Source organism: Actinomadura pelletieri DSM 43383 (genome assembly GCF_003634705.1).
GTDB classification, from domain to species: Bacteria; Actinomycetota; Actinomycetes; order Streptosporangiales; family Streptosporangiaceae; genus Spirillospora; species Spirillospora pelletieri.
This window is the reverse complement of the sequence record NZ_RBWU01000001.1, coordinates 346030-572352: the sequence shown is the minus strand read 5'-3', so window position 1 is coordinate 572352 and position 226323 is coordinate 346030. Positions and strand designations below refer to the sequence as shown.

At 69.7% G+C, this 226323-nt stretch carries 212 protein-coding genes, 4 pseudogenes, 1 CRISPR repeat array and 2 riboswitches (2 of these 219 cut by a window edge); of the genes and pseudogenes, 109 read left to right on the top strand and 107 right to left on the bottom strand.

Annotation, left to right across the window (positions count from 1 at the left end; all coding sequences use genetic code 11):
• The 3 genes from BZB76_RS02565 to BZB76_RS02555 form a co-directional block, all read right to left on the bottom strand.
• Positions 1-355 carry the start of a helix-turn-helix transcriptional regulator gene (locus BZB76_RS02565; protein ID WP_121432666.1) on the bottom strand. It extends 476 nt beyond the left edge of the window, so the window shows 355 of its 831 coding nt (coding positions 1-355); the start codon lies at positions 353-355; its stop codon lies beyond the left edge, outside the window.
• A gap of 79 nt (positions 356-434) precedes the next feature.
• Positions 435-2090 (bottom strand): AMP-binding protein, encoded by a 1656-nt coding sequence (locus BZB76_RS02560; RefSeq protein ID WP_121432665.1) that lies wholly within the window; start codon positions 2088-2090, stop codon positions 435-437.
• Positions 2087-3772 carry an AMP-binding protein gene (locus tag BZB76_RS02555; protein ID WP_121432664.1) on the bottom strand — a complete coding sequence of 562 codons (1686 nt, stop codon included), beginning with the start codon at positions 3770-3772 and terminating at the stop codon, positions 2087-2089. Before BZB76_RS02555 ends, BZB76_RS02560 begins: the two co-directional genes overlap by 4 nt.
• A 232-nt stretch (positions 3773-4004) precedes the next feature.
• On the opposite strand from BZB76_RS02555, the gene BZB76_RS02550 reads away from it, so the two are divergent.
• Complete coding sequence (locus BZB76_RS02550) at positions 4005-5276, top strand: serine hydrolase domain-containing protein (RefSeq protein ID WP_121433401.1); 1272 nt, start codon at positions 4005-4007, stop codon at positions 5274-5276.
• Between the two features lie 61 nt (positions 5277-5337).
• On the opposite strand, the gene BZB76_RS02545 is transcribed toward BZB76_RS02550, so the two are convergent.
• The 5 genes from BZB76_RS02545 to BZB76_RS02525 all read right to left on the bottom strand — a co-directional run bounded on the left by BZB76_RS02545 (position 5338) and on the right by BZB76_RS02525 (position 8977).
• Complete coding sequence (locus BZB76_RS02545; protein ID WP_121432663.1) at positions 5338-5826, bottom strand: GNAT family N-acetyltransferase; 489 nt, start codon at positions 5824-5826, stop codon at positions 5338-5340.
• 258 nt (positions 5827-6084) lie between these two features.
• On the bottom strand, positions 6085-6855 hold the full coding sequence (locus BZB76_RS02540) for a group II truncated hemoglobin (protein ID WP_121432662.1): 771 nt from the start codon (positions 6853-6855) through the stop codon (positions 6085-6087).
• A gap of 74 nt (positions 6856-6929) precedes the next feature.
• Complete coding sequence (locus BZB76_RS02535; protein ID WP_246006714.1) at positions 6930-7520, bottom strand: copper resistance CopC family protein; 591 nt, start codon at positions 7518-7520, stop codon at positions 6930-6932.
• On the bottom strand, positions 7517-8230 hold the full coding sequence (locus BZB76_RS02530) for a YcnI family copper-binding membrane protein (RefSeq protein ID WP_121433399.1): 714 nt from the start codon (positions 8228-8230) through the stop codon (positions 7517-7519). Before BZB76_RS02530 ends, BZB76_RS02535 begins: the two co-directional genes overlap by 4 nt.
• Before the next feature lie 78 nt (positions 8231-8308).
• The gene (locus tag BZB76_RS02525) at positions 8309-8977 is read right to left on the bottom strand and encodes a hypothetical protein (RefSeq protein WP_147449291.1); all 669 of its coding nucleotides are present in this window, start codon (positions 8975-8977) and stop codon (positions 8309-8311) included.
• Positions 8978-9082: 105 nt separating this feature from the next.
• Positions 9083-9304, top strand: a riboswitch (cobalamin riboswitch).
• Positions 9305-9408: 104 nt separating this feature from the next.
• On the opposite strand from BZB76_RS02525, the gene BZB76_RS02520 reads away from it, so the two are divergent.
• Both BZB76_RS02520 and BZB76_RS02515 read left to right on the top strand, forming a co-directional pair.
• The gene (locus BZB76_RS02520) at positions 9409-11679 is read left to right on the top strand and encodes a ribonucleoside-diphosphate reductase subunit alpha (RefSeq protein WP_121432660.1); all 2271 of its coding nucleotides are present in this window, start codon (positions 9409-9411) and stop codon (positions 11677-11679) included.
• A complete protein-coding gene (locus BZB76_RS02515; RefSeq protein WP_121432659.1) occupies positions 11679-12674 on the top strand; it encodes a ribonucleotide-diphosphate reductase subunit beta in 996 nt (331 codons plus the stop codon). The genes BZB76_RS02520 and BZB76_RS02515 overlap by 1 nt, the downstream gene beginning before the upstream one ends.
• 52 nt (positions 12675-12726) lie before the next feature.
• Here the strand turns inward: BZB76_RS02515 and BZB76_RS02510 are convergent, their stop codons facing one another.
• From BZB76_RS02510 to BZB76_RS02500, 3 genes are all read right to left on the bottom strand, one after another.
• Complete coding sequence (locus BZB76_RS02510; RefSeq protein WP_170180485.1) at positions 12727-13791, bottom strand: glycosyltransferase 87 family protein; 1065 nt, start codon at positions 13789-13791, stop codon at positions 12727-12729.
• A gap of 493 nt (positions 13792-14284) precedes the next feature.
• Positions 14285-15283, bottom strand: a complete 999-nt coding sequence (locus tag BZB76_RS02505) for a CU044_5270 family protein (RefSeq protein WP_121432657.1) — start codon at positions 15281-15283, stop codon at positions 14285-14287.
• On the bottom strand, positions 15280-15822 hold the full coding sequence (locus BZB76_RS02500; protein WP_211342790.1) for an RNA polymerase sigma factor: 543 nt from the start codon (positions 15820-15822) through the stop codon (positions 15280-15282). The genes BZB76_RS02505 and BZB76_RS02500 overlap by 4 nt, the downstream gene beginning before the upstream one ends.
• 136 nt (positions 15823-15958) lie before the next feature.
• Here BZB76_RS02500 and BZB76_RS02495 point away from each other — a divergent pair, with 136 nt between their 5' ends.
• Complete coding sequence (locus BZB76_RS02495) at positions 15959-17140, top strand: MFS transporter (protein ID WP_121432655.1); 1182 nt, start codon at positions 15959-15961, stop codon at positions 17138-17140.
• A gap of 84 nt (positions 17141-17224) precedes the next feature.
• Complete coding sequence (locus BZB76_RS34525; RefSeq protein ID WP_170180484.1) at positions 17225-17380, top strand: hypothetical protein; 156 nt, start codon at positions 17225-17227, stop codon at positions 17378-17380.
• A 71-nt stretch (positions 17381-17451) separates the two neighbouring features.
• Here BZB76_RS34525 and BZB76_RS02490 read toward each other — a convergent pair whose 3' ends face one another.
• On the bottom strand, positions 17452-17868 hold the full coding sequence (locus BZB76_RS02490) for a zinc-binding dehydrogenase (protein WP_211342789.1): 417 nt from the start codon (positions 17866-17868) through the stop codon (positions 17452-17454).
• 190 nt (positions 17869-18058) lie between these two features.
• On the bottom strand, positions 18059-18277 hold the full coding sequence (locus tag BZB76_RS02485) for a zinc-binding dehydrogenase (protein WP_211342864.1): 219 nt from the start codon (positions 18275-18277) through the stop codon (positions 18059-18061).
• A 305-nt stretch (positions 18278-18582) separates the two neighbouring features.
• Here BZB76_RS02485 and BZB76_RS02480 point away from each other — a divergent pair, with 305 nt between their 5' ends.
• Positions 18583-19587, top strand: coding sequence for a methyltransferase (locus BZB76_RS02480; RefSeq protein ID WP_121432654.1), 1005 nt, complete (start codon positions 18583-18585; stop codon positions 19585-19587).
• 18 nt (positions 19588-19605) lie between these two features.
• On the opposite strand, the gene BZB76_RS02475 is transcribed toward BZB76_RS02480, so the two are convergent.
• On the bottom strand, positions 19606-21819 hold the full coding sequence (locus BZB76_RS02475) for a DUF262 domain-containing protein (protein ID WP_281273828.1): 2214 nt from the start codon (positions 21817-21819) through the stop codon (positions 19606-19608).
• A 327-nt stretch (positions 21820-22146) separates the two neighbouring features.
• On the opposite strand from BZB76_RS02475, the gene BZB76_RS02470 reads away from it, so the two are divergent.
• From BZB76_RS02470 to larC, 5 genes are all read left to right on the top strand, one after another.
• Positions 22147-22746, top strand: a complete 600-nt coding sequence (locus BZB76_RS02470) for a superoxide dismutase (protein WP_121432652.1) — start codon at positions 22147-22149, stop codon at positions 22744-22746.
• Between the two features lie 152 nt (positions 22747-22898).
• Positions 22899-23738 (top strand): ATP-dependent sacrificial sulfur transferase LarE, encoded by an 840-nt coding sequence (larE, locus tag BZB76_RS02465; RefSeq protein ID WP_121432651.1) that lies wholly within the window; start codon positions 22899-22901, stop codon positions 23736-23738.
• Positions 23735-24403 carry an AIR carboxylase family protein gene (locus BZB76_RS02460; RefSeq protein ID WP_121432650.1) on the top strand — a complete coding sequence of 223 codons (669 nt, stop codon included), beginning with the start codon at positions 23735-23737 and terminating at the stop codon, positions 24401-24403. The genes larE and BZB76_RS02460 overlap by 4 nt, the downstream gene beginning before the upstream one ends.
• The gene (larB, locus tag BZB76_RS02455) at positions 24400-25008 is read left to right on the top strand and encodes a nickel pincer cofactor biosynthesis protein LarB (protein WP_211342788.1); all 609 of its coding nucleotides are present in this window, start codon (positions 24400-24402) and stop codon (positions 25006-25008) included. Before BZB76_RS02460 ends, larB begins: the two co-directional genes overlap by 4 nt.
• Positions 25005-25733, top strand: a complete 729-nt coding sequence (gene larC / locus BZB76_RS02450) for a nickel pincer cofactor biosynthesis protein LarC (RefSeq protein WP_121432648.1) — start codon at positions 25005-25007, stop codon at positions 25731-25733. The genes larB and larC overlap by 4 nt, the downstream gene beginning before the upstream one ends.
• Before the next feature lie 65 nt (positions 25734-25798).
• On the opposite strand, the gene BZB76_RS02445 is transcribed toward larC, so the two are convergent.
• From BZB76_RS02445 to BZB76_RS02405, 9 genes are all read right to left on the bottom strand, one after another.
• Positions 25799-26728 carry a lysophospholipid acyltransferase family protein gene (locus tag BZB76_RS02445; RefSeq protein ID WP_121432647.1) on the bottom strand — a complete coding sequence of 310 codons (930 nt, stop codon included), beginning with the start codon at positions 26726-26728 and terminating at the stop codon, positions 25799-25801.
• Positions 26725-28302, bottom strand: coding sequence for an NPN-dependent hydroxyacid isomerase, LarAH14/15/16 family (larAH, locus tag BZB76_RS02440; protein WP_211342787.1), 1578 nt, complete (start codon positions 28300-28302; stop codon positions 26725-26727). Before larAH ends, BZB76_RS02445 begins: the two co-directional genes overlap by 4 nt.
• Entirely contained in the window at positions 28299-29555 is a 1257-nt protein-coding gene (locus BZB76_RS02435) for a zinc-dependent alcohol dehydrogenase (protein ID WP_121432646.1), read from the bottom strand. The genes larAH and BZB76_RS02435 overlap by 4 nt, the downstream gene beginning before the upstream one ends.
• Positions 29552-31843 (bottom strand): HAD-IB family hydrolase, encoded by a 2292-nt coding sequence (locus BZB76_RS02430; RefSeq protein WP_121432645.1) that lies wholly within the window; start codon positions 31841-31843, stop codon positions 29552-29554. Before BZB76_RS02430 ends, BZB76_RS02435 begins: the two co-directional genes overlap by 4 nt.
• Before the next feature lie 127 nt (positions 31844-31970).
• Positions 31971-33863 (bottom strand): sensor histidine kinase, encoded by a 1893-nt coding sequence (locus BZB76_RS02425; RefSeq protein ID WP_121432644.1) that lies wholly within the window; start codon positions 33861-33863, stop codon positions 31971-31973.
• A gap of 221 nt (positions 33864-34084) precedes the next feature.
• Positions 34085-36688, bottom strand: a complete 2604-nt coding sequence (locus BZB76_RS02420) for an AAA family ATPase (RefSeq protein WP_121432643.1) — start codon at positions 36686-36688, stop codon at positions 34085-34087.
• Between the two features lie 119 nt (positions 36689-36807).
• On the bottom strand, positions 36808-37500 hold the full coding sequence (locus BZB76_RS02415) for a response regulator transcription factor (RefSeq protein WP_121432642.1): 693 nt from the start codon (positions 37498-37500) through the stop codon (positions 36808-36810).
• Positions 37497-38195 carry a TetR/AcrR family transcriptional regulator gene (locus BZB76_RS02410; RefSeq protein WP_211342786.1) on the bottom strand — a complete coding sequence of 233 codons (699 nt, stop codon included), beginning with the start codon at positions 38193-38195 and terminating at the stop codon, positions 37497-37499. Before BZB76_RS02410 ends, BZB76_RS02415 begins: the two co-directional genes overlap by 4 nt.
• 97 nt (positions 38196-38292) lie before the next feature.
• Entirely contained in the window at positions 38293-39318 is a 1026-nt protein-coding gene (locus tag BZB76_RS02405; protein WP_121432640.1) for a hypothetical protein, read from the bottom strand.
• A gap of 66 nt (positions 39319-39384) precedes the next feature.
• On the opposite strand from BZB76_RS02405, the gene BZB76_RS02400 reads away from it, so the two are divergent.
• Positions 39385-40152 (top strand): lysophospholipid acyltransferase family protein, encoded by a 768-nt coding sequence (locus BZB76_RS02400; RefSeq protein ID WP_246006712.1) that lies wholly within the window; start codon positions 39385-39387, stop codon positions 40150-40152.
• Between the two features lie 9 nt (positions 40153-40161).
• Here the strand turns inward: BZB76_RS02400 and BZB76_RS02395 are convergent, their stop codons facing one another.
• The gene (locus BZB76_RS02395) at positions 40162-40941 is read right to left on the bottom strand and encodes a PaaX family transcriptional regulator C-terminal domain-containing protein (protein WP_121432638.1); all 780 of its coding nucleotides are present in this window, start codon (positions 40939-40941) and stop codon (positions 40162-40164) included.
• 89 nt (positions 40942-41030) lie between these two features.
• On the opposite strand from BZB76_RS02395, the gene BZB76_RS02390 reads away from it, so the two are divergent.
• Positions 41031-42800 (top strand): acyl-CoA dehydrogenase family protein, encoded by a 1770-nt coding sequence (locus tag BZB76_RS02390; protein WP_121432637.1) that lies wholly within the window; start codon positions 41031-41033, stop codon positions 42798-42800.
• Between the two features lie 25 nt (positions 42801-42825).
• The gene (locus BZB76_RS02385; RefSeq protein ID WP_121432636.1) at positions 42826-44073 is read left to right on the top strand and encodes a cytochrome P450; all 1248 of its coding nucleotides are present in this window, start codon (positions 42826-42828) and stop codon (positions 44071-44073) included.
• On the opposite strand, the gene BZB76_RS02380 is transcribed toward BZB76_RS02385, so the two are convergent.
• Positions 44070-44978, bottom strand: coding sequence for an NAD(P)-dependent oxidoreductase (locus BZB76_RS02380; RefSeq protein ID WP_246006711.1), 909 nt, complete (start codon positions 44976-44978; stop codon positions 44070-44072). The two genes, BZB76_RS02385 and BZB76_RS02380, sit on opposite strands and share 4 nt — an antisense overlap.
• Positions 44979-45334: 356 nt before the next feature.
• Between BZB76_RS02380 and BZB76_RS34520 the strand changes: the two genes are divergently transcribed.
• Complete coding sequence (locus tag BZB76_RS34520; protein ID WP_170180483.1) at positions 45335-45997, top strand: calcium-binding protein; 663 nt, start codon at positions 45335-45337, stop codon at positions 45995-45997.
• 14 nt (positions 45998-46011) lie between these two features.
• Here the strand turns inward: BZB76_RS34520 and BZB76_RS02365 are convergent, their stop codons facing one another.
• Positions 46012-46383, bottom strand: a complete 372-nt coding sequence (locus BZB76_RS02365; RefSeq protein ID WP_121432634.1) for a winged helix-turn-helix transcriptional regulator — start codon at positions 46381-46383, stop codon at positions 46012-46014.
• Positions 46384-46587: 204 nt separating this feature from the next.
• On the opposite strand from BZB76_RS02365, the gene BZB76_RS02360 reads away from it, so the two are divergent.
• Both BZB76_RS02360 and BZB76_RS02355 read left to right on the top strand, forming a co-directional pair.
• Positions 46588-47013 carry a YybH family protein gene (locus tag BZB76_RS02360; protein WP_246006710.1) on the top strand — a complete coding sequence of 142 codons (426 nt, stop codon included), beginning with the start codon at positions 46588-46590 and terminating at the stop codon, positions 47011-47013.
• Between the two features lie 175 nt (positions 47014-47188).
• The gene (locus tag BZB76_RS02355; RefSeq protein WP_121432632.1) at positions 47189-48484 is read left to right on the top strand and encodes a carbohydrate-binding protein; all 1296 of its coding nucleotides are present in this window, start codon (positions 47189-47191) and stop codon (positions 48482-48484) included.
• Between the two features lie 81 nt (positions 48485-48565).
• Here the strand turns inward: BZB76_RS02355 and BZB76_RS02350 are convergent, their stop codons facing one another.
• Positions 48566-49549 (bottom strand): zinc-binding dehydrogenase, encoded by a 984-nt coding sequence (locus tag BZB76_RS02350; RefSeq protein WP_246006709.1) that lies wholly within the window; start codon positions 49547-49549, stop codon positions 48566-48568.
• 102 nt (positions 49550-49651) lie between these two features.
• Between BZB76_RS02350 and BZB76_RS02345 the strand changes: the two genes are divergently transcribed.
• A complete protein-coding gene (locus tag BZB76_RS02345; RefSeq protein ID WP_121432631.1) occupies positions 49652-50038 on the top strand; it encodes a MerR family transcriptional regulator in 387 nt (128 codons plus the stop codon).
• A gap of 10 nt (positions 50039-50048) precedes the next feature.
• On the opposite strand, the gene BZB76_RS02340 is transcribed toward BZB76_RS02345, so the two are convergent.
• The 7 genes and pseudogenes from BZB76_RS02340 to BZB76_RS36615 form a co-directional block, all read right to left on the bottom strand.
• Positions 50049-51455 carry a toll/interleukin-1 receptor domain-containing protein gene (locus BZB76_RS02340; RefSeq protein WP_121432630.1) on the bottom strand — a complete coding sequence of 469 codons (1407 nt, stop codon included), beginning with the start codon at positions 51453-51455 and terminating at the stop codon, positions 50049-50051.
• A gap of 132 nt (positions 51456-51587) precedes the next feature.
• A complete protein-coding gene (locus tag BZB76_RS02335; RefSeq protein WP_147449289.1) occupies positions 51588-52268 on the bottom strand; it encodes a hypothetical protein in 681 nt (226 codons plus the stop codon).
• A gap of 2 nt (positions 52269-52270) precedes the next feature.
• Entirely contained in the window at positions 52271-52765 is a 495-nt protein-coding gene (locus BZB76_RS02330; protein ID WP_121432628.1) for a SigE family RNA polymerase sigma factor, read from the bottom strand.
• Between the two features lie 83 nt (positions 52766-52848).
• Entirely contained in the window at positions 52849-53241 is a 393-nt protein-coding gene (locus BZB76_RS02325) for an ankyrin repeat domain-containing protein (protein ID WP_121432627.1), read from the bottom strand.
• A 142-nt stretch (positions 53242-53383) separates the two neighbouring features.
• Positions 53384-53668: a hypothetical protein gene (locus tag BZB76_RS02320; RefSeq protein ID WP_170180432.1), complete on the bottom strand. Its 285-nt coding sequence runs from the start codon at positions 53666-53668 to the stop codon at positions 53384-53386.
• A 262-nt stretch (positions 53669-53930) separates the two neighbouring features.
• On the bottom strand, positions 53931-55640 hold the full coding sequence (locus tag BZB76_RS02310) for an FG-GAP-like repeat-containing protein (protein WP_246006708.1): 1710 nt from the start codon (positions 55638-55640) through the stop codon (positions 53931-53933).
• A 72-nt stretch (positions 55641-55712) separates the two neighbouring features.
• Positions 55713-56366: pseudogene (locus BZB76_RS36615) on the bottom strand (trypsin-like serine protease); the annotation flags it as partial.
• 412 nt (positions 56367-56778) lie between these two features.
• Between BZB76_RS36615 and BZB76_RS02305 the strand changes: the two are divergent.
• Together BZB76_RS02305 and BZB76_RS02300 are read left to right on the top strand one after the other, a co-directional pair.
• Positions 56779-56981, top strand: a pseudogene (locus tag BZB76_RS02305) (transposase); the annotation flags it as partial.
• Between the two features lie 21 nt (positions 56982-57002).
• On the top strand, positions 57003-57635 hold the full coding sequence (locus BZB76_RS02300; protein WP_211342784.1) for a class I SAM-dependent methyltransferase: 633 nt from the start codon (positions 57003-57005) through the stop codon (positions 57633-57635).
• Positions 57636-57641: 6 nt separating this feature from the next.
• On the opposite strand, the gene BZB76_RS02295 is transcribed toward BZB76_RS02300, so the two are convergent.
• Positions 57642-58586 (bottom strand): NADP-dependent oxidoreductase, encoded by a 945-nt coding sequence (locus BZB76_RS02295; protein WP_246006707.1) that lies wholly within the window; start codon positions 58584-58586, stop codon positions 57642-57644.
• A gap of 91 nt (positions 58587-58677) precedes the next feature.
• Here BZB76_RS02295 and BZB76_RS02290 point away from each other — a divergent pair, with 91 nt between their 5' ends.
• Both BZB76_RS02290 and BZB76_RS02285 read left to right on the top strand, forming a co-directional pair.
• Positions 58678-59055, top strand: coding sequence for a winged helix-turn-helix transcriptional regulator (locus BZB76_RS02290; protein ID WP_121432622.1), 378 nt, complete (start codon positions 58678-58680; stop codon positions 59053-59055).
• A gap of 47 nt (positions 59056-59102) precedes the next feature.
• Positions 59103-59516: a VOC family protein gene (locus BZB76_RS02285; protein ID WP_121433395.1), complete on the top strand. Its 414-nt coding sequence runs from the start codon at positions 59103-59105 to the stop codon at positions 59514-59516.
• Between the two features lie 9 nt (positions 59517-59525).
• Here BZB76_RS02285 and BZB76_RS02280 read toward each other — a convergent pair whose 3' ends face one another.
• Positions 59526-60395: an alpha/beta fold hydrolase gene (locus BZB76_RS02280; RefSeq protein ID WP_211342782.1), complete on the bottom strand. Its 870-nt coding sequence runs from the start codon at positions 60393-60395 to the stop codon at positions 59526-59528.
• 66 nt (positions 60396-60461) lie between these two features.
• Positions 60462-61430, bottom strand: coding sequence for a methyltransferase domain-containing protein (locus tag BZB76_RS02275; protein ID WP_246006706.1), 969 nt, complete (start codon positions 61428-61430; stop codon positions 60462-60464).
• Positions 61431-61932: 502 nt separating this feature from the next.
• Here BZB76_RS02275 and vph point away from each other — a divergent pair.
• Entirely contained in the window at positions 61933-62829 is an 897-nt protein-coding gene (gene vph, locus BZB76_RS02270; protein ID WP_121432620.1) for a viomycin phosphotransferase, read from the top strand.
• 69 nt (positions 62830-62898) lie between these two features.
• Here the strand turns inward: vph and BZB76_RS02265 are convergent, their stop codons facing one another.
• Genes BZB76_RS02265 through BZB76_RS02240 form a run of 6 tightly spaced genes read right to left on the bottom strand, consistent with a single transcriptional unit; the run spans position 62899 to position 64727 of the window.
• Positions 62899-63078 carry a DUF397 domain-containing protein gene (locus BZB76_RS02265; RefSeq protein WP_121432619.1) on the bottom strand — a complete coding sequence of 60 codons (180 nt, stop codon included), beginning with the start codon at positions 63076-63078 and terminating at the stop codon, positions 62899-62901.
• 38 nt (positions 63079-63116) lie between these two features.
• Positions 63117-63302, bottom strand: coding sequence for a DUF397 domain-containing protein (locus BZB76_RS02260; protein ID WP_121433393.1), 186 nt, complete (start codon positions 63300-63302; stop codon positions 63117-63119).
• Positions 63303-63317: 15 nt separating this feature from the next.
• The gene (locus BZB76_RS02255; RefSeq protein ID WP_121433392.1) at positions 63318-63503 is read right to left on the bottom strand and encodes a DUF397 domain-containing protein; all 186 of its coding nucleotides are present in this window, start codon (positions 63501-63503) and stop codon (positions 63318-63320) included.
• 20 nt (positions 63504-63523) lie between these two features.
• The gene (locus BZB76_RS02250) at positions 63524-63718 is read right to left on the bottom strand and encodes a DUF397 domain-containing protein (RefSeq protein ID WP_121433391.1); all 195 of its coding nucleotides are present in this window, start codon (positions 63716-63718) and stop codon (positions 63524-63526) included.
• A 29-nt stretch (positions 63719-63747) separates the two neighbouring features.
• The gene (locus BZB76_RS02245; RefSeq protein ID WP_121432618.1) at positions 63748-63933 is read right to left on the bottom strand and encodes a DUF397 domain-containing protein; all 186 of its coding nucleotides are present in this window, start codon (positions 63931-63933) and stop codon (positions 63748-63750) included.
• The gene (locus BZB76_RS02240; RefSeq protein ID WP_121432617.1) at positions 63924-64727 is read right to left on the bottom strand and encodes a helix-turn-helix domain-containing protein; all 804 of its coding nucleotides are present in this window, start codon (positions 64725-64727) and stop codon (positions 63924-63926) included. Before BZB76_RS02240 ends, BZB76_RS02245 begins: the two co-directional genes overlap by 10 nt.
• A 143-nt stretch (positions 64728-64870) precedes the next feature.
• On the opposite strand from BZB76_RS02240, the gene BZB76_RS02235 reads away from it, so the two are divergent.
• Entirely contained in the window at positions 64871-65269 is a 399-nt protein-coding gene (locus BZB76_RS02235) for an ATP-binding protein (RefSeq protein WP_147449288.1), read from the top strand.
• The gene (locus BZB76_RS02230) at positions 65266-65625 is read left to right on the top strand and encodes a hypothetical protein (RefSeq protein ID WP_147449287.1); all 360 of its coding nucleotides are present in this window, start codon (positions 65266-65268) and stop codon (positions 65623-65625) included. The genes BZB76_RS02235 and BZB76_RS02230 overlap by 4 nt, the downstream gene beginning before the upstream one ends.
• Before the next feature lie 315 nt (positions 65626-65940).
• Here the strand turns inward: BZB76_RS02230 and BZB76_RS02225 are convergent, their stop codons facing one another.
• Both BZB76_RS02225 and BZB76_RS02220 read right to left on the bottom strand, forming a co-directional pair.
• A complete protein-coding gene (locus tag BZB76_RS02225) occupies positions 65941-66774 on the bottom strand; it encodes a phosphoribosylaminoimidazolesuccinocarboxamide synthase (protein WP_121432614.1) in 834 nt (277 codons plus the stop codon).
• 49 nt (positions 66775-66823) lie between these two features.
• Positions 66824-68281: an aminotransferase class I/II-fold pyridoxal phosphate-dependent enzyme gene (locus tag BZB76_RS02220; RefSeq protein ID WP_121432613.1), complete on the bottom strand. Its 1458-nt coding sequence runs from the start codon at positions 68279-68281 to the stop codon at positions 66824-66826.
• A gap of 91 nt (positions 68282-68372) precedes the next feature.
• On the opposite strand from BZB76_RS02220, the gene BZB76_RS02215 reads away from it, so the two are divergent.
• Together BZB76_RS02215 and BZB76_RS02210 are read left to right on the top strand one after the other, a co-directional pair.
• Positions 68373-68732, top strand: coding sequence for a DUF3140 domain-containing protein (locus tag BZB76_RS02215; RefSeq protein WP_117397674.1), 360 nt, complete (start codon positions 68373-68375; stop codon positions 68730-68732).
• A 10-nt stretch (positions 68733-68742) separates the two neighbouring features.
• Positions 68743-68934, top strand: coding sequence for a hypothetical protein (locus BZB76_RS02210; RefSeq protein WP_121432612.1), 192 nt, complete (start codon positions 68743-68745; stop codon positions 68932-68934).
• 320 nt (positions 68935-69254) lie between these two features.
• Here BZB76_RS02210 and BZB76_RS02205 read toward each other — a convergent pair whose 3' ends face one another.
• The 4 genes from BZB76_RS02205 to BZB76_RS02190 all read right to left on the bottom strand — a co-directional run bounded on the left by BZB76_RS02205 (position 69255) and on the right by BZB76_RS02190 (position 74040).
• Positions 69255-69434 (bottom strand): hypothetical protein, encoded by a 180-nt coding sequence (locus tag BZB76_RS02205; protein ID WP_117397676.1) that lies wholly within the window; start codon positions 69432-69434, stop codon positions 69255-69257.
• Positions 69431-69988 (bottom strand): hemerythrin domain-containing protein, encoded by a 558-nt coding sequence (locus BZB76_RS02200; protein ID WP_211342781.1) that lies wholly within the window; start codon positions 69986-69988, stop codon positions 69431-69433. The genes BZB76_RS02205 and BZB76_RS02200 overlap by 4 nt, the downstream gene beginning before the upstream one ends.
• Before the next feature lie 84 nt (positions 69989-70072).
• A complete protein-coding gene (locus tag BZB76_RS02195; RefSeq protein WP_121432610.1) occupies positions 70073-70957 on the bottom strand; it encodes an arylamine N-acetyltransferase family protein in 885 nt (294 codons plus the stop codon).
• Positions 70954-74040: an AfsR/SARP family transcriptional regulator gene (locus BZB76_RS02190; protein WP_121432609.1), complete on the bottom strand. Its 3087-nt coding sequence runs from the start codon at positions 74038-74040 to the stop codon at positions 70954-70956. Before BZB76_RS02190 ends, BZB76_RS02195 begins: the two co-directional genes overlap by 4 nt.
• A gap of 110 nt (positions 74041-74150) precedes the next feature.
• Between BZB76_RS02190 and BZB76_RS02185 the strand changes: the two genes are divergently transcribed.
• A complete protein-coding gene (locus BZB76_RS02185; protein WP_121432608.1) occupies positions 74151-75032 on the top strand; it encodes an NAD(P)-dependent oxidoreductase in 882 nt (293 codons plus the stop codon).
• Here BZB76_RS02185 and BZB76_RS02180 read toward each other — a convergent pair.
• From BZB76_RS02180 to BZB76_RS02170, 3 genes are all read right to left on the bottom strand, one after another.
• Positions 75016-76428, bottom strand: a complete 1413-nt coding sequence (locus BZB76_RS02180) for a sensor histidine kinase (protein WP_246006705.1) — start codon at positions 76426-76428, stop codon at positions 75016-75018. The genes BZB76_RS02185 and BZB76_RS02180 overlap by 17 nt on opposite strands.
• A 191-nt stretch (positions 76429-76619) precedes the next feature.
• Complete coding sequence (locus BZB76_RS02175) at positions 76620-77201, bottom strand: hypothetical protein (RefSeq protein WP_121432607.1); 582 nt, start codon at positions 77199-77201, stop codon at positions 76620-76622.
• Between the two features lie 110 nt (positions 77202-77311).
• Entirely contained in the window at positions 77312-77896 is a 585-nt protein-coding gene (locus BZB76_RS02170; RefSeq protein WP_121432606.1) for a hypothetical protein, read from the bottom strand.
• A gap of 443 nt (positions 77897-78339) precedes the next feature.
• Between BZB76_RS02170 and BZB76_RS02165 the strand changes: the two genes are divergently transcribed.
• The 3 genes from BZB76_RS02165 (at position 78340) to BZB76_RS34515 (ending at position 81064) form a co-directional block, all read left to right on the top strand.
• Positions 78340-79626, top strand: coding sequence for a sensor histidine kinase (locus tag BZB76_RS02165; protein WP_246006704.1), 1287 nt, complete (start codon positions 78340-78342; stop codon positions 79624-79626).
• Complete coding sequence (locus BZB76_RS02160) at positions 79614-80270, top strand: response regulator (RefSeq protein WP_121432605.1); 657 nt, start codon at positions 79614-79616, stop codon at positions 80268-80270. The genes BZB76_RS02165 and BZB76_RS02160 overlap by 13 nt, the downstream gene beginning before the upstream one ends.
• 383 nt (positions 80271-80653) lie before the next feature.
• Positions 80654-81064 carry an ATP-binding protein gene (locus tag BZB76_RS34515; RefSeq protein ID WP_170180479.1) on the top strand — a complete coding sequence of 137 codons (411 nt, stop codon included), beginning with the start codon at positions 80654-80656 and terminating at the stop codon, positions 81062-81064.
• On the opposite strand, the gene BZB76_RS34510 is transcribed toward BZB76_RS34515, so the two are convergent.
• Positions 81048-81200: a hypothetical protein gene (locus tag BZB76_RS34510; protein ID WP_170180478.1), complete on the bottom strand. Its 153-nt coding sequence runs from the start codon at positions 81198-81200 to the stop codon at positions 81048-81050. The genes BZB76_RS34515 and BZB76_RS34510 overlap by 17 nt on opposite strands.
• Before the next feature lie 317 nt (positions 81201-81517).
• Here BZB76_RS34510 and BZB76_RS02150 point away from each other — a divergent pair, with 317 nt between their 5' ends.
• Positions 81518-82477, top strand: coding sequence for a GlxA family transcriptional regulator (locus tag BZB76_RS02150; protein WP_121432603.1), 960 nt, complete (start codon positions 81518-81520; stop codon positions 82475-82477).
• Positions 82474-83079, top strand: a complete 606-nt coding sequence (locus BZB76_RS02145) for a DJ-1/PfpI family protein (RefSeq protein WP_121432602.1) — start codon at positions 82474-82476, stop codon at positions 83077-83079. Before BZB76_RS02150 ends, BZB76_RS02145 begins: the two co-directional genes overlap by 4 nt.
• Before the next feature lie 644 nt (positions 83080-83723).
• On the opposite strand, the gene def is transcribed toward BZB76_RS02145, so the two are convergent.
• On the bottom strand, positions 83724-84269 hold the full coding sequence (def, locus tag BZB76_RS02140) for a peptide deformylase (RefSeq protein ID WP_121432601.1): 546 nt from the start codon (positions 84267-84269) through the stop codon (positions 83724-83726).
• Between the two features lie 538 nt (positions 84270-84807).
• Here def and BZB76_RS02135 point away from each other — a divergent pair.
• Both BZB76_RS02135 and BZB76_RS02130 read left to right on the top strand, forming a co-directional pair.
• A complete protein-coding gene (locus BZB76_RS02135; protein ID WP_121432600.1) occupies positions 84808-85044 on the top strand; it encodes a hypothetical protein in 237 nt (78 codons plus the stop codon).
• Between the two features lie 9 nt (positions 85045-85053).
• A complete protein-coding gene (locus tag BZB76_RS02130) occupies positions 85054-85848 on the top strand; it encodes a hypothetical protein (RefSeq protein ID WP_121432599.1) in 795 nt (264 codons plus the stop codon).
• Between the two features lie 45 nt (positions 85849-85893).
• Here BZB76_RS02130 and BZB76_RS34100 read toward each other — a convergent pair whose 3' ends face one another.
• Positions 85894-86139: a hypothetical protein gene (locus BZB76_RS34100; RefSeq protein WP_147449286.1), complete on the bottom strand. Its 246-nt coding sequence runs from the start codon at positions 86137-86139 to the stop codon at positions 85894-85896.
• A gap of 83 nt (positions 86140-86222) precedes the next feature.
• Between BZB76_RS34100 and BZB76_RS02125 the strand changes: the two genes are divergently transcribed.
• The 6 genes from BZB76_RS02125 to BZB76_RS02100 all read left to right on the top strand — a co-directional run bounded on the left by BZB76_RS02125 (position 86223) and on the right by BZB76_RS02100 (position 91180).
• Positions 86223-86480: a hypothetical protein gene (locus BZB76_RS02125; protein WP_121432598.1), complete on the top strand. Its 258-nt coding sequence runs from the start codon at positions 86223-86225 to the stop codon at positions 86478-86480.
• 668 nt (positions 86481-87148) lie between these two features.
• The gene (locus BZB76_RS02120; RefSeq protein WP_121432597.1) at positions 87149-87505 is read left to right on the top strand and encodes a DUF488 domain-containing protein; all 357 of its coding nucleotides are present in this window, start codon (positions 87149-87151) and stop codon (positions 87503-87505) included.
• 287 nt (positions 87506-87792) lie between these two features.
• The gene (locus BZB76_RS02115) at positions 87793-88449 is read left to right on the top strand and encodes a DUF4360 domain-containing protein (protein WP_121432596.1); all 657 of its coding nucleotides are present in this window, start codon (positions 87793-87795) and stop codon (positions 88447-88449) included.
• A gap of 13 nt (positions 88450-88462) precedes the next feature.
• Positions 88463-89113 carry a DUF4360 domain-containing protein gene (locus tag BZB76_RS02110; protein WP_121432595.1) on the top strand — a complete coding sequence of 217 codons (651 nt, stop codon included), beginning with the start codon at positions 88463-88465 and terminating at the stop codon, positions 89111-89113.
• A 142-nt stretch (positions 89114-89255) separates the two neighbouring features.
• Positions 89256-90632, top strand: a complete 1377-nt coding sequence (gene gdhA / locus BZB76_RS02105; RefSeq protein ID WP_121432594.1) for an NADP-specific glutamate dehydrogenase — start codon at positions 89256-89258, stop codon at positions 90630-90632.
• A gap of 26 nt (positions 90633-90658) precedes the next feature.
• Positions 90659-91180 carry a potassium channel family protein gene (locus BZB76_RS02100; protein ID WP_211342780.1) on the top strand — a complete coding sequence of 174 codons (522 nt, stop codon included), beginning with the start codon at positions 90659-90661 and terminating at the stop codon, positions 91178-91180.
• A 159-nt stretch (positions 91181-91339) separates the two neighbouring features.
• On the opposite strand, the gene BZB76_RS02095 is transcribed toward BZB76_RS02100, so the two are convergent.
• Positions 91340-91810, bottom strand: a complete 471-nt coding sequence (locus BZB76_RS02095) for a P-loop nucleotide/nucleoside kinase family protein (RefSeq protein WP_147449285.1) — start codon at positions 91808-91810, stop codon at positions 91340-91342.
• Between the two features lie 172 nt (positions 91811-91982).
• On the opposite strand from BZB76_RS02095, the gene BZB76_RS02090 reads away from it, so the two are divergent.
• Positions 91983-92906 carry a hypothetical protein gene (locus tag BZB76_RS02090; protein WP_121432592.1) on the top strand — a complete coding sequence of 308 codons (924 nt, stop codon included), beginning with the start codon at positions 91983-91985 and terminating at the stop codon, positions 92904-92906.
• 88 nt (positions 92907-92994) lie between these two features.
• Here BZB76_RS02090 and BZB76_RS02085 read toward each other — a convergent pair whose 3' ends face one another.
• Both BZB76_RS02085 and BZB76_RS02080 read right to left on the bottom strand, forming a co-directional pair.
• Complete coding sequence (locus tag BZB76_RS02085; protein ID WP_147449284.1) at positions 92995-93291, bottom strand: hypothetical protein; 297 nt, start codon at positions 93289-93291, stop codon at positions 92995-92997.
• Between the two features lie 217 nt (positions 93292-93508).
• Positions 93509-93847, bottom strand: coding sequence for a hypothetical protein (locus tag BZB76_RS02080; RefSeq protein ID WP_121432590.1), 339 nt, complete (start codon positions 93845-93847; stop codon positions 93509-93511).
• A 170-nt stretch (positions 93848-94017) separates the two neighbouring features.
• Between BZB76_RS02080 and BZB76_RS02075 the strand changes: the two genes are divergently transcribed.
• Genes BZB76_RS02075 through BZB76_RS02065 form a run of 3 tightly spaced genes read left to right on the top strand, consistent with a single transcriptional unit; the run spans position 94018 to position 97573 of the window.
• Entirely contained in the window at positions 94018-96513 is a 2496-nt protein-coding gene (locus tag BZB76_RS02075) for an ATP-dependent Clp protease ATP-binding subunit (RefSeq protein ID WP_121432589.1), read from the top strand.
• Positions 96514-96551: 38 nt separating this feature from the next.
• A complete protein-coding gene (locus BZB76_RS02070; RefSeq protein ID WP_121432588.1) occupies positions 96552-97106 on the top strand; it encodes a CGNR zinc finger domain-containing protein in 555 nt (184 codons plus the stop codon).
• A complete protein-coding gene (locus BZB76_RS02065; RefSeq protein ID WP_121432587.1) occupies positions 97103-97573 on the top strand; it encodes a phosphatase domain-containing protein in 471 nt (156 codons plus the stop codon). The genes BZB76_RS02070 and BZB76_RS02065 overlap by 4 nt, the downstream gene beginning before the upstream one ends.
• A gap of 652 nt (positions 97574-98225) precedes the next feature.
• Here BZB76_RS02065 and BZB76_RS34095 read toward each other — a convergent pair.
• Both BZB76_RS34095 and BZB76_RS34505 read right to left on the bottom strand, forming a co-directional pair.
• The gene (locus BZB76_RS34095; RefSeq protein WP_147449283.1) at positions 98226-98435 is read right to left on the bottom strand and encodes a hypothetical protein; all 210 of its coding nucleotides are present in this window, start codon (positions 98433-98435) and stop codon (positions 98226-98228) included.
• Between the two features lie 21 nt (positions 98436-98456).
• Positions 98457-98627 carry a hypothetical protein gene (locus BZB76_RS34505; protein WP_170180477.1) on the bottom strand — a complete coding sequence of 57 codons (171 nt, stop codon included), beginning with the start codon at positions 98625-98627 and terminating at the stop codon, positions 98457-98459.
• 39 nt (positions 98628-98666) lie between these two features.
• On the opposite strand from BZB76_RS34505, the gene BZB76_RS02060 reads away from it, so the two are divergent.
• The gene (locus tag BZB76_RS02060; protein ID WP_147449282.1) at positions 98667-99221 is read left to right on the top strand and encodes a hypothetical protein; all 555 of its coding nucleotides are present in this window, start codon (positions 98667-98669) and stop codon (positions 99219-99221) included.
• A gap of 339 nt (positions 99222-99560) precedes the next feature.
• Here the strand turns inward: BZB76_RS02060 and BZB76_RS02055 are convergent, their stop codons facing one another.
• Together BZB76_RS02055 and BZB76_RS02050 are read right to left on the bottom strand one after the other, a co-directional pair.
• Complete coding sequence (locus BZB76_RS02055) at positions 99561-100844, bottom strand: trypsin-like serine peptidase (RefSeq protein WP_121432585.1); 1284 nt, start codon at positions 100842-100844, stop codon at positions 99561-99563.
• 199 nt (positions 100845-101043) lie between these two features.
• Positions 101044-104610: a M20/M25/M40 family metallo-hydrolase gene (locus BZB76_RS02050; protein ID WP_246006703.1), complete on the bottom strand. Its 3567-nt coding sequence runs from the start codon at positions 104608-104610 to the stop codon at positions 101044-101046.
• A gap of 399 nt (positions 104611-105009) precedes the next feature.
• On the opposite strand from BZB76_RS02050, the gene BZB76_RS02045 reads away from it, so the two are divergent.
• The 3 genes from BZB76_RS02045 (at position 105010) to BZB76_RS02035 (ending at position 106705) form a co-directional block, all read left to right on the top strand.
• On the top strand, positions 105010-105984 hold the full coding sequence (locus tag BZB76_RS02045; RefSeq protein ID WP_170180476.1) for a LysR family transcriptional regulator: 975 nt from the start codon (positions 105010-105012) through the stop codon (positions 105982-105984).
• Positions 105985-106075: 91 nt separating this feature from the next.
• Positions 106076-106384 (top strand): hypothetical protein, encoded by a 309-nt coding sequence (locus tag BZB76_RS02040; RefSeq protein WP_147449281.1) that lies wholly within the window; start codon positions 106076-106078, stop codon positions 106382-106384.
• Positions 106385-106396: 12 nt separating this feature from the next.
• Positions 106397-106705, top strand: a complete 309-nt coding sequence (locus BZB76_RS02035) for a hypothetical protein (protein WP_121432582.1) — start codon at positions 106397-106399, stop codon at positions 106703-106705.
• A gap of 221 nt (positions 106706-106926) precedes the next feature.
• Here BZB76_RS02035 and BZB76_RS34500 read toward each other — a convergent pair whose 3' ends face one another.
• The 11 genes from BZB76_RS34500 to BZB76_RS01975 form a co-directional block, all read right to left on the bottom strand.
• The gene (locus BZB76_RS34500; protein WP_170180475.1) at positions 106927-107625 is read right to left on the bottom strand and encodes a carboxymuconolactone decarboxylase family protein; all 699 of its coding nucleotides are present in this window, start codon (positions 107623-107625) and stop codon (positions 106927-106929) included.
• On the bottom strand, positions 107622-109085 hold the full coding sequence (locus tag BZB76_RS02020; protein ID WP_121432580.1) for a flavin-containing monooxygenase: 1464 nt from the start codon (positions 109083-109085) through the stop codon (positions 107622-107624). The genes BZB76_RS34500 and BZB76_RS02020 overlap by 4 nt, the downstream gene beginning before the upstream one ends.
• The gene (locus tag BZB76_RS02015) at positions 109082-110362 is read right to left on the bottom strand and encodes a M20/M25/M40 family metallo-hydrolase (protein WP_121432579.1); all 1281 of its coding nucleotides are present in this window, start codon (positions 110360-110362) and stop codon (positions 109082-109084) included. Before BZB76_RS02015 ends, BZB76_RS02020 begins: the two co-directional genes overlap by 4 nt.
• Positions 110355-111572: a M20 family metallopeptidase gene (locus tag BZB76_RS02010; RefSeq protein ID WP_121432578.1), complete on the bottom strand. Its 1218-nt coding sequence runs from the start codon at positions 111570-111572 to the stop codon at positions 110355-110357. Before BZB76_RS02010 ends, BZB76_RS02015 begins: the two co-directional genes overlap by 8 nt.
• Positions 111560-112720, bottom strand: coding sequence for a GDSL-type esterase/lipase family protein (locus BZB76_RS02005; protein WP_121432577.1), 1161 nt, complete (start codon positions 112718-112720; stop codon positions 111560-111562). The genes BZB76_RS02010 and BZB76_RS02005 overlap by 13 nt, the downstream gene beginning before the upstream one ends.
• A 15-nt stretch (positions 112721-112735) precedes the next feature.
• Complete coding sequence (locus tag BZB76_RS02000) at positions 112736-113890, bottom strand: CaiB/BaiF CoA transferase family protein (RefSeq protein ID WP_121432576.1); 1155 nt, start codon at positions 113888-113890, stop codon at positions 112736-112738.
• Positions 113887-115515 carry a urocanate hydratase gene (locus tag BZB76_RS01995; protein ID WP_121432575.1) on the bottom strand — a complete coding sequence of 543 codons (1629 nt, stop codon included), beginning with the start codon at positions 115513-115515 and terminating at the stop codon, positions 113887-113889. The genes BZB76_RS02000 and BZB76_RS01995 overlap by 4 nt, the downstream gene beginning before the upstream one ends.
• 40 nt (positions 115516-115555) lie before the next feature.
• Positions 115556-116143, bottom strand: coding sequence for a PadR family transcriptional regulator (locus BZB76_RS01990; protein WP_211342778.1), 588 nt, complete (start codon positions 116141-116143; stop codon positions 115556-115558).
• A gap of 83 nt (positions 116144-116226) precedes the next feature.
• Positions 116227-117876 (bottom strand): thiamine pyrophosphate-binding protein, encoded by a 1650-nt coding sequence (locus BZB76_RS01985; RefSeq protein ID WP_121432573.1) that lies wholly within the window; start codon positions 117874-117876, stop codon positions 116227-116229.
• The gene (locus tag BZB76_RS01980) at positions 117873-119333 is read right to left on the bottom strand and encodes an aldehyde dehydrogenase family protein (protein WP_121432572.1); all 1461 of its coding nucleotides are present in this window, start codon (positions 119331-119333) and stop codon (positions 117873-117875) included. The genes BZB76_RS01985 and BZB76_RS01980 overlap by 4 nt, the downstream gene beginning before the upstream one ends.
• 122 nt (positions 119334-119455) lie before the next feature.
• Positions 119456-120730, bottom strand: a complete 1275-nt coding sequence (locus BZB76_RS01975; protein ID WP_121432571.1) for a PucR family transcriptional regulator — start codon at positions 120728-120730, stop codon at positions 119456-119458.
• Positions 120731-120989: 259 nt separating this feature from the next.
• On the opposite strand from BZB76_RS01975, the gene BZB76_RS01970 reads away from it, so the two are divergent.
• From BZB76_RS01970 to BZB76_RS01935, 8 genes are all read left to right on the top strand, one after another.
• The gene (locus BZB76_RS01970; protein WP_147449279.1) at positions 120990-121886 is read left to right on the top strand and encodes an ABC transporter permease; all 897 of its coding nucleotides are present in this window, start codon (positions 120990-120992) and stop codon (positions 121884-121886) included.
• Positions 121887-121891: 5 nt separating this feature from the next.
• The gene (locus tag BZB76_RS01965) at positions 121892-122776 is read left to right on the top strand and encodes an ABC transporter permease (RefSeq protein ID WP_246006789.1); all 885 of its coding nucleotides are present in this window, start codon (positions 121892-121894) and stop codon (positions 122774-122776) included.
• The gene (locus BZB76_RS01960) at positions 122773-123900 is read left to right on the top strand and encodes an ABC transporter ATP-binding protein (protein ID WP_121432568.1); all 1128 of its coding nucleotides are present in this window, start codon (positions 122773-122775) and stop codon (positions 123898-123900) included. The genes BZB76_RS01965 and BZB76_RS01960 overlap by 4 nt, the downstream gene beginning before the upstream one ends.
• A gap of 81 nt (positions 123901-123981) precedes the next feature.
• A complete protein-coding gene (locus tag BZB76_RS01955) occupies positions 123982-124770 on the top strand; it encodes an enoyl-CoA hydratase/isomerase family protein (protein ID WP_170180474.1) in 789 nt (262 codons plus the stop codon).
• Positions 124770-126923 (top strand): acetate--CoA ligase family protein, encoded by a 2154-nt coding sequence (locus BZB76_RS01950; protein WP_121432566.1) that lies wholly within the window; start codon positions 124770-124772, stop codon positions 126921-126923. The genes BZB76_RS01955 and BZB76_RS01950 overlap by 1 nt, the downstream gene beginning before the upstream one ends.
• A complete protein-coding gene (locus BZB76_RS01945) occupies positions 126923-128083 on the top strand; it encodes an acyl-CoA dehydrogenase family protein (RefSeq protein ID WP_121432565.1) in 1161 nt (386 codons plus the stop codon). The genes BZB76_RS01950 and BZB76_RS01945 overlap by 1 nt, the downstream gene beginning before the upstream one ends.
• 63 nt (positions 128084-128146) lie before the next feature.
• Positions 128147-129250 carry an ABC transporter substrate-binding protein gene (locus tag BZB76_RS01940; protein ID WP_121432564.1) on the top strand — a complete coding sequence of 368 codons (1104 nt, stop codon included), beginning with the start codon at positions 128147-128149 and terminating at the stop codon, positions 129248-129250.
• Positions 129251-129282: 32 nt separating this feature from the next.
• A complete protein-coding gene (locus BZB76_RS01935; protein ID WP_211342777.1) occupies positions 129283-130095 on the top strand; it encodes an SDR family oxidoreductase in 813 nt (270 codons plus the stop codon).
• A gap of 62 nt (positions 130096-130157) precedes the next feature.
• Here BZB76_RS01935 and BZB76_RS01930 read toward each other — a convergent pair whose 3' ends face one another.
• The 4 genes from BZB76_RS01930 to BZB76_RS01915 form a co-directional block, all read right to left on the bottom strand.
• A complete protein-coding gene (locus tag BZB76_RS01930; protein WP_121432562.1) occupies positions 130158-131942 on the bottom strand; it encodes an ABC transporter ATP-binding protein in 1785 nt (594 codons plus the stop codon).
• Positions 131939-132814, bottom strand: a complete 876-nt coding sequence (locus tag BZB76_RS01925) for an ABC transporter permease (protein ID WP_211342776.1) — start codon at positions 132812-132814, stop codon at positions 131939-131941. Before BZB76_RS01925 ends, BZB76_RS01930 begins: the two co-directional genes overlap by 4 nt.
• Positions 132815-132835: 21 nt before the next feature.
• Entirely contained in the window at positions 132836-133843 is a 1008-nt protein-coding gene (locus BZB76_RS01920) for an ABC transporter permease (RefSeq protein ID WP_121432561.1), read from the bottom strand.
• Between the two features lie 220 nt (positions 133844-134063).
• Positions 134064-135563, bottom strand: coding sequence for an ABC transporter substrate-binding protein (locus tag BZB76_RS01915; protein ID WP_170180473.1), 1500 nt, complete (start codon positions 135561-135563; stop codon positions 134064-134066).
• A gap of 373 nt (positions 135564-135936) precedes the next feature.
• Here BZB76_RS01915 and BZB76_RS01910 point away from each other — a divergent pair, with 373 nt between their 5' ends.
• The 7 genes from BZB76_RS01910 to BZB76_RS01880 all read left to right on the top strand — a co-directional run bounded on the left by BZB76_RS01910 (position 135937) and on the right by BZB76_RS01880 (position 143804).
• Entirely contained in the window at positions 135937-136620 is a 684-nt protein-coding gene (locus BZB76_RS01910; protein WP_121432559.1) for a GntR family transcriptional regulator, read from the top strand.
• Positions 136621-136752: 132 nt separating this feature from the next.
• Positions 136753-137904 (top strand): thiolase family protein, encoded by a 1152-nt coding sequence (locus BZB76_RS01905; RefSeq protein ID WP_121432558.1) that lies wholly within the window; start codon positions 136753-136755, stop codon positions 137902-137904.
• Complete coding sequence (locus tag BZB76_RS01900) at positions 137901-138341, top strand: Zn-ribbon domain-containing OB-fold protein (protein WP_170180472.1); 441 nt, start codon at positions 137901-137903, stop codon at positions 138339-138341. Before BZB76_RS01905 ends, BZB76_RS01900 begins: the two co-directional genes overlap by 4 nt.
• A complete protein-coding gene (locus BZB76_RS01895) occupies positions 138338-139120 on the top strand; it encodes a DUF4286 family protein (RefSeq protein ID WP_121432556.1) in 783 nt (260 codons plus the stop codon). The genes BZB76_RS01900 and BZB76_RS01895 overlap by 4 nt, the downstream gene beginning before the upstream one ends.
• 12 nt (positions 139121-139132) lie before the next feature.
• Positions 139133-140026 carry an amidohydrolase family protein gene (locus BZB76_RS01890; RefSeq protein ID WP_121432555.1) on the top strand — a complete coding sequence of 298 codons (894 nt, stop codon included), beginning with the start codon at positions 139133-139135 and terminating at the stop codon, positions 140024-140026.
• A 3-nt stretch (positions 140027-140029) separates the two neighbouring features.
• Positions 140030-142327, top strand: a complete 2298-nt coding sequence (locus BZB76_RS01885) for a CaiB/BaiF CoA-transferase family protein (RefSeq protein ID WP_121432554.1) — start codon at positions 140030-140032, stop codon at positions 142325-142327.
• A 22-nt stretch (positions 142328-142349) separates the two neighbouring features.
• Positions 142350-143804, top strand: coding sequence for an aldehyde dehydrogenase family protein (locus BZB76_RS01880; protein WP_121432553.1), 1455 nt, complete (start codon positions 142350-142352; stop codon positions 143802-143804).
• 3 nt (positions 143805-143807) lie between these two features.
• Here BZB76_RS01880 and BZB76_RS01875 read toward each other — a convergent pair whose 3' ends face one another.
• The 4 genes from BZB76_RS01875 to BZB76_RS01860 all read right to left on the bottom strand — a co-directional run bounded on the left by BZB76_RS01875 (position 143808) and on the right by BZB76_RS01860 (position 146573).
• On the bottom strand, positions 143808-144359 hold the full coding sequence (locus BZB76_RS01875) for a carboxymuconolactone decarboxylase family protein (protein ID WP_121432552.1): 552 nt from the start codon (positions 144357-144359) through the stop codon (positions 143808-143810).
• On the bottom strand, positions 144356-145231 hold the full coding sequence (locus BZB76_RS01870; RefSeq protein WP_121432551.1) for an MBL fold metallo-hydrolase: 876 nt from the start codon (positions 145229-145231) through the stop codon (positions 144356-144358). The genes BZB76_RS01875 and BZB76_RS01870 overlap by 4 nt, the downstream gene beginning before the upstream one ends.
• 29 nt (positions 145232-145260) lie before the next feature.
• A complete protein-coding gene (locus BZB76_RS01865) occupies positions 145261-145929 on the bottom strand; it encodes a hypothetical protein (RefSeq protein ID WP_147449278.1) in 669 nt (222 codons plus the stop codon).
• A gap of 188 nt (positions 145930-146117) precedes the next feature.
• The gene (locus BZB76_RS01860; RefSeq protein WP_147449277.1) at positions 146118-146573 is read right to left on the bottom strand and encodes a hypothetical protein; all 456 of its coding nucleotides are present in this window, start codon (positions 146571-146573) and stop codon (positions 146118-146120) included.
• Between the two features lie 416 nt (positions 146574-146989).
• Between BZB76_RS01860 and BZB76_RS01855 the strand changes: the two genes are divergently transcribed.
• Both BZB76_RS01855 and BZB76_RS01850 read left to right on the top strand, forming a co-directional pair.
• Positions 146990-147505 (top strand): lytic polysaccharide monooxygenase auxiliary activity family 9 protein, encoded by a 516-nt coding sequence (locus BZB76_RS01855; RefSeq protein WP_121432548.1) that lies wholly within the window; start codon positions 146990-146992, stop codon positions 147503-147505.
• A 104-nt stretch (positions 147506-147609) separates the two neighbouring features.
• A complete protein-coding gene (locus BZB76_RS01850; protein WP_246006702.1) occupies positions 147610-148398 on the top strand; it encodes a chitinase in 789 nt (262 codons plus the stop codon).
• A 58-nt stretch (positions 148399-148456) separates the two neighbouring features.
• On the opposite strand, the gene BZB76_RS01845 is transcribed toward BZB76_RS01850, so the two are convergent.
• Positions 148457-149821 (bottom strand): hypothetical protein, encoded by a 1365-nt coding sequence (locus tag BZB76_RS01845; protein ID WP_121432546.1) that lies wholly within the window; start codon positions 149819-149821, stop codon positions 148457-148459.
• 138 nt (positions 149822-149959) lie between these two features.
• Between BZB76_RS01845 and BZB76_RS01840 the strand changes: the two genes are divergently transcribed.
• Complete coding sequence (locus BZB76_RS01840) at positions 149960-150733, top strand: class I SAM-dependent methyltransferase (protein WP_211342775.1); 774 nt, start codon at positions 149960-149962, stop codon at positions 150731-150733.
• Between the two features lie 288 nt (positions 150734-151021).
• Here the strand turns inward: BZB76_RS01840 and BZB76_RS01835 are convergent, their stop codons facing one another.
• Entirely contained in the window at positions 151022-151666 is a 645-nt protein-coding gene (locus tag BZB76_RS01835; protein ID WP_121432545.1) for a DUF6962 family protein, read from the bottom strand.
• A gap of 136 nt (positions 151667-151802) precedes the next feature.
• On the opposite strand from BZB76_RS01835, the gene BZB76_RS01830 reads away from it, so the two are divergent.
• The 7 genes from BZB76_RS01830 to katG all read left to right on the top strand — a co-directional run bounded on the left by BZB76_RS01830 (position 151803) and on the right by katG (position 161481).
• A complete protein-coding gene (locus tag BZB76_RS01830) occupies positions 151803-152891 on the top strand; it encodes a hypothetical protein (RefSeq protein ID WP_147449276.1) in 1089 nt (362 codons plus the stop codon).
• Positions 152884-155040: a serine/threonine protein kinase gene (locus BZB76_RS01825; RefSeq protein ID WP_246006701.1), complete on the top strand. Its 2157-nt coding sequence runs from the start codon at positions 152884-152886 to the stop codon at positions 155038-155040. The genes BZB76_RS01830 and BZB76_RS01825 overlap by 8 nt, the downstream gene beginning before the upstream one ends.
• A 40-nt stretch (positions 155041-155080) precedes the next feature.
• Positions 155081-156427, top strand: a complete 1347-nt coding sequence (locus BZB76_RS01820; RefSeq protein WP_121432543.1) for a vWA domain-containing protein — start codon at positions 155081-155083, stop codon at positions 156425-156427.
• Positions 156424-157869 carry a hypothetical protein gene (locus BZB76_RS01815; RefSeq protein ID WP_147449275.1) on the top strand — a complete coding sequence of 482 codons (1446 nt, stop codon included), beginning with the start codon at positions 156424-156426 and terminating at the stop codon, positions 157867-157869. Before BZB76_RS01820 ends, BZB76_RS01815 begins: the two co-directional genes overlap by 4 nt.
• A gap of 25 nt (positions 157870-157894) precedes the next feature.
• Entirely contained in the window at positions 157895-158734 is an 840-nt protein-coding gene (locus BZB76_RS01810) for a glutamate ABC transporter substrate-binding protein (RefSeq protein ID WP_246006700.1), read from the top strand.
• An 82-nt stretch (positions 158735-158816) separates the two neighbouring features.
• Positions 158817-159221 carry a Fur family transcriptional regulator gene (locus BZB76_RS01805; protein WP_211342860.1) on the top strand — a complete coding sequence of 135 codons (405 nt, stop codon included), beginning with the start codon at positions 158817-158819 and terminating at the stop codon, positions 159219-159221.
• A 31-nt stretch (positions 159222-159252) separates the two neighbouring features.
• The gene (gene katG / locus BZB76_RS01800; RefSeq protein WP_121432540.1) at positions 159253-161481 is read left to right on the top strand and encodes a catalase/peroxidase HPI; all 2229 of its coding nucleotides are present in this window, start codon (positions 159253-159255) and stop codon (positions 161479-161481) included.
• Positions 161482-161522: 41 nt separating this feature from the next.
• Here the strand turns inward: katG and BZB76_RS01795 are convergent, their stop codons facing one another.
• On the bottom strand, positions 161523-161957 hold the full coding sequence (locus tag BZB76_RS01795; RefSeq protein WP_121432539.1) for a Fur family transcriptional regulator: 435 nt from the start codon (positions 161955-161957) through the stop codon (positions 161523-161525).
• Between the two features lie 185 nt (positions 161958-162142).
• On the bottom strand, positions 162143-165883 hold the full coding sequence (locus BZB76_RS01790) for a multicopper oxidase domain-containing protein (RefSeq protein WP_121432538.1): 3741 nt from the start codon (positions 165881-165883) through the stop codon (positions 162143-162145).
• Between the two features lie 486 nt (positions 165884-166369).
• On the opposite strand from BZB76_RS01790, the gene BZB76_RS01785 reads away from it, so the two are divergent.
• Complete coding sequence (locus BZB76_RS01785; RefSeq protein WP_211342774.1) at positions 166370-167032, top strand: DUF4360 domain-containing protein; 663 nt, start codon at positions 166370-166372, stop codon at positions 167030-167032.
• Positions 167033-167287: 255 nt separating this feature from the next.
• Here BZB76_RS01785 and BZB76_RS01780 read toward each other — a convergent pair whose 3' ends face one another.
• Positions 167288-167980 carry an NlpC/P60 family protein gene (locus BZB76_RS01780; RefSeq protein ID WP_121432537.1) on the bottom strand — a complete coding sequence of 231 codons (693 nt, stop codon included), beginning with the start codon at positions 167978-167980 and terminating at the stop codon, positions 167288-167290.
• 3 nt (positions 167981-167983) lie between these two features.
• Positions 167984-168129, bottom strand: a riboswitch (cyclic di-AMP (ydaO/yuaA leader).
• Positions 168130-168825: 696 nt separating this feature from the next.
• On the opposite strand from BZB76_RS01780, the gene BZB76_RS34495 reads away from it, so the two are divergent.
• Positions 168826-168963 (top strand): hypothetical protein, encoded by a 138-nt coding sequence (locus BZB76_RS34495; RefSeq protein WP_170180471.1) that lies wholly within the window; start codon positions 168826-168828, stop codon positions 168961-168963.
• A 112-nt stretch (positions 168964-169075) separates the two neighbouring features.
• The gene (locus BZB76_RS01775) at positions 169076-170437 is read left to right on the top strand and encodes a M20/M25/M40 family metallo-hydrolase (RefSeq protein WP_121432536.1); all 1362 of its coding nucleotides are present in this window, start codon (positions 169076-169078) and stop codon (positions 170435-170437) included.
• Positions 170438-170504: 67 nt separating this feature from the next.
• On the opposite strand, the gene BZB76_RS01770 is transcribed toward BZB76_RS01775, so the two are convergent.
• The 3 genes from BZB76_RS01770 to BZB76_RS01760 all read right to left on the bottom strand — a co-directional run bounded on the left by BZB76_RS01770 (position 170505) and on the right by BZB76_RS01760 (position 173534).
• Entirely contained in the window at positions 170505-172661 is a 2157-nt protein-coding gene (locus BZB76_RS01770) for an MMPL family transporter (RefSeq protein ID WP_121432535.1), read from the bottom strand.
• 193 nt (positions 172662-172854) lie between these two features.
• Positions 172855-173121, bottom strand: a complete 267-nt coding sequence (locus BZB76_RS01765; RefSeq protein ID WP_121432534.1) for a hypothetical protein — start codon at positions 173119-173121, stop codon at positions 172855-172857.
• Positions 173121-173534 carry an ArsR/SmtB family transcription factor gene (locus tag BZB76_RS01760; RefSeq protein WP_121432533.1) on the bottom strand — a complete coding sequence of 138 codons (414 nt, stop codon included), beginning with the start codon at positions 173532-173534 and terminating at the stop codon, positions 173121-173123. The genes BZB76_RS01765 and BZB76_RS01760 overlap by 1 nt, the downstream gene beginning before the upstream one ends.
• Positions 173535-173687: 153 nt before the next feature.
• On the opposite strand from BZB76_RS01760, the gene BZB76_RS01755 reads away from it, so the two are divergent.
• From BZB76_RS01755 to BZB76_RS01745, 3 genes are all read left to right on the top strand, one after another.
• Positions 173688-174599 (top strand): helix-turn-helix domain-containing protein, encoded by a 912-nt coding sequence (locus BZB76_RS01755; protein WP_246006699.1) that lies wholly within the window; start codon positions 173688-173690, stop codon positions 174597-174599.
• A 117-nt stretch (positions 174600-174716) separates the two neighbouring features.
• Positions 174717-175535 (top strand): SAM-dependent methyltransferase, encoded by an 819-nt coding sequence (locus BZB76_RS01750; RefSeq protein ID WP_121433381.1) that lies wholly within the window; start codon positions 174717-174719, stop codon positions 175533-175535.
• 242 nt (positions 175536-175777) lie between these two features.
• Entirely contained in the window at positions 175778-176455 is a 678-nt protein-coding gene (locus tag BZB76_RS01745; RefSeq protein ID WP_121432531.1) for an SUKH-4 family immunity protein, read from the top strand.
• An 18-nt stretch (positions 176456-176473) separates the two neighbouring features.
• On the opposite strand, the gene BZB76_RS01740 is transcribed toward BZB76_RS01745, so the two are convergent.
• A complete protein-coding gene (locus BZB76_RS01740; protein WP_121432530.1) occupies positions 176474-176806 on the bottom strand; it encodes a YnfA family protein in 333 nt (110 codons plus the stop codon).
• Between the two features lie 30 nt (positions 176807-176836).
• Positions 176837-178444, bottom strand: coding sequence for a peptide chain release factor 3 (locus BZB76_RS01735; RefSeq protein ID WP_121432529.1), 1608 nt, complete (start codon positions 178442-178444; stop codon positions 176837-176839).
• Positions 178445-178653: 209 nt separating this feature from the next.
• Here BZB76_RS01735 and BZB76_RS01730 point away from each other — a divergent pair, with 209 nt between their 5' ends.
• Genes BZB76_RS01730 through BZB76_RS01720 form a run of 3 tightly spaced genes read left to right on the top strand, consistent with a single transcriptional unit; the run spans position 178654 to position 181058 of the window.
• On the top strand, positions 178654-179376 hold the full coding sequence (locus BZB76_RS01730) for a spermidine synthase family protein (protein ID WP_121432528.1): 723 nt from the start codon (positions 178654-178656) through the stop codon (positions 179374-179376).
• Between the two features lie 34 nt (positions 179377-179410).
• A complete protein-coding gene (locus tag BZB76_RS01725) occupies positions 179411-179848 on the top strand; it encodes a MerR family transcriptional regulator (protein ID WP_246006698.1) in 438 nt (145 codons plus the stop codon).
• 19 nt (positions 179849-179867) lie between these two features.
• A complete protein-coding gene (locus BZB76_RS01720; protein WP_121432527.1) occupies positions 179868-181058 on the top strand; it encodes a cysteine desulfurase family protein in 1191 nt (396 codons plus the stop codon).
• An 11-nt stretch (positions 181059-181069) separates the two neighbouring features.
• Here the strand turns inward: BZB76_RS01720 and BZB76_RS01715 are convergent, their stop codons facing one another.
• Entirely contained in the window at positions 181070-181501 is a 432-nt protein-coding gene (locus tag BZB76_RS01715) for a pyridoxamine 5'-phosphate oxidase family protein (protein ID WP_121432526.1), read from the bottom strand.
• 197 nt (positions 181502-181698) lie between these two features.
• Here BZB76_RS01715 and BZB76_RS01710 point away from each other — a divergent pair, with 197 nt between their 5' ends.
• Positions 181699-181932, top strand: coding sequence for a hypothetical protein (locus BZB76_RS01710; protein WP_121432525.1), 234 nt, complete (start codon positions 181699-181701; stop codon positions 181930-181932).
• Here the strand turns inward: BZB76_RS01710 and BZB76_RS01705 are convergent.
• The 5 genes from BZB76_RS01705 to BZB76_RS01685 all read right to left on the bottom strand — a co-directional run bounded on the left by BZB76_RS01705 (position 181910) and on the right by BZB76_RS01685 (position 191872).
• On the bottom strand, positions 181910-183244 hold the full coding sequence (locus BZB76_RS01705; RefSeq protein ID WP_147449274.1) for an XRE family transcriptional regulator: 1335 nt from the start codon (positions 183242-183244) through the stop codon (positions 181910-181912). The genes BZB76_RS01710 and BZB76_RS01705 overlap by 23 nt on opposite strands.
• A 136-nt stretch (positions 183245-183380) precedes the next feature.
• Positions 183381-185927: an NACHT domain-containing protein gene (locus BZB76_RS01700; protein WP_147449273.1), complete on the bottom strand. Its 2547-nt coding sequence runs from the start codon at positions 185925-185927 to the stop codon at positions 183381-183383.
• Positions 185924-186577 (bottom strand): hypothetical protein, encoded by a 654-nt coding sequence (locus BZB76_RS01695; protein WP_121432522.1) that lies wholly within the window; start codon positions 186575-186577, stop codon positions 185924-185926. The genes BZB76_RS01700 and BZB76_RS01695 overlap by 4 nt, the downstream gene beginning before the upstream one ends.
• 21 nt (positions 186578-186598) lie before the next feature.
• Positions 186599-190213 carry a WD40 repeat domain-containing protein gene (locus BZB76_RS01690; RefSeq protein WP_121432521.1) on the bottom strand — a complete coding sequence of 1205 codons (3615 nt, stop codon included), beginning with the start codon at positions 190211-190213 and terminating at the stop codon, positions 186599-186601.
• 270 nt (positions 190214-190483) lie between these two features.
• The gene (locus tag BZB76_RS01685; protein WP_121433379.1) at positions 190484-191872 is read right to left on the bottom strand and encodes an alpha/beta hydrolase family protein; all 1389 of its coding nucleotides are present in this window, start codon (positions 191870-191872) and stop codon (positions 190484-190486) included.
• 203 nt (positions 191873-192075) lie between these two features.
• Here BZB76_RS01685 and BZB76_RS01680 point away from each other — a divergent pair, with 203 nt between their 5' ends.
• The 5 genes from BZB76_RS01680 to BZB76_RS01660 all read left to right on the top strand — a co-directional run bounded on the left by BZB76_RS01680 (position 192076) and on the right by BZB76_RS01660 (position 198203).
• Positions 192076-193371 (top strand): CysS/YqeB C-terminal domain-containing protein, encoded by a 1296-nt coding sequence (locus tag BZB76_RS01680; protein ID WP_147449271.1) that lies wholly within the window; start codon positions 192076-192078, stop codon positions 193369-193371.
• A gap of 42 nt (positions 193372-193413) precedes the next feature.
• The gene (locus tag BZB76_RS01675) at positions 193414-193971 is read left to right on the top strand and encodes a hypothetical protein (protein ID WP_121432519.1); all 558 of its coding nucleotides are present in this window, start codon (positions 193414-193416) and stop codon (positions 193969-193971) included.
• A gap of 174 nt (positions 193972-194145) precedes the next feature.
• A complete protein-coding gene (locus BZB76_RS01670) occupies positions 194146-195132 on the top strand; it encodes a phosphotriesterase family protein (protein WP_121432518.1) in 987 nt (328 codons plus the stop codon).
• On the top strand, positions 195129-196199 hold the full coding sequence (locus tag BZB76_RS01665) for a phosphotriesterase family protein (protein ID WP_121432517.1): 1071 nt from the start codon (positions 195129-195131) through the stop codon (positions 196197-196199). The genes BZB76_RS01670 and BZB76_RS01665 overlap by 4 nt, the downstream gene beginning before the upstream one ends.
• A 180-nt stretch (positions 196200-196379) precedes the next feature.
• The gene (locus tag BZB76_RS01660) at positions 196380-198203 is read left to right on the top strand and encodes a sensor histidine kinase (protein WP_147449270.1); all 1824 of its coding nucleotides are present in this window, start codon (positions 196380-196382) and stop codon (positions 198201-198203) included.
• Between the two features lie 301 nt (positions 198204-198504).
• Positions 198505-199066: direct repeats of the CRISPR family, unit length 30 nt; unit sequence GTCCTCATCGCCCCTACGAGGGATCGCAAC.
• Positions 199067-199100: 34 nt separating this feature from the next.
• Here BZB76_RS01660 and BZB76_RS36610 read toward each other — a convergent pair.
• Together BZB76_RS36610 and BZB76_RS01650 are read right to left on the bottom strand one after the other, a co-directional pair.
• Positions 199101-200522: a serine/threonine-protein kinase gene (locus BZB76_RS36610; RefSeq protein WP_420534757.1), complete on the bottom strand. Its 1422-nt coding sequence runs from the start codon at positions 200520-200522 to the stop codon at positions 199101-199103.
• A gap of 25 nt (positions 200523-200547) precedes the next feature.
• Positions 200548-203157, bottom strand: a complete 2610-nt coding sequence (locus tag BZB76_RS01650; protein ID WP_121432515.1) for a serine/threonine-protein kinase — start codon at positions 203155-203157, stop codon at positions 200548-200550.
• A 201-nt stretch (positions 203158-203358) separates the two neighbouring features.
• Between BZB76_RS01650 and BZB76_RS01645 the strand changes: the two genes are divergently transcribed.
• From BZB76_RS01645 to narI, 6 genes are all read left to right on the top strand, one after another.
• On the top strand, positions 203359-204009 hold the full coding sequence (locus BZB76_RS01645; RefSeq protein ID WP_121432514.1) for a LuxR C-terminal-related transcriptional regulator: 651 nt from the start codon (positions 203359-203361) through the stop codon (positions 204007-204009).
• A gap of 119 nt (positions 204010-204128) precedes the next feature.
• On the top strand, positions 204129-205370 hold the full coding sequence (locus tag BZB76_RS01640; RefSeq protein WP_337959727.1) for an MFS transporter: 1242 nt from the start codon (positions 204129-204131) through the stop codon (positions 205368-205370).
• Between the two features lie 129 nt (positions 205371-205499).
• On the top strand, positions 205500-209144 hold the full coding sequence (locus BZB76_RS01635; RefSeq protein WP_246006697.1) for a nitrate reductase subunit alpha: 3645 nt from the start codon (positions 205500-205502) through the stop codon (positions 209142-209144).
• Positions 209144-210877, top strand: a complete 1734-nt coding sequence (gene narH, locus BZB76_RS01630) for a nitrate reductase subunit beta (protein WP_121432512.1) — start codon at positions 209144-209146, stop codon at positions 210875-210877. Before BZB76_RS01635 ends, narH begins: the two co-directional genes overlap by 1 nt.
• Positions 210874-211509: a nitrate reductase molybdenum cofactor assembly chaperone gene (gene narJ / locus BZB76_RS01625; protein WP_121432511.1), complete on the top strand. Its 636-nt coding sequence runs from the start codon at positions 210874-210876 to the stop codon at positions 211507-211509. Before narH ends, narJ begins: the two co-directional genes overlap by 4 nt.
• Positions 211506-212264 carry a respiratory nitrate reductase subunit gamma gene (gene narI / locus BZB76_RS01620; protein WP_121432510.1) on the top strand — a complete coding sequence of 253 codons (759 nt, stop codon included), beginning with the start codon at positions 211506-211508 and terminating at the stop codon, positions 212262-212264. The genes narJ and narI overlap by 4 nt, the downstream gene beginning before the upstream one ends.
• Before the next feature lie 233 nt (positions 212265-212497).
• On the opposite strand, the gene BZB76_RS01615 is transcribed toward narI, so the two are convergent.
• A complete protein-coding gene (locus tag BZB76_RS01615) occupies positions 212498-213142 on the bottom strand; it encodes an ATP-binding protein (RefSeq protein ID WP_121432509.1) in 645 nt (214 codons plus the stop codon).
• A 282-nt stretch (positions 213143-213424) separates the two neighbouring features.
• Here BZB76_RS01615 and BZB76_RS01610 point away from each other — a divergent pair, with 282 nt between their 5' ends.
• The 8 genes and pseudogenes from BZB76_RS01610 (at position 213425) to aac(3) (ending at position 216962) form a co-directional block, all read left to right on the top strand.
• Complete coding sequence (locus tag BZB76_RS01610) at positions 213425-214282, top strand: helix-turn-helix domain-containing protein (RefSeq protein ID WP_121432508.1); 858 nt, start codon at positions 213425-213427, stop codon at positions 214280-214282.
• Positions 214279-214503, top strand: a complete 225-nt coding sequence (locus BZB76_RS36605) for a DUF397 domain-containing protein (protein ID WP_121432507.1) — start codon at positions 214279-214281, stop codon at positions 214501-214503. Before BZB76_RS01610 ends, BZB76_RS36605 begins: the two co-directional genes overlap by 4 nt.
• 51 nt (positions 214504-214554) lie before the next feature.
• Positions 214555-214758: a DUF397 domain-containing protein gene (locus BZB76_RS01600; protein ID WP_121432506.1), complete on the top strand. Its 204-nt coding sequence runs from the start codon at positions 214555-214557 to the stop codon at positions 214756-214758.
• 79 nt (positions 214759-214837) lie between these two features.
• Positions 214838-215062: a DUF397 domain-containing protein gene (locus tag BZB76_RS01595; protein ID WP_121432505.1), complete on the top strand. Its 225-nt coding sequence runs from the start codon at positions 214838-214840 to the stop codon at positions 215060-215062.
• A gap of 92 nt (positions 215063-215154) precedes the next feature.
• Positions 215155-215355 carry a DUF397 domain-containing protein gene (locus BZB76_RS01590; protein WP_121432504.1) on the top strand — a complete coding sequence of 67 codons (201 nt, stop codon included), beginning with the start codon at positions 215155-215157 and terminating at the stop codon, positions 215353-215355.
• Between the two features lie 139 nt (positions 215356-215494).
• Positions 215495-215662: pseudogene (locus BZB76_RS01585) on the top strand (DUF397 domain-containing protein); the annotation flags it as partial.
• A 75-nt stretch (positions 215663-215737) separates the two neighbouring features.
• Positions 215738-215905, top strand: a pseudogene (locus tag BZB76_RS01580) (DUF397 domain-containing protein); the annotation flags it as partial.
• Between the two features lie 205 nt (positions 215906-216110).
• On the top strand, positions 216111-216962 hold the full coding sequence (aac(3), locus tag BZB76_RS01575) for an aminoglycoside 3-N-acetyltransferase (protein ID WP_121432503.1): 852 nt from the start codon (positions 216111-216113) through the stop codon (positions 216960-216962).
• A 17-nt stretch (positions 216963-216979) separates the two neighbouring features.
• On the opposite strand, the gene BZB76_RS01570 is transcribed toward aac(3), so the two are convergent.
• Positions 216980-217198 carry a VOC family protein gene (locus BZB76_RS01570; RefSeq protein ID WP_121432502.1) on the bottom strand — a complete coding sequence of 73 codons (219 nt, stop codon included), beginning with the start codon at positions 217196-217198 and terminating at the stop codon, positions 216980-216982.
• 27 nt (positions 217199-217225) lie between these two features.
• On the opposite strand from BZB76_RS01570, the gene BZB76_RS01565 reads away from it, so the two are divergent.
• Positions 217226-217423 (top strand): hypothetical protein, encoded by a 198-nt coding sequence (locus BZB76_RS01565; protein ID WP_147449268.1) that lies wholly within the window; start codon positions 217226-217228, stop codon positions 217421-217423.
• A gap of 240 nt (positions 217424-217663) precedes the next feature.
• Here BZB76_RS01565 and BZB76_RS01560 read toward each other — a convergent pair whose 3' ends face one another.
• Positions 217664-217999, bottom strand: coding sequence for an MmcQ/YjbR family DNA-binding protein (locus BZB76_RS01560; RefSeq protein ID WP_121432500.1), 336 nt, complete (start codon positions 217997-217999; stop codon positions 217664-217666).
• A 170-nt stretch (positions 218000-218169) separates the two neighbouring features.
• On the opposite strand from BZB76_RS01560, the gene BZB76_RS01555 reads away from it, so the two are divergent.
• From BZB76_RS01555 to BZB76_RS01545, 3 genes are all read left to right on the top strand, one after another.
• A complete protein-coding gene (locus BZB76_RS01555; protein WP_121432499.1) occupies positions 218170-219597 on the top strand; it encodes a DHA2 family efflux MFS transporter permease subunit in 1428 nt (475 codons plus the stop codon).
• A 493-nt stretch (positions 219598-220090) separates the two neighbouring features.
• Positions 220091-220528 (top strand): hydroxyphenylacetyl-CoA thioesterase PaaI, encoded by a 438-nt coding sequence (gene paaI / locus BZB76_RS01550; protein WP_121432498.1) that lies wholly within the window; start codon positions 220091-220093, stop codon positions 220526-220528.
• Positions 220529-220864: 336 nt separating this feature from the next.
• Positions 220865-221269, top strand: a complete 405-nt coding sequence (locus BZB76_RS01545; RefSeq protein WP_121432497.1) for a RidA family protein — start codon at positions 220865-220867, stop codon at positions 221267-221269.
• Between the two features lie 245 nt (positions 221270-221514).
• Here the strand turns inward: BZB76_RS01545 and BZB76_RS01540 are convergent, their stop codons facing one another.
• Both BZB76_RS01540 and BZB76_RS01535 read right to left on the bottom strand, forming a co-directional pair.
• Positions 221515-221964, bottom strand: a complete 450-nt coding sequence (locus tag BZB76_RS01540; protein WP_121432496.1) for a hypothetical protein — start codon at positions 221962-221964, stop codon at positions 221515-221517.
• Positions 221965-222370: 406 nt separating this feature from the next.
• Complete coding sequence (locus tag BZB76_RS01535) at positions 222371-223126, bottom strand: SDR family oxidoreductase (protein ID WP_121432495.1); 756 nt, start codon at positions 223124-223126, stop codon at positions 222371-222373.
• A gap of 223 nt (positions 223127-223349) precedes the next feature.
• Here BZB76_RS01535 and BZB76_RS01530 point away from each other — a divergent pair, with 223 nt between their 5' ends.
• A complete protein-coding gene (locus tag BZB76_RS01530; RefSeq protein WP_121432494.1) occupies positions 223350-223715 on the top strand; it encodes a hypothetical protein in 366 nt (121 codons plus the stop codon).
• Here the strand turns inward: BZB76_RS01530 and BZB76_RS01525 are convergent.
• The gene (locus tag BZB76_RS01525) at positions 223712-225103 is read right to left on the bottom strand and encodes a DEAD/DEAH box helicase (RefSeq protein WP_121432493.1); all 1392 of its coding nucleotides are present in this window, start codon (positions 225101-225103) and stop codon (positions 223712-223714) included. The two genes, BZB76_RS01530 and BZB76_RS01525, sit on opposite strands and share 4 nt — an antisense overlap.
• Before the next feature lie 215 nt (positions 225104-225318).
• On the bottom strand, positions 225319-225522 hold the full coding sequence (locus tag BZB76_RS01520) for a cold-shock protein (protein ID WP_121432492.1): 204 nt from the start codon (positions 225520-225522) through the stop codon (positions 225319-225321).
• Between the two features lie 197 nt (positions 225523-225719).
• Here BZB76_RS01520 and BZB76_RS01515 point away from each other — a divergent pair, with 197 nt between their 5' ends.
• Complete coding sequence (locus tag BZB76_RS01515; RefSeq protein WP_121432491.1) at positions 225720-225947, top strand: hypothetical protein; 228 nt, start codon at positions 225720-225722, stop codon at positions 225945-225947.
• Between the two features lie 36 nt (positions 225948-225983).
• On the opposite strand, the gene BZB76_RS01510 is transcribed toward BZB76_RS01515, so the two are convergent.
• Positions 225984-226323: the 3' portion of a DUF4360 domain-containing protein gene (locus BZB76_RS01510; RefSeq protein ID WP_170180467.1), read on the bottom strand. 281 nt of this gene lie beyond the right edge of the window; the window shows 340 of its 621 coding nt (coding positions 282-621); its start codon lies beyond the right edge, outside the window; its stop codon occupies positions 225984-225986.

Here is a 226323-nt window from a genome sequence, read left to right as displayed (position 1 = left end):
GTGCGCCGTACAGGACGCCGCGGACGCGGCGGCGGACGACGATCGGGACCGCGAGGATCGACAGCAGCCCCTCGCGGGAGACGGGCTTGTCGTAGTCGTGGCTGATGGACGCCGAGTTCGGGTAGTTGCTCACCCACAGGGGGCGGGCCATGGCCATGGCCTTGCCGCCGAGTCCGTTGCCGTGCCGGACGACCAGGCCGTCCAGGGAGTCGGTCGTGGTGCCGACGAGTTCGGTGATGTGCAGCCGGTCGTGCGTGCCGCCGGACACGGCGCCGCCGAACACCACGGGCAGGCCGGTCGCGCGGTGCAGGGCCAGGACGCCCGAGCGCATGGCGCCCGGGTCGTCACGTGTCATTCGGGGGAGTCGGTCGTCCTGCGCGCCCATGCTCCGAGCATGCCCGGCGCGACGGCGTCTCGAAAGCCCCGGATCGTGCTCACTGCTCGATGGCCTCCGAGTCGCCCAGGGCCAGGATGTCGACGGCCTCCGCGCGCATCTGCACCTTGCGGATCTTTCCGGTGACCGTCATCGGGAACTCGTCCACGACATGGACGTATCGCGGGATCTTGAAGTGGGCGAGGCGGCCCTGGCAGAACGCGCGGAGGTCTTCGGCGGTCAGGTCCGGCACTCCGTCGCGGAGGCGGATCCAGGCCATGAGTTCCTCGCCGTACTTCTCGTCGGGGACGCCGATGACCTGCGCGTCGACGATGTCGGGGTGGGTGTAGAGGAACTCCTCGATCTCGCGCGGGTAGATGTTCTCGCCGCCGCGGATCACCATGTCCTTCATGCGGCCGGTGATGGTGATGTATCCGTCGCCGTCCATCACGGCGAGGTCGCCGGTGTGCATCCAGCGGGCCGTGTCGATCGCCTCGGCCGTCCGGTCGGGCTCGTTCCAGTAGCCGAGCATGACCGAGTAGCCGCGGGTGCAGAGTTCGCCGGGCGTGCCATGCGGGACGGTCACCCCGGTCTCCGGGTCGATGATCTTGATTTCTAGGTGGGGGAGGACGGTTCCTACGGTGGAGACGCGCCGGTCGAGGGAGTCGCTCGCCCGGGTCTGGGTCGACACCGGGGACGTTTCCGTCATGCCGTAGCAGATCGCGACCTCGGCCATGCCGAGCCGCTCGATGACCTGCTTCATCACCTCGACGGGGCACGGTGAACCGGCCATGATCCCGGTGCGGAGGCTGGACAGGTCGAGACCGTCCACCGACGGCTCGTTCAGGACGGCGATGAACATCGTCGGCACCCCGTACAGCGACGTGCACTTTTCGGCGGCGACGGCATCCAAGGTCGCCTTCGGGTCGAAGGCGGGCGCCGGGATCACGACGCACGCGCCGTGGCTCGTCGCCGCGAGGTTGCCCATCACCATGCCGAAGCAGTGGTAGAACGGCACGGGCACGCAGACGCGGTCCTCCTCGTCGTAGCCGCACAGTTCACCGACGAAGAAGCCGTTGTTCAGGATGTTGTGGTGGGAGAGCGTCGCGCCCTTCGGGAAACCGGTCGTCCCGGACGTGTACTGGATGTTGATCGGGTCGTCGGCGGTGAGCGTGCGGTCGATGTCGGCCAGGACGGCCGGGTCGCCTGTTCTACCGGCCTCCAGGAGCGCGTCCCAGCCGGGTGTGCCGATGAGGACGACGTCGCGCAGCGCGGGGCATTTCGGTCTGACCTCGTCGATCATCGCCGCGTAGTCGGACGTCTTGAACACGGTCGCCGACACCAGCGTCCGGATGCCCGACTGTCCGAGCACGAACTCCAGTTCGTGGACGCGGTACGCCGGGTTGATGTTGACGAGGATCGCGCCGAGCCTGGCCGTGGCGTACTGCACGAGCATCCACTCGGCGCAGTTCGGCGACCAGATCCCGACCCGGTCGCCCTTGACGACACCGAGGTCGAGGAGGCCGAGCGCGACCGCGTCGACGTCGTCGGCGAACTGCTCGTACGTCCAGCGGCGCCCGGACGCGCGTTCGACGAGCACGTCACGGTCGGGGAAGGCGGCGGCCGTCCTGGCCAGGTTCGCGCCGATGGTGTCGCCGAGCAGCGGGGTCACCGAGGTGCCGGACGCGTACGACCCGGATGCGTGGGTTCGCATCATCGCAGCTCATCCTCCCTGAACTCGCCTTCTGGTCGGTCGTCCGCACCGGGATGCTTGGCGCGTTCGCCGTCCCGCAGTTCGACCCGGCGGATCTTGCCGGAGATCGTCTTCGGTAGTTCGCCGAACTCCAGCCGCCGGACGCGCTTGTACGGCGACAGCTGCGCCCGGCTGTGCTCGAAGATCGCCTTCGCCGTCTCGGCGTTGGGCTCCCATCCGGCGGCGAGGGTCACATACGCCTTCGGGACGGCCGCGCGGACGGGATCGGGCGACGGCACCACCGCGGCCTCCGCCACCGCATCATGCTCGATCAGCACGCTCTCCAGCTCGAACGGCGAGATCTTGTAGTCGGACGCCTTGAACACGTCGTCCGCGCGCCCGACATAGGTGATATATCCGTCCTCGTCGCGGGAGCCGATATCGCCGGTGTGGTAGTAGCCGTCGGCCATCGCCTCCTCGGTGCGCCCGTCGTCGCCGTGGTAGCCGGTCATCAGGCCCAGCGGGCGGTCGTCCAGTTCGAGGCAGATCTCGCCCTCGTCGCCTGGTCGCCCGGTCACCGGGTCGACCAACGCCACCTTGTAGCCGGGGGCGGGTCGTCCCATCGATCCCGGCTTGACCTTCTGTCCGGGTGTGTTGGCGATCTGCACGCTCGTCTCGGTCTGCCCGAACCCGTCCCGGATCGTCCGGCCCCAGGCGGCCTTGACGCGTTCGATCACCTCGGGGTTGAGCGGCTCACCGGCCGCGACGACCTCGCGTGGCGGGTTCGTCAGTCGGCCCAGATCCGACTGGATCAGCATGCGCCACACGGTCGGCGGTGCGCAGAAGCTCGTGATGCCGCACCGTTCGAGGGTGTCGAGCAGCCGGTCGGCGTCGAACCGCGTGTAGTTGAAGACGAAGACGCAGGCCTCCGCGTCCCATGGCGCGAAGATGTTGCTCCACGCGTGCTTGGCCCAGCCCGGCGACGAGATGTTCAGATGGACGTCTCCGGGCCGCAACCCGATCCAGTACATCGTCGACAGGTGCCCGGCCGGGTAGGACGCGTGCGTGTGCTCGACCAACTTCGGTTTCGCCGTCGTACCGGACGTGAAGTACAGCAACAGGGTGTCTTGCGACATCGTGAGGCCGTACGGAGTGAACGACTCCGCCTCCTCGTAGGCGTCGCCGTACCGCACCCACCCGTCCACCGGGGGCCCAACGGCGATCTTCGTGAGGTCTCCCCGCACACCGTCGAACTTCGCGGTGTTGTCCGATCCCACCACCACATGCCGGACCTTGCCGCGCACCAACCGGTCCTGGAGATCCGCCGTACCGAGCAGCGGCGTGCACGGGATCAGCACCGCGCCGATCTTCATCGCCGCCAGCACGGTCTCCCACAACTCGACCTGGTTGCCGAGCATCAGGATGATCCGGTCGCCGCGCCGCACCCCTGACCGCCGCAGCAGGTTCGCCACCTGGTTCGACCGCCGGGACAACTGCGAGAACGAGTACTTCGCCTCGGTGCCGTCGTCCCCCTCGACGATCCACAGCGCGGGCGAGTCATTGCTCTCGGCGATCTTGTCGAACCAGTCCAGCGCCCAGTTGAACCCGGTCAGGACCGGCCAGCGGAACTTCTCGTACGCGGTCGCGTAGTCGTCACGATGCGCGAGCAGGAAGTCGCGCGCCGCACGGAACTCGACTGCGGGCATGGTCTCTCCTCGAAGCCGCACGGACACCCGGTAGGAGGATCGTTCGCCATTCCGAGTGACCCACGCCACCCCCGAACGGGGGTAGTCGAGATCGTCCTACCCACCCTCGCTCCCGGCGGGCGTATCGCGGACGTATCGAAAAACGCATACGCCCTCGTAACGAGCCTGCGACTTGGGTCGGCAGGGACCACGGCGCATCAGCGGTCGGCTCGCCGACCAGGAAAGGATGATCATGGGCTCGGACTCCGTGCGTGGTGTCGACCGGCGACGCCTGTTGGGGTGGGGCGGGTTGGCGGCCGCCGGTGCGGTGGCGGCCGGTGCGCCGCTCGTGGGCGCCTCGCCCGGTAGGACCGGCGTGGCCTTGGCCGACGCCCCCGCGATCCCGCCGGGCACCCGTCCCGGCGGCGCCTACGACCGGTACATCGCGAAGCTGGCCGCCGAGGGCAGGTTCTCCGGCGTCGTGCTGCTGTCGCATCGGGGACGGACGGTGCTGTCACGCGCCTACGGCATGGCCGACGAGGAGCGAAAGATCCGGAACGGCATGAACATCGCGTTCACCCTCAGTTCGGCGGGCAAGCCGTTCCATGCGGTCGCCATCCTGCAACTGGCGCAGCAGGGCAAAGTGCGGCTTTCGGACACGGTCGGCACCTACCTCCAGGGCTACGCCAAGGAGATCGCCGAGAAGGTGACCATCCACCACATGCTGACCGGGACGTCCGGCATGAAGACCCCGGAGGAGGACGTCCAGCGGATCTTCAAGAGCCGGGAGGAGGTGCACGGGTTCTACGAGAAGTGGGCCCGGCAGGCGACGCCGGAGGCCCCGCCCGGCACGTCCAGCAGCCACTCCGGAGCCGAGGTCGCCATCCCCGCGCAGATCATCGAGGCGGTGACCGGCAAGAGCTACTGGGACTACGTCCAGGAGAACATCTTCAACCGCTGCGGAATGACCGGTTCCGGGTTCTACACCAGGCCGCAGTGGCTCACCGACGAGCACATCGCGCACCCGTACATGAAGGTGGCGGACGGCAGCGTGGTGGACGCGGTCCGCAACCTGGACAAGGGCAGCTCGGACCCGTTCGTCCTCGGCAAGAACCCGGGCCGCGCCTTCATTGACGCTCCTGGGGACGGCGGTTTCGCCACCGCCCCGGATCTGGTCAGGTTCGCGCGGGCGCTGGGCGACGGCACACTCCTGGACCGGCACTACGCCGAGCTGCTCACCGGACCGAAGCTCCCCCTCGCTCCCGAGGGAGGCGGCGGCCTGGCGGCCCGGCGCGCCGAGCGGGGCGTACCCGCCGACGCGGGGTTCGGCGCCTACCAGATGCCGGTCAGCCTCGTCGGGGGCCAGTGGGTCTGGGCGCGGGCGGGCGCCAACCCGGGGGTCGGCGCCAACTGGTCCATCTACCCCGACAGCGGCTGGATCGGCGTCATTCTCACCAACCGTGACGGCGCGCCGCTCTGGGAGATCGTCGAGCAGGAGACCCGTGCCATCGTCGGCCAGAGTTGATCACCGCCACCGGGAACCGCCCTCCCGGCCGAAAGCCGGGAGGGCGGGCAGGTGATCGGGGTCAGGAGGTGCCGAACGTGGCCGTTTCCGCGTCGCCGTGCAGGCGACGCAGCCCGGCGTTCTCAAGAACCCGGACGGACGCCGGGTTCGACAGCTCCACCTTCGCCACCACCGACGTGACGCCCGGCGCCGTCAGCGCGTGCGCCACCAGGGCGCGGGACGCCTCGGTGGCGTAACCGCGTCCTCGCCGGGACGCGACGACGCCGTAACCGAACTCGACCGTGGCGTCCACCGGCGGCCAGAACAGACCGACGCTGCCGACGACCAGGCCGGTGGCCCGTTCGACGATCTGGCGCTGGCCGTACTCGCCGAGCGCCGTCCTGTGCTGCTCGGCGATGAAACCCGCGATGACGCGGTCACCTTCGGCGGGGAAGTCGTCGGCCCAGTGGGCCTGCCGGTCGCCGTCGAGGACGGCCTTCACCTCGGCCATGGTCCACGGCCGTAGGGCGAGACGCTCGGTGGTCAGGTCGGGGATGTGTTGCGATGACATTGAAGAACGCTCCTGGTCGTACTGGACGACCGGGCCGCGCTCAAACCCGCGCGACCCGGACGAGGGCATGCTGACGAAGCACGGCACAGGCCATATTCATCAACCTCCTCGTCGCAGCAGCGGAACGTCCGTCGCAGACTATCGCCCCTCGGGACGGAACGGTCAGCCCTTCAGGACGGCGAGCGCCTCGTCCAGGGCCTGGCGGAGGTCCAGGGACGGGTCGTCCGCCCAGCGGAGCATCAGGTCAGGTCGGGCCGGTCAGGATGTGGACGGGATGTAGGGCGGCGCCACGCCCCAGCCCCAGTGCGGCATCGGCGCCTCCAGGGGCGGCTTCGCGTCCGGTTGCGAGTTGGCGAGCGCGATGCGGGTGCCCCACTCGATATAGGACGTGAACGCGGCGCGGAACTCGGGGTCGTCCGGGAGGCCGACCGCGTCGGCGGCGTCCATGAGCAGCGAGACCCAGCGGCGTCGCTGCGGCTCGGTGATGGCCTTGCCGAGATGCTGCCGGACCATGTGGTGGTAGCCGCCGCGCTCCCGGCTGTAGCGCTCCGGCCCGCGGAACACCTCGCCCAACCAGATCGCGACCCACCTCGGGTGATCCGCGGCCATGTGCTCGAACAGGGGGAGGAGGAGGTCGTCCTTCATCACGTTCGCGTAGAAGACCTCGGTGAGCCGTTCGAGGGCCTCACCGCCGCCCGCCCACTCGTACATCGTCGGGACGGACGAGCCCGCGCCGCGCACCGGCGTCCGCTCGTAGTGCCGCATCTCCTCGATCTGCTGGACGTACGGCTTGATCTCGGCGAAGAAGGCCGGGAAGTGCTCGCCGCCGCGAAAGCCCCGCAGGTGGTCGTCGGCGGACGTCCACCCGATGCGCAGGATGTAGGACGTGGGCTCTTCGACGCACCGGGAGAGTTCGTAGTCGACGAACTGCGGCGCGGCGGCCAGGGAGGCGGACGCGCGCGCGTAGGCGGCCTCGAACTCCTCCGTCTCCGCCGGGTCGATGCGATAACGGATGTACTCGACGATCATCGGGCCCCCAGGATGCGCGAAACCGGTCGGGTGATCACTGTAATCCTGTAATCACCCGACCGGTAGCGCGATGATCAGCTCTGGGGTGTGCGGGAGCGGCGTAGCCAGGCGACCGCGCCGACCAGCGCGGCGCCGATGAGCGCGATCAATCCGAGCCACAGCCAGCCCGACGAGCCGCCGTCCGACTCCTCGGTGGCCGAGGCGTTGCTCGGTGAAGGCGCCGGGGCCGCGGGCTGGGCCGACGGGGCCGTGGACGTCCCCGCGCCGGTGGACGAGCCCTCGACCGTGAACGAGTAGCTGCCCGTCACCGGGTGCCCGTCCGCCGACACGACACGCCAGCCCACCGTGTACTTCCCGTTGGCCAGCGTGCCGGTGATCGGCAGAGTGACCTTGTTGTCGACGGCCTCGGCCTTCCCGACCTGGCTCTCCTGCTCGCCGGACGCGCCCGTCAGGATCACACGCGGCAGCCGGATCGAATCCGAGTACGTCAACACGATCTGCTGCGGCGACGCGATCGACGCGTTCTTCTTCGGATCGGAGCTTGTGAGTCTGGTGTGCGCCAGGGCGGGGGTCGCGGTCATCGCCAGGACCGTCCCGACGGCCACGGCTCCGGCCGCGACACGCGTCGCCCCACGCGTCGCCTTACGCTTCGTCTCGCGCGTCATGCCCGGCTCCGCGCGCGGATCAGGCCGTAGCCGCCGAGACCGACGCCGATCACACCGACGGCGAGACCTGCGCCGCCGATCAGCCGCGCCGCCCCGTCATCGGAGGACGCGGTCACCTCGGTCTTGCCCTGGGACACCAGCTTGGTGTTCGTGGTCACGTCTGAGGAACCCTTCGGAAGGAGTTTGAGCACGGGCGCTGGGTGGTCGGGCTCGGCCGCGCCCCCGGCCGGTTGCTGGTCCCACTTGACGACCTCGCCGTTGGAGTACGTCTGGTCGGCCTTGAAGACCAGCTGGTCGGTGTCCGTCGGCAGCGGGCCCATGGAGACGTCGAACTCCTGGAACTGCCCGGACTCGATCTCACCGCCCGACCAGGTGATCTTGGTGACGGCCTCGGTCACCGTGCTGCCGTGCTTCTTGATGGGCGTCGCGAGCTTCGACTTCTCGACCTTCACCGTCCAGCCGGGGACGGGACGGACCGACACCGACGACAACGGATGGTCGCCCGGCAGATGCACCACGAGCTTCGTCGTGGACGCGTTGTCGCGCTCGTTCGGCACACGGAACGCGACCTTGGCGTACGACCCCTGCTCGGCGGTCTTCGGATTGACGGTGACATGCGCGGACGCCGCGGCGGCGAACCCGATCACCGACATTGCGGTCAGCACTGTGACGGCGCCCACTTTACGGGCGGCATGGGGAAAAGAAGGCATGGCGGAAACTCCGTTCGAGTGTACGAAGCGAACCCGGATGCGCCGGTCGTCGGCGTCCGGTGACATACGGCGCTCGCCCTAGGAGCAGGCGGAAACGAGCGCCCTCGAACGCGGTGGGGGACCCCGCCGGACGACCTGATGCCGCAGGGCGCGTCCCGCGGCCCTGACGACGGCCGTCGCCGGTTCCGCGGAGGCGCGCGGCGGGCCCTCCGGGACGTCCATGGTGAGCAGGGCCAGCAGCAGCCGTATCGGACGGTCGGCGGCCCCGGCGATCCGCCGGGCCAGCGACCAGGCGGCCCGCTCGCCGCGCCGCAGCCACCAGGCCGCGACCAGCGCGGCGATGGTGTGCGCGAGCGTCATCGTGCTGGTGCCCGTCGCGTGCGCGATCGGCATCAGCAGGTCGGAGCCCGCCATCGCCGCCGCGGAGACGCCCGGCCGGTGCATGCCCTGGTGGCCGGGCTCGTGCGCGACCGTGACCAGGATCGGATCCGTGGCGCGGGTGAACAGCACGTGCAACGCGAACTGGCCGCCGAGAAGACCGCCCAGGATCGTCGCCAGCGAGCGTTCGTGGCCCGCCAGTATGAGCGTCACGCCCAGCACCCCGGCGAAACCGGTCAGCACCGCCCACATCGGGATCGTCGTCCCCGCCGAGAGGATGTGCCCGGTGGAGGCCAGCGTGACGCACACGGTGGCGAAGACCACCGCGCGTGCGGTTCGAAAGCCCGGCTGCGGGGGACGCGGGGACATGGCGCACCCATCGTCCCACCACTCCCGTGATGCGTATAGACGACCCCGCCAACTTTCCGACACGCCCAACATCTTGGGGTTGTGCAGAGATCGAAAACTACATGTAGGGTCTGAGTCCCGTGCTGGTTCGCCCCCGCCGCTTGTCGGCGGGGGCGTCGTAAGAGGGAACCCGGTGGAAATCCGGGGCTGCCCCGCAGCGGTGAGCGGAAACGACCGCCGTCATCAGGCACTGGGCCGCACGGCCCGGGAAGCGACGGCCAGTAGGACGCCTCGAAGGACGAGGCGATGTCCGCGAGTCCGAAGACCTGCCGCACGGTTGTACGTCCAGGCCTCGCGGGTGGGCCGGGGGCGGAGCGCGGCCTGCCCGGAGTCGGGATCGCCGCGTCCCGTTCGCATGCCGTCCGCGAGGCGGCTGCGAGGGGAGTGAGCACGTGACACAGGATCTGGTCGCACCTGCCACGGCGGTGGCGGGGATCACCGCCGAGGTCGAGGCGGCCTGCGACGGGATACCCGGCACCGAGCCGGGACGGGTGCTGGCCGCCGTCCGCGACGGGCTGGACCGGGCCGCCCAACGAGACCTCGCGATGGGCGAGGCGAGCGCGCTGGTGGCCGTCGAACCGGGATACTCCAGGGTCGCCGCCCGGCTGCTCGGGACGCGGATCCGGGAGGAGACGGCGTCCGCCGGGGTCCGCACGTTCGCCGAGTCGGTCGCCGCCGCGCACCGGGAGGGCCTGCTGGCGGACGCCCCGGCCGCGTTCGTCGCCGCCAACGCGCCGACGCTCGACGCGCTCGTCGACGAGTCCGCGGACGACCGTTTCGAGTACTTCGGGCTTCGCACCCTCTATGACCGCTACCTGCTGAGACATCCGCGGTCGCGGCTCGTCCTCGAACGTCCGCAGCACTTCTTCCTCCGCGTCGCCTGCGGCCTGGCCGACACCGTCGACGAAGCGGCCGAACTCTACGGGCTGCTCAGCACCCTGTCGTATCTGCCCAGCTCACCGACCCTGTTCAACTCCGCGGCCCGGCGCCCGCAGTTGTCGTCCTGCTTCCTGCTCGACTCGCCGCGCGACGAGCTGGAGTCGATCTACGAGCGGTACGGGCAGGTCGCCCGGCTCAGCAAGTACGCGGGCGGAATCGGAATCTCCTGGACGAAGGTGCGTTCACGTGGCTCCCTGATCCGCGGCACCAACGGGTACTCGAACGGGATCGTCCCGTGGCTCCGGACGCTCGACTCGTCCGTCGCGGCCGTCAACCAGGGCGGACGCCGCAAGGGCGCGGCCTGCGTGTACCTGGAGCCGTGGCACGCCGACGTCGAGGAGTTCCTCGAACTGCGCGACAACACCGGCGAGGACGCGCGCCGCACCCACAACCTGAACCTCGCCAACTGGATCCCGGACGAGTTCATGCGCCGCGTCGAGAACGACGAGACCTGGTCGCTGTTCGACCCGAAGGAGGTCCCCGAACTCGCCGACCTGTGGGGCGACGAGTTCGACGAGGCGTACCGGTCGGCGGAGCGGGCGGGACGGTTCGTCCGGCAACTCCCGGCCCGCAAGCTGTACGGGCGGATGATGCGCACCCTCGCGGAGACCGGGAACGGATGGATGACGTTCAAGGACGCCGCCAACCGCGCCTGCAATCAGACGGCCGAGCCAGGTCACACCGTCCACCTCTCGAATCTCTGCACGGAGATCCTGGAGGTGACCAGCGACGGCGAGGCGGCCGTGTGCAACCTCGGATCGGTCAACCTCGCCGCGCACGTCGGACCGTCCGGCATGGACTGGGAGCGGCTCCGCGCGACCGTCCGCATCGCCGTCCGCTTCCTGGACCGCACCATCGACCGCGGCTACTACCCGACCCCGGAGGCGGAGGCGGCGAACCGCAAATGGCGGCCGGTCGGCCTCGGCGTCATGGGCCTCGCCGACGTGTTCTTCACGTTGCGCCTGCCGTTCGACTCCGCCGAGGCCCGCGCGCTGTCGACCCGGATCGCGGAGGAGATCGCCCTCGCCGCCTACAACGCGTCCGCGGACCTCGCCGCCGCCCACGGCACCCTGCCCGCCTACGACAAGACCCGCACGTCCCGTGGGCAACTCCACCTGGACCACTTCCCGGACGCGGAGCCGACCCGCCCCGCCGACTGGGAGCGACTCCGCGCACGCGTCGCCGAGGTCGGGCTCCGCAACTCCCTCCTGATCGCGATCGCGCCGACCGCGACGATCGCGTCCATCGCGGGCTGCTACGAGTGCATCGAGCCGCAGGTGTCCAACCTGTTCAAGCGGGAGACGCTGTCCGGCGAGTTCCTCCAGATCAACGGCTATCTCGTCGACGATCTGAAGTCGCTCGGTCTGTGGACGCCCGCCGTCCGTGAAGCGATCAAGAAGGCGAACGGCTCCGTCCAGGGCCTTGTCGACCTCCCCGACGAGATGCGCGCCCTCTACCGGACGGCCTGGGAACTGCCGCAGAAGGCCCTGATCGACCTCGCCGCCGCCCGTACCCCGTACATCGACCAGGCCCACTCCCTGAACCTGTTCATGGAGACGCCGACCATCGGGAAGCTCTCCTCGATGTACGCCTACGCATGGCGCAGCGGCCTCAAGACCACCTACTACCTGCGTTCCCGCCCCGCCACCCGCATCGCGCAGACGACGGTCGCCGCCACCGTCTGCTCCCTGGAGAACCCCGAGACCTGCGAGGCCTGCCAGTAATGCTGCTCGACCCCGGTATGGACCTGACCCTGCGGCCCATGCGCTACCCCGACTTCTACGAGCGCTACCGCGCCGCGATCCGAAACACCTGGACGGTCGAGGAGGTCGACCTCGCGTCCGACCTGTCAGACCTCGCGCGTCTGACCCCCGAGGAACTGCACCTCGTCAACCGCCTCGTCGCGTTCTTCGCCACCGGCGACTCGATCGTGGCGAACAACCTGGTGCTCAACCTCTACAAGCACATCAACGCCCCGGAGGCCCGCCTCTACCTGTCGCGGCAGCTGTATGAGGAGGCCGTCCATGTGCAGTTCTACCTGACCCTCCTCGACACCTACCTTCCCGACCACGACGAGCGCGTCAAGGCGTTCGCGGCGGTCGAGCACATCCCGTCCATCCGAGCGAAGGCGGAGTTCTGCTTCCGCTGGATCGACTCCCTCGGCTCGGTGGACGAACTCCGCACGTCCACCGACCGCCGCTCGTTCCTGCTGAACCTCATCTGTTTCGCCGCGTGCATCGAGGGACTGTTCTTCTACGGCGCCTTCGCCTACGTGTACTGGCTCCGCTCCCGCGGCCTCCTGAACGGCCTCGCCTCCGGAACCAACTGGGTTTTTCGGGACGAAAGCATGCATATGAGCTTCGCGTTCGCCGTGGTGGACACCGTCCGCGCCGAAGAACCGGAACTGTTCGACGCCGAACTGACCGAGCAGGTGACCCGCATGATGGAGGAGGCCGTCCAGGCGGAACTAACCTTCGCCCACGACCTGTGCGGCGACGGCCTGCCCGGGATGAGCGCCGACGACATGCGCGCCTACCTGGAGTATGTGGCCGACCAGCGCCTCATCCGCCTCGGCCTGCAGCCCCGCTACGGCACCGCGAACCCGTTCGCGTTCATGGACCTCCAGGACGTCCAGGAACTCTCGAACTTCTTCGAACGCCGAGTCTCCGCCTACCAGGTCGCCATCGAGGGAAGCGTGTCCCTCGACGAATCCTTCTGATCCGCCGGTGGTGTGCCGTCCATGTCATCGGACGGCACACCACGGCATGCCGTCAGTTGTCTGCGGGCTTCCGGAACGGCACGAGCGCGGCCACGGCGATCGCCAGCAACGGCCGAACCTCCGCAAGCGACAGGGACATGATCGCCAACACCGCCGCCGCCCACGCGGCCTGAGCCGTCCAACGCCTGTCGGGCCACCGAACCACCACGAAGGGCGCGAGCACCAGCCAGATCTGATGGTGCGTCCACGAAATGGGAGACACCACAAGGCTCGCGGCACCGACAATGACCAGCGCCGCGAAGTGGTCTCCAGCGCGACAGGCCTGCGCCGCGCGGTACATCGCGACGACCAGCACGGCGAGACAGAGCATCGCCCAGATGGCCGTATGCGCGTTGCCGTGCAGGCCGAGTCGTTGCAGGGAGGCGTCTAAGGATATGTTCCCGCTGGGGGTGAACGCGTGTACTGCGTCCACCTGGAACACCACCGAGAACCAGAACTTCTCGCTTTCGGCGGGACTGACGGCCCAGGCACCCAGGATGCAGAGGGCGAAGGTGCCTACGGCCATTACGGTGGCGCGACATCGACCCGCGAGCCAGAGCAGCGGGATGAAGATCAGCGGTGTCAGCTTGATCGCGGTGGCGATTCCCACGAGGACGCCCGCGGCGCGTGTCCGGCCGAGGCACAGAACGTCGACAATGACGAGGGCACATAACAATAAGGAGATCTGACCGAATCGCAGATTGCTCGCCAACGGCGCGCTGATCGAGATGGCGAGGAACACCAGGCCGCTGGAGGACGCCGAGTCGTCGAGGACGCCGTAGGGCCATTTCTTCGCGATGTGTCTGCCGACGACGACCGCGATGATTACCGTGCACGCCGCGCAGGTACAGGTCCACAGCACCGCCGCCCACGTGTAGGGGACGAAGGTGAGCGGAATGATCGTGAACGCGGCGAACGGCGGGTAGGTGAACCCGTCTCCGATGTCCGTGGAATGGAACGTGTAGAGCCCGTCGCCCTGCTTGAAGGACTCGACGGCCCCGAGATAGACCTCCAGGTCGTCCAGGCCGTGGACGCCCTCCGGCCCATGGAGCGCATGGTAGGCGGCCAGTGCCGTCATTACGAAACCCGCGATCCATGTCGCACCGGGTAAGAATTTGAGGACCGGCCTTGGGGGTCGAGGTCGCCCGTCCGGACCGAGAAACTCTGTGCTGTCGGGAAGCGCTTTCTGTACCACGAGAGTCCTTTGCGATGACATCAGGCGCGGACCCGACTCTCGGCTGGTCCTTCAGAAGCGCTGGTCAGTACGCGAGCGAAACTCCGCGTGCCCGGCCCGAAACGCGGCTCGACCAATTGTCATGACGAACGCCGCGGCGAGCACTGCTCCAGCCACGGTGGTGACCCCGACCTGCGACTTCTCGACCCATCCTTTGTGGACTCGGGTTCCGCGCATCTGGTTACGGGGTGACGCGGGCTGACAGCGAAAGTAATGATCTCAGGATGAGAAGGCAAGGTGGCTTGAATCACACCACTGATGACCTGCGAAAGCCGAAGAACGGCCCGTTCCTGGAAGCGTTCCAGGAACGGGCCGTGAGGAATGGTGACAGGCCTGGTCAGTTCGAGGTGGGGCGCTGGCCGGGGCGGTCGACTATTCCGGCGGTGCGACGTTGGACGACGTTGTCCACGGTGCCCTTTTTGATCGTCCAGCCGTCGGCGGAGTGGTCCTTGGCGGCGATGGTCCGTTCACCATGGAAGGTGTAGGAGCCGGGAACGAACATGATCTCCTTTTTCAACCAGCCCTCGACGAGGCGGGAGACGGCCAGCACCGGACGTCCCTCCAGGCTGGTCCTGGACAGGGCGATGCCGGGGATCTTCGCGAGGGCGCGGTAGGTCGCAGCCTCCTGCTCGGGCGGGAGGACGCTGTTGTTGAGCAGGCTGCCGAGGAGGCTGAACGCGTCGGCATTGCGCTGTTCGTCGGTGGAGTCGGGATTTCTCGCGTTCTTGCGCGCCCAGGCCAGGAGAGCGTTCGGGTCGCGTGGCAGCGCCGCGAGGGACGCGTAGTCCGAGGGGGGCATCGCGCCGCCGGTGGGCGAGATCTCCAGTTTGCCGTTCTCCATCGTCGCCATCTTCGTACCGTCGGCGCGAACCCACATCTGGTCGACGCGTGACTTCAGGGGGGTCCCAGGAGTGAACACATCGCCGCGATCCGGCTTGTCCAGGGTGCGGTAGGAGGTCTCCACATAGGTCCACTGTCCGTCCGTGGGGCCGATGAAGACGCGGGTCTTGACCTGGTCCGCCGCCAGGGAGAGCAACTGTTGCGCGTTGGCCACCGGAGTCGCGGACAGGCGGGGCACGGTCGCGCGTTCAGAGTCCTGGTTCGCCGCCACCGCCACCGCGCCGCCCGCCACCGCCACGGTCAGCGCGGCGGCCGTGACCAGCCGAACGCGTGCGCGCCGCGGAGCGCGTACGTGCCGCGGCGCCGGACGGGACGAGGTGATCCGCGCGAAGGCCGCACGGCCTTCCGCGTCCCGCGACGCGCCGGTCGTCGTCCCCGGAGGGCACGGGTCGGCGGGCGCGAGAAGCGTGCGGACGCTCTGAAGGTCGTCGTTCATGTCTGGGGGCTTCCTTCCAGAATGGGCAGGTGCTGGTCTTCGGCGTCGAGTTCGGCCAGAACGGCTGACAGCCTGCGGCGGGCGCGGTGCAGGCGAACCGAGAACGCCTTCGCCGAGCAGCCCGCGACCACGGCCGCGTCCCTGGTGTTCAGGCACTCCCAGCCGACGAGCCGTAGAGCCTCGCGGTCGCGTTCGGGGAGCCGTCGCAGCGCCGCGTCGATGCGTCCGCCCTCCGCGAGGCCGGTCGCGATGTCGTCGACCGGACGCTGGTGCTCCCGATCGTCGCGGAGCCGTCCCCACAGCCGTCCGCGCCGTCGCCGTCCGCGCGCCTCGTTCGCCAGGACGTTGCGGGCGACGTGCAACAGCCACGGGAACGGGCGGTCGGCGGGGATGTCCTTGCGCCGCCGCCACGCGACGAGGAACGTCTCGGCGGCGACGTCCCGCGCGGTCTCGTGGTCGACGCGTCTGGCCGCGTAGGCCAGGACGTCGTCGTAGTGCGCGTCCCACAACTCGGCGAATCCATCGTCGGGATCCGGCACACCGACTCCTCTCTCCGCGATGTCTCTGTCACCCCGAGATGTCCGGCACCCGCCCATCGACTACGCGGGAAATAATCTCAATGTTCATATAGTTCACGTTGATTGGATCTATGTTGAGTGAAGGAGTTGAGCGTCGATGACCCGTGTCGACACGGCCGAGGCCGTTTCCGAGCACGTTCCCCTCAAGCGTTGGCTGGCCGTGGTGGCGGTCGCGGTCGGGACCTTTCTCGTGGTGACGGCCGAGCAACTGCCCGTCGGGTTGCTGACCTCCATCGGCGGTGACCTCGGGGTCTCCGAGGGGACGGCGGGCCTCATGGTCACGGTTCCCGGGCTGGTCGCGTCCGCCGGGGCGCTGCTCGTTCCGGTGGCGATCGGACGTCGTGACCGCCGCAGCGTGCTGCTCGGCCTGATCGGCCTGATGGTGGCGGCCAACCTCCTGTCCTTCGCGGCACCGAACTTCCCGGTCCTGCTGGCATCGCGTTTCCTGGTCGGGATCAGCATCGGCGGGTTCTGGGCCCTGGCGGCCGGGATCGCCGTGCGGCTCGTCCCGTCCGGCCATGTTCCGCGTGCCACGTCCATCGCATTCGGGGGCGCGACCGCCGCCAACGTCCTGGGCGTCCCCGCCGGAACGCTCATCGGCGGCCTCACCGACTGGCGCGTCGCATTCCTCATTCTCTCCGGCCTCGGACTCCTGGCCCTCGCCGCGTTGTTCCTGCTTCTGCCGGGCATTCCCGCGACCGGCTCCATCCGGCTCCGCCCGCTGCTCGCCCTGTTCGGCAACCCGTTCGTGCGAGGCGCCACCATCGCGACGTTCCTGCTCGTCGGCGGCCACACGGCCGCCTACACGTTCGTCAGTCCCGTCCTCCAGGACGTCTCCGGCGTCGACGAGAACCTCATCGGCCCCTTCCTGCTCGTGTTCGGCGCGGCCGGGGTCGTGGGCACCTTCCTCGCCGGAACCGCCGCCGGACGGAACGTGCGCGCCACCATCGCCGCCGTCACGGTTCTGCTCACCGCCGTCCTGGCGTTGTTCCCGCTTCTCGGTACTGTCGCCGTGTCGGGTGTCGCGTTGCTGGTCCTGTGGGGTCTGGCGTTCGGTGGTGTGCCCGTCACCGTCCAGATGTGGATCCTGAAGGCGGCGCCCGACCACGCGGAAGCGGCCACGGCGCTCAACACCGTGGTGTTCAACCTGGCCATCGCCCTCGGTGCCCTCTTCGGGGGTTTCGTGGTCAACGGGGCGTCCACGACCGCCGTGCTATGGTTCGGGGCCGTTCTCACCGTCCTGACTTTCGCGGCCATGTGGCGCACGCGACGCCCTTGAAGGGTTCCGAACTTTCCTGAGTGGGCAGGCGTTGAGGTGATAAGGCCCGGCGACAGTCAAAGGCCAGGCCGAGGAGGAAGAACGTTGGCTTCCATCATCACCCGGATCAAGATGTTTCTCCGCAGCCCGCAGGGCCAGAAGGCGCGGGCCAGGGCGGAGCGGCTCGCCCGGGACCCGCGCACCCAGGCCAAGGTCCGCCGCCTGATGTCCAAACGCCGCGGCGGCGGCGCCCGGCACTAAGCCCGGTTCGTTGACAGCTCATGCCGAGTGACCGGGGACGGGCACGTGCCGGTCGCTCGGCATGAGCTTCGTCAGGCCCATGGGTCGAGCGCGTGTTCGCCGACCGTCCGGCCGACTCCGAGGTTCTGGAGGAGTTGCGGACCGTCCGCCAGGGGGTGGACGTGCGGACTGCCAGGTAGGTAGACGCCCTTGGCGATGAGTGTGTGCAGTTCGGCAACCACCTCTTCATAAAGGTGCGGGACGGCCGACGCGAACGTCCCGATGTGCAGGCCCCTGACCTGGACGGGGTACCTGAACACGAGATCGTGCGTGGTCAGCGACGCGTCCCCGGACGCCGCTCCGAAAACCACGATCCGTCCGGTGTAGGGCTTGGCCATCGACAGGCTCGCTTCGAAGGTCGTCCGGCCCACCGACTCCAGGACGAGGTCCACCCCGCCCGTCAGACGCATGATCACGTCCGCCAGGTCGGCTCGGGAACCGTCCAGCACTTCCGCAACGCCCAGGGCACGGACCGTGCCGTGCTTCGACCGGCGACGCGGTGGCGATCACCCGCGCGCCGTGGTGCAGGGCCAGCCGGACGGCGGCCTGCCCGATCCCTCCCGCCGCCGCGTGGACGAGCACCACGGACCCGGGCCGGACGTCCTCCAGGCCGCAACGCGGTCAACGCGGTCGCCCAGTTCAGCACCATGCCGAGCCCGGCGGCGCCCGGCCCACCGACTCCAGGACGAGGTCCACCCCGCCCGCCAGACGCATGATCACGTCCGCCAGGTCGGCTCGGGAACCGTCCAGCACTTCCGCAACGCCCAGGGCACGGACCGTGCCGTGCTCCGACGGCGACGCGGTGGCGATCACCCGCGCGCCGTGGTGCAGGGCCAGCCGGACGGCGGCCTGCCCGATCCCTCCCGCTGCCGCGTGGACGAGCCACGGACCCGGGCCGGACGTCCCCCAGGGGCCGCAACGCGGTCAATGCGGTCGCCCAGTTCAGCACCATGCCGAGCCCGGCGGCGTCCGGTCGCCCCCTCCGGGGCCTGAAGCACGCCCGCGTCCGCCATCGTCCCCACGACGCGGGTGCACATCGAAGCTTTCCGGCCGCCTCGAATTGAGTACTCTCCGGCAGTAATTCGCGGAGGACTGGCGAGATCGTTCTCCTGTTTTACGATTGACGCGGCAGAGCGCAGGCATCCGTGTGGACGGGAGGCCCGATGACGACGAATGACGCACTCCACCAGCAGATCATCGCGTTATCAGACCTGGTCACGCCCATGGCGGTCCGGGCCGCGGTCACCCTTCGAATCGCGGACCACATAGGTGCAGGTGGGCCGACCCTCGCGGATCTCGCGGAGCGCACCGGCACGCAGCCTCGACCGCTCGGTAAGCTCCTGAATCACCTGGTCACCCTGAACATGATCAGTGTTGAGGGCGGTCATTTCCGCCTGACCGAATTGGGCGCCAGTTTGCGGCGGGGGGACGACTCGCCGTGGCCCTTCGAGCAGTTGGATCTGAATGAGGTCGTCGGCCAGACGGAACTCGCCGTGATCCATCTCCTGCACACACTGAAAACAGGGGAATCCGCATATCACCGGATGTTCGGTAGCGACATATGGTCCTACGTCGACGAGCGTGGCAGCACCGACAATGAACCGCCCGTCCACTTTGAGCTGACACCGGGATTCGACGTCGACCTGGTGCTGGACGACCCGTGCTGGTCCGCCGTGAGCACATTCGTGGATGTGGGCGGCAACACCGGCGCGCTGGTCGAGGCGCTGCTCGCCAGACACCCGCATCTACGTGCGACCATGCTTGACCTGCCCGCCTTCGCGCACGCGGCGGGACGGCGCTTCGCCGAATCAGGACTGGCGGACCGGGCCACCGCCGTCGGTCGGAGCTTCTTCGATCCGCTGCCCGAGGACGCCGACATCTACCTGCTCTGTGCCGTCCTCGCCGACTGGGACGACGAGCACGCCATCCGGCTGCTGCGCAACTGCGCCGACGCCGCGGGCAAGGACGGCAGGATCCTCGTGACCGAGGTCTGCCTGCCCGAGGACCTCCTGATGGAGGACACCGCCATGACCCTGCGCCGCGAGGCCGTCACCATCAACCCGGACCGGACCGTGGACGACCTGTCCGCACTGGCCGCCGAGGCCGGACTGACCGTGGCCCGATCACACCAGGCCGCCACCCGCGTCCTCCTCGAACTCCAGCCCTGAACGCGAGGTCGTGCAGGGTCAGCTTCGGATGGACAGCCAGAACTTCGCCACGGCGGGGTCCATCCGGTAGTGCCAGCGGCCGTTGATCTTCACGAACTCCACGGGCGGGTTGATGCGCTGGTACTCCTGGTACGTCTTGCGGGCCATCGCGCCGGTGATGCCTGAGACCTGGCCGGAGACGTAACCGGCGTCCTCCAGGTCGTCCCCGACGAACAGTTCACCGGGCAGGTTCTTCGCGACGTAGTCGAGGAATCCTCGCGTGAGGTCGGTCGTGGACGCCTCGAACTCGGCGAGCTGCTCCGCGGTCCATTCCACGCGCGGCAGCTCACCGGCCTGGTTCGGCTCGCCGGTCTCCTCGATGACCTCGGCGGGTGCCGCGCCAGAGGGCGGTCCCGGCCACACCTCGCACAGGTGCGCGGTCATCTCGGCGCCGCGGGCGTCGATGTCGTCGTCGGTCCATGCGTCCGGGTGGCCGTTGACGAGATCTTTCGACATGGCCAGCAGGCTGTACTTCGCCAGCAGGCCGCGCTTGCCGAGGCCCGCCTCCCCGCCGCTCCTCATGCCCGCGGCCTGGGCGTCCGTCCAGGGACGGTGCGACAGCGCCCCGTTCAGGCTCCTGGTCACCAGGGTCAGGTTCCCGAGGGTCTGGAGCCGGTGGTCCCGCTCGGCGGCCTGCTCGGGCGTGAGGGGCGGTTCCGGGTTCCAGTACGTGCGCCACGCCTGCGGCATGACGTGCTCGATCTCCAGTCTGGACGGCAGCGGGACGTCCTCATGGAAGTCGGTGCGCAGCTTCCGTTCGATCGCCTCCAGCACCACGCGCAGCCGCGGCTGGCCCAGATACCCGTACAGCCTCAGCCGGGGCAGATCCGACTTCATCTGCTCGTCGGACGGCCACAACCGCGTATCGGTCGTCTGCGCGGCCAGGAAGGCGCGAACCGTGTCCCCGGCCGTGGCCGCCTCGCCGCGGTCGAGCAGCTTGAGGATCGTGACCATCAACCGGTTGACGTCCTTCATCGTCATCCGCAGTAGCGTGCGGCGCAGCACCCAACTCTCCAGGGCGCGCAGCGCGGTCTCGATCTGGTCCTCGGGCACCTTGTGGTTGTCGGACAGGAGCCACAGCAGCAGTGGGCTGGTCGCCGCCAGCCCCATCGTCTCGATGACACGGGAGTAGAACGAGCCCTGGGCCGTGTCCTCCGGCAGGTCGGCCAGCGCCCGGTAGGTGTCGGCGTCCCGGCGGAACTCGCGGAGGAACCCGTCCGCGCTTTGCGGGTCGACCATGTGCGGGCCCGCGTAGTTCTTGAACGCCCGGAACACCTGCTCGGTCTTGACCTCGTTGCTCAGCCGCATGGTGAGCCAGTACTGCATGAAGATGTCGATCCGGGAACGCTGGTGGCGGCCCTGAGTGATCTCCGCTCGCCACCAGTCGTCGTCGAAGTCGACCCAGTGGGTCTCCGTCCACGCCTCGACGTCGGCGCCGATCGCGTCGCCCTTCTGGAACACCCAGTTCTTGATCAGGTCGGCCTTCAGCAGCGGCGTGCCACGATCGTTGAGGGTCTCGAAGATCACCTGCGACTCGTCATGACGGGTGAGGTTGATCGCCACGAGCAGCAGGCGGTCGCGGAGCGTGGCGGCCAGGGCGGTGGCCCGCTGCTCCTCGGTACCCGGCGGCTCGTTGCCGTCCGGGTCGGGCGTGCCCGACAGCCAGGTGCGCGCCTCGTCACCGAAGAACCTGTGCGCCTCCAGGATGCGGTGTTCCCCGCTCCAGTCGGGATCGGGGTCCATGGCCTGGGCGAACGCCGCCCGGTCCTGCTTGGACGGCCACAGCTTGAACCGCTCCGGCTTGCCCCGGAACGCCGACGACCGGTTCAGGATGAGGTTCTCGAGGTCTTCGGCGAGCAGCACATGACCGCGTTCGGCGACGACCGACTGCACCGCGTCGATCATCAGTTGCAGTGTCGTGGTGCGCTGCTGCCCGTCGATCACCTTGTGCCGGGTGACGTCGCCCACGACCGGCGGTTTCGACTCGTAGACGACCGCGCCGAGGAAGTGATGCGGCACCTCGGGTTCGCCGCCGTCGGCGACCACATGACTTTCCGCGACCCGGATGACATCGGCCCACAGCGGCGCCCACTGGTCTTCCTCGTTCCACACGTAGGGGCGCTGGAACGCCGGGATCTCGTAATGCATCGTTCCGTCGAACAACTGCCGAGGGCTCAACGCATCAGCCTTCACAACCACTCCCACCACGCGCGCGAGTTGACCGGTGCCCACCCTGCCAGACCCCACCGACAGCCCGAGCGGCCCGTCCACGACCGGTCAAACCCGCAAATCAGCAGACAGAACCCGGTTCGACGTAATGGCCCGGATGGACCTGGCGGACCAGGGCCTCGGTCTCTATGGCGTCTGAGCGTGTGGCCTCGTAGGACTGGACGGATGTCGCCGTCACTGAACGCCAGCAGTGCCGTCTTCGCTCCCTTGTGCCTGGACGCTAGCGGGAGGCGGAGACATCGGCTTGTTGCGGGTTGGACGTAGTTGCAAGAAGTTTGCAATAGTGGCGGTATGGCTGACTACACGCTTCCCGACCTGCCCTACGACTACGCCGCGCTGGAGCCCGCGATCACCGGGGAGATTCTGGAGCTGCATCACGCCAAGCACCATGCCGCCTACGTCAAGGGCGCCAACGACACCTTGGAGCGGCTCGCGGAGGCGCGGGACAAGGAGCAGTTCGGCGGGCTGGTCGGTCTGGAGAAGACGTTCGCGTTCAACCTGTCGGGGCACGTGCTGCACTCGATCTTCTGGGAGAACCTGTCGCCGGAGGGTGGGGACCGTCCGGACGGAGAGCTGGCGGCCGCGATCGACGAGCACTTCGGGTCGTTCGAGGCGTTGCAGAAGCAGCTGACCACCGCGACGTCCACCGTGCAGGGGTCCGGGTGGGGTGTGCTGGCCTGGGAGCCGCTGGGTGGACGACTCGTGGTCGAGCAGGTCTACGACCACCACGGCAACGTGGGTATGAACACCACGCCGCTGCTGGTGTTCGACGCGTGGGAGCACGCCTACTACCTGCAGTACCGGAATGTGCGGCCCGACTATGTGGAGAAGCTCTGGTCGCTCGTCAACTGGTCGGACGTGAAGACGCGCTTCGACGCGGCTCGCGGCTGACCCACAGACCACGGCGTCCTCCAGGCCGGGATCGTGCTCAGAACCTTTCCCTTGCGGTCTGGAGGGCGCCGTGCCCGTCGGATGACGGATTCGACCATGCGGTCCGTGCGTCTAGCCTCACCAGCGGGAGGACGACGCCGAAGGAGAATCGCATGGCCCACAGCCTCGCTTCGACCAAGGTGACGGAGCTGCGGGAGGCGCTGGCCGCGCTGCCCGGCGCCGTCGTGGCCTACTCGGGCGGGGTGGACAGCTCGCTGCTCGCCTACCTCGCCCACCGGGAACTGGGGGACCGGGCCCTCGCGGTCACCGCCGACTCGCCGTCGCTCGCGAGAGCGGAGCTGGCGGAGGCCCGCGCGCAGGCCGAGCGGCTCGGGATCCGGCACCGGGTCGTCCAGACCCGGGAGATGGAGGACGAGCGGTACGCCGCCAACCGCGCGGACCGCTGCCGGTTCTGCAAGGAGGCGCTCGTCTCGGTGCTGACCGCGGTGGCGGCGGAGGCCGGTGACTGGCCCGTGCTGCTCGGTGTGAACACCGACGACCTCGGCGACCATCGGCCGGGGCAGAGCGCGGCGCGGCGGCTCGGGGCCAGGTTCCCCATGGTGGACGCCGGGTTGAGCAAGGCGGACGTGCGGGACGCCGCCCGCGAGTTCGGGCTGCCGACGTCCGACAAACCGGCGTCGGCGTGCCTGTCGTCGAGGCTCGCGTACGGGGTGCCGGTCACGCTGGAGGCGTTGCGGCGGGTCGAGGAGGCCGAGGACGCGCTGCGCGGGGCCGGGTTCGGTGGACGGATGCGGGTGCGTGACCAGGGCGGTGACCTGGCCCGGATCGAGGTGGAGGCGGGCGACATCGGACGCGCCGCCGAACGGGCCGGTGAGATCGTCGCGCTGCTCAAGGGCGCCGGGTTCCGGTATGTGACCTTGGACCTGGAGCCCTACCGGCAGGGCAGCCACAACGCGGTCCTGGGGCTGCCGCGTGTGCGGGTCGCCACGTGACCGGCGAGACCGTCGAGGAGTTGGGGTTCGCCCGGGTCGACATCGGGCGGGGACGGCGCCGCGGGCATCCCGAGGCCATTTATTGCGAGGGGAAGACGGTCGCCGAGGTCGTCGCCATCGCGGAGAGCCTGGTCGGGTCGGGCGCGACGAACGTGCTGGCGACGCGGGCGGGGCGGGAGACGCTCGACGCGTTGCGTTCCGCCTTTCCCGGCACCGTCGTCTATGAGCGCGCCAGGCTGGCGGTGTTGGCGCCGGTCGCGGGAGCTGGGGTGGGACGCGTCGACGTGGTGTGCGGCCGGCCCGAGGACGAGGCCGTCGCCGAGGAGGCGGCTCTGGTGGCGGAGGCGATGGGCAGCCGGGTCGTCCGGCGCTATGACGCCCCCGTACACGATCCGGCCGTGCTGCCCGGGTGGCTGCGCGAACAGGACGCGCCCGGGGTGTTCGTCGTCGCGGACGGGACGGGCGGTGCCCTCCCCACCCTTGTGTCCGGGCTGACCGACCGCATGGTCATCGCGTTGCCGACGTCGGCCGGGGGTGAGCTTCCGGGCCGGGCCGCGCTGCTGTCGGCGCTGAACTCCTGCTCGCCCGGCGTCGTCGTGGTGAACATCGACAACGGGTACGGCGCCGGATACGCCGCCCACCTGATCAACGGGGGTGGCGGGTGAGCCGTCCCATCGTCGCCGTCGCCGAGGCCGGGAGCCTCGACGCCGACCAGGTGCGCGACCGGGTCAAGGAACTCCTCGCCCGCGACGCGGAGGTGGCGTTCCTCCGGCGGGCGTCGGCGGAGCAGTTCGAGGCGGCGCGGGAGGCCGCGCCGGACGCCGTCCACCACCCACGGTCGGGGCTCGTCGTGCTGACACGCCCGCGACCGGCCGTGCCGGTGCCCGTCGCCGTCGTCTCGGCGGGGACGGCCGACCTGCCGGTGGCGGAGGAGGCGCTGGCCGGGTCGGCCGCGTTCGGGCTCCCAGCCGCGTTGATCGCCGACGTCGGGGTGGCGGGGCTGCATCGGCTGCTGGCCGTCCGGGAGCGGCTCGACGAGGCGCGGCTGCTCATCGTGGCGGCCGGGATGGACGGGGCGCTTCCCTCGGTCGTGGCGCGGGTGACGAGCCGTCCCGTGGTGGCCGTGCCGACCAGCGTCGGCTACGGCAGTTCGAGTGGCGGGCTCGCGGCGCTGGCCGCGCTGCTCGCGTCGGGTGCGCCGGGGCTGGTCGTCACCGGGATCGACGACGGTCTGGGAGCCGCGGTACTAGCGCGAAGGATGCTCGCATGAAGAAGATCGCCTATTTCAACTGTTTCGCCGGGGTGGCGGGTGACATGGCGCTCGGGTCGCTGCTCGACGCGGGCGCCGACCTCGGCGAGGTCCGCGCCATGCTGAAGGGGCTGGACGTGCCCGGCTGGTCCCTCGACGTGGAGCGGGTGTCGCGGCGGGGGATCGCCGCGACGCGGGCCATCGTCGACGTCGAGGACGACGCCGTCTCGCGGACGCACGCCGTCATCGAGGAACTCGTCGAGGCCGCGCCGCTGCCGGAGCGGGTCCGGGACCGGGCGCTGAGGGTGTTCCGCACGCTGGCGGAGGCGGAGGGCGCCGTGCACGGGATGCCGCCGAAGGACGTCCACTTCCATGAGGTCGGCGGGCACGACGCGATCGTCGACGTCGTCGGGACGTGCGCCGCCCTCGAAACCCTCGGCGTGGACGAGGTACGGGCCGCGCCGATCCCGGTCGGACGCGGCTTCATCCGCTGCCGTCACGGCCTGATCCCCAACCCCGGCCCGGCGGTCGTGGAACTGCTGGCCCGCGCCAAGGCCCCGATCCAGGGGCATGACATCGACGCCGAGATGGCCACGCCGACCGGAACGGCCCTGCTGGTCACCCTCGCCGACGAATTCGGTGCGATGCCCGCGATGACCGTCACCGGCAACGGGTTCGGCGCCGGAACGAAGATCTTCGGGGACTTCCCCAACGTGACCCAGGTCGTCCTGGGCGAGACCGCCTGACTGCAGGTGGGCGCCCGCCGAGCCGGCGGGCGCCCACGGTCCGCGCACACGGTCAACGCACACGGTCAGCGGCGGCGCCAGACGCGGTGGTGGGTGGACGAAGGCGCCTGCGGGCGGGTGGACTCCCACTTGCGACGCCACTCCGACGCCTCCGGGCCCCGAGGAGCGCGGCGCCGGTCGGACGCGTGCAGGGACGTCCACCAGTCGGTGTCGTGCTCGACCCACAGGCGGCCGATCGCGTCCTCCAGCCGGGCGTTGAACGCGGTCGTCGTCTCGTCGGGCTCGGGCACGAGCGGCCTGCCGTACCGGACCGACACCACCGGACGGCCCTTCTTCACCCAGAACCCGCCGCGCGGCATCGCCCGGTACGTGCCGCGCAGCACCAGCGGCACGGCGGGAACGCCCTGCTCGCGGCACAGCAGCGACGCGCCCATCCGGAACCGTCGCGCCCAACCGTCCGTCGAGCGGGTGCCCTCCGGGTAGATGAGCAGGTTCCAGCCGTCTTCGAGCAGCTCGGTCGCGAGGTCGAGGGCGCCGCCCGCGCCGCGCCGCTCGATCGGGAACGCGTTGAACGTCAACGCGGTCGCGACCGCGCGCCAGCGGGCGTCGAAGAAGTAGTCGGCGGCGGCGGCGACCGCGACACGGCGGCGGATCCGGACGGGCAGCGACCCGAGGATCAGTGGCGTGTCCAGGTGGCTGGCGTGGTTCGCCACGAACACGACCGGGCCCTTGATGTCGTCGAGGATCTCCGCGCCGTGGATCTCGGGCCGGGTCTGGCTCCACGTCACGGTCCGCAACACGCCGTCGAACGCGACCTTCCGGGCCGCGATCGCGAGCGGGGTGCGCGCCCACTCGGTCGGGAACGCGCGGCTGGGCGGGGCCTTCGTCCACGGCTGCGCCGACCGGGGCGCGGGCGCCCGGCCGCGCCAGTCGCGGCCACGGCGCAGCAGCCGGATCTCCTCGGCCAGCTTCATCCGGCCCTTCCGGCCGCTCATCGGACGTCCGCCAGCGTCATCGGCGGCGTGTGGAGGTAGCTGATGCTGGGGCTGCGTCCCACGGTGTCGCCCGCCATCTCCAACGCGTCGGCGAGGGTGCTCGCCGCGCGGAAACCGAGCCGGGACGCGACCCGCCGGTCGGCGCCGACGCAGATGACGTCACCGAGGTGGTTGAGGGCGTGCGCGCCCCAGTACCACATGTAGAACGGGTGGACGCCGTGGTAGGCGTACGAGTTCCGGTACAGGTGGATGTACCAGGGGTCGGTGGCGTACTGCTCCTCGAACTTCGTCTCGATCGTCGCCGGGTCCGTCGTCTGCGTCAGCACCTCCTCGTAGAAGTCGATGTAGCTCGGGTGGTGCAGCGGATGGAACTCCGACTTCATCGGGTGGTACATGATGAGCGCGCCGCCCTCACGGACCAGCGGCTTGTTCTTGTACATGTTGAAGTAGTAGCCGAGCCCCAGGCTGTACACGAGGATCGGGTTCATCACCGAGTTCACGTTGTACGGACACAGATACGGGAGTCCCAGCATCAGGATGTCCGACTGCCCGTGCACCTCGGTGAGCTGCTGCCGGTGCACATTCGCGAGGGTCTTCTCGTGGACGAGGTCCGTCGCGCCCGCGTGCACGCCCGTGATCCCGTAGGGGGCGCGCATCCCCTGCCACACCTTGTGCCGGGCACCGGCCGGGGCGAGGTCGTTGGCGCGTTTGGCGGCGAGGAACTTCGCCTGGTCCTTGAGCGTCCACTCCCATTCGCGCTTGTTGAGGAACTCGAACGGCGACGGGAACTGGTCGTTGTTGACGGTGCACTCGATGTGGAAGATCCGCACCGACTCCGACAGGAGCTTGTGCATCCGCTCGTAGGAGTGGTGCATCGCCGAGTTCGGCGGGTCGTTGAACGACCGGGACTTCCGCAGCGTGTGGACGTTGTGGTGGTGCCGCAGGCTCTTGTACGAGGCGAGGCCCACCGACACCGACTTCGCGCCGCCGCTCATCGCGACGAGCGTGATGTTCACGTACACGATCAGGTCGCTCTCGGCGGCCCGCCGGTTGATCTCCACGTCCTCGCCGTGCCGGGTCTGCCCGAGCAGGGTGAGGTTGTCGCGGTCCTCGGCGTCGTGGTTGCGGAGCCGGTCCGGCCAGAACGAGTTGAACACCCGGTCGCCGACGATGTGCTTGATCTCGGCGGGCGTCATCCGGCGGTGCAGCGCGTTACCGGCGATCAGCTCGACGTCGTCGACGCCCGCGGCCGCCGCCATCTCCAGCACCTGCTCGATGACACGGCCCCGGACGTCCGGTGCCCGCATCGGCGGCAGCGGCAGCGACAGGTCGTCGAACACGATCGTCAGCCGCATGCCCGAGTGCAGCAGTTCGGGCAGCGGCTCGCTGCCGAGCGGGTTCAGCAGCGCGTCCCGGATGCGGCCGTTGACGTCCCGGATGCCGGGCAGCGAGTCCGGCGGATAGATCACCCGGGTGCCGAGCGGGAACCGTTCCAGCCGGAACCCCTCTCCTTCGTGCACCAGCAGCGGGGGCGTCCGCTCGTCCACCTCCAGCACGAGTCCCGGTCTGCTCATCCATCGGCTCCTTCGCGTTCGAGGTGGTCTGTGCCTTCAGCGGTCGAGGTGGTGTCGCCGTATGCGGCCCCGTCCCCGTTCTGGGGGTCGAAGGCGATCTTGACGCTGCCGGAGCGTCCGGCGGACAGCGCGTGCGACAGCGCGTCCCGCCAGCGGGTGAGGGGGTAGACGCTGTCGACGAAGCCGTCGAGCGCGTCATGGGAGGCCAGGTCGAGGGCGGATCCGAAGTCGTCGGCGCCGCGGCTGGCGTAGGAGCCGACGATGTTCAGCTCCCGGAACCAGGCAGGCGTCAGATCGACCGGCTTCGCCGGCATGCCCGACAGCAGCACCGTCCCGCCAGCGCGGACGAGCCGAAGCGCCGTGTCGAGCCCCTCGCCGCCGGTGCATTCGACGACGATGTCGGCGCCGCCGAGCAGGTAGCCGGGCCCGAGTTCGGGACGGACGAGCGACCCGCCGGTGATGCGCCGCAGCCCGCGCAGCGCCGCCGACGAGTCGATGGTCTCGGTGGCGCCGAGCGCGATGGCACGGCGCCGCTGGCCCGCGTGCCGGGCGATGACGGTGATCGACCCGGCGGGGGTGAGCTCCCGCAGCGCGAGGACGGTCAGCAGCCCGACCGTCCCGGCGCCGACCACGACGATCGACGCGCCGCGCGGCACGTCGATGCGGCGCACCGACCGCACCGCGCACGCCAGCGGCTCCGCCAGCACGGCACGCACCGACGGCAGCGACTCCGGCACCCGGTGCAGCTGGGTGCGGTGCGCGACGAGGCGTTCCGACCAGCCGCCGCCCGTGTCAGCGCAGAACCCGGTCTGCAACCCCGACGAGATCCGCCCGGAGGTGATGTGGTCGCACCGGTTCTCGTTGCCCTCGGCGCAGGGCGGGCAGGGGCCGGTGCCGCGCGCCCGGCACGGCAGCACCGGGTCGATGACGACGCGGGTTCCGGCGGGCATGTCGTCGGACGCGTCGTCCAGCAGCTCACCGACCACCTCGTGGCCCGGCACGAACGGCATGGACACCAGCGGCGACAGGTACGGCGACACCTTCCCGGCGGCCATCGACAGGTCGGACCCGCAGATCCCCGACAGCACCGGACGCAGCCGCACCCAGTCGGGGCCGGGCCGTCCGGGCGCCTCCCGGTTCGTCAGCCGCAGCGGCGCCAGCGACGGCACCGCCGCCGAACGGAACCGGCCGGGGAGCCGCGAGGCGGCGAGGTACCGGGCGGGTGAACGGTGGTACTCCAGCGCCAGAATCATCGGGCCTCCTCCAGGGCGGCGTCGAGGAGCGTGGACACGGCACCGGCGTCGCCGTCCCAGTCCGCGATCGTCCAGCGCTGCTTCTTGGCGTGCCGGTACAGGCGGGCGTCGGGGTTGACGGCGACGGGGTTGCCGACCTGCTCCAGCACCGGACGGTCAGAGTAGTGGTCGCCGTACGCCCAGCTTCCGGTGAGGTCGACGCCCTCTTCGCCGGCCCAGGCGCGCAGCCACGCGCCCCGCGCCTCCCCGATCAGCGGCGGCTGTTCGAAGGTGCCGGTGCAGCGTCCGTCGACGACACGGAGGCGGGCGGCCAGGATGTCGTCGAACAGGGTGCGGAGCGGCTCGACGAACACGTCGAGGGTGCCGGTGAGCAGGATGGTGCGGTGCCCGGCCTCCCGGTGCCGCCGGATCCGGCGGATCGCCTGCGGCCACGCGCGGCGCAGCAGGACGTCCGACAGCCGGTCGCGGGCCAGTGCGCGCAGCTCCTCCTCGTTCGCGCCCTCGTAACGCTGGACGAACTCCCGCAGGAACTCGCCCCGGTCACGGTGCTCGGTGCGCAGGTAGTGCGGGACCTTCCGCAGGACGGGCGCCAGCGTTCCCGGCCACGACTTCAGCGGGACGTCCAGCAGCCGCGCCCACAGGTGCGCCTCCACGACGTCGGACGCGACGATCGTGCCGTCGAAGTCGAACACCGCGACGACGTCCCGCCGCTCCTCGAACTTCACCGGCGGTCGTGGCGGCGGGCCCGCCGTCAGTACCGGGCGCGGCTCCTTGACGGGCTGCTGGATCAGGCGGAACGCCGCCGTCACGGCCGGGCAGTGCACGTCGCGGAGGTAGTACGCCCAGTCGATGACGGCGGAGTCGCAGCCCGCGTCGTCCGGCAGCGAGGCGCTGAGGGACTGGGTGCCGGAGTCGGCGTAGACGACCTCGGCGGCGCCGTACGCGCCGTACAGGTCGCGGTAGCGGCGCAGCAGCCGGACCTCGCGTCCCTGCTTGTACAGGTTGCGCTGCCAACCACGGGTGCGGTCGCCGCTCGGCAGCATCAGCAGCGCCTTCTCCGCCATCTCCATGGCGCGTTCGGCGGTGCCCAGCATCTGTTCGGCGCGGCCCTCGCTGAGCAGCTTCAGCTCCCTGGGACGGATCGCGCCGCGCCCGTCCGCGGCGGGCAGCGGATGCTGGCTGAAGTACTCCTTGACCAGCTCGACGAGCCGTTGCAGCGTCAGCGGGTTCCGGGCGCCGGACCCGACGTGGTAGTAGGCGGGCTTGCCGGGCTCAGGCGGTGACGCGGCGGCGGCGAGCAGCGCGTTCACGACCAGGTCGACGGGGATGATGTCGACGATGCCGTCCGGGATTCCGGCCAGCGCCCGCAGCAGCCCCTGCCCGTAGGCGAGGATCAGCGGGTCGGCCATCTTGAACCCGTCGATCCAGCCCGGGTACGGGTGCCGCAGGCTGCTCTCCACGATCGCCGGACGGACGATCGACAGCGGCAGGTCATGGGCCGTCTGCTCGGCGGCGCGTTCCCCCAGCGCCTTGGTGAAGGTGTACACGTCCGGCCAGCCGAGGCTGCGGGCGCGCTCCCGGCCGTAGGCGATGAGACGTTCGTCGACCTGCTCGCGGCGGCGCCGTTCGGTGTCGGCGGCCACGGCGGTCGGACCCGCCTTGCCCTGTTCGCGGAGCGCGGCGGCGCGCAGCCGGCCCAGCACCTCGGGACGCCGCGAACCGCGCTCGACGGTCCGGCGGGCGTCCACCGCGCAGTCGAGTTCGGTCTCCCAGTCGATGGCGTGGTCGAGCGTGGTCTCCGGGACGATGCCCTTCCGCGACCCCGCGACATACGCGGTCGACACGTGCACGATGTGCGGTGTCTTTCCGCCGCGCTGCCCGGCGCGCCTGACCGACTCGTACAGGTTGACGGTACCGACGACGTTCGTCTGGAACGCCTCGTCGATCGGCGGGTCGAAGGACACGATCGACGCGCCGTGCACGATGGCGTCGATGTCGTCGGGGAGTTCCGGGACGGAATCGGTGAGGTCGGCCGAGATGACCCGCACCCGCTTCCGCACGGTCTCGCGGGCCTCGTCCTCGCCGACCCGGTTCCGCCACGGCCCGAACACCGGTTTGGTGATCAGCTCGTCCAGCCGCTGATCGGCGGTGACGCCGGGCTTCTCCCGCAGGACCACGACGACGCGGGTGTCGGGATATCCGGACAGCAGGCGCTCCAGCATGGCCTGCCCGATGAACCCGGTGACGCCGGTGAGCAGAATCGTCTGCCCGGCGAGCCTGTCACTCATGGTGCGGTGACCCCCCTCCTCTGTACGCCTGCGTGGGCCAGCGCCCAGTCGGAGGCCCTGGACATGCGGTGACGCGGGGGCGTTCCGGCGCGCGTCGGATGGAAGTCCTGCGTCATGTCGGGCAAGGCTAGACACGGAAGGGAAGGGGCGAATCCGTCATGTGACGGGGCACTTCCCTCGTGCCCGTGCCCGCCGTCAGAGGCACCTCCGCGACCAAGGTGAAACCGCCCTTCCCGTCGGTTCCGGCGGACAGTGAACCGCCCAGTGCACCCGTCCTGGCGGTGAGGTTCGAGAGGCCCTTCCCCGACCCTGGGTCCGAGCCCGTGAACGACGGTGGGATGACTCCGTCGTTGTGCACCGTGAGCCGAACCACACCGGCCTGCGCGACGACAGTGACGGCGCAGTGTTCCGGGTGGGCGTGCCGCAGGACGTTGGTGACGGATTCGCGGAGCACGGCCGCCAGGACACCGTCCACGGGCGAGGACGGCGGCAGGTCCGTCTCGTCGGGGAGGGCCACGTGGACGTCGGCGCCCGCGGCCGCCAGTGCGGCGCGCGCCGACACGGCCTCGTCCCGCAGCGACAGGGCCCGGTCGTCCGCGGCGACCGCATGGGCCTCCGCCCGCGACCGTTCCGCGAGATCGGCCAGTTCGCCCAGCTCCTCGGCGGCCCGCACCGGGTCGGCGCTGACCAGCCGCCGCGCCAGCTCCGCCTTCACCGTGATCGTCGACAGACCGAGGCCCAGCAGGTCGTGGACGTCGCGGGAGATCCGGAGCCGCTCGTGCAGCGCCGCCATGCGCGCCAGCCGCTCCCGGGCGACATCGACCTCCCGGGCGAGCATCGGCAGCCGGTACAGCGCGTACACGACCACGCCGATCTGCACCGAGATCGCGCACGTGTAGACGTAGAAGAGGAGCCCGTGCGACGCCCACAGCGCCGGGACGCACCACGCCGCGATGGTCAGCGCGAACATGATCCACGCGCGTCGTCCTCGCGACACCAGCAGCACCGACCCGGTCGCGAGGCACGCCATGGTCGCCCACTCCGGGCCGAACAGCGCGAACGGCACGAACACGAGGAGGACCTGCGCGGCGAGCGTCCACGCGCCGAAGCGCGGCGTCTTGCGGCGCAGCAGGGCCGAGGTGTGCCGGAGCATCAGCGCGGAGATCGCGGCGGCCACCGCCACGGCCGCCGCCGTCGCCCGCCAGGACCCGCCGGACCCGGAGTGGACGTTCATGACCTGCTCGCCCGCGAAGCCCACGGTCATGATGACGAGGATCGTCCAGGCGAGGCGGGACTGCGTCACCCGGCCGGGACGTTCCCGGCGGCGGGACGGGCCCTGCAACGCGCCGACGATCGACCGGACGTCCGTGGCGGCCTGCCGCGACGTCCGGGCCACCTCATCGAGGTCGTCGCGCGCCGCCGCCGGGTCGACCGGCAGCAGGTCGCGGGCGCGGCGGCTCAGTTCCTCCACGCGGGTGAGGGCCGCGCCGAGCACCGCCCGAAGGCTGCCCGCCGCCTCCAGCCTTTCGCGTGCCGCCGCGGCCGCCGCGAACTGCGCGCGTGTCGCGTGCAGCTCCCGGACGAACCCCGACAGCCGTGTGATCGCGTACATGGCGATGCCGGTGTTCACCGTCGCCACCACGCAGAACGTCACGTCGACCGCCGACCAGCCCTGGTAGTACCGCAGCAGCCCCTCACCGGCCGTGACGAGCGCCACCATGAACCAGGACAGCGGTGGACGCAGCAGCAGGAGCATCGACCCGGCGAGGAACCCGCCGACGACCGGGTACCAGTCGTTGCCGAACACCAGCAGCGGCAGCAGCGCCAGCGCCGTCTGCGTCGCCAGATGCGTCACGATCACCCATCGGCGTGGGCGCTGCGACCGCGGCCCGTACAGGACCAGCAGCCACTGCACGGCGAAGATGCCGAAGATCACGACGGTGGCGGACAGCAGCATGTGGGACGGCCCGGTCTCCGCCTGTTTCACCAGCCTCGTCTGGAGCATCAGGACGAGGTACATCCCGGTGATCGTGCGTGCGAAAAGGGGCGTACGACCCGCGCGGCCGCCTGGCCCCGCCGGTTCGTCCCGCCGCCATCCGGGTCTTGCTGGTCGTGCCCTGGTCACGCTTTGATCACCGGCTCCTCAACGCCGCCCCATCGGATGATGAAACGCCGGAGCCGGATGAGCAAGGGAACTAAGCGCGTGAATATTTTCACGGCGCCAGTTTTGTGGCGTGCGGGTCAGGCGGGAACGTGGCGGTGTAGCTCGGCCCGTGAGGCCACTCCGAGCTTCGGAAACGCCTTGTAGAGGTGGTAGGCGACCGTGCGGTGGCTGAGCCGGAGCTGCGCCGCGATCTGCCGGTTCGTCGCCCCGGTCATCGCCAGCCGGACCACCTGCATCTCCTGCGCGGTCAACCGTCCGGGGAGGTCGTCGCCGTCCGCGCGGACGGCCTGCCCCGCGGCCCGCAGCTCGCCGCGCGCCCGCTCCGCCCACGGCACCGCGCCGAGCCGTTCGAAGACGTCCAGCGCGGCGCGCAGCCGCGCCCTGGCCTGCGCGCGGCGCCTCGACCGGCGCAGCCACTCCCCGTACAGCAGTTCCGTGCGGGCGCGTTCGAACGGCCGTCCGCCCTTGCGGTGGGACGCGAGCGCGAGCGTGAAGTGCCGTTCCGCCTCGTCGGGTTCGGTGGTGAGCAGGGCCCGGCACCGGGACGCGACCGCGTCGGCCCACGGCTGCCCGGCGTCGCGGGCGAACTCCTCCAACCGGGCCATCGCCTCGGCGGCGCCGTCCGAACGGCCCGCCGCGACCACGGCCTCCACGGTGTCGGCGGCCGTGGCGAGGCGCGCGCTGTCCTGGAGGTGCTCCAACGCGTCCTCGGGACGGCCGAGCCCGAGCGCGAGCAGCCCGAGCGCGTCACCGACCGGCCCGTCGGCGGCGAGCGCACGACAGCGGACCTCGTCGCCCTCGATCGCCGCCTGCCGCGCCTGGACCGACCGCAGCGCGGCGGCCTGCCTGCGCTGACCCGTCTCGGTGGCGACCTCCAGGGCCTCCCGGACGAGGGCGCGGGCCTCGTCGTGCTCGCCGCACAACAACCGTGACCACGCCTGGACGACCAGCCCGCGCGGGACGAGGCCGAGCAGCCCCCGGCGGCGGCACCGGGCCACGAGGTGCGCGGACATCTCGGCGGCGGCCGTGTCGTCACCTGTCTGGAGGGCGATCTCGGCGGCGAGCAGCCGCAGCCGCTCGTCCGGCCCGTCCGTCTCTCGTTCGGCGGTCGCGAGGACGCGCCGGGCGGCCGTGACGTCACCGTCGAGCAGCGCCGACAACGCCCGGACCAGCGCGTTCGGTTGTTCGCAGCTCGCGAGCCCTTCTCGTGCCTTGACGGCGGTGTCCCGGTCTCCGCACGACCACGCGTGGAACACGGCCTCTTCGAGCAGCCGCGCGCGGATCTCCGGATCGTCGTAGGCGCGGGCCCGCTCCAGCAACAGCCGACCGGCGGCCTCCGGGACACCATGCTCCAGCTCGACGCCCGCCCGCACGATGTCGACCCGGGCCGCGGTGTCGTCCGCGTCGCCCGTGCGGGCCGCCTCGTCGGCGAGCGTCCTGGCGGGGGAGAGCCGTCCGGCGGCGAGTTCCGCCTCGGCGGCGGCGACGAGCCGGCGGGCGCGGACCTCCGGGTCACCGGCGAGGCGGGCGGCGCGCTCGTAGGCGAACGCCGCGACGGACGGCCCCGACCGGACCAGGATGTCGTCGGCGGCGGACTCCAGTTCGGTGCCGACCGTCTCGTCCGTGCCGAGCGCGGCGGCGGCGAGATGCCGGACCCGCAGGTCGGCGTCCCCGGCCCGAGCGTGCGCCTCGGCGAGCGCCCGGTGCACGGCGATCCGCCGCGTGACCGGAACGCCCTGGTACGCGGCGGCCCGCGCCAGCGGATGCCGGAACCCGATGGCGGTGCGGGTCACGACGAGCAGGCCGGTCTCCTCCGCGGCCTCCAACGCGTCCAGCGGCAGCCCGAGCCCCCGGGCGGCCTGGACGACCACGCCCGGTTCGGCGGTGCCGTCCGCGGCGGCGACGGCCAGCAACAGCCGCACCTGTTCGGGCAGCTCACGGACGGTGCGCGCGAACTCCTCGGGGACGCGGGCGAGCCGTCCCGACCCGGCGGCGGCGAACTCGACGAGCGCGAGCGGATTGCCGCACGCCTGTTCGACCAGCCGGTCGATCCGGTCGGCGGGCAGGTCGGGGGCGCGGTTCTCCATGAGAAGCCGCGCGTCGTCCGTGTCGAGGCCGGTCAGGTGCAGTTCCGGCAGCCCGGTGCGCGGTCGGGCGTCGTCGTCCCGGGCGGCGATGAGGAAGACCACGCCACGCGAGGCGACGCGGCGGGCGGCGAACAGCAGGGCGTCAGCCGATTCACGGTCGAGCCACTGCGCGTCGTCGATGAGGCACAGCAGCGGCTTGTCGGCGGCCGATCCGTCGAGGAGGTTCAGCAGGGCCAGGCCGGTGAGGAGCCGGCCCGAGGAGTCCGGTCGGGTCAGGCCGAGCGCGGCCCGTAGAGCCTCTGCTTGTGGGGTGGGCAGGGCCGCGAGGTGGTCGGCCCGGTCGTTGAGGAGAAGGTGCAGGGCCGCGAACGGGACGTCGCTCTCCGCCTCGATGCCGCTTCCACGGAGGACGTCCATATCGCCGGTCGGCCCCGCCGCCCGTGTCTCGGCGTGGTCGAGCAGCGTGGTCTTGCCGATTCCGGCGTCACCCCGAAGGACGAGCGCGCCGCCGCCCGCGCCCGACCGGGCACGGTCGAGCAGCCGGTCGATCTCGGCGAGTTCGGCCGAGCGCCCGTACAGAGGTTCCCCCACCATGCTACGGAGGGTTTCATCGGGCGTTCTGCCTGGCCAGTGCGGTGCGCACCGATCCGTATGTGAATCGCCCGGGGGTCGGACCATGTATTTCTCATACCGGTCTCAAACCGGGATCCAGGTCACAGCCACCCGAACTCGCCCGCGATGCGAACGGCGTCGATGCGGTTGCGGGCGTTGAGCTTGGCGATGCAGCTCGCCAAATAGTTGCGGACGGTCCCGACCGTCAGGTTGAGGACGATCGCGATGTCGTCCACGTCGGCGCCCTCCGCCGCCAGCCGCAGAACCTGCGCCTCCCGGGGCGTCAGCGGGCTCTCCGGCTGGCGCAGCGCCACCAGCGCGAGCTGCGGATCGACGACCTGTTCGCCCGCCGCGACCTGCCGGATCGCGGCGGCCAACTCGGCGGGCGGCACGTCCTTGAGGACGAAGCCGTGCACGTGGGCGTCCAACGCGCGTCGCAGATCGCCGGGACGTCCGAGGCCCGTCAGCATGAGCACACGGCACTCCGGCAGCCGTTCGTGCAGCTCGGCGGCGGCGGTGACACCGTCCATGCCGGGCAGGTCGACGTCCAGCACGGCGACGTCGGGACGGTGCCGCAGCGCCGCCCGGACGATCGCGTCACCGCTGCCGACCTCCGCCACGACCTCCAGATCGGGTTCCAGATCCAGCAGACCGGTCAGCGCACCCCGCAACAGCGCCACGTCCTCGGCCAGCAGGATCCGGATGGTCGTGCCCTCCTGGCGGGGCGACTCCCCATGCCCCCCGGACGCGACGTTCACCGGCGCCCGCGCGGACTCACCGTCCAGGCCCGTCATGAATGATCACGTCCTTCGGGATCGCCCGTCGGCGGCTCCCGCCGCTCGCGGAAGACCGCCCTGATGAACAGTTCGGTGTGTCGAAGCGCCCTGTCGCGTGCCGCCCGCCGATCCTCGGGGGTGGCGTCGGCGTGCAACCACAGTAGCCGGGCCTGGCCGATCGGCCCGAACAGCGCCCAGGCCAGGTCGATGGGACCGCCCAGGTCGGCGGGGATACGACCGGCGTCGATCCAGTTCTGGAACAGCGTCGCGGTCTCGCCCATGGACCGCATGATGGTGTCGCCCATGGCGGCGCTGTGGACGAGCCCGTCCCGCACCATCAGGCTGATGAAGAGCCGTCCGCTCGGCGAGTCCCACGCGTCCAGGATGTGCGTCACCAGCGCGCGGAGGTAGGCGGCGGGGTCACGGTCGGCGAGCGCGGGATCGAGGCTCTCCAGCCCGGTGACCAGGCCCTGCGGCCCGAGCCTGGCCACGGCCGCGTCGAAGATGTCCTGCTTGCTCGCGAAATGCGCGTACAGGACGCTCTCGCTCAACCCGACCTCGCGGGCGATCGCGCGGATCGAGGTGCCCGTGTACCCCTTCTGCGCGAAGAGCCGCAGCGCCGCCTCGACGAGTTCGGCCTTGGTGTCCCCGGCCTCTTTCTTGGGCGGACGTCCCGGACGCCGCCGCATCGACCCATCGGGCTTCAGTGGCACCTTCTCCTACCTCCTCGTTCTCTGGAAGAAGCCTGACGGACAGGTCCACCGGACGTTCCGGTGGACCTGTCCTCGCGCTTCGCGTCATCGTCCGGCTTCACGCGCCGACGGCGGGTTCCGTCGTGGCCGCCGCCGCCCGCTCCCGCGCCTTCTTCGGCACCAGGACCAGGGCGAGCCCGGCCGCGACCCAGAGCGCCAGCACGAGCAGCGGTCCGCCGATCGCGTTGCCGTCGAAGTAGACGGTGTTGCGCACCGCGTCGACGGCGGCCGCCACCGGAAGCCATTCACCGACCGTCGCGTACCACTGGGGGATGAACTGCGCTCCGATCGGGCCTCCGCTCGCCGGGACGCCGATCGGGATGAACAGCAGCGCGGTCAGGCCCACGGCGGGCGGTCCGGCGACGCGCCACGCGCCCGCCGCGAACGACGCGACCGCGAACACCAGCAGGCCGGCGAGGGCCCACAGCTCCAGCGGCGCTCCCGTGAGCGCACCGGTCAGCCCGGCGGCGACCCAGGCGTTCACCCCGCCGAGCGCGACGGACCCGGCGGCCAGCAGCCCGAGACGCCGTCCGGCACCCGCCCGCGGCGCGACGACCGCGAGCAGCACCGCGAGGATCACGGCCGGGATGACCGTCGTGATCACGAAGAAGATGGCGGACACCCCGTTATTGTCGCCGTCCGGCAGCGGACGGACGTCCTTGACCGTGACCGGCTGCCCGGTGGCCTGGCCGACGCCCTGGAACGCCGCCGTCACCGCGTTCTGCACGGTCCGTCCGTTCGCGCCCGCGACGATCAACGTCGCACCGCCCTTACCGGGCGCGCCGGGCGCGCCGGGCGCGCCGGGGACGAAGACCGCGTCGACTTCGCGTTCCAGTAGCGCGTTTTGTGCCTTGCGTTGGTCGCCGTACGCCGTGAGGTCGAACGCGCCCTCGGCCTTCCGCTCCATCATCGCGCCGAGCCGGTCCACGGCGGGCTGCGGCGCGACCACGGCGACGGGCACCTTGTGCGGCTCCAGGTGGTGCAGGGCCCCGAGGAAGGACCCGGTGAAGATCAGTCCGATCAGCGACACCACCACCAGCACGGCGATGGGCTTGCGCTTGTCGTGTGTCCGCTCGTCTCGCATCACTGCCTCCTTGCTCGATGCCTAAAAAAATAATCGCTCGTTCGATTAATTTCTAGGTGTGCGAGCATGAGGCTGGTCACATGGCGGATGCGAACCCGGGCCGGGCTCCCTAGATTCGGCCTCGCGCACCTGCTTCTCCGGGTGCGCAGAGTCACGGGAGGCTGCGTGTTCTACGGTGTCTTGGCCCACACGGTCGGGCCCCTGCTCCGCCTGGCGTTGCGCCCGCGGGTGGAGGGCAGGGAGAACATCCCGGCCGACGGGCCGTTCATCCTCGCGAGCAACCACCTGTCGATGGTCGACAGCTTCGTCCTGTCCCCCGTCATCCCCCGCCGACTGTGGTGGCTCGCGCGGTCGGAGTACTTCGAGCTGCCCGGCATCGGTGGACGCCTCATCCGGCATGGCATGCTCGCGCTGGGGAACGTCCCGATCAGGCGCGGCCCCACCCGCGCCGCCGTCCGGGCCCTCGGCCGGATGGTCGATGTCCTCGACGCGGGCGGCGGCGTCGCGATCTACCCGGAGGGGAGCCGCTCCCCGGACGGGCGCCTCTACCTCGGCCGCCGGGGCGTCGCCTGGCTGGCCCTCAAGTCCGGCGCGAAGGTCGTGCCCGTCGCGCTCGGCGGAAGCGACCAGATCATTCCGCTCGGGACGTGGCGGCCACGGCTCTCCGTCCGTCCCACCGTCCGCTTCGGCGAGCCGATGGACTTCTCCCGCTACCAGGACCTGCCGCCGGGCCGCGCCCGCCGCGTCATCACCGACGAGGTCATGGACGCCATCCGCAAGCTGTCCGACCAGGAGTGGGCGGGCACCCTGAACCCGAGGGCCGACGACGAGTGAAGGCCGCCCTCAGCCGAGCACGTGCTCGGTGAGGAGCCGCTCGAACTCCTTCTCGAAACGCGCGTACTCGGCGCGCAGACCCGGGCCCGGCCAGTCGGACGGCAGCAGGTCGGGCGGGAGGATCGGGTCGTCCACGAGATGGCGGAGGACGGCGGCGGCGAGCGTGAAACGTTCCGCCATCCCCGTCGTCTCGGTCAGGGCGGTCTGGAGGGCTCGGGCCTTGGCCGTCCAGGCGTCCAGGTCCCAGAGTTCGGCGGCGAGCGCTGCGGGATCGCCCTCGGGACGTCCCCGCAGGAACGTGCACTGCCGGACGACGATGTCGGGCCGGTCGTCCGTGACACCCCGGGCCTCCGCGTTGCCCGGGTCCGCCCGGTGCCGGTTCAGGTTGGCCGGACGCAGCCAGGTGCCCTCGCGGAGTTCGGCGAGCCGCAGCGCCGACATGGCCTGCCGGAGCGCGGCGCGCTCGGCGGCGGAACGGCGCTCGGCGGTGATGACGGCGATCTCCCAGGTGCCGTCCCAGGGAAGGGCCCGGGGGAGGCGGCTCTCGTCCTGGCGGGCCTGCCGTTCGAGGAGCCGCTCGGTCAGCGCGTAGCCGCCGCCGCCCTGCACCAGGTCGCCGGAGTTCACCATGCGGGAGAGCGCGACCCGGACCGTTCCCTCGGCGACACCGAACATCTCGCCGACGCGGACCAGATACCGGGCGGGCAACCGGGGCGGATGGACGCCCAACAACGTGCTCAGGACGATCGAGCGGGCGGTGAGCGGACGAATCTCCAGACTGCTTTCCATAGCTGGTCGAGACCTTAATCCCGGCGGGCGGAGACCCTCTCCAGATTACAACCTTCCGCCATGCGATGATGAGGCGTAATGTCCAGGCTATGGCGTCGAACCGATCCGACCATCTGATCGAGCCGTTCGACCGGCTCCCGTTCAGCGACGCGGGGAAGGCCCGCCGATACGCCACCCAGCGCTACCCCGGCGCCGTGGGCCTCAACTGGTACGAGTGCGATCCCACGCTGCAATTCCTGATGCGCCGCCATCTCGGTCCCGGGTTAGGTTGGGCCGAGCCGCGGCTGCGCGAGCTCGGCGCGCTGATCGGCGGCCCGATCGCCGAACGGGCCGAGGAGACCGACCGGAACCCGCCGAGGCTGGAGAAGTACGACCGGTGGGGCCACGACATCAGCCGGATCGTCAACCCGCCGTCGTTCGAGGCCGCCAAGCGCGACCTCGTCGCCGCGTCCTTCACCCGCCCCGCCTTCGTCGCCGAGGCGCGGGAGAACGGCGTCGACCCCGCCCCGCTGGGCCTGGCCTGGGGCTACCTGCTGAACCAGGCCGACATCGGTATGACGTGCGCGCTCGGCACCGGCGGCGACATGATCATGACGCTGACCGAGATGTTCGCGCCCGACGACGTCAAGGCGCGGGTACGGGAACTGCTCGCCGACGGGGCGAAGGGCGGGGAGGCGGCGCAGCTGCTCACCGAACGCGCGGGCGGCTCCGACCTCGGCGCCCTGGAGTCGACCGCGTGCAGGGACGGCGACGCATGGCGGCTCGACGGGTTCAAATGGTTCGCGTCCAACGCGGGCGGTTCGGCGTTCGTGGTGCTGGCCAAACCCGTGGGCGCCGTCGACGGGGTCCGGGGCGTCGCGCCGTTCCTCGTCCTGAAGGAGCGGCGGGACGGGACGCGCAACGGCATCCGGATCCGGCGACTGAAGGACAAACTCGGCACCCGGTCCGTGGCGTCCGCCGAGGTCGAGTTCACCGGCGCCGAGGCGTTCCTCCTCGCCCCGCAGGGCACGACCGGGGACGGCAGGGGAATGGCCCGCATGATGGAGCTGACGAACGGCGCGCGCCTCGCCATCGCGACGATGGGCCTCGGATGCGCGCGGCGGTCCCTGGTCGAGTCGCTCTGCTACACGCGGGCGCGGGAGGCGTTCGGCGCTCCGCTCGCCGAACAGCCGCTGATGCGGAGGAAACTCGCCGAACTGATCGTGGAGACCGAGGCCGTGCAGGCGCTCGTGTTCGACGGGCACCTCGGCCGTCCGGCGCTGCGGATCGCCGCCGCGTTGATCAAACTGCGGGCGGCCCGGCTCGGCGTCACCGCCGCGAGCGACGCCGTCGAGATCCACGGCGGGAACGGCTACATCGAACAGTGGCCGGTCGCGCGGATCCTCCGGGACGCGCAGGTCAACCCCATCTGGGAGGGCGGCGACAACATCCTCTGCCTGGACGTCCGCCGCGCCGTCGAACGGCATGACGCGCACGAACCGTTCCTCGACCGGCTCAGGGAGGCCGTCCGGCACGCCCCCGATGGAGACGACGCCACCGCCGATCTCGTCCACGAACGCATCGGTCACCTCCGGCAGGCCATAGAAAGATGGCGGGGGCTCGACAGGACCGTCGCCGAGGCGAGGCTCTACCCGCTGGCCCAGTTCATGGCAGATGTATATGCGGCGGCGCTGCTTCTGGAACAGGCGGGTTGGGAACGCGCCGACACCGGCACGTACCGCAAGGCGCTCGTCGCCCGGCTCTACGCTCGAAGTCATCTCGCCGACGCCGGTCCGCTCCGCGCGATCGACGCACCGGCCGAGGAGCTCGACCGCTTTAAGGACCTGGCCGACGGCGCGTTGATCGACGACCGCCGGTGACCGACCCGACGGAGGAGCCGAACGCATGACATCGACCCTGGAGGAGGCCGGGCTCGCGCTCGCGGACCCCAAGACCTACGCCGACGACGACCGGCTGCACGAGGCGCTCGCCTTACTGCGCCGCGAGTCGCCCGTGCATCGGGTCGAGGCCCCCGACTACACCCCCTTCTGGGCCGTCACGAAACATGACGACGTCATGGAGGTCGAACGCAACCACGACCTGTTTCTGAACGCGCCGCGCCCGGTGCTCGCCACCGCCGAACTCGACCAGATGAACCGCGAGCGCGCCAAGCAGGGCATCGGCCTGCGCACCCTCGTCCATATGGACGACCCCGACCACCGGGTGTTCCGCGCGATCGGCGCCGACTGGTTCCGGCCACGGGCGATGCGGGCGCTGGAACCCCGCGTCCGGGAACTCGCGCGACGCTACGTCGACCGGATGGTCGAACTCGACGGCGAATGCGACTTCGCGCAGGAGATCGCCGTCCACTTCCCGCTCTATGTGATCCTCTCGCTGCTCGGGCTGCCCGAGAGCGACTTCGACCGGATGCTGAAGCTCACCCAGGAGCTGTTCGGCGGCGATGACGACGATTTCCAGCGCGGCACGTCGAAGGAGGAGAAACTCCAGGTCCTGCTCGACTTCTTCGCCTACTTCCAGGGCCTGACGCAGGCGCGCCGCACCCGACCGACCGACGACCTGGCGTCCGCCATCGCCAACGCCCGCATCGACGGGGAACCGCTGAACGACTTCGACACCGCGTCCTATTACGTCATCGTCGCGACGGCCGGGCACGACACCACCAGCGCCACGATCGCCGGTGGCCTGCACGCCCTGATCGAGCACCCCGACCAGCTCGACCGGCTCCGCGCGAACCCGGACCTGATGCCGCTCGCGGTCGACGAGATGATCCGCTGGGTCACGCCGGTGAAGGAGTTCATGCGCACCGCCACCCGGGACTACGAACTGCACGGTGTGACGATCCGGAAGGGCGAGTCGCTGCTGCTGTCGTATCCGTCCGCGAACCGGGACGAGGACGTCTTCGACGCTCCGTTCCGGTTCGACGTGGGACGTGACCCGAACAAGCACCTGGCGTTCGGGTTCGGGGTCCACTACTGCCTGGGCGCGGCGTTGGCCCGCATCGAGGTTCGCGCGTTCTTCGAGGAACTGTTGCCGCGCCTCAGGTCGATCGAGCTGGCGGGGCCGCCGGAGAGCATCGCGACCACGTTCGTGGGCGGTCTCAAGCGCCTTCCCGTTCGCTACAGCCTCAGCTAACGGACGCGGTGGAGGAGTTCGTCACCTCGTCCGAGGCGGCGGCAGTTCTCCACCGCGACCGCGAAATACCTGTCCCAGGTCTCGCGGGTCAGCCACGCCACATGCGGCATGACGACGACGTTGTCGAGCCCGAGCAGCGGGTTGCCCTTGTCGATCGGTTCCTGCTCGAAGACGTCCAGCCCGGCACCGGCGAGCCGTCCCGACGTCAACGCCGCGACCAACGCGGCCTCGTCGATCACGGCCCCGCGTGCGGTGTTCACGACGATCGCGCCGTCCGGCAGCAGTGCGAGCCGCTCCGCGTCCAGCAGATGGTGGGTCTCGTCGGTCAGCGGGACGTGCACCGACACGATGTCGCTGGACCTCAGCAGCTCGTCCAACTCCCGCCAGGCCGGGTCACCGGGACGGGGCCGCCGCGACGTGTAAAGGACGCGGGCGCCGATCGCCTCGACCATGCCGCGCAACAGGCCCGCGATCTCGCCGCCGCCGAGGAGCCCGACGGTCCGTCCGGCGAGTTCCCCGCCCACAAGCGCCCGGTCGGCGGGCCACCCCTCACCTCGCCGCGTCCGCGCGTCGAACGGCACGACCCTCCGCAGCACGGCCAGCATGAGCAGCAGACTCGTCTCCGCGACGGCCTGCGCGTTCTGGCCCGGCATGTTCGCCACGGCGATCCCGCGTTCGGCGGCGGCGTCCAGGTCGATCGTGTTGACGCCCGTTCCGAGCTTCTGGATGAGCCGCAGCTTCGGCGCCCGGTCCATGTCCTCAGCGGTGAACGGACGCAGCACGTGCCAGAGCACCTCGGTGTCCGGCAGCAGTTCCGCGAACCGCTCGTCGTCCTGCTCGGAGCAGCTCACGATGTCGAGGCCGGACGCCTCGTGGTCCATGTCGTAGTGCAGCAACACCCGCATACCGGCCCCTTTCCACCATCGCCCCATGTGCAGATCATGACGCATCCACGGGCCGCCCCGATCCGGCGCGACGCTCAGTCTCCACCGGACGACGCGCCGCACCGGAATTCGGACCGCTTTCCGCGAAACTACGATGACCGCTCCCGGTCAATTTATGTCATAAGCAATTAATATACCCGCCGACGATGCCTTATAGACCTAGGCCACGATCACTCGTCGTCCCGAGTCGGGAGACCGGGATACCGTCAACGAATTTCCCGTGGGTCCGTTTGCGGCCACCATCTTGCAACCGAAAACAAGCGCGGCGGAAATAAAGGTGGCGTCGGCGACCGATCGGCGCCGAAAGGAACGATCCAATGCGCATCCGACCGATCATTGGAACGCTGACCCTGCTCGGAGTGGCCCTCAGCCCGGTCGCCGCGGCGGGTCCGGCCCACGCCGACCCCTTGACCTGCCGCGACCAGAAATCCGGGCTGAACCTGACCGTCACCAAGCCGGGCACCCCCGAAGCCGACGCGCTCCTGCTGATCCAGACCGACGTCAGTTCCGGCCTGGGCGGCGACGACTGGTTCTTCCACGACGCCGTCGAGGACAGCCCGTTCGCCTCCGACGCCGTGATCTGCGGTGACGCGGGCAGTGACTCCATCGGCTTCATCAACTCCCCGGCCAGGGGCGCGCTCTCCGTCCTGGGCGGCGACGACGGCGACTCCATCCGGGGCGGTGGGAACAACGACATCCTCAACGGGAACAAGGGCACCGACACCATCTGGGGCCTCGACGGCAACGACCGCATCCTCGGCGAAGGCGGCGTCGACACCCTCCATGGCGGAATGGGCGACGACGACATCCGGGGCGGCGACGACAACGACAACCTCTTCGGCAACGAAGGCGACGACACGATCAACGGCGACAACGGCTGGGACCTGATCGACGGCGGGCCCGGCCATGACACCTGCTACGGCGAAGTCACCATCAACTGCGAGTTCCCCCCGTCCGCCGTCCGGCCGAAGAAGAACTGACGACACGGTCGGAATCAGGGCGCTGTCCCGGCGTCGGCACCCCACTCCCACAGCGCCTGGAGGACCGGGCCCAGCCGGCGACCGCGCGCGGTCAACGCGTAGTGCGTGCGCGGCGGCCAGCCCGGTTCGCGTCGCCGGTCGAGCACCCCGCAGTTCACGAGATGCGTCAGCCGATCGGTCAACACCTTGTCCGACAGCGTGGGCAGCGCCCGCCGTAGTTCGGTGTACGAACGGTCGCCGCGCAGCAGTTCACGGACCACCAGGGTCGTCCACCGTCCACGAAGCGCGTCCAGGGTGATCTCGACCGGACAGGACGGACTCGGCTCGTCGACGAGCGCCCGCGGATCGTCGGGCAGCCCCGGACGGTCGACCGTTTGCTGAGTCACGAGCGCCTCCTAGCGTTCCCGGCATCCCCTCTGTCTACCCGAAGAAACGACGAAGCGCCCACCGGAGTTCGCGGAACGCTTTTTATCTGCCGTCACTTCACCGAGGCCTGGAAATGGAGCGGATGGGCTCGGTGTGACAAATCGGGTCGCCCCGGGCAGCGAACCGTTTGGTGAGTCACGAAGGCGCCTTCTAACGTCCTGGGCATGGATCATTTGTCCACCGGAAGGACGACGATGCGCCCGCTGGCCGACCGCCCCGAAGACGTACCCCTGGCGTTCGCGGAGCGCTTCAACAGCGGCGACGCGATCGCGCTCGCCGAGATGTACGAGGACGACGCCGTGTTCGTCCCCGAACCGGGCAAACCCCTCGCGGGCGCGGACGGCCTCGCCGCCAACGTCTCCTTCATGGCACTCGGCGTGCCGATCACGGTGCGGCCCCGCCACGCCTTCACCGTCGGGGACGTCACGCTACTGATCGTCGACTGGGTGATCGACGGCACGGACCGCACCGGCCGTCCCGTCCATATCGAGGGAACCGCCACCGACGTCGCCCGCCGTGGCCTCGACGGCCACTGGCGTTACGTGATCGACAACCCGTTCGGTTGCGCGCTGTCCGCACCCGCCGTCTAGAGGTCTTCCCGGTCCGAACCGACGCGGCTACTCTGCTACTGGCGTCCATGCCGGTTTTGTGCCATGCGCCCTGGGAGAGTCCCCTCCGGGACTTGTGTTTGGCGCTGCACCGGCTCCTCAGTACCCCCGTCTGCCGAGGAGTCCCGTGAATCCCCAGCACAAACGTGTGTCATTTATGCACAAGCGATGGTCGGCGGCCGTGACCGTCCTGGCCACGTCCGCCGCGGCGCTCCTGCTGTCGGCCCTCGCGCTGGTCGTGTTGTCCGCGCCGTCGTCCGCTCAGCCGTCCCTGGTCGCCTGTTCGTTCCCCGCGTGGGCCGAGGGTGAGAGCTACACGGCCGGAAGCAAGGTCACCTACAGCGGCCGAGGCTACGAGGCCCGCAGCGCCCACACCGCCTACCGGGGCTCGAACTGGAACCCCGCGTCCACCCCGACGCTCTGGCGCGACCTGGGCGCCTGCGACGACGAGCAGCCGCCCACCACACCTCCCACCACCCCACCCACGGAGGGCGACGCGACCTGCGCGGTGAAGGGCAAGCCCGCCGGTAAGATCCTCCAGGGCTACTGGGAGAACTGGGACGGCGCGTCCAACGGCGTCCACCCGCCGTTCGGCTGGAGCCCGATCGAGAACCCGGTCTTCAAGAACCACGGCTACAACGTCTACAACACCGCGTTCCCCGTGATCCGCTCCGACGGAACCGTCCTCTGGGAGGACGGCATGGACAGCACGGTTAAGGTCGCCACCCCCGAGCAGATGTGCGCGGCCAAGGAGGCCGGTGCCACCATCCTGATGTCGATCGGCGGCGCGACCGCGGGCATCGACCTCAGCTCCAGCTCGGTCGCGGACAAGTTCGTCGAGACGATCGTCCCGATCCTGAAGAAGTACAACTTCGACGGCATCGACATCGACATCGAGACCGGCCTGACCGGCTCCGGCAACATCAACCAGCTGTCGGCGTCGCAGTCCAACCTGATCCGCATCATCGACGGCGTGCTCGCCGCGATGCCGTCCAACTTCGGGCTCACCATGGCGCCCGAGACCGCCTACGTCACGGGCGGCAGCGTCACCTACGGCTCCATCTGGGGCGCCTACCTGCCGATCATCAAGAAGTACGCGGACAACGGTCGCCTGTGGTGGCTGAACATGCAGTACTACAACGGCAGCATGTACGGGTGCCGCGGTGACTCCTACTCCGCCGGGACCGTCGAGGGCTTCGTCAAGCAGACCGAATGCCTGAACGCGGGTCTCGTCATCCAGGGCACCACCATCCGCGTCCCCTACGACAAGCAGGCCCCGGGCCTGCCCGCCCAGCCGGGCGCCGGTGGCGGCTACATGTCGCCGGGCCTGGTCGCCCAGGCGTGGAACAGCTTCAACGGCCAGCTCAAGGGCCTGATGACCTGGTCCATGAACTGGGACGGCTCGAAGAACTGGACGTTCGGCGACAACGTCCGCCGACTCCAGGGCCGTTAACCAGGAAGCACGACGCGGGCCCGGCGGCATCTGCCGCCGGGCCCGTTCGCTTGGACGTTCAGCGTCGGCCACGTGCCTGGATCACACGCCGGTGGTGAGCAGGGTCTTGCCGAACACGGTGCGGCCTTCGATCGCGGCATGCGCGTCCCCGGCCCGCTCCAGCGGAAACGTCTGCCCGATGACCGGCGCGACCACGCCCGCGGCGGCCTCACGCAGCGCCTGCCCGACATAGCGTGTGCGGTCGCGATCGGACAACTGCGCCGCCTCGATACCGGTCACCGAGACACCTCGCTCGTCGGCGACCTGCCGGTCGATGCTCGCGAACCGTCCGCTGGGTGTGCCGTGGGCGGAGAACCGCCCACCGCGTGCGGTGAGGCCGAAGGCCGCTTCCCCCAACCGGCCACCGACATTGTCGAGGACGACGTCGGCACCGTGTTCGCCGAGCGCCGCGTGGGCCTGTTCGACCCAGTCGGGACGATCGGAGTCGACCGATGCGTCCGGACGAAGTCGCGCGACCCACTCCAGCTTCGGACCACGGGCGACCGCGACGACCTTAGCCGCGCGGGCGCGAGCGAGTTGAACGCACAGCACTCCCAGGCCCCCGCTGGCTCCGACCACGAGTACCGCGTCGCGTGGACCGACCTTGGTCGTGTCGAACAGGGCGAGAGCGGTCATCCCGTCATGCAACAGGGCCGCGGCGACCGCGAGGTCAACGCCGTCGGGCACGGTCACCAGCGCTTCGGCGTCGACCACGGCGCGATCGGCGTAACCGCCCTCCCCATTGGTGTGGGCCACCACTCTGCGATCGCGCAGGCTCTCGTCGACTCCCTCGCCGACCTGGAGAACTCGTCCGGCGACCCCGTTTCCGGGCACATATGGCGGGCGCATCGGCCAGAAGCCCTGACCGGCCCCTGAGCGCACCATCGTCTCCAGCCACAGCGTGTCGATCACCTCGACGCCGATCAGGACCTCACCGGAGCCCGGCCCCGGATCGGGTGACTCGACCAGCTCGAACACCTCCGGACCACCGAACCTCGACACCGTCGCCGCACGCACCAAACCCACGCTCCATTCCGCTGCTCTGACAGGCGGCTTCCGCTTTGCCGCGCGTGCTCGCTACGCTAAAAGTTCAACATTTGTTGAAGTCAAGCGTGTGGAGGGTTCGCCATGACCGGTAGCGCCACCGTGCAGCCGCAACTGACGGTCGGGGAACTGGCTCGCGCCAGCGGGGTGGCGCCCTCGGCCGTCCGGTTCTACGAAGCCCATGGCCTGCTCACCAGCGAACGCACCGCCGGCAACCAACGTCGCTTCCGTGAACCGGACGTATGCCGGACCAAGGTCATCCGCGTGGCCCAACGCGTCGGACTGTCCATCGCGGAGATCAAGGCGATCTTCGCCGAGCTTCCTCCCGAACCGGCTCTCGCGGACTGGGAACACCTGACCCGGAGCCTCATAACGGAGGCCGAACAGCGGATACGACAACTGCGGCGTGTTCTCGAAGACATCGCCAGCGGCGAGAAGCTATGCGAACTCCCGTCCGACCGAACTACCTGACGTCGCAGTTTCAGGAACGGAGCGCGAGCGTTCTGTGGAGTTCCGCGATCTCGCCGTGCACTTCCGCGGCCACATTGCCGTGCACCCAGCGTTGGTGGCGGTACAGCAACTCGACTCCGGCGCCGAACAGGGCCAGCACGATCGTGGTGAACAGGGCCACGGCGATGTAGTACCGCGAATGAGCGGGGTCGGCCTTGATGTTGGGGGAGAGCGAGGCGAGGAAGAGGCCCACGGTCGCGGCGGCCCACAGCACACAGATCGTCGCAGTCCTTGGGTACGTCCCGGTCAGCCATATCGGCCTTTTCCGCGTGCTCTGCCGCGCCAGTTCCGCCGCGCCCTCGGCCAGGACGTCGAGGGCCCAACCGACCTTGAGCCGTTGTTCCAGGGTGAGCGGGTCCGGCCAGCCCGCAAGCCGCCTGCGGGTCCGTTCGACACCGCGTCGCAGGGCCGGTGACGTTACCGGTCGCCCCGGCCTCTGTGGCCAGTTCGCCTCCTCGTCCTCTTCTCTCCGCTCGTTACGAAGTAGCGCGATGGCGAACCACGCGAACGCCATGAGGAGTGCGATGACGGTGACGAACGCCGGATACCCGAACCCGGTCGCGGCGAGGACGAGCAAGGAAAGGGACACCACGAGCGTGATTCCGACCGGAAGGGCGAATCGGGAGTTGTAAAGGGCGCTCGATACCGTGTGTAAGACCTGTTCCGCGTCGTTGACGCGGCGGCGGGCCAGACTGATACCGGCCACCGAAATCGGAAAGGCCGACATGAAGAGCGCCGACCACATCGCGGCGGTGAAGGGCCACGGAACCTCGTCCTCCGGCATCGGACGTCCGTACGCGGCGGCGACCAACGGAGGCGCGGTCACGAGCCCGACGCCGAGGGCGCAGCTCAGAATCGTCCACCGCCGCGCCTCGCTCCCGGACGAGACCGTCTCCACGGGTTCCGGCGGACGCCACGACGGTGTGACGCAGTGTTCGAGCCGTCCGACGAGCGCGTCGACATCCTTGGCGAACCGTCCAGCGTGCAACACGTGGGCCTGCCTCAACGCCAGGTCCCGGATCGAGTCGGGCAGTCCGGACGGTTCCGGCACGAGACCGTCGCCGAGCGGCACCGGAATGACGACCTTGCCGAGCCGGAGCGCGGTCGCGATCTCGTACCGGACCCAGTCCGCCTCCCGGTCGATCAACCGGGTTCCGTTCGCGGTGTCGGTGAGCCAGCCGGGATGGATGACGGCGAGCAGGACCTCGCACGCCTCCACCTTGTCCCGAAGCACATCCGGGTAGCGCTCACCGCTCCGAATGGCGCCGCGATCGAGGAACACGGCATTGTCACCGAAATGGCGGCTCAGCCGCGAATAAAGCCCCTCCACGGCGACGAAATGATCACCACTCCGATAGTTGATGAAAATCTCGTACATACCGGGATGGTATCCACTCCCTCTTGCGCCGCCGCCACGAACGCGAGCCCGGTTATGGCCGCTGTCCCGGCCCGCGGCCGGAAGCGGCTTATCTGAACGCGTAGTCGTCTTCGGGGACGGAGTTTCGTGTGGTCATCGCGGTTTCTCGTCGTAGATGCCGACGGCCCAGGCGCCGGGCTCGACACCGGCCTCGGCGGCGACCTTGTCGATCCGGTTCGGATCGAGGTCCTTAGTGACCTTAGTGTCCGCGGGCAGTACCCACACCTGCCAGGTGTGCGGTCGGCCGACCCAGATGTCCCCGGCGGAGTCGGCGTCGAACTGAGCCAGATGGTCGCCGGAACCACAGCGTCCGACGCTCGTTGGCATGCCGGGGGAGTCCGTGCGGACGAGCACCCAGGCGCGTGGGTCGGCGCACCGTACGTTGCTCATCGTGTTGTGGCTCAACGGGGTGAAGCTGATCGTGACCTTTCTGCCGAGCTGGCTTTCGTAGCGGGACTCTGCGAGCGGAAGCGTCCTGTTGACCACGCCGTTGGCGGCACCGGGAAGCTGAATGTCCATGGGCAGCCGCACCGACACTTGCCGAATTTCGGGCACCGGGGATACGCCGCCGTCGTCGGAGCCGTTGGTGATGAGCACACCGGCGATCACGGAGGCGGAGGCGACGGTGGCCGCCGCGCCTGCCCGGCGTGCCCTTCGGAGGCGCAGCATCCGTCGTCCCTGTGCCGCTGCCTCGCGGGATCGGTCGGGGTTGGGGACAGGGTCAGCGCTGTATTCCTGGAGCATTTGCGTCAGGTCCTCTTTCGCGTAGGACATTGTCAGAGCGCTCCCTTCAGTTCGCGCAGGGACGGGTTGACCCGCAACCGGGCCAGCGCCCGGCCCAGCTGGGTTTTCACCGTCGAATTCGAGCAGTCGAGAATGTCGGCGACCTGGTCGATCGGCAGGCCCTCGAAATAGTGCAGAACAATTACCGCCTGCTGGCGTCGTGACAGCCGGGACAGGGCCTGCCACAACGCCTCGCGGTCGTCGATGGCGTCCGAGCGGTCCGGCTGACCGGTCTCGGGCAGCCGTTCAGTGGGAACCTCGCCGCGCCAGCGGCGCCTCCACCAGGAGGCGTGCGTGTTGGTGAGAATCCGATGGATGTAAGGAGTCGGATCGTCTGACACCCGGTGCCACACCACCCACGCCTTGGCCAGCGCCGTCTGGAGCAGGTCTTCGGCCACGACCCAATCCCTGGTCAGCAGGTAGGCCGTACGCAGAAGGCGATCCGAATGCTTTTCGACATAGTCGGTGAAGCCTGATCGATCGGTCACATTCGGTCCTCCGTGCTCCGTAGACGCTCACAGGGGACTACCGCCGAGGACCGCTTCCAGGTCGACACGAGTGACGCAGGTCACTAAAGCATTCTGAAGATCTCCATCGCGGGGGTGTTCTCCGCAGAGCCTTCGGCGCTCAGGGCGGCGTGCTCCCAAACGTCCTGGTCGGTCTCGGCGCCATGAGCACGGAGGAGTTTGACCAGTTCGACGTGGCAGGCTGATATGGCGCAGTACAACGCGCTGACGTGCTCAAAATCGCCCGCCTCATGGCTGGAGGGATCGGCACCGGCGTCCAGCAGCAACCGCGCGCACTCGAGCATCCCGGGTTTCGCATTTGCCGGGCCGCCCAACAGCGGCTTCAGCAACACCAGCAGCGGCGCTTTCCCATCAATCGGCGTGGTCGCCGCCGCCGGATCGTCCCGTAGCAGGTTGGACAACGCCTCGGCATCGGCGGACGACAGCGCCTGTTTCACACCTGTTTCCGGCACGCTTCCTTCGTACCGCACCACACGGACGACCGCTAAAGAGACCACGTAGATGCGCTGACTCGCCCCATCCAGATCGCCAGGGCCGATGCCAAGCCCGCACAGCCCGTCCTCACCGCACTCCAGCCACTCACGAGGTGACCAGGACCGCCACGGCGCGCATGAGCAGCACGCCGAGCCCGGGCGATCCCGCGTGGGACGCGGGCATCGGCACGGCCGCAGGGTCACCGGCGGACACGGCCGCCGTAGACCCCGGAGCCGCCTGCGACATCAGGACGTGCAGAACGACCTGCCCGACAGTGACCGTGGGCAGGGTCGTGGCGATCGTCCGCTCTCGCCGCGTCAGGGCCGGCGCCGCAACGAACAGCACCAGGAGACCCGCGACGAGCGCGAGCCGATCGACCCTGCCCGCCACCGGCGAGGTGTCCCCCGGCCGCGAGAACGGCGCAGGCGGCGGCGAAACTCGCCACGCTCCTCCGCCTCACGGATCTGCCGGTCGAACCAAGACTCGAAGCTGAGCCCGACAGGCTTTCGCTTGGTCATGACTCCATTGCCCCATTTCCGGTTCCCGCCAGGCGGTCAGGGCCGCCTATGCCTGCGGTGGCCGGCTCTGACGCGCTCGGTCCTGCGGCCTCACGTTGAGGCCGCAGGACCGGACGCCCTCCGGGGAACGCGGCCTATGGGTGGAAGGTGTCGAAGTAGTCGAACGGGAGTTTGTTGAGCCAGGCGTGCGCCACCCCGGTCCAGCCGATGCGCAGGAAGTCGGCCTTGCCGTCCCCGTCGAGGTCGGCGAACTGGATGTCCTTGGGCGGCAGGTCGCCGTCATCGGCGATCTTGCCGATGTCGCGGTAGGTGCCGCCCGCGCCCTTGGCGCCTTCGTTGATCCAGGCCCTGGCGCCGCCCTTGGCGGTGATCAGGATCCGGTCGGCGCGCTTGTCGCCGTTGATGTCGGCGTACCTGATCTCTCTGGGGTTCTGTAGCGCGCCGCTGATCGACTGGGGAGGGGCCCAGTCCAGGTAGACATATTGCCGAGAGGTGGCGAACCCCCGGTTGTACCAGGCGGTCGTGGAGCCGTCCGCTTTGATCAGCAGATAGTCTTCCCGTCCTCCGCCGGTGACGTCGGCGAACCGGATCTTGGTGCTCGGGTCGATGTTCAGAAGCGCCCCCTCAGAACCGTTGGAGAAGACGGAGGCGTTGTTGCGGGGTTGCATGCACATGCGTGAGCCGGACGGGTTGTCGGCCTTCCAGGTGTGCAGGTCCACGGTGCCCGTCAGGTCGACGACCATGCAGTCGGGGAAGCCGTCCCCGTCGACGTCACCGAAACGCAACTGGTTGCCGACCGCCCCGGGCCGGGGCTTGTAGGAGTTCTGGCCCTCGACGAAGGGGGTCCAGTCCTTGCCGGACGGGCCGCTGTTCCACCAGAACCGGAAGTTCTGGTCCTTGTCGACCGTGACGTACTCGGCCTTGCCGTCCTTGTTGACGTCCACCATCCAGAACCGGTTGGACGAGGGGAACTGCTGGGCCTGGATGACGTTTCGGTCCTCCCAGTGCTTACCCAGCTTGGAGCTGCCGTCGCCGGTGCCGGTCCCGTCGTCGGTGATCCCGCAGGCGTCGGGCACCTCGTCGGGATCCTGTTCCACCGTGTCCGGAATCAATCCCTGCTCGTTCGCGTGGTCGGCCGCCTTCACGAACGCCGCGCCGAGCTTGGCGTAGCCCTGGTCGTTGGGGTGAATCTCATCGGGGCTGATGTCGGACAGCCCCAGCCCGTGGTCGACGTACACCGCGTTCACGCCGCTTTCCACGAGCCGGTCCACCAGGCCGGGGATCTGGGCGTTGAAGGCCTTGCCTCGTGCGTTCCGGGCGGCGTCGGGGTACGGCTGCACCCCGGCCACCAGCACCATGGTGTTCTGGGCGTCACCGTCGATCTGCCTGATCAGCCGCTCCAGCCGTCCGATCGCACCGTCCATCTCGTAGTTCTGCATGACGTCGTTCCCGCCCGCCAGGAGCGTGACGACGTTGGGCTGGTAGAGCTTGACGGGACAGACGGCCTTCTCGGCGATCTCATGGATCGTCCTTCCCGGCCAGCCTTCGTTGTCCCGGTCCGCCATCCGGCCCACCCGGACCGAACCCACCATGTCCACCTGGGGAGTGTCGTCGGTGTCGTTCATGGTCGTGGCTTTGGTGGCCAGGTCGCCGGTGTCCTGGCCGTTGCGTTCGGCGATCTCCTGTAATCCCTTGTCGAGGACGTCTCGGTAGCCGTTGCCGTCCGAACTCTTCTCGCCATAGGTGGTCGACGATCCCAACGCCATGGCTCGGAAGGCGAACCGCCGCGGTTCGTCCCGGGGCCGCTCCTTCATGTGAGCCTTGGTGAGCAGCCAGTCGTGCACGCAACTGTTCTTGGCCGCGCACCCCGGCTCGTCGTAGACCGGTGAAATGAAGGCATCCGCCGGCTTCGACGATTGGGTGAAGCTTTGTGAAACCACCCCGAAGATGGTCGACCCGGCCCTATCTGTTTCCAGAACTCCCGACCCGGAGTCCCCTTCATCGATTCGGGATCCTCTGGTCGCTCGCACTTTGAAGGCGGGGCCTCCCGCCGAGTCCTTCAGCCCATCCTCGTTGTCGTTCACCTTGACGCTCGAACTCAGAAGATCCGGAGAAGGGTCACAGTTATCGCAGGTCCTTCCCCAGCCGGCGACCAACCCGTACTGTCGCATGTGGACCCGCTTGTTCGGCGCCAGCCGCGCGTACGGCGCTCCCATGGTGTCCAGCCGGCCGTCCCGCGAATCCGTCTCGGCGATCGCCAGGTCGTGTTTGAAATCTACCGAGACGATGCGGTACCGCTTTCCCTCTCCCCGTTTGGTGGAGCCCGAGAGCACGAAATGCTGCTCGACCGTGCCGAACCTGAAGCAGTGCCTGGCCCCCAGAAGCCACCGATCGGCGACGACGGTCACCGAGCACACGTAACGGTCTCCCCCGAGGGCCGAATTGTTGAGCCAAAGCTGTGCCCTTGGGGTGAGGCCGTTACCCTCTTTCTGCCCGTTCTCGATCGCCTTGGCCGGACGCGGTGCGGTCGCCTGGAGGCAGCCACCGGCCACCACAACGGCCAGCGCCATCACCAGCCACGACCACGGTCTCCCGCGATAGATCCGTCTCATTATGGTGTATCCATTCGTGTTTCCTGTGCCGTCGTTTGGAAAAGGCATCAAGCTGGTGAGAAGCCGTGCACCCGAGGCGCGGCCTACAGCGTTTCCTCGTCACCCTGCTCAGAGAATGAGCCCCACGCGGCGAACCATTCGCGGCAGGCGATCTCTCGCCAGAAATTCCGGTACGAAGCAGCCTTCCGCCTCAGGCCCCGGCGCTCAATCCCGCCTGCGAGAGCGCGCCGGTACAGCCAGCGCTACCGCCGTCCGCCAGAACGCGTCGGACCCGCCGCGCCGCGGGACGTCGGCGGGCTTCGGGCGCTTCGGCAGGAGGAAGGAGATGCCGAGCATCACACGATCACCGTGGGCATCGCCGCGCCGCCTTCGGATCGCCCGCCGCGGCATTGAGTTTTCCCACCGGCCGAGCCGGCACCGCTGGGTGGTGGAACGGACGCGGTGTCCTGGCTGAACGGCTGCCGACGCCTGCGCCGCCGCTACGAACGCAAACCCGAACACTTCCTGGCCTTCGTCGGCATCGCCGCCGCCCTCGTCTGCCACCGACGAATCACCAAAGGAGATGACGTCTGAGTCCGTGCGAGGCTGGTGCGTATGGGACACGACGCCACTCGTCAGAGCTACGACACGGTTGCCGAAACGTACGCCGCCAGATTTCGTGACGAGCTTGCCGGTAAGCCGCTGGATCGTGCGTTGTTGGCGTCCCTGCTTGAGCAGTCGGAGCCCGGGTTTCCGGTCGCCGACCTGGGCTGTGGGCCGGGCCATGTGGCCGCCTGGATGGCCGAGAGGGGCGCGAAGAGCGTCGGGATCGACCTGTCCGCCGCGATGGTCTCGGCCGGACGGCGCGAGTACCCGGACGTGGAATTCCGCGAAGGCGACCTGCTCGCATTGCCCGCCGCGGACGGCGAGTTCGGGTCGGCGGTCGCGTGCTACTCCGTCATTCACCTGGAGCCGTCCGAGCTGCCCAAGGCTTTCGCGGAGATCTACCGGGTGCTGCGCCCGTCCGGCCGCTTCCTCGTGACGTTCCATGTCGGCACCGAGGTCAGGCATCTGGACGAGTGGTGGGACCACGACGTGAACGTCGACTTCTACTTCTACGAGCCCACGCAGGTCATCGACCTCCTGAAAGACGCGGGTTTCACGCTGGAAATGCAAATGGAGCGCGTCCACTACCCCGATGAGGTCGACACCCGCCGCGCCTACCTACTCGCTCGCCGTCCGTCCTAACGGTCATCAGGGGGTCAGGACGACCTTGCCGGTGGTGCGGCCCTCATCGACCAGGGCGTGCGCCTTGGCCGCCTCGGCCAGCGGGATGCGGTGCGAGACGTGGACGCGCAGGCGGCCCGTCTCCACCAGGCGCGTCAACGCCTCCAGCCCGGCGTGATCGGGCTCCACGGCCAGACCGGCGAAGCGCCGACCGGCCGCCTCGGTGCGGGCGGCCAGCTCCATGTTGCGGCGGTCGGCGACCGTGACGAGCAGGCCGCCCGGACGCAGGGTCTGAATCGAACGGAACGCGGTGTCGCCACCGATGGTGTCGAGGACGATGTCCATGCCGTCCACGACTTCGGCGAAGTCACGAGCCCGGTAATCGACGATTTCGTCCGCGCCGAGCCCTCGTACGAACTCGGTCTTGGCGGTACTGGCGGTCGCGGTGACATGGGCGCCCAGCGCCTTGGCGATCTGGACCGCCACATGCCCGACACCCCCGCCCGCCGCGTGGACGAGCACGCGTTGCCCGTCCTGGAGCCCACCGGTGTCCACCAGGCTCTGCCAGGCGGTCAGCCCGACGAGCGGCAGCGCGGCGGCCTCGGCGTCGTCCAGTCCCGTGGGCCTAAGGGCGAAATGTCGCGACGGCGCGGCGACATACTCGGCGTAGCCGCCCGCTTGCCTGGGGAACATCGGCATCCCGTACACCTCGTCTCCCACAGCGAAACGGGTGACGCCGGGTTCCAGGGCCACCACGATGCCCGCCACGTCCCAGCCGAGGATGAACGGAGGTTCGCCCAGCATCGGGAACGCACCCGACCGGATGAACCCGTCCACGGGATTCACCCCGATCGCCCGCGTCTGCACCAACACTTCGGTCGGCAACGGCACGGGGCGTTCGATCTCGGTGTACTCAAGCACCCCCGGACCGCCGAAGGACCGCTGGACGACGGCACGCATTCGATCGCTCACGACTCTCCCCATTGCAGAGGGACCACCCGAGCGGTGGCCTCCGCCCTCCACGCTAGGAATCCGCCGGGAACCTCCCGGTAACCTTCGGAATGTGAGCGAGTTCGACGGCCCCGGCGACGTCTTTCTGGCCGACTGCCCCGCCCGCCTCGCCGTCGAGATCATCGCCGACAAGTGGGCCGTGGTCGTCCTCTACGGCCTGAGCCGCGGCCCGCGCCGTCACAAGGACCTGATCGAACTCATCGGCGGCATCTCGAAGAAGGTCCTCACCCAGACGCTGCGCCGATTGGAACACCACGGCCTGGTGCTCCGCACCGCCCACGCCGAGGCCCCTCCGCGGGTCGACTACGAACTCACTGCGCTCGGGCACACGCTCATCGAGCCGATCGCCATGCTCACCCGCTGGGCCGAAGAGAACGGCGCCGCCATCGTCCAGGCCCAAGACCGCAGCCCGCTTCCTGGCTCGTCCTGACTCACGGCCCGGGTGCAGAACGGCGGCCGTACTAGAGTCGCGTGATCATGCCCGACCTCTTCGGTATCAACCATCTGACGCTGTCCACGACCGACCTGGACCGGCTCGTCACGTACTACACGGAATCGCTCGGAGCACGGCTGGCATTCGAGCGCGCCGCCACCACTTCTGATCCTCGAGTCGCCGTCGTGGACGTCGGGGGAGACGACCATCTGATGATCGTCGAAACCGCCACCGCCCCCACCACGGATCTCGACCCGCTGAGCCGGGCGGGCTGGGGCCTGCGCGTCGCGACACACGCGCAACTCTGCGAGTTGCGCGAACGACTTCTGGCCGCCGGTTGCTCGGTAGGAGAGATTGAAACACTGCCCACGCAGTGGACGATGACGGCTCGCGACCCGGATGGACGCCCCGTGGACATCCGCGCCCATCGCCCCCGCACCACAGCACCAACGCCCTGACGTGGGGCCTCAGGGACGGGCGAGGGCGGCGATGACCTCGTCCCACACTCGCGACGGCAACTCCTGTCCCGTGCCGGGCAACCGGATCAGCTCGGCACCGGGGATCTCCCGGGCCAGCGCCTCGCCGTTGCCGATCGGGAAGAACGGGTCGTCCTCGCCGTGGATCACCACGGTCGGGGCGCTGATCTCACCCAGCCGCTCGCGCCAGCGGTCACCGGAGTCCATCGCGGCGAAGGTGGTCCCGATCTGGTTCGAGCGGTGCACCGCCGCGGGGTCCGCGCCGTCCGGCACCACCGCACGATCGTAGATCCGGCCCGCCCGCTCCCGCGCCGCGGCCTCGTCGAACCCTGCCCGACCGGCCATGTGCCGCGCGCTCTCCGCCATGGCGGCCACCACCGAAGCGCGGTCGGCCCAGTCCGGCTGCGGCGCCGTGAAGATGAACTTCATCAGCTCCGGATCATGCTCCGGAAGGTCGGCGTCCGCCGGGCCCGGCGCGGTCGGCCGGGTCGCGATCAGGGTGAGCGCGGACACCCGGTCGGGGTGGTCGAGTGCCAGCAACTGCGCGATCCACCCGCCGACCCCGAAACCCGCCACGTGCGCGCGGGGCAGCCCGAGCGCCGCCAGCAGCTCGGCCGCATCGGTGACCAGATCGCGCAGGGTGTAGCCGGGCTTGTCCGGGTCGACGACGGTGGACCGGCCGGTGTCGCGCAGGTCGTACCGGACGACCCGGCGCGGCGTCCGAGCCAGCCGCTCGCACACCTCGTCCGGCCAGGTCAGCAGCGTGTTGCCAATCAGCAACACAGGCGGTGCGGTCGGCTCCCCGATAGTCTGGACGCACAGTTCCACACCGTTCACCGGCACCAGACGCTCGTCATCCACGTTCGCTTCCTCCCAGTCAGAGGCTCCAGTAGCCCTCGACCTGCTGACCCGGACGCGTCCGAAAACTCATCGCCGCAGAACGTTGGAGGGATCGTCCAGCCACACGACCTGCCCCCTGGACCCGACACTCAACCCGAACCTGCCCCGCTCTGGACGCCCCCAGCCTTCCCACCGCTGGTAGGCATCGGCGACCTCGCCCCACAAATCCCGTGGACCGGCTTGGAGCACTTGGTGCTCACCGGTGCCGATTCGACGACACAACGCCCACGAGGTCCCCGCCACGTCAGCCAACATCAACTCGAACCGGTCACCGTCCCTGGGGACGCCCGCGACATCGGGAAGAAGCCCCGCGATCGCAGCGTCCGCGCCGTAGCTGTCATAGGCGACCCGACGCGGATCGATCTGCGTGCCCGTCTCCCGCGCATCGCTCGTATCACTGGCAACCTGAAGGGTGCCGCGCTGGGCTCGAAGCATCATGTAGTCGGCGCCGCCCACTAGGCGACCGGAAGCCAGGCCGTCGCCGGTGACGGTCAGGTTGAGCTTGTGGCCGTCTCCCCATTCCGGCATCCACGGCGCGGCGATGCGACCGCCGGGACGGGTCTGCTCCACCCAGGCATACGGAAGATTGGTGACCCCACAGGTGACATGCACGGCGTCGAATGAATCACGGCCGGGCGCGCCAATGGCACCGTCCTGAACAAGAACCTCCACGCCATACCCATGCCGTTCCAGTCGCGCGGCGGCCTGCTCTGCAAGACTCGAATCGACCTCCACAGTGGTGACATGGGCGCCGAGCGCGGTCAGCAGCGCGGCCGTCCATCCCGTGCCGGTACCGATCTCAAGGATACGGTCACCGGGCTGGACGTCGAGAAGTTCCAGAAAGGCCACGACGGCACCGGGAGCAGACAACGACGACGTAGCCTCTCCGACTCCACCTGCGGGATCACCGCGACCATCGTCAACCTGCGTGACAATGGACGCATCAGAGTAGACGGCCTCCCACCAGCCTTCCGAGTCGCGACGCTTGTCGATCACCTGGCGCTCCCCGGGCCCATCCGGCGCACACCAGCCCCGATCAGGCGCGAACAAATGCCGCGGCACCACATGCAAGGCCCGGCGTATCCGTGGGTCGGTGAGATCCCCGACGGCCTGAAGCGCGTCGGCAAGCCGATCGACCCTGGCCGCGGCCCTACGCGCTTCGTCCGCCGTCGGGGTGGTCACTTACCTTTGCCCTTGCCCTTCTCGTCCTTCTCAGGCGGAGGAATCGGCTTGTCGGGCCTGTGAGCATCGCCGTCCCTTTTATCGTCATGCTTCCCCACCGCGGTACACCCCTCTGTTGTGGACTTCATCTGGAAAGGTAACCCATCACCAGGGTGACCGAATGGCAAGAGTTATGAACCAGTGACGGACTGTGATCGCCAAAGTGGTTGGCGATAGTAGGAGTACGTCCACCTAGTACTACGGAGAATAGGTTTGCCGGGGTTTAGTAGCAGCGGTTGGATGGACCCGCACCGTCAAAGATCCAGAGGTCAAAATCGTGAGCGTCCGTACGACTCATCGCACACTGCTGAGCAGTCTTCTGCCCAACGACAGTCCAGACGACCTCGCAGTACGTGAGGGGCAGTTCCACACCGTGGTCGTTGGCTCTGACCGCGTCGTGTGCTTCCCGCGTACCCGGGCAGCAGCGATCCGGCTACCCGAGCGGGCGGCCACGCTGCACTCACTTGCCAGCCTTGACCTCGGCATCCACACACCTGAGCCGCTGCTCCTGGGCGGCGCTCACGGTGACGAAGAGCCAACGTACTTGCTCCTCAGCCGCATTCCTGGGCAGCCGCTGGAGCCCGACGCACTCGACAATCCCCAAGTAGCCGACTCTGTGGCGGCGCAGTATGCCGCGCTGCTGTCCGGTCTGGCCCGTGCCGGTACCGACAAGACGGCACCGGCAGTTATCCCTCCGGCCCCACAAGGCGAGTGGCGGCGGTTCGCGGAGAACGTGCGCGCGGAGTTGTTCCCGCTCATGTCCGACAGCGGGCGCCTACGGGCCGAGCGGGAACTAACAGCACTCGACACCCTTCCCCACCTCACCCAAGCGGTGGTGCATGGCGATCTCGGCGCCGAGAACGTCCTATGGGAGTGGAAGGATGGCCTACCGCAGCTCTCCGGGGTCCTCGACTGGGACGACGTCACACTCAGCGACCCGGCCGAGGACTTCGCAGCCATCGGCGCCAGTTACGGTGCTGAGTTGCTGGAGCGGGTGCTCGCATTGGGCAACTCGTCAGACCACGAACTCAGGACCCGCATCACCGCAATCCGCGGCACATTTGCCCTACAGCAAGCCCTCTACGCACTCCGCGACGGCGACAAAGAAGAACTCACAGACGGCCTAGCCGACTACACCCTCTCCGCTGAGGCGGAAAACGACCCAAGTCGGTAATCGCTCAAGGGCGAGTCGGCTCTGTGGGACGGCCTGTCTGCCCGCCACTTCTCTGCACGCGCTTCGTGGTCAGACGTCCTTGAGTACCTCAATGAGGCATTGGAAGTCCTTGCGTTCGATGACGAGTTCGGGGCCGTTGGGATCCTTGCTGTCACGGAAGGCTATGGCTTGAGGAGTGTTGGCGACCTCTACGCAGGCGCCACCGTTTTCCCCGCTCTTCGTCGCCTTGCGCCACACTGTGTTGCTCACGACCGTCTCATTGCCGTTCTGCGGTGCGGGCTTCCGAGTTAGAGTTTCTTGAGGGCGTTGATGAGGTGCCGGAAGTGGTTACGCTTGACCACAACTTTGGGGCCGTCGGGATTCTTGCTGTCTCGAAGCGCTACGACTCCAGGGATGCTGGCGACTTCGATGCATTCGCCTCCATTGGAGGTGCTGCGGCTGGCCTTGCGCCATGTGGCGTGGCTCGAGTCCATCGTGTCCACCGTCCGCTAAGCGTTTTTGATTGTCTTAATGAGGCGACGGAAGTCGTTGTGGTTGATGGTGAGCCGGGGGCCGTCGGGATTCTTGCTGTCGCGGATGGCGATCGTCCCGGAGACGCTCGCGATCTCTACGCAGTTGCCGCCGTTCTCTGTGGTCTTGCGCGCCTTACGCCACGTCACACTGCTCAGATCCATCTCGTCCACTCTTCCGCGGGTCATTGCGCTAGAGGTTTTTTTAAGATCACAGTGAGGTGGCGGAAGTCGTTGTGGTTGATGATGATGCTGGGACCCTCGGGGTCCTTGCTGTCCCGAATTGCTATGGTCCGCGGGACGCTGGCGACTTCAATGCAGTCACCGCCGTTGGACGTGCTGCGACTGGCCTTGCGCCACACGGCTTTGCTCAGGTCCATCTCGTCCACCGTCTCTGCGGATCGTCCTGCTAGGTGCTCTTGATGATTCTGATGAGGTGGTGGAAGTCGTTGTGGTTGATGGTGAGCCGGGGGCCGTTGGGGTTCTTGCTGTCGCGGATGGCGATGGTTCCAGGAACGCTCGTGATCTCAACACAGTTGCCTCCGTTGGAGGTGCTGCGGCTTGCCTTGCGCCATACGACCTGATTCAGGTCCATCTTTCTTCCACCGTTCTACGGATCAGTTCGATGCTCGCTGCCATCGGCAGGGCCAGGCTGCGAAGCTCGCGGAGGGTTTTTGCGATCGTAGCTAGGGCATCCGGCTCGCTCAAGGTGAGTCCACGATACCCGCTCTCGACGTAAGCCACTTCTGAACGATCTTGGAGGGTGGCCACGACGAACGCGCCAGAGTTGCCCGCATGCTCGCCACGGTTGGGCACGATCTGGATGGTGAGGTTGGGGCCAGCCATGCTAATCAGGTATTCGAGCTGCTCTCGCATGATCTCCTTGGTGCCGGTTTCGCGGTACAGGACCGCCTCGTCCAGCAAGACGGTCAACGCTGGAGGCTTTTCCCTACGGAGAATCTCTTGACGCTTGAGACGAGCATCCACGGCCTCCTTGTCCCCATGCAGGATCGCGTTCGCGTATGCGGGTGTCTGTAGGAGGCCAGGGACGACGGTGAGGCTGTACTCCGTGAGTTCCGAGGCCTCCGACTCGACGGTAGGCCAGTCGAACCATGTTGGGTAGGCCGCGTCCATGACGAGGTCTCTCCAGAGTTCCTGAAGCTCCCCATTAGTCCCAAGCGCCCCATCTGTCGCTGTGGCGAACTCGAAGGTGCAGCGAGTGCGCCCGAGCTCTACGAGAGACACGTACTGGGTTGTTACGCCCAGTTTTGCTGCCAATCGTTCTTGGCTGAGTCCGGTGGCGGTGCGGTAGCGGCGCAGTGCCTTGCCAAAGGCGATCAGCATGGGGGACGCGCCGTTGCGTTTGCCTTGCTGTCGGGAGGCTGCCATACAGCCATGGTGACTCAACTGGCCTCAACTTGTCTTCAAGTTGGCGATGGTCGGTTTTCTTTTTCTTTCGCGCTTGATGACTTCTCCGAAGGGTCGCCTGCATCAATTACGAGCAGACAACGGACACGTTCGGAGGTGTGGGGATGGTGGTTGGGGCTCTTGCGCCGGAGATGCCGGCGTTGGTTCTGGGGGCTACGGCCCAGGCTGCGGGGATGGCGCGGCGGTATCTCGCGGAAAGGTTCCGGGAGATCGGGTTCGCCGATGACTATGTCGGGCGGCTCGTGGTTACGGAGCTGGTTACAAATTCGCACAAGCACGTCGGATTCGGGCACATCGTTGTCCGGGTTTTTCCGGACGAGCGCGACGATCTGGCCGTTATCGAGGTCTGGGACGAGGGGGCCGCCCTGCCCGTCGTCCGGGAAGAGGACCACGGCGCCGTCAGTGGGCGGGGGCTGCTGTTGGTGGTGCAGCTCGTCCATGACTGGGGCGTCCGGCCGCTCAACGAGGAGGGGAAGGTCGTGTGGGCACGGTGCGCCCGATGAACCCGCGGGCTGAGCGGTTCGTGCTGGGGTGGCGTACCCGGGTGGGGCGGGCCACGGCGATCCGGTACCTCGATGTGTTGGCCTCGGCCGTCACGTCCAAGGGGTATCGGTGCTTGAAGCTTTACCAGGCCGACGAGCTGCCGTCGTATCCGCCGATGTTGTGGGTCTTCGCGTGTGGCCCGGACGACCTCGTCAAGGTCGCGGTGAACGTTCGGGCCACGTCCGGCGGCACCTGGGGGTACTACGAGGCCGGGCGGGGCCGGTGCGGCTACCTCTCGCTCTGCGGCGACACCAGGCACGCCACCGAACAGGTGGACGCGCTCCTCAAGCACCGCATGTTCCCGGCGACCTGGTAGACCGCCATGCATGTGGACGTCGACATCGACCGGGCGCTTGAGGAGTTGCGCTGCTCCTTCCCTGGGCTCTGCATCTGGTTCGGGGAATTCAGCGGGTCGCTGTGGGCGCTGTTGCCGAACCGGCTGGTCGAGGCCAGGACCGCCGCCGACCTCGCAGGACAGCTCCAGGATGCGCTCGGGCTCCCGTACGTTGTGCGGTGTCCCTGTCCCTGTGGTCGTCGGCCGGACGGGAGTTGGGCGCTTCCGGAGCGGGTGCGCGAGACGTGCGGGCGGAGTGTTCGGCGGGCGCTACGGCGGCTTGTTGGGGGGGAGGGGTTAGGAGGACCAGGGGGTGCCGGTTAGGCGTTCGTAGACGTCTATGTAGCGGGCGCGGGTGGCGTCGACTACCTCTTGGGGGATGGCGGGGCCGGGTGGGGTGCGGTCCCAGTCGAGGGTGCTGCTCCAGTCGCGGACGTACTGCTTGTCGAGCGAGTGCTGGGGGCCGCCCGGGCGCCACTGGTCGGCGGGCCAGAAGCGGGACGAGTCGGGCGTCAAGACCTCGTCGCCCAAGGTGAGGGTGCCGTCGGCGGCGCGGCCGAACTCCAGTTTCGTGTCGGCGATGATGATGCCCCGTTCGGCCGCCAGGGACGCGCCGCGCTTGTAGATCTCCAGGGTGATGTGCTTCAGGTGGGCGGCGGTGTCCTCGCCGATCTCCTGGACGACGTCGTCATAGGTGATGAACTCGTCGTGGCCCTCGGTGGCCTTGGTGGTGGGGGTGAAGATCGGCTCGGGGAGGCGGGAGCCCTCGACCAGGCCGTCCGGCAGGGGGACGCCGGAGACGGAGCCGCCCTTCTCGTACTCCTTGAGGCCGAGCCCGGCCAGGTAGCCGCGGGCGATCCACTCGACGGGAAGCATGGTGAGGCGGCGGCAGCGGACGGCGCGGCCCGTCCACTCGGCCGGGACGTCCGTCGCGGAGATGATGTGGTTCGGGACGATGTCGGCCAGTTGCTCGAACCACCAGAGGGACAGCTGCGTGAGGATCTTCCCCTTGTCGGGAATCTGGGTGGGCAGGACGACGTCGTACACGCTCACCCGGTCGGACGCGACGAGGATCAGATCGTCCCCGTCCGCGTAGACGTCCCTGACCTTGCCCGAGTGGACCAACTCCATGACGCTCCTCAACTCACCGTCCTGCCGTTAGGAGTCTGGCACAGGGGTGTCAGTGCTCTACGAAGACCCGGACGGTCTTGAGGGTCGGGTCCGCGGCGTCGGGGACGACCATGCCCGCTTCGACGCCGCTGCGCAGGTAGTCCATGACGGGGTCGGTGATTCGTTCGCCGGGGAGGGCGGTGGGGATGCCGGGCGGGTACGGGGTGAGCATTTCGGCGCTGATCCGTCCGACGGGGTCGGGGGTCTGTTCGGTGGGGCCGAAGAACGCGTCGCGGGGGAGGACGACGAGTTCCAGTCGTAGGTCGTCTGGAGAGGGGACGTTGACCTCGGGCGCGTCTTGGAGGTCGTCGACGTTGTCGCGCAGGTCGCGGAGGGCGGTGAGGAGCGGCGTGATGGTCTCCTTGTCGTCGGCGAACGTGAGTTGGGCGCTGAGTCGGCGGTGGTCGGCGAGGTGCATGTTGACGTGGTGGTGTTCGCGGAGCCAGTCGGCGGCCCGGTAGCCGGTGGTGCCCAGGTCCGCGATGTCGATGACGATGGGCAGCGGGTCGAGGTCGTAGGCGCGGCCGGGACCGGTGAACTCGTCCCGGCCTTGGACGGTGTAGCCCAGGGCGGAGATCTCCGCGCGGACGTCGGTCGCCAGGTCGAGGGCGTTCTGGAGGAGTTCATGGCCGTGTTCGACCATGTGGCGGCGCCAGCCGTCGAGGCCCGCGTAGATCAGGACGGACGGGCTGGTGGTGCCGAGGAGGTCTTCGCGGGCCTTCAGGACGGACGGGTCCACCAGGTCTCCCTGCTGGTGGAAGACGGAGCCCTGTTCCAGCCCGGCGCCCATCTTGTGGACGCTGGTCACGCACACGTCGGCGCCGGAGTCCATCGCCCACGTGGGCAGGTCCGGGTGGAAGGGGAGGTGCGCGCCCCAGGCCTCGTCCACGATCAGCGGTTTGCCCCGTTCGTGGCAGACCGCCGCGATCGCCGAGAGGTGGGCGCATGTCCCGTACGGGGTGGGGCTGGTGACCAGGGCGCCGCGGGCGTCGGGGTGTTCGTCCAGGCGGGCGGCGAACGCTTCCGGGGACGGCGGGTGCGCCAGATGGCGGTGTTCGTCCCATTGTGGCTCCACCCAGATCGGACGGACACCAGAGAGGATCAGGCCTGACACCACGGACTTGTGCGCGTCCCGTCCCACCACGAGCTTCTCGCCGGGCCCGGCGACCGACAGCATCGCGCTCTTGACCGACAGCGAACTGCCGCATGTGGAGAAGAACGTCTGTTCGGCGTGGACGGCGTCCGCCATCAGCTCTTGGGCGCGTTCGAGGACGCCGTGCCGGGACATGCGGTCGTCCAGGCCGGAGATCGCGAGGACGTCCGAGTGGAACACCGCGTCGCCCAGGACTTCCCGGACGCGCGGGTCTGCCCCCCGGCCCTGCTTGTGGCCGGGCGGGGTGAACGGGACCTGGCCCTCGCGGTGGTAGGCGGCGAGGGCGTCGAGAACGGGAGCCTGCGCGTGGTCCATGCCCGTCGCCTTCCCGGACTGTCGTTGATGTAACGAATGGGGCGGATAGTCCCGGGTAGGGCGGGCTTGAACGGGCGACAGGGAGTGATCCATGAAAGATCGAATACCGGCCGACGCGGACCTGGCCTGGGAGGACTTCCACCGGGTCGTCAACATGACCTCCGATGAGCTGCGGACGTGGCTGCTCACGGACGCCTCCGGCGAGGAGGCGTTCCCGGAGCCCGGATCGGGGCCCGGGGTGTCGGAGCTGGGCGCTCGGGTCGTGGACGTCCTCCGCAAGCGGAAGGTGGACCTCACCGACCGTGACGCGGAAGTGATGCGCCAGGTCGTCGACTACGTGGAGGACCGGCTGGAGAACCGCCCGCCGAACGCGGAACGGGACGACGAGTGGCGCCACGCCCTCATGACGGTGGGGCATGACCCGCTGCGTCCCGAACCGTCCAGCGCATAGGAGCGTGAACATGCCGAACCCGCAGCAGCCCGAAGTCCGCAGGTCAGAGCGGACCTCGGTGACGAACGAGCCCGTACCCGAGGCGACCGACCCGAAGCGGACGAAGGCGAAGGGCCACGCGCACGGCACCGACAAGGGGAACAAGGGAGGCGGCGAAGGCGGCGGAACCCCGCCCGACCAGCAACCGCCACACCCCGACTGAGGAGACCATCGACCCCGGAGGCTCGTCCACCGCGTCCCTCCCACCGTCGAAAGCCGCCGCGACCCGCTATGACGACTCCTCGTCGGCCGTCAGGCCGCCAGCGAGGTAGCCGGGATCGCGTTCCGGCTTCGACCCATCACCAGGTTTCAGCCTGGTAGGCGGGGAACCGGTCGCCTGGTCGCCGAGGTTGAGCAGGAGGACGCGCAGGGTCGTGGCGGTGCCGCTGGTCTTCGTTCGTACGACGCCGTCTCCATCCCGCGGCCCTGAACCGTGGACCGTACGCAACGAGGCCGCCCCATGGGGCGGCCTCGTTGGTGGGGTCAAGGCACTTCTGTTTGGGGGGTGTAGCCCTCGTCTTCGCCGCCGGGGGTCTCGCCCTCGGCGATCGGTGGGTCCGTGGGGCCGGGGGTGTGTTCGTCGGCGAAGTCCGGCTCGTCGTCGTGGGGCGTGTCGCGGCGGTCGGCGAGTGGCTTGTCCTGGTCGTTCTTGCGTTCGCTCATCGGCGGGCCCTTTCGATGGCGTCGCGGACACGGTCGGCGACGGCCGCCATCGGGCCGAGCGCGTAGTTCTTGGCGGTCGAGTCGGCGCTCGGGTGCGGATGCGTCGGGGCGACGGCCTCGGCGGCGCGGACGGCCTTCGCCATGCCGTTCAGCTGCTCGGACGTGGCCTCCCGGCGCAGGCGCGGGAACTCCTCCCGCTCCTCGCGTGAGGCGTGCGCCTCCAGGTCCTTGTGGAAGTCGGAGAACAGCTCGTCGAAATCGGCCGAATCGGGGTCGAGCTTCTCCAGCTCTGACAGGACGCTCTTGGCCTCGTTCTCTTCCGCCATCCGGGCGTCCACGATGTCGGCGCCGTGGTCGATGTTGCGGCGGGCGAACGGGTGGACGACCTCTTCCTCGGCGGTCTCGTGCACGGCGAGTAGTTCACGCAGTCGGTCGAAGGCGTCCTTGCGGGTCTGCCCGTTGCTCTTCTCTACGGTCGACGCCAGGCGCCGGATCTCCTCATGCTGCGAGAGCAGCAGGTCGACGGCGTTCTCCTTCTGGTCGGCCACGGTCATCCCCTCCTTGATGTCGCGTGCGGCTCCTCTCGCTGGCCGGTACCCGAAGGGTGGGCTTCAACCCTCTGGAAACGCTCGACTGGCCTAGCGTTTCGGGTTGGCGCGCACGAAATCGACGAGTCGGGGGGCGTCATCGCCTTCCAGGACGATCCCGAAGCTCTCCGCCAGTGTTTCGGGCAGTTGCTCGGGCGTGAGGGTGCTGGTCGATGCGGTGGACCCGTCTGGGTGCCTGACGGTCAGGTTCGTTCCGTCCAGGACGTGCAGGGAGTCGACCCTGAACTTCTGCGCGAACGGACGGGTTGCGAACGGGGAGTGAGGGTTCGTCGACACGAAGTGGTTGCCCACCTCGAAATCGACTCGGAACTGCTCGTTCATGGTGAACGTGTGGCGCTGCACCCAACCGTCCGGGCCACGCTGGTGCAGTTCCCAACCGACCGTGTTGGGGGACCACGTGGTGACGGTCCGGCCCTGCTGGAGTCGGAAGCTCCAACCGTCCTGGTCGACCTCCTCGCCGTCGCGGAACCGCAGTGGTTCCAGCGGCCCGGCGCCGAAACCGACGTCGCACAGCCAGGCGGCCTCGTCCTTCGGCTGCCCCGGCGGACGGACGTGCAGCAGCGCATGAGTCGACGGCAGTAGTTTCCGGGCACCCACTGTCACACGGCCGGACAGCGCGGTCACCTCGTAGCCGAGCCGTTCCAGCACCGCCGCGAACAGCCGGTTGTGCTCGTAGCAGTAGCCGCCGCGTGATTGCTCGACCAGTTTCGCCTGGACGGTGTCCAACGACAGGTCGATCGGTCGGCCGAGCATGATTTCGAGATTCTCGAACGGGATCGACGTGGTGTGCGCGCGGTGCAGGGCCCGCAACGTCTCCTCGGTCGGGGTGACATCGCCGTCGTGCCCGACCCGCTTCAGGTAGGCGGGTAGATCGATCTGGTCGCCCTGCCACCCGTATCCGAGGTCGTCGCTCATCGTTTCCTCCCGCCGTTGACCGCGCTATCGACGGTGGTAACACCGGAAGCCTCCCGAATCCTCCCGGCGATTCGGTCCACATCGCGGCGTTCGGCGGCGGGCAGCGGTGCGCCCGTGGCCTCGCGGAGCGTGGCGGCCTCGGCGAGCAGCCCGGCGGCGGCCGGATGGTCCCCGGCGAGGGACCGGGCCCCGGCGAGCCCTTCGAGGGCCAGGGCGACGGCGCGCGGGTCGTCGATCTTCCGTGCCGCGTCCAGGCCCTCGGTGTGCAGGGCCAGCGCGGTCTCGGCGTCGCCGCGTTCCTCGGCGATGAATCCGAGCTGGGCCAGCGCGAACGCGATCCCGGCCGTTCCGCCGATGCCGCGCAGCCAGCCGAGCCAGGCGCGCAGGTGCTTTTCGGCGGTGTCGAGGTCGCCGCGTGCGCGGGCGACGATGCCGAGGCCGATCTCGGCGAACTCCTGTGCCGAGCGCACGGCGTGCCGTCCGGCCAGGTCGAACGCCCGTTCGTGCAGGTCCCATGCCCGGTCGGGGTCGCCGGTGAGCAGGGCGAGGCGGCCGAGCGCCGACAGCCGGTACGACACCTCGGGCCATAGGCGCAGGGCTTCGGCGGTGCGCAGGTCGGCGTCGAGCAGCCGCACGGCCCGGTCGTGCTCGCCGATGATCTCGGCGTGCCGGACGAGGGCGTCGGACGCCTCCAGCCGTCCCCATGGATCACCGATCTCGTCGAAGATGGTCAGGCTGGTGCGGGCGTCGGATTCCGCCGCGGCGAGGTCGCCGCGTCCGAGGAGGAACTTGGCGCGGGTGGCGAGCGCGGCGGCCGTGAACCAGCGGTCACCCGCCGCGCGGAATACGGCCAGCGCGCGGTCGACGCGTTCTTCGTTCGCGGCCAGGTCGCCGTAGGCCCAGTGGGCGTGGCTCAGGAACCACTCGGCCTTGGCCCGGGCCACCGAGTCGTCCTTGTACTGGTCGAGTGCGGCTTGGCGTATCGGTTCGGAGTTGACTCTCTCACCGGACAGCAAGGTGAATCCGGCCAGCCAGGCGGCCGCCTCGACGCGGGCGGGTGATGGTGGGCCGTCCTGGTCCAGCGCCCGGCGCAGGGCGGTGCGGGCCTCGCCGAACCGGCCGCGCAGGAACCGGTACCAGGCCAGGGCGTTCCCCAACCGGACGGCGTCGCCGTGGGCGGTCGCCGCCGCAAGGTTTCCGGTCTCCCGGTCGAGGCGGTCGAGCCATGCGGCCTGCTCCGGGCCGCGCAGCCCCGCCACCGAGCGTTCGGCCAGGTCCAGGTAGTAGCGGGCGTGACGGCGGCGGAACTCGTCCTCTTCGCCCGCGTCGCGGAGGCGTTCCAGGCCGTACGCGGCGACGGACTCCAGCAACCGGTAACGGCCGTCCCCGTCCCGGACGACCAGCGAACGGTCGACGAGCCTCGCCAGCACGGCCGCGTCGGCATCGCAGACGGTCTCGGCGGCATCGAGGGTGCAGCCGCCCGCGTGGACGACGAGCCGCCGCAACGCGACCCGTTCCTGCAAGGTCAGCAGACCCCAACTCCAGTCGATCATCGCACGGAGGGTCCGTTGCCGGGCCGGGCCGCCGTGGCGACCGTCCGCGAGGACGCGGAACCGGTCGTCCAGCCGGGCGGCGAGTTCCCGCACCCCGAGCGCGCGGACCCGGGTCGCCGCCAGTTCCAGTGCCAGCGGCAGCCCGTCCAACCGTCGGCAGATCGACGCGACCCACGGCGCGGACTCCTCGTTCAACGCGAACCCGGGCGCCGCCTCCGCCGCCCGCGTGACGAACAGCCGCACCGCGCCGGACTCCAGCAGCGCCTCGGGCGTCGACGCCCGCCCCGGCAGGTCCAGCGGCGGGACGATCTGCAGCCGCTCCCCGGGAACGCCGAGCGGTTCACGGGACGTGGCGAGGATCCGCAGGCCCGGCGCGTCGGCCAGCAAGCGTCCGGCGAGTTCGGCGGCGGGTTCGACGACATGCTCGCAGTTGTCCAGGACGAGCAGGGACCGGCGGGCCCGCAGCGCCCGGACGAGCCGTTCCACCGGGCCGCTGCCGCCCTCTTCCCACAGGTCGAGGGCTCGCGCCACCGGTTCCGCCACGGCCTCGGCGGTCCCGGCTCGCACGGCGGCCAACTCGACCATCCACACGCCGTCCGGATGGTCGCCGACCGATCGGGTCGCCGTCTCCAGGGCGAGTCGCGTCTTGCCGACACCGCCGGGGCCGGTCAGGGTCACCAGGCGATCGGACGCGAGGTGCGCGCGGGCGCGTTCAACCGCGCCGGAACGGCCGATCAGCTCACCGAGGACGGTCGGCAGCCGCGACGGGACGCGGCGCCGTCCCGACTCGGCCGGATCCTGTTCCAGTATCGACTGGTACAGGGCCGCCAGTTCGGGGCTCGGCTCGACGCCCAGTTCCTCGGCCAGCCGTTCCCGCAGGTCGTGGTATCCGGCGAGGGCCTCGCCCTGGCGTCCGGCGCGGTAGAGGGCGCGCAGATGGACGGCCCGGAGCCGTTCCCGCAGCGGATGCCGGGCGACGGCGGCGGCCAGTTCCGCGCCCAGCGCGGCGTGTTCGCCCAGGTCGAGGCGGGCTTCGGCGTGTTCCTCCAGCGCGGTCAGACGCCGCTCCTCAAGGGCCGCGACCTGCGCGTGATGGAGCGGCAGGTCGATGTCGTCGAACGCGGGGCCACGCCACAGCCGTAGTGCGTCGTCGAGCAGGCGCGCCTTCGTCAGCGGGTCGGTCACCTCGCGTGCTTGGGCGACGAGCGTGGCGAACCGGTGAGAGTCCACTGCCATGGGGGCCACGTCGAGCAGGTAGCCGGGTGGACGTGCCACGAGCAGCGCCCGAGCGCCCGGTTCCGCGTCGTCCAGGACCCTGCGGAGCTGCGAGACACGGGCCTGGAGTGTGCCGGACGGGTTTCGGGGCGGCCGGTCGCCCCACAGTGCGTCCACCAGGCGGTCGATCGATACGGGACGTCCCGGATCGGTCAGCAGTATCGCCAGCAGAGTGCGGACCTTCCGTTCCGGGACGTGCACGGGCGTCCCGTCGTCCGTCCAGACCGCGAGCGGCCCCAGCACCCCGAAACGCACGCCCTCAGCGTACGCATCCGCCACGGAACCACCCGAAGCGTTTCCGTAGCGGCGTTGACGAGGCTGAACCCCCACACACCCGGAACACTGCGAAACCTAGGAGCATTTCGATGACGAAGGCACCGGTGACGGTCGTCGGTCTGGGCGCCATGGGCGCGGCGATGGCCGCCACCTTCCTGGAGAACGGGCATCCGACGACGCTGTGGAACAGGACGGCGAGCCGGGCGGAACCGCTCGTCGCGAAGGGCGCGACCCTGGCCGCGACCCCCGCCGACGCGCTCGCCGCGTCCGAGTTGGTCATCCTCAGCCAGACCGACTATCAGGCGATGTACGACTCCCTCGACCAGGCCGCCGACGCGCTCAAGGGCCGTGTCGTGGTCAACCTCAGCTCCGGCAGCCCGGACGAACTGCGCCGCGCCGACGAGTGGGCGTCCCGGCACGGCGCGGAACTGCTGACCGGCGGCATCATGGTGCCGCCGGAGGGCGTCGGCAAGCCGGGCTCCTACGTCTTCTACAGCGGTCGTGAGGAGACCCTGCACCGGCACCGGGAAACGCTCGGGAAACTCGGCGAGACCACGTTCGTGGGCTCCGACCCGGGTCTGTCGATGCTCTACTACCAGGCGCAGCTTTACCTGTTCTGGTCGACGCTCGTCGCCTACATGCACGGGGTGGCGTTGCTGGGCACGGCGGGGGTGGCCGCCGAACGGCTCCGCCCGTTCGCGGCCACGATGCTGGCGGACCTCGCCGCGGACGGCACCATGGGCTTCCTCAAGGTCATGACGGAGATGATCGACGCCGGGGTCGTCCGGGGCGCGGACCACAACCTCCGGATGCAGGCCGTCGGCACCGACCACATCGTGGAGGCCGCCCAGGAGGCCGGAATCGACGCGGCCGGGCCCCGCGCGCTCCGCGACCTGCTGTGGCGCGCCGTGGACGCCGGGCACGGCGCGGACGGCCTGGCCAGCGTCATCGAGGTCATCCGCCGTCCCTGACCGACGCCCTCCGCGAGTCGGCGATCGGGAGCCGCAGGACGAACCGGGCGCCGGTCGGGCTGTCGGCGATGCGCAGCGTGCCGCCGTAGATCTCGGCGATCTCGCGTGCGATGGGCAGGCCCAGCCCGGTTCCCTGCGGATCCCGGTCCCGTGACTCGCGCAGCCGCGAGAAACGTTCGAAGACCCGCTCCCGCGCCTCCTCGGGGACGCCCACGCCGTCGTCCAGCACCTCCAGGACCGCGTCGTCGCCGTCCCGCGCCACCGTGACCTCGATACGTCCCTCGGCGTGCCGTTCGGCGTTGCTCAGCAGGTTGCCGAGCACCCGGATCAACCGTCCCGTGTTCGCCCGGACGGTCACGCCGTCCTCCAGGTCCGTCGAGATCGGGACGCGGGACGGGCGGCGCCCCACCTCCCGGCGGACGAGTTCCCCCAGGTCGGATCGTTCCACCGGGACCGGAGCACGGGCGTCGAGCCGGGACAGTTCCAGCAGGTCGACGATGATCTCGTTCAGCCGCCGCGTGTCGCGCAGCGCCGACTCGATGGTCGGGCGCCACTCGAAGTCGTCCGGCTCGTCCAGCGCGACCTCGAGCCGCGTCTGGAGGCCCGCGAGCGGGTTCCGCAGGTCATGCGACGCGTCCGAGACGAACCGGCGTTCCCGTTCCGTCGCCTCCTCCAGCCGTTCGAGGGTGGCGTTGACGGTCTCGGCGAGCCCCTGGAGTTCGCCGCCGGTCTGCGGAACGGGCACCCGGTGGCCGAGGCCCCGGGCGCCGAAGTCCGCCATCTCCGCGCGGATCGCGTCGATCGGCACGAAGGCCCGTCCGATCGTGTGCCATGTCCACCACGCGATCAGGGCGAGCAGGCCCGTCATGGTCAGCATCAGCCCCAGCGGCAGCAGCCACACGTTGACCAGCGTGGGCAGCGGCGACGCCGCGACGACCATCACGTTCGCGCCCCACGGCGACCACGCCAGCCGCGTGCCGAAGAGCCGTACGCATCCGTCCAGGAAATCGGGGCAGCCCGTCTCGTCGACCAGCACCTTGCCCGAGATCACCTCGTCGGCGGCCAGGGCCGGGCGTCCCCGCATCGCCTCACTGGCCGCCACCACACGTCCGTCGGAGCCGACGACCTGGACCAGATCCGTCTCGTCCGGCCCGGTGTCGAGCGACTCGACGCCCCTTCCACGGGTGATGTCGGACACGACCCGTTCGACGGTCTGCTCGGACTCCTGCCACACGTTGTTCCGCGTCCAGTCGCGCGCCAGCAGCATCAGCAGGACGAACACCAGCGCCAGGACCAGGGCCGACACCGCCACGGTGATGACCGTCGCGCGCCCCCGCACCGAGAGGAACAGGCGCCTGAGCAACCGGCGGACCGTCTCCGGGCTCTCCGTCGCCACGCCCGCCCCCCGCTACTCAGTGCAATGCTTCATAGCTCAGCGTAGGCGATCGGTCATCTCAGGGGCGTCCAACGCCCGGCTCACGCGCCGCGTCGACCCGAGGGCGCCACCGCGCGCGGCCGGTCCGGACTGCGGGGTGGCCCCTCCTCCTCCCCCAGTCCGGCACCGGCCGCGTCAGGACGGACGGCCGCTCACCTCCACTGGATCGAGGACGTCCTGTCGTTCATGATCGAGCCGATGTTGGGGGTGTCCTCGAGCCAGCCGGTGCGGGTGCCCTGGTAGTCGGGGTGCTGGTAGTGGTTGACCTGGCACTGCACATAGGTCTTGAACGACGTGATCGTGTCGTTCCAGTCCTCGGGGAGGGTGGGCGCCGAGTACTCGATGTCGTCGTTGTCGTCGCAGACGCCGTCGGCCTCGATGACGTTGGACCGTCCGCCGTAGTTCGCGTCCTCGAACTCGATGCTGATCACGGCGTCGAGGTCGGCCGCCCGGTGCTCGCTCTGGCCGAGAGCGTTGAGGCGGCGGTCGAACTCGGTGTCGGCCACCGCCGCGGCGACGTTCCGCGGAGCGTTGGTGATCTGTCCGCCGGTGGCGTCGGCGATGGCCTCGGTGAAGGTGCGGTAGCAGCTCACGGTGCCACCGGAGGTCAGGTGGAGGACACAGTGCCGGTCGTTCGCCGGGGTCTGTCCGCCGGTGGCGGCGGTGGGTGGGGCGGCGAGGCCGAGCGTCGTCGCCGCGGAGAGCGTTGCGGTGAGCAGAGTGAAGGAACGCATCGATCAACCTCCGAAAGAGAAAGGGAAACCGAGCCGGGCCGCTGCATTTGCTGCATTGGCGATCCACCATCGCCTGCAGCCGCGCGGCCCGGTCCGATCACATCAGCCGCCTACCGCCACTGAATCGAGGACGTCTGGTCGTTCATGGCCTCGCCGATGTTCGGGGTGTCGTTGAGCCAGCCCGTGCTGGCCCCCTCGAAGTCGATGTGCTCGTAGTGATTGGCCTGGCAATCCGCGTAATTGCGGAATGAGGTGATCATGTCGTTGAAGCTGCCGAGGGATTCCACCCTCCATTCGACGCCGTCGTCATTGTCGCAACCGGCGGAGCCGGTGTAGATGTTGTGCCTTCCGGCGTAGTCGCTGTCCGCGTACTCGATAGCGAGGACGATGCCGGGACCCGCGGTACCGAGGCCGTTGAGACGGCGGTCCAGGCCGCTGTCGGCCATCGCGGACCGGGCGTCGCGGGGGGCGTTGGTGATCCTGCCGGCGGTGGCGTCGGCAATGGCTTCGGTGAACGTGTCGAAGCACTTCACGCTGTTGTTGGAGCTCAGGTGGACGACGCAGTTCTCGCCGCCCGTGGCTTCCTGCCCGACTCCGTCGGTGGGTGAGGAGCTGGCGCTCGCGGGCGATACGATGGCGGTTCCGACCGCGGTGGCCACGGTCAATGTGGCGGCGAACACGGAGAGGGAGCGCATGATCAACCTCCGAGAACAGAAAAGGGAGCGGATGGAACGCGGGGTTGTTTGTTTCGTGCACTTCCCAGCTTCTTGAAAGAACAACTACCGAACAATCCCGCCTACGTGAGGACAGGAGTACGGCAGGCTCTACCGGTGTGGCGTACCGCTGGTCGACGGCGGCGAGCCCGTATGGCCGGGTTGGGCCACGCCTCTTCCGGGCTCCGTACGTTTCGTACGCGATCAGGCCGATATTTCACTCTGTGTAGCGAATCGGCTTCGTTGACCGACAGTCAGACGGTGGTTAAGTGTAATTAGTTCGTTTCCGGCCTTGGAGGGCGGATGCTGACTCAGGAATCCGGACCGGCCCACGCGAGGCGGCGGGTGTGAATCTGGCCCATGCGTGCCGGCCTCGCGCAGGGCGAACCCGTCGGCAAAGGATCACGGCTCGCGCGCGCCGCACCTTGGACGCGCTCGAACACCTCGCCGGCGGTCTCGCCACGGCCATCCTCGCCCTGTTCGCCTTACTCTGGCTCGTCGCCGTCGCGCTGGCCTGCCTCGCCGGTGTCGGCCTTCTCCTGATACGTCCGACCCTTCGCGCCCTGCGCGTTGTCACCAACCAGGAGCGCTCCCGCCTCGCCCGCTGGGTCCCCGACCGCCCGGCCCGCAGGCGCCCGGCCCGCAGGCGCCCCGCCCGCGTGAGCGCGAACGGGGCGCCGGGCGGGGAGATCGCGGCCGGCGTGGTCCGCTGCCCCGAACCGGTACCGGCCCGCCTGCGCAGCGCCGCCAGGGACGACGTCGTCCGGCGGGAGTTGGGCTGGCTCGCCGTCCACGGCACGCTCGGGCTCACCATCGGCCTGTGCGGCGTGGCACTGCCGTTCTACATCCTGCGCGACATCACCTATCCCTTGTACTGGTGGGCGATCCCCGGGGACGCCGACGACCGCGGACCGCTGTTCTGGCCCGTGCACGACTTCACCGACGCCCTCCTCATCGTCCCCGTGGGCCTGATGTGGACGGTCGCCCTCATGACCGTCGCACCGGGCATGGCCCGCCTCCAAGCCTGGCCTGGCCGGCGGCTGCTGTTGCGGCACGCCGCACCCGAGGCCGACCTGTCGCTCCAGGTCGCGCAACTCTCCGCCGCCCGCGCCGCCGCGCTGGACGCGCACGCCACCGAGCTGCGGCGCATCGAACGGTCGCTGCACGACGGCACGCAGAGCAGGCTCGTCGCCGTCAACGTCATGCTCGGCGCGACCCGTCGCACCCTGGCCCGCGACCCCGCCGGCGCCGAGGCCCTGCTCGAACGCGCCCAGGACGCCTCCGAGCAGGCACTGGCCGAGCTGCGCTCGGTCGTCCGCGGGATCCTGCCGCCTGTCCTGGACGACCGCGGCCTGGCCGGTGCGATCGCCGGGCTCGCCGCGACCTGCGCCGTGCCGTGCCGCTTCGACGTCGACGTGCCCGGACGGTGCGCCGTCTCGGTCGAGGCCACCGCCTACTTCGTGGTCGCCGAGGCGCTCACCAACATCTCCAGGCACAGCGACGCCCGGCGCGCCGCCGTCATCCTCCGCCAACGCCAGGACCGCCTGTTCCTGCGTATCCACGACGACGGCAAGGGCGGCGCCGGTGAGGACCACGGCAGCGGGATCGCGGGCATCCGCAGCCGGATCGAGGCACACGACGGCTACTTCTCCTTGACCAGCCCGCCCGGTGGCCCGACGACCCTTCTGGTGGAACTCCCATGCGGATTGTGATCGCCGAGGACGATCCGTTGCTGCGTGAGGGGCTCGCGCTGCTGCTGCGCGCCGAGTCCCTGGACGTGGTGGCCACGACCGACAACCCGGAGGACTTCCTCGCCGCCATCGACGCCCACGAGCCCGAGGTCGCGATCGTGGACGTCCGGATGCCGCCGACGCACAGCGACGAGGGCATCGCCGCGGCGGTCGAGGCCAGGCGCCGCCGTCCGGAACTCGCGGTGCTCGTGCTGTCCGCCTACGTGGAGCACGCGTTCGCCACCGAGCTGCTCTCCGGCGGCGCCGCCGGGCTCGGCTACCTCCTCAAGGACAGGGTCGGACGGGTCGCGCAGTTCCTGGACGCGCTGCACCGGGTCGCGGACGGGGGCACGGCCGTCGACCCGGACGTCGTCACCCAGCTCCTCACCCGGACCCGGCGACCCGACAACACCCTGTCCCGGCTCAGCCCCCGGGAGCGGGACGTCCTCGCCGTGATGGCGGAAGGATTGGGCAACGTCGCCATCGCCGAGCGGCTGCACGTCACCGAGGGAGCCGTCCACAAGCACATCCGTAACATCTTCGCCAAGCTCGGCCTCGCCCCCGCCGACCGCGCGGACCGCCGCGTCGCCGCCGTCCTCCGCTACCTCCAGGAAACCCGCGACTGACCCGTACGCCCCCTGGCGCGGGCCCCGCGGCCCTATCTCTATACCGAGAAAACGCCGCCACCCACGAGCCCGACCCCGCACGGCCCTGACCACCCCACCCATGAGGGCTCCCGTTTGGGAGCCCTCATGGCATGGGCGGACGGTGCGATGTGCGAGAAGGGTCCAGGAGACGTGAACGGGGGCGGGGTTCCCGAACGTACAGCCAGGTGACGGGCGACTTGGCGGAGGCGACGGGAGCCGTCGTGGAAGCATTGCGAGCCGGTGCCGGACAGGCGGGACTCCGGGACGACCCTGCCCGGCGACGGGGAGGCGGCGCTGTGGCCGGTGCGGGGAAAGGTGCCACGGGGGACCGCGTGCTCGTCGGCGAGATCACACTGCCCGGATTGCGGCGATCCGTGGGGTTCGCGCGGAGCTTCGTCCGAGACAGGGCGTCCGGCGCCCGACGCGTGGACGACGTGGTCATGACGGTGAGCGAACTGGTCGCGAACGCGGTCACGCACACGGCGTCGGGTCGGGAGGGAGGACGGGTGACGGTCGTCCTGCTGGCCGGGGACGGCATGTACCGGCTCGAGGTCGTGGACGGCGGCGGCGCGGACGGACGGCCGCACGTCAGGGAGGAGGTCGGCGCGGAGACGGGCCGGGGAATGCGGATCGTGGCGGCCCTGGCGTCGAGCTGGGGGTTCCGGAGGGACGGCGCCCGAACGGTGGTGTGGGCGGAGTTCCCGGGGACGGTTCCGGCCCCGGTCCCTGACAGGGGGGACCGGGGCCGGGACCCGTTCAGCGCCCCCGGTTGAGCTGCCGCGCGGGCAGCTGCCGGGCGTTGCGCCGGTTGTTCATGAGGTTCGCGGACCGGAAGTCGTGGTTCTTCCGCTTGCCCTTCTTCCGCGACTTGGCGAAGGGGTCGGATTCGGGATGGGCGAATTCACGCATAAGAAATAGACCTCCGAGCATGCTCGAATTCGGCCATGAAAGGCCGACGAATTGGAGAGTTCATGGAAGACGGCGCAGGTCACGACCAGCGTGGATGAGAACTGGCGGTGGCGCCGAGGGGACGGGAGCGGGCCCGCTACGACGGCGGGGCGGCTCAACCGAGAGAAAGAATCAAAGCTCCATGCGTAAGAGTTAGCCATAGATCTGCCTGCAATGTCAACCATTATTTTCGTCGAGACGAGGTGATCTGGATCATGGCGTGATGTGTGGGGTGCCCGTCGTTGACGCCATGCGGGACGCACGGACAGCCTGGAGGCATGCGCGTCGCCTTCGTGATCTATGACGGGTTCCAGGTGCTGGACCTGGCCGGTCCGCTTGAGGTGTTCCGCGGTGCCGGGCGGTACGAATGCCTGGTCGTCGGGCCCGCGGCGGGGCCGGTGGCATCGTCCGGCGGGCTGCCCGTCCACGCCGGGTACGGCCTCGGCGAGATCGACGGGATCGACACGCTCATCGTCGCGGGCGGGGTCGGGGTCGACCGGGCGATGAAGGACGCCGCGCTGGTCGGATGGGTGAAGGAGACGGCCGGTCGCGCGCGGCGGGTCGCGTCCGTGTGCAGCGGCGCGCTCCTGCTCGCCGAGGCCGGGCTCCTGGACGGACGCCGCGTCACGACGCACTGGCAACGCGAGGAACAACTGCGCAGGGAGTATCCGCGACTCGACGTCGACTGCGACCCGATCTTCATCCGGGACGGGCGGTTCTGGACGTCCGCCGGGGTCACGGCCGGAATGGACTTGGCCCTGGCCCTCGTCGAGGACGACCACGGCCGGGACACGGCGCACGCGGTGGCGCGGGAACTCGTGATGTTCCTGCGACGGCCGGGGAGCCAGTCGCAGTTCAGCGTCCCACTGTGGTCGCCGCAGCCCGCGTCCGACCCGATCCGCGCGGCGGTCTCGTCCGTCCAGGCCGATCCGGGCGCCCGCCACACCATCGCCGACCTGGCCGGACGGTCGGGCCTCAGCGCCCGGCACCTCCAGCGCAGATTCACGGCGGAACTGGGCGTCCCACCGGCCGCGTATGTCGAACGGGTGCGGATCGAGGCGGCACGACGGGCCTTGGCAGAGGGGGACGAACCCGTCGAAACGCTGGCGCGGCGGCTCGGTTTCGGAACCGGCGAGACCCTGCGCCGGGCGTTCCACCGTCATGTGGGGGTCGCGCCGTCCGACTACAGACACCGATTCAGGGGAACCGGCTTCACGCAGGGGAAGGACCAGTCATGACCACGTATGGGCTTTTGATTTTCGAGGACGCGGAGGAACTGGACTTCGTCGGTCCGTGGGAGGTGTTCACGGCCTCGGCGATGGTCCGCGGGCAGGACGACAAGGCGGTTCTGATCGCCGAACACTCGGGCCCCGTCCGCTGCAACAAGGGGATGCGGGTTCTCCCGGACCACACCCTGAACGACCATCCCCAGCTGGACGTGCTCCTGATACCGGGTGGACGCGGCGCACGCGAAACCCAGCCGAACAACCCGGCCGTCACCGGTTGGATAGCAAAGGTCGCCGAACAGGCCGACTGGGTCACGAGCGTGTGCACGGGCGCGGCCCTGCTGCACGCCGCAGGCCTGGCCAAGGGACGAAGGATCGCGACCCACTGGTCATGGGAGGACGCTCTGGAAGCCAAGGGCGACGTGACCGTCGTCCGGGACGCGCGCTACGTCGTGGACGGCAACCTCGTCACAAGCCAGGGCGTGTCAGCGGGCATCGACATGGCGCTCTGGCTGGTCGGCCGCCTCCACGGCCCCGACCACGCCCGAACGGTCCGCCGCTACATCCAGTACGAACCGGCCCCGCCCTACCTGGCCGACACCCCGTCCACCTAACCCAACCCCCCGGACCAGCCCCGCAAACAAAACCACCCTCGCCCACGACCCTCGTCCGCCTGCCGCCTGACTCGGCCTCGTCCCGGCGTCCGTGCGGGCTGTGGCCAGCCGCTCGCCCGTGCTGGCCTGCCGCCCGTGCTCGGACTTGGTCCGTACCCGGATCCGACCCGGCGTCCGTGCTCGCCTGTGTTCGGACTTGTCCGCCCTCGGCCTCGTCCCGGCGTCCGTGCTCGCTGTGGCCAGCCGCTCGCCCGTGCTGGCCTGCCGCCCGTGCTGGCCTGCCGCCCGTGCTCGGACTTGGTCCGTACCCGGATCCGACCCGGCGTCCGTGCTCGCCTGTGTTCGGACTTGTCCGCCCTCGGCCTCGTCCCGGCGTCCGTGCTCGCTGTGGCCAGCCGCTCGCCCGTGCTGGCCTGCCGCCCGTGCTGGCCTGCCGCCCGTGCTCGGACTTGGTCCGTACCCGGTTCCGGCCCGGCGTCCGTGTTCGCCTGTGTTCGGATTTGTCCGCGCTCGGCCTCGTCCCGGCGTCCGTGCTCGCCCACGGCTCGGCGTGCTCGTGATGCCTTGCCGTGCGGCTTGGTCTTGGCCTGGGACGCGGGCTCGCACGCGGCCGGTAGGCCGCGAGAGGACAGGGCGGGTGAAGGCTAGTGGGGTGAGGTGTCGGCTTCGCGTTCGGCGCGGAGGGCCTCGTACTCCTTGAGGACCTTCTTGCGGGCGCGGGTCGAGAGCCGGTCGATGTAGAGGCGGCCCTCGAGGTGGTCGGTCTCGTGTTGGAGGCAGCGGGCGAGGAGGCCCGTCCCGTCGACCGTGATCGGCGCGCCGGAGACGTCGAAGCCGTGGACCGTCGCCCGGTCTGGACGCGGCACGCTCGCGTGCGGCCCGGGCACGGACAGGCAGCCCTCGTCGCCGTCGTCCAGACGGCGGTCCTCCAGCTCCGGCAGCTCCAGGACGGGGTTGACGACGGCGCCCTTGTGGCGTTCGCCGTCCTCATCCGGGCAGTCGTAGACGAAGACGCGCAGGTCCACGCCGATCTGGTTGGCGGCCAGGCCCACGCCCTCCGCCTCGTACATGCTGGCGAACATGTCGTCGACCAGCTCGGCCAACGCCGGACCGAACTCCTCGACGGGCTTGCAGGCCCTGTGTAGCACCGGTGTACCCACCAGCGTGATCGGTCGTGCCCGTCCCGCCATCGCCCGCGCTCCTCGCCGTCCCACATGCCTCGCCGATCCAGGCTACCCAGGGTAAGCGCCACATCTTAAACGCGGCGTTCCGCACAGTGGACAGCGCTCTCTGTCACCACTTGAACGCGGAGCGTGTCCGTTCGTCGCAGAGCGTCGCCCGTTCGTCGATGCGCGGGCCCGAAGCCTCGATGGCGACGGTCGCGGCTCGCTACGTTCTTCGCATCCGCTGGGTGGTTCGGCGCGAAGCCGCTTCGGGGGGAGCGGTCGGTCCTGTGTGCGCGGCCGAACCGATCCGCGGAACGGGGGGAGAGGGGTCACTTCTCAGAAGTGACCCCTCCGTCCGTGTGATGGCCTTTTTCGCATCCGTAAAGACGCTCTTGATTCATCTTCAATAGAAGGAAGATCGGCGTACCGGCCGGACTATCCGGACCTAAGGTCGAGCGCATCGGAAATGGTCCGATGGGCCGGGTCGGTCCGGAAAGATTTGACCCGGCGGAAGTCGACTTTCGGGAGCGGCTGCGGAATGGTCTCCACCATGGATTCACGAATGCGAACCCCCAGAACGTCCGGTCCCACCGGATGGCTACTGGCATTTCTCGGTGCGCGGGAACAGGCGCTGCGCACCCACACCGGACAGGCCGCGGGCCCCACGGAATGGCTCCTGGTCTTCCTGGAGGTCGAACGCGCCGAACTCGCGGCGCGGCAGCGTCCCGCCACCCTGCTGCCCCGGCGCGGCAGGACCGAGGAGTCCCCGTTCGGCCGACTGACCGCCCGCAGCGCGTAGAGGAAGGTCATGACCGTCGAGATGTTCCTCGCCGCCCTGATCGGCGGCGCGATCGGCCTCGCCGAACTCGTCGCGCGCTACCGCGACAAGCCCGTCGCGGCGCTCCTGTCACCGGGCGGGCTGCTGTTCGTCTTCGTCAACGCCAGCGCGTCGATCGTCGCGCTGATCGCGGTGACCGCGTCCGGCTGGACGTTCGGACTGCCCGAGACGACGCCCCCGCAGAGCCTGATGGTCGTCCGGGTGATCGCCGCGGGGCTCGGGTCCGCGGCCGTCCTGCGCATGTCGTTCGCCCCTGCCCAGGGCAGGGCGGCCGGCGCCGGCCCCATCTCGCTCCTCAACGGCATCCTGCGGGTCGCCGACGGGGAGCTGGAACGCAAACGCGCCCTCAGCAGGCTGTCCCACAACGACCTGTCGGGACTGTCGTTCGAACGCGACCACGCGGCCCTCGCCGAACTGTGCTGCCACCTCATGCGCGAGTTCGACCTGTCGGAGGCGCAGCGGCTCGGCGGCCTCGCCGCGGAGCTCAGCCACCGCGACGACCTCACCGACGCCGACAAGCTCGACTGCTGGGGCCTGGAGCTGACCCGCCTGGTCGGCGAGCGCGCCCTCCGGCAGGCGGCGCGGCGGCTGCGGGACCGGCCCCGCGAGGAGCCCCGCCCCACCGTGACGGAGGAACCGGCCGCGGTACCCGACACCGAGTACGCCATGGAGACCGCCCCGGCGCGCCCGCCCATCGCGAAGACCTCCCGGCTGGCCGCGAGCACGAACGGCCGGTCGGAACGCAAGTCCTTCAGCGATGCCTGACGCCCCGTGAAATACCGGTGCGCCCCGGCCGGGCGCACCGGTATTTCACTTTTTCGACCCGTCGGACTCCGACTTGTTCGCGGTACGGGCCGGACGAGGATGGTAACCGCCCAGCGGCGGAAGGTTTTCGGGGTCGTCGCGTTCTTCCAAGGCGGACGCGATGCGGTGCAACGCCTCAGCCATCGATATCAGCGCCTGCACCTGGGCGGCCGCCATCAGATTTCCCGGCGAGGGATCGGCGGCCTGCGCCTCCGCCGCGGCGTCACAGGCCTGCTGGCTCCACCAATGCACATGGCGATTCTATTCGAGGCGGCTAATAAGCCACCTGCCGCCGCGCGCACGTTTCGGAAATCGATAAGAAAAGGATGGAACCAATGAACATCGACCCGCGCACCGCACGGGCCACCGATCGCCCGTCCCGCCCGCTCCCGCGCTGGGCCACCAAGCCGGTACGGCAGCTGACCGCCGGAGAACTCGCCGAGGCCCTCGACTACTTGGAGAGGCACCGCCCGGACGACGATGTTCTGGGCCGCGCCGTCGCGGGCGAGTTCGCCCGCCGAACCGCCGCCACCGAATTCGCCACCCGCCCCCCGAACCCCACCACCCACAACCCCGGCCCCCACCACCCATAACCCCGACCAAGCCCGGAAAGCCCACCGCACCGCGCCCTGCCGCGCCACGCCAGACCCTGCCGCGTCCCGGTGTCGGGCGATATCTCGCGGCGCCGGACTGGTCCCGTGACGCCGAGCCACGTCTTACTGCGCCGGGCCCCATAGCCCGGGCTGCGTCTCGTGACGGCCTGAGTTCGGTGGTGCGGGGCCGTGTTCGGTGGGTGCCGGGCTGCTGGACGCTGCCCGCGACGCCGTCACCGAATCCCCACCTACCGGGGGTTGGGCGCCCCGGCCTGCTCTTGTGATGCCGGGCCACGCCAAACCGTGCCGCGTCCTATGAAGCGGGGCTGCGTGTCGTGGTTCGGGGCCGTGTCCTGTGGTGTTGAGTTTGTTCGTGGTGTTGGGCCGTGTTCTATCGGTGGGGTCGGGTCCCGTGATGTGGGGTTGTGTCTCGTGAGGTCGCGCTGTACCTCGTGGTGCGAGTGTGTCGTGCCGCGTCCCATGAAGCGGGGCTGCGTCTTGTGGCGCCGGGCTGCGTTTCGTGATGTCGGGCTGTGTTTACCGGCCGGGCCGGGGTCCGTGATGCTGGGCTGTGCCCCTTGGTGTCGGGCTGTGTTTGGTGGGGCGGGTTCTGTGAGGAGTGTCGTGGGTTGGGAACGGGGGCGGGGGTTTTTGGGTAGGGCGAGGTTATGGAGGTTAGGCTGCGCAGGGTGTACGAGCCGGTTGCTTCCGGTGACGGGAAGCGGGTTCTGGTGGATCGGGTGTGGCCGCGAGGGTTGGCCAAGGAGAAGGCGCGTCTGGACGAGTGGGAGAAGGACGTCGCTCCGTCCACCGAACTGCGTAAGTGGTACGGGCACCGGGTCGACAGGTTCGACGAGTTCGTTCGGCGCTACGAGGTCGAACTGGAGGAGCCGGAGCGCGCGGCCGCGCTTGGGCGATTGCGGGAGCTTGCGAAAACGGGAACGATAACCTTGCTCACCGCGACTCGGGACATTGAGCACAGCCAGGCGGCCGTACTGGCTTCCCGGTTGCGGGACGGTGGCTAGCAGCCATCTTCGCACCTCAGAACGGAGGTCCGCCCCCGGACGGGCCTCCGTCTCGCACGTGTCGAGGTGTTTTCGATGATATCTGAATGACAACTTTAATTCTATTGTACAACTTGATGGAACGGTCCCACCGAAAGCGTGATCGTTGGACCTTTCCATTCTTGCTGATCAAGGCGGGGAACCCTAGGTCACGCAGTCTCTTTTCGCGTGTTGAAAGTTGATGATTGACCTCTCTGAGAAGGTCGCTTTACTCTCTCTTTGCGCAGGCTCCAGCAAGGAGGAATCGCATGCGTAAAGGGATCGTTTTTTCCGCTGCGGCAGCAATGATGCTGGCCGCGGCGACGGCGGCACCCGCCGGGGCCGCCCCCGGTTCGTACCTCGTACCGGGGCCCGAGGGCGTGACAATCGAAATCGCGACCGTCAACGGCTCGGGATGCCCGAAGGGTACGGCCGCTGTCGCCGTGTCCGAGGACAAGGAGGCCTTCACGGTCACCTACAGCGACTACACGGCCCAGGCCGGCGGTTCCTCGGCACCGACCGATTTCCGCAAGAACTGCCAGATCAGCATGAAGGTGCACGTCCCGCAGGGCTTCACCTACGCGATCGCCTCGACCGACTACCGAGGGTTCGCGTGGCTGGAGGAGGGCGCCACCGCCATCCAGAAGGCCAGCTACTACTTCCAGGGTAGCCACCAGACCGCCGCCAAGAGCCACGTCATCCAGGGTGAGTACGCCGACAACTGGCAGGTCACCCACGAGGAAGAGGTGGGGCAGCTCGTCTGGAAGCCGTGCGGTGAAGAGCGCAACTTCAACATCAACACCGAGTTGCGCGTGCTTCGGGGGACCTCGGACCCAGACAAGGTCAGCTTCGTGTCGATGGACTCCGCCGACGGAAGCATCAAGACCATCTATCACTTCGAGTGGCAGAAGTGCCCCCGTAGGTAAAGGAGAAGGAACAATGCGCAAAGGACTGACCTTTACGGCGGCCGCCGTCCCGGCCATCGCGCTCGCGCTCTCCGCGGCCCCGACCGCGTCCGCCGACGTCAACGACCCCCCGCCGGACGAGCAGATCACCGTCGACGTTCTCACCGTGAACGGCTCGGGCTGCGCCAAGGGCACCACCGCGGTCGCCCCGGCGAGTGACAACACCGCGTTCACCGTCACCTACAGCGACTACCTCGCCCAGGCCGGCGGCACGTCGAAGCCCACCGACTTCCGTAAGAACTGCCAGCTCGCGCTGCGTGTGCACGTCCCGCAGGGCTTCACCTACGCGATCGCCGGCGCCGACTACCGGGGCTTCGCGCACCTGGCGGACGGCGCGCGCGGCGTGCAGCGGGCCAGCTACTACCACCAGGGCGAGTCCCAGACGTCCGCCGAGACCCACGAGGTCGAAGGTCCGTACTCCGACAACTGGCAGTTCTCCGACCGCCAGGAAGTCGCCGAGTTGATCTTCAAGCCGTGCGGCGAGGACCGTAACTTCAACATCAACACCGAGCTGCGCGTGTACAAGGGCAACTCGCGCGGTACGAGCTTCATGGCCTTCGACTCCACCGACGGCAGCTACAAGACCACGTACCACATGGCGTGGCAGAAGTGCCCCACCGCCTGATCCCACCAACCACCGGGCCGTGTCCTCACCCAGGGAGGACGCGGCCCGGTCCCCTTCTTCGCGCCTGACCAGGGCGTGCCTGTCAAAGGCAACGTCGAACACCTCTTAAAGTGGAAGGGTCGTCGAGGAAGGGATCTTCACCATGCCGTTGGCCCCCCGCTTGTCGGCACCGCCCGAGGTCCTGGCCGTCCTGGAGGAGTCCTACGAGCGGGTGCTGCGGCGTGACCCGGGCGAGGCCGAGTTCCACCAGGCCGTCCACGAGGTACTGGAGACTCTCGGTCCGGTGCTGGCGGCACGGCCCGGACTGGCCTCCGCGAAGCTGGTCGAACGGCTCATCGAGCCCGAGCGGCAGATCATGTTCCGGGTGCCGTGGCAGGACGACGAGGGCAACGTCCACGTCAACCGCGGGTTCCGCGTCGAGTTCAACGGCGCGCTCGGCCCGTACAAGGGCGGCCTGCGTTTTCATCCCACCGTCAACCTCGGCATCGTCAAGTTCCTCGGCTTCGAACAGATCTTCAAGAACGCGCTGACCGGGCTCGGTATCGGCGGCGGCAAGGGCGGCAGCGACTTCGACCCGCATGGACGCTCCGACGAGGAGGTCATGCGGTTCTGTCAGTCGTTCATGACGGAGCTCTACCGGCACGTCGGCGAGCACACCGACGTCCCCGCCGGTGACATCGGCGTCGGTGGCCGCGAGATCGGCTACCTGTTCGGCCAGTACCGGCGCGTCACGAACCGCTGGGAGGCGGGCGTCCTCACCGGTAAGGGCCGGCTTTGGGGCGGCTCCGCCGGGCGGACGGAGGCCACCGGCTACGGGAACGTCCTGTTCACGGCCGAGATGCTCCGCCGCCGCGGCGAGGACCTCGACGGGCAGCAGATCGTCGTGTCCGGCTCCGGCAACGTCGCGATCTACACGATCGAGAAGGCGCAGCAGCTCGGCGCGAACGTGCTCACCGTGTCCGACTCCAGCGGCTATGTCGTGGACGAGAAGGGCATCGACCTCGACCTCCTCAAGCACGTCAAGGAGGTCGACCGCGGCCGGGTCTCCGATTACGCCGAACTGCGCGGCATCTCGGCCCGGTTCGTCCCGGGCGGTCGGGTCTGGGACGTCCCCGCCGACATCGCGCTGCCGTCCGCGACCCAGAACGAGCTGGACGCGGACGCCGCGACGCTCCTCGTCCGCAACGGCGTCAAGGCCGTCTCGGAGGGCGCGAACATGCCCACCACCCCCGAGGCCGTCCACATCTTCCAGCAGGCCGGTGTCGCGTTCGGCCCCGGCAAGGCCGCCAACGCGGGCGGTGTCGCGGTCAGCGCCCTGGAGATGCGGCAGAACGCGTCCCGTGACTCCTGGACGTTCGCCAAGGTCGAGGACGAACTCGCCGGGATCATGCGCGGCATCCACGACACCTGCTACGAGACGGCCGAACGCTACGGCGCTCCCGGTGACTACGTGGTGGGCGCCAACATCGCCGGTTTCGAACGCGTCGCCGAGGCCATGCTCGCCCAGGGCGTCATCTAACCCGTCCGGCTGGGCATGATCGTGGCGTGGACGGCCCACGCCAGAAGCGCCGCATCGCGATCCGCACGACGCTCACGACGACGTTCATGCTGGTCGCGTACTTCGCGGCACCGTTGAACAGGTCTTTCACCCTGCGTTCGGCGGCGGCGTTGGTCGTCGCCCTGCTCGCCCTGGGCGCTCTCGTCGCCTGGCAGGCCCACGCCATCATCCGTTCGCCGTTTCCAAGACTCCGGACGGTCGAGGCGCTGGCGACGTCCGTTCCGCTGTTCCTTCTGCTGTTCGCGGCGTCCTACTGCCTCCTGGCCAACGACACCCCGCCCGGTTTCTCCGAGCCCCTGACCCATGTGGACGCCCTGTACTTCACCGTGACGGTCTTCGCCACGGTCGGCTTCGGCGACATCGTCCCCCGCACCCAGACGGCCCGAGCCCTGACCACGATCCAGATGATCGTCGACCTGATCGTCCTCGGCTTGGTCGTCAAGGTCTTCCTGGAGGCCATGCGCCGCGGCGTGACCCGCCACCCTCCTGACGAATCAGCCGAGCGGTGACCCTCCGCGACCACCTTCGTCACACCACCCACAAGAGTCACCGGGCGCCCCACCTGTAAATATTGAATGTAATCGAATACCGAGCGACCCCCGGCCGCGCGCAGGCGTCCCGCCGACTCGATTCGACGACGAGACATGGGAGCGAGGGGCGGTTCGGTGTCAGGTGGGCCAGTCGCGAACCCATGAGGCGATGTGGGCGGCCACGGTTTCAGCGTCCAGGCCGGTGGTGTCGATCGCGGGAAGACCGAGGGCTCGATACGCCGCCGCATCGGCCAAGGCCTCAGAGACGTCGGTGGCGTCGCCCCGTGATGCGAGGCGTGCACGTCGTTCGGCGTCGCCGCAGTCCAGCAGCAGCCAGCGGCCCCCGGGCCAGCCGGCGAGCTGATCGGGCGTCGCCACGCCGAGCAGCACGGTCGGCACAGGCGCGACGGCTTCCAGAGCGACGCGCACGAGGTGTTCGTAGGCGGCCCAGGTGCGCGGCGCCGTCCTGATGTTCGTGCCCGCGAGTTCGCCGGCGGGCTCCATGAAGGCGTCCCAATCGATCACTACGTGGCTTGGAAGCGCGGCCTTCAGCGCGGGTAGCACAGCCGATTTGCCCGACCCCGGGGCTCCCAGCACGTACAGATTCACGCCCGACATGTTAGGTCTCGCGGCACTTACCGGGCGCGACGGCACTCAACCGCTCGCCGATCTCGTGCGAACCACATATTTTCGTCGGTCGGCTGTGGATCGAAGACGTCCACGTGATCATGGTAGGACCGCGGAAGAATCTCACGGTGCTGGTCGATGAACGGGGACCCATATGGGCTGGACGAAAATGCAGGAATGGTCGAAGGCGACCACCGTCGCGCTCGTGCTCGTGACGGCCATCTCCCTCGCCTGGGCCGAGTTCGGGCCCGAACCTAAGACCGAACGACCGGTGCCATCGGCCTGGAAACTGCCGGAGTCCACTCGCTTATTGGTCAAGGCCACGGCGGCGCGGCAGCTCGTCACGCTCAACACCATGGACCCGGCCCGAGTCGACCAGCACCTGGACGCCTGGGAGCAGGCCACCACGTCCACCCAGCTCGAACTGCTTCGTAGGCAACGGGCCGCAACGCGTTCCCAATACCTGCGAGAGCGGGAAACGCTGTCGGCGGCGCGGGTGTCGACGATGGTGCCGATCTCCTCACACGCTGGAGGCGGTGGCCGGGCCCATCTCATGGCCGTGGTGCGCTTGACCTCCACCAAGCCCGGCGGTCCACCGGTGGAAAAGGTGCGAAGGTACAGGGTGTTCATGACCCTGACGCCGCAGGGCTGGCGCGTTTCCGGCCTGTTGGATACCGCGGGCGGTTCGATCCTGGTGTTGACGGCGAGAGGCTTCATCGGTCCGCCTTCGCGGGAGTACCTGATGCTTGAAGATGCCCGGAAGATGATGGCCGCCCTGGCTCGGGGCGAGGGCCGCGACGTGCTGACCGATTCCGCGGCCGACGACTATGACCGGATACGGAGACGGGCGGGCGCTCCCGGACGAACGGCCGGCGGGCAGGCACCGGAGGTCGAACTCATCCGGCAGGACGACGAGTCGGCGGAACTGCTGGTCTTCCTCAACCTCGGAATGACCGAGACTCTGCAACAGGGCAACATGACCATGATCCTGCCGTCCGAGCGCAGCAAGCTCGCGTTGCGGGTCACGATCGTCCCGGACGGCTCGGACTGGCGGATCACCCGCGTCCGCGACGCCTAGCCGGCCGGCCTGCGACGTGCGGAGCGGGCTCCGGGCATTGCTCGGCTACGTCACTGAGCCGGGCTGCGTTCCCAGCGGGGACGCGGTGTCACCTCGGGACGAGGACGCTGTTGCCGAACTCGAAGGCTTGGCTCTGGCCGGGCTCGACGATACCGACCACTTCGCTATGGCAGTTGTCATCGTCGTAGACGATCACCGGGGTGTCGGTGTGGTTCACGACGACCAGTGGCCGGAACAGCCCGTTGTAGCACCCCTGAGAGGGGTCGGTGTACTCGTTGCCGCTGACGCCGAGGGTCCCTTGGGCGGCCGCCGCCGGTGTGGCGGCGGTCAAGGTCAGGGCCGCGCCGGTGGCCAGGGCGGCGAGAACGGTCGTGGGACGTCGCATGATCGTCTCCATTCCATGGGAGCCTGTCGCGTTCACCGGTACTCATAGTAGTCTGATAACTACTCTTTGTGAGGTGAGTGAATCCTGTTGCCGAGGTTCTTGTCTCCTCACCGCCGGTCCCAAGACGGTGGTCAACCCCGATACGCGGGCTTGTCGACGTCCGGTGAAGTGTGCGCCCCCCGTCCTCCTGGGGAGGACAGGGGGCGCGATGGTCGGGTCAGCGGGTCTCGACTCGGACGCCGACGACCGGGTGGACGCCGCACAGGACGTGGGCGACGCTGTACGCGGGCACCCACGGGCTGACGCATTCGACCACGCCGACGTTGGGGTCGAAGTGGCGCTGTGCCATGAACACGCGGTGTTCTCCGGTGCCGCCGGTGCACACGCTCTTCGCGTTGCGGGAATCGATCTGGATGGCGGTGCAGCCGGTGGGAACGGCCGACGCGCTGGGTGCCGTGCCGAGCAAGGCCGCCGATGTGGCGGCGAGGGCGAGCGAGGCCAGTGCCGCGCGTCGGCGGCGGGGTCTGGTCGCCCGCGTCTCGTGGGTGTCCTTCATGGATTCCTCCCCGTTTCGCAACGGTGGGTGGTGCGCTGTCACCGGGTCATTCGCGCGGGGGTGGACGCTGGATGAGCGCGGCGGCCGGGTGGGTTTTCTGAGCTTTCGCATGGGCACGTGACTCAGCGTTGCTGAATGGTGTCTTCGACGGGGTGGGGGGTTCTTCGGCGATGACCTCGGGGTGGTACGGATCCAGTGGGATGGACCCGTTCGAAGAGATGCTGGCCAGGTTCTTCGGCGCGCGGGCGCAGCGGCGTCCGGTGGAGCGGATCAGCCTCGCCCGGCTGATGAGCGAGCCCGCGCGGGAGTTGGTGCGGGACGCGGCGGCGCAGGCCGCGCAGTGGGGCAGCGTCGACCTGGACACCGATCATCTGCTGTGGGCGGCGACCCGGCAACAGGGGACGCGGCAGTGGATGGCACGGGCCGGAGCCGACCCGGACAAGATCAAGAACGAGATCGAGGAGCATGCGCGGCGGGGGGAACCGAGGGACGTCCCGCCGGAGTTGACGCCGTCCGCGAAACGGGCACTGCTCGACTCCCACCAGGTGTCGCGGGCGCTCGGATCGTCCTATATCGGGCCTGAGCACCTACTCTTCGCGCTGGCATTGGATCGCGGGTCGAGCGCCGGACGAATTCTCGATCATGAGCACGTCACACCGGACACCCTGCAGCAGGCGGCGGGCGGCGGTCAACAGCCACCCGGCGGCGCGCAGGTCACCGGAACGCCGACCCTGGACGAGTTCGGCCGCGACCTGACCGCTCTGGCACGGGAAGGACGCATCGACCCGGTCATCGGACGCCAGGACGAGATCGAGCAGACCGTGGAGGTGCTGTCGCGGCGCACCAAGAACAACCCGGTGCTGATCGGTGACCCGGGCGTCGGAAAGACCGCCATCGCCGAGGGGCTCGCCCAACGAATCGTCGACGACGACGTCCCGGAGACCCTGCGCGGGAAACGGATCGTCCAACTCGACCTGAGCGGAATCGTCGCCGGGACCCGCTACCGGGGCGACTTCGAGGAACGCATGAAGAAGGTCGTGGACGAGATCCGCGAGCACGGCGACGAGCTGGTCGTGTTCATCGACGAGATCCACACGCTCGTGGGCGCGGGCGGCGCGGAGGGCGCGATGTCGGCGGGCAACATGCTGAAGCCGCCGCTGTCACGGGGCGAACTGCATGTGGTCGGTGCGACGACCATCGACGAGTACCGCCGCAACATCGAGAAGGACGCCGCGCTGGAGCGCCGATTCCAGCCGATCCTGGTGCCGGAACCGAGCCCGGACGACAGCATCGAGATCCTGCGCGGTCTACGGGATCGATACGAGGCCCATCACCAGGTGCGTTTCACCGACGAGGCGCTGCTCGCGGCCGTTGATCTGTCGAGCCGGTATCTGACCGACCGGTTCCTGCCCGACAAGGCCATCGACCTGATCGACCAGGCGGGCGCCCGGGTCAGGTTGCGAGCCGGGACGCGGGACGGCGGCCGGCGAGAACTGGAACAGCGGCTCGAACGGCGCCGCCGCGAAAAGGACCAGGCCGTCGCGGACGAGGACTACGAGAAGGCGTCCGAGCTGCGCGACGAGGTCGTCCGGCTGGAGGAGGATCTCGCGGCGACGCGGGAGACCAACGGGGTGGTCACCGTTCCGGAGGTGACGACCGACGACATCGCCGAGGTCGTCTCCCGGATCTCCGGTGTCCCGGTGACCCAGCTCACGCAGGCGGAACGGGAACGGCTGACCCGGCTTGAGGAGCATCTGCACGAGCGGGTGATCGGCCAGGACGACGCGGTGGCGGCGGTGGCGCGGGCCGTCCGGCGGTCTCGCGCGGGCATGGGCGATCCGGACCGTCCGATCGGCGGGTTCCTGTTCCTCGGCCCGACCGGTGTCGGTAAGACGGAGCTGGCGAAGGCCCTGGCCGAGGCGCTGTTCGGCAGCCGCGACCGGCTGATCCGGTTTGACATGAGCGAGTTCCAGGAGAAGCACACCGTGAGCCGCCTCATGGGCGCGCCGCCCGGATATGTCGGATACGAGGAGGCGGGGCAGCTGACCGACGCGGTCCGGCGACAGCCGTACTCGGTGATCCTGCTGGACGAGATCGAGAAGGCGCACCAGGACGTCTTCAACGTGCTGCTCCAACTGCTGGACGACGGCCGACTCACCGACGCGCAGGGCCGCACCGTCGACTTCCGCAACACCGTGGTGATCATGACGAGCAATCTGGGCTCCGAGCTGATCACCGGCCGTACCGAGGTCGGGTTCGGCACACCGGGCGACGGCCCCGACGCCGCGCTGAGCGACCGGATCATGCGACGGCTGCGCGAGTCGTTCCGGCCCGAGTTCCTCAACCGGATCGACGAGATCATCGTGTTCCACCGCCTGGAGGCGGGCCAGCTCCGCCAGATCACCGACCTGCTACTGGACGAGACGCGCCGCCGCCTCCGCGCCCAGGACGTCGACGTCACGTTCACCCCGGAGGCCGTGGACTGGATCGCCGAGCGGGGCTACCAACCCGAGTTCGGCGCCCGCCCGCTGCGCCGCACGATCCAACGGGAGGTGGACGACCAGCTGTCCGACCTGCTGCTGGCCGGTGATCTACGGCACGGCAGCCGCGTCGAGGTCAGCGCCCTGAACGGCGGTCTCGACTTCCATCTCATCAGCGCCGAGTAAGGGATATAGTCCTTCTGTAAGCCTTACAGGAGGAATGTATGGACATCCCGATCGCGAACTACGCGGCGGGCATCGAGGTGGCGAACGACCTGGTCAGCACGTCCCCCACGGTCCGAGGCACCGAGGCGCTGCCCGACACCAAGGCGCTGACCGACCTGCTGGCCGGGCATGATCTTCCACGTCCCAAGGAGGAGGACGTCTTCCCCGTCCAACTGCTGCGCCGGGAAGTTCGCGGGATCATCGAGACCGAGAACGCGGATCAGGCCGTCGCCGGTGCGAGCGTCCTGATCGGCCGCGCCGGACGTGCCCCCGTGCTCCGCCCCGACCCCGACGACCGGTGGGTCTGGTGCGTCCCCACCGCGCCGGACGAGTCCCTCGCCGACCAACTGGCCGCGTTCATCGCCGTAGGACTCTTCGGCGTCGTGAGAACGCTCGGCCACGACCGATTCCGGGCCTGCGCCGCCCCCGGCTGCCGCGGCGTGTTCGTCGACGCCAGCCGCGCCGGACGCCGCCGCTACTGCATGCCCGAACTGTGCGGAAACCGGCTCAACGTCGCCAACCACCGGGCCCGCCGCCGGGCGGTGACCTCATGACCGCGCCGCTCCCCGGCGCGCTCCGACTGCCGGACGGAACCTGGATCCGGGGCCGCGGCCTGCGAAACCCGCCACCGGAGGGCCCGGAGCCCGACTTCGGCCTGTACCTGGGCTCCAAACGTCTCCGCCACCGCCACGAGCCGTCCCTGCACTGGGATTCCGCCTGGCTCGACTGGCCCGACTTCCGGCTACCCCGCGACCGCGACGCGGCCGTCCACCACATCCGCGACCTGTACACACGCGCCCGCTCCGGCGCCGCGGTCGAGGTCGCCTGCGGCGGCGGAGTAGGCCGCACCGGCACCGTGATCGCGTGCCTCGCCGTCCTGTCCGGCGTGGCCCCGACCGAGGCCGTCGCCTGGACGCGCACCCACCACCATCGCCGGGCCGTGGAAACACCGTGGCAACGCCGCTGGGTCACCGCCTTCCCGCCGGGCCGGACCGTCGCGGAGCCCGGCGGGAACGGATGACCCGTCCTCTCCTGCTCGGCAGACTGGTCGACAAGAGGCTGGTCGTGCGCGCCGCGGAGGGCCGGTGGCGGCTGCTGGAGACGATCCGGGCCTTCGTCGCCGAGAAGTTGGAGGGCGGCGCGGAGCGGGCGGCGGTCCGCGAACGGTACCTGCGCTGGGCCGCGGCGACCGCCGCCGACCTGGAACGCGGGCTCGCGGGCGGCGGCGACGGGTGGCGCGACGGCTTCGACGCCGTCGCCGACGACCTGCGCTCCGCCCTCGCCGGTGCGCCACCCGGCCGCGCGCCCGAGCCGCACCGCCTGGCCCGCTCGCTCGCCCACCTGGCCTACGCCCGCCGGTTCCTGCACGAAGTCCCCGGCCACTACGAGGAGGCGGTCCGGCGGGCGCCCACCCCCGGCGAGGCGGCGGCGGATCTGCGTAACGCCTCGGACGCCGCCCACGCCCTGATCGACACGGGACGGGCCTTCGACCTGCTGCCGGCATCGGCGGAGCGGGCCCACGCGGCCGGTGATGGCGACGCGGAGGCGGTCGCGCTCGCCACCGCGGGACGCCACCCGTCCGGGTTCGAGACCGAGATCCCGCACGACCGGCTGCGGGAACTCCTCGACGCCGCGGCGGCCGCGGGCGACGGCGGTCATCGCCTCGTCGCCGCTCATCTCGTCGCCGCCAGGGTCTGGGGTGCGCGGGAGGAGAAGGTCACCCCGGAGCCGTCCCTGGTCGCCGAGGCGGTGACCGCCGCCCGCGCGACCGGTGACCCGGTGCTGCTGTCCGCGGCGCTGGACGCCTCCGGCGGCGCCGCGCTCACCGCCGGACGCTTCCGGGACGCGCACCGGATCGCCGCCGAGCGGGTCGGCCTGCTCACCGCGATGCCACGCGACGTCCCCTATCCGGCTCCGGAGATCACCGACACGTTCCACATGGCGGCGTCCTGCGCCGTCGCGGCCGGTGACCCGCCCGCCGCGCTGGCCACCGCCCGGCTCGCCGCGGCCGACGACCTGATCGGCGACCGGTCCCCGGTGGCGTTGAGCACGCTGCTCCCGCCGCTCGTCCTCACCGGCGACCTCGACGGAGCGCTCCGCCGTGCGCCCGCGCTGTGGGACGTCTGCGAACGGCCCGTAGCCCGCTCGCCTGGGTGTCCCCGGCCGTGGCGGCGATCGCGCTCGCCCACGGGCTGCTCGGCGACGTCGACGGGTTCCGGCTGTGGCGCGCCCGAGCGGAACGGGTCGCGGGCGGCGCCGGGTCCCGGTATCTCGCGTCGTTCGCCGCGTTCGTCGACGCCCGGACCGCCCTGCACGCCGGAAAACCCGACGCCCGCCTGGTCGACGCCGCGTGCGCCGACTTCCCGCCGCAGGACTGGTACCGGACCTACGCGCGTGCCACCGCGGCCGAACTCGCCGTCGTGGCCGGGCTCCCCGACGCCGCGGCCCGGCTCGCCGCCGCCGAGGACGCCGCCGTCGAGAACGCCTGGGCCGCTGCCTGCCTGTCCCGCGCCACGGGCCGCCTGCACGGGGACGAGGCCGAGCTGGACGCCGCCGTCCGGGCGTGGGAACGACTCGGTGCCCGCTTCGAACGGGCCTGCACGCTGCTCCTCATCCCGGCCCGCGCCGACGAGGGCCGCGCGGAACTGGCGACCCTGCGACCGTCCTGACGACGTCCGGACAACGGGCCGTCTCGGTGCCGCACCGGCGCGTGGTCAGGTGCGGTGGTCGAGGTCGCCTGTGGTGGTGGGGTGGGCCGCACGGGCTGGTGGTCGCGTGCCTCGACATTGTCGTCGGGCTGTGGAGGTTCCGTGGCTGCGCCGCCTTCCCGGTGAGCGGGTGAGGCGGTGCCGTCGCGGTACCGCACCGGCGCGTGGGCCAGGTCACGGCCGGTGCGGTACCGGCGGGGGTCCGGGGTCCTCCCCGCCAGGGGATACCGGACCGCATTCCCGTCCGGGACCCACGGGAGGAGAGCCGCCCCGGACGGGAGGTCATCGGTCGGCGCGGGGTCAGCCGCGCAGGGCCGCCCGGGAGTCCGCGGCCCCGGGAGTATTGTCGATCAAGCCGGCGATCTCACGGTAGACGAGACTGATCCGGGTTCCCCAGTTGGGGCAGCCGCCGAGATGGTGCAGCGCGATGACCTTGTGGGACGACCCGGCCAGCACCGGTGAACCGGAGTTGCCGCCCGAGGTGTCGCACAGGTAGCCGGTGTTCACGCCGGACGCCACTCGCGCGATCTTGCAGTGGGCGCCGCCGTCCTCGTACAGGGACAGTCGCTTGGGCAGGGTGTCACCGTGTCCGGGGATGTAGATGCGCTCGTTGGCGGTGGGTTCGCGGGTCTCCAGGTAGAGGGTCCCGAACTGCTTGACGCTGTCGAAGTTGTTGACCGAGAACAGGGCGTAGTCGAGGTCGGCGAGCGGGCTCAGCTTGAGCAGTTCGGCGCCGCTCACCTTGACGCCCGCCCGCGGGTTGCGGCCGCCGCAGGTGGAGCATTCGTAGTCGAACTGGAGCTCGCTGGCCTTGAGGTCGTTGGCGTTCTCCATGCAGTGCTGGTTGGTGAGCATCCGGTTCGTGTTACCGACCCGCCAGGCCGTGCAGTGGCCGACGCCCTTGAGAAGCTGGCGGGCGACCGCGCGGGACTGGGCGTACTCGGTCGGGTTGCTCTCCTTGTAGCAGGTGACGTCACGGCGGTCGTCGGCGCCGCACACGCTGGTGGTACGCGGGTTGGCGGCCACGTACTCGGCCTGGGAGAAGCCGCGGAAGTAGGCGTCGATCCGGGCGCCGTATCCCTGCCTGGTCAAGGCGGCTGCGTTACGGCGCCGGGTGGCTGAGTGCAGGGTGACGACGGCGGTGTCCCCATCGATGGACATCGCGGCGAAACCCGTCCGGCCGTGGACGGTGTGGGACGAGTCGCCGCGGTGCTTCGTGACCGTGGGGTCGCCGTGGTAGGTGTGCACCTCACGTCCGGACGGGTCGGCGACCGTGACGCGGTCACCGGGGAGCAGCCGCAGGGACGCGAAATGCACCTTGACGTAGCTGGAGCCCGGTTCGCTGATCGTCACCTTGGACGTCCGGGTGTCGGCCGCGTACCGGAGTACGGCGTCCTCGGCCTTTCGCTCTCCGGCCGTGTCCGGTCTGGGCTGGGGATCGGCTTGCTGTCCGACCGGGGCCGCCGCGACGGGGGTGGTGGTCTCGGGGCCCAAGGACGGGGCGGCCGACGCCACCGCCGCGGGCAGGATCAGGGTCACGGCCAGCGGTATCGCCGTGGACAGGATGCGTGACCTTCGGGACATTGCGCACTCCTCTGGGAGGCCGAGCCGTGGCTCGGGGCGGGAATCGAAGGGGGCGGGGGGGAAGGGAGTGGGGGAGCGATGGCGGGGAGCGAAAGGGCGGGGGGCGAAGGGGCGGGGCGGGGGACGGGTTGGCGGGAGATGGGTGTGTCCGGCCTGGCCCCGCGGTGCGGGGTCAGGCCGGACACGTCGGTGTTCGCGGTTAGAGGCTGATGCTCCAACCATTGAGGGTTCCGGTGTCACCGGGTCCGTAGTCGTACATGTAGAGCTGCCAGGTTCCAGATGCCGGAGAGCTGACACCCGGGACTTCGAAAGTCATCGGGCCGTTCCACGGCGTGCACTGATACTGACCGGTTCCTTGGCGTTTGACTACATATGTCTGGCCGTTCGGTGAAGCGAGCCAGACCGCGACGTCCTCCGCGCAGGTGTGCCGCGCGTCGATCGACAGCGACACCTCGGTCGCCGCCGGACCCTCGATGTCGACCCTCAGCGGGCTGACGGTCCACGTGTAGTCGCGAATCGGGTAGTCGGTTTCGCTGGTCGCGGTCCGACCGCCCTGCTTCTTGGTCACCGTGAGGGTGTAGGTGGCCGTCCGGGTGACCGAGCCCTTGCCGGTGACCGTCACCGTGTAGTCGCCTTCCGGCGTACCGTCGGTGGTGGACACGTTCAGGGTCGCCGTGGCGCCCGCCTTCACCTCGCCCGGGTTGACCGTGACGGTCGGCCCGTTCGGCGACACGGTCGCGGACAGCGCCACCTGCTGCGCCGTCCCGGCCGTGAGAGCCGTGCGAACCGTGGCGGTCGTCGACTTGCCGGCCTCGACCGTCCCGTTGGACGGGTCGACCGAAACCGAGAAGTCGTTCGTGCCGTCGCCCTGCACCCGCAGGGTGAAGTTCGCGGTGTGCGTGGCGGACTTGCCGGTACCGGTGACCTTCACCGTGTAGTCGCCGGGCTGGGTGTCCGCAGTCGTGGCGACCGTCATCGTCGACCTGCCGCCGGCCTGGATGGACGCCGGGCTGAAGGTCACCTTCGGCCCGCCGGGGGTCACCGTCGCCGTGAGGTCGATCGCCTGGGCAGCGCCCTCGGTGACCGCCGTGGTGATGGTGGACGTGGCCGCCTCGCCCGGTTTGACGGACGCGTTCGTCGGGTCGGCCGTCATGGAGAAGTCGTCAGCGGGTGCCGACTGGTTCACGGACGTCTTCCACAGCGCCCACGCGATGGCGTCCGCGTTGCGGTCGAGCGCGGTCGTGTTGACGTTGCTCGGGTAGCTGTCGCAGGACTGGTGGTAGCAGGGGTCGAACGCCCGTCCGGCCGTGCCGCCCCACTTCTGCGCCTGCGCGGACGACTTGGTCGCCGACGCGCCGGTCGACAGGAACGAGGTGGCGATCCCGGCGTTGCGGAACGGGCCGTCGTCGCTGCAGCATTCGCCCATCTCGTCCGGGACGACGCCGATGGAGTCGAAGTATCCCTTCAGGTTCGAGGACAGTTGCGAGTTGAGGTTGTCGATGAAGTAGCCCGCGTTCGTGGACCCGACCATGTCGAAGTTGAAGTAACCCTTGATCTTCGACCGTTCGGTCGCCGAGAGGCGGCCGACGTAGAACTCCGAGCCGTTGAGGCCCTGCTCCTCGTCCGTCCACCAGGCGAACCGGACCTGGTTGAGCATGGTCGGCTTGGACTGCGCCAGCGTGAGCGCGGTCTCCAGCAGCGCCGCCGAACCGGTGCCGTTGTCGTTGATGCCGGGGCCGCCCCGGACACCGTCGAGGTGGGCGCCGAACATGTAGACGTTGTTGGCGTTGCCGCCCGGCCAGTCGGCGATCAGGTTGGGGCCTGCGCCGGCGGTGCAGCCGGACGTGCACGCCTGCCGGGTCACGGTGAACCCGGCGGCCTTCAGCTTCTGCTCCACGTACGCGACCGAGGCCGTGTAACCGCCGCCCGCGGCGTAACGCGTGCCGCCGTTCTGCTGGGCGATGGTCTGGAACTGCTGGAGGTGCGCCTTGACGTTCTCGACGTTGACGTTCGGCGGGTTGTTGGGCCCGGGTCCGTCACCGCCCTGGACGTTGAGCGCGTACGTGGCGGTGCGGGTGGCGGTGGCGCCCTTGCCGGTCACGGTGACGGTGACGGGACCGGTCCGTGCCGTGTCGTCCGCCGTGATGGTGAGCGTCGAGGTGTTGCCGGACGGAACGCGCGCCGGGCTGAAGCTCGCGGTCACGCCGCTGCCCGCCGGGGACACGCTCGCGGACAGGTCCACCGGCTCGGAGGAGCCGCCGGAGACGGTCGTGGAGACCGTCGCCTGAACCGAAGCGCCCGCCTTGACGGTGCCCGAGGACGGCGACACCGACATCGAGAAGTCGTTCCCGGTCGGTGTGCAGGTCGGCTCACCGGTCTGCTTGGGCATCGTGACGGCGTCCCAAGCGTCCTTGACCTTGCTGTACCAGTTGCAGGTCGGGTCGAGGTTCTTCGCCGCCTGCAAGGTCAGCACCCGGTAGCGGGCGTAGTTGGTGCCCGACGTCTTCAGCATCATCGCGTTGTAGAAGATCTTCGCCGCGTTCATGATGCCGATGCCGGTCACCGAGGACGGGCCGCCCGAGCAGATCGGGCTGGTCGGCTTGCCGCCGCCCGGGTTGTTGCCCTCGGCCAGCAGGTAGAACCAGTGGTTCCCCGGACCCGCCGCCTTGTGCACCTCCATGCTCGGCACCGAGCTGGAGTAGCAGTTCGGGTCGCTGTTGACCTGCGACGGGTTGTACATGTTGCGGATCGGGCCGCGACCGACGAGGTTGACCTCCTCGCCGACCGTGTAGTCGGGCCGGTCCGTCGGGTTGTTCAGGAAGTGCTCGACCGCGGCGCCCCAGACGTCACCGACGAACTCCTGCGTGTTGCCGCCGGAGATGCCGCCGGGGGTGTAGCTGTCGAGGCCGTGCCCGAACTCGTGCGCGACCACGTCGGTGGACGTGATCCACTGGTTCTGCTGGTTGTGACCGAACGTCGCGCGCCCGCTCTGCCAGTAGGCGTTGACCTCGTTGAGACCCACGTAGGCCGGAGCCCACCGGCCGCCGTTGAGGCCGGTGCGTCCGAAGGACTTCAGCAGGTCCCACTGGCCGGCGCCCGCGTACATGACGTCGACGCAGCCGGCTTCCCTGCTGGTCTTGGACGTGCTGCCCCACACGTCGTCCGGACCGGAGAAGATACGGCTGCCGCTGTAGTCGGCGCAGGACAGACCAGGACGCTCCGGGTCCTGCATCGTGTACTGCCCGCCGGACTGGGTCGTTCCAATCGTGAGGTTGGAACCTTCCCAGATGCCGGTGCCGGTGCCCGCGACGACCTGTTCCTGCTCGTCGAACCGTTTGCCGGTCAGGGCGTCGACGTACACCTTCTTCAGGCTGGGGTGGCCGTCGTCCCGGCCGGTGACCGTGGTCTCCCAGGCCAGCCTCGGCTTCTGCAACGCGTGCACGACGAGCTTCTGGTCCGTCGTCTTGTCCGGCTTGGACAGCGCCGCCCGCGACGTCTTCGCCGCCGCCTCCTTGCCGATCTTCGGCTGGACGCCGATGTTGACCGGCTGCTTCTGCGCGACATTCAGGTTGCGCACATGACCCTGATCGTCCGTGGCGACCACGAAGTCACCGCCGACGACGGGCAGGCCCCGGTACGTCCGCTCGTAGGCGACGTAGTTCAACCGCCACGGTGTGCCGACGACCTGCGTCCGAACGTAGTTGTCGCCCTTGCTCGGGTGCAGTTCGGCGACGCGTCCGGCGATGAGCCGTTCGGCGGAGACCACCGCGGCGGTCTTCGGATCGGGGCTTGACCCTTGTGCGCTCGGTTCCGCTCGAAGGGCCAGCGGTACAAGACCGCCGGCCGCGAGCGCGGCGACCAATGAGGTCACCAAAAGGGGTTTGCGTTTCACTTTCCGCTTGCCTCCACTGAGGGGGGTGGGACCGCCGCGTGGGGGGACGAGGCGGCCGCACGGCACGACGTCGCCGTCCACCGCCGGGGCGGGGACACGCCTGCTTGGGGCAGCCCGGCACTCAGTGAGGGGCAGGGAGCGTTCGGGCAGGGAGCAGGTGATCTCGGGGGGCGGGGCGCTGGGCAGATGGACGGTTTGTCATGCCTTGCGGAAATGAGGGTGACATCTGCATATCGGTTGCGGGGCCTGCCACTTGGGCATAGCTTCACGGCTATGCAGGTGGAACTGCGGCATTTACGAGTGTTGAGCCAGCTCGCCGAGACTGGCAGCATCACGCGCGCCGCCGCCAGCCTGGGCGTTTCCCAGCCCACGCTCAGCAACCAGCTCCGCCGAATCGAGAAGGCGTTCGGCGGGCAACTGTTCGTCCGCGGACCGCACGGCATCACCCCCACCGCGCTGGGCCGGTACGTCCTGGCGCGGGCCCGGGGCGTGCTCGCCGACATGGACGACCTGCTCGCCACCGTCCCCGGAAACGGCGCCCGCACCGGCATCCGGCTCGGCACCCACCCGCACATCCTGCTGGGCGAATGGCTCCGGCTCCTCGAAACCGAGCTGCCGTACCGCACGGTCGACACGAGCCTGGACTACTCCGGCGCCGTCCTGACCCACTTCCTCGCCAACGACCAGGTCGACGTGGTGTTCATGGGACGCGTCACCGACCACCACGCCCCGCCGCTCCCGTCCGGCACCACCGAGCGGGTCGTCACCATCGAGCCCTGCGGCATCGCGATGGCGTCCACCCATCCGCTCGCGTCCCGGGGCCGCGTCAGCCTGACCGACCTCGCGGGCGAGACCTGGATCCCCCCGCAGGGCGGCGACGACGGCGGCACCGCCATGCTCCGCGCCGCCTGCGAGGCCGCAGGGTTCACGCCCCGGTTCCGTTACGCGGAGGTCGACTTCAACAGCATGGTCGGGTTCGTCGCCGCCGGGTTCGCGATCACGCTGGCGTCCCCGACCTGGGTGCCCGGCGACGGCGTCACCGTCGTCGCGCTCAGCAGCCACGCCACCGACTGCTACCGCGTCCTGCGCTGGCGCACCGCCACCATGCCGACCAGCGAGATCGACATCCTGCACCGCACCTACCACAAGCTGTACCGGTCCATCGTCCAGCGCAACACCGCGGCACTGCGCTGGCTGGCCGACAACCCCGACTCCCGCCCCCGCCTCCTCGACGTCCCGACCGGCTGACGCCGACCGACCGAGGCGGCCGCGCATCCACGTCGCTCACTGGCGCGAATAGAGGGGCGAGCAAACCGCTCATGCCCCCAGGGAGGGACAGATGAAACTCTTTTCGCGCACGGTGGCCGTGGCCTCGCTCGCGGCCCTCGGCACGCTGACGACCGTCCCCGCGATGGCGTCGACGGGCCTCGCCACCCCGACGCAGTGCAGCATCAGCACGAGCGGCAGCATCGCGTCGAGCGACTGCCTCGGCGGTACCGGCGAACACCGGATCGTCTGCCTGTTCGTTCACCACATCCCGGGTGTGGGGCTCATCGAGAGCTACGGACCGTGGAAGCCGGTCGGTGCCACGTCCAGCACCTACTGCCCCCCGGACAGGGTCCGGGGCACCCGCGTCGAAGTCCGCTGACAGGGAGGGCATATGAGGTTCTTCTCGCGCAAGACCGCCGTGGCCTCGCTGGCGACCCTCGGTGCGCTGACCGCCGTTCCCGCGATGGCGACACCTGCCTCGGCCACCCCGACGCAGTGCAGCATCAGCGTGAACTTCAGCAACACGTCGAGCAACTGCCTCGGCGGTACCGGAGAGCACCGCATCGTCTGCTTCTACACCCACCACATCCCAGGTGTGGGGACCATCATCGGCCGCGGACCGTGGCAGCCGGTGGGGGCCACATCCACCACCTACTGCCCCCAAGACAGGGTCACCAACACCTTCGTCGAAGTCCGCTGACCCCGCCCCGGCCCGCCGACGACCACCGCCGTCGGCGGGCCGCCGCTAAGACGCGTCGAGGGACCGGTTCCGGCTGGACGAAGCACAAAACCACCAGATCAACGCAGCACTCAAGACCGGGCATCGGCCGTTCTCTCCAGCCGACCCGGTCGTGCGCCGGGCGCGGCTTCTCGGTGCACGGTTCTGTATGGCGGACGCGCTGGGCCGACCTGCGGCTGGGGCTACCGCCCACGGTGGTGGGGTTCGTGGCGGCGGTCCAGTTCCTCCTGGAGGATGGGGACGCCGACTTCCAGGGTCTGGATGCCGATGGTGCTGGCGATTTCCAGGACGGTGGCTATCTCGTCGGGGGTTGCGCCATGAGTGATGGCGTTGGCTATGTGGACCTTGAGGCCGTCGGTGAACATGTGGGTCGCCGAGGCGTCGATCGCTATGTAGATCAGCTCCTTGACCTTGGGCTGTAGGGCGTTTCTGGTCCAAGGGATCGCGGAGAAGTTCAGGTAGGCGGCGAAGAAGGCGGGGGCGCGTTGGAGGACGTCCTCCCAGGACTCGTCCCAGTAGCCCCGGCGCTCGATGAACTCGGCTTTGATCGCCTCGCGGTCGGGGGCGTCCGCGTCGGACGGGGGTGGTAGGGCGCGGAGGAGGGGGAAGCCGGTGGACGCGGCGTGGATGCCCAGGACGGAGACCAGTTGGAACGTCTCCATGATCTCTTCTCGGGTCGCGCCGTGGTCCAGGGCGGCGCGGACATGGCGGCGGACGGCGGGCTCGTGCAGGTGTGTGACGGCGGAGTTGACGGCCAGGGCGACCAGTTCGCGGGTCTTCGCGTCGAGGGCGGTGGTGTGAGCGGCGTCGACCAGGTCGGCGCAGGCGGCGAAGAAGTCCGGGTCGAGGGCGCGGAGCGCGTCGAGGCCGTGGGACGTCATCGCTGCTCGACGAAGCCGAAGAAGGGGAGGGTTCTGGTCGCCAGGTAGTACTCGCCGTGGGGCTTCGGCCATTGGGTGACGTTCCGGCCCGACTCGGCGTGGTAGTAGTTCGTGCAGTTCGCCTCCATCGCCGACGTGTGCTTGACGATCTGGGCGTCGACCCACCGGACCCAGCGGTCGGTGGCGGTCGGGCGGGTGTCGACGGCGCGGAGGCGCTTGCGGCGCATTCGGGCGACCGTGCGCGCGGCGACCTCGGCCTGGCGTTCCAACTGGGCGATGACGGAGAAGCCGCCGTTGGTGTTGGGGCCGTACAGCATGAAGAAGTTCGGGTAGCCGGGAACGGTGATGCCGAGGAAGGCCTTCGGGTCGTTCTTCCATGTGTCGTGGATGGAGACGCCGCCTGTGCCGCGCACGTCCAGGGAGGCGAGGAACTTCGTGGCGTGGAAACCGGTGGCCATGACCAAGACGTCGATGTCGCGTTCTGTTTCGGTGGCGTCCACGATGCCGGTGGGGGTCATGCGGGTGACCGCGTGTGGGACGAGTTCGACGTTCGGGCGGTTCAGCGCCGGATAGAACCCGGTCGCGAGGACGGGACGCTTGCAACCCCAGGGATAGTCGGGGGTCAGTTTGGTGCGCAGTTCCGGGTCCTGGATGGTTTCACGGATGTAGTCGCGGCAGGCTTGGAGGTTCTGCTGCTGTCGCTTTCCGTGCAGGTCGTAGCCCTTGTACAGGACGCGGAACTGGTAGAAGAGGCGCAGCCGCCGCAGTTTCTGCGTGAATGGGAAGCGCTGAAAGATCATGCGTTCGCGGGGGGTGTAGTCGCGTTCGCCCTTCGGGAGGATCCAGCCGGGTTGCCGTTGGAAGACGTAGAGCTTCTCCACCTTTTCGGCGATGGCCGGGACGATCTGGGTGGCGGTGGAGCCGGTTCCGACGACCGCGACCCGCTTGCCGGTCAAGTCGTGTTCGGTTTCCCAGCGGGCGGTGTGGAACTTCGGGCCCTGGAAGTCGTCCAGGCCGGGCCAGTCGGGGTAGCGAGGCTGGTTGAGCAGGCCGAGGCAACTGATGACGACGTCGAAGTGTTCGACTTCGCCGCCCGCCAGGCGCAGGTCGTAGCGGGACTTCTCGGCGTCCCAGGTGGCCGATTCGACGCGGACGCCGAAGCGGCAGTGGCGGCGCACGTCGAAACGGTCGACGACGTGTTCGGCGTACCGCTGGAGTTCCTCCTGACCGGCGTGGGTGCGCGTCCAGTCGTAGGTGAGGAAGGAGAAGGAGTAGGCGTGGGACGCGATGTCGACCTCGCAGCCGGGATACCGGTTGTCCCACCAGGTGCCGCCGGGGCCGTCCGACTGCTCGAAGACCGTGAAATGGTGCAGGCCCTTCTTCTTCAGTTTCACGGCCGCGGCGATCCCGCCGAAACCGCAGCCGATGATCGCGACCCTGGGCCCTCGCGTTCGCCTCATAGGGAAATCAGTCTCTCCATCGCTCGCACGCCGAACGTGAGAGCGTCCACCGGGACGCGTTCGTCGACGCCGTGGAACATCGCCGGATAGTCGTAGTCCGGTGGGAGCAGCATCGGCGTGAACCCGTAGGTCTCCATGCCGAGGGTCCGGAACCATTTGTTGTCGGTGCCGCCGCTGAACACGAACGGCGCGACGGCGCAGCCGGGGCTTTCCTGCCGGAGCGCCTCGGTGAGCAGGCCGAACCATTCGCTTTCGTGGTCGGACAGGACGGACGGGCTGCGCCGCAGCAGCGACACCTCGGTCCCGTCGCCGAAACCGGACGTCATGTGCTCGTCCACCTCGTCCTCGTGCCCGGGAACGAAACGGCAGTCGAACCGCGCCCACGCCTCCCCGGGAATGACGTTCTCCTTGTATCCGGCGCCGACCCGGGTCACGTTGACCGTGGTCTGGACCCCTGCGGCGAACATTCGACCGAACGGCCCGGTCTGATTGGCGAGGACGTCCGCGACCTCGTCGGGGTCGGTGACGGGACGTCCCGCGACCCGCGACGCGAGCACCCGCATCGGCTCGATGACCGTGTACGGACGGTCGGGCGACACGAGCCGCAGCGTTGTCTCCGCGAGACGCGGGATCGGGTTGTCGCGCGGGATCATGCTGCCGTGCCCGGCGACGCCCCTCTCCAGCACCTCGTACCAGCGCAGGCCCTTGTCGGCGACCGACACGACGAACAGCGGCCCGCCCTCGATGGGCAGGTTGAAACCGCCGACCTCGCCGATCGCCGCCGCGCACCCCTCGAACAGGTCGGGGTGCTCGGTCACCAGGTGCCCGGCGCCGAGCTTCCCGCCCGTCTCCTCGTCGGCGAGGAACGCCAGCACGAGATCGCGGCGGGGACGGCGGCCCGCGGCGAGGGCGCCACCGACCGCGGCGAGGGTCATCGCGACCGCGTTCTTCATGTCGACGGCGCCGCGACCCCAGACGTGGCCGTCGGCGATGTCGCCGCTGTGCGGGTGCCGCGACCAGGCGGACGCGTCGGCGGGAACCGTGTCGAGATGCCCCTGAACGAGCAGCGCGGGCGCGTCCGGGTCGGTGCCGGACACCCGGGTGACGACGTTGGTGCGTCCCGGCTCCGCCTCGATGATCTGCGGTTGCAGGCCCATGTCGGTCAGCAGCGAGGCGACGTATTCGGCCGCCTTCCGTTCGGTCCCGCCGGGGTTGGTCGTGTCGAACCTGATGAGGTCCGAGCAGATCTCCTCGACGGGCGCGAACGGGCTAGGCATCCGAGCCGCCCAGGGTGAGGGCCGCGACGGCGTAGGTCCGGACGGCGGTCAGGTAGTCGGCGACCGCGACCCATTCGTCGTCCCAGTAGCAGTCCATCGACCCGGGACCGTAGGTGACGGCCTTGATGCCCGACTCCCAGAAGATCGGGGTGTCCGGCCACGCGGGGTGCACGTCGTGGGCGGCGTCCTCGCCGGTGCTGTGGTGGTGCGCGGCGGCGACGTCGGCGAGGAGCCGCTCACCGGACGGCACCCGAAGCGAACTGCGCGGGTTCTTCAGGCAGGTCGCCTCCAAGCCAACGTCCACGGGAAACTCGCCGAGCCGGTCGACGGCACGTTCCACGGCGGCGCGCACGTCCCGCAGCACGTCGTCCTGCGTCTGCGTCGCCGGGAACCGAAAGTCGAAGGTGATCTCGCATCGTTCCGGGACGAGGTTGTGCGCCACCCCGCCGGAGATCTGCGCCACGTTGCAGATCTTCACATCGTCGAGGGGTTCGCCGTCCGGGCCGGTGATCGGCATCGCGAGGACCTCGCGGACGATGTCGGCGGCGCGGGCGACGGCGTTCACCCCGATGTCCAGGGCGGTGGTGTGCGCGGCCCGGCCCCGCACGGTGACCGTGACATAGGCGATGCCGCGCTGGCCGGTGAGGACCTTCAGATCGCTCGGCTCGCAGTTGATCGCGTAAGCGCCGCGCAGCCCGTCGCGCAGCGCCTGCCGGGTGCCCTCGCCGCCCTCGAAGTGGTTGGGGACGGCGAGGACGACGACATCGCGCGGCAGCGGCACCCCGGACCGGGCGAGCATCGCCGCCGCCATCGTCATCGCGGCCGTGCCGGCCTTCATGTCGGCGACGCCGACGCCGTAGATGCGGCCGTCGTCGATGTCGCCGCCGAACGGGTCGCGCACCCACGACTGCGACGGCGGATACACCTCCATATGCCCGTTGAAAATCAGCGCCTTGTCGGGGTCTCCGGCGTCGGCGCGGGCCAGGACGTTCGGCATCCCGTCGGTGCCGGAGCCGGGCAGCTCCACCGCGAGGCCCGCGTCGGCGAGCGGTGCCGCGAGGTGCTCCGCCGCCGCCGTCAGCGACGGGCCGTCGCCCCACACGCTGGGGATCCGGAGGAAGTCCTGGAGGAACGTGACGAGTTCCGTCTCGTTCCGGTCGATGAGGTCGAGTACGCGAGCCGCGTGGTCGTGTGTCGCTACCGTTGCCATGCCTGTCGTCCTTCGTTCGCGGCGCCGCCCAGCTCCGGCCACACGCCGGACGGGCCGAACACCTGTGCGTGGAACCGTTCGCCGATGCGGCGGTATCCGTCCGCGTTCGGGTGGAGGCCGTCGTAGAGGTCGTTCGCGTCGTCGGGGCCGAACAACGCCCGGCCGTCGAGATACCGCAGGTACGGGTCGCCGTGCGCCACCCGGGTCGCGACGATTTCCTCGATGAGCGTGCGGATCCGGTCGAGGGTCAGTCCGCCGGGGTCGCCGGTCGCGTGGTAGCGACCGGTGTCGTCCTGGACGGTCGGTCCGGCGCGGTCCTCGGCGGTCGGGCAGATGATCGGTGACACGACGAGCAGCGGGGTGCGGGGGTGGCCGTCGCGGACCGTGTCGAGGAACCCGTGCAGCGCCGGGACGAACGTGCGTTCCGTGAGCGAGGCGAGGTTCTGCACATTGATGCCGACCTTGAGGGTGATCACGTCGGCGGGCTGGTCGCGGATCGTCCGGGCCGCGAACTGGTCGAGATGACAGTTCCCGGCGAACGCCAGCGACGTCAGGTCGAGCCCGGCGCGGCGCGCCACCCATGTCGGCCACGCGTCGGTCGGGGTCCCCGCCTCCGCGCAGTGGCTGATGGAGCTGCCGTAGTGCACCCAGCGGCGGCCGGGGAGACGGCCGGGCGCGACGATGCCGTCCGCGCGCAGTTCCCGAAGTTCCACGATGGCGGCCTGCGGCAGCCAGATCTCGACGTCCTTCCAGGAGTTGCCGAGCCCGTCGAAGCGGATCGTCTCCGGCTCGCCGTGTTCGGTCTCGACGACCTGACCGGCGCGGACGACGCTGATATCGCCGCCGACCACCTCACGGGAGATGACGTTGGTCCAGCTCGCCACCGCGTCGAACGCGACGGGGAACAGCGGGAAGTAGGCGTTGCGGAACCGGGTGACGAAGACGTCCAGCTCGATGGTGTCGGCCTCGGTGCGGAACACCAGCCGCACCCCGGCCGGTCGCGGCACCATCAACCGCATGTAGGAGTCGGTGATCTGGGGGCGGGTCCAGGCGGGCAGCCGTCTCGGGATGAGCCCGGTGGGGGTGTGCTCCACGTCGAGGGCGCCCGCGATGGTGACCGGGCCGCCCGCGAGGTCGACTTTCAGCACGGTGCTTGCTCCCTTTCAGGTGGGACGGGACAGGCGACGCGGCTCCTCGGCGAGCCAGCGCTCCAGCAGGTGGTCGTGCTCGCCGGGCGCGGGCGCCGGACGGAACTCCTGGACCGTTCCCGTCGTCTGCAGACCGCCCGCGAGGGTGCGGAAACCGTCCGGCTCGTCCCGTACCAGGTCGCGGGCCAGCGTGTGCGGATGCGACAGCGCCTCCCGGACGCCGAGGACCGGGCCGCACGGCACCCCCGCCTCGCCCAACCGGGTCAGCGCCTCCTCGCGGGTCAGGTCGGCGAGCGCCTCCTCCACGTCGCGGCACAGCTCCCCGCGGTTGCGGCCACGGTCGGCGTCGGACCCGTACCGTTCGTCGGTGAGCCAGCCGGGACGGTCCAGGACGTCCGCGAGCCGCGCGAACAACGCGTCGCTCGCGACGGCGATCGCGACCGGTCCGTCCTTCGCGGCGAACGTGCCGTAGGGGGCGCTGATCGCGTGATGTCCCCCGGCGGGACGGATGTCCTCGTCGGTGTGCAGCGCACGCATCGCCACCGACTCCAGGATCGACACCAGCCCGTCGAACATCGACAGATCGATGTGCTGCCCGCGTCCGGTGTGTTCCCGCTGGTACAGCGCCGACATCACGGCCACCGCCGCGTACAGCGCGGGCACGATGTCGCCGATGCTGACGCCGACGCGGACGCCGGGCCCGCCGTCGGGGCCGGTCACCGACATCAGCCCCGACATCGCCTGGACGATCAGGTCGTAGGCGGGCCGGTCGGCGAGCGGTCCCGTGCGCCCGAAGCCGCTGATGCTGACCGCGACCAGGCCCGGGTTGAGGCGGAGCAGCTCGTCCGGTGGGAACCCGAGCCGGTCGATGACCCCGGGCCGGAAGTTCTCCACCAGGACGTCGGCGCGCTCGACGAGCCGGGTGAACCGGTCACGGTCGGACGGGTCCTTCAGGTCGAGGGTGATGCCGTACTTGTTGCGGTTCAGGAGGCGGTGGAAGGTGCTGTCGCCGTCCACGAACGGGCCGAACAGGCGGGCGTCGTCACCCGCGGGCGACTCGACCTTGATGACCTCCGCGCCGAGGTCGGCGAAGATCCGGGCGCACAGCGGGCCGGACAGGACACGGCTCAGGTCCAGGACGCGAACGCCGTCGAGGGCCCCGGCGGTCATCCGAACCACCGCAGGCCGCTGGCGCGGACGGCGTCGGCGGCGGTGTCGTAACCAGCGTCCGCGTACCGCATGATCCCGATACCGGTGTCGGCGGTCAGCGCGGCGGTGATCCTCTCATCGGCCGCCGCGGTGCCGTCCGCGACGAGCGTGATCCCGGCGCTCTGCATGTAGCCCGCGTAGCCGCCGCCCCCGGCGTGGATCGCCACGAGGTCGGCGCCCGAACCGGCGTTGAGCAGGGCGTTCAGCAGCGGCCAGTCGGACACGGCATCCGAGCCGTCCGGCATGTTCTCCGTCTCCCGCAGCGGCTGCGACACCCCGCCCGCGTCGAGATGGTCGCGGGTGAACGCGACCGGGCCGCGCAGCTCGCCCGCGCGGACGGCCTCGTTGACGAGAAGCGCGAGCTTCGTCCGCTCGCCGTGCGCGAGCCACGAGATCCGCGACGGCAGCCCGGCCTGCCGCACGTACTGCTGCGCCGTCGGGATCCACCGCTGCACGAGCGGGTTGTCCGGGAACTCGCGGACGACAAGGTCGTCGATGACGTCGATGTCGGCCTGCTCCCCGGACGACGCCACCCACCGGAACGGTCCGATGCCCCGGCAGAACAGCGGCCGGATGTACTTCTCGATGAAGATCGGAATGCGGAACGCGTCGACACCGTTCTCCGCCGCCTGCGCCCGCAGGTTGTTGCCGTACTCGAACGCGACCGAGCCCGCGTCCTGCCAGGCGAGCATGCACTCCACATGCGTCGCGATGGACGCGCGGGCGCGCCGCGTCAGCTCGTCGGGGTCGCTGTCGCGCAGGGCCGCGGCGTCGGCAGGCGTCATCCCGGACGGCACATACCCGTACATCAGGTCGTGCGCCGCCGTCTGGTCGGTGACGACGTCCGGGACGATGCCGCGTTCGCGCAGCGCCGGGAGGACGTCGGCGGCGTTGCCGAGCAGCCCGATCGACGCGGCCGTCTTGGACGCGACGGCCTCGTTCGCCCACGCGATCGCCTCGTCGAGCGACTCGGTGCCGCGTTCGAGATAGCCGCTGTCGATGCGCCGCCTGATCCGGTCGGCGTCCACCTCCACGCACAGGGCGACACCGCCCGCCATGACCGTGGCCAGCGGCTGCGCGCCGCCCATGCCGCCGAGCCCCGCCGTCACGACGAGCCGTCCGGCCAGGTCGCCGTCGAAGTGCGCGTCGGCGACGGCCGTGAGCGTCTGGTAGGTGCCCTGGACGATGCCCTGCGACCCGATGTACTGCCAGTCGCCCGCCGTGTACCCGCCCCACGCGATCAGGCCGCGCCGTTCGAGTTCGTAGAAGTGCTCGCTGGTCGCCCACCGGCCGACGAGGTTGCTGTTGGCCATCACGACCAGCGGCGCCCGCGTCCCGGTCGGGAACACCCCGATCGGTTTGCCGGACTGGACGACGAGCGTCTCGTGCTCCTCCAGCGTCGACAGCGCCTCGGTCAGCACCTTCAGCGCCGCGTGGTCGCGGGCGGCCTTCGCCAGGCCCGCGTAGACGATGAGGTCGTCGGGTCGTTCCGCGTGGGTGAGGGTGTTTTCCAACATCCGCAGGAGCGTCTCCTGCCGTGGGCCACGGCAGCGCAGCTCCCGTCCGGCGACGTCGGCGATCACCATGAGGGTCCCCTTTCCGCCCGCCTCGGGTCAGGCGGAGTGTTCAGCCCGGGTGACGCCCCTCGTGGTCGCCCGGAAGGCCCGTCCGCCCCAGCGCGCCGCGGACACCCGTCTCGCGGACATCGCGCCAGAACGACAGGCACGCCTCTTCGATGCGGACGCCGAGGACGAGCGGCGCCACCCGTTTCTCCAGATCGGGGACGGTGACCAGCCGTTCCAGCATCTTCTGGAACTCGTCCAGCCGGCCCTGGTGGTAGCGCAGCTGCGCGTCGGCGAGCCGCTCCACCGTCCCCTCGTCGCCGAGTTCGCTGAAGAACAGCTTCAGCTCGGCCTCGTTGCGGACCTGGAACATCTCGGTGTCCGGGTCCCGGAGCCATTCGCGCAGCGCCTCGCGCCCCTCCGGGGTGAGCGAGTACGTCCGGCGACGGCGCCCCTCGGTCTCGGTCGACTCCTCCAACAGCCCCGCCTCCGCCAGCCGTTTCGGCTCCACATAGAGCTGGCTGTGGGGGAAGGGCCAGAAGTAGCCGATCGAGCGTTCGACGGCACGTTTGAGCTGATACGACGAGCTCGGGCCGCGCAGGCCGATCAGCCCCAGCACGAGGTAGGAGCTGGCCGAGAGGTTGATCGCCATGTTGCGAACTGTACCATCCATTCTGGACGGTCATAAGAGCGGCCTCCTCTCACCTACGGACGGACACGGACGAACGGAGGAACTTAGCTCAGCAGTTGCTGGCGTCCGGCGCGGCGCTTCATTGGCGCCAGGGCCGTCAGATCGATTTCGATCAGGTACGGGCCGGGCTCCCGCTCCACCGACCGGGTGAACGCCCGGTCGAATCCGGCGACGTCGGACACCTTCTCGCCGGGCACGCCCATCGCCGCGGCCAGCGCCACGAAGTCGGGGGTGTGCAGGTCGACGTCGTTGCGGGCGCCGGCGAACGTGGCGTGCTGCACGTCGCGCAGCACCCCGTACCCGCGGTCGTTGAACACGCAGACAGTGACCGGCGCGCCCGCTTGCGCGAGCGTCGACAGCTCACCGATCGACAGCATGATGCCGCCGTCCCCGTGGATCACCACGGTCCGTTCCCGACTGCCGAGCGCGGCGCCGATCGCCAGCGGCAGCCCGGGGCCGATCGCGGCGCCCGCCGGATGCAGCGACGTGCGCGGCTCCAGGATCGGCAGCAGCCGGTCCCCCCACGCGTACGCGGGGACGGTCGAGTCGCGGACGACCACCCCGGCGCGCGGCAGCGTCCGGCGGATCGACGCCACGAGCGCTCGATGGTCCGGGCCGAGCGTCTCCAGGGCGTTCTCGCGCGCCTCCGCGGCGGCCTTGCGGGTCGTCACGCCCCAGTCCTCGGTGACGGAGGTGGTCGCGACGTGCTCGTCCAGTGCGCGGAGCGTCTCGCGGGCGTCGCCGTGCAGTGCGACGGCGGGCGGGTACGTACGGCCGAACACGCTCGCGTCGGCGTCGGCGTGGATCAGCCGGTCCGTGAGGCGCAGTCGCCACGCGTCGGTCGTGTACATCTGGAAGCGGGCGCCCACGGCCAGGACCACGTCGGCGTCCTCGACGACCTCGCGCAGGGGCGGGGTCGTGGCCAGCGGCCCGAGGCACAGCGGATGGTCCTCGGGCAGGACGCCGCGTCCCTGCACCGAGGTGACCACGGGGATCTCCAGGCGCTCGACCATGCGGCGCAGCTCAGGCCACGCGCCCGCGCTGAGCACGCCGCCGCCGGACCAGATCAGCGGACGCCGGGCGTCCGTCAGCAGGTCGGCCGCCGCACGCACCCGGTCCTCGGGCGGCAGCGCGCGCGGCGCCGGGGCGGGCACGGGGACCGTCACGTCCGCGGAGACGGTCGCGTACTGGAGGTCCACCGGGATCTCCACGGCGGTCGGCTGCGGCCAGCCGCGGCCCGTGGCGCGGCCCGCCGCGACGACGGTCTCCGCGATGTCCTCGGCGCGGCGCACCGACCACGCCTCGCGGGTCAGGGGGCGCAGCATCGCGAGCTGCTGCTCCGCCTCGTGCAGGTAGCCCTTGGCGCGGCCGAGGAAACCGGACTCGATCTGACCGGTGATGAGCAGCACGCGGGAACCGGAGAACTGTGCCTCGAACAGGCCGCCCATCGTGTTCGCCGTGCCGGGGCCGGTGGAGGCGAGCGCCACGCCGAGCCGTCCGGTGACGCGGGCGTAGCCGTCGGCGGCGTGCACCGCTGCTTGTTCGTGCCGGACGTTCACGACCTCGATACCGCCGTCGCGGCGCACCGCGTCCAGGATTGGGAGGTTGTGGACGCTCGCGACACCGAACAGCATCTCCACGCCGAGCGCCCGCAACGCCTCGACGACCAGGTCACCGCCCGTGCGCTCGCTCATCGCACACCCGCCGGGTCGGCGGCGTGCCGCTGGATCGCCTTCAGCTCCGTGAACTGGGTGATCCCGTAGGCGCCCAGCTCGCGGCCGTAGCCGGACTGCTTGTAGCCGCCGAACGGCGCGAGCCCGTTGAAGGGGGCGCCGTTGATCTCGATGCTGCCCGCCTCCATCCGCTCCGCGAACCGCAGCGCATGCTCCTCGTCGGCCGACCAGACCGCGCCCGCCAAACCGTACGGGGTGCCGTTGGCGATCGACAGCGCCTCGTCCTCCTCCACGTACGGGATCACCGCGAGCACCGGGCCGAAGACCTCCTGCTGCGCGAGCGCGATACGCGGGTCGCTGACCGCGAACGCGGTGGGGGACAGGAAGTAGCCGTCCCTCGGCAGCTCCGCGTCCGGATACGACCAGATCGTCCGGGCGCCGTCGACGAGCGCGCGCTCGATGTGCTCGGTCACCCGGTGCTGCTGGTTCCAGCTCGCGAGGGGGCCGACATCGGCGTCCGGGTCGCTGGACGGGCCGACCCGGTACGCCGCCATCGCCGCGGCGATCAGCTCCTCCGCGTCCGGCAGCGACTGGAACGGCACGAGCAGCCGGGACAGCGCCGTGCACGTCTGCCCCGTGTTGATCATCACGGACCGGACGACGCGTTCGACGGCGCCCGCGAGGTCACCGTCCGGCAACACCACCGCCGCGGACTTGCCGCCGAGTTCCAGCGTCACCCGTTTGATCGACGCGGCGGCGACCTCGGCGACCCGGCGGCCCGCGCGGGTCGAACCGGTCAGCGACACCATCGCGGTGCCGGGGTGCCGGGCCAGGTACTCGCCGACGTGCAGACCGTTGCCGAACAGCATGTTGAACGCCCCGGGCGGCGCGCCCGCCGCGTCGAACGCCTCGGCCAGCACGAACGCGTCCAGCGGCGCGACCTCGCTGGGCTTGAGCAGCACCGGGCAGCCCGCGGCGAGCGCCGGGCCGATCTTCGCGGCGGTCTGGAGCAGCGGGAAGTTCCACGGTGTCATCGCGGCGACCACACCGACGGGTTCGCGGAGCACGGTGGAGCGGCCGGACGGCGCGGTCCCGGCGAGCGGTGCGGCGAAGTCCACGTCGGCGACCGCGCGGGCGGTGTTGCGGAACGTTCCGATCGCGGTCCGCACCTGGTAGTTGCCGCAGTGCTTGCGGGGCATCCCCATCTCACTGGAGATCAGCTCGGCGAGGTCGTCGAGCCGCGCCTCCAACTCGTCGGCGACGCGTTCCAGCAACGCGGCCCGATCCTCGGGCGGCATCGCGCGCAGGACGGGACGGGCCCGCGTCGCGGCCTCGACCGCCCTGTCCATGTCCTCGGTCGCCGACTCGCGCACCGTGGCGACGCACTGCCCGGTCGAGGGGTCGATGACGGCGATGACGTCCTCGCCGTTGTTCTCGACCCACTTCCCGTCGATGTAGGTGTCCGCACGATGGTCCATGTCGCTCCGCTCACAAGTGTTCGGTGAGTCGAAGCCTAGAATCAGTCGCCGAAAACCTGTTGAGGTCGTGCCACCAAAGAAAACCGGCGGTCATTATGGGCCCGACACATGACGGCACTCGGTCATGCGAACAACCGTGCCCGCAGATCAGTCCTGGCCTCTTCCCGGTCGCGCCGCATCTGGATCGCGTCGTAGGCCATCAACGCGACATTGAGATCACCGATGTCGGTGATGCGGCGCATATCCCGTCCGGTGAGCGTGGCGATCTGCCGCAAACGGTAGGCCACCGTGTTCGGATGGACGAGGAGTTCCTCCGCCGTCCGCTGCAACGCCATATCGCAGTTGATGTACACCCGGAGCGTGTCGAGCAGATGCGGCTTCTCGACGAGCTGGCCGATGCGGGTCTCGATGAGCCGGTTCGACACCCACCGGTTGTGCGCCAGCAGCACTTCCAGGATCACGTCCGTGCACTGGGTGACCTGGCCGCGCTGGTCGCGGTAGATGCTGATCTCCAGCGCCGACAGCGCCTGCCGGCAGCTGTGCCCGGCCGCCGCCAGCGACGCGCCCGGCTCGCCCGCCGACACGAACAGCGACCGTCCCGGTTCGCCGTCCAGCATCTCGGTGAGCAGCGGGACGACGCCCGGCCCGGCGCGGTCCATCGGCACCAGCGCGAGCAGCACGCCGCGCCGCTCCCGCAGCAGGATCTCGCGGCGCGGGTCGTGCCGCCACAGCACCTCCATGACCCGGCGGCGGACCCGCGCCCACTGCTGCGCCGTCGGCGCCGGGTCGTGGTAGGCCGCGACCGCGCGGAACGGCTGGTGCGGGTTGATGTTGAGGGTCCTGGCCTGGTCGTTCACCGTGCTGGCGTCGACGGCGGCGCCCGAGATCAGGCAGCTCAGCAGGTCGGTGCTCACCCGCGCCTGCCAGCCCGCCAGCTCGTTGTAGGTGCTGGTGAACGCCTCGAGTTCGCGGGTGCAGAGCACGTCGAACAGCTCGGCGAGGCGCCCGAGCACGGCGCGGACGTCGTCCAGCCCGATGCCGTTTCCGTCCCTGTCGGCGTTCGCCAGGACGTGGTCGGTGACGACGCGTTCCAGCAGGCGCAGCCACTCGACGGCCTCCACCACCGACCGGCCCTGGAGCGCGACGCGCGAGCCGCGCGCGGACGACAGTTCGCCGACCGGGCCGTCGTCGGCGAGCCCCGCCGCGCACAGGCCGATGACGTTCACCGCCATTTCGAACGCCTCCACGGGCGCCTGGCGGTCGACGGCTCCGGAATCGGCCGCCGAGACGAACTGCCGGACGAACTCGTTCGCGAGCGCCGTCGAGGCCGATTCGAGGTTGCGGGCCACGGTCGCCAGCGGTTCGGCGATGGCGGCGGACATGTCGGACGGTGCCATGGTCACCTCCCCAGGCCCGGACCAGAGAGACCTGCGTCACCCGTTCCGGCCCGGGTTGTGGAGATGTATCACGCTATTTCATCCCACGTCAACGGCCTGTTGTCCGAAACGGCGATCGCCCCCGGTGAGTTCGGCCGGGCTCGGGACTGTGTCTCGCGCACAGGCCCCCTCAGCGACTTTTGTGACCCTGCCCTCATGACATATGTCAGCCCGTAAACGTTGACTGTGTCGTCATACGGCAACGGAGGGATGGTGGAGCGTGACGGCACGTACCTCCGCGACGAGCCTGCCGCCGGCCGGCGACGTCCGGAGCAGGCCGGCGCCGAGACGGCGGGCCCGACGGCCCGACTTCGTCACGATGGCGCTCGGGCTGCCGGTCGCCTTCATGGCGATCGTCTACGCCTATCCGGTGGGCGCGATGCTGCTGAAAAGCGTCACCGAGCCGAAACCCGGATTGGGGAACTTCCGGCGCGCGTTCACCGATGACGTGATCTGGGACGTCCTCGTCATCACCGTCCGGTTGTCGGCGGAGGTGGCACTGCTCACCGTCGTCCTCGGCTTTCCGGTGGCGTATTTCCTGTCGCGGACATCGAAACGCAAGGCCCGTTTCCTGGTACTTCTCGTGATCATCCCGTTCTGGACGAGCATCCTGGTACGGTCGTTCTCCTGGATCGTCCTGTTGGGTGACAACGGACTGGTGACCTCAATACTCGAACCGGTGACCGGAGACGCGCAGGGAATGCTGTACAGCGAAAGCGCTGTGGTCATAGCGATGACGCATATTCTGCTGCCGTTCCCGATTCTCATCATCAAGGGGACGCTCGACCAGATCGACTCCTCGCTGCCGCCCGCCGCCCGCTCGCTCGGCGCCGGTCCGCTACGCGCCTTCGCCCACGTGTACCTGCCGCTGGCGGTGCCCGCGATCGTCAGCAGCGGCATGCTCGTGTTCGTCATCGCGCTCGGCTTCTATGTGACGCCCGCGCTGGTCGGTGGGCCGAAACAGAGCACGATCGCGGTGGTGATCGCGCAGGCCGTCCAGGTGAACTTCGACTGGGGAATGGCCGCGGCGCTGGCCACGCTGCTGCTGGTGATCGCCACCACGCTCACCATGGTCGTACGGCGGTTGACCAAGGTGAAGGGCCTGGTGGCGCTGTGAGCACCATGACCGCGCCGACGACCCGCGACGGCGGCGAGACCAGGCCCGCGCGGCCCCCGGGACGGCGCCGCGACCGGCGCTCTCCCTCGACACCGCTGGAACGGGTGCTGCGCTGGGGCCTGCGCGTTCTGGTGACGCTGGTGCTCGGCTACCTCGTGACACCGATCGTGATCGTCGTCCTGGAGTCGTTCAACAGCGTCGACTACCTGTCCTTCCCGCTGGAGGGCTGGTCGCTGACGCACTACCGCAAGTTCTTCGCCGACTCCGCATGGGTCGACGCGACGCTGCTCAGCGCGCGGATCGCGGCCCTGGCCGCGCTGATCGCGACCGTCGTCGGGACCGTCGCCGCCTGGGGCCTGGCCCGCAGCAACGCCCGAGGGAAGGGCTTCGTCTTCGCGCTGCTCTACTCCCCGCTGCTGATCCCGATCATCGTGCTGGCGATGAGCTACTACTTCACCTTCGCCGACCTGAAGGTGATCGGGCACTGGCAGCTCATCTCGGTGGCGTACTCGGTGATGGGCATCCCGTACGTCCTGGTCGCGGTGTCGAACGCGCTCCAGCAGTTCGACCCCGAACTGGAGAACGCGGCCCGGACGCTCGGCGCCGGCATGACCCGCACCCTGCTGCGGATCACCCTTCCCTCGCTGACCTCGGCGATCTCGGCGGGCGCGCTGTTCGCGTTCGTGATCGCCTTCGACGAGGCCGTGATCATCCTGTTCGTCGGGGGCAGCGGCTCCGTCACGCTCCCGCGCATGCTGTGGGACAGCGTCCGCAACGACCTCACGCCCACGCTCGCCGTCGCCGGCACGATCCTCATCGTCGTCTGTGTGGGGCTGTTCCTCCTGTCCGAGCTGATCAAGATTCTTCGTGAACGGCGGGAGCGCCGATGACCGCGCCGATGACCAAGCCGACGACCGCGTCCACGACCACCGACCAGGTGGTCTTCGACGGGATCCACAAGTGGTACGGGGACTCGCCCGCCGTCCACGACTTCAACCTCGCGATCGCCAAGGGCGAGTTCGTCACCCTGCTCGGGCCGAGCGGTTCCGGCAAGACGACCAACCTGCGCATCCTCGCGGGCCTGGAGTCGGCGACCGCCGGTGAGGTGTACCTGGCCGGACGCGCCGTCACCGACGAAGTGCCGGAGAAGCGCAACATCGGGCTGGTCTTCCAGAACTACGCGCTGTTCCCGCACATGACCGTGGCGCAGAACATCGCGTTCCCGCTGCGGATGCGGCGGATGAAGAAGGACGACGCGGCGCGCGAGATCGACCGCGTACTGAAGATGACGCAGCTCACCGAGTTCCGGGACCGCTACCCCCGGCAACTGTCCGGCGGGCAGCAGCAGCGCGTCGCGCTCGCCCGCGCGTTCGTGTTCGACCCGAGCGTCCTGCTGATGGACGAGCCCCTCGGCGCCCTCGACCGCAACCTGCGCGACCACATGCGGCTGGAGCTGAAGAACCTCCAGCAGCGGATCGGCGCGACCGTCCTGTACGTCACCCACGACCAGGACGAGGCGCTCGCGCTGTCCGACCGGATCGGCGTCATGCACCGTGGCGTCCTCCAGCAGACCGCGCCGCCGGACGAGCTGTACGAGGAACCCGTCAACTCGTTCGTCGCCAAGTTCCTCGGCCAGTCGATCTGCCTGCCCGCCCGGCGGGTGGACGACGACGGCCGGCACACCGTCGTGGAAGTGGAGGGCATGGCCGGGCGTGTCCTGGTCGACAAGGACAACGACTGCTCGGCGGACCCCACCGGCGAGTTCATGATCCGTCCGGAACGGTTCCGGATCGGCTCCGACAAGCCGGACGCCGCCGAACGCAACGCGGTGAGCTGTACCGTCGCCGCCCACGTCTACCTCGGTCCACAGATCGAGGTGCATCTGCGGACGGCCGAGGGCGCAGAGCTTCAGGTGGTGGTGCCGTCCGCGCAGCGGGCCGACTACGACACCGGCTCGGCGCACTGGCTGAGCTGGGCGCCGGGTGACTGCCGCTTCCTCGCCCAGGTGACCTGACTCGCCGGACCGCCGCGACCGGAACGCCTCCCGCCACGACCTCTGTTCGTCATGCATGGATTTCGTACGGGAAGGGACGCAATGGATCTGACGGCACTCACGTGCTGTACCTGGCACATGGACGGCGACGTCGGCGTGCTCACCCTGAACCGGCCGGAACGCCTCAACGCGATCGCCAACACCGACATCGACGAGCTGGACCGCGTCCTCGCGTATGCGGGGAAGGAACCGTCCGTCCGGGCCGTGGTGATCACCGGCGCGGGGCGCGGCTTCTGCTCCGGCGCGGACGTCAAGGAATGGGCGGCCAAGGCGGACGCGGCCGAGGAGTCGTGGGCCGTGAAGATGCACCGCACGATCGCGCGGCTCTACTGGCTGCCGAAGCCGGTCATCGCGGCCGTGAACGGCGTCGCCGCCGGGTCGGGCTTCGACATCGCGCTCACCGCCGACATGCGGTTCGCGTCGACGGCTGCCCGGTTCGGCCAGGTCTACACCCAGCGCGGCATCTGCCCGGACGCAGGAGGTTCGTACCTGCTGCCGCGGATCGTCGGCGAGACCCGCGCCGCCGAACTCATCTACACCGGCCGGATCATCGACGCGGACGAGGCGCTGCGCATCGGCGTCGTCAGCGATGTCGTCCCGCCCGAGGAGCTGATGGACCGCGCGCTGGAACAGGCGCGGATCTTCGCGGCCGGTCCGACCGTGGCGATCGGGGAGGCGAAGCGGAACATCCGGGCGGGGCACACGCTCGGGATCGAGGAGGCGCTGCGCAACGAGCACCGTGGCGCGCTGCTCTGCGTGCACACCGAGGACAAGGCCGAGGGCCTCGCCGCCGCGATCGAGAAGCGCCGTCCCGTCTTCGTGGGGCGCTGATGACCACCCGGGCCACGTCCGCGCGGGAGACGACCGGTCACCGGCTCGACCGGTTGTTCCGGCCCGCCAGCGTCGCCGTCGTCGGCGCGTCGCCGAAGGGCGGGTACGGGCTGCGGACGCTGCGGAACACGCGCGCCGTCGGGTTCACCGGCCGGCTGTACGCCGTCCACCCGTCGCACCCGGAGGTGGACGGCGTGGCGGCCTACCCGTCGCTGAGCGACCTGCCGGAGGTGCCGGACGCGGTGGCCGCCGCGATCCCGGCGCCGGGCGTTCCGGCGCTCGCGGCGGAGGCGGCCCGGCTCCGCGTGGGCGGCATGGTCGTGTACGGCGCCGGGTTCGCCGAACGGGACGCGGAGGGACGCCGCCGCCAGGACGATCTCGTCGCCGCGACCGAGGGCCGTCTGCCGCTGATCGGGCCGAACTGCCTCGGCCTCGCCAGTTACCGGGGACGCGCCGCGCTGTGGGGCATCGAGATGCCGTACGTGCACGCGGGCGCCGACGGCACGGTGGCGCTCGCTGCGCAGAGCGGAAACATGGCGTTGACGACGATGCTGTCCGGGCGGCTCCCGGCGGTCGCCTACGGGGTGTCGGCCGGGAACCAGGCCGTTCTCGACCTGTCCGACTGCCTGGAGTACTTCCTCACCGACCCCGCCGTGAAGGTCGTCTGCCTCGTCATGGAGGGTCTGGCCGACACGGGCCGGTTCCGGGCGCTGGCGGAACGGGCCGCGGAGCTGGACGTGTCCGTCATCGCGCTGAAGATGGGCCGGTCCGCGGTCGGCGAGGCCGCGGCGATCGCGCACACCGGCACGCTCGCCGGACGGGACGCCACCTACGACGCGCTGTTCCGGCAGACCGGTGTGCACCGCGTCCACGACCTCGACGAGATGATCGCGCTCTGCACGCTGCTCGCCGCACAGCGCCGGCCACGCGGCAGCGCCATCGGGGTGTTCGCCAGCTCCGGCGGCGAGTGCGGGCTGATCGCCGACCTCGCCGAGGACACCGGCGTTCCGCTGGCCGCGTTCGACGACGCCGCCGAGTCCGCGCTGGCCGACGCGCTGCCGCCGTACATGGCGGTGCACAACCCCCTCGACCTCGGCGCGAACGCGTGGGGCGACCAGGACGTGTACCGCGCCGCCACCCGCGCGATGGGCGAGTGCCCGAACGTCGACGTCGTCGTCTTCTCCGGCGACGCCCCCGCGCACTCCGACCCGCTGGACGAGATCGGCTGGACGGAGATGATCAGCGGCGCGGGTGAGGCCGCCGCCGAGCTGGACGTGCCGGTCGTGCTGATGACGATGGCCACCGACCTCGCTCCGGGGCTCACCGACCTGGCCGCGCGGCACGGAATCGTGCTGCTCGCCGGGACGCGTCCGGCCCTGCGCGCCGTCGCGCTCGCGGGCACGCCGCGTCCGCCCGCGAGCGCCGACGACGCGTCCCCCGACACGTCCGACACGGATGCGGACACCCGGCAGCGCGCGTCCGAGATTCTCGACACTCACGACGGGACACTGCCCGAGGCCGACGCGAAGCGGCTGCTCGCGCTCTACGGAATCGCGTCGCCTCCCGGTGACGTGGCCGCCGACGCGGACGCCGCCGCCGTGATCGCCGCCCGGATCGGCTACCCGGTGGTGTGCAAGGTCCACACGCCGGAGATCGCCCACAAGTCCGACATCGGCGGTGTCGAGGTCGGGCTGGCCGACGAACAGGCGCTGCGCGACGCCGTGGCCCGCATCCGGAGCCGCACCGGGGCCGCGCATCCATTGCTCGTGGAACGGATGGCGGAGCCGGGCATCGAGCTGATCGTCGGCGGGCGCAACGACGTCGCCGGGTCGCTGGTCGTGATCGGCGCGGGCGGCGTCCTCACCGAACTGCTCGGCGACGCGGCGGCCCTGCTTTGGCCGTTCGACCGCGCGGACGTGCACGCCGCGCTCGACCGGCTCAAGGTCGGCGCGCTGCTCGGCGGCCTGCGCGGCGCCGCGCCCGCCGACATGGACGCGCTCGCCGACACCGCGATCCGGGTCGGACGGCTGCTCGCCGACTTTCCCCGGATCGCCGAAATCGACGTCAACCCGCTGCTGTGCCGACCGGACGGGTGCCTCGCGCTCGACGCCCTGGTCGTCCCCGCCGCGAACCCGAAAGGACGGCCGAACTGATGGACTTCGCGATTCCCGACCATCTCGTGGAGTTCCGCGACACGGTTCGCAGGTTCACCGAGACCGAACTGATTCCGCACGAGGACTATGTGGAGGAGCACGACGGCCTCCCCGAAGAGGTCGAACGGCGCATCCGGGAACGGGCCCGCGCCATCGGGCTGAACTCGATGGGGATGCCCGAAGAAGTCGGCGGCGGCGGAATGGACGTGCTCAGCCAGGTCCTGGTCACCGAGGAACTGTTCCGCGCGCTCGGCGGCCTCGCCGAGGTCGTGCCGACGACACCGAGTGTTCTGCTCGCCTGCGACGACGAGCAGCGCGAACGGTTCCTGATCCCGTGCGTGCGCGGCGACGTCCAATGGTGTTTCGCGCTCACCGAACCCGACACCGGATCGGACGCCGCGAACATTCGCACCCGCGCGGAACTGCGCGACGGCTCCTGGATCATCAACGGCCGGAAACGGTTCATCAGCCACGGCGACACCGCCGACTTCGCCATCGTCTTCGCGCTGACCCACCCCGACCGCGAGCAGGACCGCATCACCGCGTTCCTGGTCGAGAAGGGCACGCCTGGGTTCAGCGTCGGACAACTCCACAAGACGATGGGCCACCGCGGCTACCGCCAGGCGGAACTCGTGTTCGACGACTGCGCCGTCCCCGAGGGGAACGTGCTCGGCGAGCCCGGTCACGGTTTCAGCCTCGGGCACGGCGCGCTGAGCAGCGGCCGGATCATGACGGCCGCCCGCTGCCTCGGCCCCATGGCCCGGCTCATCGACGACGGCGTGGAGTGGGCGGAACAGCGCGTCCAGTTCGGCCGTCCCATCGCCGACTACCAGGCGATCCAGTTCATGCTCGCCGACTGCGCCACGGACCTGCACGCGTCCCGGCTGATGACCTACGAGGCGGCCTGGTCGGTCGACCAGGGCGCGGCGCCCAAGATCGTCCACGCGAAGGCGGCCACGGCGAAGCTGTTCGCCAGCGAGGCCCTCGGCCGGGTCGCCGACCGGGTCCTCCAGATCTTCGGCGGTACCGGCTACATGAACGAGACGTACGTCGAACGCGCGTACCGTAACGCCCGCATCGAACGGATATGGGAAGGCACCTCCGAAATCCAACGCATCATCATCGCCCGCAACCTGCTCAAACGAGGCATGTTCCGCTGAATCACCCTTCGACCAGGTCACCATCCCTGAGTTCCGCGCCATCCCCCACCAAAGGACGATTCCATGAAGTTCCCCGGAAGATCACAGAGTTACTCGCCGTCGCGCCGTGACGTGCTGCGCGGCGGCGTCCTGCTCGCGGGCGGCCTCGCCGCCGCGCCGGTGCTCGGCGCCTGCGGCGGCTCCGACGACAAGGGCGGCGGCAGCAAGAAGGTCGTCGTCGCCGACTGGGGCGGCGCGCTCGTCGAGGCGGAGAAGAAGTACATCTTCGAGCCGTTCAGCAAGGAGACCGGGATCGAGGTCGTGGTGGCCGGCCCGCCGACCCCCGCCAAGATCAAGGCGATGGTCGAGACCGGCAACATCGAATGGGACCTCATCGCCGGTGGCCCCAGCACGGTTTTGCCCATCGGCCGCAAGTACTTCGAGCCGCTGCCCGACCGGCTGCTCAACATCCCCGGCATCGACCCGGCGTACGTGGACAAGAACTGGCTCACGTACTACCTGTTCTCCATCGTCATGGCCTGGAACACCTCGGTCGTCGGCGCCGGAAAGAAGATGCAGAGCTGGGCCGACTTCTGGGACACCGAGAAATTCCCCGGCCGCCGCTCGCTGCGCGGCGCCGACAACGGCGTCCCGCCTGACATGGAGTTCGCCGTGCTCGCCGACGGCGTCGACATGAAGGCCGTGTACCCGATCGACGTGGACCGCGCGTTCCGCAGTTTCGACAAGCTGAAGCCGAACGTCCCGCAGTGGTGGACGTCCGGTGCCCAGCCCGGCCAGATGCTCGTCAGCAAGCAGGTCGGCGCGACCAGCATCTTCTCCGGACGCATCGGCGCGCTGAAGAAGGGCGGCGCGCCGCTCGAATTCACCTGGAACGGCGGCATGTTCCAGCTCGCCGCCTGGTCGGTCGTCAAGGACGCGCCGAACAAGGAGAACGCCTTCAAGCTGATGGAGTTCTCCGTCCGGCCCGAGATCCAGGCGAGCGTCTGGAGCAAGTACCCGAACGGCCCGTCGAACGCGAAGGCCCTCGACCTGATGGACAAGGAGTTCGCGAAGACGCTGCCCTCGCACCCGCAGAACGTGGAGGTGCAGTTCCTCCAGGACAGCGAATGGTGGGGCTCGAACCGTGACGCCGTCCTGAAGCGGTTCCAGGAATTCGCGAAGTCCTGAGGCACCCCCGAACGCACCGAGGAGAACGAGCAGTGGAATCACTGGCAGAGCGCGCCTATCTCGTCACCGGAGGCGGTACCGGCATAGGCGCGGCCACCGCCCTCCATCTGGCCGCCCTCGGTGCGTCGGTGACCGTGATCGGACGCCGCGCGGAACCCCTCCAGAAGATCGCGGACGAGGTGAGGCGCCAGGGCGGCGACGCCCTGGCGCACACCGCCGACGTCCGCGACCCCGCCGCCGTCGAGGCGGCCGTCGACGCCGCCATGGACCGCTTCGGCAGGATCGACGGCCTGGTCAACAACGCGGCGGGCAATTTCGTCACCCCGGCGGAGAAGCTGTCGCCGAACGGGTGGCGGGCCGTGGTCGACATCGTCCTCAACGGGACGTGGAACTGCACCTCCGCGGTGGCGCGCCGCATGATCGAGGCGAACCGTCCCGGCTCGATCGTCAGCGTGATCGCCACCTACGCCTGGACGGGCCACCCCGGCACCGTCCACAGCGCCGCCGCCAAGGCGGGCGTCGTGGCCATGACCCGCACGCTCGCCGTCGAATGGGCCCGCTACGACATCCGCCTGAACTGCATCGCGCCCGGCCCCACCGAAACAGAGGGCGCGGGCAACGCCCTGTGGGCCGAACAGGAGGACCGTGACCGGGTCCTGGCGTCCGTTCCGCTACGCCGTTTCGCCGGAGCCTCCGAGGTCGGCGACCTCATCGGCCTCCTCCTCAGCGACCGCGCCGCCTACATCACCGGCACGACCCTGACGGCGGACGGCGGCCAGTCCCTGGGCCCCCAAATCTACGGCCCACCCCTCGAAACGAACGACGCCTCACCGGCTCATCACTGACAACGTGAAACGTCCCGTCGGGTCCGCAGCGATCGCGGACCGGGCGGGACGTTTCGCGTGTTTCAGCCGGTGAGGTCGCTCGGTTCGGAGTCGGCGCGGTCGACGTCGAGGGTGTCGGCGAGCAGGCCGCGGGTGTAGGGGTGCTGCGGTGCGTTGAGGACCGACTCGACGGCACCCGACTCCACGACGCGGCCCTGGCTCAGGACGACGACCCGGTCGCCGATGCTGCGCACGACGGCGAGGTTGTGCGTAATGAAGATCATGCTCAGCCCGTCGTCCTGGAGCGAGCGGAGCAGTTCGACGACGGAGGCCTGGACGGAGACGTCCAGCCCCGAGGTGACCTCGTCGCAGATCAGCAGCGAAGGGTTGCAGGCGAGGGCACGGGCGATCGCGACCCGCTGGCGCTGACCGCCCGACAGTTCCGCCGGGTAGCGGTCCGCGAGCCGCCACGGGATCTCCACCCGCTCCAGGGCCTCCTGCGCCTTGGTGCGGGCGGCCTTGCCCCGTTCCCCGTAGAAGTGCCGGAGCGGCACCGTCACCGCGGTGGCGATGGTCTCGCGGGGGTTCAGGGAACCGTAGGGGTTCTGGAAGACGTACTGCATCTGCTGCTTGATCGCCTTGGACCGGTCACGCAGCCGCGGCGGGAGCGGCTTGCCGTTCATCTCGAACTCGCCGGTCTGGTCCTCGTGGAGCCCGATCAGGCAGCGGGACATGGTCGTCTTGCCGCTGCCCGACTCGCCCACGATGCCCACGCACTCGCCGGGAGCGACGTCGAAGGAGATGTCGTACAGGACCTGCGACCGGCCGTAGGAGGCGTTCAGGTTCCGCACGCTGAGGACGGACTTCTTCTCCTCCCGGCCCTCGACGAGGCGAAGGGGCTCCTTGACCTGGCCCGTCCTGTTCTTCCGCACGTGCTCGACGCGGATACAGCGCGCCTCACCGCCCGCGGACGTGGCGACCATCGGGGGCGGGGACTCGCGACAGGCGTCCTCGACGAAGCCGCAGCGGTCCGCGAACACGCAACCGTCGAACTTGGTTCCCGGCGCCGGGGCCCGGCCGGGGATGGCGACGAGTGCCAACCGCTGCCGTGTCGACGGCACCGAGTCGAGCAGCGCGATGGAGTAGGGGTGCGCGGCGGACTGCAACACCTCTTCGTGCGTCCCCGTCTCCAGGATCTTCCCGGCGTACATCACGGTCACCAGGTCGCCGACCGTCCCGACGACGGCGAGGTCGTGCGAGACGAAGACGGCGGCCATGCCGTTGTCCGCGCAGAGCTGGGCGACCATCTCCAGGACCCTCGCCTGGGTGGAGACGTCCAGACCGGTCGTCGGCTCGTCGAAGACGATCAGTTTCGGCTTCTTCGCCACGGCCATGGCGATCGCCACGCGCTGCTGCTGGCCGCCCGACAGTTCCTGCGGGTGACGTCGCAGGAACGCGTCGTCCGAGGGCAGGCCGACGGTTTCGAGGACCTCGCGGATTCGCGGCAGGTTCTCCTTCTTGTCGCCGACCAGGCCCTCGGTCAGTTGGGTGCCGATCCGCATCGCCGGGTTCAGCGCCGTCGCGGGGTCCTGGGGCACGAAGCCGATCAGTTTCTTGCGCGCCTCGCGCAGGTCGTTCGGCGCGAGCGAGAGCAGGTCGACATCGCCCACCTCGACCTTGCCGCCGACGATGTTCGCGCCCTTCTTGGCGAAGCCGAGCAGCGCGAGCCCGACCGTGCTCTTGCCCGAGCCCGACTCGCCGACGAGGCCCATGACCTGGCCGCTCTCCAGACTGAACGAGACATCGTCGACGATCACACTGCCGTCGTCGAGCGCGACGGTGAGGCCGGTGACTTCGACCGCCTTCATGAACGAGCCCCTTCGGTGCGGCCGATCACGCGCGCGGCGCCCTCGGCGAAGAGATTGCCGCCGATCGTGAACAGGGCGACGCAGGCGGCGGGAATGAGGACGGCGAGCGGCTGGATGGCGAGACCGTCCTTGTTCTCGCTGACCATGAGGCCCCAGTCGGCGTCGGGCGGCTGGACGCCGAAGCCGAGGAAGCTCAGCGAGGCGAGGCCGACGACCGACCACATGAGCCGGAGCCCGATCTCGACCATGAGCGGGGACGTCACGCTCGGCAGCACCTCGCGCATGAGGATGTGGCGGGACGACAGCCCGATCGTCCGCGCCCACATGACGTGTTCGCGGCGCATCACCGGACGGGCCGCGCCGCGCATGACGCGCGCCATGCCGGGCGTGAGACCGATCGCCACGAGGACCACCAGGATCCACCGGCTCGGGCCGACCATCGAGATGAACAGGATCGCCATGATGATCGTCGGGAAGGTCAGCAGGACGTCCACGACCCGCATCAGCAGCGTGTCGACGATCCCGCCGGCGAAGGCCGCGACCAGCCCGATGGCGGTGCCGAGGATCACGCCGCCGGCGGTGGCGGCGAGGCCCATCCAGGTCAGGTTGATACCGCCGCTGAGGATGCGGGAGACGATGTCCCGGCCCAGCGAGTCGGCGCCGAGCAGCAGGCCGTCCCCGGGCGGGGCGTACGGTTTCGCGATGACCGCGGTCGGCGAGTGCGGCGTGAGAAAGGGACCGATGATCGCGAAAAGGATCATGGTCACCAACATGATCAGCCCGACCCGGGTCTGCCGGGAGGTCAGGACACGCCGGGTGAGATTCTGCGGTGGAGCCTGAACACCCTGCTCCCTGGGTCGCGTTCGGATCACGGCCGCACGCTCCTTCTTTCGTCAGCGGGACTTGTTCAGGGTTCCGAGCACGTCGGCGAGTTGGTTGAAGCAGAAGAACGCGGCCGCCATCAGCATGATGATGGCCTGGATCATCGGCAGGTCGTGGCCGGCGACGGCGTCCACGAGCGCCGAACCGATGCCTGGATACGCGAACAGGTACTCGATGACGACCGAGCCCGCGATGGTGTAGGCGGCCATGATGCTCGCCGCCGGGATGCTGGGCGCGAGCGCGTTCGGCAACGCGTGCCGGAACAGGACCCGCCGCATCGACAGGCCCTTGAGCATCGCGAGCTGGACGTACTCGCTCTCCATCACGTCGATGAAGGAGACGCGCACGAGACGCGAGAGGTAGGTGACGCCGACGAGCACCATGACCGCGAGCGGCATCACGAGTTCCTTCGGATGCTGCCAGGGCACGTCACCCGGCGGGATCAGCGAGACCGGGGGCAGCACCTTGAAGACGACGGTGCCGAACACGGCCACCACGAGGCTGCCGAGGACGAAGTCCGGAGTCGCGGTCACGATGAGCGAGGTCCCCAGGTAGGACCGATCCAAGAACTTGTCCCTGAAGACGGCCGCGAGCAGGCCGACCAGCAGGGACAGCGGAAGGATGAGGACCATCGCCATCACGGTCAGCGTCGCGGAGTTGAAGATCCGCTCGGAGAGAAGCTCGGACACCGGCTGACCGCTGACCAGCGAGTTGCCCATGTCGCCGGTGAGGACGTTGCGCAGCCAGTCCCAGTACTGGCTGAACAGCGGCTGGTCGAGCCCGAGGTTCTTGTTCAGCTGGTCCACCTGGTCGGCGGTCGCCGAGGGCCCGAGGATGATCTTCGCGACATCGCCCGGCATCGTCTGCGTCGCCACGAAGACGATGACGGAGATGCACCACAAGGTCACCAGGCCCATCAGCGCACGCCGGCCGATCAGCCACGCGAGGGCGGTCCGCCGTGAGCGGTCCGGGGTCGGGGCGGCCTTGACCGCGTTTTCGGTCGTCGTCTCAATAGCCATTGCAGCAATCCCGTTCAACGTGTCCGGTCGTCGTCCTGGCTGGGGGTGTCGGCTCGTTTCCGTCCGGTCCGAGCGACGCCCAGCACGCCTTCCGGCTCGAAACGTCCTGAGTGGACACTCCCCAGCCACGACACCGTGCCGGTGGAACGTGGAGCCGCCTCCCCGCGAACTCGATGTCGGAGGAGGCGAGCTCCGGTTCTTGTGACACCGCCTTACCTGCTCATTGGTCGATGGTGACCTTGCGGAAGTCGTACAGGTTCCCCGACGGGAACTCGGGGATGAGGCCGTTCACCTTCGAGGAGTACACGCTCACCGTGGGGTTGGTCGCGGTGAGGATGCTCGCGCCGCGGTCGTACTCGATCTTCTTCATCTGCTTCTCGATCTCGCACTGCTCGTTCGGGTCGGAGGTCGCGTAGAGCTTCTTGGCCAGCGACTTGAACTCCGCGTCGTTCCAGTGCGTGTGGTTGAGCACCGCGTCGTTGCTGATGATCTCGGGCACGCCCTCCAGGTAGGGACGCGTGTCGTAACCGGTGTAGAACACCCGCTCGCCCCACTTCTCCAGGTAGGCGCCGAGCTCCATCTTCTGCACCTTGATGGTCACGCCGATCTTCTTGGCCTCCTCGGCCAGGATCTGCACGAGCTGGAGCATGCCGGGCTTGTTCGCCGCGGTCTCCAGGTTGATGCTGAGGTTCGACTTGCCCGCGTCCGCGAGCAGCTTCTTCGCCTGCTCGAGGTTCTGCTCCCGTTGCGGGACGGCCGGCAGACAGCGGTTGAAGCCCGAGTGGTCGTTGGCCAGCTCACCGAGGCCGTCGAAGGCGTTGGAGAGGGCCAGCTTACGGTTCATGATCAGCCGCATCGCCTGGCGGACGCGCACGTCCTTGAAGGGCTCGGTGTCGGCGCGCATGCCGATGGAGACCTTCAGGTTCACATCGCTCTTCATGATCTTCAGACCGGGGGTCTTCTCGATCGTGCGCAGCGAGGTCTGCAGGATGTTGGAGCTGGCGTCGATCTGGCGGCCGATCAGCGCGTTGGTCGAGGCCTCCGCGGTCTTGAAGCTGATGATCTTGACCTGGTCGACCTTGGCCTTCTCGCCCCAGTAGCCGTCGTACCTCTTGACGACCGTCTCCCGCCCGGGGGTGAACGAGACGAGCTGGAACGGGCCCGTTCCCATCGCCTGCTCGGGCTTGGAGCCCTTCTTGTAGAAGATGATGTTGCTGTTGGTGACGGCGAACTCGAACGGCCCGTAGGGCTCGGCCAGCTTGAACTTCACCGTGAGGTCATCGACCTTCTCGATCCCCTTCGGGTCCATGAAGTCGATGTAGTTGCGCTCGATCAGCGCGTTCTTCTTGTCGAGGACGCGCTGGAACACCGCGATGACGTCGTCCGCGCCGAACGTGCTCCCGTCGTGGAACTTGACGTTCGGACGGAGCTTGACGGTCCACTCGGTGTTGTCCGCGTTGTGGGTGATGCCGGTGGCGAGCGCCCACTCGAAGCCGCCGTCCTTCTTCCGGTGGGCGAGCGGCTCGAACATCGTGGCGTTGCGGACGTAGAAGTCCTGGGATCTCAGGTTGGCGTAGGCGTCGAGGGTGGAGATCGTACTGGCGACGACGCCCACGCGGAGCGTGCCGCCGGACGAGGCCCCCTTCTTCTCCGACGAGCCCGATGAGCATGCGGCCGCAAGGCTGATGACCAAGGCGGAGGTCACCACGGGCGCGAGCATCCGGAGATGTCTCCTCTGTCCCTTGCCTACCGATCGACTCAACATCCTTCCTCCTTAGAAAGACGCTGGTGCGGGTGGGATGGGAGCTCTTGCCCGGAACAAGGTCGGTGGGTGTCCGTGGCTGCCGTGCTCCGCGAACTGTGGACAGAAGGTCGTCCCGTCCGACCAAGTTTTGGCTAGTTTGTATGACGTACGAAAGCAGACGTACTATGCCGAGTCAATATCCAGAAGCGAGATGGTCTGTCGAGATGGCAACGATCTGGTCTCTGACCAGCAGCTTAGTCGTTCAGCTACGGTTCGGACACATCCCGTGGAGGTTGACCGTGGGATTCGTGTATGACTATCTTACGTCATACAAAATCGAGGAGACAGCATGACTGAGACCGGACCGGACCTGCGGATCGACCGCCCCGCGGAGACCGTGCCGCAGCTCGTTGTGCGCAGGGTCAAACAGGCCATCCTCGAAGGCACGCTGGCGCCGGGACGCCGGCTCACCGAACGCGAGCTGATGGAGCTCACCGGTGTGAGCCGAACCTCGATCCGCGAGGCGGTCCTGCACCTTCAGGCCCTCGGCCTCGTCGAGACGTCGGGCAAGAAGGGCGTACGGGTCGCGGTGCTCGGCAGCGACGACGTCCGGCAGCTCTACGAGGTGCGCGCGGCCCTGGAGTCAGAGGCCGTGTCGCTCTTCGTCCAGCGCGCCACCGACAGCGAGGTCCTGGAGCTGGTGAAGCTCACGCGTCCGGGCAAGAGCGACGACGACCAGCTCGCCTCGATCTACCACTTCGACGAGCTGTTGCTGGCGGGGGCGAGAAACGCCCTGCTGGCGTCCACCCTCGCGCCGCTGCACGCGCGCATCCACGCGCTGCGCCGGCTGTCACTGAGCATTCCCGGCCGCCGGGAGCGATCCGACCAGGAGTACCGCGACCTCGTCGCGGCGATCACCGACCGGGACGCCGCCCGCGCCGCGCAACTCGCCCGGCACCACGTGGAGGCCGCGAAGGAGTCGGCGCTCGCGGCCGTCGCGAAGCTGGAAGAAGAACGAGCCTCGGGAGCGTGACCGCTCCGGGCGGGCGTCGGTTCGTCGCGTACCCGGCCTGACCGGGCCACGCCGAACCCTGAACTGATCGTGCCCGAACGATCGTGCCCGAACTCGGACCGGCGACCAAGGGCCAACCGACCGGAGAGACGCATGCAGCACGAGTCAGCTGAGATCGCGATCGTTGGCGTAGGGCAGTCGGACTTCCGTGCCCTCTACGCGAAGACGGAACGTCCACGGGACGCCTACGCCCTGGCGGCCGGCGCCCTGCGGGAGGCGATCGAGGACTGCGGAATCGACAAGAACGAGATCGACGGCCTGATCTGCTCCCGAGTCCAGTACGACCGGCTGGCCACCGTGGTCGGCCTCCGGAACCCCCGCTTCGTCCACGACCTCGAAGGCACGGGCCGCATGAGCGGCCTCGCCCTCCAGGAGGCCGTCGCGCTGATCGCGAGCGGCACCGTCGACGTGGTCGCCTGCGTCTACGGCAACAACGGCCGGTCGGCGAAGGTGACGTACGGCGGCGACGGCGGCGGCCCGACCGCCGCCTACGACGAGATGTACGGCATGACCTCCCCGGGCGCCTACGTCGCCCTGATGTACCAGCGCTACCGGGGGATGTACGGGGCGAGCGAGGACGCGCTGGCTCCGCTGGCGGTCAACAACCGCCGCCATGCCGCGCTCAACCCGGTCGCCGTGTTCCAGGAGGAGTTCACCCGCGAGGACTACATGCAGTCCAGGTTCATCGCCGAACCGCTGCGGCTCCTCGACTACTGCCTCATCAACGACGGCGCCGTCGCCTTCATCGTCACCTCGATGGAGCGCGCCCGGTCGCTGCGCAAGCCACCGGTCCGCGTCGCCGGGACGGCGGGCATGGCGCACGTCACCAACCACTACACCGCGGAGGACTTCTTCTACTCCGCCTGCCAGGACGTGGCGAGCCGGCTCTACCGGCAGACCGGAATCGCGCCGGAGGAGGTCGACTGCTTGCAGATCTACGACAACTTCACGCCCACCATCCTGTTCACCCTCGAAGGCTTCAACCACGCGCCGCGCGGCGAGGCATGGCGCTGGGTGGACGAGAAGAAGATCCACTACGACGGCGCGCGCCCGCTGAACACGGCGGGCGGCCATACCAGCGAGAGCTACATGCAGGGCTGGGCGCACCATGTCGAGGCGGTGCGCCAGCTACGCGGCGAGGCCGGCGCCAGGCAGGTGCCCGGATGCGCGACGGTGCAGTACATGTGCGCGTCGCCGATCGTCACCTCACACATCCTGACAAACGACGAGGCGGCCGCCCGATGAACGTCCAGAGCATCGCCGAGGAATACGAGAAGCTCCTACCGGAGATCACCCCGGAGAACCGGCCGTACTGGGACGGTCTGGCCGCGCACGAACTGCGGTTGCAGTGCTGCGACGAGTGCGGCGAATACCGCTTCCCCGACAGCGAGGTGTGTCCGCGCTGCCTGTCCGGCTCCTTCACCTGGCGCGCGGTCAGCGGGAAGGGCCGGCTGTGGTCCTGGCTCCGGATGCACCAGCGGTACCTCAGCGCCTTCGACGGGGTCAGGCCCTACCTGGTGGCCTACATCAAGCTCGACGAGGGGCCGCCCGTCATCAGCACCCTCGTGGACCCGCCGGACGAACTCGCCTTCGACCTGCCCGTCCGGGCGGTGTTCCAGCCGGGCTTCAGCGACCGGACGATCCTCAAGTTCGCCGTGGAAAGCCCGGAGCCCGCCGCATGACCCGTCCCACCAGCGCGGAGCTGCCGTTCTCGAACAGGTTCCTGTACTGGATCGCGCTCGACTTCGGCAGCTCCGACCCGGCGGACCTCGCGCGGTTCAACCGGTTCTACGACGAGACGCACGTTCCCGAGGTCCTCGCGCGATATCCGGGGTTCACGGCCGCGCACCGCTACGCCCTCCAGTTGCCGGACGAGCGCGGTGACTTCGGCGCGTCGTACCTGGCGGCGTACGAGGTCGAGAGCGAGGAGGCGGTCGAACAGTACCTCGCCGGGACGACCGCCCCCGAGGGCACCCGTCCGCGCTACTCCAACGACCCGCCGCTCTGGCCGGACCTGCTCACCCACCGCTGGCGGGTCGTCTACGAGAAGGTCGCGGAGAGCGCGCCCGCGACGACCACCCCGGGCGCGATCTACGTCATCGGAATCGAGCCGCCCCCGGACATCGGCGACGACCTGGACGAGTTCGACGAGTTCTACACCGGCGTCCACATGCCGGAGGCGGTGTCCATCGGCGGCTTCAGCCGGGGGACCCGGTACAAGCTGCGGCGGACCCTCGAATACCCAGAGCCTCGTTGCCCGCGCTTTCTCGTCGTCTACGAGCAGCCGGGCGCCACCGACGAGGACATTTCCACGACCATGCGCCTGCTGAAGGCGGGCACCTGGACCCCGGGCCCCGCCTCCTGGCCGAGGAAGACGACGCCGTGGCGGCTCTGGTACCGGCACATCTCGTCCGTTCCACGGGAGACGTCCCCGGCCGGAGCATCCGTTCGGCGACCTTAAGAGGGGGAAGGCATGTTCATCCTCGACACCCAGATCCACATGTTCCTGCCCAACACTCCGGACCGGCCCTGGCCGGACATCGGGGAGTCCTACAACGGGAAACCGGAGTCCACGCCGAAGCAGATCCTGCCGCGGATGGACGCGCTCGGCATCGACGCCGTGGCGATCGTCCCGGCCATCTGGGCGGGGGACGACAACACTCCGGCGCTCGGCTGGGCCGCCGAGCACCCCGGCCGTTTCGGGGTGATGGGCAGGTTCAACCTGTGGGACCCGGACCGCGAGCGCATCGAGCGCTGGTTCGACAACCCCTACATGCGCGGTATCCGGATGAGCTACCCGGACTTCCGCGGCCGTGACTGGATCGACGTCGACACGTTCCCGTGGTTCTGGGAGGCCGCGGAACGGCTCGGCATCCCGCTGATGCTGCTGATCTACGGCCCCGAGGTCCGCAAGGTCGCCGGGATCGCGGAACGGCACCCCGACCTCAAGCTGATCGTCGACCATATGGGCCTGATCATCGGTGATCCGGACACCCAGGACCTGTGGGCGTACATCGACGACATCTTCCCGCTGGTGAAGTACCCGAACGTCTACATGAAGTTCTCCGCGATCCCCGACTACACGTCCGAGCCGTACCCGTACCCGTCGCTGACCCCGACGCTGCGCCGCGTCTACGACGCCTACGGGCCGCAGCGGCTCATGTGGGCGTCGGACACGACGCGGGTGCGCGGGGCGACCTGGCGGGAGAACCTCGACCACGTCCGGTACACGCTCGACTTCCTCAGTGAGGAGGACAAGGTCTGGATCCTCGGCCGGACGGCGGTCGAGGTGTTGAACTGGCCCCGTCCCGAGGGCGGCTTCGAGTGGGAGCGCACCGACCCGGGCGCCACCGAGACGGCGCGCTAGCCGATGGAACCCCCAGACGAGGAACGGGGCGGCGACCCGAACGCGCTACGGGTCGTCGAGCTGTCCGGCGGTGTCGCCACGAAGATCTGCGGGCGGCTCCTGGCGGGCCTCGGACACGAGGTGATCCTGTGCGAGCCGCCCGGCGGGGACGCGTTGCGAACGCGGCCCCCGCTGGACGGGCACGGCGTCGGCCTCACGTTCGCCAGCCTCGACGCGGACAAGCGCAGCGTGGTCGCCGACCTCGACACGGCGGACGGCCGGACGACGCTGAACCATTTGTTGGAACGTGCCGACGTCCTGCTCACCGATCTCGGCCCCGCCCGGGCACGGACCGCCGGGCTGACCGCGCCGGGGATCCGCGGCGCCTGGCCGGGCCTTGTCGCGGTGAGCATCACCGCGGCCGGCCTCGACGACCCGCGCTCCGACCACCCCGGTGACAGCCTGCTCGCCGAGTGCCACGGGGGCCTCGCCGCGATGATCGGCGAGCCGGACCGCGCCCCGCTGAGTCTCGGCGGGGAACAGGCGGCGCACGCCGGCGCCTTCGCGGGCCTCCTCGGCGCCATGCTCGCCCTCCGCCGCCGCGCGCTCGGCGGCGGAGGCGACGTGGTCGACGTCGCCCTCTGCGACGTCGCGGCGTACATCGACTGGAAGAGCGACATCGAGACCGCCGTCGCCGGTACCGCGCCGACGCGCACCGGAGCCACGGCCGGGCAGTGGCGGATCGTCCGGGCGGCGGACGGCTGGGTCGGCGTCATCTTCCATCCCGACCAGTGGGACGTGCTGATCGAACTGGTCAACGGGTCGGCGCCGACGTCGTCTCACGATCCGGAGCAGTGGTGGCCGGTGATCGAGCGATGGGCGGCGGACCTGCCGAAGCGGACGATCTACGAGCGCGCACAGGCGCTCGGGCTCGCCGTCGGCTTCAGCGCCGACCTGGAAGACCTGCGCGAAGACGGACAGTACCGATCGCGCGGCTTCTTTCGCGGCCCAGGCCAAGACGGCAGAACGACCGCGCCGGTCGGCCCCCCGGCCCGCGCCACGGGACTGCCCTGGCGCTCCGGACCACCCCCGGCCCTCAACGACGCCGTCCCCACCTGGACCGCACGGCCGGCGCCGCCGCCCCCGAACGGCCAGGAAGCCCCACTGGCCGGCGTGACCGTCCTCGACCTTGGAACGATCACGGCGGGCGCGGCCACCGGACGGCTGCTCGCCGACTACGGCGCCACGGTGATCAAGGTGGAGTCGGCGAGCCATCCGGACCCGTTCCGGCAGTGGCCCGTGGCGGGCCAGGCCCCGGGCACGAACGGCCTGGACGTCTCGCCCATGTTCGAGTCCAACAACGCGGGCAAGCTGGGCGTGGTGCTGGAACTCAAGACCGAGGCCGACCGCGAGACGCTGCACCGGCTCGCCGCCCGCGCCGACGTCGTGATCGAGAACTTCACCGTCGGCGTGACCAGACGGCTCGGGGCCGACTTCGAGACCCTGCGCGCGATCAATCCACGGCTCGTCTACCTGTCCCTTTCCAGCCAGGGGCAGGAAGGACCCGAGGCGGGTCGCCGGTCGTACGGATCGACGCTCGATCTCCTCTCGGGGCTGGCGTCCGTGACGGGATACCCGGATGGTGGTCCCATGTGGTCGTCCGGCGAGGTCAACTACCCCGACCAGGCGGCGTCCCTCTTCGGCGCCGCGCTCGTCGCCTACTGCCTGGAGCGTGGCGTTCGCGGCGTCCACCTGGACGTCTCACAGCGCGAACTCATCACCTGGACGCTCGCCGACCGGATCGCGGAGCACGCGGCGACGGGCGTCGTCCCCGAGCCCACCGGCAACCGGCGTCCCGGCGGTACCCCGCACGACGTCTACCCCTGCGCGGGCGACGGCCAGTGGGTCGCGATCGCCTGTCACCGCCAGGCCGACCGGGACGCGCTCGCGAACCTCATCGCCCCCGCGGTGCTGACGGACAGATCCGAACAGTGGTGGTGGGAGCACGAGGCCCTCGTCGACGAACTGGTCGAGGCATGGACCCGCGCCCGGCCACGGGCGGAGTGCGTCCACGCGCTGACCGAGGCGGGCGTGGCCAACGCGCCGGTGCTCTCGGCGGCCGAACGCGGACGCGAACCACGATTCCGTGAACGGCGGGTCTTCCTCGGCGACCGAAACTCCCGCCGCAAGGGATTCCCGTTCACGATGCGCGACTACACCCCACCGGACCCGGCTCCCGCACCGAACCTCGGGCAGGACCAGGAGGCGGTACTCGCGAGCCTGATCGAGATGGACGCCGCCCTGCCCGCCGACCGACCATGAAGGCGCCGAGGAAAGGATCACCATGACAGTCACCACGCCTTCGGGCGCCGACCTCTTCTCGTCCTGGATCGACGGATCGTGGCGCGAGACCGACACCCACTACCCGGCGACCAACCCCGCCGAGGGACGGCCCTTCACCGATCTGGCGGCGGCGTCGGTCGCCGACGTGGACGCCGCCGTCGCCAGCGCCGCGGCGGCCTTCCAGAAGACCCGCGGCGCACGTCCCGCCACCCGCGCCGAATGGTGCCGCTCGGCGGCGCGGGCGCTGCACGCCTCGCACGAGGAACTCGCGAAGGTACTCTCCACCGAACACGGCAAGCCGCTCGCCGAGGCCCTGGGCGAGATCCTGTTCGCCGTCCGCGGGCTGGAGATGGCCGCGGAGAACCTGCTCGCCCACGGCGGTGAGGTCCCGCATGTGCAGGACGAGAACAAGCGGGTGATCGTCCGCCGCGAGGGACTGGGAGTGTGGGCGGTCATCACCCCGTGGAACTTCCCGGTGAACATCCCGGTCGAGTACATCGGCCCGGCCCTCGCGTCCGGCAACGCCGTCGTGTGGAAGCCCGCTCCGACCACGGCCGTCGTGGCGGCGAAGTTCCGGGAGATCCTCCTGACGGCGGACTTCCCCCAGGAACTGCTGCAACTGGTCATCACCCAAGAGGTCGAGGTCGCGAGCCACCTGGTGACGCACCCCGGAATCGTCGCGGTCGGCTTCACCGGCGGCAGCGGGACCGGCCGGGCCATCGCCCAGGCCGCCTGGGACAAGAAGCTCCTCCTGGAGCTGGGCGGAAACTCACCCATGGTCGTTCTCGACGACGCCGACCTGGACGTCGCCGCGGCGGCCATCTCCAACGCCGCGTTCTGGAACGCCGGTCAGGTGTGCAGCGCGGCGGGCAAGGTCCTGGTGGCCGCGTCCCGCGCGGACGAACTCACCCAACTGCTGGCTAAGCGGGCCGCGGACACCGTCATCGGCTCCCCGCTGGACCCCGACGTCACGATGGGCCCCGTTCACCTGGAGTCAGGCATCGCCCGGTACGACCGGTTGATCCAGGACGCCCAGGAGCGCGGCGCGAACGTCGTGACCGGCGGCCGGCGCATCCAGGACCGGGACGGCTTCTACTTCCCGCCCACCGTCATCACCTCCGTCGGCCGTGACGCCGCCCTCTTCACCGAGGAGACCTTCGGCCCGGTCGCCTCCCTCTCGGTCTTCGACGACGAGGAGGACATGCTCGCCGCCGCGAACACCGGTGACTACGGGCTGGTCGGCGCGCTGTTCACCACGAACCTCGCCAAGGCCTTCAAGATCGGCGAGCGCATCGACTGCGGCCTGGTGGTGGTGAACGACACCTCCAACTTCTGGGAGTACAGCATGCCGTTCGGCGGCGCGGCCGGCCGCCGCTCCGGCCGGGGCCGGCTCGGCGGCCACTGGGTCCTCGACGAGTTCAGCCAGGTCAAGACCCTCGCGATCGACGTCGGCTGACCCCTACCGGTTCGGCGGGAAGGTGGGCAGGCCGGGTTCCGGCTGGACGTTGACCGTGTTGAGCATCGCGGCGACGGTCCAGTAACGGCCGATGACCGCGATGAGGTCCAGAAGCCGGGCCTCATCGTAGGTCTCGGCCAGGGCCGTCCAGGTCGGTTCCGTCAGGCGGCCGTGGGCGTGCAACTCGTCGACAGCCTGGAGGAGCGTCGACTGGAACTCCGTCCAGCCCTCGGCACTCGGGCCCTGCGGGACGCGCTCGATCTCCTCCGTGGTCAGCCCGGCGGCCCCACCCATCCGCACGTGCTGGCCGAAGGCGTACTCGCACTGGCTCAGCCAGGCGACGCGAAGAATGGCCAGCTCGCGGTCGCGTGCGGGAAGCGGCGACTGACCGAGCAGGTAGTTCTGTAGGGGACGCTGCGCCTTCGTCAGCCCGGGGCTGTGCGCCCACGTACGGGACACATGGGCGGTTCCCGTGAGCGCCTCATCACCGAACAGTTCGCGTTCGAGCCGGTGGTAGGCGTCCACGTCAACAGGGCTGATGCGCGGGTCGGTCATGTCGCGTCCTCCACGTCGTGGGTCAGGGTGCTCCGCACGTGACCGTCCGGGCCACGGTCCACGTCGACGATGGTCGGAAGGGGAAAATGCGGAGCGAGAATCTTCGCCTTGCGATCGGCCGCGAGAGCGGCGATCCGCTTCCGGCTGCGCGTCGACTCCGCCGGTTCGTACTCGACGGACGGCAGCCAGCACGGATGATCCACGTGCGCGGGATGATGCAGGACGTCCCCGGCCAGGATCGCGGCCTCATCACCGTCCGCGACCAGCACCGACACATGCCCCGGCGTGTGCCCGTGCGTAGGCAGCACACTCACCGCATCGGACAACCGAAGCTCACCGTCGAACGTGTGCAACCGCCCGGCGTCCTTCACAGCCCGAAGCCGCGGCCGAACCTCACCGGCCACACTGGAATTGAACGCGATGGCATCGACCTCATCACTCGTCCAATAGGCGACCTCGCGCTCATTAATGAATACGGTCGCGTTCGGGAACGTGAGAGCGCCCTCGTCGTCCTTGATCAGCCACCCGCAGTGATCAGAATGCAGATGCGTCATGACGACCTGGTCGACGTCCCCCGGCTCGATGCCGAGCGCGGCCATCGCCGCGGGCATCTCACCGGCGTCCGCAAGCCCGGGGACCTCATGCGCCCGATGCCCGTAGCCCGCATCAACGACGGTGACATGCCCATCACCCGTGACGACGAACCCGCCGAACGTCACGGTGAACGCCGCGTCAGGCTCGGAAACACCCACGGCGGGCATCCACTCCGCCGGATCCACACCCGTGAACCAGTACTTGCGCGGCCCCCGAGCCACGCCGTCGCTGACATGCGACACCCGCGTCCGCCCAACCCCGATCGTCACCGATGACATGTCTCTCCCTGCCTGGAAGAGCCGCCCGCTCAGGCGGCCCGCCGGTACTTCACCCGCCACCTGACCTGGCGCTCCTCCCAGGCCCGCGGCCCGGACGAGAGCGGCGGCACGCCCGGCGGGCGCGGATTCGGGTCCTCTGCCTCGTACACCGCGTTGTACCGGGGACAACCGGGCGCGGGATGCGTGAACTCGTGCCAGAGCAGGAACCGGGTGCCCCGGTCGTACCCGAGCCCCGTAACGATCTCGGGCAGATGGGTACGCGTATAGAAGTCGTCGAACTCCGCGATCTCGGCCTCGGTGGCATCGGCCGCGGGATCCATCCCGATCATGGCCATCTTGCCGGGCATCAGATCGTCCACGCCGGTCGACCCGGCGGCCTCCCACACCATCCGCCACACCACGGGAGCGCTGTAGAACAACGGCGGCCCAGGCGTGTACACGGGCCGCCGCTCACCTTGCCGATCGAGAAACCGCCGCGCGGCGTCCTCGCTCCCGATCCCGTAGACCGCCAACAGCGAGGGCACGGAGTCATCATCAAGCGGCTCGGTCAACTCGTACCGCGCCGCACTGACGAACCCCTCGTTGAGCCGGACGACCTCCGCAAGGTGGACGGCGTCATAGAAGTCGACAAGCGCCCGCAACTCCGCCTCCTCCGCGACGGGCCGCAGCCCCACCGCGAAGAAGAACGGACAGCTCAACGGCTGCCTCCCCATACGCCCTCCCACCCCAGACGGTTCACTACAAACCATACATTTCAGACCATACCTCCCCACACGCCGGGGGTGGGATAAGAGCACCCCGACCTGTCAGCCCAGACCTCCAGCGACCTGCCCGGCCGTCGGCATGTCGGCGGATCAGGCGTCCAGACAGGCCTGGATCGTGTCGATCACTCAAGGTCCCGGAGCCACCCGGGCAGTAACCGGCGGGGCGGGACGAGATAGATCCCGCCGATGACGCACAAAAGTCCGGAACAGCCGACCAGGAAAGCTCCCAGCCACAGCGGAATGGGATCGAGAAGGTAATGCAGCCCCACCGCGAGCAGCATAAGGAGCATGGCGCCGGCCGGCCACGGGAACACGAGCGGTGAAGTCGTCGTGTTCAACTTGATGGGATACCAGGAACGCCATCGTCCGCTAAAGGCAAAAAACCCGGCCACGACGCAGCCGATAAGGAAGATGACAAGCGCCACCATGGCGACGACCGCGAGAAGCGGGTCGTCGGGACCGGGTTTCTCTGCGGCCGTCCATATCAATTGGAACATCAGCGGATCATCCCAGGTCGACCGCACGCGGCGCGCCGAAGTTCGGTCACGGCGGCGGGTGGTGTCCGGCTTCCCGCCCACCGCCCTCTCGCCGCCGAGCGCGGGCGCGGGAGGCCGTGCGCGGGACCGGTCCTTCCGGAATCGTCGCAGTTCACGAGGGTATTTCGGGCATCCGTTCGGCAGGTGTTGCCAATCATCGTGCGATCAACCTGGAGAAGCTGACGAATTCGTTGGAGCGGTTGAGGTGGTGCGGGTCACTACCTGCGCCGGTCAGTGGGGGCGTTCGGCGATTGCGGGCGAACACTTGCCCGCAATCGGACAGAGCGTTAACGTTCAGCTACCCGATAGGAAAGTTTCCTATCAGATGGAGTTCGCATGCCCCGCTCACCTCCATCTACCGATCCACGGGCCGCGCCGCCGGACACGTGCGGTAATCTCCCCGGCCCAAAGCCGCCAGGCTCGAGAAACGACCACCCCACAACACAAGGACCCCCCGCATGAAGAACGCAAGCCGTAAGCTCGCCGCCGTGGCGGCGGGCGTGGGAATCGCTCCCGTCGTCGCCGTTATCCCGGCGACCTCCGCTTTCGCTCACGGCTACATTTCGGCGCCGATGAGCCGTCAGGCGCAGTGCGCCAAGGGAATCGTCCAGTGCGGAGCAGTCAAGTACGAGCCGCAGAGTGTCGAGGCCCCGAAGGGAGGCCGTACCTGTAGTGGCGGTAGCCGGTTCCGCGACCTCGATGACAACAGCAAGGCCTGGAAGGTCACCGACGTCGGCCAGACGATGAACGTCACCTGGACGTTCACGGCCCGGCACCGCACCACGAACTACGAGTACTTCATCGGCGGCCGGAAGATCGCCAGCGTCAGCGGCAACAACCAGCAGCCGCCCTCGACCATCAGCCACCCGGTCAGCCTCGCCGGCTTCAGCGGCCGGCAGACGGTGCTGGCCGTCTGGAACATCGCCGACACGGGCAACGCCTTCTACGCCTGCCTCGACGTGAACGTGCGGTGACCTCCCCCGGAGTCCTCGAAGGCTCCGGGAATCGGTGGATGGCCGGCTCGTCCCGCACCATGCGGTGGGCCACATCGCATGAATGCTCCCAAGGAAGTGATGAGTTGCAACGCAACCTGACGCTGCTCGGCGCCGCGCTGATCACGGCGGGGACGCTGTCGGCCATCCTGCCGTCGTCGGCGGCGGCCGCGCCCGTGGAATGCGTGACGGCGGAGAACTCCGCCGCCGTGCACGGCGGTGACTGCGGCGGACCGCCCGGCCCGCGCGAGACCCGCGCCTTCGTGGTGACCGAGGCGCAGTTCGACCAGATGTTCCCGAACCGCAATCCCTTCTACACGTATTCCGGCTTGACGGCCGCCATGGCGTCCTTCCCCGCGTTCGCCAATACCGGCACCGACACCGTCAAGAAGCAGGAGGCGGCCGCGTTCCTGGCTAATGTCGGCCATGAGACCGGCGGGCTCGTCCATATCGTCGAGCAGAACCAGAACAACTATCCGCATTACTGCGACCGGAGCCAGCCCTACGGGTGCCCCGCCGGGCAGGCGGCCTACTACGGCCGTGGGCCCATTCAGTTGAGCTGGAACTTCAACTACAAGGCGGCGGGGGACGCGCTCGGCATCGACCTGCTGAACAACCCGTGGTTGGTGGAGCGGGACGCGGCGGTGTCGTGGAAGAGCGCCCTCTGGTACTGGATGACGCAGAACGGTCCAGGCACCATGACCCCGCACGACGCGATGGTGAACGGCCGCGGATTCGGCGAGACGATCCGCAGCATCAACGGCGCCCTGGAATGCAGGGGCGGAAACCCCGGCCAGGTGCAGAGCCGGGTGAACAACTACAAGAAGTTCACCGAGATTCTCGGCGTTCCCACCGGCGGCAATCTGACCTGCTGACGGTGGCGTGGTCGATCGGCACGCACATGGCCACCCGCTTGTGCGTGCCGATCGCGTTTTACTTTCGGGGGACGTACAGGCGGATGTCGTCGACGTAGGCGGAGCCCTCGTAGTAGTTCAGGTGCGGGTCGCCGATGATGAACGAGTCCGGGTAGGCCGAGCCCCTGGGCCAGGTGTGTTCGGTCGTGTACGTTCCGGCGGGGCCGATGTGCTTGAGTTTGCGGTCGAAGCGGCCGTCGTATTCGGTGGGAGTCTGGTTGTAGTGCCAGATCGGACGGCCGTTCTCCACGAAATCATGGTGGACGCGCAACGTCGTCTGCCCGGTGTGCAGGAACGGGCCGCTCATTTCTAGCGTGTAGCCGGTGTTGTCACGTTCTATGGCGAAGCGGTAGGAGGATTTCGGTAGAAGTTCGGGACGTATTTCGGCGCTGGTGAGATGCTGCCGGAACTTGCCGCCCGGCCCGTAGGGCTTGTCCATCGAGACGTTTCCGCAGGCCGTCTTGATGTAGTACTCGTTGCTGATGTTGTTGTTGGACTTCTCGCGGAATTTGTCGCCACGGACGAAGAGGGCGTTGATCCCGTTGAAGGTGCCGTCGAACGTCCGGTAGATCTGGCGGGTCTTCGGATTGCAGGTTCCGGCGTTCGTCCAGCGGGCGTCGTCAGCGTAGTAGCCGTCCATGATGACCTTGCGCCGGTAATGAATGCCGGGATTGCCGTGCGGGGCGGGGTTCGCGTAGTCGAGGATCGTCAGGTAGTAGAACCCGTTCTCCCGCGTCACGTCGGGATACTCGCAGCGTGACTTGCCGGGCAACGCGCCCTGGAACGTCCACGGATATCTGGTCTTGCAAGCACCCGGGGCATAGCCGTTGTGCTTGCCGTTGTAGTGGAAGGTGCCGTTGCGCTTGCCGCCGAAGTCGATGCCGCGCAACGTCATCTCCACCCGGTAGCGCGGTGGAAGTGGCCGCGTGGGCCGGATAAGGACCCCGGCGTCCCAGCTCGGCTCGGAGATCCGCGCTGCCTTCTGACCGCCCGGCAGGGACGCGGTCGACAGGCCGGGCCGGGAGTCGGGACGCCCGTCGCGGTCCTTGTCGACGGCGGCGATCTCGGCGGTCAGCCAGCCGTGGTGGCCGAACCTGACACGCTTGCGGAAGACGTTCAGGGTGGCGAGCTGCTGCGCGAACAGCGGTCCGCTGATCTTCGTCCAGGCCTCGCCGTCATCATCGAACGGGTCGACATGCCACGGGCTCCTCGGCCCCTGCGGGTCGAGGCGCCACGGGGCGGCGTCCACCTTCAACGGACGGTCGAAGCCCTCATGGTCCAGCAGGACCCAACGCTCCGAGGCGCCGGACGCGGCCGGTACGGCCGTGGCGGCGACGACCGTCGCACACGTGACCAGGGTGATCTTCCAGGTTCTGTTCAGCACGAGTCCCCCTCTCCGGGACCGTACGGGCGGTGAGCCCGGGGCCGGGCGGCGCTACGCGGACCTTGGCCGAGGCTTGGGCGGCTACTTGCAATACTGTTGCAATTGCGTCTGATTTGCGTCGAATGTGGAGGAGGCACCGTGACGGAAACGGTCACCTGGCAGGTATGGCAGGAGCGCTGGGACCGCATGCAGGAGTGGTACATGCCCGACCGCGAGGAGCGCTTCCGCGTCATGCTCGACACGGTCGAGGCGCTCACCGGCCCGGAACCGAACGTCCTCGACCTCGCGTGCGGGACGGGCAGCATCACCGACCGGCTGCTGAAGCGCCTGCCCGGCGCCCGCTCCACCGGCGTCGACATCGATCCGGCGCTGCTCACCATCGCCCGCGGCCATTTCGCCGGCGACGACCGGGTGCGACTGGTGACCGCCGACCTGACCGACCCGTCCTGGACGGACGCGCTGCCGCACCGCCGGTACGACGCCGTCGTCACGGCCACCGCCCTGCACTGGCTGGACACCGAGCCGCTCCGCGCGCTGTACGGCCGCATCCGGGAGGTCCTGAGGCACGGCGGCGTCTTCCTGAACGCCGACCACATGATCGACGAGTCCGCACCCCGCATCAGCGCGGCCGTGGAAACGTTCCACACCGCCCGCCGGGAACGCGAACAGGCCGCGGGCGCACTCGACTGGCCCGACTGGTGGACGAGCGTCGCCGACGACCCCGCCCTCGCCGAACCGGTCCGCCGCCGGTTCGACCTCCTCGGCGACCCGCGCCACCCGAACGGCGGACACCGCGCCGAGCGTCCGACCACCACCCGCTGGCACCTGGAAACCCTGCGCGAACAGGGCTTCACCGAGGCCCGCCAACTCTGGTGCTCCCACACCGACGCCCTCATCGCCGCCCTCCGCTGAACCCGGGCGGGGGCGGTACAGGGCGGGTGGGGTGTGCTGATCGCCAGGTGCGGCAACACGACGCTCACGATCTGGCCGAGTCGGTAGCCGAAGGTCGGGTCGAGCCCGGTGACGGCTTGCCGAGTGTGTGGGTCCCGGGAGCGCCGCCTCGCGCTGAAGCCCGGTGCGGGCGGCGTGGGGATGTAGGGGTGTTGATCGGTAGGTACGGCGGGATTCTGCCCGGAGGGCGGCGCCGGCGGCTGGGGTGGTGCGTTGGTTTCGGGCGTCGTCTTGGGCTGAAGCGCGGGGTCAGCCGGGGGCGGGGCTGGGGGTCGGGGTGGGGCGGTGGGGGGTGGCGATCGCCAGGTAGAGGAGGACCATGCCTGCTATCTGGGCCAGGTGGTAGACGGAGGTCGGGTCCAGGCCTATGTGGGCGGTGAGGGCCGGGTCGAGGGCCTTGGTGCCGGCCGCGGCGCCGCTGGCGGCCAGAGCGATGATCACCGGGCCGGCCATGGGGTGGTGGTGGCGGGCGGCTCGGGCCCAGAGCACGAGGATGCTGATCATTGTCAGGCTCTCGCAGGCCAGGAGGGCCGTGACGCCGGCATGGCCGGTGATCGCGAGGCCGGCGTAGGCGATGAGGCCGAGGGAGCGGAGGAGCCAGAACGTTCGGTGGTGGCGGGGGCCGAGTACCTCGGTGACGGTGGCCGCCAGTAGGTAGGACACGGCGACGACGACCATGCCGCTGATGATCGCCCAGCTCGGTCCGTCCCAGCGGTCGGCGTACTTCACGAAGCCGTGGTGGACGAATCCGGCCAGCGCCGCGATCCCGGCCCACCAGAAGGACGCGCGCCAGTGCCGATGGACCGTCGGGACGCGGTGGAGCCGGACGGCGAGCGCCACCACGATCAGTCCGAGCGCGAGATCGCTCAGGGCCGGGGCGGGTTCGGCGAGCATACCTGCACCGTACCGGCCAAATTACACACTTTACGTGGCCACTCCGCGTATACCATTGCCGGTGACCTCGCCAGGGACGCGCCGCCGCGGGGGTGGGGCGTCCACCATCCGACGCCCGCGCCATGGAGTCTTTTCCATGAGCTCTGCCTCGTATTCGCACAGGAGGGTCCACCGGGCGATCATTTGCGTCGACATCGAGAGCTTCTGTCGTCCGGGACGCAACGACGCGCAGCGCGCGGACATGCGCAGGGGCCTCTACGACGTGCTGGAACGGGCCTTCACCTGGGCCGGGATCGACGCGAACGACCGCTACCACGAAGATCGCGGCGACGGGGCGTTCTTCCTCGTCCCGACCGAGGGGCCGCAGTCCCGGCTGGTCGAGCCGCTGCCGTTCCATCTCGCCAGCGAGCTGGGCCGCTACAACCAGGCCGCGAGCCCCGCCACCCGGATCCGGCTTCGTGTCGCGCTGCACGCCGGGTATGTCCATCATGATCCCCGGGGGGTCGTCGGCACGGCGCTGAACGAGGCGTTCCGGCTGCTGGACGCGCCCGTGCTGAAGCGGACGCTGCAGGACACGTCCGGCGATCTGGCGTTCATCGCGTCGGACCAGTTCCATCAGGACGTCATCCGGTCGCGTCGCGTGTTCGACTCGTCCGCCGACCGCAAGGTGCGCGTCACCGTGAAAGACCCGCACGTCGAGGCGTGGATCTGCGCGTTCTCCGAGCAGGACGAGGCGGGCCGCCAGTATCAGGACGCGTTGGGCCGGGTCCGGGCGGCGCTCGCGTCCGTCGACGGGACGCTCCGCAAAGCCAAGGAGGTCCGGGACGCGACCGTCCAGAAGGTGTCGTCGCCGGTGCCCGAGGTGCCCGACGTGGGCCTGAAGGAGCTTCGTGCTCGCCTCGCCGGGACCGACGAGCCCCGGGAACGCCACCGGTGGGCCCGGCTGCTCGCGGGCGCGGCGGAGCTGGAGCGGGCCGCCGCCACCGCATTGGCGCAGGCCGAGGCCGCGCTCGCCGACGTCCAGGAGCCCCTGGACGTGCGCGAGGAACTCCGTGGCCGCCTGGGATCGCTTCAGGTGATGGCGCGGAACCTGGGACGCGCCGAGGACGCGCGCCTCGACGGCCTGTACCGAGCGGCCCACGATCTGCTGTGGACCGCTCCCTGCGATCTCGACGCGGCCGAGTCGGCGGTGCTGCGCTATATCCAGGAGCTGCAGGATGGATAGCCGCCGCGTCGACGCATGCCCGCATTGCGGCAAGGGGACCGTTCGGTCCGGGTTCTGTGACTACTGCGGGATGGCCCCGCCGCCGCTGGTTCCCGGGGCGCCGCCCACGATGCCGTGGCCCGGCCCTTCGGCGCCCGGCCCGGGGCGCGGGGTGCACACGCCGTCCAGGCGGCTCACGCCGTACGGGCTGCTGGAGATGGCCGGTGTGCCGCCCGTCCCGTACCGGGATCCGGAGCGGGCCACGCTGCCGGTGGCGGGCGGGGACGAGTCCGTCCCGCCGCTCCGGCCCGGTGAGATGGTCGGCGGCCAGTACGAGGTGCAGGGCTGCCTGGCCCACGGCGGGCAGGGGCGCATCTACATCGCGCACGACAACAACGTCGGTCATTGGGTCGTACTGAAGGGCCTGCTCGACACCCGGGCGGACGCGGTCGACGTGCCCGAGTCGGAGCGGGCGGCGCTCGCCTCGGTGAGCCACCCCAATATCGTCAAGATCCACAACTTCGTCCGGCATCCGGCGGGGGCGAAGGACGCGCAGCGCTACATCGTCATGGAGTACGTCGGCGGACGTTCGTTACAGGAGCTGCTCGACGACCGGCGCCGGGACGAGGGCCCGGAGGCCGTGCTCCCCCTCGACCATGTCATCGCCTACGGGATCGAGATGCTGTGGGCGCTGAACTACCTGCACGCCCGCCGCATCCTCTACTGCGACCTCAAGCCCGCCAACGTCATGCAGTGCGAGCAGCGGATCACGCTCATCGACCTGGGCGCGGCCTGGCGCATGGACGGACGGCACCCCAACGCGCCGATCTACGGCACGCAGGGCTTCGGCGCGCCGGAACTGCCCGCGCACAAGCCGTCGATCGGCTCCGACCTCTACACCGTGGGCCGCACCATGGCGGTCCTCAGCTTCGACTTCGACTACACGGGCGAGTTCGAGCACACCCTGCCCGCCCGCGACGAGGTGCCGGTGCTGAAGCGGTTCGACTCCTATGACCGGTTGCTGCGCCGCGCCACCCACCCGGACCCGGCGCGGCGGTTCGGCGGCGCGGCGGAGATGGCGGAGCAGCTCTTCGGCGTCCTGCGGGAGGTCATGTCCGTTCCCCGCAACGCCGATCCGTGGCCCGTGCCGTCCCGGTTGTTCGGCCGGGAACGGGTCTCCGCCGGGACGGAGATCGCGTCCCAGCGGAGTGGGCCCGCGCTCGGCACGCTCACCCCGGCGGCGGCCGCGGCGGCGCTGCCGATCCCGGCGATCGACGAGCTGGACCCCAATCCCGAACTGGTGGAACTGACGGTGCTGGAACCCGAGGAGATCGTCGAGGCGCTGACCGGACGGGCCGACGAGCAGCCCCCCGGCCTGCGGACGGAGGAGAAACTCGTCCTGATCCAGGCCCATCTGGACCTGGGCCGCCGTCCCGAGGCCGAAGCGCTGCTCACCGAACTCACCGAACCGCCCCGGCCGGACGAGCGCCAAGGCCGCGACGCCGACTGGCGGATCCAGTGGTACCTGGGCGTCAGCGCCCTGATCGCGGGTGAGTACGCCCAGGCGGAGGCCCTGTTCGACGACCTCTACGACCGGATGCCGGGCGAGGCGGCGCCGAAGCTGGCGCTGGCGTTCTGCTGCGAGGGCTCGGGCGGCCTGCCGGAGGCGGCCCGCCGGTACGAGAGCGTCTGGCGGACCGACCGCGGCTATCTCAGCGCGGCGTTCGGGCTGGCCCGCGTCCGGCTGGCCATGGCCGACCGGAGCGGCGCGGTCGACGCGCTCGACGATGTGCCGTCGCTGTCCAGCCACTATGGTGCCGCGCAGTTGGCGGCGATGGCGGCGACGCTGCGCGGCCGGCCATCGCACCAACTGCGGCTGGAAGACCTGCGGGACGCCGCGAAACGGCTCGACCATGCCCGCGTCGACGGCGAGCGGCGCCGCGGGCTCGTCGCCGAACTGCTGGAGGCCGCGCTGGCCTGGGCGCAGGCGAGGGGAGAGGAGCATCCGGACACGCTGCTGACCGGCGTCCCCCTGACCCGGGACGCGCTGCGGCGGGAACTCGAACAGAACTATCGTGCGCTGGCCAAGGCCGCCGAGGACAGCGACGCGAGGCACGCGCTGGTGGACAGGGCCAACGCCGTGCGCCCGAGGACGTTACTCGGCCCCTGACCCCGGTTCCAGGACACCACGGCCCCCAGGAAGGTGACCGATGAGCGACCGCCCCGACTTCGCCGTCCAGATCCACCAGAACCCGTACCTCGCGGTGGACGGCACCCAGGTTCACGCGATCGTGCGGGTCGAGGCCCGCAGCGATCCGGCGGACGCGGCGCGGTCCACCTCGGCGGCGGAGGTCATCATCGTCGACACCTCGGCGTCCATGGCGGGCGAACGGCTGGAGGCCGCCCGGCAGGCCGCCAAGGCGGCGGTGGAGGCGCTGCGTGAGGACGTCGACTTCGCCGTCGTCGCCGGGTCCCGTGACGCGACGATGGTGTATCCCCGCGACGAGTTGCTGGCCCGCGCGTCCGAACGCGGAAAGGCCGCCGCCAAGGAGGCGATCTCCGGGCTGACGGCCGCGGGCGGCACCCGGATCGGCCGGTGGTTGACGCTGGCGAACGCCCTGTTCGACGACTCCCGGCACGGGATCCGGCACGCCGTCCTGCTGACCGACGGCCGCAACGAGCACGAGACCAGGGAGGAACTCGACGCCGCCCTGGCCCGCTGCACCGGACGTTTCGTCTGCGACTGCCGAGGTGTCGGCGCCGACTGGGAGCCCGCCGAGCTGCGACAGGTGGCGACGCGGCTGCTGGGCGGGTTCGGGTTGGTGGCCGATCCGCGCGACCTCACCGCCGACTTCACGGAGATGATCGGACGGGCCATGGGCAAGGCGGTCGCCGATGTGGCGCTGCGCGTCTGGACGCCCGACAAGGTGTCGCTGCGGTTCCTGAAACAGGTGTATCCCGTGCGCCGCGACCTCACCGGCAAGCGCGTCGAGAGAGGCCCGACCATTGACGGCGCCGGTGACGGCGGCGGCCCCGCGACGGGCGACTACCCGACCGGCATCTGGGGCACCGAGAACCGCGACTACCACCTGTGCTTCACGGTGCCCGTCGGCAGGCCGTACCAGCGGATGCAGGCCGCGCGGGTGTCGCTGGTACTGCCGGGTTCAGGCGGCACGGCGGACGAATCCCTGGCCGAGGGCCTCGTCCTCGCCGAATGGACGGACGACAAGGCCCGCTCGACCGGCCAACACCCGTCCGTCGAGCACTACTCCACACAGGATGAACTCGCCGACTCCCTCAGCCAGGGAGTGGACGCCTTCCGCAGAGGCGATGACGAGGTCGCCGGACGCGAACTCACCAGGGCACGCGAGCTGGCCGAGCGGACCGGCGCGACGGGGACGTCCAAACGCCTCGACGAGGTCGTCGCCCCGAAGACCGGTGAGGTCAGGCCCCGGAAGGACGTCGACCCCGCCGACATCATCGCCCTCGACACCGAGGCGAGCGAATCGGCCGCCCGACCACCGACCACCGACGGCGAAGGCGGGGATGCGAAGTGAGCGTGCTCCGGCGACTGGTCCGGTTCCGTACCGTCCCGCGGCGCGTCCAGGGGTTGACGGCCCTCGTCCTGCTGGCCGTGGTGGCGTTGTTCTCCGTCACCGGCGCCGCCGTGTGGGACGCGCGGTCCGCCCTGCGCGCCATCGGCCACGACGAGGGCCCGATGGTCGTCGCCACCAACGACGTCTACCTCGCGCTCAGCGACATGGACGCCCAGGTGACCAACGTGCTGCTGACCGGTGGGGAGGAGGGCTGGCTCTGCGACACCGAACAGGTCGAGAAGTCGTGCACCCGGAGCCTGCCGCGCTACTTCTACGACATCCGCCGCGAGGACGCGCAGCGCGCCGTGCTCCAGGCCGCGCGGCTCGCCCAGGACGACCCGGTGGGGCTGCGGACCGTCCAGTCCGTGCTGGACGGGCTGTCCCAGTACGACCAGCGCGTGCAGGCCGCGATGGAGCGGAGCTCCGAGACGCCCCACAGCTTCGGCGGCCTCCCGCCGGCCGCGCTCAAGGAGTACCGGGCGGCGACCAGGATCATGACCGAGGACCTGCTGCCGAAGGCCAACAACCTCATGCTGGACGGCGCGGCGGCCGTGGAGGAGTCCTATGGCGGCCCGCTGTCCAACGTGCGGGCGGGCCGGGCCTGGGTGCTCGCGCTCGGACTGACCGTGCTGGTGACGCTGGGTCTCCTCCAGATCTACCTCGCCAGGCGCTTCCGGCGGATCATCAGCCTGTTCCTGGTCGCCGCCGCCCTGGTGACGACCGCCGTCACCGTCGCGGCCGCGTCCCTGCTGGCGACCGAGGCGGACTACCTGCGCATGGCCAAGGACGACGGGTTCGACCCCGTCCTGCGGCTGTCGCGGACGCGGGCGATCGGCAAGAGCCTCGACGCCGACCGCACCCGCGCCCTCCTCGACCCCGCCGACGCCGACCGGTACGACCAGACCTACTTCGAGAAGTCGCAGACGATCCTCTACATCCGGCAGGCCACCGACCTGGAGTCCTACTACGCCATGTTGAACGAGCGGATCGGCGCCTACGGAGCCGACGGGCAGCGGGTGACGTTCAAGGGGCTGTACGGCGTCGCCACCGCCGAGGCCGCGGCGCGCGGGCGGCGCGAGCCGGTCGAGGAGCTGTTGGCACGGTTCCGCGTCTACCAGGAGCACGACCGGCGCGTCCGCACCCTCGCCAGAGCCGGTGACCGGCAGGCCGCCGCCAAGGCGCACATGGACCCGCGGTGGCGTTACCTGTCGCACCCCAGTTTCCGGGAGCACGACGCGGGGCTCGGCGCCCTCGTCGACCGCCGCCAGCTCGTCGTGGACCACACGGTGCGGAGCGGGGAACGGGCGCTGCGGCCATGGCCGTGGCTGCTGCCCGTGTCCGGCCTGGCCATCGCCGCGCTGGTCGTGGCCGGCGTGTGGCCCCGGCTCGCCGAGTACCGCTGACAAGACACCAGGAAGGGAGCGGACCGTGCGCGGACTCCGCCACGTCGTGGTCGTGATCGCGGCCGTCCTCGTCGCCGGCGCGGGCCTGGTCGTGTACCGGGCCACCGGCGACGCTGCCACGGCGTCGATCCTCGACAAGGACCGGCTGACGATCGGGGTGAAGACCGACCAGCCGCGCGTGGGGCTGGGGAGACCGGACGGGACGTACGAGGGTTTCGACATCGATGTCGCCACCTACATCGCGGGCCGGCTCGGGTTCGACGCCGAGCACATCAGGTTCGTCGCGGTCACGTCCGACAGCCGGGAAGAGGCCCTCCGGCGCGGCGACGTCGACCTGGTGCTGGCCACCTACTCGATCACCCCGTGGCGCAAGGAGCTGGTCACCTTCGGTGGTCCCTACTACGTGGCGCACCAGGACATCCTCGTCCGCACCGGCGACACGTCGATCAGGAACGTGAGCGATCTGAAGGGCAAGTGGCTCTGCCAGGTGAGTGGATCGGAGTCGTGGAAGCGGGTGACGGTGGAGCGCCGGGTGGCCGCGAAGCTGGTGTGGGCGAGGTCCTACAGCGAGTGCGTCACCGGCCTCCGCAAGGGCCGCCTGGACGCGGTCTCCACCGATGACCTGATCCTCGCGGGCTTCTCCATCGCGGAAGGCTCCGGCACCACGATGGTCAACGCACCGTTCACCAACGAGAAGTACGGGGTCGGCCTGAAGAAGGGCGATGTGAAGGGCTGCCTGGCCGTCAACAGGTACCTCACCGAGATGTACCAGAACGGGGTCGCCGAGACGCTGCTCACCACCTGGTTCGGGGCGGTGGACTTCGCCGTCGCCACGACCGTCCCGCAGTTCGAGGGCTGCGCCTGATCAAGAGTCGTTCCTAATCTTGACTCATTCCAGAAAATGAGACAGCCTGGGCAACGTGTCCACGGCCGCCGACTTCCGGCAGATGCTTCGCGGGGCCGCCCTCCGGGTGACCCGGCCGCGGCTCGCGGTGCTCGAAGCGGTGCACGCGCATCCGCACGCCGACACCGAGTCCCTCATCGGAGCCGTGCGTGAAGATCTACCGAAGGTCTCCCACCAGGCCGTGTACGACTCGTTGCGCGCGCTGACGGCGGCGGGCCTGGTCCGGCGGATCCAGCCGGCCGGGTTCGTGGCGCGCTACGAGGCGCGCGTGGGGGACAACCATCACCACGTCGTATGCCGGTCGTGCGGAACCATCGCCGACGCCGACTGCGCCGTGGGCGAGGCCCCCTGTCTGACCGCGTCCGACGACGGCGGCTTCACGATCGACGAGGCCGAGGTCGTCTACTGGGGCCTGTGCCCCGGCTGCTCCACCACCGAGAACTCCTGATCCACCCCGCGCAGCCCTGGGAGGAACCGACATGTCAGAGAGCAAGGAAAATCCCGTATACGACACCAACGCCGAGAGCGCGGGCGGGTGCCCGGTCGCGCACACGCGCGCCCCGCATCCCACGCAGGGCGGCGGCAACCGGGGCTGGTGGCCGAACCGCCTCGACCTGAAGATCCTCGCCAAGCACCCCGCGGTGACGAACCCGCTCGGGGAGGACTTCGACTACGCCAAGGAGTTCGAGTCCCTCGACCTCGCCGCCGTCAAGCGGGACATCGCCGAGGTCCTGACGGACTCCAAGGACTTCTGGCCCGCCGACTTCGGCCACTACGGCCCGTTCATGATCCGGATGGCCTGGCACAGCGCGGGCACGTACCGCATCCATGACGGCCGGGGCGGCGCCGGGTCCGGGCAGCAGCGGTTCGCGCCGCTGAACAGCTGGCCCGACAACGCGAGCCTCGACAAGGCCCGCCGCCTGCTGTGGCCGGTGAAGAAGAAGTACGGCCAGAAGATCTCCTGGGCCGACCTGCTGATCCTGACCGGCAATGTCGCCCTGGAGTCGATGGGCTTCGAGACGTTCGGCTTCGCCGGTGGCCGCGAGGACGCCTGGCAGGCCGACGAGGACGTCTACTGGGGCCCGGAGACCACCTGGCTCGGGGACGAGCGTTACTCCGGCGACCGTGACCTCGAACGTCCGCTCGGCGCCGTCCAGATGGGCCTGATCTACGTCAACCCGGAGGGCCCGAACGGAAACCCGGACCCGATCGCCGCGGCCCGCGACATCCGCGAGACGTTCCGCCGTATGGCGATGAACGACGAGGAGACCGTCGCGCTGATCGCCGGTGGTCACACCTTCGGCAAGACGCACGGCGCGGGCCCCGCCGACAAGGTCGGTCCCGAGCCCGAGGCCGCCCCGCTGGAGCAGCAGGGTCTCGGCTGGAAGAGCTCCCACGGCACCGGTGTGGGCCCGGACGCGATCACCAGCGGTCTGGAGGGCATCTGGACGCCCACCCCGACGACATGGGACAACACCTTCTTCGAGACGCTGTTCCGCTACGAGTGGGAGCTGTTCAAGAGCCCTGCGGGCGCGCACCAGTGGCGGCCCAAGGACGGCGCGGGCGCCGGCACCGTCCCGGACGCGCACGACCCGTCCAAGCGGACGCACCCGACCATGCTCACGACCGACCTGTCGCTCCGGTACGACCCGATCTACGAGCCGATCTCGCGCCGCTTCCTGGAGAACCCGGACCAGTTCGCGGACGCCTTCGCCCGCGCCTGGTTCAAGCTGACGCACCGCGACATGGGCCCGAAGGTGCGCTACCTCGGCCCGGAGGTCCCTGCCGAGACGCTGATCTGGCAGGACCCCGTCCCGGATGTCGACCACGAACTCGTCGGGCCGGCCGACATCGCCGACCTCAAGGAGCGGATTCTCGCGTCCGGGCCGTCGGTGTCCCAGCTCGTCGCCACCGCGTGGGCGTCGGCGTCGACGTTCCGCGGCGGGGACAAGCGCGGCGGCGCCAACGGCGCGCGGATCCGGCTCCAGCCGCAGAGCAGCTGGGAGGTCAACGACCCCGACGAGCTGGCGGCGGTGCTGCGCGCGCTGGAGGGCGTCCAGGAGGCGTTCAACGCCGCGCAGACCGGAAACAAGCGGGTCTCCCTCGCCGACCTGATCGTGCTCGGCGGATGCGCCGCCATCGAGCGGGCCGCCCGGGCCGCGGGGCACACCGTCGAGGTGCCCTTCACCCCGGGACGCACCGACGCGACGCAGGAGCAGACCGACGTCGAGTCGTTCGAGGCGATGGAGCCGACCGCGGACGGGTTCCGCAACTACCTCGGGAAGGGCAACCCGCTGCCCGCCGAGTACCTGCTGCTCGACCGCGCGAACCTGCTCACGCTGAGCCCGCCCGAGATGACGGCGCTCGTCGGCGGTCTGCGGGTCCTCGGCGCGAACCACAAGGGGACGCGGCTCGGTGTCTTCACCGACACCCCCGGGACGCTGACCAACGACTTCTTCGTGAACCTGCTCGACCTGGACACCACGTGGGAGCCGACGTCGGAGGACGCCGAGGCCTTCGAGGGCCGCGCCGCCGACGGCACGGTCAGGTGGACGGGCAGCCGCGTCGACCTGATCTTCGGCTCGCACGCCGAACTGCGCGCGCTCGCCGAGGTGTACGCCAGTGACGACGGGCACGCGAAGTTCGTCGCGGACTTCGTCGCCGCATGGGACAAGGTCATGAACCTGGACCGGTTCGACCTCGCCTGATCTCCGGCGTGGTTCAGGGGTGCCGTCCGGGGTTCACCAGTTCAGGTGGACGCCGGGCGGCACTCCGGGCACAGGCCCCAGAAGGTGACCTCGGCCTCGTCGATCAGGTATCCGGCCTCGTCCAGGGGGTCGAGGCAGGGCGGATGCCCCACGACGCAGTCGACGTCCTTGACCGCGCCGCAGTTCCGGCACACCAGGTGGTGATGGTTGTCGCCGACGCGTCCCTCGAACCGGGCGGGGCTTCCGGCGAGTTCGATGCGGCGCACGAGCCCCGCCGCCGTGAGCGCGTGCAGGGCCTCGTACACGGCCTGGAGGGAGATGTGCCCGACACGGTCGCGCACCCCGGACGCCAGCGCCTCGACCCCGAGATGGTCGCCGTCCCGGACGGTCTCCAGCAGCGCGACACGGGCCGCCGTCACCCTTAGGCCGACCCCCCGCAGTTCCTCGGCGGTCGTCGGGGTCTCGGATGCGGTCATGGCACCGTACCTACCCTCACAGACGCGAACGGCCTAACACAGCGATTGACACAAGTCTACGCGGCGCGCGGAAGATCACCTTCGCCGGTTCGCGGCCTGGTCGGGGAGGGGCGGCCGGTCGGCGGTCGCGACACGACCGCCGACCGGCCTGGGGAGGGGAGGAGTGGCTCAGAAAGGTGTGGGTGTCAGCGGACTCGGATCAGGCCCCACAGACCTTCGGTCAGGGCCCAGCGCGTCACGCCCGTCCGGTAGGCGTAGTCGCCCGGCGGCCCCGCCCGGAACGTCAGGGTGCGGACGCTGCCGCTGGTGAGACCGCCGATCGCCCCCACGCGCGGCGAGTCCAGATGCTCCTCCATGGGCCAGGTCGTGCCGTGGATCTGGAAGGTGTGGTTGCGTGGACGGTCGGCCGCCACCACCAGATGGACCCGGACGAGAGAGCCCGGACGGCAGTGCAGGACCGGAGTCCCAGGACCGATGGCCGCCATCGACGGACGGTGCGGGTACAGATGGGCGCTGCGGTAGTTGAACGCCTTCTGCCCCGAGTCCTCCGGTTCGTCCTCCAAATCGGTCACCGGCTGGGTCATGTCACCGTGGTGGTACTGGCGGACGCCGTCCTGGAGGATCAGGACCAGCTCGTGGAACTCCTCCTCGTCGCGCCGGATCACGGCCTGGTGGCCCGTCCAGCTCTGACCCTTCGGGGTGGCGTCCGGCGGCTCCACCACGAGCGCGCCCACCAGCCCGCGGTGCCGGTGGGTGCGCAGGTCGGCGCGGTCCTCCAGAAGGACCACGCCGGGGGAGTCGGCGTACCAGCGGTAGGTGACGTCGGCGCCCGGCTTGACCGTCCCGTCGCCGTTGCGGCCCACGAACGCGCCGTCGCCGTCACGGACGTCGTACCGCAGCGGCCCCACCGGATGCAGCGACACCTGCGCCGACACCTCGCGGTCGGCCGGCTCGTCCAGGGCGGGCAGCGGAGGATCGTACGGTGTCGGTCCGGGCGGGACCTCCACCTCGTTGGACAGCGTCACCTCCACCCATTCGCCCGCCCGGCAGCGCAGCACGAGCGGCTCGTCGTCCGGTGCCCCGTCGACGGTGTAGACCAGGCCGAACGGGTCGCTGCGCCGGTCGCTGTAGTGGATCTCGCGGTCGACGACCCGCACGTGGTAGCGGCGGGCGGCCGCGGGATCGAACGGCGGCGGCCCTTCGCCGCCGAACGCGCCCGGCAGCGGCGGAAGGTCGTCCCGCGGCTCCTCGTGGAGACGGAACAGGCCCCAACAGCCGAGCCAGGTGTCGTCGATGGACGAGAAGGCCCACATGTGGTCGCCGGGGCTGTGCGTGTCGTCGATGTGCAGGCTGAACGCCTCGGAGATGCCGATGGTCTGCTGCGTGCGCAGCGGCGAGCGCGGATCGTCGCGCCAGGCGTGCCAGCGCATGCCGTGCATGGTGAAGCCGTGCTGCTCCTCATGCGACCCCTGGTAGAGGCGCACGCGGAGCGGTTCGCCCGGGTAGCCCCGCAGCAGCGGGGTCCGCGGATCGCCGTGCACGGCGCTGGAGAACCAGTCGGCGGGGTCGCCGGGGCGCTCGTGCAGGGGCTCGCACCGGTAGCCGACGGCCATGGTGCCCTGGTCGTCGAGCGCGCCGGGGAAGGACGGCGGGTTGATCGGCTCGCCCTTCTCCCCGGGCCCGTGCTTGAACAGCGGGACGAAGTCGGCGACCGGGATCACCTGTTCGCGGAAGGCGGTGCCGTCCGGTAAGCGCACGACCGCCGTCCCGGCGTTGCGGACCTCCCGGTCGTGGTCGTGCGGATCGACCCACTCGGCGCCCTCCGGCTCGGCGATCATGCAGCCGAACAGCCCGTGCCGCTGCCGCTCGTTGGCCAGCAGATGGTCGTGGAAGAAGACGACGCCGAACTCCTCGTCGCAGTACCACCGGTACATCCAGGTGCGGTACCGCGCGTGGTCCTCCTCGCCCGCGTCCGGTGTCGTCGCGCCGGACAGGTAGTTCCAGCCGACGCTGGCGCCGTCCGACACCAGCGGGTCGAACTTCACGAGGTGGACGTGTAACCCGCACTCCGGTTGGAACGGCAGGACGGCGTCGAACGCCGTCTCCGCCTGGCAGCCGGGCGGCAGCGCGTTGGTCAGCGTGAACTCGATGATCTCGCCCTTGCGCCCGCGGATCGCGATCGGCTCGACGCGCCTCCTGCCCTCCGCCAGTTCCCGCCGGAAGTTCTCGATGCCGCCCGCGGCGTCGAGTTCCTCCTGGAGGACGAAGAACGTGCCGCGATGGTCGTGCCAGGTCTCCCGATGACCCCCGCCGCCGTGATCTCCGTGGTCCCCGTGGTCGTCGCCGTGGTCGGGGCTCTCGAAGTAGTGCAGGGTGCCCTGCATGGCGACGAGGTGGTAGCGGCGCACCGGCGCGTCCGGGTCGAGGGTCACCTTGGTGAACGCCTCGCCGGGCTGCGGGTCGGGGACGAACGCCGCCCGCTCCAGCTCGGTCGGCTCCCGTCCCATGCCCTCCGGCATCGAAGGCGTGCGCGGCGGACGTGGGGACTTCTGCGGGAACGAACCGTCCATGAACGCCGGGAAGCCGGGCCGCTCCGCCGTGGGCGCGGGCGGGACGGGACGGCCGGGCAGCGGGCGGAGCGGCGCGATCGGCGTGCCGTCCGGGTAACGTCCGGCGCCCTCCTGAAGGACGTCGAACACCCGCCACATCCCCCACATCCCGGAGTGGAAGTGGGGATAGAGGTGGCAGTGGAAGATGATGTCCCCGGTCGCCTCCTGCACCGACCCCGCGCCGCCGACCGGCTCGATCGTGAACGCCTGCTGGGGGCCGAGGGTGATGGAGTCGATGATCGGCGACTCCGTGTGTCCCGGGACGGCCCGCCACTGGTGCAGGTGCAGGTGGAAGACATGGGTCTCCTTCACCCCGGCGTGCACCAGCCTGATCTTGGCGGGATCGCCGCCGTAGGCGCGGAAGATCGGTGTGGCCGGGTCGCCGAACACCCAGGAGCTGTGGTGCTGCTCCTCGCCGACGACCGCGTCCCGCGCCGGGTCGATCGCGCCCTGCTCCAGCAGCCGCTCGTAGGCGAGCGACCGCCAGCCCATGGGCTCGGTGCGGTAGCTCATGAGCATCATCGAGGCGGCGTGCTCGTCCTGCGCGGCCGCGTGATCGTCCCCGTGGTCGTCGTCGTGTTCGGGGAACAGGACGGGCGCCAGCCGCTCCCCGCCCGCCGCCGGGGAGTGCGTGTGGGGCCGGGGCCGGTCGCATTCGTAGCGCGGGTGCGGTGGAAGGACGGGGTTGTCGTTGGGCGACTCGTCCTGCATGAACAGCGTGTACTCGCGAAAGCTGGGCCGGCCCGGGACGTGTACGTCGGCGTGGAGACCGTCCAGCAGCGGGTCGCCGGTGACCGGGTCGGTCCAGGTGGCGCCCTCGGGTTCGACGATCAGCGCGCCGAACAGGCCGTGCGCCTGCGAGCCGTGCTCGCCGCCGCGGAGATCGGCGAGGTCACCGAGGAAGAACACGCCCTCCTCGGTGGCGTCCCACTCGTAGGTGACGGTGCCGCCGGGCCGGACGGCCGAGTCCGGATTCTGGCCGACCGCGCCCCCGTCGGCGGCCTTCACCCGGTAGCCGACGCCCTGGGCGTGGATTCCGGCCCGCTGGCGCAGCCTGTTGCGGAAGCGGATGAGCAGCCGCTCACCGACGCGGGCGCGCAGGACGAGGGGACGGACCAGCGGGTGCGGCTCGGGAAGCAGTTCCGGCTGCTTCACCGGGTCGGGGAACGGTGTTGGGAAGGTGCTTTCGACCTCGTTCAGTGCCGTCTCGTGCTCGGCGAGCGTGAAGATCATTCCGTTGCGGTCGTGGTCCCCGTGCGCGTCGTAGACGATCGGCACGTGCCGCGCCACGACGTTGTACACCCTGGTCACGGGCATCTGCGAATTCCCCCTGAAACTCCCGTTGTGTCGGAGGCCGCCGTCCGATCATGGCGGCCATGGACCTGTGCGGGGTGTGCGGGGTGGTCGCGCCTCGCGGGGTGTTGACTGTTGGACGACCCGGACAGTCAAGAGGTTCCGGACCGGATCCGGCCAGGTCAACCCCGGCCTGTCCGCTACCGCACCGATCGCATGACCGAAATCGAGCCCGTTGCGTCCTTAAAGAGAGATTCAAAACCAGAGTTAATTGTGAATAAGGGGTAATACCAGGGTGTTGACGACTCAGCGGAGTCGGGAATAGCCTCTCCGCAGATTCTCCGGACCGAGAGGATCGCCATTCGGCCCCGACCCGCCATTGTCTCCGTAAATCCGCCGGAACGGCCGACGAGACACGGGCCATGACAAAGGCGCCGGGGCCCCACAACCCCCTGAGAGACCCGATCCATGATGAACGCCAAACGACTGGGAATCGCGCTGGGTGCGGCCGTGCTCGTGCCCACCGTGGCGACGGTTGCCTACGTCGGCACCAACGGCGCCGACACGGTCAGGGCCGGCTCCGTGGCCGCTCCCGACGAAGCTCCCGAGTTCGAGCCGGTGCCCGACGCGGCGCCCCCGCCGCGGGACGTCAACCTCAAAGTGGAGACCATCAACGGTTCCGGCTGCCCCGCCGGCACCACGAAGGTGACCCCCACGCACGACAACGCGGCCTTCACTGTCACGTACCAGAAGTACGTGGCCTGGGCCGGTGGGGACGCGCCGCCCACCGAGTTCCGTAAGAACTGCCAGATCAACGTGCACGTCGACGCCCCGAAGGGCTACACGTACGCCGTGGTCGGCGTCGTGTCCCACGGCTTCGCGCACGTGGAGCCCGGTGCCACCGCCCTGCAGAGCACGCTCTACTACTTCCAGGGCAGCTCCGGCGGGCAGACCGTCAGCCACGAGCTGGACGGCCCGCACCACGGCGCCTGGCGCTTCCGCGACCGGACCGACCCCGCCAAGCGGGAGTACGCGCCGTGCGACAAGGAGCGCAACCTGAACATCAACTCGCAACTGCGGGTCACCAAGGGCAACAGCGACAAGCCCAGTTTCATCGCGATGGAGGCCGCCAACGCCAACGCGGTCTACCACCTGACCTGGAAACGTTGCTAGCCGGACCTCCGTTCCAGGGCACAATGCAGCGCGTGCCCGGACAATGAGGTCGAGTGTTCGTGGGCGTCGTGAGAACGGCGCCCATGAACGCGTTTAGAGCCGAATTGGTCGTCGCCCGCTCACGTAGCGCAGATGATTTCGGACATGCACATGGGAACGCCCGGCCGGGACCGCCCGGCCGGGCGTCGCTCAGTTCGCGGCCCGGTGCATTGACTCGGTGCAATGACTCGGTAGGGGGTTCAGCGCGTCGGTTCGTCAGAGGTTTTTCGGGCGGTACGCCTTGTACTCGCTGCCCGAGGTCAGGCCGTAGTCGCGCGTGCGGTAGTCGGTGCCGTACCGGCCGCGCTGCTCGTAGGCCCAGTAGGCGGTGTGGGCCTTGTTGGCCCACTTCTCGAAGATGACGACGTGCCGGGTGGTGTTGGTGCCCTGCGCGTCCATGACGAGGTCACCCTTCTTCAGCTCCGACATCTTGATGCGCTCGGTGTACTTCGACGACGTGAAGCCGACCGTGTTCGGGCCCGGTCCGGGCAGGCCCAGCGCCATCGCGACGTAGCCGGAGCAGTCGGTGCGGTAGCCCTTGTAGGTCCTGGTCTGGCTGTAGCGCACCCGATCGTCGGTGCCCGGGTTCCAGGTCTTGGCGCGCTCGATCACCTTGTCGCGGACGTCCTGCTTCTCGGCGGGCTTGTCGGCGGGCTTGCGGGCCTTCCGGGAGGCCCTGTCGGAGCGCTCGCGGGTGTCGGTCGCCGCGTCCTTCTTCGGGGGAAGAAGCCCGGCGGCCGCGACGGCGTCGCCGGAGCGGGTGGTGGAACGGGAGTCCGAGGGCGAGTCGGAGTCGGCCAGGACGACGCCGCCCGTGATCGTGCCGCACAGGGCGAGGCCGACGAAGGCCCCGATGGCGGCGGCGCGGGGGTTGCGGGACAGCCGGTTCTTGATCTGCTTGCCGGTCAAGGATTCTCCTTGCTTCCAGGCGCCTACCGGGTTAGCTGACGGGTTCGGGCGTGGAAGTCGCCCTACGGCCTGGAGCAGGCCGATTCACCCCGAATGCGGGTTTGGGTCCCCGGCTCCGCACGCGATGGCGGACTCGGCGTTGCCGCTGCGATCCTCTGGGCACGGTGGCCCGGCACGGGACCCTGTGTCCCGTGTGCGAAAGAGCGGCGCGGATGTTGTGGGCACGCCCCGTCCGGGGGTCGTGCGCTGTGAAGGGGGCGTCCTGGCTTCGCCCGGCGCCCGCACGCCTCGTCGCGTGCGCATGGCCGGGTCGACGGCCGGGCCTCGGGGGAGACCCGAACGGCAGGACGCCTGAGGACGGCGCGTGGGGCGCGCCGTCACCCCACCAGAGCGGTGGGGCGATCGTGTCCAACGGACACGGCGGGGCAAAGCACCTGGCGAGCGCCTTGGTGGGCGACAAGCTACTCCGAACGCCAATAGAAGGCAAACCCCGACAAAATCAGCAACGCCCCAGGTCAACCCCACTGCGGCGGGCGGGCGGTCCCGGCGGGCGGCGGCCCACGCCCGCGGGGTTGAGGGCCGGTGTCCGGCCCGGGTCCCCGTCGGCCCGCCGGGCGGCGTCCCACCGGCGTTCCGGCCGGGGAAGCGCTCACATGATCGACGCCACGCCCATCGAAAACGCTAGAACATTCAATCGACATGAGAGTGGGCGATGGCCGCCGAGGTGGACGGCTCGCCTACCGCCCGTGACCATTCCAACGAGAGGTCGCCGATCGAAGAAGGAGCGTTCCAAGCGTCTGACCTGGGGAATCATCAGGAGAGCGTCGTCCATCGGCGGACGATGCATGATCACCGCAGGCCGGGGAAAGGGGCGAGGGGATGTGTTGATGCCCCGGCCGTCGCTGATCAAAAACAACGATCTTGATCACGTTTCTGTTGCGGAGCATCTGGCCATTCTTGTCCGGGTTGTGGTGATTTCGTAGATTCACCGGGAAACGGGGGACCAGTTCCTCGCGGTGCCGCCGTCCGTCCACGGCCCCGAGATCCATGCCGATGACCGGGGGACGGCACCCCTATCTCCCCGAGGAGACGTCAATGACCGAGGTCAACCGCCGTGACCTGCTGGCCGGGGTCGCGGCCTTCACCGGGTTCGCGACCGTCGCACTGCTGCCCGGCAGTGCCGCCGCCACGACCCGGCAGCGTCCCGGCGCACTACGGCCGCCCACCCTCAGCACGGGTGACAAGGCCGTCGTCTGCCGGGTCGACGCCCGCCGGGCACTGCGCCATCTGAAGGTGCTCAGCGACGAGATCGGCTGGCGCATCTCCGGGACCGAGTCCGAGCACCGCGCCGCCAAGTACATCGCGGGGCAGCTTCGCCACTACGGCTACGACGTCAAGCTCCAGCCCTTTCCGGTCGCCGACAAGTACCTGGCGGAGATCCGCGCCAAGGGCGAGCGGCTCTGGCAGTGCAGCGCCTCACCGCAGGGCGCCACCGGCACCTTCAAGGGCGACGTGGTGGACGTCGGCGAGGTCGTCGAGGTCCCGGCCACCGCACGCGGCAAGCTCGTCGTGTTCGACCGCATCGTCGGCAAGGAGACCGACCAGGCCAAGGCCGCCCAGGCCGCGGGCGCCAAGGCGGCGCTGCTCGTCAACGGACGCTCGATCGCCTACCCCGAGCGCAAGCCCGCCACGTTCACCCCGACCCTGACGGAGAACGTCACGATTCCCGTGCTGGGCCTCGCCGGATACCACGGCGAACGAATTCGCGCGGGCGCCAAGCGGCTCTCCTTCGAGGTCACCCATCATGCGGAGCTGACGTCGTACAACGTCCTGGCCGAGCGGAAGTCGTCCCTGCGCAACCCCGACGGCAAGACCGTCATCATCAGCGCCCACTACGACAGCGTGCCCGGCTCGCCCGGCGCCAACGACGACGGCAGCGGCACCGTGCTCTGCCTGGAGCTGGCCCGCGTCCTGCAGAAGCTGCAGACCCGGCAGAACATCCGCATCTGTCTGTGGGGATCGGAGGAGTACGGCCTGATCGGCTCCAGGTACTACGTGAAGCAGCTCGACGAGGCGGGTGTGCAGAAGATCACCGGCTGCTTCCAGAACGACATGGTCGCCACCAGCCACCCGCCCGCGGAGACGTACTGGCTGCTGTCGGTGGACGGCGCCGACAACACCACCACGGCCGCGGTGAAGGCCGCCGCGACCCGGCTCGGCTATGTCGACCAGGTCCAGGGCCCCACCGCCCGCGGTTCCAGCGACCACGAGTCCTTCCACGAGCGCGGTATCGCCGCGGGGAACTTCAGCTGGCGCGGCAACGAGGCGCCCAGCCAGCTCGAACCGCTCTACCACACCCCCGAGGACAGGATCGTCCAGAACCTCAGCCTGGAACGGCTCCAGGTGTCCCTCGAACTGATCGGCTGCGCCGCGTACGACGTGGCACTCCGCAAGTAGCGCAGGACGGCGCCCACGGGAGGCCGGTCGAAGGACCCGCCACCCGTGGACGCCGTTCCCGCCACCGTCAGCGCCGTGGCGCCGGGGTCGGCTCGTCCCGTGGCGCCGTGCCCTGCCCCAGGTCACCGGGTGTGGCGACGCGGCGGCGGGGCCGGGCCAGCTGTCCCGGCCACCAGATGCGGCGGCCGACGTCCAGCGCCAGGGCGGGCACCAGCAGCGACCGGACGACGAACGTGTCGAGCAGCACCCCGACCGCCACCAGCGCGCCGAGCCCGGCCATGAAGGTGATCGGCAGGTTCATCAGCACCGAGAACGTGGCGGCGAGCACCAGTCCGGCGCTGGTGATGACGCCGCCGGTCGTGGTGAGACCGCGTAGCACGCCCGTCCGGTGGCCGGAGGTGACCGTCTCCTGACGCACCCGGTGCATGAGGAAGATGTTGTAGTCGATTCCGAGCGCGACCAGGAAGATGAAGCCCAGCAGGGGCGTGGAGTTGTCGAGCGCCTCCACCCCGAGCGGCCCCTTCAGAAGCAGCCACGCGGCGCCGAGCGCGGCGAAGTACGACAGCACGATGGTCCCCAGCAGCAGCACCGGAGCGGCGACCGCGCGCAGCAGCAGGATGAGGATCGTCAACACCACCAGCAGCACCAGCGGGATCACCAGGAGCCGGTCGCGGGACGCCCCGTCGGACCCGTCCAGCGCCTCCGCGGTGGGCCCGCCGACCACGGCGCCCGCTCCGTCGACGTTGTGCACAGCGTCGCGCAGCCGTTCCACGGTGCGTTCGGCGGCGGCGCTGTCGGCGGCGTCCCGCAGCGTCACCGTGAGCTGTACCAGTTCGCCGTCCCGCGATCGGCCGGACTCCTGGACGGCGACCACCCCGGAAGTCGATTTGGCCGCGTCCGTCACCTGCGCCGCCTTGGGCGCGGCGGCGATGACGTCCGCGGGCGCCGACGAGCCCGCCGGGTAGTGCGCGGCCACCAGCCGCTGACCGGCCACCGACTCGGGCACGGTACGGAACATCTCCTCCTGCGACGGGCCGATCCGCATGGCCCCCGCGATCAGGCCGAGACCGACCAGCGCGGCGGCGGTGGCGAGCCAGATGGTCCGCGGACGCGCGGCGATCGACGCGGCCACGCCCGCCCAGACCCGTCCCTGCCTGGCCGGCTCACCGGGCCGGGGGACGAACGGCCAGAAGATCCAGCGACCGAAGATCACCAGCAGTGCGGGCAGCAGGGTGATCATGGCGGCCAGCCCGCACAGCACCCCCACGGCGCCGACGCCGCCGAGCCCGCGGCTGGAGTTGATGTCGGCGGCGAGCAGGCACAGCAGCCCCGCGACGACGGTGGCGGCGGAGGCGACGATCGCGCCCCGGGACCGGCGCAGCGCGGCGGCCATCGCCTCGTGCCGGTCGACGGTCGAGTGCAACTCCTCCCGGTAGCGGGCGATGAGCAGCAGGGCGTAGTCGGTTCCGACGCCGAACACCAGCACGGTCAGGATTCCGGCGCCCATGCCGTCCACCGGCATGTCGGCGTGCTTGCCCAGCAGGTAGATGAACGCGTTCGCCACCTGGCTCGCCAGCGCGACGCTGATCAGCGGCAGCAGCCAGATGACCGGGCTGCGGTAGGTGAGCAGCAGCAGGACCGTGACGACCGCGACGGTCGCGAGCATCAGCTTGGCGTCCAGGTCGCTGAACACCTCGACCTCGTCGGCGGCCTGCCCGGCCGGTCCGGCCACCTTCACCTGGAGCCCGGCGGGGGCGCCCGCGTGCGCCAGGTCCCGGATCTCTTTGACCTTGTCGGTGAAACCGTCCTCGGTCAGCGGGATGGCGACGGTCGTCATGAGGGCCCGTCCGTCGGATGACGGACGGACGCCCGGAGCACGCCGGTCGGCGGAGTGGGCCGCCAGGGCGTTGCGGTCCCGGTCGACCTTGGCCCGGTCGTCGGCGGTGATGCCGTCGTCGCGGACATAGACGATGGCGGCGGGGATCGGCTCCTCGGAGCTGAACCGCTTGCGCAACTCGTGGTGCTCGGACGTCTCGGCGCCCCGGGCGAGGTTGAACGTCTCGTTGTCCTCGACGTCCCCGACCTTTCCGGCGAGCGGGGCGGCGGCGAAGAGAATGCCGATCCAGGCCAGGACGACCAGCCATTTGGCGCGGCGTCCGGCGGGCAGTGCGGCGACGCGGTCGAGCGCGCGGCGCGGGCCGCTTCGCGTGGCGTCGGGAAGCATGAAATGCTGTCCTTCCTGGGAGTACGTACCGTGAACGCATGCGGCGGCGCGGTCCGTCCGGGCCCGGCGGCGTGGATGTGCCGTCCAACGCCGGGCCGCGAAGGACCGAGAACGGTCGCGTGCGGGAGTGCTTCCGGATCGGGCCGTCGGGTGGCCGCCCGACGGCCCGCCCGTCCTTCGAGGGGACGGGCGTTCAGTCGATCTCCCGCATCACCCTCTCGATGGACGCCATCCGCTTCTGCAGATCGGCGAGGTTCTCGCTGATCCGCAGCAGATCCTCACGGGTCTCCATCTCGGTCGCGAGGGATCGCTCGGCGAGCTTGCGGTACGCGTCCTCGCGGGCGAGTTGCGCCTTGGCGCGCCAGGTCGCGAACACCTGCCAGATCAGTACGATCGCGACCGCGCCGATCACGATGAACAGCACGGCTCCAATGAGGATGCCCCAGGCGTCGTCCTCCATCAGTCGCTCCTTCTACCGTCCGTGTTGCCGTCCGTGTCGCCGGTCTTTCCGCCGGTCTTGTCGGCTTCGTCGCCGCCCACGCTCTTGAGGGTGAGCGTCCGCACCGATGCCTCGACCTGTTCCAGGTTGAGGTTCAGCACGAACGGCACCACCTCGAAATACCGCATCGCCTTACCGTCCTCGGAGACCTCCAGGGAGCCGCGCACGAGCCCGGCGGTCTCCAACCTGTTCAGGTGGACCCGCAGCAGCGGTCGGCTGATCCCGACCTGGCGGGCCAGCTCGCTCACATACCTGCGGCCCTCGCCGAGGGCGGCCAGGATCCGCAGCCGGTGCGGGCTGGCCAGGGCCGACAGTGCCTGCACCAGCTCGTCGCCCGTACCGCTCGTCAGATCGGTGTAAACGACTTCATCCATGTGAAAACAAAAACTATCACGTGTCAACATGTGCTTGCCAGCCGAACTCGCCCTCTTCGCGCCGGACCGGTACTACTGTGTGCATCACAGACCGGAGTCGGGTCGTGCCGCACAGTGGCACACGGATGGTGAGGGTGGTCGGCGAGGGTGGATGTGGACGCAGTTCAACCAGAGGGCATCCCGGCGCCCGGGCGCCGTGTGCACGATCTCGCCGACAGCGGGCCCACGGTCCTGCGCATCCTGCTCGGCGGCCAGCTCAGGCGGCTGCGCGAGGCCAGGGGCATCACGCCCAAGGACGCCGGAGACGCCATCCGCGCCTCCGCCTCCAAGATCAGCCGGTTGGAGCTGGGCCGGGTCGGGTTCAAGAAGCGCGACGTCGCCGACCTGCTCACCCTGTACGGCGTGCTCGCGGAGGAGGAGCGCGAGCCGCTGCTGAGCCTGGCCGAACGGGCGAACCGGCCCGGCTGGTGGCAGCGCTACAGCGACATCCTGCCGCCGTGGTTCGAGGTCTACATCGGGTTGGAGGAGGCGGCGTCGGCGCTGCGCGTCCATGAGACGCGGTTCGTCCCCGAACTGCTCCAGACCCCCGACTACGCCCGCGCCGCGTTCGGGCTCGACCGTCCCATGGCGTCCGAGACGGAGATCGAGCGCCGGGTGAACGTGCTGGTGCGGCGGCAGCGGATCCTGCGACGCGAGACGCCGCCGCAGCTGTGGGCGCTGGTGGACGAGTCGGCGCTGCGCCGCCCGCTCGGCGACCGGGAGATCATGCGCGCCCAGCTCACCGCCCTGCTCGACGCGATCCGCGGCACGGACGTCACCCTCCAGATCGTGCCGCCGTCCCGCGGCGCGCTGGCCGCGATGGCCGGGCCGTTCACGATGCTGCGGTTCGCCGAGCCGAGCCTGCCGGACGTCGTGTACATGGAGCAGCTGACCAGCGCGCTCTACCTGGACAAGGACGCCGACCTGGCCGTCTACAAACGCCATCTGGACCGGATGTCGGTCAACGCCCTTCCCCCGGCCGCCACGGAGGAACGACTGGTGGCGCTGCTCGACGAGGTGTGCTAACGCCACGAAACGGGCGGTGTCAACTTTCTACGTCGCCGATGAACTGATTGCAGATTTCCGACGCTCCGGCCAGAATCATGGTCGCCTGAACTTCCGAGACGCGTGGGAGGCGAAGCCGTGACCGGCGACGCGCACGTCCCCGGCCAGGAGCCGGAGATCTCGATCGACACCAGCGTGGCGCACCCGGCCCGGGTGTGGGACTACTGGCTCGGCGGCAAGGACCATTACCCCTCCGACGTCGAGGTCGGCGACCAGTTGGAGGAGACCATCCCGGAGGTGGTGCTATGGGCGCGCGCCGACCGTGAGTTCCTCGGCAGGGTGGTCCGCCACGTCATCACCGAGGCGGGCGTACGGCAGTTCCTCGACATCGGCACCGGCATCCCCACCAGGGACAACACCCATCAGGTGGCGCAGCGCCTCGCCCCCGAGAGCCGGGTCGTGTACGTCGACAACGATCCCGTGGTGCTGGCGCACGCGCGGGCGCTGCTGGCCAGTTCACCCGAGGGGGCCACCGACTTCGTCGACGCCAACCTCCACGACCCCGACACGATCCTGGCCGAGGCGGCCCGCACGCTGGACTTCTCCCAGCCGGTCCTCGTGACGCTGCTCGGAATTCTGGAGTTCAGCGTCACCGACGAGGCGTACACGATCGTGAACCGGATCCTGGAGCCTTTCCCGTCCGGCAGCCATCTGGCGATCGCCTGCCCCAGCAACGAGACCAACACCGAGGCGATGGACGAGGTCGCCCGGAAATGGAACGAGAGCGGCGCCACCCCCATCATCATGCGCAGCGCCGCGGGCCTGAAACGCTTCTTCGAGCATCTGGAAATGCTCGAACCCGGGCTTGTGCCGCTGCCCAGGTGGCGTCCCGATCCAGGAACGCTCTACGCCGACCGGGACATGGACTTCTACTGCGCGGTCGGCCGCAAGCCCTGAGCCGCCGCGCCGGGCAAAGTCATGCCCGAACTCCATCGTGCTCTTAAGCGGGCCGGAGTGGGGCGAGCGACTCCGCTCGTCCTGTCGCCGGTCTTGTCGCCGGAAACGCGCGAACGTGGCGGGCCGCATTGCTAGACTCCGCGCTTGATCGGGGAACAGGTCGAAATGTACCTGCTCACCGCCTGTGCGTCCGGGGCGTGGCCGCGGTGAAAGTCGCTACGGAGCTCGCCCATGGAGGCGCGATGGACGAGGACATCGACATCATGGCGGATGCCGAGGTCGCCGCGACGCTCCGGGAATTCGAGCGGGTGCTGACGGCGCCGCTGGCCGACCTCGTCTCCGCGAAAGGGCGGGCGTGCGCCGACCCGGGCCGAATTCGCAGGTGGCGGTTACCGAGGGCCGACCGTGACGCGCTTCTCGCCTTTGGGCTGCCGACCAGGGACGACGGGCAGAGCGAGGTCGACTTCAGGGACGCCGTTCCCGGCGGGCCCGGGTTTCCCGGTAGAGATCTCTACGGGTTGCTGAGGTTCCGTGGCGGCGGCCAGGTCGTCGCGGAGGCGGGCACGGGCGCCGTGCGTCTCGTGCCGGGCCCGGTCGAGCCTCCGCCGGGCCACCCGGAGTCCTGGACGCACAATCCGGGCGTACTTGGAATTCTCCGGCGGCACGATCTCGGCTTCCCCTTAATACCGGTGTCCCTCGTCAACTCGTCCGTCTCGCTCTTCGTGGACATGTGCTGGCGGTTCGAGCGGGCCGCCGAAGCGCTCCGGAAACTGCCCACGGCCACGGCCGATCCATTCGAGGTCGCCTGCGCGCACGAATTGTTCGACCGGCTCGACGTCCTCGTGGAATTCGTGCGGTCCGTCGATCCACCCGCCGCCGAGGACGGGGCCTATTGGCCGGAAGTCATCGAGGGATGGTGAGTCGAGGCCGATTCCGGATCAGCCGCGCGGGGCGTACATGATGACGGCGACACCGGCCAGGCAGACCAGGGCGCCGACGATGTCCCACCGGTCGGGGCGGAAACCGTCGGCGACCATTCCCCAGGCCAGCGACCCGGCGACGAACACCCCGCCGTACGCCGCGAGGATGCGGCCGAAATGGGCGTCGGGTTGAAGCGTCGCGACGAACCCGTAGAGGCCGAGCGCGACCACACCGGCACCGATCCAGAGCAGACCACGGTGCTCGCGAACACCCTGCCAGACCAGCCAGGCGCCGCCGATCTCGGCGCACGCCGCCAGCACGAACAGGGCGATGGAGCGCAGTACCGTCATGCCGCTCACCTTAGGAAACGCGAGACCGCTTCAGTCGGAGTCGCCCGCCGCGAGCATCGGGGTGAGGGTGACGCCGGGATGTTCGCGTTCGACGGCGCGCAGCCGCCACTTGTCGACGAACACCGCGACGAGCGCGCCGTCCAGGGTACGGGTCAGCACCTCGACGCCACGGCGCCCGTTCAGGGTGTCGGCGGACTCCTTGTCGGTGATACGGGCGGTCGAGTAATCGAGCCGGTTCAGCGTGACCGGGGCGTTGAACTCGTCCGCCATCCGGGCGGCGAACACGTCGAACTGCAACGGCCCGACCGCGGCGAGCACGGGCGCCTGGTCGCCGCGCAGGTCGCTGCGCAGCACCTGCACCACCCCTTCGCTGTCGAGCTGGTCGATGCCGCGCCGGAACTGCTTCGCGCGGCCGTTGTCGGTGACCCGCGCCACCATGAAGTGCTCGGGGGCAAACGCCGGGATCGGCGGGAACGTCACCGGCGTCCTCGCGTACAGGGTGTCGCCCACGGTCAGGCCGGTGGCGTTCGGCAGGCCGATCACGTCGCCGGGGTAGGCGGTGTCAAGGGTGGACCGGTCACGTCCGAAGACCGTCTGCGCGTACTTGGTGGCCAGCGGACGTCCGGTCGGCGCGTGGACGAGGGACATGCCGCGTTCGAAGCGGCCCGAGCAGATCCGGATGAAGGCGAGCCGGTCGCGGTGCGCCCGGTCCATGCCCGCCTGCACCTTGAACACCTGCCCGGAGAACGGCGCCGTCACCGGACGTTCCCGACCGTCGGCGTCCATCCGCGCCGACGGCGACGGCGCCAGCCGGCACACCGTCTCCAGCAGCGCGGACACTCCGAAGTTGGGCAGGGCCGCGCCGAACAGCACCGGGGTGCAGATCCCGGCGGCGTAGTCGTCCGGGTCGAGGGTCGCGCCGATCTCGTCCAGCAGCGCCAGCTCCTCCACCGCGTTCCGCCAGGCCTCGCCCTCCTCCGCGGCGGCCCGGTCGGCGGGGACCCGTTCGGCGATCGCGCGGGTGGCGCCACCGGGCGTGCGGCGGAACCGGGTGTAGGAGCGGTCGGCGCGGTCGATGAGGCCGCGGAAGTCGCCGGCGGTACCGACCGGCCAGGTGAGCGGGGCCGGGCGCAGGCCGATGCGCTGCTCGATCTCGTCCAGCAGCTCCAGGGGTTCGCGGCCGGGCCGGTCCCACTTGTTGACGAACGTGATGACGGGGACGCGGCGGTGGCGGCACACGTCGAAGAGCTTGAGCGTCTGCGCCTCAAGGCCCTTGGCCGAGTCCAGCAGCATGATCGCCGCGTCGACGGCGGCCAGGACCCGGTAGGTGTCCTCGGAGAAGTCGGCGTGGCCGGGGGTGTCGAGGAGGTTCAGCAGCGCGCCGTCGAACTCGAACCGCAGTACCGAGGAGGTGATGGAGATGCCGCGGGCGCGTTCCATCTCCATCCAGTCGGACCGGACGCCGCCGCGCCCGGCCTTGCCGTGCACCGCCCCGGCGACCTCGATCGCCGCCGCGTGCAGCGCCAGCGCCTCGGTCAGCGTGGACTTGCCCGCGTCGGGGTGACTGATCACCGCGAACGTCCGGCGCCGTGCCGCCTGCTCGGCGACGTCCTGCGGGGTGCCCGTCCCGGCGCTCACCGCGCCTCCTTCCTAACCTCACGTTAGAGTAGCTTCCCCCCGCCGGACCATCGCCCGGCTGGGCCGTCCCCCGCCGTCAAGACCCGCGATCCTTCAGCGATCGAAAACTCTTCCCTTACGGGAGGGTGATTTTCGCGTGCCGAGGCGCAGGGGGCCGAACCGCGTATCCATCATCGATGACCGCCGTCGAGGAATGAGGATCGGACCCCATGGGCGCACGCTACGAAGAAATCGACTGGTGTCCGACGCCCCTGGGCGCCGTCAGCCTGCGGCGGCGCCATGACCCGGTCGTGGACGTCGAAGTCTACGAGATCAAGCTCGACGACGAGTTCCTGATGTCGAGCCTGTGGACGACGGGAGAGATCGAACTCGCCCGGCTCGGACTGGCCGCCGCGCACGGCGATGCCCTCGACGTCGTGGTCGGCGGGCTCGGCCTCGGCTACACCGCCGATGCCGCGCTGGACGACTCCCGCGTCCGCTCGGTGATCGTGGTGGAGGCGATCGCCGAGGTCATCGAATGGCACCGGTCGCAACTGGTGCCGCTCGGGGAACGGTTGACGACCGACGAGCGCTGCCGGTTGACGCAGGGCGACTTCTTCGCCCTGGCCGCGTCGCCCGAGGGGCTGGACCCCGACGACAAGGAGGCCCGGTTCCACGCGATCCTCCTCGACATCGACCATTCGCCGCGCCATCTCCTGGACCCTCGCCACGCCTCGTTCTACCGGTCCGGGCCGCTGGGCCGCGTCGCCGCGCGACTCCATCCCGGCGGCGCCTTCGCGCTGTGGTCGAACGAGCCGCCCGACGACGAATTCACGGACGTGCTCGGTGAGGCGTTCGACGAGGTCACGGCGCATATCGTCGAGTTCCCCAACCCCTTCCAGGGCGGTACCGCGGCCAACACCGTGTACGTCGCGCGCACCGCGCTCCGGTGACCGGACCGGCCCCACCGCGCCGCAACGAACCGAAATGGCAAGCTGGACGAACGAGCGGATCGAAAGGGACCCGATGGACGGCGGGCACATGCAGATCGGCGAGGTCGCGGACCGGACCGGCCTGAGCCTGCGCACCATCCGCCACTACGAAGAGGTCGGCCTCGCCCTCCCCACCGCGCGCTCCCAGGGCGGCTTCCGCCTCTACACCGACGGCGACGTGGCGCGCCTCCTGGTCATCAAGCGCATGAAGCCGCTTGACTTCACTCTGGAGGAGATGCGCGACCTGCTGTCCGTCCTGGACGGGCTCCGATCCGCCGACACCGGCGAGGCCGCCCGCGCCGACCTCGTGAAACGCCTCGCCGTCTACCGCTCCCTGGTCGAGGAGCGCTGCGCGAAGATCCGCGCCCGGCTGTCGGACGCCGAGCAGTTCTCCGCCGAGTTGGCGGCGGAGCTGCGCGAACACCGCCGCTGACGCCGACGGAAGGGCACGGATGACCGCCGAACCGAGTGTGGGGGAGCCACCCGTGCCGCCGGGGCTGCGCGACGGGCCCGTCTACCTCGACTACAACAGCACGACCCCGGTGGATCCGCGCGTGGTCGAGGCGGCGCTGCCGTACCTGACCACCCACTTCGGCAACCCGTCCAGCGGCCACCGGTACGCCGTACGGCCCGGGGAGGCGCTCGCCCGCGCACGCGGACAGGTCGCCGCGCTGATCGGTGCCGCCCCGGAGGAGATCGTCTTCACCGGCAGCGGCTCGGAGGCCGACGCCCTGGCCATCATCGGCGCCGTGCCGTCCCGGCGGCGTCCGGACGAGGCGCACGTGATCACCCAGGCCACCGAGCATCCGGCGGTGCTGGAGGCCTGCCGGGCGCTGCGCCGCCGCCATGGCCCCCGCGTCACCGTCCTGCCCGTCGACGCCCACGGCCGGGTCGACCCCGCGGACCTGGCCGCCGCCCTCGACCCCGACACCACCCTCGTGTCGATCATGGCGGCGAACAACGAGACCGGCGTGCTCCAGCCGATCGCCGAACTGGCGGCCATCACCCGCCGGCACGGCGCGCTGTTCCACACCGACGCCGCCCAGGCCGCAGGGAAGATCCCGCTGGACGTGACACGGCTCGGCGTGGACCTGCTCACCCTCGCCGGACACAAGTTCTACGCCCCGAAGGGCGTCGGCGCCCTGTACGTGCGCTCCGGCGTCCGGCTGGAGCCGCTCGTGCCGGGCGGCGGGCAGGAACGCGGCCTGCGGGCGGGAACCGAGAACGTCGCCCTGACCGTCGCGCTCGGCGTGGCCGCCGACCTGGCCCGAAGCGACCTCGCCGACGGCGGCCCGGACAGACAAGCACGGCTCCGAAACCGGCTGCACCGCCGCCTGGCGGAACTGCTCCCCGGCCGTGTCGCGCTCACCGGCGAGGCCGCGCCCCGGCTTCCCGGCACCCTGCACATCACCATCGGCGGGGCGCGCGGGGACGACGTGCTGGCGGCCACGCCCACGGTCGCCGCCGCCACGGGCTCGGCATGTCACACCGGGTCGCCCGAGCCCTCGCCGGTCCTGCTGGCCATGGGGCTGGCCCGCGACGGCGCCCTGTCGGCGCTGCGGCTCGGAGTGGGCCGCTGGACGACGCCCGCCGACGTCGACCGGGCCGCCGAGGCGCTCGCCGCGACCGTCCGCGCCGTGTGAACGGCCGAGGCTCAGTGGGCGGCGGCGGAGTCGGTGGCGCGGCCCAGCCGGCGGCCCGTGACGAGTTCCGGGTGGATCACGATGAAGGTGTCGCGCGTGCCCGGCGCCCAACTGTCGAGGGGAAGGGCCTCCAGCGCGGCGATCTCCCGGGGGTCGGTGGCGCGGCGGGCCCGGCCGACGACGACCACCGACCAGCCGGTCCGGTCCGCGGTGTCGAACTCGTCGATCTCGAAGGCGACGACGGTGTCGGCGGCGGCGGTCGCGAGCCTCGACGTCCGGGACGTCCGCACCACCAGATCGCCCCGGTTGAGGAGATAGTTGACCGGCTGGACGGCCGGAAGCGCCTGGTGGGTGAAGACGATCCGTCCGATCGTGGCGCGGCCGAGGAGGGCACGGCACTCGTCCCTGCTCAAGATCTCCAAGCCGCTCTGGTCCAGCTTCATCCTGCCAGCCTGGCATGGTGGCGGTACGGAGCGTCAGGGACGAAGGTCCCCTTCGGTTGTGTCCGGTCAACGGCCGGTGGCCGACCTTCTCCGGGTCCGGTCGCGGGCGGAGACTTCGAAGCGGTGCCGGGCGGACTCGACTTCCCTGTGGAGAGCCGTCCGGCACCGCAGTCGACCGACGACCGGAGGAAAGCGCGATGAAGATCGTACGTGTTGCCACGAGCATCACCGTGGGTGCCCTTTCGTTGACCATGTTCGCGGCCCCCGCCATGGCGGACCAGGGAACCCGCGTCACCGGCGACGGCACCCAGTCCCGCGACTGGGCCACCGCCAACGGCGACCGCGACCTGCGTACGGACGGCACCCGTGTCACCGGGGATGGTGGACTGGGCACGGACGGCACCCGTGTCACCGGTACCCGGGTGACGTGAGCGAACGGCCTCTCGCGGGGGTGACGTAGTCGGAGGGGTCCGCGATCACGTTGTCCGTGGGGAACCGCTGGGCCACGGCGGACGCGTGCTCGCGGACCAGAACGTGGAAGCGGTAGCGGAACGGCGCCGGTTCCATCAGCAGATGGGCGTCGATGAGCCGGTCCAGCAGCCACCTCGCCCGCGCGGCGGGTGTTCCCAGGAGGGTGGTGGCCGCGGCGACACCGAACACACCGGGTGTCCGCGACCCCAGCAGCCCGTACGCGCGCCGCTGGTCGGCGGGGAGCCGCAGGTACGACAGGTCCAGGGCAGCGGCGACGCTTTCCCCACCGGCCTGGAGTTCGGTCGACCGGTCCGTGGTCAGCCGGTCCAGCAGACCGTGCGCGGTCCAGGTGGGATGCTCGCGGAGGCGGAGGGCGGCAAGGCGGACGGCGAGCGGCAGCAGCCCGCATCGTTCGACGATCGCCGTCAGCACGTCCGCCGGTGCGTCGGCGATCCGGTCCGCTCCGGCCGTGCGGGTGAACAGGCTGACGGCGTCGTGGGCCGGCAGGACGTCCAGCGGCACGGTCCACACGTGGTCCAGGCCGGTGAGGCGGCGCCGGCCGGTGATGATCGCTTGGGAGTTCCCGCCGCCGGGCAGCAGCGGACGGACCTGGTCCTCCCCGGCCGCGTCGTCCAGGACGATCAGGACCCGGCGGTCGGCCAGCAGGTCCCGGTAGAGCGCGGCCCGGTCGTCCACGTGCCGGGGAGCGCGGGCCTCGGGAACGCCGAGCGAACCCAGCAGCCGTGTGAGCACCGTGCCCGGGTCGGCCGGGGCCGACTTCCGGGAGTGGCCGCGCAGGTCCACGAACAGTTGCCCGTCCGGGAACCGGAGCGCGAGTCGGTGGGCGGCGCGCACGGCCAGCGCCGTCTTCCCGACCCCGGCCATGCCCTCGATGGAGATGGTCGTCCGCCGGCGCGCCTCCCCGCTCCGCGTCAGACCCGCCAGCACACGTCCCCATGCGGTGGGCAGTTCCGTTCCGGCGGGGAGCCGGCTCGGAACGATCCGCGGCACGGGCAGGTGACGGCCCCCACCGTTCTGTGACAGGGCTCGCGAAGCGGCGGCGAGTGTGGCCCGTTCCTCGTCGTCCAGGCCGAGCGCCTCCGCCAGCAGCAGCGTCGACGTGGCGCGGGGTCTGCGCAGTTCCTGGTTCTCCAACCGGCGGATGGTACGGACGTTGAGTCCGGCCCGGTCGGCCAGCTGCTCCTGGGTCAGCAGTGCCCTCTCCCGCCACCAACGCAGCAGCGCCCCCAAGGACGGTTCACCGTTCTTCACCTGACCGTGCTCCTCATGGCTCCCACGGCACCCCCGGGTGGGATGATCACGATCATCGAAGCCGTGTTCCGCCTGTTCGACCACGGGTCGGACGGAAGCGAACGGAACGGAACGGCCCGCCGGACACCCGGTCGGCTCAGTCGCGGTGGTCCCGGACCGCAGGAGTCAGCAGATCCTGAAGTTCGCGGTGCCGGAACTGGTACGTGGCGCCGCTGACGCGCAGCAGCCGCGCCTCGCAGGCCCAGTCGAGGAACGCCCACAGCCGCAGCGGCAGCAGACCTCGCGCGGCGGCGACGGCCAGGCCCAGCATGGTCCGGGACCAGGCGATCGCGCCGAACGCGAGTCCGAACGCCACGCCCCCGGTCACCGCGCACACGAGCGCCGCGACGACGCCCTGGTTCATGACGAACACGAGGAACGCGGCCTCCCCGCCGGTGAGCCCGAACGCCACCCCGATCAGTGGGTTGCGGTGCAGGGCCTCGCGCGGGTGGGCCAGGTCCGCGTCCTTGCTCCAGCCGCCGATCGCGATGCGGAAGACGACGCCGAGCGCGAAGGCCAGCAGGAACGCCCCCGACACCCCGAGGGCCATCGGCACCGGACCGGCGTCGGCGAGCCGTAGCGGCGGAAGCCCGGTGAGCGCGCCGCACAGCCCGAAGCCGAGCAGCGTCACGGGCTCCGCCCGGACCGCCTGCGCCACGGTCATGCGTTCGGGGCCTCGACCGGCGGCGGTCAGCCCGATGACCGTCCCGAACACCGAACCTCCGGCGGCCCCGGCCGCGACGGCGAACCCGGGCCCGAAGACCTCGCCGCCGGTCAGCGCGAACCCGGCCAGGCCGCCGGGGACACCGGCCGCCGCACCGGCGAGCGCCCCGCACAGGCCGCCGACCATACGCCGGGTGCGGGGCACGTTGGCGCGGCCACCGGCGGCGGCGGGCCACTGCGACAGCGACAGGCCGGTGGCGATGCCCACCCACGCCGCCATCAGCCCGAGGGTGACGCCCTCGCCGAGGCTGATCCGGTCGCGCAGGTCGCCGGGTTCGTCGACCGCCGACCCGGTCCAGAAGGCCAGCATGGCGATCACGGCGAGGACCAGGCAGCACAGGCAGTGCAGCGCCCGGACCCGCCGCCGTCCGCCGATCGGCCACAGCAGGTGCGGGACGATGTCGATCGCCGTCAACCCGGGCGGGGGCCGTTTCATGCCGGTGGCGGCGACGTCCTGCCGGCGCAGGTGGGCGGCCAGGGTCCGCAGCCACCGCCGGACCTGGTCGGGACGGTACGGCGTGCCGGCGGCGGTGCGGGGGGTGAGCCCGGTCGCCGCCGGGATGTAGGAGTCGAGCAGCCGCCGGGCGATCCGCGCCGCGCCGTCCCGCGGATCGGGGTCGACGCCCGCCCGGAGCAGTTCCGCCGGGTCGGCGCCCGACTCGACGGCGGTCACGGTCAACATCAGCCGCCACGGCGTGGCGAGGGCGAGGCGGACGGCCGTCCCCGACGGCCCGGACAGGGCCGCGTCGACGCCGTCGCGGTGCGGTTCGCACGGATGGCCGTCCGGCCAGCGGCCGGCGAGGTAGGTCCTGATCCGCGCGATGGTCAGGCCGTGCAGGTGGATCCGGACGGCGCCCGCCAGCCCGGCACGGGCCGCCAGCAGTTCGGCGTGCCGGTCGGCGCGGCAGGTCACGACGACCGCCCCCGGATGCCGTCCCGTCAGGTCGCTGTACCGGTTGAGTTCGGTCAGCAGCCCGATCGCGCGGCGCGGCGGGCCCGTGACGGGCTCGGGGTCGAGTTCGTCCAGGCCGTCCACCACGGGCAGGATCCGGCGGTCGCGGACGAGCCGCGTCGCGTCCTCGGGCCCGAGTCCGAAGTTCTGGACGACCTGATCGGCGAGCCACGGCTCGAACGGCGTCCCCGACGTCCACCGCGCGGCGTTGAGCCGCACCGGCACCATCGCCCGGCCCAGGGGCGGTCCTTCGGCGGCGACGAACGGTTCGACGAGTTGCAGGACCAGTTCGATCGCGAGCAACGTCTTGCCCGCGCCGGACTCGCCCACGACCAGCAGGCGCCGCGGGTCGAGCCCGCCGAAGAACCGGCTGATCGAGCGGACGTCGTCGATGACCTCCCGGGCGGAGTCGGCGTCGTGGTCGACCGGCTCCGGGCGCGGTCCGAAGGAGAGCGGCGCGATGCTGTGGCCACCGAGGAGCCCCTTGCGCGCCCGGTCCTCCTCCCGCGCCACCCGGCGGGCGAGCAGTTCGACGGCCGGGTCGGGATCGGGGCGGCCCGTGCTTTCCGGCTCGGACGGTTCGGGCGACGTGGACGGTTCGGGCGACGCGGACGGTTCGGGTGACGCGGACGGTTCGGTCAGGGCGGTCCTCGCCGTCCGCCACCGCTGGACCTCGGCGGGGATCAGTTCGGCGGGATGGTCGCAGTAGCGGAGGCACGCGGTGACGAACGCCCTGACGAAGTCCCAGCGCGGCAGCCTCTCGGTCTGCCGCAACAGTTGGGACGTCGTGCTCTTCGGCAGCGCGTCGACGGTGTCGCCGTCCGGGGTCAGGGTGTGGCCGCCGAGGGTGCGGAGCCTGCTCAGCGACGGTTCGCCCGCCCACTGCCTGAGCTGTACCAGCGCCTTGACGAAGTCGGCGACGGTGGTGGCCTCGGTGGGGTCGGGCGGGCTCGGACGGTCTACGGTCACAGGTCCCCCGTTCTCACCGACGACCACGCGAACGAGGCGTCCCGGCGGCGCGGCCACCGCCCGTCCACGCAGGCGCCCTCCACCGTCTGCACGTGGCGCGACTCCATCAGGAAATCACGTGCCTCATCGGCTTCGACCAGGTCGCGGCCGACCGCGATGGGAACGAACCCGTGACGGGGGATATAGACCCATCGCCCGCGATCCCAGTCGTAGGGGTCGAACCAATGGTGCCGTACCGTTCCGGACACGCGGACCTGTGTTCCTGACCGGGTCAGGATGAACGATCCCCGCGAACGCAGCAGGCTCATCCTGCTGACATAGAACAGTTCCGTGCCGATGAAGGCGTTGACGCGTGCGTCCCAGTGGTCGCGCAGCCACGTGGAGGCGCCGTCGGTCAACCGTCCCGCCTCCGCCGCGAGTTGCCGTTCGAACCTGCGCTGGTTGCGGCGTTCGGCCTTCCGGATCGCCTTGAACGAGCGCAGCCAGCGCGGCGACAGCGTCCGGGACGCGCCGACGCCGTCCATGAAGTGTTCAAGGAAGTCGGACGCGATCGGATGGACGGCCCGGCCCTCGTCGATGATCGAACGGAACAACGTGACCAGTTCCGGCGCGGGTTTCCCCGTCCGCCGCCGGAATCCTCGGATGAACACCGTTTCGCTCCGTCCCGCCGGTCACTCGCACACGTTCACGTACTTCTCGCCGGGCACGAACCGCTGCCATTCGGCACGTGTCAGTGAGCGGCCCACACCGGCGCAGATCGTCGACGCGGGATCGATGGTTTCGACCTTCCATATGCGGGCCGTTCCGTCCAGGGCGACGCCGGCGACGGCCGTGCCGGTCGGGCTGTAGGTCACCCGCGTCACCCGGTCGGTGTGACCGGTCAGCGGTGGCCCGATCTGGCGGCGGGTCGCCAGGTCCCACAGCCGGACGGTCCGGTCCGCCGAGCCGGTGACGAGAGTCCGGCCGTCCGGGCTGAACGCGACCGTGTCGACGAGGCCGGTGTGGCCCGCAAGGGCGGTTCCCGTCCGGCGTTGGCGCTGGACGTCCCACAGCAGCACGGTCATCCCGGACGTGGTGGCCAGGGTCTTCCCGTCCGGGCTGAACTCCACATCGTCGAGAAACCCTCCGTCTACGGCGGCGCTCAAGGGGCGTCCGATCTGGCGGCGGGCGCCCACGTCGAACAACCGCACGGAACGGTCGCCGCCCGCCGTCGCCAGGGTCTTGCCGTCCGGGCTGAACGCCGCCGTCGATACACGGTCGGTGCGCCCCGGGAGGCTGATGCGGGGACCGGCCTCGCGGCGGGCGGCGACGTCCCAGAACCCGACGGACCGGCCGTGCAGGACGGCGAGGAGCCTCGCGTTCGGGGCGAGTTCCACCTGCCACCGCTCGCCGCCGGAGTAGACGGGCGGGCCGGTCGGGCGGCCGGTGGCGGTGCTCCACAGCCGGACGGTGCCGCCGAGCGAGGCCGTCGCGACCGTCCCGCCGTCGGGACTGAACCGCACCGCGTACACGGCCGGGACACGACCCGGCGCCGCGCCGTCCGGCCTCAGGGGCCGACCCTCGCGGCGAGAAGCGGCGACGTCCCAGAGCCGGACCGTGCCGCGCCCGGAGGCGGCCAGCGTCCTGCCGTCAGGGCTGAACCGGACATCGGACAGGGCGGGGATCGCGGCCCCGACCTGCCGGTGGGTCGCCGGGTCGAGAAGGCGGACGGTGCCGTTGTCATCGGCGGCGGCGAGGGTCCGCCCATCCGGGCTGAACGCCACCCTCCGGACGGGTTGCGGACCCTCGGTGAGGGCGGTGCCCACGGGCCGGTGGCCGGTGACGTCCCACAGCCGGGTGGAGCCATCGGCCCCGGCGGTGGCGAGCCGCGTCCCGTCCGGGCTGAACGCCGTCCCGTGAAATTCGGAGCCATCGGCGGGGTTCCGGAGCGGCTCGCCGATCTGGGCGTGGGTGGTGAGATTCCACAGCCGGACGGTCCCGTCCGCGCTCGAGGTCGCGAGGGTCGTCCCGTCCGGGCTGACGGACACGTCGCGGATGCCATCGGTGTGCCCGGCGAACGGCTTCCCGACCTGGCGGCGCGTGGTGGTGTCCCACAGCCGGACGGTGTTCCCTGCGCCGGCGATGACGAGGTGCTTCCCGTCCCGGGTGAACGCCACCGGCCGGGCGGACGCGCCGTCCCGCGCCTTGCCGGGGCCGCGGAGGGGTGCGCCGATCCTGCGGCGGGCGGCCACGTCCCAAAGCTGCGTGGTCCCGTCATGGCTCGACGTCGCGAGGGCGGTTCCGTCCGGGCTGAAAGCGATCGTCTCCACGGTCTCGACGCCCCGCACCGAACCCTGCACGTCGAGCGGCGTACCGGAGGGGCGGCGCGTGGACACGTCCCAGAATTGAACGTTCCACTGGCACACCGTCGCGAGCGTTCGCCCGTCCGGACTGAAGGTCAGGTCGAACCCCGCGTCGCAGGACGAGAGAACCGTCCCCGACCGGGCGGTCAGAGCGCCGAGCCGCCGATGGGACGCCGCGTCCCACAACTGGACGGCGCCGTTGACCCCGGTCGCGAGAACCGAACCGTCCGGGCTGAACTCCGCCTCCACATCCCGGCCGGGCCGCGCGGCCCCGGGAAGGACCGTACGGCCGGGCCGCGACGCCGCGTCGAGCATCCGGTGCCGGGCCTGCGGGGTGGGCGCGATCCGCCACGCCGCCACCGCCAGCAGCGCCGCGACCGCGGGATCGTCGACGACCTCGCTCTGCGCCGCGAGCTGCCGCGAGACCGCCAGCCTCCGCTGCCGTTCGGCGTCGTCCGCCGCGTCGACGGCGACGACGGCCGCGACCAGCGCCAGCGCGGCCAGCACCGCGAGACCGGCCACCACGGCGCCCCGGCGTCGACCGGCGGTCCGCGCGGCTCGCGTCGACGCCGCCACGAAGCCGTCCACGGTGGGGCCGGGCGGCGGGAAGCTGTCGGGGTCCCGGTCCCATCGCGGACGGCTGTCCTGAACCGCCAGCAACCGGGCTCCCCGGTACAGGTAGGCGGGGTCGCGGTGATGCTCGGCCCACTGCGCGGCGTCCTCGACGAGCCGGTCGTACACCGCCTGCGCGGTCAGATCCGGTTCCAGCCACCGCGCGAGCGTCGGCCACGCCACGAGGAGTACGTCATGTGCGATCTCCACGGTGTCCTCGTGCAGGGTGAGCAGGCGCTGGTCGGCGAACGCGGACAGCAGCGCCGCGGCCCGGCGCCGCTCCTCCGGCGCGTGCGCGGACGCGGCGGCGTGGACGTCGGCCCACGTCACCGGGCGCCGCGCCACCCGCCCGCCCGGGGTGATCAGTGTCATTCGCCGGAACAGCCGCAGCGCGGTCGTGCGATCCCGCGGCGGCAGCCGGTCGAGGACCTCGTCGGCCGTGCGCCGGACGGCGTCGCGGACCCGTCCGGACTCCTCGTATCCCCGGAGGGTCAACCGGCCGTTCTCGCGCCGCTCCCACGTGTTGAGGAGCGCCTGCGAGAGCAACGGAAGCGCGCCCGCGTCGTAGGGATCTCCGTGGGGCCGCTCGGCCCGCAGCTCGTCCAGGACGGTCTCCACCAGCCCCGGTTCGATCTCCAACCCGGCCGCGGCGGCGGGCCCGGTGATGGCCAGCCGCAGATCCGGTTCCGACATCGGCTCGACGATGACCTGGCCGTCCTGGATCGCCTCGGCGAAACGCGGGTAGGCGGCGCAGCGGTCCCAGTAGTCCGCCCGCACGCCGACGACCACGGCCGCGTGGCATGGTCCCCCGGTCAGGGCGTGCAGCGCCCGCACATAGGTCTGGCGCTCCCGCTCGTCGGTGACCAGCGTGAACAGCTCCTCGAACTGGTCGACGACCAGGACGAAACGTCCTACCGGCACGAGGGCCCGCTCCGGCTCGTGCCGCAGCTTCGCACACACCGTCTCGGCGTTGCCGCCGTGTGCCCGCGTCCAGCAATCGGCCAGGGCGCGCAACGGCTCCGCGGTCGGCGTGACGAGCAGGCGCGGCCAGTGCCGCGACCCGTCGACCGGCAGCATGCCCTTCGCCAGCGCGGGCAGCAGCCCGGCCCGCAGCAGCGACGACTTCCCCACGCCCGACGCTCCGGAGACCAACAGCAGGGACCCGTCCCGTTCCAGACGCGACCCCAGACGTTCCAGCAGGTTCCGGGTCGCTCGCGCACGCCCGAAGAACAGCTCGGTGCGCTCGGTCTCGAACGGCGCGAGCCCCTGATACGGGCAGAAGTCCGGTGCGTTCTTCCGTTCGGACTCGCCGTCGTCGCCCACGGCGGTCATTCTGACCACTCGGGTCTACCTTGATCAATCGCGCCCGAATCACCACACCGGCGTTCGTGGCCTCCACCGCCTGAAGGGGCAGCAGTCAGACTGCTGCCCCTTCTTCTCTTCTCGCCTCCCCCATACCGCCGTCCAGGACGGCCACCGGACTTCATCCGGACACTTCAGCCGCTCGCGCTCTACCTGAGCCGGGCGCGGTCACCGGTACTGGCGCGGTCACCGGTACTGGCGCGGTCACCGGGACGGACGCGGTCACCGGGACGGACGCGGTCACCGGGACGGACGCGACGTGAGGGGCGGGCTGTAGCGGGTGAAGGCGGGCGCCATGGTCTTCTTCGACTCGCCGTAGGCCGCCACCAGGTGGAAGCGCGGGTCGAACCGGTTCGCCTCGGCGTTCAGCCGCCGGGGGTCGGTGTGCCGCGGCCAGTGGCCGGTGTCGATCCTGGTCAGCAGCGCGCGGAAGGCGGTGAGCTCCTCGGCGGCGTTGAACGAGCAGTGCCCGCCGCGCTCAACGTAGAACTGGCGCAGCCGGTCGGGATGACCGTTGCGGCGGACCTGGTCGGCGTACCAGCGGCCCTGGTCCGGCGGCGCCCCGGCGTCACCGGTGGTGTGCAGCCCCACGATCGGCACCCGCGTGCCGCCGGTCGGCACCCCGTACCGGTACATGTGGCGCAGCGCGTCCCGCTCGGACGCGATGCGCGGCGCGGCGGCCAGCCGGGCGAGGTCGGCGCGCAGGTCCAGGCCCGCCTTCCGGTACGCCCGCTCGACCGCGGCCCGCTGCCCGGACCGTGCGAGCTGACCGGTGTAGTTCACGCCGACGTTCGACAGCGGATTGCCACCGGCCCGCTGGGCGATGTCGGCGAACGCGACGGTGCCGTTGCCGTCCACCTTGGCCCACTGGACCCAGTCGGACTGCCGCCGGATCCACCCGGCGGGGTCGGTGGGCTTGGGCTCGTGCGGGTGGAACCAGCCGGTCACGTTGCCGAGCGCGGCGGCCAGCGCGAGACGGGCCTGCCCCTGGCGGGTCTCGCGCGTCCGGTTGATCGCGTCGTGCAGCGCGGCCCGTCCGGCCTTCGGGTCGCGGGAGTTCACGAGGTCGATGTCCTCGCCCGGGGCGAGCAGCGTCCTGACCGCGAAGTTGATGTCGAGCGCGGTGTTGAAGGTGTTCAGCGGGTCGTACACGGCGCACAGGTTCAGCGCGCCGTCGAACCGGTTCGGATACCGCTCGGCGAGCAGCGTCGCGATCGACCCACCGAGTGACTGGCCGCTCAGCACCGTCCGCCGGGGCTTCCCGACGTTGGCGTTGAACCAGTCGAGCAGCGCGAGCTGGTCACGCATCGCTTCCTTGATGAGGTAGCCGACACCCTTGTTCTGGTACTCGGAGGCGGCGAGGGCGTAGCCGTGGTCCAGCAGCCATTCGCGGGTCTCGTCGTTGTTGGAGAGCTGTACCTGCCCGACGGTGAAGCCGTCCGGGATGTAGCCGTGGCTGTAGAGCACGAGCGTGCCGTTCCAGCGTTTCGGCACCTCCACGCGGTATCGGGCGCCGTTGATCTCGCCTTTGTGTTCGCGCGGCTCCTGCGCCGCGGCCTGCGCGGGCAGAGCGACCGTCGACGCGCAGACCACGACGCCCGCGATCAGCGTGGCGAGCAGTCTCCTCATGATCATCGTCCCTTCCGGCTCGTGCGGGTCGTTTTACGAAGTCCCTTCATTCACAGGTCGAACGGGCGGCTCACGAATCGACACGAACACCGGACGAGACCCATGCACATAGCGCCCGACTCATGGACGGTCGGGTGGGGCGGTGCGATCCTCACAGGTAGGAGCGAGAAAGCGGGGGCACGGGTCTGGGATAGGGGGTCGGCTTGCGCGACGGAACGCGGGAACCGGTGCTGGTGCTGATGGGGTCCGGTGAGACCAGTCCGACGATGGTGAGCGTGCACCGGGAGTTGGTCGACCGGCTACGACCGACGTCGGCGGTGCTGCTGGACACGCCGTACGGCTTCCAAGAGAACGTCGCCGAGATCTCGACGCGGGCGCAGACGTACTTCGAGCGGAGCGTCGGGCTGACCGTGGACGTGCCGCCCGGCCTGCGCGGATTAGCCGAGATCGGCACGAGCAGCGAGGACGACGGCGCTCGGGCGCGCGCCGCCGACGTCGGGCTGGCGGCGGTGCGCGGCGCGGACTGGCTGTTCGCCGGTCCGGGAAGCCCGACGTACGCGCTGGCGCAATGGCGGGGCGGGCCGGTGGGCGACGCGCTGGCCGACCATGTGCGGACGGGCCGCGCGGCGCTGGTGTTCGCGTCGGCGGCGGCGTGCACGCTCGGCGCGTACGCGCTGCCGGTCTACGAGATCTACAAGGCGGGCGCGCGCCCGCACTGGCTGGAGGGCCTGGACGTCCTCGGATGCCTGGGGCTGAAGGTCGCGCTGATCCCGCACTACGACAACGCCGAGGGCGGCACCCACGACACGCGGTACTGCTACCTGGGGGAGCGGCGGCTGCGGGTGCTGGAGCGGGAACTGCCGGACGGCGCGGCGGTGCTGGGCCTGGACGAGCACACGGCCGCCGTGATCGATGTGGGTCGTGACCTGGTGGAGGTGCGCGGCCGGGGCTCCATGACCGTCCGGCGGTCGGGGGAGAGCGTGGTCGTCCCGTCCGGCGAGCGGCTGGCCCTGAGCGACCTGCGCGCGCTGGTCCGCGGCGAGACGGCGCGGCGGGCGCCCGTCGCGCCCCGGGACGACGCCACCGAAGCGGCCCCACCGCCCGCGACGCTGCGCGACACCGTCGTCGGCTGCGAGCGGCGCTTCGAGGCCGGTGTCCGCGAGGGCGACGCCGAGGCGCTCGTCCGGGCCGTGCTCGACATCGACGCCGCCGTGGCCGAGTGGGCCGGGGACACCGAGGAGGACGAGGGCGGCACCGACTGGGCCAGGGACGTGATGCGAACCCTGGTCGTCCGGCTCGGGCAGACGGCGGGACGCGGCCTCACCGACCCACGGGACGTCCTGGCACCGGCGGTCGAACCGCTCGTCCGAGTCCGCGCCGAACTGCGTCGCACGGGCTGCTATTCGCTCGCCGACGCCGTCCGGGACGCGCTGAAAGCGGCCGGAGTGGAGGTACGCGACACACCGGACGGCACCCACTGGCAGCCGGAACCCACCTGACGGACAGCGCGCGACCCGAACTGCGCATGGCATGCTGTTGCAATGGGGTCGCAATACAGGGGGACGCAAGAGATCGTCGAGCGTGGCGCCGCCGTCGTGGTCGAGGTGCTCGCGCTCAGAGTCACAGGGGAGAAGGGGACGGTGAACGACGCCCTGGCCTTCCGCGTGCTCACGGGGGAATTGAGCGACGGGCGGCATCCCGACGCGGTGGCACGCGAACTACTCGGACTGCCGTCCGACACCGCAGCGCACCTGCTGCACTCGACGAGTTGGCGGCACGACCCGTCCGGGCGGGTCCTGCTGACCTACGCCTGCTGCCCGGACCCGCGTCCGGATCTCGCGGCCATGCCACTGACCGGCCGGGGGCTGGCCTATGGCGACGGCCCGGCGAGCCCGTCCCCGGGAAGGCCCCGGATCGAGCAGGTCGCCGCGCACGCCGTCCGCCACCTGGCGTTCCTCTGGTACAACGACACCGCCGCCCGCCGCGTGATCGACTCGGTCGAGGGGCTGGCCGGGATACTCGCCCTGTCGTCACCGGCCCCCGCCGGGCAGTTGCCCGAGCCAGGCCAGGACGGCTGGGAGGCGTTCACGTCCCGTTGACCCGAAATCGGGACGGACGTGCCTTGCGGGGAACATCAACACGCGTGCGGTGAGATACAAGGGCCGGCACGACCGAGGCCGATACCTTGATCGGCACGGTGCCCGGACGAGACGAAATGTCGCCCGTGCGGGGATGGGACCCGGGCGCCGTCCCCAACGGAAGGATCTCGGAACGTGACCAGCCTGACCGGACGGGTCGTCACCGTCGCCGGGCCGATCGACCCGCCCGACCTCGGGCACACCGTCACCTCGGTGCACCTGGTCAGCGACATGAACGACGCCGCCACCGTGATCGCGGACAAGGCACCGGTGACCATGGACAGGCTCGGCGCGCTCGCCATGGGCGCCCAGAACGAGGACGACCTCCGCCTGACCGCCGACGACGTCCGCACCGACCTCGCCGACTTCGCCGCGCAGGGCGGCGGCGCCGTCGTCGACGTCACCCGAGTCGACCAGGGCCGCCGACCGGACGAGCTGGCCCGCCTCGCCGAGACGACAGGGATCACCGTGGTCATGGGCTGCGGCGGCCACTCCCCGGAGCAAGCCCCCGAGAACCTCGCCGACGAGATCGTCCGCGAGATCCACGAGGGCGTGAACGGCGTCCCCGCCGGAGTGATCGGCGAGATCGGCGCGCTCGACCCCGACCGCCCCGCCGACCGCGCCCTCGCCACGGCCGTCGCGGACGCCGCCCGACGCACCGGCGCCCCGGTCCTCGTCTCCCGTGCCGCGACACCGACCGCCACGCACGCCCTCCTCGACCTGTTCGCCGAGCGCGGCGCCGACCTCGGCCGGATCGCCGTCGGCCACTGCGACGACCTCGCCACCGACGTCGAAGCCCTCGCCGCCCTCGCCGACCGGGGCGTGTTCGTCCAGTTCAACGGCCTCGGCAGGCTCTCCTCCGTCTACCGGGAGATCGACGACCAGGACGTCGCCGCCGCCGTCCTGGCCCTCGCCGGACGCGGCCACGCCGACCGGATCCTGCTGTCCCCGAACGTCTCCCGCAAGATCGACCTGACGGCCTTCGGCGGCGGCGGCTACGGCTTCGTCGCCCAACAGTTCGTCCCCTACCTGCGCTTCTCGGGCGCGGACGACGCCCTGCCGGACACCCTCACGGCGGCGAACCCGTGCCGCTGGCTGACCTTCACGGAGGGCCGCGGATGACCCCGCCGTCGACCATTCCCGACCTTTCCGGCCAGGTGCTCACGGTCACCGGGCCGGTGAACCCGTCGACCCTCGGCCCGACGCTCATGCACGAGCACCTGTTCGTCGACCTGCGCCGTCCGGCCCACGCGCTCCGTCCCGGCGAGGACTCCCCGGAGGCGGCCGAACCCCTCACGCTGGCGAACCTGGCCCGCACCCGGCACGGCGCCGTCAATGCCGACAACGACGTCCTCGGCGACTTCGACGAAATGCTCGCCGAAGTCCGCGACTTCCAACGCACCGGCGGCGGAACCGTCGTCGAGGTCACCAACCTCGGCATCGGCCGCGACCCCGCCTCGCTGCTGCGGCTTTCCCAGGAAAGCGGCCTTAACGTCGTGATGGGCGCGGGCTGGTACACGCCGACGTTCCACCCGCTCGACATGGACGAACGATCCGTGGACGACCTCACCGACGTGATCGTCCGCGACATCGTGGAGGGCGCCGACGGCACCGGAGTCCGCGCCGGAATCATCGGCGAGGTCGGCGCGGAAACGGACCCGCTGACCCCTGCCGAATGGAAGAGCGTCCGGGCCAGCGGACGCGCCAGCCGCATCACTGGCGCCCCCATCACCTTCCACGTCGGCGGCGTCGGCGAGGAGAAGTTCGCCGTCCTCGACATCCTGGAAGAGGAGGGCGTCGACCCGTCCAACGTCGTCTTCGGCCACGCCGGACTGATGGCCGTCGACCTGCCGTTCGCACGGCGGATCCTCGCCCGCGGCGTCTTCATCGAGTTCGACTTCCTGGCCTCGCCCGGCAGCCCCTGGGGCCACCTGGTGCTCCTCGGCGAGCACAAGACCGCCCGCGGCATCGCCGACCTGGTCGAGGCCGGATACGCCGACCAGATCGTCCTCGGCCATGACGTCTGCCAGAAGATCCAACTCAAACGGTATGGCGGTCAGGGCTTCAGCTACATCCCCGACCATTTCCTGCCCGCCCTGCGCCGCCTAGGCGTCGCCGACGAGGCCATTCACAAGATCATGGTCGACAACCCCGCCCGCGCCCTGGCCTTCGCCGCCCCGGCCCCCTGATTTCCCGGGATTCGGCAACCCGTTCACCCGGGTTGCCGAATCCGGCCTTCACCAACCCGAAAGATCCGCGTAACGCGGCGTCCTCGCCCTGTTACGCTGGGGCGTGATAACGGCGAGCAAGAGGAAAGAATTCTCCTCGGAATTCGGCCGTCCATAAACAGGGCTGTGCGGGTGTGGGCGATGAACGAACGAGGCGCGGATTCCGTACGCCCAAGCCACTGGGCACTGCTCTTAGCGGGCGTCGCGTTGATCGCCCTAGACGCCAGGCTCGCCGCCGGTTGGGGCACGTTCCGTCCGCTGTTCTACACCAAGGAACTGGCGCAGGTCGGAGCATGGCTGCTGACCGGCTTCTTAGCCGTGCGGGTGCGGCCAAGGCGACCCATGGGCACGCTGATGCTGCTCCTCGGCCTGCTCCTGGCCTGCACCGCCCCCGCCGCATTCGCGCTGGACCCGACCCCGGAATGGCTTCGGCTGCTGGTGATGGTGTCGTCCTGGCTGAACGCCTTCCAGCTCCCGCTCGGCGCACACGTGTTCCTCGCCTACCCGACCGGAACGCTGCGCGACACGGCCGGGCGCCGTGTGGTCGCCGCGGGCTACTGCTACGGCACGTTCCACGCCGTCGTCCTCGCCCTGGTGGGCATGCCACGACCGGACGGAACCTGCCGCGACGTCTGCGACCCCATCAAACCGATCGACGACACCACCCTCAGCAACACCATCGGCCTCCTCGCGACGGCGGGCGGAGGGGTGCTGGTCGTCATCGGCGCGTCGGTGGTCGTGCGCCGCTACCGGTCGGCCGGATGGCAGGAGCGGCGAATGCTCGCCTTCCCCTCCCTCGCGATGATCGTGACGGCGTCGCTGTTCACGCTCGTGAGCGTGCAGGGCGCACTACTGCCATGGGTCTTCCACCCCGTCTTCGACGGCACGCTCGCGGTCGCGCAGTTCGTGGCGGTGTCGTCCATCCCGGCCGCGTTCTTCCTGGGCCTGCTGCGTGAACGGCTGGACGAGGCGCGCGTGTCCGACCTCGTCCGCGAAATCGCCGAACTCCCACCCGGACGACTCCAAGCCAAACTCGCCGCAACCCTCCACGACCCCGGCCTACGGATCGCCTTCCCACTGGACGGCGGATACGTCAGCGCCGAGGGCACACCCGTAGAGGTCCCCGCCCACGACACCACCACGGCGATCACCACGATCGGCGACCCGGACGACCCGGTGGCGGTGCTGATCCATCACCCATCTCTGCACTCCGAACCACGACTGCTGGAGGCCGTGACCGAGGCGACCCGGCTCGTCCTGGAGAACACCCGCCTCCAGGCGACCGCACGCGCCCACCTCACCCAGGTCCGAGCACTGCTCGCACGGATCGTCGCGGCCGAGGACGCCGCCCGCCACCGACTGCAACGCGACCTGCACGACGGCGCACAGGCCCAACTGGTCTGGGTCGGAACCGAGTTGGCGCGGGTGCGCCAGGCAGCCGACCGCACCGTCCCACCCGGCCGCCGCGACGAACTAGACAAGGCGATCAATGAAGCGGAAACGCGCCTACGCGACGCCCTGCGCTCCCTACGGGAGTTGGCCCGCGGAATCCACCCGGCGGTGCTGACCACCGAGGGACTCCGTGCCGTGCTGCGCGAACTGGTCAGACGCGCCGACGGCCCGGTCCGCCTCCACATGGACGCCCCACTCACCGACCTGCCGGAACCGATCGCCCTCACCGCCTACTTCGTCGTCAGCGAGGCGCTCACCAACGCATTACGCCACGCCGGAGCCGACCGTATAGACATCACCGCCGGACTCGCGGACGGCCAGGTGACCGTCCAGGTCGCCGACAACGGAACGGGCGGCGCCACCGTCCGCCCCGGCTCCGGCCTCGCCGGCCTCCACGACCGAGTGACGGCCGTAGACGGCACCCTGGATCTACACTCCGAACCCCACGAGGGAACCGTCCTAACCGCCGTAATCCCCTGCCCAGGCCGCTTCGCACAGCAACGGGACCACTGACCGCGTAACAGCGGACGGCTTCGGAGATCTGCCCTCATACCCCGCGCAGGAGACCGTTCTGACCGCTATGTTGCACACGAGATCCCCGACCCTCCTCACCCCTCCGCGGGCCGCAGCACCAGCGGTACGTACGAACACCCCCAAAGCCACCAATTGCCATCTCCTGAACTCGCTCCTTGACACCTCAACAGAGTCGAACTTCAGCGACACACCGGCCTCTTCCGCACTACCGGAGGTCCGCTGAAAACCACCCGCAAAACCTCCCAGCCCCACCGCCGATGACCAGCACCTTTACCTTGGCGTCCTCATCGCCCCTACGAGGGATCGCAACAGGTCGTTATTACCGGCTAGGTCCGCAGCCTCCTGTCCTCATCGCCCCTACGAGGGATCGCAACGGGAAGCGTCGAAGGGGCGGATCCGTTTCCGGTACCGTCCTCATCGCCCCTACGAGGGGTCGCAACTCATATATTCCCTCGGGAAGCCACGTACTGAATGATTCGGTCCTCATCGCCCCTACGAGGGATCGCAACAATTTGCTGGCGAGGATCGTGGGAATGGTCGGAACCGTCCTCATCGCCCCTACGAGGGATCGCAACATCAAGTTCTTCGGCCTGTGGAGCGCGGAGTTGGGGTCCTCATCGCCCCTACGAGGGATCGCAACAGGAGGATGTTGAGGGCGGCGGCGCCTTGTCGGGGCCCGTCCTCATCGCCCCTACGAGGGATCGCAACGCGGTGGGGTCCTGGCGGAGGGTGAGGACCTCACCGAGGTCCTCTTTGCCCCTACGAGGGATCGCAACACGCGGCGGTGCCGGGTGACCCAGCCGATCGCGTCGGTCCTCATCGCCCCTACGAGGGATCGCACCCAGGCGACCGTTCGGCCGCTGGTCCTCATCGCCCCTAACGAGGGGTTGTAACTTTCGAGCATATGTAGACGAATGAGGCGGTGTCTTGGCGTGGGTGGTCGCCGAGGACGGTCAACGTGGCGGTGAATTTGCGGCGTCCCTCGCCGTGCAGACGCCACAGCAGTCGGACGGTTGCCCGGGTACGGTCCCGCTCGACGCCGTGGCGGCGCGGTGGTTCGGGGGCGTCCTCGTCGCTGCGCCACCACTGGTAGGTGATCTCGCCGGGCGTGCCATCGGTGGTGAACGTGCCGGTGATGGTGACCTCGCCCCCACAGCGTGGACGCGGGTCGTCCACCTTGACGTCCACCGCGGTCACGACCGGGTCGGCCTGCTCGGCGGGCCGGTTCGCCCAGGCGAGCAGGGCGCCAGCCAGCGCGACCGGCAGCAGAACCGCCCATAGGACGCGGGCGCCGCGCCGTCGCCGCCGGGGCTTCGGCGGGACGTAAACGGTTGTCCCGTCGAAGGCGTCCGGAAGCTTTTTTGTGGTGTGCACATCGGTCGTGGTCCGCTCGGCGGCCTGAGCCCGCGTCGGCGGGGGGACGATCGCCTCGATCATCACGTTCGGCGGCATCTGCGGCATGGTGGAGTTGCCGCTTGCCGACTCCAGCATCTCCAGTAGCTCCGCTGCGGTCGGGCGGTCGTCCGGGTCTTTGCGCATCGCCGCGGCTACCACGCTGCGCAGGTTCGGCGGCAGCCCGCCGAGGTCGGGTTCCTCGCCCATGATCTGCCCGACCATCTGCTGGAGCGTGTCGCCGCCGAACGGGCGGTGCCCGGTGCCCGCGAACACGACCACCCCGCCCCAGGCGAAGATGTCGGACGCGGGCCCCGGGCTGTTGAGGAGCTGCTCGGGCGCCATGTAGGACGGGGTGCCCACGGCCTGACCCTGGCTGGTCATGCGGGTGGCGTCCGGCGTGCGCGCGATCCCGAAGTCGATCACCCGTGGGCCGAACCGGGACAGCAGTACATTGCCGGGCTTGAGGTCACGGTGCATGATCCCGGCGCCGTGCACCCCCTTCAGTGCCGTGGCCACCGCGACCGCCAACTGGTGCAACTCGGCGCCGTACAGGGGTCCGTCGCCCGCCACCAGCTCATGCAGCGTGGGACCGTCGATGTACTCGGTGACCAGGTACGGGACGGGTGCGTCCGGATCGGCGGCCAGCACCTCCGCGGTGGCGAACGCGGGGACGCGCATCGCGCATTCGGCCTCGCGACGGAAGCGCGCGCGGAAGTCCTCGTCGCGGGCCAGCTCCGCGCGGATCGCCTTGATGGCGACCAGCCGTCCGTCGCGGGCCCGCCCGGCGTAGACCCGGCCCATGCCGCCCTCACCGAGGACACCTGTGGTGCGGTATTCGCCGAACCAATGCGGGTCCTGCGGCCCCAAAGGCCTGGTGCGACCGGACGTCCCGTCCGCGATCATCGAAACTCCTCGGCTTGGTGGGGGGCTACTTCCTCGGCACGACCCGGCCTCGTCCGGCATGCGTCGGCCGAATCCCGGACGGCGCCGTCGACGGCTCGGGCTCCGGTTCCGGCTTCGCGGGCTCGTCCGGCTCGTCCGACCCCTCCCCAGGCTCCGGCTCCTCGGGCTCAGGCTCAGGCCTGGGCTCGGGCTTGGGAGCCGGTTCCGAGGGCGGCTCTTCCGGCTTATCCCGCGGTGACCCGGTGGGATTGCCGCTTGTGCTCGGGCACGCGCGAAGAATGGGATTGCACGGCTCCTTCCCGTCGCCGCCTGGAGTCCGTCCGCCCGGACTATGTGCACGGAGGGCGAAACCGGAGATCGTGACCGTGGCGCCGAGTCGGCCCGCGCGGTCGGACACCTTCAGGGTCGTGCTGTGCTCACCCGGCTCCGTGGGCGCGAAGATCACCAGGGCCTCGCAGGTCGCGGCGTCCTGTGGGCAGGACTCGGGCGGCTTGAGGTGGAACGCCGCTGTGTTGGTCAGCGCCATCGAGGCGGCGTCGTAGCACCAGTCCCACGGAATGGTGATGACCGTCCCTGACCGCTTGCCCACCCTGGTCTTGGGGAACATGTACTGCTCCCCGGCGACACCCCGCGCACACGACCGCGACGTCCGAGCGGTCAGTGGCACCGTTACCGCCGCCCGTCCCGTCTTGTCGGGGACGATCAGCGTCGTGGTGAACGTCCCGGGCGTCCGCGGGCTGAAGCCCACCGGCACACGGCAGGTGGCGCCAGGCGACGCCGGACAATTGGAGCCCTCACCAAGTACAAATGCCGAGCCATCAGACAGCCGGATCTTGTCGGCGTCGAAGCACGAGTCCCACGGGATGGTGACGACCTTCCAGTCCGTCTCGCCCGGCTCGGTCGCGTCGAACTCCGGACTTTGAATGGGCACGTCACGTCGCGGGCAGGGCTCGGCGGGTCGGACGGCCGTTCCGGTCAGGCGCAGCGTCACGGCCGTCCCGCCGCTCACCGAGGGCACCACGACGGTCGCGCTGTAGGAACCCTCGCGTTCGGTGGGACGGAACGTCACCCGGAACCGGCACAGCGACTCCGCGCCCGGCGGCGGGCACGAGATGAGTACCGGCGCCCCGAACGCGGAGGCCCCGGCTCCCTGGACGGACATGGCCTGAACGTTGTCGCACGCCCGCCGGGGGAAGGTGAATTCCTCGGACACCGTCCGTCCCATCTGGACGGAACCAAAGTCATGGGACGGAAGAGTGAAAGGCGGGCACGGCGCCCCACCGGTTTCCCCAGGCCGGTCTTTGCCCCCTGACTTCGTCGGCCCGCCCTTGGACACCGTTCGAGACCCACCTTTCTCGCCAGGGCTCGGTGCCGAGGACGTCTCCGGCGTGGGTGGCACGGGTGTGGAGGGCCCGGGTGTGGGCGGCGCGGATGTCGGCGGTGGGGGCGTGGACGGTGCGGGGGTGGGCGGCGGCGTGGGTGTGGGCGCGGGCTGTGTGGGTTGTGGCTTGGGCCGCGACACCTCTTTGATCGTCGTGTCGTCCCGCAGGACCCATACGCCCGAGCCGACCAGCGCCATCAGGACCAGCAGGCCCACGCAGAGAAGCGCCAGGTTGGATCGGAGTGGCCGCTTGGCCTGGTCCATCGCGGCGTTCCGCGCGGAGGCCCGTAGGGACGGCGAAGCGACGGCGGCCACGGAACCGGCGGCTGCGGGACCCGCGACCGCCTCGGTGGTGAGCGTCGTGTCGGCGATGCTCGTTCCGCCCTGTGCGGCGCCGGGTCCGGCGCCGCTCGACCGCAGTGCCAGCGCCGCCGCGCCAAGGACGACCACGCCGCGGCTCTCCCAGTCCTCGCCGTACTGCTCCTGGGCCACCGCCTCGAGTTCCTGGACGAACTCCGCCGCGCCCGGCGGACGCTCGTCGGGGTTCTTGGCCATCCCGCGTGTCACCAGCCCGCGCAGCGCCGCGGGCACCAGGTCCACCGGGACCGGTTGGTGTACGTGCTGGGCCATTAACACCAGGTCCTGGTCGCCCCGGTAGGGCGGTCGTCCCGCGACGCATTCCACGAACACGCAGGTGGCGGCGTAGACGTCGGCGGCGGGCCCGGCCGGGTCGCCGTTGCACTGTTCCGGCGCCATGTAAGCGGCGGTGCCCGCGACCGACGCCTCCCCGGAGACCGACGCCACCCCGAAGTCGATGAGCTTGCTGACGCCGTCGTCGTCGACGATGACGTTGTCGGGTTTGTAGTCGCGGTGCACGACTTCGGCGGCGTGCGCGGCGGCCAGCCCCAGCAGGGATCCCTTGAGGACGGCCAGCGCGGCCTCGGGCGGCAGGGTGGAATGGCGGCGCAGCAGCCGGGTCAGCGAGACGCCCTCGACGGCGTCCATCACCAGCGCGATGCCTGTGGTGCCCCGAACAAGAGCGTGCAGGCGGACGACGTTCGGATGGTCCACCGCCGCCATGATCCGGGCCTCGCGCTCGTCCGGCACGCGCGGTGCCGTCCGCTCCTCCGTGGCCACGTATTTGATCGCGACGAGGGTTCCCGCCTCGTCGTCGCGGGCCAGCACGACCCGTCCATGCGCCCCGGCCCCGAGTTCCCCCAACTCGGTGTATCCGGGCACCCTCCAACCGCTCATATCCGCTTCCCCCTGTCAAGCACCAGATTTCCCCATCGGTGAGACAGTTCAGGCTACGGTCGGCGCCTTTGATCACACATCACCGGTTGTCTGGAACGCGCCTAGTGATAAATGGTGAATTCGCCGCCGCCGGATGGCCTTCTGCGAAGATCGATCTAGGATTGGCGGGGCGCGGTGGCCGGTCGTCGAGGGGGATGTGTCATGCGTGTGCTCGTGGTCGACGACCAGCTCATCACCCGGGTGGGGCTGCACCAGTTGCTCACCGAAGAGGGGCATCAGGTGGTCGGAATGCTGGACCATCCAGACAAGGTGGCCCCGGCGGTCTCCACGCTTCGTCCGGACGCGGTGGTCCTTGATCTGGTAATGCCCCCCGACTTCAAGGACGAGGGCGTCCGCGTCGCCCTGGCCCTGCGCAGCGACCACGCCCGCCTCGGAATTTTGGTCCTCTCCGATCACGCCATTCCGGAGTGCGCGGAACGGCTGCTGGCGAGCGGCGAGAAAGGCACCGGATATCTCCTCAAGGAAAGGATCATGGTGCCTTACCAGTTGAGCCGGGCGCTGACGCATCTGGCCGGAGGCGGCACCGTCATGGAACCGGAGCTGGTCGGCGACCTGATGCGGGCCCGCAGCCGTGACGAGCGGCTGTCCGGGTTGAGCGGCAGCGAACGGGAAGTACTGCGGTTACTCGCCGAGGGCCTCACCGACCGTGGCATCGCCGAGCGCCTGCACGTGTCGAAGAACACCGTGAGCACGCACGTCAGCCACGTCTTCGACAAGCTGAACCTGCCCCGCAGTTCGCTGGACAACCGCCGGGTCCTGGCGATCTTGACGTATCTCCAGCGCGACGACTGACCCTCACCGAGGGGACGAAGGTCCCTATCGAGGGATTAAGGGCGTCCGTCAGGGTGAGAAACGCGGAAGCCGATCATGGCTGCCGGTTGGCTCTGGACGATGACGGAAGCGGTGGCACGGTGACGAAGACGGGACAGGAGAGCGCGCCCCGTCCGGCGGGCTCCGGGCGGGTCGGAGGCGATGCCCGGCCCATGCTCATGCTGGTGGTGGCCACCGTCGGGTTCGCCGTAAACTTCTGGGCGTGGGCGCTGCTGAGCCCCCTCGGGCCGCGCTTCAAGGACGAGTTGACGCTGTCGTCGTTCGAGACATCGCTCCTTGTGGCCGTGCCTGTGGTGGTCGGCTCGGTGGGACGAATTCCGGTCGGGGCGCTGACCGACCGTTTCGGCGGACGCCTGATGTTCCCGCTCGTCTCGCTGATCACGATCTTCCCCGTCCTGTATCTAGGCCTTTGGGGGCATTCCTCGCTGGCCGCGCTGCTGGTGGGCGGTTTCTTTCTGGGCGTGGGAGGCACCGCGTTCGCGGTCGGGGTCCCGTTCGTGAACGCGTGGTTCCCGCCGGAACGTCGCGGGTTCGCGGTCGGGGTGTTCGGCGCGGGCATGGGCGGTACCGCGATCAGCGCGCTGACGACCGTGAAGCTCATCGACTGGCGGGGAACGGCGGTTCCGTTCGTCCTGACCGCGGTGCTGCTGGCGGTGTACGCGGCCGTGGCCTGGACGGTGTTGCGCGAAGCCCCGGGCCGGACACCCCCGCGCGAACCGCTCACCAAACGCTTGGCGGCAGCGGCCCGACTCCCCGTCACATGGCAGGCGTCCGCGCTGTACGCGGTGGCCTTCGGCGGCTATGTGGCGTTCTCGGTGTACCTGCCGACATACCTGAAAACCGAGTACGGGTTGTCGCAGGCCGACGCGGCTAACCGGATGGCGGGCTTCGTGTTGCTGGCCGTCCTGATGCGTCCCATCGGCGGATGGCTGTCGGACCGGATCGGGCCGACACGGGTGCTCGGCGCCGCATTGGCGGTGACGGTCGCGGGCGCGCTGGTGCAGGCGTTCGCGCCGCCGCTGATGCCGCTGGGAACGATCGCGTTCCTGTCGATGGCGGCGGCGCTCGGCACGGGCAGCGGCGCGACGTTCGCGCTGGTGGCCAGGCTGGCGCCACCGAACATGGTCGGCGCGGTCACCGGTGTGGTCGGTGCCGCGGGTGGTCTGGGCGGGTTCGTTCCACCGCTGGTGATGGGGACGATCTACGGCGTCCTGGACTCCTACATGCTCGGCCTCCTCCTGCTGGCGATCGTGGCGGGGGCCGCGGCGGTGTTCACCGCCACGGTGGTGCAAAGAGCCGCGAGCCGCGGGCCCGCCGCCTGACGAGCAGTGACAAGATCCGCTTCGTTTGACAGCCTTCGCGGAGCGGACGACGAAGCGACCGAAGGGACTCCAAGGTTGAGTTCGACGAGGGGCCGGCCGGGTCTTGACGGGCCGTTGGAAGACGCGCTGGTGAGCACGCGCAGGTACTTCACCCGGGCGCGGGTGTCGCCGGACCTGCGGACGGTGACGAAGAAAGGCGGCCGTCAGGCGGACGCGTTCTACCGGGACCGCTGGTCGCATGACAAGGTCGTGCGCTCGACCCACGGCGTGAACTGCACCGGCTCCTGTTCCTGGAAGGTGTACGTCAAGGACGGCATCATCACCTGGGAGGCGCAGCAGACCGACTACCCGTCGGTGGGCGCGGACCGTCCCGAGTACGAACCCCGCGGCTGCCCGCGCGGCGCGTCCTTCTCCTGGTACACCTACTCGCCGACACGCGTGCGATACCCGTACATCCGGGGCGTGCTGCTGGAGATGTACCGGGAGGCGAAGGCCCGGACGGGCGACCCGGTCGCCGCATGGCGCGAGATCGTCTCCGACCCGGAGCGGTCCCGCACCTACAAGGCCGCGCGGGGACGCGGCGGCCTCGTCCGCGCGTCCTGGGACGAGGCGACCGAGATGATCGCCGCCGCCCACGTCCACACGATCGCCGAGTACGGCCCCGACCGGGTCGCCGGATTCTCCCCGATTCCGGCGATGTCGATGGTGTCGCACGCGTCGGGCGCCCGGTTCGTTTCGCTGCTCGGCGGGACGATGCTGTCGTTCTACGACTGGTACGCCGACCTTCCGGTGGCGTCCCCACAGGTGTTCGGCGACCAGACCGACGTCCCGGAGTCGGGCGACTGGTGGGACGCCGGATACCTGATCATGTGGGGTTCGAACCTGCCGGTGACCCGCACCCCCGACGCGCACTGGATGACCGAGGCCCGCTACCGGGGACAGAAGGTCATCGCGGTGTCCCCGGACTACGCCGACAACGTCAAGTTCGCCGACGAGTGGCTCGCCGCGCAGCCCGGCACGGACGGCGCGCTGGCGATGGCGATGGGGCACGTCATCCTCAAGGAGTTCTTCGTCGACCGGCAGGTCCCGTACTTCACCGACTATGTGAAGCGGTACAGCGACCTGCCGTTCCTGGTGCGGCTTGAGGAACGCGACGGCGTTCACGTCCCGGGCAAGTTCCTCACGGCCGCCGACCTGCCGGGCGCCGAGGCGGAGTCGGAGAACGCCGCGTTCAAGACCGTGATCCTGGACGCGACGACCGGGCACCCGACCGTCCCGAACGGGTCGCTGGGCTTCCGGTACGGCGAGGCGGGCAAGGGCAGGTGGAACCTGTACCTCGGTGACACCGACCCCCTCCTGTCCATGGAAGGCGACGAATCGGTCGAAATCGAACTGCCCCGCTTCGACGGCCTCGACGGCACGGCAGGGACGCTCCGCCGGGGCGTGCCGGCCCGCAGGGTCGGCGGCCACCTCGTCACCACGGTGTACGACCTCCTTCTGGCCCAGTACGGGGTAGGACGGGATGGTCTGCCCGGTTCATGGCCGTCCGGGTACGACGATGCCGCGCATCCAGGCACCCCCGCGTGGCAGGAGGCCATCACGGGCGTCCCCGCGCAGGCCGCCGAGCGGATCGGACGCGAGTTCGCCGCGAACGCCGAGGACTCCCGCGGCCGGTCGATGATCGTGATGGGGGCGGGCACCAACCACTGGTTCCACTCGGACACGATCTACCGGACGTTCCTCGCGCTGACCACGCTGACCGGCTGCCAGGGCGTGAACGGCGGCGGCTGGGCGCACTACGTCGGGCAGGAGAAATGCCGTCCCGTGACCGGATGGGCCCAGCTCGCGTTCGGGCTGGACTGGTCGCGTCCACCCCGGCAGATGATCGGCACCGCGTTCTGGTACCTGCACACCGACCAGTTCCGCTACGACCAGTTCGGCGCCGACACCCTGTCCGCGGCCCCCTCGACCAGGCCCGGACGGCTGGCGGGACGGTCGACGGCCGACGTGATCGCGCAGGCGGCGCGGCTGGGCTGGATGCCGTCCTACCCGACGTTCGACCGCAACCCCCTGGTCCTGGCCGACGAGGCGGAGGCCGCCGGGAAGTCGCCCGGCGAGTACATCGTCGACGAACTGAAGGAAGGCAGGCTCAAGTTCGCCTGCCAAGACCCTGACGCCCCCGAGAATTTCCCCCGCGTCCTGACGGTGTGGCGGTCCAACCTGCTCGGCTCGTCCGCCAAGGGCAACGAGTACTTCCTCCGGCATCTGCTCGGCGCGGCGGACGCCGTCCGGGCGCAGGAGGCGCCGCCGGACGTCCGGCCGAAGGAGGTCGTCTGGCGGGACGATGCCCCGTCCGGCAAGCTCGACCTGCTCCTGTCGCTGGATTTCCGGATGACCAGCACCACCGTCTATTCCGACATCGTGCTCCCGGCCGCGACCTGGTACGAGAAGCACGATCTGAACACCACCGACATGCACCCGTTCGTGCATTCGTTCAACCCGGCGATCGGGCCGCCGTGGCAGACCCGCAGCGACTGGCGGGCCTTTCAGACCATCGCCGACCAGTTCAGCCGACTCGCCGAAGAACACCTCGGCACCCGCAAGGACATCGTCGCCGTCCCCCTCCTGCATGACACGCCCGACGAAATGGCGACGCCGCACGGTCGCGTCCTCGACTGGGCGGACGGCGAATGCGAACCCGTCCCCGGCGTCACGATGCCGAAGCTGGTCACCGTCGAACGCGACTACGCAGCGGTGGCCGCGAAAATGGCCGCGCTAGGCCCCCTGGCCGAAAAGCTGGGCGCCACCACCAAGGGCCTCACCTTCGACGTGGCCCAACAGGTCGAATACCTGAAGCACAAGAACGGCGTCGTCCGAGGCGGCCCGGCGGACGGACGCCCGTCCCTGCGCCGGGACGTCCACGCCTGCGAAATGATCCTCGCCTTCTCCGGAACGACGAACGGGCACCTCGCCGTCCAGGGCTTCCGCACCATGGAGGAACGCACCGGCACACGACTCGCCGACCTGGCCGCCGAACACGAGGGCAAACAGATCACGTTCGCCGACACGCAGGCCCGGCCCGTCCCGGTCATCACCTCACCCGAGTGGTCCGGCTCGGAAACTGGAGGCCGCCGCTATTCGCCGTTCACCATCAACGTCGAGCGCCTCAAACCCTGGCACACCCTCACCGGACGCCAGCACTTCTACCTCGACCACGACTACATGGCCGAACTCGGCGAACAACTCCCGACGTTCCGGCCGCCGCTGAACATGACCGCGCTGTTCGGTGAACCCGAACTCGGCACGACCGGCGAACTGGGGCTGACCGTCCGGTACCTCACCCCGCACAACAAGTGGTCGATCCACTCCGAGTACCAGGACAACCTGTTCATGTTGTCGCTCTCACGCGGCGGCCCGGTGATCTGGATGAGCGGCGTGGACGCGGCCAAGATCGGGGTCCGTGACAACGACTGGATCGAGGCGGTCAACCGCAACGGCGTCGTCGTCGCCCGCGCGATCGTCTCGCACCGGATGCCCGAGGGCACCGTGTACATGTACCACGCCCAGGACAAACTGATCGACGTCCCGCGCTCGGAGACGTCCGGCCGCCGCGGTGGTATCCACAACTCCCTCACCCGGCTGTTGATCAAGCCGTCCCATCTGATCGGCGGGTACGCGCAACTGTCGTTCGCGTTCAACTACCTCGGCCCGACCGGCAACCAACGCGACGAGGTCACCGTGATCCGCCGCCGTTCCCAGGAGGTGGAGTACTGATGCGCGTGATGGCGCAGATGGCGATGGTGATGAACCTCGACAAGTGCATCGGCTGCCACACCTGTTCGGTCACCTGCAAACAGGCATGGACCAACCGCAGCGGCGTCGAATACGTCTGGTTCAACAACGTCGAAACTCGTCCCGGGCAGGGCTACCCCCGCCGCTACGAAGACCAGGAACGCTGGCGCGGCGGCTGGAAACTCAACAAACGCGGCCGTCTCGCGCTCAAGGGCGGCGGCCGGGTCCGCAAGCTCTTCACCATCTTCGCCAACCCGAAGATGCCGAGCATGGCCGACTACTACGAGCCCTGGACCTACGACTACGAGACCCTCACCAACGCCCCACTCCAGGAGCACACCCCGGTCGCGCGCCCCAAATCCTTGCTGTCCGGCAAGGACATGAAGGTGTCCTGGTCGGCGAACTGGGACGACGACCTCGGCGGCTCCATCGACCACCTGGACAAGGACGTCCTCCTCCAGGAGATCTCCGACAAGGTGAAAACGGAGTTCGACCAGACCTTCATGTTCTACCTGCCGCGGATCTGCGAGCACTGCCTCAACCCGTCCTGCGCGGCGTCCTGCCCGTCCGGCGCGATCTACAAGCGCACCGAGGACGGCATCGTGCTCGTCGACCAGGACCGGTGCCGGGGTTGGCGGATGTGCGTGTCCGGTTGCCCGTACAAGAAGGTGTACTTCAACCACCGCACCGGCAAGGCGGAGAAGTGCACGTTCTGTTTTCCGCGCATCGAGGTCGGCATCCCCACGGTCTGCTCCGAAACCTGCGTCGGACGCCTGCGCTACATCGGCCTGATCCTCTACGACGCCGACAAGGTCCTCGAAGCCGCGTCCACCCCCGAGGACACCGACCTGTACGAAGCGCAACGCCAGGTCTTCCTCGACCCCACCGACCCCGAGGTGATCGCCGCCGCCGAACAAGAGGGAATTCCCGCCGACTGGATCGAAGCCGCGCAACGCTCGCCCATCTACTCCCTCATCAACACCTACAAGGTGGCGCTGCCGCTGCACCCCGAATACCGGACGATGCCAATGGTCTGGTACATCCCGCCCCTCTCCCCGGTCGTCGACGTCGTCCGCGACACCGGCCACGACGCCGAGAACCCGGCCAACCTGTTCGCCGCGATCGACGCGCTACGCATCCCCGTCGAATACCTCGCCGAACTGTTCACCGCCGGGGACACCGAACCGGTCGACGCCGTCCTACGCCGTCTCGCCGCAATGCGCGCTTACATGCGCGACATCAACCTGGGCCGCGACCCCGACGACACCATCCCCGACAGCGTCGGCATGACCGGCGAGGCTATCTACGACATGTATCGCCTCCTGGCCCTCGCCAAGTACGAAGAGCGATACGTCATCCCACCCGCACACGCCGAACAGGCCCACCACCTGGAAGAGCTGGCCACCGACTGCGCCCTCGACTACGAGGGCGGCCCCGGCATGGGCGGCTCCGGCACCGCCGGAGGCTCCGGCCCGTTCGGCGAGGCGTCCGGTCGCCCCAACCCCATCGCGGTCGAGAACTTCCACATGCTGCGCCAACGCCAGACCGCCGACCACCCGGCCGACCCCGCCGACAAGCGCCACCGCGTCAACCTCCTCAACTGGGACGGCAAGGGCGCCCCCGCCGGATTGTTCCCCGAACGCCACGAACCGGGCCCCGACGGGACGAACCCACCCGCCGACTCCGGCGACGCCGAAACGGAGCCGAAACCATGAGAGATCCCCAACTCTCCACGACCTACCAGGTCTCGTCGCTCCTGCTCGGCTACCCCGACACCGAACTCCTGGAACGGCGCCCCCTACTCCGCCGCGCCACCGCCACACTGCCCCCGTCCGTCGCGAAGCCATTGACCCGCGTCCTCGACCACCTGGACACGACACCACAGCCGGACCTCGCCGCCGACTACGTCGCGACCTTCGACCACCGCAGACGCTGCTGCCTGTACCTCACCTATTACGCCTACGGCGACACCCGCAAACGCGGCATGGCCCTCCTCCGCTTCAAGCAGACCTACCAGGCCGCCGGGCTCGTCCTGGACGACGCCGAACTGCCCGACCATCTCGCGGTCGTCCTGGAGTTCGCCGCCACAGCCGACCTGACGGAGGGCCGCCGCCTCCTCGTCGAACACCGCGCGGGCCTGGAACTCCTGCGCCTGTCTCTCACCGAAACCGCGTCCCCGTGGGCCCCCGTCCTAGACGCGATCAGCGCAACGCTTCCGCCCCTGACCGGCCGCATCGAGGACGCCGTGGCCCGCCTCATAGCGGAAGGACCACCCGAGGAACAGGTCGGCCTGGCCCCCTACGGCCCGGTCTTCCTGCCCGATCCGGCTCTAGGAGCGCGCTCATGACCAGTCTCTCCGCCGCCGGTGGCGACCCGGGCGTCACCGACATCCTTCTCTGGGTGGCACTGCCCTATGTGACCGTCGCGGTGTTCGTCCTCGGCCACATCTGGCGCTACCGCTACGACAAGTTCGGCTGGACGACCCGTTCGTCCCAGCTCTACGAACAGCGACTACTCCGCATCGGCAGCCCGCTGTTCCACTTCGGCATCCTCCTGGTCATCCTCGGCCACATCGGCGGACTCGCCATCCCCGACTCCTGGACGGAGGCCGTCGGAATCACCGAGCACACATACCACATCATCGCGGTCGTCCTCGGCACCTTCGCCGGGTTCTGCACCCTCACCGGCCTGGCGATCCTCATCTACCGCCGCCGCACGGTCGGCCCGGTCTTCCTGGCCACCACCCGCAACGACAAGATGATGTACCTGGTCCTAGCGGTGGCGATCACCCTCGGCCTCACCGCCACGGTCGCCGCCAACATCGTCGGCGGCGGCTACAACTACCGCGAAACGGTCTCCCCGTGGTTCCGCTCGGTCTTCTACCTACAACCCGACCCCGACCTCATGACCGGCGTCCCCATCCTCTTCCAGCTCCACGCCCTCAGCGCCTTGGCCCTGTTCTGCATCTGGCCGTTCACCCGCCTCGTCCACATGCTCACGGCCCCCATCGGCTACCTGACCCGCCCCTACATCATCTACCGCAGCCGCGACGAACAACTAGGAATGCACCACCCCCCAAGAGGCTGGGACCGCGTCCCCTAAAAACGCACCGCCCGTAACCGCGGCCTGCCCGAACCCGCACCCCACGACAACAAACCCCACGCCACGGACTCTCCACGGGAGGGACCCCATCGTGCGCCGCGGACTGCCGTCCCCACCGCTGAGAAATTCTCGGACCCGCTCAGGCACCTCAACGGCCTCGATCCCGAGTTCGGCGGCGCGCACCCGCCCATACGCCTGAAGATCCCGCAGCGTCTTCGCGCGCCGGTGCGGACTCATGACGTCCGGGCCGGGGCGAGATCGAGCTGGCGGACGAGGAGTTCGGTCGTCTCCTGAAGGTCGATCAGAGGACGCCGGACGTAGCAGCGCGGAGTGGACCACCAGCAGAAGCTCCGGCAGTGGACCCACACGTTAAGTCCTGGGAGGACGAGAACGGACATGCCGTTCTGCCCCGTACTGCGCGTCCCCTCGAACCCGCGCCGGGCGAGGTTGCCGAGCAGGTGATACGCGGCCGCCGCCGGATGGAGGCGGTAGTGCAGGCCCGGCCAGTCGTGGGGGAGCGGCAGCGCGAACCAGACCGCTTTACCGCAGACGGGGACGGCACTGAACCGCGATCGCGTCGGCGCGGTTCCCCAGTCGGCGGTCACCTCGCGCACGAGTTGAAGCCCCTTGCCATGCTCGTCCAGCGGCTCACCCTCGGCCGCGCTCGGCACAGCCGTCCGATCGCCGTCGAACACGGACACGACAAGCTGTGGCGAAGGCACGGTCCGCGCCCAAACCCACAGCTCCGGCAGCGCCAACCGCCCCGCATACCGCAGCGCGTTGGTCGCCACCTCAGACACGGCGAGCTTCCCGTCCTCGATGACGTCCCGCCCCAGCCGCAGCTCTCCCATCACCTGCCCCAGAAGCCGCCGCGCCACCCCCGGCCCACCCTCATCCCCAGGCAGCCGCCACGCACACAACCCCCCATGAACCAGCCCCCACGCCCCTTTGACCTCCATCGAAGCCCCTTCCCTCACGACGTTTCGTCGTGATCGATACAGAAAGCGACATTTCTGACACTCTCTGTCATGTGCGTTGGGTCACATGATGTGTTCCTCGAGTAGGGGCCGCAACTGTTTTAGGGAAGAAACTAAAGATCAACTTGAGGAGCTTCTTCAAACGACTTGAGAGTCGACTACTCAGCGGGCAGGATCGATTACATGCCAGCCAGACCGCCGACCGTTCGTGAGCGCCGCCTCGCCAGCGAAATGCGCAGGCTCCGGGAATCGACCACGGCGCTTAATCTCGAAGAGGCCGCTGAACAGCTTGGTTGGAGCAAGACCAAGCTGTCCCGGATCGAGAACGCGATCCGCAGAGTCACTGCTGCAGAGGTTCAGCTAATGCTGCGCTTGTATGGCGTAAGCGGACCGCGCTTCGACGCTCTTGTCCGTTTTGCCCGTACAGCGCGGCAACGCGGTTGGTGGGACGTCTATGAGAGCAGCCTGCCTGCGGACTACACCACGTACATGGGGTTGGAGGCTGAAGCCGAGTGGCTCAACTCCTACACGATGGGTCTCGTTCACGGTCTGATGCAGACCGAGGACTACACCCACCATGTGGCCAAGTCGATCTTGATGCGGTTTTCTCCCGCCTCAGAAGTCGAACGCCGCGTCACGGCCCGCATGGCACGACAAAAGGCATGGCTGGAACGTGACGAGCCGACCCGGCTATGGACGATCTTGGACGAGACGGGGCTCCGGCGTGTCATCAGAGACCCGGAGGTGATGCGGGACCAGTACCGGCGCATCATCGAGTTGACTGAGCAACCGAATGTGCTGTTTCAGATCATGCCCCTGGCCGCTGGGGGTCACCCTGGCGTCGTGGGCAGCTTCGCGGTGCTCGGGTTTCCTCAACGTTTCACCCCGAATGTTGCCTACGTCGAGAACATGACGAGTGCCCTCTACGTCGAGGACGAGAAGGAGGTGCATACCTACTCACTGGCGTTCGAGCAGATGGCGGCGACGGCTATGAGCCCCGAGGACTCATTGGCTATGCTCAAGAAGCTAGTGCGACAATGAGCACATGGAGGGACATAATGCCTACCTTCAAGCTTGATCGATCCGTCTTCCGCAAGAGCAGGCACAGTGAGGGCGCGAATGGTTGCGTAGAGACCTGCGTCCGCGACTCGCGTCACTTGATTCGGGACTCCAAGGACCCTCAGGGTGACGTTCTAGTCCTAGAGCAGGCCGTGTGGGCAGCGATGCTGACACAGATCAAGCAAGGCGCGTACGACCTCTGACCCCAGCCGTACTGTGCACCCGGCACCGCTCAGGAGGCGAAGGAGCAGTAGATGATCGGTATTGATCTTAATCGCGTTGCCTTTCGCAAGAGCAGCTACAGCGAAGGCGGTAACGGTTGTGTGGAAGCGGGTTCCCTCGGATCTCGGTGCCTCGTTCGAGACTCCAAGAACCCGGAGGGCGGCGTCCTGGCACTGAGCCCGAGCGCGTGCGCCACGTTGCTGTCGGAGATCAAGCTCGACGCGCACGACCTCTGATTCCGTCGTGCTGTGTGCTTGCGGACGCCCGAGGCGCGCACGTGGTGTGATCTTGCTCGGCAATGACCTAGGAGCGACCATGGTCCACTTTGAAGTCGCACGGGAGAATGATCAGCTTGACCGAGCGTGGCGCAAGAGTTCCTACAGCGGCAGCACGGGTGGTGACTGCGTGGAGGTTGCCGCCGATCACGGCGCGAAGGCGGTGCGAGACTCCAAGAACCCGGAAGGCGACGTCCTGAATCTCAGGCGGGACGCCTGGGCGGCGTTGGTGACGGAGATCAAGCAGGGCGCGCACGACCTCTGATTGTTGGCTGCTGCCGGGTGGCCACATGCCGCATCTTCCGTCAGACTGCGGCATGTGGCTTTGTCTTGATCGAGGAGACATGGAGTGGCTACATGGCCCAGTTCAGTGCTGGAGTGTGGCGCACCAGCTCTTACAGCGGCAGTTCGGGCGGGGAATGCGTGGAAGTAGCGTCACTTGGTGATGCGAATGCCGTGCGGGACTCCAAGAACCCGGAAGGCGACGTCTTGACGCTGAGCCCGGACGCGTGGGCCGCGATGCTGTCGGAGACCAAGCAAGGTACTTACGACCTCTGATCTCAGCCGTGCTGTGTACCGGCGGACGCCCGAGGTGCCGCACGTAACGTGATCTTGCTCGACAATGACCAAGGGAGCAGACAGTGATCCAATCTGAAGCCGCGCGCGAAACGATCACTTCAACGGAGCGTGGCGCAAGAGTTCGTACAGTCAGCCGACCCAATCGGATTGCGTCGAAGCAGCACGAACAAGCTCGGGAACGGCTCTGCGGGACTCCAAGAACCCGGGAGGTGACGTTCTGACACTGGAGCGGGACGCCTGGGCGATGCTGGTGGCGGAGATCAAGCACGGCGCGTACGACCTCTAACGACCAAAGGAGCAGGTCGTGATCGGGTTTGGGTTCCCACGCTAGAAGGGTCACTTTGACGGAGCGTGGCGCAAGAGTTCCCGCAGCGGTAGTACGGGCGGTGATTGTGTCGAAGTAGCGCGGTCGGGGGCGTCGAAGGTGGTGCGGGACTCCAAGAATCCGGCAGGTGGCGTCCTGGCATTGGGGCCGGACGTGTGGGCCGCGATGCTGTCGGAGATCAAGCGGGGCGTGTACGACCTCTGATGCGGGTTCTACTGCCTTCGCGGACTTGGGGTGGCTGGTTGTGCATCGCGGCCATGGCGGTTAGGTGTGGCTAGGCCGGGTGGTGTAGGTAGGACTCCGACCCAGGCCCGGGTGGTGAAGAAGTCCCGGATCTCGGGGGTGGCGCGACGAGTGAGTTCGCGCCGCCGGAGTTGGCCGGGCGTCGGGCTGTGCGTAGCGTTTGACCATGGATGAGCTCGACCTTCTCAAGCGCTCCGATGGTCCGGTCACTCGTAGCAGGCTCGTCCGCGATCTGGGTGAGTTGGGGGTGGCCGAGGGCGACATCGTCATGTTTCACACCGCGATGTCGGCGCTGGGGTACGTCGCCGGTGGGCCCCAGACGATCATTTACGCGCTGCGGGACGCGGTCGGCGCGCGGGGAACGTTGATGGTCACCTGTGGGTGGAACGACGCTCCGCCCTACGACTTCATCGACTGGCCGGAGGAGTGGCAGGCCGCCGTGCGTGCCGAGCACCCCGCCTACGACCCGCTGCTCAGCGAGGCCGACCACAACAACGGCCGGTTGCCCGAGGCCCTGCGCCGCTGGCCGGGTGCGGTACGCAGTCGTCACCCCGACGTCAGCTTCGCCGCACTCGGCCCGGCAGCCCACCTCCTCATGGACGATCACCCATGGGACGACCCGCACGGCCCCGACAGTCCGCTGGCCCGCCTGACCGCCGAGGGCGGCCGGGTGCTGATGCTGGGCGCACCGCTCGACACCCTGACACTTCTGCATCACGCGGAGGCCCTCGCCGAAGCGCCGGGAAAGCGGTTCGTCGACTACGAACAGCCGATCACCGTGGACGGCGAGCGCGTCTGGCGACGCTTCCACGACATCGACTCCGAGAACGGCGCCTTCGACTACACCCCGGTCGTGCCCAAGGATCAGGATCCCTTTGCGGCCATCGCCCGCGACATGCTCGCCGCCGGGCACGGACGCCAAGGACAGGTCGGCGCCGCGACCAGCCACCTGTTCGAGGCGGCCGACGTCGTGAGCTTCGGCGTCAACTGGATCGAAAGCAGACTCGCGGCAGGCTAAAGCGATCAATCGCTTCGTTATGCGGCGGGCCTGTGGGGGAAGCCGCCCTTGGGTTGGATGATCTCCAGGCTGGTGCCGTCCGGGTCGTTGAAGTAGGCGACCCGGGTGCCGAGTGCCGCGTCGGGGGTGACCTCGCCCTCGGCGAGGGTGTAGTCGTCCCCGAGGAAGTCGTAACCGGCCTCCTTCATGCGCTGGTAAACCCCGTCCAAGTCGTCGACCTTGAAGCACAGGTGCATGGCCCCTGGCGGTTCGCCGCTCCGTTCGTGCGTTCACCGACCGGGTTCTGGGACTCGATGAGGTCGATCCCGATCGTCCAGCACGAGGAAGCCGACAACCCGCGCCTGGTCAATGAGGTGGTCGGGGGGTGGAAGGTGGTGCGGGGCATGCCGGGGCACTCCCGCATTGTGCCGACCGCCGACACCTTCGCCAGCGTGCTCCCGGGAGTGGCGCACCGGCGGTGACGATCACCCGTCCATGACGGCCGCGTGGGGGAGATGGGTGTTGCTCGGGCGGGTGTGGACGGGCCTGGTCCTGGACGCGCATCGCCGAACTCCTCGGTGCCGGCCGCATCATCGAACACCTCGCCGAACTCGACCGCCAGGTCGAAGGCCTCGTCACCGGACAGATCCCATCGTCCCCGGCTCCCCTACGACGGACGCCCCCTCTGCGACACCCGCCGACGGGGCCGGAACGCGGGACGGTCAAAGGCCGAGGGTGGCGGCGAGGCGTTTGGGGGCTGAGAGGCGCCAGGCTTCGGTGACCAGCTCGGTCAGTTCGTCCGGCTCGACGTTCGCCAGCTTGACGGCCACCCAGGCGAAGCGGCCTCCGGCCCAGGACGGGGCGAAGGTGCCGGGGTCTTCGGCGATGAGGGCGGCCTGCTCCTCGCGGGTCGCCCTCAGCATGACGGTCCCTTCGCCCTCGTTCAGGTAGCAGAACCCCTTGTCGCGCACCCGGAAGCCGATGTAGTCCCCGAACGACTCCCGTTCGGTCACCTCTGGCAGACCTAGTACGACCTGCAGGAACTCCTCGACATGCATACCGGTAGATGTACCAGCCGGGTACGACACGACACCGTCCGCCGGACGACAAGGCCAAGCCCGACATCTCTGAAATCTCATCCCTCAATCCTGGAATTCCTACCCCTGGGGGGTATGTTATCGTCCTCGCTATACCCCTGTGGGGTACCTCTCAGGAAGGGTGGACCGTCATGTCCGCAGACCCGAGGCGCTGGTGGGCACTCGCCGTGCTCGCCACCGCGCAGTTCATGGTCATCATGGACACCTCGATCATCGGGGTCGCGCTCCCCGACATGCAGCGCGAACTCGGCTTCAGCCAGAGCGGGCTGCAGTGGGTGTTCAACGCCTATGTCGTCGCCCTCGGTGGACTGCTGCTGCTCGGTGGCAAGCTCTCCGACCTGCTCGGCGCCCGACGCGTCTTCGCGGCCGGATGGCTCGTCCTCATCGGCGGTTCGGTCGTCGCGGCCGCCGCCACCGGCGCCGAAACCGAGATCGTCGGACGGGCCGTCCAGGGCATCGGCTCGGCACTGATCGCACCGTCGGCGCTGACCCTGCTGATGGTGCTGTTCTCGGCGCGGCCGAAGGAACTGGCCAAGGCGATGGCGTTCTATGGCGCGGCGGCACCGGCGGGCGGGACAGCGGGCGTCTTCCTCGGCGGCGTCATCACCGAATGGCTGAGCTGGCCCTGGGTGTTCATCATCTACATTCCCATCGGCCTGCTGACCCTGGCGGCGGTTCCGGCGGTCCTCCCGAACGTGCCCGGACGCCGCACCGGACTGGACGTGCTCGGCGCCCTCGCGGTCACGGCCGGGCTCGCGCTGGCGGTCTACGCGATCGTCCAGGCACCCGAGCGGGGCTGGGACAGTCCGGCGACCGTCGTCCAACTCGGCGGCGCCGTCCTGCTGCTGGCCCTGTTCACCGGGCTGCAGCGCGTCTCCCGTAACCCGCTGATGCCGCTGTCGGTGTGGCGCACTCCGAACCTCGCGGGCGCGAACGTCGCGATGACGCTGCTGGGCGCCGCGTGGATCCCGATGTGGTACTTCCTCAACCTCTACCTCCAGCAGGTCCTCGGGTACGGGGCCTTCCCGAGCGGAGCGGCGTTGCTGCCGATGACGGCGCTGATGATGGTGCTGATGGTCGCGGTCACCGGACGGCTCATCGCCCGGTTCGGCACCAAGCCGCTCATCGTCACCGGACTCGTCGTCCTCGCGGGCGGCCTGGCGGTCCTGTCCACGATCGACGCGCGCGGAAGCTTCGTCACCGACGTGCTGCCGGGGTCGCTGATCTCCGCGGTCGGCATGTCGCTGGTGTTCATCCCCGCCACCATCGCGGCGATCAGCGGGGTGTCGCCCGAGCGGGGCGGTCTGGCGTCCGGGATCGTCAACACCACCTACCAGGTCGGCTCGGCGATCGGGCTGGCCGTGATGACCGCCATCGCCACCTCGCGGGGTGCCGACGAACTCGGAGACCTGCCCAGCCTGACCGACGGCTTCCAGGCCGCCTTCATCGGCGCCGCCGTCGTCGCCCTGGCAGGCGCCGCGCTCGCCCTCCTCACGCTGCGGACTCCCGCCGTCCAGGGTGGGACGGAAGAGCCCGCCAAGGAGAAGATCCAGGCATGACCGGCTGTAAGAAGGCCGTGCCGCCCGGATCCGGAATCCGGGCGGCACCGCCGCGTCGCCCCACGTGAACGACTCGGCCACTCGTCCTACGCTCCCGACCAGCCGCGCTTTCGGCTGGACGAATGGCAGTCGATGTCCCGCCGACCCCGGACATCTTCCTGAACTTGCCGCCCCCCTGGACCACAGATGACCTCGGCAGCGACGATGAGACGGACATAAGTGCTCTGAGAGGCGGACGTATGACTCGCCGTTTTCCGCTCCCCGGTGATGAACCGGCGCAACTGGTCGACCCGTCCCGTCCGGTCAGTGGGAGGCGCGCGGGCCCGCAAGGCCCGGCACGACCGGGGACTCTCCTCCGCCCCGGTACGGCGCTCACCTTGAAGGCGACGCGTGCGCTCGACGAGCGCGGCACATCCGCCGAGGTCCACGACTCGGCGACGATGCCCGGCCTTCGGTACCCGCCCGTCCAGCGCCTGGACCGCGGAAACGACCGATGGTGACGCCCGAAGAGATCGCGCGGCGCAGCGCCGAACGGATGTGGGCGGACGACGCCGCGAGCCGTTCGCTCGGCATGCGGATCGTCCAAGTCGGACCGGGCACGGCGACGGTCACCATGGACATCCGCTCCGACATGATCAACGGCTGGGGCATCTGCCACGGCGGTCTGGTGACGAGCCTGGCCGACTCGGCGTTCGCCCTCGCCTGCAACTCCCACGGTGAAGTGACCGTGGCGGCGGGATTCGACATCACTTTCCTAGAGCCGGTCCACCAGGGCGACACGCTCGTCGCGGTCGCGTCGATGCGTGCGCGACGCGGCCGCAGTGGCCTTTACGACGTGACCGTCACCCGGACGTCCGGAGAAACGCCACTCGTCGTCGCGGAACTGCGCGGCCGCAGCCGCTCGACCGGCCGTCCCATCGAGCCGCGCTAGCGACCGCGCGGCCGGTGATTCTGGCAACTGAGATGGAACGGCTATTCCACCCACAGTAACGAGACGTGCGGCGAGGAGCGGGACTTCACCATCGCCACGGAATGCGAATGGACGGGGCTGAAGGACCTCACGGGAACCAGCTCCATCTCGCTGAACTCCGGCGACGAGGCCCAGACGACCTTCCTCCGCAAGCGGAAGCGCTGCCTGTAGCGGCGTCGTAACCACCGCGAAATCCGTCCGGGAACGCCCCTGGGCCACCCGGGCGGACCTCGGGCGGCCGGACCTCGCGAGATCTCGCTTGTGGCCAAATGATCAGAAGCGGCATGATCTGGCCGTATGACCGAGAATTCGAGCTTCGAGACCGTGCCACATGACCCGACCGACGGCGTCTACGCCAGCACGGACGACTATGTGCACGCCATGGAGGTCCGCGGCGCGCAACGCCTGCTCTTCGTCTCCGGAACGATGGGACTCGACCCGGCCGGAACACCCGGAGCCACCCTCGACGAACAGCTCGACCTCATCTGGAACAACCTCCGGACGATTCTCGCCTCGGCCGGAATGACCGTGAACAACATCGTCCGGCTCACCAGCTATCTACGCGACCCCGCCTACGCCGATGCGAACGCGGCGGCCCGGACGAAGGCGCTGGGCGGTCGCATTGTTCCCACCACGGCGATCGTCGCGCAGACACTCGTCAGCGACTGGTTGGTGGAAATCGAGGTCGTGGCCGCAGCCTGACGCGTCCACAAGGCGGGTTCGGCGCGCTCACGCGGCCGACCCCGCCAGGTGGACGCCGCCGTTCTTGCCCCTGCCGATTCACCCCGACTTCGCCATTCGCCCTCGGACCCTCTGCCGCGAAATGGTGCGACCCGCTAAAGGCCATCGCACATGGAGGCTGATTCCCCGATGCGGGCGCCGTTCAGCGAGCGCCTGGATGTGATTCGCCGCGGGACGCGTTCAGAATCGGCGGGTGCGGCGTTCGGTCAGCACGGCGAGACGGTGACCGCTTCCGACCAGTCCCCGGTCCCGACAGTGCTGGTGATCCGGGCGCGCTCCTTCGCGTCCTGACCGCACGACCAGCTGTGAGACAGGGAGTAGTACTGGGTTGCGAAGTACTCGGGGATCGTTCTCGAGCCGCCCGAGCTGTACTCCCAGCTGTTCGTGCTGTAGTTCCAGCGTTCGTGCGTCACGGTTACAGTGGTCTCTCCGATTCCCAGGTTCTTCAGCTCCAGGAATGGCATGGTGCCGTACTCGGGATCCCAGGACCCGAGTACGACGCTGCAGTTCTTGTAGACGACGGATCCGAGGCTGTGCTCCGGACCGCAGACGGTGTCCGTGGTCCGAGCGGAGGCGATCCCCGCTCCGCTCATGGCGGTGGCCAGCACCGCCGCCCCCGTGACGGCCGCGAGGCGATAAGACCCCCGTAAGTTCATGCAATCCTCCTTGGAACGACTCCGACGACGTGATCGCCGTCGTTTGATTTATCGATCATTTGGAGCGGTGCATCAAGGCGCCGGCCATGTCCGCATTCGGCCACAAGGCAGACCGAAAGACCGGTGCGCGTGTTGCGAAGCGAGTTTTCACGCAGTAACAACGAAACTACGAACTGCACATCGAAATCACGCCCACCTGCATTTATTTCCCGAGCGAGCGCCGCTTTTCAGTACGCCGAGGCGACGACCCTCCACCACTCAAGAATCACGGCGGGGTCGTTCAACAACACGCGCACCACGAGTAACTGTGACCCGCGAGTTCACAATGACCCCCGAAATCCTCCGGAGGCCGTCTACGACGGGCAGATCACCGTCCGGCCCGCGAGATCGAAATGTCGCCCGGAAGCTATTGCGGGTCCGCGGTTCGGCCCGGCCAGGTGCTGTAGGTGAGCGTGCCGAGTTCGGCGGCGCCGGTGGGCACCAGGCCGAACTCCTCCACTTCCGCGCCGAAGTAGGGCGCGTGCGGGTCGATGACCACCTCGCGCGGGTCGTTCCAGGAGGCCAGGGCGTCGCGGAAGAACTCGTCCATCCGGAAACGTTCCGGCCCGGCGACCTCGACCCGTCCGTTGAGCGGCGCCCCCGCCGCCGACTTGCCGACCGCCTTGGCGACGTCGTCGGCCGCCATGGGCTGGTACAGCACCGGCGGCATTCGAACGGCGCCGTCCACGGTCGCCTGGTCGGCGATAGCCCGGGTGAACTCGAAGAACTGCGTGGCACGCACGATCGAGTACGGAATCGGCGACTCCTCGACCAGACGCTCCTGGGCGAGCTTGGCGCGGAAGTAACCGCGTTCCGGCGGCCGGTCGGTGCCCACGACCGACAGGACGACATGGTGGTGGACGCCCGCCGCCTCCTCCGCCGCGAGCAGGTTCCCGGTCGAGGTCTCGAAGAACCGCAGCACCGCCGCATCCTCGAACCATGGGGAGTTCGACACGTCGATCACCACGGACGCCCCGGACAGAACGTCCGCGAGCCCCTCGCCGGTCAGGGTGTCGACACCGGTGCTCGGAGCCGCCGCGACCGCCTCATGCCCCTCCGCCTCAAGGTTCGCGACCACCTTCGAGCCGATCAGCCCGGTACCGCCGATGACAACGACCTTCATGGTGAAGTCCTCTCCTGGGCCGAGACGTCTACGCGCGGCACCGCGGACCGGGTTGATCGAGGCCGCACACGCACGTCACCGGCGGCCGAGAAACATGATCCATGTCTCGTCCACCGCAGACATCTCTACCCGTCCGGACGGAGGCCACCCACGACCATCGAAGCGCCACCCTCGTAGGCCCGGGGTTGCATTCGGTACCCGGGTACAGGGTTACCGTCCGAGCATGGAACTTCAGCCAGTACAGGGCGACCACGGGTGGGCGCCGCAGGCGTGTACGTTGCCGACCACCGAGCGGCCGTTGCGGGAGGCCGAGTTCGACGCGTTGTTCGCTGAGGCGGTGACGGCCGTCGAGTTGAACGGGCCCGGCCGGGTGCGGCTGGTGTTGCGTGCCGACCCGAGCGTGGCCGGGCGGGTCGCCGAGTTGGCGGCCCGGGAGACCGGGTGCTGCTCGTTCTTCACCTTCACCCTGACCGCCACCGGAGGCGCCCTGACCCTGGAGGTCGGCGTCGACGAGCGACACACCGGCGTGCTGGCGGCACTGGCCGCCCGCGCCACCCGGTTGAGCGCATCCGGGACGGCGCGGTCCTAGGTGTTGCGGGCGGGGGAGCGGCGGCGCGGTCGGCGTTTGCGGGACGGCGGTGCCTTCTCGCGCTGAGGGTGTGAGGCGGCGGGACGTGTTCTCTCGGGTGGCGGGGTGGCGGCGCGGGCCGGTGGGCGGGCGCCGGTGATGCGGACCAGTTCGGGGTCGCCGGGGCGGACCCGCGTGCTGTGCGGGGTGATGCCGGCCTTGGCCATGAGGCCGTCCATCTCACGGCGCTGGTCGGGGAGGACGAGGGTGACCACGGTGCCCGGACGGCCCGCGCGGGCGGTCCGTCCGCCGCGGTGCAGGTAGTCCTTGTGGTCGGCGGGCGGGTCGATGTTGACGACCAGGTCGAGGTCGTCGATGTGGATGCCCCGGGCCGCGACGTTGGTGGCGACGAGCACGGTGACCTCCCCGGTGTGGAAGCCGTCGAGTGCCCGGTTGCGTTGCCCCTGTGACTTGCCGCCGTGCAGCGCGACGGCGCGGACACCGCGGGACGTCAGCTTGCGGACGAGCCGGTCCGCCGCGTGCTTCTTGCCGACGAACATGATCACCCGTGCGTCGCGGCCCGCGATGTGCGCGGTTGTCTCGTGCTTGTCGGTCTCGCTCACGTGGAGCAGGTGGTGTTCCATGGTGGCGACGGCGCCGGCGGGCGGGTCGACCGAGTGGGTGACCGGGTCGCTGAGGAACCGGTGGACGAGCCGGTCGACGTTGCGGTCCAGGGTCGCGGAGAACAGCATTCGCTGCCCGTCCCGCGGGGTCTGTTCCAGCAGCCGGGTGACCTGGGGCAGGAAGCCCATGTCGGTCATCTGGTCGGCCTCGTCCAGCACGGTGATCCGGATCTGGTCGAGCCGGCAGTCGCCGCGTTCGGTCAGGTCCGCGAGGCGTCCGGGTGTGGCGATCACGACGTCCGCGCCGCGTTTCAGGGCGTTCGCCTGGCGGGAGAGCGACATGCCGCCGACCACGGCGGTGAGCCGCAGACCCACGGCGTCGGCGTAGGGCGCGAGCGAGCCGGTGACCTGCTGGGCGAGTTCCCGTGTCGGGACGAGGATCAGCGCGCGCGGGGCGCGGGGTTCGGCGCGTCGTCCGGCGGTGCGGGCGAGCAGCGCCAGCCCGAAGGCGAGGGTCTTGCCGGAACCGGTTCGGCCGCGTCCGAGGACGTCCCGTCCGGCGAGAGCGTTCGGCAGGGCCGCGGCCTGGATGGGGAACGGAGCCGTCACCCCTTGGCGGGCCAACTCCGCGAGAAGCGGCGCCGGGAGCCGCAGGTCGGCGAACGATTCGGCCGGTGGCAGCGGCGCGGAAGCCGTTGGACGGCCCGCGCCGGATCGCCGATGAGTGGAACCGCGGCGATGTGCGGACGAGCGCCTTCGGGTGGTCCGCTGGGAGTCGTTGGGCATGGTGAAGCCTTCCTCGACGCGGCGCGTGCCGAGGAAGTGCTCCGCTGCGCCGGAAAGGCGCGGGAGGTTCTCAAGAACGAACCGGACGGCGACCGGCGGAGCCAGGGCCGCGGGTCAGAGTTGGGACGAATGGTGGGAGATGCCCGGAGCGCTGGACGTCCGGACAGCAACGCGGCGGGCGACCCGGAGGGGCCGCCCGCCGCGTGGCCGGGGCGTCAGGCGGGGGTGATGTTCTCCGCCTGCGGGCCCTTCTGACCCTGGGTGATTTCGAACGACACCTTCTGGCCTTCCAGGAGCTCACGGAAGCCCTGGCCCGAGATGTTGGAGTAGTGGGCGAAGACGTCGGCGCCGCCGCCGTCCTGCTCGATGAAGCCGAAGCCCTTCTCCGAGTTGAACCACTTCACCGTACCGGTGGCCATGTCATCTCCTTCTGGTCTGTCCCGCCCGCACACCGTGCGCGGACGAGGACGCCGCGATGACCCATCCGGAAGATCCAGAACAACAAAAAATGCGCCTGAGGTCAGATCCAACAGGCGCATGAGCATGTCTATGGGAACCGCAACTCCCTGCACAGTACCACATGGTCCGCCGGACGGAAGGGGTGCATACTGCGGTAATGAAATACTCCGGATCCGCCAGGCAGCGGCATCTGCCCACCAGCCCTTTCCCGCCCCCGCCCACCGCCCCGCCCGTCGCGAAGTTCGCCCTCCAGGACCTGGTCACCCACGACAAATACGGCCTGGGACGCGTCGTGGACGTGGAGGCGGGAGGGGCCGTCCTGGTCGATTTCGGGACCGGAAAAATCAGGATTCTCGCCCCGTATCCGAAGCTCCTGAAGCTCTGAACGCCCCCCGCCGAGCCTGCGGGGTTCGTCATCGCGCTAGGCGCAGCGCTTCCAGACGAGGTGGTAGGTCGACATCACGAACCCGTCGGAGGAGCCCATCTCGATCAGGCTGGTCTTCGTCCAATCCGTCATGTAGGCGTCGACCCACAACCGGCTGTTGATCAGAAGCCTGGGACTCTCGTCGCACGGCGTGAAGACGAGCTGGTCCACCGGTACGTCGACGGTGGTCTGCCAGTGGGCTTTGAAGGGGCCGCGGAAGTCCCGCGTGACCTCCCCGCTCGGTCGCTGGTTCTCGAACCCGAAGTTGATCTTCGCGTTGCCTATCGCGTCCGGCGCCAGATGGGCGAAACCCCGCTGGTCCGTCTGCACAATGGCG

Bases quoted from the DNA above. Each gene is read 5' to 3' on its own strand.
- BZB76_RS01690 (WP_121432521.1), bottom strand. From the start codon at position 190,213: ATGACCGCCGTGGGCGACGACGGCGAGTCCGAACGGAAGAACGCACCG.
- BZB76_RS02185 (WP_121432608.1), top strand. From the start codon at position 74,151: ATGACGAAGGCACCGGTGACGGTCGTCGGTCTGGGCGCCATGGGCGCG.
- BZB76_RS01725 (WP_246006698.1), top strand. From the start codon at position 179,411: ATGGCAAGCTGGACGAACGAGCGGATCGAAAGGGACCCGATGGACGGC.
- BZB76_RS02555 (WP_121432664.1), bottom strand. From the start codon at position 3,772: ATGCCCGCAGTCGAGTTCCGTGCGGCGCGCGACTTCCTGCTCGCGCAT.
- BZB76_RS02055 (WP_121432585.1), bottom strand. From the start codon at position 100,844: ATGTCCCGAAGGTCACGCATCCTGTCCACGGCGATACCGCTGGCCGTG.
- BZB76_RS02530 (WP_121433399.1), bottom strand. From the start codon at position 8,230: ATGCCTTCTTTTCCCCATGCCGCCCGTAAAGTGGGCGCCGTCACAGTG.
- BZB76_RS01975 (WP_121432571.1), bottom strand. From the start codon at position 120,730: ATGGCACCGTCCGACATGTCCGCCGCCATCGCCGAACCGCTGGCGACC.
- BZB76_RS01920 (WP_121432561.1), bottom strand. From the start codon at position 133,843: ATGGCTATTGAGACGACGACCGAAAACGCGGTCAAGGCCGCCCCGACC.
- BZB76_RS02160 (WP_121432605.1), top strand. From the start codon at position 79,614: ATGCGGATTGTGATCGCCGAGGACGATCCGTTGCTGCGTGAGGGGCTC.
- BZB76_RS01895 (WP_121432556.1), top strand. From the start codon at position 138,338: ATGACCCGTCCCACCAGCGCGGAGCTGCCGTTCTCGAACAGGTTCCTG.
- BZB76_RS01915 (WP_170180473.1), bottom strand. From the start codon at position 135,563: ATGCTCGCGCCCGTGGTGACCTCCGCCTTGGTCATCAGCCTTGCGGCC.
- BZB76_RS02395 (WP_121432638.1), bottom strand. From the start codon at position 40,941: ATGGAAAGCAGTCTGGAGATTCGTCCGCTCACCGCCCGCTCGATCGTC.
- BZB76_RS02495 (WP_121432655.1), top strand. From the start codon at position 15,959: ATGACCCGTGTCGACACGGCCGAGGCCGTTTCCGAGCACGTTCCCCTC.
- BZB76_RS01715 (WP_121432526.1), bottom strand. From the start codon at position 181,501: ATGAAGCTGGACCAGAGCGGCTTGGAGATCTTGAGCAGGGACGAGTGC.
- BZB76_RS01520 (WP_121432492.1), bottom strand. From the start codon at position 225,522: ATGGCCACCGGTACGGTGAAGTGGTTCAACTCGGAGAAGGGCTTCGGC.
- BZB76_RS01650 (WP_121432515.1), bottom strand. From the start codon at position 203,157: ATGAGCGGTTGGAGGGTGCCCGGATACACCGAGTTGGGGGAACTCGGG.
- BZB76_RS34520 (WP_170180483.1), top strand. From the start codon at position 45,335: ATGCGCATCCGACCGATCATTGGAACGCTGACCCTGCTCGGAGTGGCC.
- BZB76_RS02075 (WP_121432589.1), top strand. From the start codon at position 94,018: ATGACCTCGGGGTGGTACGGATCCAGTGGGATGGACCCGTTCGAAGAG.
- BZB76_RS01730 (WP_121432528.1), top strand. From the start codon at position 178,654: ATGGGCGCACGCTACGAAGAAATCGACTGGTGTCCGACGCCCCTGGGC.
- BZB76_RS02220 (WP_121432613.1), bottom strand. From the start codon at position 68,281: ATGGACCACGCGCAGGCTCCCGTTCTCGACGCCCTCGCCGCCTACCAC.
- BZB76_RS01880 (WP_121432553.1), top strand. From the start codon at position 142,350: ATGACAGTCACCACGCCTTCGGGCGCCGACCTCTTCTCGTCCTGGATC.
- BZB76_RS01570 (WP_121432502.1), bottom strand. From the start codon at position 217,198: ATGCACCTGTGCTTCAAGGTCGACGACTTGGACGGGGTTTACCAGCGC.
- BZB76_RS36610 (WP_420534757.1), bottom strand. From the start codon at position 200,522: ATGATCGCGGACGGGACGTCCGGTCGCACCAGGCCTTTGGGGCCGCAG.
- BZB76_RS02405 (WP_121432640.1), bottom strand. From the start codon at position 39,318: ATGCGAGACGAGCGGACACACGACAAGCGCAAGCCCATCGCCGTGCTG.
- BZB76_RS01835 (WP_121432545.1), bottom strand. From the start codon at position 151,666: ATGCTCGCCGAACCCGCCCCGGCCCTGAGCGATCTCGCGCTCGGACTG.
- BZB76_RS02145 (WP_121432602.1), top strand. From the start codon at position 82,474: ATGACCACGTATGGGCTTTTGATTTTCGAGGACGCGGAGGAACTGGAC.
- BZB76_RS02000 (WP_121432576.1), bottom strand. From the start codon at position 113,890: ATGACCGCCGGGGCCCTCGACGGCGTTCGCGTCCTGGACCTGAGCCGT.
- BZB76_RS02230 (WP_147449287.1), top strand. From the start codon at position 65,266: ATGAACCCGCGGGCTGAGCGGTTCGTGCTGGGGTGGCGTACCCGGGTG.
- BZB76_RS01870 (WP_121432551.1), bottom strand. From the start codon at position 145,231: ATGTCATCGGTGACGATCGGGGTTGGGCGGACGCGGGTGTCGCATGTC.
- BZB76_RS01805 (WP_211342860.1), top strand. From the start codon at position 158,817: ATGCTTCGCGGGGCCGCCCTCCGGGTGACCCGGCCGCGGCTCGCGGTG.
- BZB76_RS01825 (WP_246006701.1), top strand. From the start codon at position 152,884: ATGGATAGCCGCCGCGTCGACGCATGCCCGCATTGCGGCAAGGGGACC.
- BZB76_RS02415 (WP_121432642.1), bottom strand. From the start codon at position 37,500: ATGACGGGCCTGGACGGTGAGTCCGCGCGGGCGCCGGTGAACGTCGCG.
- BZB76_RS02135 (WP_121432600.1), top strand. From the start codon at position 84,808: ATGCGAACCCCCAGAACGTCCGGTCCCACCGGATGGCTACTGGCATTT.
- BZB76_RS01540 (WP_121432496.1), bottom strand. From the start codon at position 221,964: ATGAACTTACGGGGGTCTTATCGCCTCGCGGCCGTCACGGGGGCGGCG.
- BZB76_RS02245 (WP_121432618.1), bottom strand. From the start codon at position 63,933: ATGGACCTGAATCAGGTCGTATGGCGCAAGGCAAGCCGCAGCACCTCC.
- BZB76_RS01590 (WP_121432504.1), top strand. From the start codon at position 215,155: ATGGCCCAGTTCAGTGCTGGAGTGTGGCGCACCAGCTCTTACAGCGGC.
- BZB76_RS02235 (WP_147449288.1), top strand. From the start codon at position 64,871: ATGGTGGTTGGGGCTCTTGCGCCGGAGATGCCGGCGTTGGTTCTGGGG.
- BZB76_RS02525 (WP_147449291.1), bottom strand. From the start codon at position 8,977: ATGTCCCCGCGTCCCCCGCAGCCGGGCTTTCGAACCGCACGCGCGGTG.
- BZB76_RS01900 (WP_170180472.1), top strand. From the start codon at position 137,901: ATGAACGTCCAGAGCATCGCCGAGGAATACGAGAAGCTCCTACCGGAG.
- BZB76_RS02470 (WP_121432652.1), top strand. From the start codon at position 22,147: ATGGCTGACTACACGCTTCCCGACCTGCCCTACGACTACGCCGCGCTG.
- BZB76_RS02015 (WP_121432579.1), bottom strand. From the start codon at position 110,362: ATGCCTAGCCCGTTCGCGCCCGTCGAGGAGATCTGCTCGGACCTCATC.
- BZB76_RS01560 (WP_121432500.1), bottom strand. From the start codon at position 217,999: ATGCATGTCGAGGAGTTCCTGCAGGTCGTACTAGGTCTGCCAGAGGTG.
- BZB76_RS01930 (WP_121432562.1), bottom strand. From the start codon at position 131,942: ATGAAGGCGGTCGAAGTCACCGGCCTCACCGTCGCGCTCGACGACGGC.
- BZB76_RS01790 (WP_121432538.1), bottom strand. From the start codon at position 165,883: ATGCCCGTGACCAGGGTGTACAACGTCGTGGCGCGGCACGTGCCGATC.
- BZB76_RS02175 (WP_121432607.1), bottom strand. From the start codon at position 77,201: ATGCGTTCCTTCACTCTGCTCACCGCAACGCTCTCCGCGGCGACGACG.
- BZB76_RS01855 (WP_121432548.1), top strand. From the start codon at position 146,990: ATGAAGAACGCAAGCCGTAAGCTCGCCGCCGTGGCGGCGGGCGTGGGA.
- narH (WP_121432512.1), top strand. From the start codon at position 209,144: ATGCGCGTGATGGCGCAGATGGCGATGGTGATGAACCTCGACAAGTGC.
- BZB76_RS02090 (WP_121432592.1), top strand. From the start codon at position 91,983: ATGGGCTGGACGAAAATGCAGGAATGGTCGAAGGCGACCACCGTCGCG.
- BZB76_RS02070 (WP_121432588.1), top strand. From the start codon at position 96,552: ATGGACATCCCGATCGCGAACTACGCGGCGGGCATCGAGGTGGCGAAC.
- BZB76_RS02170 (WP_121432606.1), bottom strand. From the start codon at position 77,896: ATGCGCTCCCTCTCCGTGTTCGCCGCCACATTGACCGTGGCCACCGCG.
- BZB76_RS02335 (WP_147449289.1), bottom strand. From the start codon at position 52,268: ATGTCCTACGCGAAAGAGGACCTGACGCAAATGCTCCAGGAATACAGC.
- BZB76_RS01910 (WP_121432559.1), top strand. From the start codon at position 135,937: ATGACTGAGACCGGACCGGACCTGCGGATCGACCGCCCCGCGGAGACC.
- BZB76_RS01610 (WP_121432508.1), top strand. From the start codon at position 213,425: ATGCCAGCCAGACCGCCGACCGTTCGTGAGCGCCGCCTCGCCAGCGAA.
- BZB76_RS02400 (WP_246006712.1), top strand. From the start codon at position 39,385: ATGAGGCTGGTCACATGGCGGATGCGAACCCGGGCCGGGCTCCCTAGA.
- BZB76_RS01685 (WP_121433379.1), bottom strand. From the start codon at position 191,872: ATGAGGAGACTGCTCGCCACGCTGATCGCGGGCGTCGTGGTCTGCGCG.
- BZB76_RS01765 (WP_121432534.1), bottom strand. From the start codon at position 173,121: ATGGAGGACGACGCCTGGGGCATCCTCATTGGAGCCGTGCTGTTCATC.
- narJ (WP_121432511.1), top strand. From the start codon at position 210,874: ATGAGAGATCCCCAACTCTCCACGACCTACCAGGTCTCGTCGCTCCTG.
- BZB76_RS02340 (WP_121432630.1), bottom strand. From the start codon at position 51,455: ATGTACGAGATTTTCATCAACTATCGGAGTGGTGATCATTTCGTCGCC.
- BZB76_RS02010 (WP_121432578.1), bottom strand. From the start codon at position 111,572: ATGGCAACGGTAGCGACACACGACCACGCGGCTCGCGTACTCGACCTC.
- BZB76_RS02300 (WP_211342784.1), top strand. From the start codon at position 57,003: ATGGGACACGACGCCACTCGTCAGAGCTACGACACGGTTGCCGAAACG.
- BZB76_RS02255 (WP_121433392.1), bottom strand. From the start codon at position 63,503: ATGGATCTGAGCAGTGTGACGTGGCGTAAGGCGCGCAAGACCACAGAG.
- BZB76_RS01940 (WP_121432564.1), top strand. From the start codon at position 128,147: ATGAAGTTCCCCGGAAGATCACAGAGTTACTCGCCGTCGCGCCGTGAC.
- BZB76_RS02560 (WP_121432665.1), bottom strand. From the start codon at position 2,090: ATGATGCGAACCCACGCATCCGGGTCGTACGCGTCCGGCACCTCGGTG.
- BZB76_RS01955 (WP_170180474.1), top strand. From the start codon at position 123,982: ATGGATCTGACGGCACTCACGTGCTGTACCTGGCACATGGACGGCGAC.
- BZB76_RS02065 (WP_121432587.1), top strand. From the start codon at position 97,103: ATGACCGCGCCGCTCCCCGGCGCGCTCCGACTGCCGGACGGAACCTGG.
- BZB76_RS02240 (WP_121432617.1), bottom strand. From the start codon at position 64,727: ATGGCAGCCTCCCGACAGCAAGGCAAACGCAACGGCGCGTCCCCCATG.
- BZB76_RS01885 (WP_121432554.1), top strand. From the start codon at position 140,030: ATGGAACCCCCAGACGAGGAACGGGGCGGCGACCCGAACGCGCTACGG.
- BZB76_RS02115 (WP_121432596.1), top strand. From the start codon at position 87,793: ATGCGTAAAGGGATCGTTTTTTCCGCTGCGGCAGCAATGATGCTGGCC.
- BZB76_RS02035 (WP_121432582.1), top strand. From the start codon at position 106,397: ATGAGGTTCTTCTCGCGCAAGACCGCCGTGGCCTCGCTGGCGACCCTC.
- BZB76_RS01830 (WP_147449276.1), top strand. From the start codon at position 151,803: ATGAGCTCTGCCTCGTATTCGCACAGGAGGGTCCACCGGGCGATCATT.
- BZB76_RS02285 (WP_121433395.1), top strand. From the start codon at position 59,103: ATGCCCGACCTCTTCGGTATCAACCATCTGACGCTGTCCACGACCGAC.
- BZB76_RS01745 (WP_121432531.1), top strand. From the start codon at position 175,778: ATGGACGAGGACATCGACATCATGGCGGATGCCGAGGTCGCCGCGACG.
- BZB76_RS01770 (WP_121432535.1), bottom strand. From the start codon at position 172,661: ATGCTTCCCGACGCCACGCGAAGCGGCCCGCGCCGCGCGCTCGACCGC.
- BZB76_RS01645 (WP_121432514.1), top strand. From the start codon at position 203,359: ATGCGTGTGCTCGTGGTCGACGACCAGCTCATCACCCGGGTGGGGCTG.
- BZB76_RS02535 (WP_246006714.1), bottom strand. From the start codon at position 7,520: ATGACGCGCGAGACGAAGCGTAAGGCGACGCGTGGGGCGACGCGTGTC.
- katG (WP_121432540.1), top strand. From the start codon at position 159,253: ATGTCAGAGAGCAAGGAAAATCCCGTATACGACACCAACGCCGAGAGC.
- BZB76_RS02130 (WP_121432599.1), top strand. From the start codon at position 85,054: ATGACCGTCGAGATGTTCCTCGCCGCCCTGATCGGCGGCGCGATCGGC.
- BZB76_RS01535 (WP_121432495.1), bottom strand. From the start codon at position 223,126: ATGAAGGTCGTTGTCATCGGCGGTACCGGGCTGATCGGCTCGAAGGTG.
- BZB76_RS02085 (WP_147449284.1), bottom strand. From the start codon at position 93,291: ATGCGACGTCCCACGACCGTTCTCGCCGCCCTGGCCACCGGCGCGGCC.
- BZB76_RS02515 (WP_121432659.1), top strand. From the start codon at position 11,679: ATGCTGCTCGACCCCGGTATGGACCTGACCCTGCGGCCCATGCGCTAC.
- BZB76_RS02345 (WP_121432631.1), top strand. From the start codon at position 49,652: ATGACCGGTAGCGCCACCGTGCAGCCGCAACTGACGGTCGGGGAACTG.
- BZB76_RS01665 (WP_121432517.1), top strand. From the start codon at position 195,129: ATGACCCCGCCGTCGACCATTCCCGACCTTTCCGGCCAGGTGCTCACG.
- BZB76_RS02210 (WP_121432612.1), top strand. From the start codon at position 68,743: ATGCCGAACCCGCAGCAGCCCGAAGTCCGCAGGTCAGAGCGGACCTCG.
- BZB76_RS02510 (WP_170180485.1), bottom strand. From the start codon at position 13,791: ATGACGGCACTGGCCGCCTACCATGCGCTCCATGGGCCGGAGGGCGTC.
- BZB76_RS02250 (WP_121433391.1), bottom strand. From the start codon at position 63,718: ATGGACCTGAGCAAAGCCGTGTGGCGCAAGGCCAGTCGCAGCACGTCC.
- BZB76_RS01720 (WP_121432527.1), top strand. From the start codon at position 179,868: ATGACCGCCGAACCGAGTGTGGGGGAGCCACCCGTGCCGCCGGGGCTG.
- BZB76_RS02390 (WP_121432637.1), top strand. From the start codon at position 41,031: ATGGCGTCGAACCGATCCGACCATCTGATCGAGCCGTTCGACCGGCTC.
- BZB76_RS02125 (WP_121432598.1), top strand. From the start codon at position 86,223: ATGAACATCGACCCGCGCACCGCACGGGCCACCGATCGCCCGTCCCGC.
- BZB76_RS02545 (WP_121432663.1), bottom strand. From the start codon at position 5,826: ATGTCATCGCAACACATCCCCGACCTGACCACCGAGCGTCTCGCCCTA.
- BZB76_RS34495 (WP_170180471.1), top strand. From the start codon at position 168,826: ATGATCACCGCAGGCCGGGGAAAGGGGCGAGGGGATGTGTTGATGCCC.
- BZB76_RS02225 (WP_121432614.1), bottom strand. From the start codon at position 66,774: ATGGAGTTGGTCCACTCGGGCAAGGTCAGGGACGTCTACGCGGACGGG.
- BZB76_RS02380 (WP_246006711.1), bottom strand. From the start codon at position 44,978: ATGCGGGTGTTGCTGCACTACGACATGGACCACGAGGCGTCCGGCCTC.
- BZB76_RS01960 (WP_121432568.1), top strand. From the start codon at position 122,773: ATGACCGCGCCGATGACCAAGCCGACGACCGCGTCCACGACCACCGAC.
- BZB76_RS02260 (WP_121433393.1), bottom strand. From the start codon at position 63,302: ATGGACTCGAGCCACGCCACATGGCGCAAGGCCAGCCGCAGCACCTCC.
- BZB76_RS01875 (WP_121432552.1), bottom strand. From the start codon at position 144,359: ATGACCGACCCGCGCATCAGCCCTGTTGACGTGGACGCCTACCACCGG.
- BZB76_RS02150 (WP_121432603.1), top strand. From the start codon at position 81,518: ATGCGCGTCGCCTTCGTGATCTATGACGGGTTCCAGGTGCTGGACCTG.
- BZB76_RS01965 (WP_246006789.1), top strand. From the start codon at position 121,892: ATGACCGCGCCGACGACCCGCGACGGCGGCGAGACCAGGCCCGCGCGG.
- paaI (WP_121432498.1), top strand. From the start codon at position 220,091: ATGGTGACGCCCGAAGAGATCGCGCGGCGCAGCGCCGAACGGATGTGG.
- BZB76_RS02385 (WP_121432636.1), top strand. From the start codon at position 42,826: ATGACATCGACCCTGGAGGAGGCCGGGCTCGCGCTCGCGGACCCCAAG.
- BZB76_RS02120 (WP_121432597.1), top strand. From the start codon at position 87,149: ATGGAGGTTAGGCTGCGCAGGGTGTACGAGCCGGTTGCTTCCGGTGAC.
- BZB76_RS01660 (WP_147449270.1), top strand. From the start codon at position 196,380: ATGAACGAACGAGGCGCGGATTCCGTACGCCCAAGCCACTGGGCACTG.
- BZB76_RS02195 (WP_121432610.1), bottom strand. From the start codon at position 70,957: ATGAGCGACGACCTCGGATACGGGTGGCAGGGCGACCAGATCGATCTA.
- BZB76_RS01905 (WP_121432558.1), top strand. From the start codon at position 136,753: ATGCAGCACGAGTCAGCTGAGATCGCGATCGTTGGCGTAGGGCAGTCG.
- BZB76_RS01990 (WP_211342778.1), bottom strand. From the start codon at position 116,143: ATGGCGATCAACCTCTCGGCCAGCTCCTACCTCGTGCTGGGGCTGATC.
- BZB76_RS01740 (WP_121432530.1), bottom strand. From the start codon at position 176,806: ATGACGGTACTGCGCTCCATCGCCCTGTTCGTGCTGGCGGCGTGCGCC.
- BZB76_RS02420 (WP_121432643.1), bottom strand. From the start codon at position 36,688: ATGGTGGGGGAACCTCTGTACGGGCGCTCGGCCGAACTCGCCGAGATC.
- BZB76_RS02205 (WP_117397676.1), bottom strand. From the start codon at position 69,434: ATGAGCGAACGCAAGAACGACCAGGACAAGCCACTCGCCGACCGCCGC.
- BZB76_RS36605 (WP_121432507.1), top strand. From the start codon at position 214,279: ATGAGCACATGGAGGGACATAATGCCTACCTTCAAGCTTGATCGATCC.
- larC (WP_121432648.1), top strand. From the start codon at position 25,005: ATGAAGAAGATCGCCTATTTCAACTGTTTCGCCGGGGTGGCGGGTGAC.
- BZB76_RS01530 (WP_121432494.1), top strand. From the start codon at position 223,350: ATGGAACTTCAGCCAGTACAGGGCGACCACGGGTGGGCGCCGCAGGCG.
- BZB76_RS01760 (WP_121432533.1), bottom strand. From the start codon at position 173,534: ATGGATGAAGTCGTTTACACCGATCTGACGAGCGGTACGGGCGACGAG.
- BZB76_RS01820 (WP_121432543.1), top strand. From the start codon at position 155,081: ATGAGCGACCGCCCCGACTTCGCCGTCCAGATCCACCAGAACCCGTAC.
- BZB76_RS02480 (WP_121432654.1), top strand. From the start codon at position 18,583: ATGACGACGAATGACGCACTCCACCAGCAGATCATCGCGTTATCAGAC.
- BZB76_RS02445 (WP_121432647.1), bottom strand. From the start codon at position 26,728: ATGAGCGGCCGGAAGGGCCGGATGAAGCTGGCCGAGGAGATCCGGCTG.
- BZB76_RS01985 (WP_121432573.1), bottom strand. From the start codon at position 117,876: ATGAGCGAGCGCACGGGCGGTGACCTGGTCGTCGAGGCGTTGCGGGCG.
- BZB76_RS01525 (WP_121432493.1), bottom strand. From the start codon at position 225,103: ATGCCCAACGACTCCCAGCGGACCACCCGAAGGCGCTCGTCCGCACAT.
- BZB76_RS02200 (WP_211342781.1), bottom strand. From the start codon at position 69,988: ATGACCGTGGCCGACCAGAAGGAGAACGCCGTCGACCTGCTGCTCTCG.
- BZB76_RS02215 (WP_117397674.1), top strand. From the start codon at position 68,373: ATGAAAGATCGAATACCGGCCGACGCGGACCTGGCCTGGGAGGACTTC.
- BZB76_RS02540 (WP_121432662.1), bottom strand. From the start codon at position 6,855: ATGATCGTCGAGTACATCCGTTATCGCATCGACCCGGCGGAGACGGAG.
- BZB76_RS02110 (WP_121432595.1), top strand. From the start codon at position 88,463: ATGCGCAAAGGACTGACCTTTACGGCGGCCGCCGTCCCGGCCATCGCG.
- BZB76_RS02080 (WP_121432590.1), bottom strand. From the start codon at position 93,847: ATGAAGGACACCCACGAGACGCGGGCGACCAGACCCCGCCGCCGACGC.
- BZB76_RS01950 (WP_121432566.1), top strand. From the start codon at position 124,770: ATGACCACCCGGGCCACGTCCGCGCGGGAGACGACCGGTCACCGGCTC.
- BZB76_RS02360 (WP_246006710.1), top strand. From the start codon at position 46,588: ATGGATCATTTGTCCACCGGAAGGACGACGATGCGCCCGCTGGCCGAC.
- BZB76_RS02550 (WP_121433401.1), top strand. From the start codon at position 4,005: ATGGGCTCGGACTCCGTGCGTGGTGTCGACCGGCGACGCCTGTTGGGG.
- BZB76_RS34510 (WP_170180478.1), bottom strand. From the start codon at position 81,200: ATGCGTGAATTCGCCCATCCCGAATCCGACCCCTTCGCCAAGTCGCGG.
- BZB76_RS02355 (WP_121432632.1), top strand. From the start codon at position 47,189: ATGCACAAGCGATGGTCGGCGGCCGTGACCGTCCTGGCCACGTCCGCC.
- BZB76_RS02040 (WP_147449281.1), top strand. From the start codon at position 106,076: ATGAAACTCTTTTCGCGCACGGTGGCCGTGGCCTCGCTCGCGGCCCTC.
- BZB76_RS01515 (WP_121432491.1), top strand. From the start codon at position 225,720: ATGAAATACTCCGGATCCGCCAGGCAGCGGCATCTGCCCACCAGCCCT.
- narI (WP_121432510.1), top strand. From the start codon at position 211,506: ATGACCAGTCTCTCCGCCGCCGGTGGCGACCCGGGCGTCACCGACATC.
- BZB76_RS01795 (WP_121432539.1), bottom strand. From the start codon at position 161,957: ATGACCGCATCCGAGACCCCGACGACCGCCGAGGAACTGCGGGGGGTC.
- BZB76_RS01710 (WP_121432525.1), top strand. From the start codon at position 181,699: ATGAAGATCGTACGTGTTGCCACGAGCATCACCGTGGGTGCCCTTTCG.
- BZB76_RS01555 (WP_121432499.1), top strand. From the start codon at position 218,170: ATGTCCGCAGACCCGAGGCGCTGGTGGGCACTCGCCGTGCTCGCCACC.
- BZB76_RS01595 (WP_121432505.1), top strand. From the start codon at position 214,838: ATGGTCCACTTTGAAGTCGCACGGGAGAATGATCAGCTTGACCGAGCG.
- BZB76_RS02435 (WP_121432646.1), bottom strand. From the start codon at position 29,555: ATGATTCTGGCGCTGGAGTACCACCGTTCACCCGCCCGGTACCTCGCC.
- BZB76_RS02425 (WP_121432644.1), bottom strand. From the start codon at position 33,863: ATGTACCTCGTCCTGATGCTCCAGACGAGGCTGGTGAAACAGGCGGAG.
- BZB76_RS01545 (WP_121432497.1), top strand. From the start codon at position 220,865: ATGACCGAGAATTCGAGCTTCGAGACCGTGCCACATGACCCGACCGAC.
- gdhA (WP_121432594.1), top strand. From the start codon at position 89,256: ATGCCGTTGGCCCCCCGCTTGTCGGCACCGCCCGAGGTCCTGGCCGTC.
- BZB76_RS01775 (WP_121432536.1), top strand. From the start codon at position 169,076: ATGACCGAGGTCAACCGCCGTGACCTGCTGGCCGGGGTCGCGGCCTTC.
- BZB76_RS02505 (WP_121432657.1), bottom strand. From the start codon at position 15,283: ATGAACGACGACCTTCAGAGCGTCCGCACGCTTCTCGCGCCCGCCGAC.
- BZB76_RS01995 (WP_121432575.1), bottom strand. From the start codon at position 115,515: ATGGTGATCGCCGACGTCGCCGGACGGGAGCTGCGCTGCCGTGGCCCA.
- BZB76_RS02430 (WP_121432645.1), bottom strand. From the start codon at position 31,843: ATGAGTGACAGGCTCGCCGGGCAGACGATTCTGCTCACCGGCGTCACC.
- BZB76_RS02045 (WP_170180476.1), top strand. From the start codon at position 105,010: ATGCAGGTGGAACTGCGGCATTTACGAGTGTTGAGCCAGCTCGCCGAG.
- BZB76_RS01980 (WP_121432572.1), bottom strand. From the start codon at position 119,333: ATGGACCATCGTGCGGACACCTACATCGACGGGAAGTGGGTCGAGAAC.
- BZB76_RS01675 (WP_121432519.1), top strand. From the start codon at position 193,414: ATGGGGTCGCAATACAGGGGGACGCAAGAGATCGTCGAGCGTGGCGCC.
- larAH (WP_211342787.1), bottom strand. From the start codon at position 28,302: ATGAGCAGACCGGGACTCGTGCTGGAGGTGGACGAGCGGACGCCCCCG.
- BZB76_RS02020 (WP_121432580.1), bottom strand. From the start codon at position 109,085: ATGAGGCGAACGCGAGGGCCCAGGGTCGCGATCATCGGCTGCGGTTTC.
- def (WP_121432601.1), bottom strand. From the start codon at position 84,269: ATGGCGGGACGGGCACGACCGATCACGCTGGTGGGTACACCGGTGCTA.
- BZB76_RS34500 (WP_170180475.1), bottom strand. From the start codon at position 107,625: ATGACGTCCCACGGCCTCGACGCGCTCCGCGCCCTCGACCCGGACTTC.
- BZB76_RS01600 (WP_121432506.1), top strand. From the start codon at position 214,555: ATGATCGGTATTGATCTTAATCGCGTTGCCTTTCGCAAGAGCAGCTAC.
- larE (WP_121432651.1), top strand. From the start codon at position 22,899: ATGGCCCACAGCCTCGCTTCGACCAAGGTGACGGAGCTGCGGGAGGCG.
- BZB76_RS01945 (WP_121432565.1), top strand. From the start codon at position 126,923: ATGGACTTCGCGATTCCCGACCATCTCGTGGAGTTCCGCGACACGGTT.
- BZB76_RS01890 (WP_121432555.1), top strand. From the start codon at position 139,133: ATGTTCATCCTCGACACCCAGATCCACATGTTCCTGCCCAACACTCCG.